Genomic DNA, 230,686 nt, shown 5'->3' with positions numbered 1-230,686 from the left:
ATGAAGTTGAAAATTCTTCGGAATTAATTTGTTCGAATCACTTTCAAAGTGAAGCTTATGCCGAAGATTCAAGAAATCAATCGGCGATAAAAAACAGTCATACGCAACAACGCTACGACCGTATGAAAGAATTATTAGCTGAAAATGAACAACTCAACCCCGAAAAAGCCGCCGCAATTTTACGCGATAAAAAAGGAGTTGAAGACAAAACTTTAGGTTTCGGAAATGAGTTGGCGATCAATCAATTGTTAGCGCATCATGGTATTATTTTTCAACCCGAAGAGCGCAAGGTATGGGTTTCTTCAAGTCCGTACCAATTAGGAGCTTTTGTAGCGTATGATCTAGATGAAGTTTTTGCTGAATTTGAAAACGGTGATCATTCGTTAAAAAGCATTGATTCTTTATTGATTAAAAAAGATCCATTTTTAGACTCTGAAGCATTTAAAAACTATGAACTTTATCGTAAGGAAAGTCGGGAGATTCAACATAAAATTCAGCAAGAAGAAGAAATTTCTGAAGAAAAATTAGTAAGTTTTGTCGCTTTAAATCCTGATTTTTGGAAAGCTTATTATTGGGTGGGCGAGTATTACTTTCAGCAAAAAAATTATAAAAAAGCCATTGTTTACTATAAACAAGCTTTGCGAAGAGAAGTGACGACTTTGCCCGATGTAGAAATGCTCGAAAAACGAATTAAAAAAAGTTACCGAAAAATTTAATGAAACCTATTCAAACGCAAATCCCTTCAGCAACCTGGAAATTACTTCAACAGCAATTAAAATATGTGGAAGAAAATTCTGCTTTCTATCAGGAAAAATTTCAGCAATTAGGGGTTTCTGCCAATAACTTAAAAGCGGAAGATTTAACGCAGTTAGCTATCACCACGAAAGATGATCTAGCTTCAAGAAATGAGGATTTTATTTGTGTTCCCAAAAGAGAAATTATCGATTACGTGACTACTTCCGGTACGTTGGGAGCACCGGTGACTTTTGCTTTAAATGAAGCCGACTTGCAACGTTTGGCGGCGAATGAAGAAAAATCCTTTCAATTAGCGGGAGTCACTCCGGACGATGTGGTGCAAATTACAACCACTTTAGATCGTCGTTTTATCGCAGGAATGGCTTATTTTCTGGGATTGCGAAAGCTTGGTGCCGGTTTGGTTCGGGTTGGTTCGGGAGTGCCGGAGTTGCAGTGGGATTCAATTAATCGCTTTCAGCCGACATATTTAGTGGCAGTTCCTTCCTTTTTAATTAAGTTAGGTAATTATGCCAAAGCCAACGGAATCGATTGTAAAAATACCTCGATTAAAGCTGCGATTTGCATTGGTGAATCTTTACGAGATGAGAATTTTCAACTCAATGCTTTAGGGAAGAAAGTTGAAGAATTGTGGGGAATCGAATTGTATTCAACCTACGCTTCCACAGAAATGAGCACCGCTTTTACCGAATGTGAAGCACACGAAGGAAATCATATTCTGGAAGATCTCATTTATACCGAAATTGTCGACGCACGAGGTAATTTAGTCAACGACGGTGAAGTAGGAGAGTTGGTCGTGACCACGCTCGGGATCGAAACGATGCCGCTTATACGTTACGCCACCGGCGATTTGGTTAAGAAAATTATTGAACCTTGTAAATGTGGTCGGGAAGGAGCGCGATTGAGTTCGGTTTTGGGTAGAAAAAAACAGCTCATTAAATATAAAGGCACCAGTATTTATCCGCCACAAATTACCGAGGCTTTGGCCGATTGGCCGGGAATCGATTTGCATTTGGTAAAAGTTTCTATCAGTCAAGTGGGAACTGATCATTTAGAAGTTATTTTACCGGATTCTTTTCAACAGGAAAAATTAGCTGCTTTAAAAGCTCATCTTCGAGCAAAATTAAGGGTTCTGCCGGAAATTAGTTTTTGGAAAACAAAAAAACTTCAGCAAACTATTTTTAACCCGAATCATCGTAAACCTATTCGTTTTTTAGATGAAAGAATGAAAACTGATGAAGTTTAAGTTAGAAAATAGTCATCCTTTTTATCAAAAAACGGAAAAAGATAAAAAAGTAATTCAGCTTAAGGTAATTGCGATTGCAATTCTTTTATTTATACCGAGTTTGATCCTTGCTTGGCATGCTAAAATTTTCTTTATTGCCATTTTTGTTTTTTACTTGTTGATTACGATTATCGCTCCGTTTATCGATGTACCGACCAATCAAAAAACCGGAAGATTGATTTACTATTCTAATTTTCTGATTACTGAAAAAGAGAAAAACGGAGTGGTGAAAATACATGGCGGAACCTTATTAGATTATTATTTTGTATTGGATTTTAAATGGAACGGTCAACAACGAACAAATTATATTCTTCAACAATATTTAGAAGGTTTGTTTAATCTTATCGAAACTTATGAAAACGGTGAAAACAAGCAAGTGAAATTTACCGGGACTACTTATATTTTAAATGCACGAACCGCTGAAAAATTAGGTTTTAAAACTCGTAAAATTGATGGCGTACAATTATTGATTTTATCGATGAATTACTTCAATTTACTAACCTCTAACTCGATGGCAAAACGAAAATTAGCCCTTCCTAATTTGAGAAAAGCGATCTCTTTTGAAGCCAATTTAGAAGATTTAATAGAAAAGAAGGCATTGATCAAAGCTTTGAGTGATCGATTAAAATAGCTTAGTCAAACCTTCTTACAAACCAAAATCAACTTCTCGTTAGTTGAATTTGTAGTAAAAAATAAATAAGTATTTCCGCCATCTTTGATGTTAAGTTTCTTTCTGATCTGTTCTACCGTTAACGGAAAGTTTCTCGTAGTAACATTGGCTTTCGAAATACCGAGTTTTTTAAAACTTTTTTTCTGAAAAGGAAGTTGCTCCTCGATTTTGAATACGCGACCGGGAAATTCAATTTTTTCTTCAGAAGTGTATAAATGACTATGTGGAGCGATTTTTTGAAGTTGAAATTTTTCTGCAACCGAATTAAAAAATCCGCCTTTTAAAATGGCTGCATTTGGCTCGTACAAATATTGAAGAGGTTCATTGTAATTGACTTCCGCAGTAGTTTCATTATAAAAATCTGCCTGAAATTCTTGTTGAGTTTCTTTATTAAAATTGATACATTTTACAGGAAGTTCATCTTCATTTTTTTTTGACGTGATTTTCCATAATAATTCTTTTACATCATTATTTACCGCGATAATTTGAATTTCTTCTACCTGATAATTCAGTTCATTTAACCCTAAACTTAAATCAAGTAGTGGGGAAGTTTTCATGAAAACTCCGTTGCGAGCATGTTTCAGCAACAATTCTAAATGTTGAAGAATATCAGGTTCACAATCTTCTAAACGAAATACGCGACCGCCAACCTCATTTCTACGAGAAGGATCAATGTAGATCCAATCAAAAATTTGATTGGTGTTTTTCAAAAAATCTATTCCACTGCCGGTATAGAATTCTAGATTGCTTTTTTTAGATAAATATTGAAAGTTATGTTTTACAAGCTCTGAAAGTTCTTCGTTAAGTTCACAATGTATCACTTCGTGAAATTTTTCAGCAAAGAAAAAGCTATCAATCCCAAAACCACCGGTGAGATCGATCAACGATTCGCCTTCAATTTGTTCAGCTTTATAAGTCGCGGTAATTTGAGAAGAGGTTTGCTCTAAATTAAGACTTTTGGGATAGATTATTTTTTCCGTAGAAAACCACTTTGGTATTTTCTTTTCAGCTTTTCGCTTGGTTTCGATCTGTGTGGCGATCTCTTGTATAGAAACCTGAGGAAACGGACTCCCTTTTAAAATTAACTGCGGAAGATCTGTTTTTAAATTGTTGTTGATAAACTCCTGAACTTCCGGCTGAAGTAGTCCTTTATTCAACATTTATAAATCTTTGGTAAGGTTTCTAACGATTTTATATTCGCTAAAAGCTTCTTTCGCAATCACTTTAATCGCCGTATAAACAGGAATAGCCACGATCATTCCCACGACATTAAATAAAAGCCCGGCAATGAGAATAATCAAAAATATTTCTAACGGATGCGATTTTACACTTTTTCCGAAAATTAAAGGCTGATTGATAAAGTTATCGATAAGCTGTGCAATCGCATAACCACTCAAAACATAGATAAGTCGTGGAAGAATTACCGTTGAGAAATCGGCTCCTAAGTTACTTGAAATTACAAAAAGCATCATTAAAATACCGGCGAAAAGCGGACCTAAATAAGGAACGATATTTAAAAACGCACAAATAAATGCGATCGCAATCGGGTTATCAACTTCAAAAACTGTAAGCAAAATGGTATATAAAATAAATAAGACTAAAATTTGAAGCGTTAATCCCACAAAATAGCGAGAAAGCAACACTTTAATCTTATCGAAAACACGTTTAAAACGGCCTTCGTCGCCATAATTAGAAAATACCAAAACGCTATTCAGCATTAACGAACTGTCTGAAAGTAAAAAGAATGAAATAAAAATTATAGAGAATACTCCAATTAAAGCCGTACCTAATCCGCCAAAAAGTAGATTCATAAAGTCGGGAATCACTTGAAGATCAAAGTTTTTTACAAAACTGGTTTGCCTAAAACCTTCAATAATGTCAATTTGTTTAACACCTAAAAACTCACGAACTTGAGCATTTAACGCATTCAAATCTTTTTTAAAGGCATCGAGATCTATCTGACCTAAATTTTCACTTTGCTGAACGATAATCGGGACAAAAAGTGCGATAAGTCCCACAAAAGCGGCTAAAAACAAAAGCAAAACAATAACGACCGCTATTCGGTTGGGAACTCGTAATTTATCTTTTAAGAAAATAACTACCGGTCTGCCAATTAAGGCGATTACCGCAGCAATGGCGATATATACGATGACCGATTGTACTTGATATATAAAATAACAGAATACCAAAACACCCAACACAACGGCAAGTGCTTTTAATATTCCGAAGGCGATAGATTTACTTAAAGATTTGCTCACAGTGTAAAGATATTATTTCTGCTGAAATGAACTCAACTTTTTTGTGATTTCATATAATGCAATGCCGGTTGCTTGTGCGACGTTCATACTACTATTATTACCGAACATTTTTATATGTAAGTTGGCTGAAGTTTTTTCGAGCAAATTTTGATTCACGCCTAAATTTTCATCACCAATAATTAAAGCAATCTTTTTATTTTCTTGAAGTTGAATTTCTTCTACCGGAATACTATCGTTGGTAATTTCTAAAGCGAAAATCTCTATTTTCTGTTGCTGAAGCTCTTCAATAACTGTTTCAATAGATTCTTCAAACTGAAAAGCTACACTGTTTTGGGTAGATCGAGCGGTGCGTTTTAAACGATTACTATTAATGACTTCTTCATCAATTCCGCAGAAAATAATTTTTTCAATATGAAAAGCATCGGCCAATCGAAATAAACTGCCCAAATTCGCCGGGCTATTGACTTGATCTGTAATTAAGATGATCGGAAATTTCTCTGAAGAAAAATTTGTAGAATAATGGTCTAATTGCTCACTCATAACCTAATTTTCAAAAGCATATTTTACGATATTCGCACCCATTTTTAAAGCTTTTTCACGCACTTGTTGCGGGTCGTTATGTACTTCTTGATTTTCCCAACCATCACCTAGATCACTCTCAAAAGTAAATAATAAGATCAAACGATTTTGGTAAGTGATTCCGAAAGCTTGCGGACGTTTACCATCGTGTTCATGGATTTTTGGTAAACCTTCAGGAAAATTAAAGGCTGAAGAAAATAGGGGATGATCTGCCGGTAATTCTTGTAATTCTAGGTTTGGGAACACCTTTTTAAGTTCTTTTTCAATATAAGGTCGCATTCCGTAATTGTCGTCGATATGCAAAAAACCTCCACTAATTAAGTAATTCCGTAAATTTTGAGCATCTTCTTCAGAAAAAAACACATTTCCGTGTCCCGTCATATGCAAAAAAGGATAGCTGAAAATATCGGTGCTTTTGGGTTCAACACTTTCTGGTTTTGTATTGATTTTGGTACCAATATTCTGATTACAAAACTCTATTAAATTGGGTAATGCCGTTGGGTTACCATACCAATCGCCGCCACCGCTATATTTTAAAACGGCAATATCTTGCGCTTGTAAAAATGTAAAAGTTAAACAAAAAAGTAGCGTAAAAAGCTTTTGCATAGCTGTTGAAAATTTCAATAAATATAAAGAGAATTTTATTACTGAAACTCATTAATTAAAGCAGCCGTATGCGCAGCAACAATGGCAGCAGTTTCGGTACGTAAACGCGTATTTCCTAAAGTTACAGGAATAAAACCTGCTTTAATGGCACTTTTTATTTCTTCTGAAGAAAAATCGCCTTCAGGACCAATAAGAATGGTGTAGCTTTTACCGGGCTCTAGTTCTTTTTGTAGTGATTTTTTTTCATTTTCTTCGCAATGCGCTATAAATTTCTGTTCGTTTTGTTCTTGCTGAATAAATTCTTGAAAAGATATTGCTTCAGAAATTTCTGGCATCGAATAATGAAGTGATTGCTTCATCGCACTTTGTAAAACACGTTCAAAACGATTTATTTTTACCACTTTTCTTTCACTATGATCGCAAATTATAGGCGTGATCTTATCGAGACCAATTTCGGTAGCTTTTTCTAAAAAGGTTTCAAAACGATCGTTCATTTTGGTCGGCGCCACCGCTAAATGAATATGATACTTTTTATCACGTTCTTGCTCGACAGCGGTGATTTTTGCTTTGCATTTATTATGATTAGCTTCAATAATTTCAGCAGAAAACAAAAAGCCTTTACCGTTGGTAATGTTCAAGTTATCACCTTCTTGTTTACGCAAAACCTTAACGATATGTTTACTCTCGTCTTTAGGAAAAATAACTTCTTTATCTTCTGAAGAAATTGCCGGATTATAAAATAATTGCATAGCGATAAGGTTAAAGAGCGTAACGAGCTTTTGCGGTAATACTGGCGTCTGAAAATTCTTTTTTCAGATATTTATGATGACCTACAATGGCGATCATTGCCGCATTATCGGTGGTATATTCAAATTTAGGAATGTAGGTTTTCCAGCCAAATTTTTGTTGTGCTTCTGTAAGTGCGGTTCTAACACCCGAATTGGCAGAAACGCCGCCACCAATGGCAATTTCTTTAACTCCGGTTTGTTTAACGCCTTTTTTAAGTTTATCCATCAAAATTTTTACGACCGTAAATTGAAAAGAAGCACAAATATCTTTTAAGTTCTCTTCGATAAAATTAGGATTCAGTTTTTGTTCTCGCTCTAGAAAATAAAGCATCGAAGTTTTGAGTCCGCTAAAACTAAAATCTAAATTTTTCACGTTAGGCTTCGGAAAAGGAAATGCTTTCGGATTCCCTTCTTGGGCATATTTATCGATTAGAGGTCCGCCTGGATAGGGGAGATTCAGCATTTTTCCGCATTTATCATAAGCTTCTCCAACCGCATCATCAAGAGTTTCGCCAATTACTTCCATCGTAAAATAATCGGTTACTTTTACAATTTGCGTGTGACCGCCGCTAATGGTTAATCCTAAAAAAGGAAAATTAGGCTTTTCAAAACCATCTTCTTCAATAAAATGCGCCAGTAAATGCGCTTGCATGTGATTCACTTCAATTAAAGGAATATCGAGCGCCATCGCCATCGATTTGGCAAACGAAGTTCCTACAAGCAAAGAACCCATTAAACCCGGGCCGCGTGTAAAGGCGATCGCAGAAAGCTCTTCTTTGGTAATTCCTGCTTTTTTGATAGCTTGATCGATCACCGGAACGATGTTTTGTTGGTGCGCTCTCGACGCTAATTCTGGCACCACACCACCATATTCTTCGTGTATTTTTTGGGTAGCTACAATATTACTTTTTATTTTTCCGTTGCAAAGTACAGCAGCTGCCGTATCGTCACACGAAGACTCAATACCAAGTATATAAATATTTTGTGAAGCCATTATGTATTTTTAGGTACAGAAATTGTTAATATTGTTGACAAAGCTACTTAAATTTGCATTGCAGTAAAAATTGTACGTCTTTTTGACGATGCAAAATTAGTAACATTAACGAGATTAAAGAAAACAAACTAAATCTTAAATCACATTAAAAGATTTTTTAAAATATTAGGTAGAATAATAGTAGCCATCTTACTATTGTTTATTGTTTTAGTACTTGTGTTTTCGATACCGGCAGTACAAACTTCTGTCGCAAAAAAGGTAACCAACTCGTTAAACGAAACATACGGCACCGATATTAATGTAAAAGCCATTAGTATTTCTTACAACGGAAAAGTAGTTTTAGATGAAGTTTATATTGCCGATCATCATCAAGATAGTCTTATAAGTGCTAAAGAAATTAATACATCTCTAATTAATGTTCCGGCGATTTTAAGTGGAAGTCATTTAGATTTTGGTGACTTAACCGCAGATCGTCTAAAGCTGAATATTAGACATTATAAAGGCGAAAAAAAAGATAACCTAAGCATTTTTGGCGATAAGTTTGATACCGGAAAACCACAGCAACAACCTTTTGTATTAACTATAAGCCATATTATTGCTTACGATAGTGAGTTGAGTTATGTTGATGAAAATCTCGATAACCCAGAAATATTATTTTTTAATGATCTCAATATTAATGCGGCAAATTTAGTAGTTGAAGGTCCTAATGTTTCGGTAGATATAGAAAGTTTAAAAGCAAAAGAGCAACGTGGTATTGAGATCACCAATTTAGCGACTAACTTTCGCTATACGCTAGAAAGTATGGATTTTGAAGATTTGGTGTTAGAAACGCCAAACTCTAAATTGGTAAGCGATATTAGATTTGATTATGAAGAAGGAGGTTTAGCCGATTTTGAAAATAATGTGATGATTACGGCAAACTTCAAAGAATCTTCAGCAGATACTCGGGATCTAAAAAAACTTTATGCTGAATTTGGAACCACAGAAGATTTTAACTTCACCGGAGATTTTAAAGGAACACTCAACGATTTTGAACTTCAAAACTGGAGACTAACCGGTATGGATCGTACGGTCGTGAATGGAAATTTACATTTTACAGATTTGGTCGATCAACAAAAAACCTTTGAACTTTCAGGAAATTTTGAAGAGCTTTCTACCAATTATTACGACTTGGTCAATTTACTTCCGAATATATTAGGCAACAATTTACCGGAGAAACTTAGAGAAATAGGAAGCGCCAATCTTAGCGGTTTTTTAAGTGCGACTCCAAGTAAAGTCGTGACTAATTCAACGATCACCACTCAGTTAGGAAATGCCAATCTAAACCTTACTCTGGACGATTTAAACGATTCAGATTTTGCACGTTACAAAGGAAATGTTCAATTTAACCAATTTAATTTAGGTCGATTACTTGGTAATTCATCTTTAGGAAAAGCTACGTTCAATTTAGACGTAGATGGGATTGGTTTTACGCAAGCCACGTTAAACACGCGCTTAGAAGGAACCATTAAAAAATTACATTTTAATGGTTATACCTATACAAATATTGAAGTTTTAGGGGTTTTAGATAATCCTTATTTCAACGGAAAACTGGTAAGTAAAGATCCTAATTTTCAATTTGAATTTAATGGTTTAGCCGATGTTTCTCGAACGCAAAATGTTTACGATTTTAAAGCAAGCGTGGCTTACGCCGATCTAAATGCTTTAAATTTTGTGAGACGTGATAGTATTGCCGTGATGAAAGGTGATATCGTGATGAATGTAGAAGGAAATAACCTTAACGATGCACGAGGAGAATTATCGCTGAACAATTTTTCTTATCAAAATCACGAAGAATTATTTGAGTTTGAAGAGCTTAAAGTAATTTCATCTTTTAATAATGAAATTCGTAAAATACAGATCAATTCTCCAGATGTAATTAGTGGGGAAGTAGAAGGAATTTTTAATATCAATGAGGTTCCTGCGCTATTTCAAAATGCGGTGGGAAGTTTATATACCAATTACAAACCTATTGCTATTGAAGGTAATCAATACCTCGATTTTAACTTCGATATTTACAATAAGATTGTTGAAGTATTTTTTCCAGATATAGAATTAGCACCCAATACTTTTATTCGCGGTAGCGTAGAGTCTGAAGAATCTGATTTTGAACTTACATTTCGTTCGCCACAAATCAATGTATTCGAGAATATGTTCGAAAAGGTGAATTTACAAATCGATAATTCTAACCCCTTATTCAATACCTATGTTGAAGTAGATAGTATTTCAACCCAATATTATAACGCCTCAGATTTCAACTTGATCAACGTAACGCTAAACGATACCTTATTTATCAGGTCAGAATTTAAAGGTGGTAAAAATAATAATGACGATTTCAATTTTAGTTTATTCCACACCATTAACGAAGAGCAAAAATCGGTGATCGGGTTACGTAAATCGAATATTAGATTTAAAGAAAGTGATTGGTTTATCAATCAAAAAAACACTAAAAATCAAACCATCGTTTTCGAGAAAGATTTAAGTAGTTTTAAGATCGATACGCTTACTTTCAATCACAAAGATGAACTAATTAGTTTAACGGGAGAAGCAAGAGATTCGACCTATAAAGATTTTAAACTGAACTTTAAGGAAGTCGATCTCGCTAAAATTACTCCTAGTTTAGACAGCTTAGACCTAAACGGAATTGTAAACGGTAAACTCGATTTTTACCAAGAAAACGGAGTTTATTACCCTACATCTTCTCTTAAAATACAAGATATAGCGGTAAACGATGTGACCTACGGAAATTTAAAATTAGATATTGAAGGTAACGAAAGTTTAACGCAATATAACATCAATGCCTTACTTGGTGACGATGAATATGATTTTTTACGAGGTAACGGAAGCATTAACGTTAGCGATGAGAACCCGAATATCGATCTAAATTTATACTTCGATAGTTTTAAGCTGAATGCTTTTAGTGCGTTGGGCGCCGATGTAATTTCAGATATTCGAGGCTTAGCTTTCGGAAATGCAAAAATTACAGGAGATTATCGAAATCCCGAAATGTCTGGGCGATTAACCTTAAGCGAAGCCGGTTTAAAAATACCTTATTTAAATGTCGATTTAAACCTGCAAGATAATGCCGTGGTCGATTTAACGAAACAAGATTTTATATTTAACCACGTCGATGTTACCGATACTAAATACAATACCAAAGGGGTGATCGATGGTCGAATTTCTCACGAAGGTTTTTCTGAGTGGAGTATGGATTTGGATATTATCGCACCAGAAAAACTACTCGTTCTAGATACCGATTATACGGAAGAATCCTTGTATTACGGAACCGGTTTTATAAGCGGAAGTGCAAATATTGGTGGTCCTACCGATGAGTTGGTGATCGATGTTGTAGCAGAAACACAAGAAGGAACCGTATTTAAAATTCCGTTGAACGATACCGAAACTATTGGTAACAACTCTTTTATTTACTTCTTAACTCCTGAAGAAAAATTAGCACGCCAACAAGGGAAAGAAATTAATGTGAAAGAAGTAAAAGGCTTAGAATTAAATTTTGAATTAGATGTTACAAATGATGCTGAAGTAGAAATCGTGGTCGATCAAACCAGCGGAAGTACATTAAGAGGTAGCGGAGCGGGAACTTTACTTATCGAAATTAATACCAACGGTAAATTTAATATGTGGGGAGATTTTGTGGTTTACGACGGGGTTTATAATTTTAAATATGCCGGCTTGGTACAAAAAGAATTTCAAGTAGTTTCTGGCGGAAATATCACTTGGGATGGTAGCCCAACACGAGCAGATCTAAACGTTCGAGCTTTGTATAAAGTAGATGCAAACCCTGCCATATTGCTAGAAAACCCAACGATCAACAGAAATATTCCGGTGGAAGTTTATATCGATTTAAACGGAGAACTTACTGAAACCGATCTAACCTTTAATTTAGAATATCCTAACTTAAGTTCGGTCGTAAAGTCTGAGTTAGAATACCGAATTAGCGATCGCCAGAATACAGAAATACAAGCATTATCGTTAATCACACAAGGGAGTTTTTACAGTCAATACAGTGTTGGTCAAAATGCGCCGGGTAATCTTTTAGCAGAAAGAGCTTCCGGTTTATTTGACGATATTTTTGCAGACGACGACGGGAAGTTTAAAGTAGGTATCGATTATGTACAAGGAGATAGAACTCCAGATCAAGATACAGCCGATCGTTTTGGGGTAACGCTTTCAACTCAAATTAGCGAAAAAATCTTAATTAATGGTCGAGTAGGGGTTCCTATTGGCGGCGTTACCCAATCTGTAGTTGTAGGTAATGTTGAAGTAGAAATGTTGTTGAATGAAGACGGAACCTTACGCGCAAATCTTTTTAATCGCGAGAATAACATTCAGTATATTGGTCAGCAATGGGGTTACACGCAAGGAGTCGGACTTTCTTACGCGGTAGATTTCGATACTTTTAAAGAATTGATTTATAAGATTTTGAATAAAGAAATGAAACTTGAACAAGTACCAGAAGAAGTAGAGGAGAATCCTAAATCTTTAGCCCCTGATTATATTAACTTTCCTGGGAAATAATTCAGTTAAACAATCTTATTCCAATTCTTCCAAATAAATAGACTGCAAATTGTTGCGATAACGTACGCGATAATTGCTGAAGTAATTTCAGTATAGATCCAAAAACCGGTTCCGAAGAGAATGGCGTAAATGCCTACCGTACCTGCAAAAAATGCCAATACTTTATAGTTGAAATAATGAAATTTTCCTTCTTGATCAAAAACTAGGTTTTGAAAATTCTCCAAAGTCTTTTGGTCACTAGGCTGCGTTATTAGTGTTGTCACTACCCAAACGATGGTTGTAAAAACCACCCCGAAAACTAATTCCCAATGGCTTTCCCAATTTATAAAAGGCTCTGTTAATTTACTATTTACAAAAAAGAAAATCGCAACCACAAAAGAGCTGATCATCGCTGCAATCTCGCTATACGGATTAATACGTAACCAAAACCAGCGTAAAATAAAAAGCAGTCCCGTTCCCGCACCAATTTGTAATAATAAATTAAACGCATCTCTGGCTTCTTCTAAAATTAAAGAGAGTGAACCTGCGGCGATCATCATTAAAAAAGTTGAAAGTCTACCAACTTGTACTTTTTGTTTTTCTGTAGCTTCCGGCTTTATAAAACGAGCGTAAAAATCGTTCACCACATAACTGCTTCCCCAATTTAAATGGGTTGAAATTGTACTCATAAACGCAGCGATCAACGAAGTAGCCACAATCCCTAATAAACCGTGTGGCAAATAGGTAAGCATTGCCGAATATGAAAGATCATCTTTCACAAAAGAACTATCTAGATCTGGAAAGGCAGTTTGTAAACTTGCCAGATCAGGAAAAACCACGATCGAAGCTAAACCAATTAAAATCCACGGCCAAGGTCTAATCGCATAATGTGCTAAGTTGAAAAATAAAGTTGCCTTTACCGCGTGTTTTTCATTTTTTGCAGCCAACATACGCTGCGCAATATAACCGCCGCCACCAGGCTCAGAACCGGGATACCAAACGCTCCACCATTGTACCGCTAACGGAATAATTAATAACGGAATAAATAATTCGGGTTTTGAAAAATCGGGGAGAAGATGGGTGTTAGTTGTCACTTCAGGATGAGAAAGTAAAGCATCTAAACCGCCAACTTCGGGTAGATTAATAATATAAATGCTTGCCCAAACACTCCCAACCATTGCAATAATAAACTGAATAAAATCGGTAATTAAAACGCCTTGCAAACCACCCAACATCGAATAAGTGACGGTTACTACAGAAGCTATCGCTAGGGTTTCTAAAGCTGAAAAATTAAACATGACGTGTCCAATTTTTATAGCTGCCAAGCAAACAGAAGCCATAATGACAACATTAAAAAACACGCCTAAATATAATGCTCGAAAACCCCGAAGAAATGCGGCACTTTTACCGCTATATCGAAGTTCATAAAATTCTAAATCGGTGGTGACGTTACTTTTGCGCCAAAGCTTAGCGTAAAAGAAAACGGTAAGCATTCCCGTGAGTAAGAAGCTCCACCAAATCCAATTCCCGAAAACACCGTCTTTTCTAACGATACCGGCAACCAGACCCGGCGTATCGGCAGCAAAAGTTGTGGCGACCATCGAAACGCCTAAAATCCACCACGGCATATTTCTGCCGGAAAGAAAAAAGTTTTTAGCATTTTTTCCGCTGCGGCGGGCAACAACAATTCCTATGATTAAGCTAATTAAAAAAAAGGCTATAATAAATAGCCAGTCTAGAGTAGATAGCAACATTCGCTTTTAATTTGGTTGCTAAATGTAATAAAAAGATTGAAGATTAAATGTCTGTTACAGCAATTGCGCTAATTTCAACATTTACAAATTTTGGGAGATTTGCTACTTCAACAGTTTCTCTAGCGGGAGCGGTTGCTTCATTAAAATATTCAGCATAAATTTTATTAATAATACTGAAGTTATTCATATCACTAATAAATATTGAAGTTTTGATCACGTTTTCAAACGTTAACCCGGCTTCCGTAAGAATGCCTTTAAGGTTTTTCATCACCAAATGAGTTTCTTCTTCTAAAGAGCCTTTAAATAATTCGTTTGTTTCAGGATCGATCGCGATTTGCCCGGAAGTGTAAAGCATATTTCCGGTAAGAACTGCTTGGTTGTATGGGCCAATTGGAGCAGGAGCGTTAGTGGTGGTGATAATTTTCTTCATCTTAAAAAGTTTATAGGTTTCTGTCTCGTTCTCTGTTCTTATCGTATTTAATATCACTCAAGACGCTGGCTTTGATCCCGATAAAGAAATACCAAGACTCTCGTGTACCAAAAGGTGTCCAGTTAAAACTTAAGCGCCAACTTTCTAAATCACGCTGAAAACGAAGTTGGGTAAAAGTAAATCCTTGGTTTTTTATATCATAACCTGAAGAAGCCCCAACCGACCAACGTGGCGATAATTCTACATTCCCCGAGAACATAAGCGAGTGCGAAGAGATTTCATTTTGCCTATTTAGGTTATTGTAAGTCATGGTGTACGATAAACGTAAATCCCACGGAATTTTATAATTATATCTTTCGGTATCATTTTCAACGGTTTTTTCTTCCTCTTCTTCATCTTCAAAAGTTCCGTCATAATTCATTCCTTTACCAAATAAATCGTCGGTACGACCACCTTGCCTAAAGGTATCGTTTTCTACTTTATCGGTATTTTTATCGCCACCGGTCGCAAAATCTTTGTCGGAGAAAGAGTAGCCAAAACTTACGTTACCACGGGTAAGCCTAAATAAACTTCCGCCGTTATTTATATTCCACTCATCAATCCTTCGGTTATTATTGTCGAGTGCGTAAGGATCTAAGGCTGCATTAAAGTTAATGTCTAATTTACTCGGAATTATCGGTAAAGTACCTCTAACTTGAACAGGCGCCATCGCTAAAGTATCTGCCGCCAAATCGTAAGAAGAACTAAAAGAGAGGTTACTAAGTAATTTTCGCTTTTCGGGTTCTTCTGCTAAAGTATCTTTTGAACGTACTTTTGCTTCAAAATCGTTGGTAACACTAAAGCCAATACTGCTTGAATAACGGTTACCCGGCGCTCCGTATAAAGAACCTTGAAATCTAGAATATTCTACAATTTCATCTTCTAAACCGGAAGTTCCCGGAATGAGATAGGTATCGTAAAATTCATCAAAAGCTGGATTAATCGTATAACTTACACTAGGTCGAACGGTATGACGAATCGCTTGTATTTTCTTGTCTTTACCAAAGTCGAAAATACCGTAAATTGTAGTACCAACACTTGTATTGAAGTTGTAAGTTCTATAAGCATCAAAACCTCTTACGGTATCGATCACCTCTTCTTGTCTGTTTTCATCGTAAGAACGCTCAAAGGTTTTAAACACCCAATTTTCTTGAAAAGAAGTTCCGGCACTTACACTAAAATAATCAAAAACCTTAAAGTTGGTGTTGATTGGGATGGTGTGTTGAATACCGCTTACCGCTTCTCTAAACATTTCCGGTTGAAAAAAAACCGAATCGTTTGTTCTAAACCTGTTTTCTCCTCGAACACTATATTGAAAGTTAATGTTCTGAATAGCTCCTTTTTTAGTCCCAGATTTTGGTTCAAACGGATAAATTCTAGACATACTCGCGTTTACCGTTGGCAGCGTCATATTAATATCTCCCGTATTACTATTTTGCGTATGTGTTGCACCAACAGTTAAGTTAACTTGCGGTTCGCCTTGAAAGGTTTTATTATAAGTCACCGAAGAATTCATGGTGTTGTTCAAGAAGTTTCCGGTGTTGGTTTGGTTAATGGTTTGTTGGTAATATTGACTACTACCTAAGTTAACCGAGGCAGAAAAACGAGAATTCGGATTGGCGTTGGCATCTTGAGAATGCGTCCAAGTAACATTATAAACAGTTCTTTCTGAAAAATCTGGGAAACCGGGTTCGCTATTTAAAAGCTTTTCATACCTAAAGTTGAAAGCTCCGCTAAACTGGTAACGCAATTTATAATTTGACTGAACTCGAAAATCGTAACTCCCATTTGTATAATAACTTCCTAAAGTTGCCAGGTCAAAATAATCGTTCACCGCAAAATAATAACCTCCGTTTTGTAAAAAATAGCCTCGTTGGTTGTTATCACCAAACGACGGAACAATAAAACCGGAAGCACGATCTTCGGTTAACGGAAAATAACCAAATGGCAATCCAAGTGGAGTAGGCACATCGGCGATGTACATATTTACAAAACCGGTAACGATCTTCTTATCGGGAACCATTTTAATCTTTCGCGCATAGAAATAATATTCAGGATCGTCGACATCTTCAGAAGTGGTGAATTTTACATTTTTCATGTAATAAACCGAATCATTTTGTCGCTTGGTAACTTCACCTTTTACTTTAAACGCTCCTTGATCGGTTCTGGAGTTGTAAACTAAGGCTTTTTCAGTTTCAAAATTAAAACGAATACTGTCGGGTTCAACTACGTTTTGACCTTGCGTAAATACAGGCCTTTGGGTGTAAGTTCCGCTAGTGTCTTGAATACCGAAAGCGTAAACTTCTTTTTTATTATTGTCAAGAATGATGAGTCCGGCTTCAATGGTAATATCACCATACACGATTTTTCCTTGATTGTAGAGGTAAGCTCTTCCGTTTTTTCGATCAAATCGAATGTAATCTTTCGCTGTTGAAGTTACATTATCGGTAAGAAAGCTTTCTTTCTTTTGTTTGACTGTATCGAGTTTTACAGTGTCTAATTCAACTAAATCATTTTCAGTAAAATTTACTTCAATTGAATCGTTGTAAGGTATGCGTTGCGGAGTCTTGAGTTCTCGGTCTAAAGGAGTTATACTATCTCTTTCTTGCGCCCATAAACTACCAAAAAAAAATACGGGTAGAAAATAAATGAAAAGTATGTATTTTAAGTTTGGTTGCAATGCTAATAGTACTATTTTTGTATTGTTTGGCCTGCTTTTTGAAAGCCCAAAATTACATATATTTTTTAAAGGTAAACGTACAATTTTATAAAATTGAAAATTTATCAAAAATTTGGCCACTAACTATTTCATTATGAAAACGTATAAGTATTTATTTATTGCTTTCACTTTTTTATTTCTTGCAGGAGGTTTTTCTTCGATGGCAAAAAATGAACCTCCTACCAAACAATTTGTCGTAGTCTTAGACGCCGGTCATGGTGGTAAAGATTCTGGCAATAGCTGGCATGGGTTTTATGAAAAGCACATTGCTTTAGATATTGCTTTAAAAGTAGGGAAGGAGTTAGAAAAAAATAAAAACATAAAGGTAATCTATACGCGTAAAACCGATGTATTTATTCCTTTACATAAAAGAGCAGACATTGCAAATGAAGCTGAAGCCGATCTATTTGTAAGTGTTCATTGTAATGGTCATGACTCTAACGCGCACGGTACAGAAACCTTTGTGTTAGGTTTACACCGTAGTAAAGATAACTTAGAAGTGGCGATGAAGGAGAACTCGGTAATTTATCTGGAAGATGATTATAAGGTTTCTTATGGTAACTTCGATCCTAAAGATCCTTCGTCGTATATCGGGATGACGCTAATGCAAGAAGAATATTTAGACCAAAGTATTTTATTGGCAGATTTTATTCAGAAAGAATATACCGGAACCTTAAAACGTGTTGATCGCGGCGTAAAACAAGCCGGTTTTTTAGTACTGCGCGAAACCTTTATGCCAAGCGTACTCACTGAAGTTGGTTTTTTAAGCTACAAACCAGAAGGTTCTTATTTAAATTCTAACAAAGGAAAATTGAATATCGCCGCCTCTATACAAGAAGGTATCGAAGATTATATTAATAGTATCAATATGCATTCGCTAGAGGTGGATAATATTCCGATCCCGCAAGAAACGGTCGAAAATGCTTCCACAGCTTCAGAAGTATATGACGGTATTAAGTTTAAAGTGCAATTAGCAGCCGGTTCAACAGCTATCGAAACTAAATCTTATAATTTTAAAGGTTTAGAAGGAGTTTCTAGAAATAAAGAAGGGAATCTATATAAGTATTACTACGGAAGTACTTCAGATTATATCGCTATTCAAAATAAACAACGCGAAGCCAAACAGACCGGATATAAAAATTGTTATATTGTTGCTTTTAAAGGAGATAAAAAGATTAGCGTTAATGAGGCGTTAAAAAGTAAGACGAAATAAAACTGCTTTTCTATTTTTAATCCTTAAATTTGCTAATAACCAAAATTTACACTTTTGAAATTAACCAACGAAGTTAAAACTGCATTACTTGCCATTGTTGCTATTGTACTCTTAGTATTTGGCTATAGTTTCTTAAAAGGAAACAATCTTTTAGATAATAACAGAAATTTCTTTGCTGTTTATAACGATGTAGAAGGATTAGCAGTTTCTTCTCCTGTAACAATTAACGGTTTGCAGGTAGGAACGGTGACCGATATCGATTTTCTTGACGGTAAAGGAAGAATTTTGGTGACGATGAATGTTCAGAATGACTTTCAGTTTTCAAAAGATAGTAAAGCCAGAATTTATGGAGGAGATTTAATTGGTGGTAAATCGATGGCAATTATTCCCGATTATCAAGGTGAAAATGCTAAATCTGGCGACACCTTAGTAGGTGATATTGATGAAGGTTTATTAGAATTAGTGAACGATCGATTAAAACCTTTACAAGAAAAAATTGAAAATGCGGTAGTAAGTGCAGATTCTTTAATTACCAGCATTAATCAGGTGTTAGAACCTGAAACTAGAGATAACATCAAAGGTTCGATTGCGAATTTAAATGAAACCATGGCTTCGTTTAAAAGTGCAGCTAATAATTTAGACGGAATTTTACAAAAAAACTCAGGTAAATTAGATCGTACATTTACTAATTTAGATGAGTTATCTTCAAATTTAAACTCGTTTTCAGACACACTTTCTAAAGTAGAAGTTAATCGTTTAGTGGGAGAGTTTGAAGGTGTAATTAAAGATTTTAGAGGCATTGCTGACGGACTTAATAATGGAGAAGGAACAGCCGGTAAATTATTAAAAGACGATAAAGTTTACGATAATTTAGATCGTGCGACCAAACAGTTAGAAGAATTACTTCAAGACATTAAATTAAATCCTAAGCGATATGTACATTTCTCTGTATTTGGTAAAAATGCAGGAGAATATGAAGCGCCAAAAGATTCATTAAAATAAATCATATGCAATTGGTTTCTCAAATTCTATTTGTTATCATTCTTGTTTTTGGAGTGGGTTTCTTCACCAAGAACATTCAAAAGCTAATTAAATACATCAAGTTAGGGAAATCGGTCGATAGAAAAGATCAACCCAACGAGCGTTTTGCCAATATGGCAAGAGTAGCTTTAGGTCAATCTAAAATGGTAAAAAGACCCATCGCCGGTTTTTTACATATTTTGGTTTATGTAGGCTTCATTATTATAAATATTGAAGTTTTAGAAATCGTTATCGATGGTATTTTTGGTACTCATCGAATTTTTTCATTTTTAGGAGGTACTTACGATGTACTTATTGCTTCTTTTGAAGTTTTAGCACTATTGGTATTAGTAGGTGTGATCGTTTTCTGGATTAGAAGAAACGTAATTAAGCTGAAAAGATTCTGGGCAAACGAAATGAAAGGTTGGCCAAAAAACGATGCCAATTACATTCTTTACTTTGAAATGATCTTAATGGCTTTATTTTTATTAATGAATGCCGCAGATTATCAGTTACAAATGTTGGGAGCCGATCATTATGCAAGTGAAGCGGGTATTATGGGAGCTTTTCCTATAAGTCAGTTTCTCGTTCCTTTAATTGACGGATTAAGTGTTTCTACATTAATTATTGTTGAAAGAGCCGCGTGGTGGTTACATATTGTAGGAATCTTATTTTTTCTAAATTACCTATACTACTCTAAACACCTCCATATCTTATTAGCTTTTCCAAATACCTATTTCGCAAAATTAAAACCAAAAGGAGAAGTAGATAACTTAGAAGCGGTGACCAACGAAGTAAAATTAATGATGGATCCTAATGCAGATCCTTTTGCCGCTCCAGAAGCTTCTGAAGGAGAAGATGATGTACCTGCAAAATTTGGAGCCAGCGATGTACAAGACTTAAACTGGGTGCAATTACTAAATTCTTATACGTGTACAGAATGTGGTCGTTGTACTTCAGAATGTCCTGCCAATCAAACGGGTAAAAAACTTTCTCCGCGAAAAATTATGATGGATACGCGTGATCGTTTAGAAGAAGTTGGCAAGAACATTGAAAAAAATAAAGAATTTAAAGACGACGGTAAGCAATTACTGGGCGATTATATTACCAACGAAGAACTTTGGGCGTGTACCACTTGTAATGCTTGTACAGAAGCGTGCCCAATTGGTATCGATCCCTTGTCGATTATTTTAGATATGAGAAGATATTTGGTGATGGAACAAAGTGCTGCACCAAACGAATTAAATATTGCTATGGGTAATATTGAAAATAACGGCGCACCTTGGCCTTACAACCAGATGGATAGATTAAACTGGGCAAACGAAAATTAAAATATTTTGGAAGACAAAAACAAAGACTTAGACAATTTACTTAAAGATAAATCAGAAAACGGAGAACTTATAAGTCCTGTTCTTCCTAAAGAGGTTAAAAATTACCTGATCGATATCGACGGTACAATTACAGAAGACGTTCCTAACGAAGAGCCGGAACGTATGAAAACTTGCGCCCCTTTCGAAGATGCTTTGCATACCATTAATAAATGGTACGATAAAGGTCATCGCATTTGCTTCTTTACTTCTCGTACAGAAGAACATCGTGAGATCACAGAAAAGTGGTTAGACTATAGTGGTTTTAAATATCACAGTTTATTAATGGGTAAACCTAGAGGTGGTAATTATCATTGGATCGATAATCACTTGGTAAAAGCCACACGTTACAAAGGTAAGTTTACAGATCTAGTAGAAAAAAGTGTAAAAATTCAAGTGTTTAAAGATTAATTCTTTTCACTAAAAAATAAATTTTATGGCAGAAGCAATTAAAGTTCCTACAATGGCAGAATATATGGCAGAAGGCAAAAAGCCTGAAGTCTTATTTTGGGTAGGTTGCGCCGGTAGTTTCGACGATCGCGCAAAAAAAATCACCAAAGCTTTTGTAAAACTATTAAGCAAAGCCGGCGTTGAGTTTGCCGTTTTAGGTACCGAAGAAAGTTGTACCGGCGATCCTGCAAAACGTTCTGGTAACGAGTTTCTTTTTCAGATGCAAGCGGTTACAAATATTGAAGTATTAAACGGCTATGAGATTGAAAAAATCGTAACTGCTTGTCCGCACTGCTTTAATACCATAAAAAATGAATATCCCGAATTAGGCGGAAATTACCAGGTCATGCACCACACACAATTTTTAAAAAGCCTTTTAGAAGAAGGACGCTTAAAAGTTGAAGGTGGAAAATTTAAAGGAAAACGAATTACCTTTCACGATCCGTGTTATCTAGGAAGAGCCAATAACGAATATGAAGCACCGCGAGATCTACTAAGAAAACTAGAAGTTGAATTAGTTGAAATGCGTAAATGCAAATCTAACGGACTTTGTTGCGGAGCCGGTGGCGGACAAATGTTTAAAGAACCTGAAAAAGGAAATAAAGACGTTAACATCTTACGTACCGAGCAAGCTATCGAAACCAAACCGGAAGTAATTGCAGCCGGTTGCCCGTTTTGTAATACGATGATGACCGATGGCGTTAAAGGCAAAGACAAAGAAGGCCAAATTGAAGTAATGGATGTTGCTGAAATGATAGCCGACGCAGACGATTTATAAATTTTAATGTTGAAGAATACCGAATATGCTGATTGATTTTAAAGACTTACCTTCAGAAGCAAGAATCTGGATATATCAAGCCAACAGACCTTTTACCGAAGAAGAGTTAAAAGAAGTACAACCCGAAATAGAAAATTTCCTCACTGCTTGGACGGCGCATGGTTCAAGCTTAAAAGCAGGCTATCAAATGCCTTATAACCGCTTTATTGTTTTTGGTTTAGATCAAGAAATTACAGCGGCCAGTGGTTGTTCTATCGATGCTAGTGTTCATTTCATCCAGTCGTTGGAGAAAAAATACAACCTTAATTTATTAGATAAAATGAACGTTACTTTTAAACAAGGAGAATTTGTAGCGCATAAAGATTTAGCCGACTTTAAAAAGTTGGTAAAAAACAAATCTGTATCTGCTAATACCATTGTTTTTAATAACTTAGTAAACACTAAAGGAGAATTTACCCACGATTGGGAAGTGCCGCTTAAAGATAGTTGGCATAATCGTTTTCTTTAATCATAATTTTTTTCTGTTTTATGGCGTTATTCTTGAGTAATCAAGATAAAACCTTGTATATATAAATGAAAGTCAAACTTTTTTCTTATCTATTTTTTATAGTCAGTTTAGGTATTTTCGCTCAAGAAAGTCATCCTTTAAAAACAGAAGATTTCCGCGTTCAAAAAGCTTGGGTAGATAGTACGTATCAAGCCATGAATTTAGACCAGAAAATCGGTCAGTTGTTTATGGTCGATATTTTTTCGAGTAAAAGCAAGGCAGAAACAGATAAGATCAAAGAACTTATCAAAGAAAATTATATTGGCGGAATTATATTTTCGAAAGGCGGACCTATACGTCAAGCCAAACTCAATAACGAATATCAAGAACTCGCAAATGTTCCCTTATTAATCGGGATGGATGCAGAATGGGGATTAGCCATGCGTTTAGACTCGACCTATGCATTTCCTTGGAATATGACTTTGGGTGCGATAGAAGATAATCGACTCATTAAAAAAACGGGAGCTCAAATTGCTAAGCATTGTAAACGATTAGGCGTTCATATAAATTTTGCCCCGGTAGCCGATGTAAATAACAATCCAGACAATCCAATTATTGGAAATCGATCTTTTGGTGAAAACAAAATAAATGTAACCGAAAAAGCCATCGCTTTTATGCAAGGTATGCATAGTGAAGGTGTTTTATCTTCAGCAAAGCATTTTCCCGGTCACGGCGATACCGATGTCGATTCGCATAAATCCTTACCGAGTTTAGATTTTTCAAAAGAACGTTTAGACAGTTTAGAACTTTATCCGTTTAAGCGAATGATTGCTGAAGATGTTTCTAGCATAATGATCGGTCATTTAAATGTTCCGGCCTTAGAATCGAGAGTAAACTTTCCTTCTTCATTATCAAAACCAATTGTGACCGATTTACTTCAGGAAAAATTAAATTATAAAGGTTTAGTATTTACCGATGCTTTAAATATGCGTGGCGTTGCCGATTATGATGAACCCGGTGAAATCGATTTGGCAGCCTTTCAAGCAGGAAATGATATTTTATTGATTTCTGAAGATGTTCCCAAAGCTGCAGAAAAAATCAAGCAAGCCTATTTAGCAAACGAAATTTCTGAAGAACGCTTAGCAAAATCGGTTAAAAAAATTCTGTCTGCAAAATATAAAGTAGGCCTCAATAACTACCAACCGGTAGATACTAACTATTTAATTGAAGATCTAAACAGCCTTCATAACGATCTTTTGTATGAAGAATTAATGGAAAATGCCATCACCGTTATTAAAAATAACAAGGGCGTTTTACCGGTGCGAGATTTACAAAAACAAAAAGTTGCTTATGTGAATTTAGGAGATAGTTTAACAGAAACCTCTTTTCTTCAGCAATTAAAAAAATATACAAAAGTCGACCACGTAAAAGCTGAACATTTAAATGATTTACTCACCAAACTAGAAGCTTATAACTTAGTCATTGTTGGTTATCATAAATCGAATAGTTCGCCTTGGGCATCGTACCAGTTTAGTGATAACGAGTTGGTTTGGTTACACGAGATCGCTAGAAAAAATACTACTATTTTAAGTGTTTTTGCTCGACCCTACGCGGTGTTGGATATCAAGTCGACTACCAATTTAGACGGAATTGTCTTAGGTTATCAAAATAGTCAGATTGCTCAAGAAAAAACCGCACAAGTTATTTTTGGAGCACTTCCTGCCATTGGTAAATTACCGGTAAGTTTAGGTGAAAATTTTCCGGTAGGTACAAAATTTACGACGCAAAACTTACATCGCTTGGCTTACGGAATGCCTGAGAGCGTTGGGATTAATTCAGCAAAATTGCATAAAATTGATTCGTTGGCGCAATTAGCGGTAGATGAAGAAATGACGCCGGGAGTACAAATGTTGGTAGCTAGAAGAGGTAAAGTAATTTATCAGAAAAATTTTGGATACCATACTTATGAAAAAGAATTACCGGTAACCGATTCTACGATTTACGACTTAGCTTCTCTAACAAAAATTATGGCAACCTTACCGTTAGTAATGGAGTTAGAAGAAATTGAAAAAATTGGTTTAGATACTAAACTAAAAGAAATTCTACCCGAAACAAAAGGATCTAATAAAGCTAATATAACACTCAAGGAAATGTTGAGTCATTATGCGCAATTAAAAGCTTGGATCCCTTTTTATACAGAAACACTTGCTGAAGATCGCACTCACGCTTCAGCTAAGTATTATCGTTCAGAAGCTTCAGATTTATTCAACGTTCCTGTAAGTGAGAAGTTTTATATGCGTAAAGATTACCAAGATTCTATTTATCAGCAAATTATAGACAGTGATCTTCGAACAAAAAAAGAATATAAATACAGTGACCTTCCGTATTATTTATTAAAAAGATTTATTGAATATTATTACGAGCGACCGCTAAGCGAATTAACGCAACAGCATTTTTATGAACATTTAGGAGCCAATTATTTAGGTTATTTACCAACAGAAAAATATCCGCTCGATCAAATTGCTCCAACCGAAGTTGATGATTATTGGCGCTTTAATAAAATACAAGGGACGGTACACGACCAAGGCGCAGCGATGTTTGGTGGTGTTGGTGGTCACGCCGGTATTTTTAGTAATGCTAATGATGTTGCAAAAATGATGCAGATGTATTTAAATAAAGGTCGTTACGGTGGCGTAAAATATTTTAAGCCAGAAACGATCGATAAGTTTAACACCTGTTATTATTGTGATAAAGAAGTAAGAAGAGGCGTTGGTTTCGATAAACCGCAGTTAGATGAAGTTGGTCCTACTTGTGGTTGCGTTTCAATGACAAGCTTTGGGCATAGTGGTTTTACAGGAACTTTTGCCTGGGCAGATCCTGAAGAAGAAGTCGTTTATATTTTCTTGTCGAATCGTACATATCCGTTTGCTTCTAATCGAAAATTAATTTCAGAAGACATAAGAACCAAGATTCAAGAGCTTATTTATGAATCGATTATGTATTAAAATTTCATCTTCATTTAAATTTCAGCTTATTTAAAACCATAAAACCGTAATTTTGAGTATTGAATTGCGACAAATGTTAACAAGCGTTTTAAACTAAGACACATGAAAATAGGGATTGTATGTTATCCTACCTTTGGCGGAAGTGGAGTAGTAGCTACCGAGCTGGGAATGGCACTTTCAAAAAGAGGACATGAGATACATTTTATTACATATAAACAACCGGTGAGGCTCGAGCAGCTTTCTTCAAATATTTATTACCACGAAGTAAATGTACCGGAATATCCTCTATTTCATTATCAACCTTACGAATTAGCACTTTCAAGCAAATTAGTAGATACGATTAAGCTTTATGGCATCGATCTATTGCACGTGCATTATGCAATTCCACATGCGTATGCAGGTTATATGGCTAAAAAAATGTTACGAGAAGAAGGTATCGATATCCCGATGGTTACTACTCTGCACGGGACCGATATTACTTTAGTAGGAAACCATCCTTTTTATAAACCGGCGGTAACCTTTAGCATTAATAAAAGTGATGTGGTGACTTCAGTTTCTCAAAGTTTAAAAGATGATACGCTGAAGTTTTTCGATATTAAAAATGAAATTCAGGTCATCCCTAATTTTATCGATATATCTAAACGCGATAATCCGTTTACCGAATGTCAACGTGGTTTAATGGCAGAAGATGATGAAAAAATTGTCACGCACATTAGTAACTTTAGAAAAGTGAAGCGTATCGACGATGTGGTAAAGATTTTCTATAAAATTCAAAAAGAAATGAAAGCCAAACTCATTATGGTTGGTGAAGGTCCTGAAGTTTCTACCGCAAAACAATTAGTGAATGAATTAGGGATTGCTAAACGTGTGATGTTTTTAGGGGAAAGTAACGAGATCAATAAAATTCTTTGTTTTTCAGACTTATTTTTATTGCCTTCAGAAACCGAAAGTTTTGGGTTGGCAGCTTTAGAAGCGATGATTAACGGTGTTCCTGTAATTTCTTCAAACGCCGGTGGTTTGCCGGAAGTAAATAAAGATGGTTTCTCGGGTTATTTAAGCGAAGTGGGTGATGTAGAACATATGGCTAAAAATGCTTTAGCGATTTTAAAAGATAAAGAAACGCTTCAACAGTTTAAAAATAACGCAAAAGAAATGGCTTCTAAATTCGATATTAATGCTATTGTTCCTCTTTATGAAAAAGTTTACGAAAAAGCTTTACAGCCTGTAAAATAGAATGTCATTTCAGAAAAATAAAAAAGTCCGACTAAATCTTAGTCGGACTTTTTATTTATAATACTCTTTCAGCTTAAAATTGATACCTCACTCCAATGGCAAAATCCGGAACAAAATCATCAATTACTTCATAGTCAGAAAAACCAATTTCCGGTCTTAAATCGGCAAAAACCTGTAAAGGGATATCAAAACTATATTCTATTCCCACATTTCCGGCAACATATAAAAATGCTCCATCATCGTGACCGTGATTTTCTGGGTGGTGATCGTGGTTATCATCTACGATCCCTAAACCAGCACCGGCGCCGGCATACCAATTAAAACCACCTTCAATATTCCAAACCCATTGGTATAAAGCGGTTGTTTTAACCAAGTCGAAATGAGAATCGTTACGCCAACCTAAATCAAATTCTAAACGATTATTATCGGTTCCCACTTTTCTTTGGTAAGAAATTTCAGCTCCAACACCATTAGCGCCACCCAAACGAAGCCCTAAAGCATTGTCTGCAATTTCTTGTGCCTGCATGGTAAAAAACGTTCCTACTATAAAAATAGAAGTAAAAAATAACTTTTTCATAATTTGCTTTTTTGTTTCTAAAACAAATATATATCCTTTGGAATCTGCCGTAAATAGGGGCTTCGCCAAAAGTTTGTTAATCTTACTTAACAAAAGTTAAATTAACAAACCAACACAATAATTTGTAAAATTGTACTTTAGTAAAAAATTCTTTTGAAAGAGAAACTTCAAGATTTAGCCAAAAACCTTCAGGGAGAATTCTATAGTGATGCGTTGCTGAAAGCTCTTTACGCTACCGATGCTTCTGTATATCGAGAACTTCCGTTAGCGGTCGCTTTACCCAAAACAACAGAAGATCTTCAACAGCTCATTAATTTTGCATCAAAGCATAACACGAGTTTAATTCCGAGAGCAGCGGGGACTTCGTTAGCCGGGCAATGTGTGGGTGATGGGATCGTGGTCGATATTTCTAAGAACTTTACCGAAATTCTTCATTTAAATGAAAAAGAAAAAACAGTTAGACTTCAGCCTGGCGTTATTCGAGATGATCTAAATAGATATCTCGAACCTTTCAGCTTGTTTTTCGCTCCTAATACATCCACTTCTAATCGCTGTATGATTGGCGGTATGGCCGGTAACAATTCTAGCGGAACCACTTCAATTAAATACGGAGTTACCCGTGATAAAATTATCGCGATGAAATGTTTACTTTCTGATGGGAGTGAAGTTACTTTTGAAGCTATTACTCTGGAAGAATTTCAAAAGAAATGCATACAACAGGATTTAGAAGGATATATTTATCGGGAACTTTATGAATTATTGAAGCCGAAAGAAGTTCAGGAAGAAATACATCGGCAATTTCCTAAGGGAGATATTCACCGCAGAAACACCGGTTATGCGATCGACGAATTAATTACTACAGAAGTTTTTTCTGAAGCTACCGGAAAATTAAATATCTGTAAACTATTAGCCGGAAGCGAAGGGACTTTAGCTTTTACCACAGAACTCACCTTACAATTAGACGATTTACCTCCCAAACATTCTGCTTTGGTCGCTGCACATTTTAAGTCGATTGAAGATTGTTTGGCAGCCGTAGAACCAGTGATGGCACGTTCATTATTCACTTGTGAAATGATGGATAAAACCATTTTAGATTGCACGAAAAACAATTTAAAATATAAAGACAATCGTTTTTTTATAGCAGAAGATCCGCAAGCGATTTTAATGCTAGAAGTACGCGATCATCATCAAAAAGATTTAGAAGTTCAGTTACAAGCGCTTTTAAATGCATTAGAAGAACATACAAAAAGCTATGCAAATCCTGTATTAACCGGAGAACATATCGAAATGGCGATCGAGCTTCGAAAAGCCGGACTCGGTTTGCTGGGTAATATGGATGGCGATGAAAAAGCTGTTGCTTGTATTGAAGACACGGCGGTAAGTATTCCGCATTTGGCCAATTACATCAACGAGTTTACGGCGATCATGAAAAACTTCGGACAGCGAGCTGTTTATTATGCACACGCCGGTGCGGGAGAATTGCATTTGCGACCCATCTTGAATTTAAAAGTGAGTAAAGACGTAAAACTTTTTAAAGAAATTACTCATGCAGTAGCCCAATTAGTGAAGAAATATAATGGGTCATTAAGTGGGGAACACGGTGATGGAAGAGTGCGAGCAGAATTTATTGAAGAAATGGTGGGCAAAAAGAATTACCAGCTTTTTGTAGAAGTGAAGAAAATTTTTGATCCGCAACATATTTTTAATCCCGGTAAAATTGTTTTTGCAGCTCCGATGGAAACTTCATTGCGTTACCAACCCGATCGGCAAGAACCTGAAATTACTACTTTTCAGGATTTTTCAGATTCAAACGGAATCCTTAGAGCCATTGAAAAATGTAACGGAACTGGAGATTGCCGAAAAAGTGTGGAAGCCGGCGGAACGATGTGCCCAAGCTATCGCGCCACCAAAAATGAAAAAGACACTACGCGTGGTCGTGCTAATGTGCTTCGAGAGTTTTTAACGCAAAGTGATCGACCCAATAAATTTAATCATCAAGAAATTAAAGAAGTACTCGATTTATGCATTAGTTGTAAAGGTTGTAAAAGCGAATGCCCGTCGAATGTAGATATGGCAACGTATAAAGCAGAGTTTTTATACCAATATCAAAAAGAAAACGGATTCAGTTTTAGAAATAAACTCTTTGCGAATAATAATAAAGCTAATCTATTCGGTGCTAAATTTTCAGGAATCACCAATAGCTTATTTACCCATAAAATTTCTAGCGGAATTATCAAAAAAATGATAGGTGTCGCTCCAGAACGTTCGTTACCAAAAGTGGCTAAAAAGAGTTTACGACAGTTAATTGATACAGGAAAGATTCAATTAATTCCGCAGAAAAAAATAGGGCAAGTTTATTTATTTATAGATGAATTTACCAATTTACTTGATACCAATATTGGGATCGATGCAATCGAATTATTGGTAGGTTTAGGTTATGAAGTAAAAGTCGTTGCTCACGAAGAAAGTGGCAGAAGCTATATTTCTAAAGGTTTTCTGGAAGAAGCGAAAGTATTAGCAAATAAGAATATTGAAGTTTTTAAAGATATAGTTTCTGAAGAAATTCCGTTGATCGGGATCGAACCTTCCGCTATTTTATCTTTTCGGGATGAATATTTGCGTTTAGCTGAAGATAGGGAAGAAGCTTCCGCATTAGCGAGAAAGACGTTTTTAATTGAAGAATTTCTTTCCGCAGAAATAGAAAAAGGAAAAATTACTTCAGCACAATTCAGCAGTGAAAAGAAAAACATTAAAATTCACGCACATTGTCATCAAAAAGCAATGTCTAACGTAAAACATACTTTTGACTTATTGAACTTACCTGAAAATTTTAAGGTGACCATTATTCCGTCTGGTTGTTGTGGGATGGCCGGTAGTTTTGGTTATGAAAAGCAGCATTACGAGATCAGTATGCAAATTGGAGAGCAAACACTTTTTCCGGCAGTGAGAAAAGCAGAAAAGAATACCATTATCGTAGCTAACGGTACAAGTTGCCGGCATCAAATTAAAGACGGGACACAAAAAAATGCTCACCATCCGGTAAGCATTTTAAAAGATTTCTTATTAAAGTAAAACTTTAATTATTCTTCAACAATAGTATATGATTCAATTGTTTGTGAATAATTTACACTGTAATCAGGTATTTCTGGAACAGTTGGTAAATTGATAGCTTCAAAATTATAATTTATAGCAGTTTCACTGTAGATCATTCCTACATTATCTGCATAGTAATTGGTTATTTGTATAGCTTCTTGACTATCTAAAACCGGAATAGTGATTCCTGAAAAATTTGCATTAATCTCTATAGTTACAATAATATCAGCGCTAAAAACATCTTCAAAACTCATTTCATTTGTCGTATAGCTTTCGAGAAAATCTCCTTGAAAAGTTTCTAAATCATATTCAAAAGTAAAGGGAATGTCTGTTCCTTGAACAGGGATTGACTGTGTAAAACTGTTATCTAAATCTGCAGTTAATGTATTCCCTGTATTCGCATCTGCATCAAACATAATTACATTAACTAACGGTATCGTTAAATTTTCAGCATCGGGAATACCCATTTCAGATAGGTTAATCGATAATTCGCCATTATAAATTAATTGATTGTCTGCAGCGGTTAATTCACCATTAGTAAGTATTCCGGTCACAAAACCTTGCTGTAAAGGAGGCAGATTCGATGTTAGGCTATAATAAGTTACACCTTGAGCTTCATTACTTGAAGCAACACTTATCGTTTCTTGAGAATTATCGAAAGTCCCATCTTCATAAGCTGTTTCATTATTATAGGTCCAAGAATTTCCTACGGTTAAAGGGAAATGATTAGAAACCACTTCTTCAGTATCGTTACTGCTGTCATCACTAGAGCAACTAACCAATGTAGTTACTAAAATTAAAAGGAAAAATAATCTAAATTTCTTCATTGCTTGGGTTTTGCAACAAATATACTATTTATTTTTTATCGATTTTTCGAAGTGATAGTAATTGCGGCAACCAAGTTTTGCATTTCTTTAAAATCTTGTTCTTCACTAACTTCGGGTTCATACTCTTCTTTGTTGAAGTGTTTTAAATCCCAGCGACCTTTATGGTATTCTAGCGAAGTTAAATTTTCAACCCAATCTCCCGAATTTAAATAAAGACAAGTCCCGAATTTGTTGACTTTTCGAACCATTTGCGGTTGATGTATATGTCCGCAAACCACATATTTATATTCATTTTCTATGGCAAGGTCCGATGCTACTTGCTCAAAATCTTGAATATGTTTAACAGCCTTTTTGACTCCGTTTTTTATTTTTTTAGAGAGTGAAAATTTCTCCCGATGCATACGCGTTAAGCACCAATTCACAAAACGATTGATAAGAATAAGAATATCATAACCCCAACCGCCAAGCTTTGCCAACCACCGAGCATTTTGGATAGAAGCATCGAAAACATCACCGTGAAAAAACCAAGCTTTTTTACCATCGAGTTCTAAAACCAATTTATCGACCAGCGAAATTCTGCCCATTTCTACATCTGTAAACTTCCGAAGTAAATCGTCATGATTACCGGTAATGTAAGTAACTTCGGTACCTTTAGCAGACAGGTCGATAATTTTTTTAATGACCTCTAGATGAGATTTTGGAAAGTAACGCTTTCTAAACTGCCAAATATCAACAATATCTCCGTTTAGGATTAGTTTTTTGGGCTTAATGCTATTTAAATAAAGAAGTAACTCTTTCGCGTGGCAACCAAAAGTCCCCAAATGCACATCTGAAATTACTACTAAATCAACCTTTCTCTTTTTCACTCGTATAGCATCTTTTCTTGCCAACAAAGAAATAAAAGATGAAAGAGAATTATATTAATTACATATTAAGCAATGTTGAATTAATTATTACACTTTAATCTTGAATATTAAATTAATTGAATGTCCTCGAAACTTTTAAATTTCTTTTGAAAAATTTACATTTGTTGAAAATCACACTATGGCAGGAAATTCCTTCGGAACAATATTTAAAGTAACCACTTTTGGTGAATCTCACGGAAAAGCGATCGGAGGAATTATTGATGGCTGTCCGTCTGGCGTTGAAATCGATCTGGAAGCCATTCAAAATGAATTAAATAGACGTAAACCTGGACAATCTAGAATCGTTACTCAACGAAAAGAACCGGATACCGTAGAATTTTTATCAGGAATTTTTGAGGGTAAAACTACCGGAACTTCGATTGGTTTCGTCATTGAAAACACCAATCAAAAATCTAAAGATTATGGGCATATTAAAGATGTTTACCGACCAAGTCACGCCGATTATACCTACGATCAAAAATACGGAAACCGTGATTATCGCGGCGGAGGAAGAAGTTCTGCTCGCGAAACAGCTTGCCGAGTAGTGGCAGGAGCCGTTGCGAAACAATTCTTAACATCTATTCAGTTTCAGGCCTATGTTTCTTCCGTAGGGAAAATTCAACTAGAAGAAACCGATGCTATCGATTTTGCTGAAATTGAAAAAAATCCTGTTCGTTGCCCGAATGCTGAAAAAGCTTCGGAAATGGAAACCTATATCAAACAGATTCGAAAAGAAGGAGATACCGTTGGTGGTGTCGTTTCTTGCGTGATTAAAAATGTTCCTGTAGGATTGGGAGAACCGGTTTTTGATAAACTTCACGCTCAATTAGGGAAAGCCATGCTGTCGATTAATGCAGTAAAAGGGTTTGAATACGGAAGTGGTTTTGAAGGCGCTCAAATGAGAGGTAGTGAACATAACGACCATTTTAATGAAGACGGAAGTACCAAAACCAATTTTAGCGGTGGCGTACAAGGCGGAATTTCTAACGGAATGGATATTCATTTTAAAGTAGCTTTTAAACCGGTGGCTACCTTGATGCAAAAACAGGAAACCATTAATAGCCAAGGTGAAAAAGTAGAAATGGAAGGTAAAGGTCGTCACGATCCTTGCGTCGTTCCTAGAGCTGTACCCATCGTAGAAGCGATGGCAGCACTAGTGATCGCCGATTTTTTATTAATCAACAGAACAACAAAAGCATAAATAATATAGATGAAGAAACTCGCATTACATTGGCAAATATTATTAGGAATGGCGTTAGGGGTAGTTTTTGCCCTCATTATGACCAACTTTTCTTGGGGAGCAGATTTTATTGAAGATTGGATCAAACCTTTTGGAACCATCTTTATTAACGCCCTTAAATTAATTGCAGTTCCGTTAATATTAGCTTCGTTAATTAAAGGAGTTTCCGATTTAAAAGATATTTCTCAGCTTTCTAAAATGGGTTTCCGAACCATTGGAACTTATATACTCACCACGATCATCGCTGTTTCTATCGGCTTAGTCGTCGTGAATTTAATAAAACCGGGTTCTACCATCACAGAAGAAACACGAGCTGAATTAGTTGAAAGTTATGGTGGTGATGCCGAATTAAAACGCCAAGATGCTGAAAAACAAAAAGAAGCCGGACCTTTACAAGCCTTAGTTGATATTGTGCCGAGTAACATTGTAGGCGCAGCAGGAAGTAATGCCAATATGTTACAGGTAATATTCTTTGCGATTTTCTTCGGAATCGGACTCATTTTAATTCCTGAAGAACAGGCAGAACCGGTAAAAAAGTTTTTTGATGGTTTTAATGAAGTCATCTTAAAGATGATCGATATCATCATGCTTACCGCTCCGTTTGGAGTGTTTGCGCTTCTAGCGGCATTAGTAGTAGAAGCACCAAGCGCCGATTTATTTGCCGCCTTAGGAATGTACGCCTTGTGTGTTATTGGAGGTTTGTTATTAATGATCGGGGTTTATACATTATTGGTTTGGGTGTTTACCAAAAAAACTCCTTCATTTTTTATTAACGGTATTTCTCCTGCACAATTGTTAGCTTTTTCTACGAGTTCAAGTGCAGCGACATTACCGGTGACAATGGAACGAGTAGAAGAGCATTTAGGTGTCGAAAAAGAAGTTTCAAGTTTTGTATTACCGATTGGTGCCACGATCAATATGGATGGTACTAGTCTTTACCAAGCCGTTGCTGCGGTATTTATTGCCCAAGCTTTTGGAATGGACTTAGATTTTGGAACACAGTTGGGAATTATTGCTACCGCAACCTTAGCTTCGATCGGTTCTGCAGCGGTTCCCGGAGCAGGAATGGTAATGTTGGTCATTGTATTGGCACAAGCCGGAATTCCGGAAGCGGGATTGGCCTTGATCTTTGCGATCGATCGACCCTTAGATATGTGTAGAACCACGGTAAATGTTACCGGAGATGCTTCGGTTTCAATGTTAGTGGCAAAATCTGTCGGTAAACTTCGCGAAGTTCCCTTAGTAAAAAACTGGAACGATAATTATAAAAAGTAATTCAATTATCAATAAGAACGTCACCCTGAACTTGATTCAGGGTCACATCTTTATGAGTTTTTTTTAATTTTTTTCTAATGTTAGGAGTTGTTATCTTTAGAAAAATCATATGAAACATCTCGACTCTGCTCGATGTGACAATTAGAAAAAAGCAAGTCTAAATTTCATTTCAAATGATGATGAGATTCCGGGTCAAGCCCGGAATGACGTTGGCATAAGAAATCATTCAATTTAAAATTACTCTAAAAATTTCGCTTTAAGTTCTGGAGTAGGGATGCGGCAATGATCTTCTTTCCCGAACCATTTATACCGATTTTTGGCGATTACATCGTAAACCATATTTCTAAAACCTTCCGGTAGAAATAGAAAATAACTCAATAATTTGTAACCACCCGATAGATGCTTGGCAATTTGCAAGGCTGCCGTCGATTTAATGTAATAAGCAGTTCCCGGATCGATTAGAATCATCGAATCGATTTCAGAAGTATCGATCCCACGTTCTTGGGTAAGTTGCTGCCCAATTTCACTTTGTAAGGAAGCATAGCGAAATATATCTTTTTTATCGTGATCAATAATAATATTGATGGCGTTATTGCACAGATTGCAAACACCATCGAATAATATTATTTTTTTATGTTTTGGGAGTTCCTGCATTATTTTTTAGCGCGTTGCACCAGTTCTAATTTACTTAAATCGGCCTCGGTGGTAAACATTCCGTAATTGATGATTGCTTTTCCTTTTTCAATTTTATCGATCGTTCCTACCGAGCGACTATCTTCTAAACGTACACGGTCATTCACTTTAAAAGAGACGATTTTCTTTTCTTCCGCTTTCTTTTCTTCTTCAACTTGTTTTTTCTTCTCTTCTTGCTTCTTTACACGAATCACCTGAATTTTCTTTTCAGCTTCTTGTTTTATTTTTTGCTCTTGCTTTTTCTTGGCTTCTTTTTTCTTTTTCGATTCTTTTTTACGCTTCGAATTTTCGATCGCTACCAATTTTAAAAACTCGCCAATTAAAGCTTTTTTATTATTGTTGTTGAAGAATTTCTCACTTAGATCATCTATTTTTTGACCTAAGAAAATCATACGTTGATTACTGTCGTATAACTCTTGAAAACCTTCCAATTTTTGCTGAACTTTCGCATTAATTTCATCTAAACGTCGTTGTTCTTCCGCAGCTTTTTCTTCTTTTTCTTTTAAGCTCGAAGTGGTTTTAGATAGCTTAGAACGTTCTTGTTGTAATTTGGCAATACTTTTATCGAATCTAATTTTACCGCGTTCTACTTTCTTTTTAGAGCGGTTAATTAAGCTATACGGGATTCCGTTTTTCTGAGCGACCTCAAAGGTGAAAGAGCTTCCGGCTTCTCCTAAATGTAGTTTGTAAACCGGCTCTAAAGTTTTAGAATCAAACAACATATTAGCATTTGAAATCGCTTCGGTTTCCTGCGCCATTTTCTTCAAATTGGCGTAATGCGTTGTGATAATTCCGTAGCTGTTTTTCTCGTAAAAAACTTCTAAGAAGGTTTCTGCTAAAGCACCACCCAATTCTGGATCACTTCCGGTCCCAAATTCATCGATTAAAAAGAGGGTTTTGTCATCACATTTCCGAAGAAAATGTTTCATATTCTTTAAACGGTACGAGTAGGTACTTAAGTGATTTTCAATGCTTTGATTGTCACCAATATCGGTTAAAACTTTCATAAAAAAGCACATTCTGCTATATTCGTGAACGGGAACTAACATTCCGCTTTGCAACATCACCTGCAAAAGACCAACGGTTTTTAGAGTAATACTTTTTCCGCCGGCATTCGGACCAGAAATTACAATAATCCTGTTATCAGGCATTAACGAAATATCTTGCGGATGCGTTGTTTTGTTAGAATTTTTATTGGTTAAATAGAGGAGTGGGTGATAAGCTTCTTTTAACTCCAACTCCCTAGATTTTGTGATTTTAGGTAAAACCGCATTTAATTTTTTAGCATAGGTCACTTTTGCCGCGATCACATCGATCTCGCTTAATAATTCTTGGTATTGAATTAATAACGGGCGAGCCGGTCGAATATATTCGGTAAGCTCTTTTAGAATGCGTTTTACTTCTTGCTTTTCTTCATACTGAAGGTTATTTAATTCTCGGGCATGTTGCAAAGTTGCTTCCGGCTGAATGTAAACAATGCTTCCGGTTTTAGAGCTTCCTAAAATAGAACCTTTTACCTTACGACGATGCATAGCTGTTACCGCCAATACCCGAATATTTTCTACGACGGTTTCTTTAATTTCATCTAAATATCCGGCGCTGTGGTATTTGGAAAGCGCACTGGAAAAGCTCGAATTAATTTGTCCGCGTACTAAATTAATCGCTCTTCGTGTTTTTTGAAGTAGCGGCGAAGCATCATCTTTAATTTCTCCAAAATGATTAATGATCTCATCGATTTTCTCTACCAAATGTTTGGTAAATTCTACTTCATCGGTAGTTTGGTAAAGGCTTGGGTAAATCTCTTTATATTTTCTGAAATATAAGATCTGCGCATTTACCGTATTAGAAATGGACTGAATTTTACGAATGCCCGCAACTTCTAAAATACTTTCTTCAATATTTAGAAATTTAATTTCGTTATCGATCGCATCAAAACCGTGATTAGGAATGCGGGTTTCCTGAAGTTCTGAAGATTTATATTCGTTGGTTTGATGTAAAGAAAATAAAATTTCTGAGGCTTTCTGAAAAGGCTGAATTTGTAAGCATTTTTCACGGCCGAGATCAGTGACACAAAATTCACTTATTTGTTGGCAAACCGTCGGAAATTCTAAGTCTTTTAAAGTCTTTTCTGTTATTTTTATCATAGCAATTTTCTACATTCGTAGCGACGCAAATTTAAAGAATATTTTATGAAGGTAAACATAGATGAAAGCTGGAAAAAGCATTTAAATGAAGAATTTGACAAAGCCTATTTTAAAGATTTGGTCGAATTTGTAAAAAATGAATACCAAAACCATACGTGTTACCCAAAAGGCCAAGATATTTTTGCAGCTTTTGATCATTGTAAATTTGATGAATTAAAAGTGGTAATTATTGGTCAAGATCCTTACCACGGAATAGATCAAGCGAACGGTTTATGCTTTTCTGTAAAAGATCATATTGCGATGCCACCTTCATTAATTAATATTTTCAAAGAAATTGAGCAAGATCTTGGAAAGCCATTTCCTAAAACCGGAAATTTAGAGCGTTGGGCAAAGCAAGGCGTATTATTACTGAATGCCACCCTAACGGTTAGAGCACATGAAGCTGCGAGTCATCAAGGTAAAGGTTGGGAGCAATTTACCGATCAGGTAATTTCTACGATTTCATCAGAAAAAGAAAATGTTGTTTTTCTACTTTGGGGAGGTTTTGCAAAGAAAAAAGCTAAGCTCATTGATAAAAATAAGCATCATATTTTAACTTCCGGGCATCCTTCACCTTTAAGTGCAAACAGAGGCTATTGGTTTGGGAATAAACATTTTAGCAAAACCAATGCGTTTTTAACTACGAAGCATCTTGAAGCTGTGGAGTGGTAACCGATCGTTGCGTATTTACTTTTCTTACTTCTTCTTCATAAGTAGCACGCTTATGTTTAGGCGCGCTTGTGTCTTCCACTTTATTCCTACTAAAAATAAAGATTAAAACATTTAGAAGTAGTAAACATCCTAAGATGATAAGAAAGGTTAGCATATATTCGTTTTACTGGTTCTACAAGGTAGACGCAATAATAACGAAATGGTTGCGTATTTATTTTAGAAAAAATTAAGAATTTGCTACAAAGTTCTTAAAAGGGAGCTTTTTCTCGATGAGATTTAAATCAAATAACTGATTTTGAGTTTCTTCGATGGTTTCTTTTTTAATTTGCTGTTGTCCCCATTCTGTCTTTTCTAACCACAAAGCAATATCTTCTTCTTTTTGCTGGTATTCTTCCGCTAAAATCTCGGCTAAATTTTCAATATTTTTAAAATCTTCGGTAATCGTATTTAAAACAGAAAGTAATTTTTCAATCGCTGAAGAATTCACATTTAGGTAATCTTCTGTAGAAGCAATGACAAAACACGGCCAAGGACTCGGGCAATCGCCAACTCTTCTAAAGGTGCCGTCATCGACTAAAGGTTTGGTGGTAAAATGCTCCCACATAAAATATTGCGCATCATCATTGGGTAAAGCTTCAATAGCACCGGAAAGATCATTCACGACTTCAAAATCTAATTCTTGCGTATTCCAACCTTGATTTTTAGCGTTAACATAAGCTAACAGGTGCGAACCTGAACCATAACGGCTAATAGCGGCTTTGGTATGTTCTAAATCTGAAATTGACTTATATTGAGAATTAGCAGCAACGTGAATACCCCAAATTAACGGACTAGAGATATAGTTTTGTAAAATTTTGAAGTTACTACCTTCGATAATTTCTTTCACAATACCTTCTGTAAGCATAATAGCAATATCGATCTCATTATTTTTTAAGGCTTCACTTAGTTCTCCGGTTCCGCCATAAAAATCGATCCATTCTACTTCGATGCCTTCTTTTTCAAAAAGCTGTTCTCTAATGGCAATATGCCAAGGGTAATTAAAATGCTCTGGTACGCCACCAACGGTAATCTTCGTCATTAAGAATGTTTTTTCTGTAAATACTTATAAATTTCATATTGAGAACGAATAGGCTTTTTTTCATCGTGAGCTACATATTCATTTTTCCCGGTATAGTCTTGGACTCTCGCTTTTACGTTATCGTTTAATTGAAGTTGTAAAATTTCTTTTAATTCTTGCTTGATGTCTTCATCAAAAATAGGTGCCAAAACTTCGATTCGACGGTTTAAATTTCGGTTCATCCAATCGGCACTGCCCATAAAGATACGTTCTTCGCCGCCATTATGAAAAATATATATTCTTCCATGTTCTAAAAATCGATCTAAAATACTGGTAATATAAATATGCTCACTTAAATCTTTTACACCGGCGATCAAACAAGTAAATCCACGAACTAACAATCGAATTTTAACGCCGCTCTTATTGGCACGATACAACAGATCAATAATTTCTTCATCTTCTAAACTATTCATTTTAGCAGTGATCTTCGCCTCACGACCCGCTTCAGCTTCATCAATCTCGTGGAGAATCATTTGGGTGAATTCTCTTCGGGTTTCAAAAGGAGAAACTAATAAGTTTTTTGCTCGGGGAATAATTAATTCACCTTCTAAAACTTTAAAAACCCGGTCGAGTTCTTTAGTAATTTTTTTATGGGCGGTAAATAAGGCGTGATCACAGTACAACTTACTGGTTTCTGCATTAAAATTACCGGTACCAATATAAGCATATTTTACGCTTTCTCCGGCTTCGATTCTATCGATTAAAAAGATCTTGGAGTGGACTTTAATTTTGGGATAACTGTAAATAACATTGGCTCCTTTTTCTTCAAATTTTCTTCCCCAAGTAATGTTATTTTCTTCATCGAAACGTGCTTTTGCTTCAATAAAAACGGTTACTTCTTTTCCTTTTTCTAAAGCTTTTAGCAACGAACTGGTTAAAGCAGACTCATCGGCAACACGATATAAAGAAATCTTGATCGAAACAACATCGTTATCTTCAGCTGCTTGTTCTATTAAATTTTCTACGTACGAAAAAGACATATAGGGGAAATGCAGTAATTGGTCTTTATCTTTAATTAACTTAAAATAATCGCTTGTTGCTTCAAAATTTTTATGTGGAATAGGAGTGAGGTCTTCGTATTTTAAATCTGAATTATCTGTAGGATCGGGAAAGGAGAAAAAATCACTAAAATTATGATATTTCCCGCCCGGCATCATATCAATTTTTCCTAAACCTAAATGCTTTCGAAGTTTCTTCTGAAGTTCTTTGGGCATTTCTGCATCGTACAACAAACGTGTAGGTTGCCCGTCGGTACGTTGTTCTAGCGATTCATAAATCTTTTCCGCTAACACTCCGTTAAATTGATCGTCGATATACAATTCAGCATCACGAGACATTTTTACTTGGTAAATACCGGCGACTTTTCGCTTCGGAAAAACTTCATGAATTTCTGCACGAATAATATCATCAATAAAACTGATGAAATGCTCTTTACCTTCATTTTTAAGCTCGATAAACCTACCGACTTGTTCTACCGGAATATTAACGACACCGGCTTCTTCACAATTTTCAAAAGTGATAAAAAAATAGATGGTGTTATTTTCTAAAAATAACTGATTTTTCTTCTCAAAATCGACCAACTGTGGCTCAAGATGTTCTTTGATTTTATCTTGATAAATAAGTTTAGCCTGAACGAATTGATCTTTCGAGAAATCTTGATGTTGAATAAGATGAATATGATGTTCAGCAAGCTCCGGTAAAATTTCATCTTTAAAAATCTGACCGAATTGAATTTGTTGCTCTTTAACTTCTTTGATGATTTGCTTTACCTTTTTATTAGGTTTTAGCGCAAGTTTTTTACGAAGACTTTTCTTGATTTTTTTTATTTGGCGCAGTTGAGAAACACGAACCCGATAATATTCATCTAAATTCGAAGAGAAAATGGCCAGAAATTTTAAGCGTTCTAATACAGGATTGCTTTTATCGGCGGCTTCTTGCAATACCCGTTCATTAAAATTAAGCCAGTCTAAATCTCTATGCTGAAACCTTTCGTCTTGCGTTTCTGTCATCAAATAAATTTTTGCTAAAACTACAAATTAGCGGGCTTAGCCATTTTTAAAGTTCTGTTAAATAAAAACGTTAGAATGCCGCGATCTTGTCTAATGTAAAGGTGATGAGCTGGTTAACAATTTCTTCCGGATTTTTACTAAATTCTCCTGTAATTCTGTTGGCTAAAATGGCATTGAGAGAAATAGCACGATGGCCTAACAGTCGAGACATACCGTAAATTCCGCTGGTTTCCATCTCGAGATTCGTGATCTTTTGTTTGTTGTATTTAAAATTAGAGAGCTTTTGCATAAAATGTTCATCTTGCAATTCGGCACGCAAAACTCGCCCTTGTGGAGCATAAAAACCAACATTGGTCGCGGTAATACCGGTTTTAATTTCTTCAAACGAAGAGAAATACTTCAGTAATTTTTTTGAACCTTTGATCACATACGGTCGGGCTTTAAAACTCGCCATCGCCAATTGCTGTAAAACTTCTGAAGCGATCTTGGTATCTTGTATGGTTTCACTTTTGTAAAAATGAAGCAAACTATCAAAACCAATAGCCGTTTCTGTAGCAATTAAGGAATTGATCGGAATATCTTTTTGTATAGCTCCCGAAGTCCCAATTCTTATAAAGTTTAATTTTTTAAGCGCTGTTTTTACTTCTCGCGTTTTCAGGTCGATATTGGCAAGAGCATCTAATTCATTAAAAACAATATCGATATTATCGGTACCAATTCCTGTGGAAATGACAGTAATTCGTTTTCCTTTGTAACTTCCGGTTTGGGTATGAAATTCTCGTTTACTAACTTTTACTTCGATCTCATCAAAGTGTTTTGTTACTTTTTCCACACGCTCAGGATCGCCAACGGTAATAATGGTATCGGCAATTTGATGGGGAAGTAGATGAAGGTGATAAATACTACCGTCTTCATTTAACACAAGTTCAGATTCCTTAATAGGCATGGTTATAATTTTAATAAGTGATGCGATTCGTCATCATAGAGAAAGTCGTATTTTTTTGCTCCACCATAATACAAATCGTCTTTGAGTTCTTGGTAGAAATTCTGCGATTTATTTAAAGCCATTTTGCCTTCTTCGGTCAGGGTATATTTATGATTATCGAAATACATAAATGACTTTAAATTATCGATTATACGTAGCATTTGGGAGTCGCCATACCCATAATAACCTTGATATTCTAATGAATAACCTAAAAGCTGATTGTGACTGGTAATGGTATGTGAAACGATTAGTTTTAACAGATTAGCTTCTAATGAGTTTAATCCTGATTTCACATTCGGAAAACGCTCAATATGAGCTCGCAAACAACTCGATAAATACTCGAAATTTGAGTTTTTCTTGATCTCTGGTTTTAAGCGAAGCGGATTATTACCGCAGTAAAGTTTCCACACTAATTCTGCGAGTTCGAGATCATCTTCATTCAGTAAAATTTTATGGTTGAAGTGATTCAGCAGTTCTTTTTGTGTAAGTTGCGATAAACCCTGAAGCTTTTTTTCACCTTTTAAGCGTTTGCTACAAACTAAGTAAATAGGCTTTTGAATATTGAGCTGAAATAAATACGAAATGGCCGCCACCATATTAATATGGCAAAATAAATCGAACTCAAACCAAAGGATAATTTCATCATAATCTTCGGCTTGAGCTAGTTTTTTTAATTGCGAAACAAATTTCACTTCATAATCTTCAGGCGGAATTTGGTAGAATTTCTCTAAAAAAGATTGTCGTGCTTTAATAAATTCTTCACAACCAATCTCTTGTACAGTTTCACCTTCACAGAGCATTTCTCGCCAAACAACCACTTCTCCGGGAAGATTGAGCTGACTCATTTTCTCGGTAAGGCTATCGCCATTGGTAATATGAAGCATATTATTCGCCATAGATTATCCGCCAACGCGTTTTACTTGAAAGCCTTTATCTTGCAGCATTTCCATGATTTGCGGACGATAATCTCCCTGAATGATAATTTTCTCGTTTTTAAAACTACCGCCAACGCCTAAAGTGGTTTTGATCTCTTTGGCTAGTTTTTTAAAATCTTCATCGGCACCGGTATAACCTTCAATAATCGTGATGGGCTTCCCTTTACGCTTTTCGTATTTACAAATCAAAGGATCGTCTTGTAGCCAAAGATTGTCTTGAACATTATCTTCTTGCGGAGTTTCTTCTGGCTCGTGATCGGGAAACAGATTTTTAAGCTGGTCTTGTAAATCCATTAGATTACTTGTCTTCTTTAATTAATCCAATTTCCACTAAACGCTGGTGTAAAAATTCTCCTGCGGTAATATCTTCATATTGTTTTGGATGATGTTCATCGATACATTCGTCTAAACAATCTAAACGCATATCACTTCGCGGATGCATAAAAAATGGAATAGAGTAGCGAGGTTCACCCCATTGTTCTTTTGGTGGATTCACCACGCGGTGAATGGTTGAACGTAATTTATTATTGGTGTGACGCTCTAACATATCACCCACATTAATCACCAATTCGTCTTCTGCAGGTTTCGCATCGATCCACTCGCCATCTTTTCTTAAGACTTGAAGTCCGCCGGTAGAAGCTCCCATTAATAGCGTAATCAAGTTAATATCTCCGTGTGCACCGGCTCTTACCGCACCTTTTGGTTCTTCGGTAATTGGCGGGTAATGTATAGGTCTTAAGATACTGTTTCCGTTGCTTGCCCAATGATCAAAATAATGCTCTTCTAAACCAATGTAAATTGCTAAAGCACGCAGCACATAAATCCCGGTTTTTTCAAGCATTCGGTAAGCTTCCATCCCGGTAGGATTAAAGTCTTTTAATTCTTCCACCTGAACGTTAGCAGGATAATCTTCTTTTAAATTGGCATCTTCATCAGGTTCTTGCCCAAAATGCCAAAATTCTTTTAAATCTCCTTCTTTTTTTCCTTTGGCATGTTCTTTTCCAAAAGAGATGTAACCACGCTGTCCGCCAAGCCCTTCGATTTCGTATTTCTGTTTTACTTCTACCGGTAAATCAAAAAAAGCTTTTACTTCTTTATAAAGTTCTTCGACTAGATCGTCACTTAAAAAGTGGTTTTTTAAAGAAACAAACCCGATCTCTTCGTAGGCTTTACCAATTTCGTTGACAAATTTTTCTTTACGCTTAGGATCTTCAGAAATAAAATCGGCAAGATCTACGCTAGGTATATTATTAATAGACATATGTATTGTTTTGGAATAAAACAAAGCTAAGGAATTTCTTTAATTTTTAATAGTAAGGTTTTGCTAATATTCTTTTAAATAGGCTTCTTAACTAAAATAGTCTGAATTTTATTAGGCTGAATGATGAAATATTATAATTTTGATAAAAAACATTTCTAATATTTATGAAATCGGTAACTACCGCAGAAACAAGTTTATTCAATTTTGCTCAATTTGAAACTTCAAAAGAGGTACAATTAAGTCTGTACAAGCGCCTTTTAAAACCCCGTTTAATTGAAGAAAAAATGCTAGTGCTGCTTCGACAGGGTAAAATCTCGAAATGGTTTAGCGGTATTGGGCAAGAAGCGATTTCTGTAGGAGTAACTTCTGCTTTAGAAAAAGAAGAATACATCTTACCGATGCACCGAAATTTGGGGGTATTTACCACCAGAGAAATTCCGTTACATCGGTTATTTTCACAATGGCAAGGTAAAAAGAGTGGTTTTACCAAAGGGCGAGACCGTAGTTTTCATTTTGGTACGCAAGAATTCAAAATCGTAGGAATGATCTCGCATTTGGGTCCGCAATTAGGTGTGGCCGATGGGATTGCGTTGGCTCATAAATTAAGAAATGAAAAGAAAGTAACTGCTGTATTTTCCGGAGAAGGCGGTACCAGTGAAGGAGATTTTCACGAAGCCCTCAATATTGCTTCCGTTTGGCAATTACCGGTTTTATTCTGTATTGAAAATAATGGTTACGGACTTTCAACGCCCACCAACGAACAGTATTTCTGCGAGCATATTGCCGATCGCGGAAAAGGTTACGGGATGGAAGCACATATCATCGATGGTAATAATATTTTAGAAGTTTACCAAAAAGTAAACGAGATCGCCATTAGCCTTCGTAAAAACCCAAGACCGGTACTTCTTGAGTTTAAAACCTTTAGAATGCGCGGTCACGAAGAGGCGAGTGGTACCAAATATGTTCCGCAGGAATTAATGGATACTTGGGAGAAAAAAGATCCGGTTACTAATTTTCAGCAGTATTTATTAGAACAGGGAACCCTAACCGAAGAACAAGATACACAATTTAGAAAAGCCATAAAAAAAGAGATCAACGAACATCTAAAATTAGCCAATGCTGAAGAGCCGATAAACTCTACGGTAGAAGAGGAGTTAAATGATGTGTATGCGCCTTTTCAATTTACCGAAACAAAACCTACTTCCGCTAAAAAAGAAATTCGATTGATCGATGCCATTTCGGAAGGATTACGTCAATCTTTAGAAAAGTACGATGAGTTAGTGGTGATGGGACAAGACATCGCCGATTATGGCGGGGTTTTTAAAATTACCGAAGGTTTTGTAGAAAAATTCGGGAAAGATCGAATTCGCAACACACCGATTTGTGAATCCGGAATAGTTGCTGCTGCTATGGGACTTTCTATGAATAAGATGAAAGCAGTCGTCGAGATGCAATTCGGCGATTTTGTTTCTAGCGGATTTAATCCTATCGTGAACTACCTCGCAAAAATAAATTACAGATGGAATCAAAATGCCGATGTCGTGGTAAGAATGCCTTGTGGAGCAGGAGTTGGTGCCGGACCGTTTCACAGCCAAACCAATGAAGCCTGGTTCACTAAAACTCCCGGTTTAAAAGTAGTTTATCCTGCTTTTCCTCAGGATGCGAAAGGTTTATTAACCGCTTCCATCGAAGACCCGAATCCTGTGCTTTTTTTTGAGCATAAAGCTTTATATAGAAGTATTCGTCAAGAAGTTTCAGAAGATTATTTTACAATTCCATTAGGTAAAGCTGCTCATTTAAAAGAGGGTAATTCGGTAAGTATCATTACCTATGGCGCCGGGGTTCATTGGGCGCTAGATCATTTAGCTTCAAATGCAGAAATCGATGCCGATCTGATCGATCTACGAACTCTTCAACCTTTAGATGAAGAAGCTATTTTCAATTCAGTAAAACGTACCGGTAAAGTATTGTTATTGCAAGAAGATTCGATGTTTGGCGGAATCATGTCTGATATCTCTGCGCTTATTGCAGAGCATTGTTTTGAAGACTTAGATGCACCGATCAAACGTGTAGCTAGTTTGCCAACACCAATTCCTTTCGCAGCGAATTTGGAAGAGAAATATTTGGCTAAACATCGCTTAGCGACTAGCTTAGAAGAACTTTTAGCCTATTAATTCTTAGGCAAACTTTAACAATTTATAGTTAAACATTCTTAATATTCATCCAAAAAAACGAGGCTGAATTTAAATTTGATGGAAATCATTTGAACAAAGTTGATAACCAATCATTTTTAAATTATGAAAAAAATCTTTTCTGTAGTTGCGGTCTGCTTATTATTAGTAGCCTGTGGAACTACCAAAATCGAACGACAAGCCGAGCGAACCTTTTCGGGAGATTGGACGCTTACGAATATTACTTACCCTAATAATTCAGGATTTGTAGATGTTACTTTATTTCAAGACGCTTCTGCTAACTGTTTTAGAAACTCTTCGTGGAATTTTGTGAACAATAATAATAAAGGAACTTACACCCTTTCAGGCGCCGATTGTATGAGCGGAACGAGAAATTTTGCTTGGGCGGTTCAGGAAGAAACGCCGGATAGTGGTTTGTACGATTTTACATTAAAGCCAATTGCTGAAGGGGAAAATGCTCGAAAAATAAATACCGGTTTTCGCCTAAATCTAGTTTCTCTTACCGAAACCAATATGGTTTGGGAACAAACGGTTTCTTATGAAGGTCAGCCTTTTAAAATACGTATGAGTTTTATAAAGTCTAATTATTAATTCAACTAAAAAATAGATTATGAAAAAAATTGCAAATAAATCGTTAGTAGTCGTGATGGCATTATCACTACTTTTTTACAGTTGTGATGCCGTTAAAAATGCGAATAACACCCAAAAAGGCGGAGCTATTGGTGCTACCGGTGGTGCTGTAATTGGTGGAGTTATTGGTAACAATGTTGGCGATGGTGATAATACCGCTTTAGGCGCTATTATTGGTGGAGTAGTTGGTGGTGCTGCCGGAGCTTACATCGGGAACCGCATGGATAAACAAGCGAAAGAAATTGAACAAGAAATTCCTGGTGCTGAAGTAACCAGAGTAGGTGAGGGAATTAGCGTAACTTTTGATGAAAATAGTGGAGTTTATTTTGCGACTAATAAATCTAACATCAATGCAAAATCTCAAGAAACTTTAGATAAATTAGTAGGTATTTTTAAAGAATATCCCAACACCAATGTATTGGTAGAAGGACATACCGATAACACGGGGGCCGATGCTTACAATATGACTCTTTCTAAAGAAAGAGCACAATCGGTAACCAGTTATTTAACCGGTCACGGATTAGCTAGCGGAAGATTTACCACCAAATGGTATGGAGAAACCCAACCAAAATATGATAATTCTACAGCAGAAGGAAGAGCAAAAAACAGAAGAGTAGAGTTAGCGATTGTGGCGAATGAAGAAATGAAAGAAGAAGCAGCACAACAAACTAATTAATCTACAAAATAGAAGCTATAAAAAAAGCCGCTGAAATTTCAGCGGCTTTTTTTTGTGGTTATGATTTTAATGATGCGTTTGCATCTTTTCTTTCTTTTTCTGTAACTGAGTTTTTAATTCAGAAATCGTTTTACTAACGGCCATATCAAAATTTTCTTCGTTGGCAGAAGCAAAAATTCGAGGACCGGGAACACTTAACTGGATTTCAGCAATTCTTCCTTTATCTTTCGATGTTGAATTTTCGGTTTTATAAAATACTTCGGCGCTAACAATAAAGTCAAAACGCTCTTTTAATTTATCAAGTTTTTCTTTTGTAAACTCTTCTAATCTTTCGCTCGCACTTACGTGAACGTAGTTAAAATTTGTATCCATAGTTAATTGTTTTAATTCATCTTAAAGATACGATTTCACTGGAGTTAATCCTATTTTTTTAATACCGATTTAGCAAGTTTTTCCTATAAACTTCAACAAGCCTAAAAACTTGTTAAACATCAATTAATTACCTTCTATATTCTTTAAATTAAGGGATAAAAAAATTAATTAAAAGAAAAAACTAACATGGCAGCACTCAACGTTACCCAAAAACTTATTAACGATCATTTAATTGAAGGAGAACTTGTTCCCGGCAAAGAAATCGGGATCAAAATAGACCAAGCTTTATTACAGGATGCCACCGGTACTTTGGTTCAGTTAGAACTAGAAGCGATGAGTTTAGATCGCGCAAAAACAGAAGTCGCCGTTCAATATGTAGATCATAACTTACTGCAAACCGATTTTAAAAATGCCGACGACCATTTATTTTTAAAATCTGCAGCTCAGCGCTTCGGATTATGGTTTAGTCGTCCCGGTAATGGGGTAAGTCACCCCGTTCATATGGAGCGTTTCGGGAAACCCGGCAAAACTTTAGTCGGCTCCGATAGTCACAGTTGTGCTGCCGGTTCTTTAGGAATGTTGGCCATTGGTACGGGAGGTTTAGATGTTGCCGCAGCGATTGCCGGCCAGCCTTATTATGTAAAAATGCCTCAAGTAATGGGCGTAAAGCTTACCGGTAAACTTCCGGATTGGGTAAGTGCTAAAGATATTATTTTAGAAATGCTTCGACGTCACGATGTAAAAGGCGGCGTGGGTAAAATTATCGAATATTATGGCGATGGTTTAAAACATTTAAGTGCGATGGACCGTCACGTGATCGCTAATATGGGCGCAGAATTGGGAGCGACCACCACTGTTTTCCCAAGTGATGAAGAGACCAAACGCTTTTTAAAATCACAAACTCGAGAAGAGGATTGGAAAGAACTAAAAGCCGATGAAGGTTGCGAGTACGATCTCCACGATGAAATTGTATTGGATGAGTTGGTTCCCTTAATCGCTTTACCTACAAGCCCCGGTAATGTCGTACCAGTGAGTGAAGTTGCGGGTAAAGAAATAAGTCAGTGTGTGATTGGTTCTTCTGCCAATCCGGGCTTACGTGATTTTTGGATTGCCGGAGAGATCGTAAAAGGAAAAGCCGTTCACGCGGAAGTAAGTTTAGACATTAATCCTACTTCTCGACAGATCATTCAAAATATGATCGACATCAAAACCTTCGGAAATTTAATCACTGCCGGAGGTCGTTTTCACCAAAGTGGTTGTATGGGTTGTATTGGTATGGGGCAAGCGCCGGCTAGCGGAACGATTAGTCTAAGAACGATGCCAAGAAACTTCCCCGATCGTAGTGGTACCAAAGACGACCAAGTTCATTTATGTAGTCCCGAAACTGCGGCAGCTTCCGCTTTAACCGGAAAAATTACCGATCCGAGAGATATGGAAAAATTATATGATATGAAATATCCGGAATATGTAGATCCTGAAATTCATATCATCAATACTGAAATGTTGGTTGGTCCCGTAGAAGATAATGAAAGTGTAGAATTACAGAAAGGACCTAATATTAAGTCGCTTCCGCATATTGAAGAATTAAAAGATAATGCTGAAGTTCCGGTCTTATTAAAAATGGGCGATAACATTTCAACCGATGAAATTTTAAAAGCGGGAGCAGAGGTATTGCCCTTCAGAAGTAATTTACCCGAAATTAGTAAATATGCGTTTACGGTAATCGATGAGACTTATTACGATCGTGCGATGGAAACCAAAGATCAATTTGGCGGACATATAGTTGTAGCTGCGGAAAATTATGCGCAGGGATCGAGTAGGGAACACGCTGCGATTGCACCAAAATATTTAGGACAAGTGGCAGTAATTGCGAAAAGTTATGCCAGAATCGCTTGGCAAAATTTGGTGAATTTCGGGATCCTTCCGTTAGAATTTGAAAATAATAAAGATTATGAAAAATTTGAACAAGGCGATACGATCAAATTGTCAAATCTTAGAGAAGCCGTAAAAAATAAAGAAACGATCGAAGTTCAAATTGTAAAAGAAAACGGAGATCAAATAAGCGTTCCTACCAAACATTCGATGAGTGACCGACAAATTAGAGTCTTATTAAAAGGAGGAATCATCAACGATTTTAAAGAGAAGCTGAATTAATTCATTTCAATTCAAAAACAAAAAAGCCTGAATACTTAAGTATTCAGGCTTTTTTTAATTTCAGTTTTAAAATTTTACGGCTGCGGAATTTCTCCGGTATCGGTATCAAAAAGTGATTTTAAATCGTTAGATTGTTTTACTTGTATGGCTCGGTTACCACGAATACCAATAGGAAATACAAGCGTTTCCGGATTTTTTTCTAAAACTTTGATCGCATCATTTTCATCTAATTCCACATGCTTTTCTCCGTAAATTTCTTTAAAAATCGGGTGATCCTGATCAATCAATTGATCTACGGTAACTCCTAGTAATTCTGCCACTTCAGCCCATTCTGTTCCCGTTAAATTTGATTGTAATAAATCTACCGGAAGCACTTTTAATTTAGAAGATTCTGCATGGGCTCTTACTTTTTTACCGAGCTCGCTTTTAGAATCATAATATACGGTGAGTTGTCTTTGGTTTTTAGCTAGTACTGACATAATTTTCTTTTTTTATTAGCATTTACTTTAAAGTACGCGTAATCTAAGCGATTAGAAAAGTTTTTATCATTTTTTTAGCAAGTTGAATGATCTCTGGAAAAAAGTAGTATTCAGAAGCAATTATAAATGTAACTTTGCGGCAAGAAAATAAAACTCATGAGTACGTTTCAGCAATTAGGCATTCGTCAAGATTTAATTAAAGGTTTAAAAGAATTAGGGATCGTTAATCCTACTGAAATTCAAGAAGAAACCATTCCGCAACTTTTAGCAACATCGACCGATTTTATTGGTTTAGCGCCAACAGGAACCGGAAAAACCGCAGCTTACGGTTTGCCAATTCTTCAGGATATTGAAATTGAAAATCAAGTAATTCAGGCGTTAATTTTAGCACCAACTCGAGAATTAGCGCAACAGATTAAAAAGCAGCTTTTTAAATTTACCAAATACGTAGACGGAAAGATTTTTACCGAGGAAGTTTATGGTGGTGAAAAAATACAAATTCAGATCAATAACCTCAAGCGACCCACGCATATTGTGGTAGCGACACCGGGAAGATTGCTGGACTTGATCGAACGTGGCGCGTTAGACTTGAAGCACATTAAAACCTTAGTCTTAGATGAAGCCGATGAAATGTTGAGCATGGGCTTTAAAGAAGATCTCGATAAGATTCTGAAATATACCGGAACTAAGAAAAATACGTGGTTATTCTCCGCCACTATGCCTGCTGAATTAAATCAGTTAGTCAAAAAATATATGTCTTCAAAAGCGATTCGTATCGAACCGAATGCGAATCAGGTTAACAAAAATATCACGCATCAATATATTCAGGTTGCTAGACAAGATAAAGATGATGTGTTGATAGGTTTATTGGATGAGCGCGGACAAGAACGCGGAATTATCTTTACCCGAACCAAAGCCGGAGCTCAAAAACTAACCAAAAGTTTAAAAGAAGAAGGCTTTTCGGTAGATGCCTTGGAAGGAAATATGCAGCAACGCGATCGAGAAAAAGTGATGCGTGCTTTTAAAAAAGGAACATTGCAATACTTAGTTTCTACCGATGTTTCTGCTCGTGGGATCGATGTCAATAACCTAGCTTTTGTGATTCATTATCAATTACCGGAAAGTTTAGCTTATTACACCCACCGAAGTGGTAGAACTGCTCGTGGAGGGAATTCGGGAATTTCGTTAGCACTCATTTTACCACACGAATTGCCGCAGTTAAAAGAAATTGAACAATCTTTGGATATTAAATTTAAGGAGCGAGTGAGGTAATTTCTCCCTTCTTTATAAACTTATAATAAAAAAGGTGCTTTGAGAAAAGCACCTTTTTTTATTTCTGGTTAGTTAGCTAAGATCATTATTAAGATTCTAACATCGCTAAAAACTTATCTAAATTAGGTAAAATCAAAATACGAGTTCTTCTGTTTTTTTCTCTTCCTTCAGCAGTTTCATTATCATCTAAGGGCATATAACTACTACGACCGGAAGCGATCAATTGCTTACCCTCAACACCGTATTTATCTTGTAATACTCTAACGATCGAAGTCGCACGACGCACACTTAAATCCCAGTTATCTTCTAAATAAGAATCTTCAACAATGGTTTGATCGTCGGTATGACCTTCTACCAAGACTTCCATCGAAGGTTCAGACTTTACTACTTTAGCGATTTTTTCTAATAACTTGTTCGCTTTAGGATTTACCCAATAACTACCACTTTTAAATAATAGTTCATCAGAAATGGTAATTTGTACTACGGTTTCTTCCACATTAATATCGATCCCGTCATCTTCCCCTTCATTTAACGACTTGGTTAAATTGTAAGAAACGGCCACATCAATAGAATCGCTTAAGGTTTTAGCATCTTTCAGCTTTTCAGGATCTACTTTAGCTAAAGTTTTGCGCATCGCTTCTTTAGATTTGGTAGACATCGCCGCAATATTATCGACCATTTCTAGCTTGTTATCATTTTCTTCTTGTAACGAATTAATTTTAGCGTAATAATTGGAGACTCTTTCTTGTACTTGCGCGTACTTTTCTTCACAGTCTTCTTTGTCTACTCTTGTCTTCATTAACTCGCTCTGGGTGTTGTCGAGCTGGGTTTCTAATTCTGTATATTTCTTTTTAGAAACACAGGAGCCTAATAGAAGGCTTAAAGAAACTGCAGAAAGCATCATTACTTTTTTCATAATTTGAATATTTATCGGTTCGTATCAACGAAATAATGGCTTTTGATTCTTAAAATATCTTTCTGAAAACTTATAATTCTGTTAAAAAAGACCTGTAGAAAATTTACACAAGTCTTGTGAAAGCTTATTTTTGGTAAGATTATTGATTTTAAAATGAAAATATTATCTTAAAATGAGTAATTTAGACTTAGATTAATACGGATATGAAAAACTTAATTTTATTATTATTTAGCCTTTTAGGCGTTTCAGCCTTTGCGCAACTTGATAGCCCGAACACCGTTACCGGCGGAAATACCTTGAGTACGCCTAATCAATTAAATTCGACCACTCGAAGTGCTCCAAGTTTAAGTAAAAAGAACAATAACTTTTACCGTAGGCCACAAACGGCACGTTTAGAGCAAAAGGAAGAGAAAATCGATATCACCGAAAATGAAGGTTTTATCGATCCTGAAATTGATTTTGATCCTAAATACTTAAAGCAAGAACCGGAGAAGGAGATGAGCGATAAGTTTAAACAAAACCAGTATTTAGGAGATTTTAAAACCAAGAGCGGACAAATAAAAATTATCTGTCGTGATCATCAAGCGGTGGATGGCGATATGGTAAGAGTTTATAAAGATGGGGAAGTAGTGGTCGACAAAATTTACCTGGAAGGGCAGTACAAAACGGTTTACTTAGAACTTAAAGAGGGGTTTAATAAAATTGAAATCGAAGCTTTAAACCAAGGACAATCGGGACCCAATACTGCAGAATTTAAAGTCTTAGATGAAAGCGGAAGAATTATCAATTCCAATATCTGGAATTTAGCAACCGGCTATAAAGCTTCATTTATTGTTGTAAAAACAGAATAAGCTTATTCTACTTGAAGATTACGATTCCACCGAAACGACGAATAGAGTTCGGTTTTTTCAACTTCAAAATTTTCAGCTTGGCGATGGTAAACCAAAATACTATCGCCAATTTTATACCTCCCGGAGCCATTTACCATATCGACAAAAAACTTTTTAGTAAGCGTATCTTCTTTTGAGACAAAGTTGATCGTGTAGGTAATTTTATTGTACTTAAGGGCAGAAGGCGCTATTTCTTTATGAATGATCAAGGCTTTGCTCTTTACCGCAGGTGGTTGGGGTTCACAACTGAATGCGCTAAGTATACCACCAGCTACTAACCAATATTTGAAACCAAAACATCGCAAAATATTCATCAAAGTATTGAAATTAAAGGAATTAAACTAAATTGAAATAGTAAAGCACAAAAATACTATTTTTAAGAAGTTATGCTAAAACTGACTGAAAATTGCAGCGATCTTTAATCATAATGCTTATTTTAAATGAAAAAATGAAAAAGCAAATTCAAGATATTATGCTAGTGGCAACGGGTTTTGTAGTACTGGTAATGCTGAGTTGTAAAACCAGTCAATCCCTGCCAGAACAACAGCGCAACGCTCAAGAAATTGAACAATATTTACAAAATTCATCTTTTGAAATTGAGCATCGCTGGATGCAACCTTTAAGAGCTAATCAAATTTCGTTAATCGGAAATCCTAATTATGTACGCATGTATTCAAAAGATAGCCTAAGTATATTTTTACCATATTTCGGAGTTCGTCAATTTAGCGGAGGTTATGGAAGCGCCAGTGGAATTGAATTTACCGGCAAACCAAAAGAACTGCAAATGACCGAAGACAAAAAAGGAAATCAGATCATCACGTTTAGCGGCACACAGCAAACGGAAGCTTACGATTTTAAAATTACCGTTTATCCCAATAAAAACGTGCAGACTTTTGTAAGAAGTAATCAGCGGGATAACATTAGTTACGATGGACGCATACAAAAATTAGATACTATTAAATAATGAGAAAGGAGTTAGGAATGAATTTTACTTACTTTCTAAAATATTCTATTTTACATAATATAAATTATAGAGCTATTTTAATCTATGAGTAAAATGGCGAATACAGCGTATTTAACATAATTGTAGATATAACTAACACGTCAGTTTTTATATCGTCAACAATTATGTTATAGCCGTTTACAACCTGAATTTAAGCTATAATTAGACGCTATTTAAAATTGCCGCATACTTAGCAACATCTCCAGATGTTCTATATCGTCAGCATTTATGTAATAACCGTTTTACGGAACATTAAACTCATTCTTCTCAAATGCAATTTACTTTTTCATCTAATAAAATAGATACGTTACTCTGTAGGTTGTGAATTTGTAAACTGATTTAACTGATCTCGCTTAAATACTAACGTTCGATGTGGAAATGGAATTTCTACGCCTTCCGCATCAAATCGCTTTTTTATGCTTTCATAAAGTTCACATTTCATCACAAATGCTGAAGCAAAATCCCAGGCCCATGCCCAAGCACGAATCGTCACTGAAGAATCCCCTAAATTAGTCACTCGAACCACGACTAACGGAACGCCATTTTTAAGTTCTTGCGGACTACGATTATCAAAAATATTGGGATGGTTTTCGCATTCTTCTTTCATAATACGTTTGGCAAGATCGATATCACTGTTGTAAGAAATTCCTACTTCGATCCACTGACAGATCTTTTTTTCCTCTAAATCATAATTCGTAACCTTCTCCTTGTTAATAATCGCATTGGGGATCACAATCATTTTGTTTTGATAGTTACGAATTACCGTATGCCGAAGAGTAATATCGGTAACTGTTCCTACTAAAGTATCTGTAATTTTAATCACATTTCCCACCCGAAATGGCTTAAATGAAATGATAAATATACCTCCTATAATATTTGCTAAAGCTTCTTGAGAAGCAATCCCAATCACCACGGCCAAAATACCTGCACCTCCAAGTGCCGTCTGTGCCACCCCTCGCAAAGCAGGAAAAGCTAAGGTCGCAAGGATCGCTCCAAAAAAATAAATGCCAAACACACTTAAATAACGTAAAAACTTATAACTGGTGGGATCGCCTTCTGAAGCGATCGTACGCTTGATGATTCTTGAAAATATAGTTTCTACGATACTTGCCCCAATAATCGTAAATACTAAAACAAAACCAACATAGATGATAAGTTCGATATTCCTGGTGGCAACCGCATACTTATCTTTAGAAATAAATATAAAACTTAATGCCGCTAAGCCCAGTATAATCCATAAGGTGTTGAGTATACGCTTAACAAGTTTTATGGTAGTAGGTTTCTCGTTCGGATATTTTTTTAAAGCTTTTTTTATCAACCACCTGTATAGGAATTTAGTAGAAATTAAAAGTAAAAAAACAATACCTATTACTATCATAGCATATATAATGGCATCGCTATACGTATTCCAGAATTTGGTTATCATATCAAGTATCTTATCAAAAAGGAGCTATATTTCTAAAATGAATGTTATTATTCAACTAGGCTTTAAACACCAAAATTACACCTCACAAATTTAAGAAATTAATTAAATTTTAAACGCTCATCAAAGCCTAACCAACCAGTAAGATGGATGTAAATAAATTGAATGCTATCGAGAAGTTTTTAGTGAACAGTAATCAGTTTTCAGCAAGCATTTTTTTTCTATTTTCAATCTTTATCTATATTCACCACTACCCACTACTTCAGTCTCTTCGAGTGGTTTTAAACGAGCGGCTAGCGAGGTTAAAATTGTATCGAGAAGTTTTTAGGGAACAGTAATCAGTTTTTTTCTATTTCAATCTTTATCTATACTCACCACTCACGAACTCACCACAATTCTATTATTTCTAATTCCAAGTCTAATGTCTATACTCTATGATCTAAGTTCTATCTCCCAACTACCTACTACGTACTTCCAACTCCCTACTTCCAACTCCCTACTTCCAACTCCCTACTTCCAACTCCCTACTTCCTACTTCCTACTTCCTACAACCTACAATATACTCACCACTCACAGACTCAAAAACTCATCACTCTCAAGTCTAGGATCTATAATCTATCATCTAAACTCTCTTCCAACTCCCCACTCCCCACTTCCTACAACCTACAACCTACAACCTACAATATACTCCCCACTCCCTCAACTTTATAGGAAACTTAGCAAAAAAAACGTATCTTGTTCTATATAAGTAACTGTAAACAAGTAAAATGTAATAAAATCACAAGGTGATTATTTTAGGTGAGTCCAATATGAGTCTAAGGTGATCCTAAGGTGAGTACAGTTAAAATAGCATAAGGAATGGAGGCTTAACGGAAGTAATATTTAGAATACCACTATCAAATCAAACTTAGCAAGTATGGCTTATTTAGGAAAAAGTAATCGTCTGAAGGGAAGCTTAGGGAACCTGGTTTTTCGGGAACTTAACGGGAAAACCATTGTCCAACGTAAGCCTAAAAAAAATACGGTGAAGCAAACCCGCCCTACCCAACTGGCTGCTGTCGATTTTGGGAGCGCTTCGACCACGGCTAAGAAAATACGAATTGGTGTAAAAACTTATAGTCGAGACTTAGGCGATGCTCAATCTTTTTGTCGATTACGTACACGGGTACAATTAGCGGCTCGTACCGATAATTCGGCACCGAGTGGAGCGCGAAAACTTTGGGAGGGCAATCCAGCGCTATTGGAAGGTTTTGAGTATAACCTGCATAGTCCTTACGAGCGGTATGTACCGGGAATAGCTCCCGAACTAAGCCTAGTGAACCAACAATTACAAGTATCGGTAGAAGCTTTTTCGCCGAAACAAGCACTTACATGGCCTAAAGGAGCAAGTAAAGCAAAACTATGTTTTTGGATGGCCGTACACCGACCAAAAGACGATCTTTCGATACAGGAAGCATTGTTTTCTGTGGAAGTCACTTCCGATCAGGATGCTATTACTGAAAGCCATTTTACCAGTGAAACTATTTCCGAAAACTGCTGGGTTTTTCTCTGGACAGGGATCGTTTATTATAGCTATAACGCAGTTTTCGGTTGGGAAAGTATGAACCATAAAAAATTGCAACCGCTTCGTTTATGGAAAGTTCTTCAAGCTTAGCTTAAATGAACCCTCAGCTCTTGTAGATCACTTAGTAAATTTAGAATTTTAGGGAGGAATAGCCTCAAACGGACATAGAAATGCTTACTTTCGCCGAATGCCTTTTAAAAAACTACACCCCGAAATTAAAGCGAAGTTAGCGGAATTAGAAGTTGACGCGCCTACAAAACTTCAGCAAAAATGTATACCTGTGATCAAAAGTGGAATGAATACCTACTGTATAGCTCCTAAAAATGCAGGAAAAACAACTAGCCTTATCTTAACTACCTTACATCAATTAAAATGTGAAGCGGTTGGCGATGCACCAAGAGCGATTGTGCTGGTTGAAAATAAAGAAAAAGCTTTAGCTATATATGAGGAGTTTCTCACCTATACGCGCCATACGTCGGTAAGACCTTATGTTGCTCACGAAAAAATGCATATCGATCTACAAAAATCTGAGCTTTTAGAAGGCATCGATATTCTCATATCAACACCCAAAAACTTGAATAAATTGTTTTTACTCAACGGGGTGCATACTTCGCAACTCAAATTAGTTAGTATCGATGATGCCGAATTTTTATTTCAGCAAACAGATTATGCTGCGCTTTTATCGATTACGCAAAGTATTATTAAATGTCAATATGTGCTTTATGCAGAAGAAATGCACGCAAAACTACAACGCTTTGATAATTATTTTATGGAGTATTCTAAAAAAATAGTATTGAGTTAACTAATATATTTTCAGTTGTTTAATAATTTCATTTTGCCGTTATGATTCCTAAATTACATTATTTATCACAGGGGAACACTCCGCAAGAACACCTAGCTAATATTCAGAACGCTTGTACCTCTGGAGCAGAATTAGTGCTGTTACAACTTCAAGCATTAAAAGCTAAAAAACTGCTCCCTTTTGCAGAAGAAGCTCGTGAAATAACGGCTCATTTTCAAACACGACTTATTATACAAGATGATTACAAAATTGCAAAAACAATTAAAGCAGATGGCGTTCATTTTGAAAAGAATCCTTCTTCTTTTTCTACGATAAGGAAACATTTATATAGCTGGCAATTGATAGGTGCTACGGCTCATCACTTAGAAAAAGCTCAAAAACTCATACCACAAGAAATCGATTATCTGTATTTAGGTCCGTTTAAAAATTCAGTAGAAAACCCGACTACAAAAGCTTTAGGTATTTCAGGATTAACATTACTACAGGAAGCGTTAAACACAGCCACTCCACTATTGGCGTTTGGAGAAATTGATCTTCAGGAGGTAAAAGAAATTCTAACGACAGGTATTTCGGGCTTGGCGGTTGATGAAGCGATTACGAAAAATTTTAATTCCATTCGAGAATTTCATCGGTTACTAAAAGCTTCTTCTACGCAAGAACAGCGACATTCTTTTCAATAAACGATGTAAGCTTTTGCTCTGTAATTAAGTTGGATTTTACTTTTGGATCGTTTTTAAATACAACTGCTCTACTTTGGTTCTTGCCCAGTCCGTTTTACGTAAAAACTTCAGGCTCGATTTAATAGAAGGATTCGATTTAAAACAATTAATAGAAATATAATTGGCTAGTCCGTCCCAACCATATTCGTCGTGCAGGTAGTTAAGCATATCGGCAAGTTTTACGCCGTGTAAAGGATTATTGGGTTGTGTTTGACGCATCGGTTTTTTTTAGTTAGAAGAATTTGTGTTTTTGGTTTGAGAAAGGTGATATGCCAGTACTTTTTCTATCAGTTCCTCTTTACTCAACTGATGGAAAATTGTTTTTACATTGGCTTTCACTTCTTCTGAAATTTCTCGATTAGGTTTGGTTTTCAGCACTTTTTTAGCCCATAAAAGGGTGTTATGATCTTCGATACTTTGGGCATCTGCTTTTTGATAGCGGGTAAATTTAATGCCTAATGCTTCTTCAAAATTGGTAATTTCTTCAACCTCTTCTTCTTGTAAAATCGTTAAAGAAAATCCCTTCGCTCCTGCTCTGGCGGTTCTACCGGTTCGATGTACATAGGCCTCAAAAGTGTCGGGTAAATGATAATTCACCACATAGCCAAGCTCTTTTACATCAAGACCTCGAGCAGCTAAATCTGTGGCTACTAAAATTTGAAGATGACCTTCGCGAAACTGATTCATAACACGATCTCGAATCGCTTGCGTTAAACTCCCATGAAGAGCTCCCGATGAAAATTTATTGATCGCTAATTTTTTAGCTAGTTTATTAACGGCTGCTTTGGTTTTACAAAATATGATGCCTTGCCGGCCTTCTTGACGACTCAAAAAATGGAGTAATACTGCTAACTTTTCAATAGGTGTTACCACCACATATTGATGATCGATCGCCTGATGCCCTTTGGTGGCCATTTCAGCTTCGATATACAACACGTTATTTTTCAGGTTATTATGTATAAATTGCTGAAGAGCTCCAGTGGTTGTGGCCGTGAAAAGTAAGGTTCTGCGTTGTTGGGGAGTTGCTTTTAAAATATGACCGACTTCTTCTTTTAAACCGTTTAGCAGTTCATCGGCTTCATCTAAAACCAGGTAAGCGATATCTTTTAAACTTAATGCTCCTTTTTTGATGATATCTAACAACCTCCCCGGCGTGGCCACCAATAGTTGCGGATTGGTTTTTAATTCTTCTAATTGCGGTTTTATAGGTTTCCCTCCAAAAAGATCAACAATATTGATGTTCGAATTAGTTTGCGCAAAAGATGCTAATTGTTGAAGTATCTGCTGACCCAATTCTCGTGTAGGAACCAATACTAAACCTTGAACTTTCTTACTTTGATCGTCGATAAGCTGAAGTAAAGGTAGCGCAAAAGTAAGCGTTTTACCAGCTCCTGTTTTTGCCAAAACGACCACATCTTCCTGAGTAGTTAAAATTGCAGGAATAGCTTTTTCCTGTATTGCGGTAGGCATAGAAATATGGAGTTGGGCTAAAGACTCCAGCAGTGCATTTGAAACTCCTAAGGCCGAAAATGCTTTTGACATGGTGTATTTTCAGACAAAGATAAGCAGACTTTTAACGGTTTACTTCAACATTAACCATTATTAGATCATAATAAAATATATTATCTAGCCTTATGCGTTCGGGTAATCACATAACGAATAAGTAAACTTTGGTTCTTTTAATCTAAAAAAAATGAAATTTATCTAGTTAATGGAAGCCTAGGTTTCGATAAAGCACAAAAAAAAACCATCTAATTTTAGATGGTTTTTACTTCTTAAAATTAACCAATATATATTAGATAACTTTTACGTTTACTGCGTTTAAACCTCTGTTTCCTTCTTGTAAATCAAATTCTACCTCGTCTCCTTCGCGAACTTCATCAACTAGTCCAGAAATGTGCACAAAATGGTCTTTGTCTGCACCTTCTTCAGTGATAAATCCAAATCCTTTAGTCTCATTGAAGAATTTTACTGTTCCTTTGTTCATTGTAATGTAATTAAAATTATTATTTATAAAGGGACAAAGGTGAGATTAATAATTGGTTTTAACCCTAATTAATTTATTAATTTTCAATTAATTACAAACACTTCATTTTTAGATAGTTAAATTTAAATAAAAGGGTTTCTTACAATTGTTTAGAAAGATTTTTTTGTAAAAAACTGAAAATCAACCACCAAAAAGTACTGCTATTATAAATTTACTTCTTTTTATTTCGCTTATTATAATTTTTATCGCCACGAGTTTTAGGCTTTTTATATTTCTTTTTGACCTCGCGTCGGTAAGAACCTCCTAGATTTACTTTTTTATTTTTTTCTTTCTTTTCATGAAATGCCGGTCCCGGTACATCGTCGTCATTTTTTTTATGCTTGGTAAAGTCTTTTTCACGATGCTGTGGCCGTTCTTCGGGAGTTAATTCTGTCGAGATCGCTACTTCTTCCGGAATGGGTAATTGCGGGATTTGATAATCCATTAGCGTTTCGATGGCTTCTTTGGCTTCTTTTTCTTTTTCGGTATAAAAAAGAAGGGACCTCCCCTGCTCTTCTGCACGACCGGTTCTCCCGATGCGATGCATATAATTTTCTGGAAACTGAGGCGTGTCAAAATTGATCACGTGGGTAATTTTATCTAAATCTAAACCACGAGACATCACATCACTGGTCACTAAAATTCGAACATTTCCTTCATTAAAACTCTCGATCGAACGGAGTCTGTAATTCTGGGTTTTATTAGAATGGATCACCGCTACATCGTGCGCATAGCGCTCTTCTAATAAATTGAAAACCATATCTGCACTTTTCTTATTAGGCACAAACACCAAGACTTTTTGATACTGGTCTTTATCTTTTAATAGATGCTGAAGTAAATTGACTTTCGTATAAAAATTAGGAACCGCATAACACGTCTGCTTGATATTTTCTAAAGGCGTACCACTAACGGCTACCGAAATATTTTCAGGAGCTTTAAAAAAGTCTTGAATAAATAAATCAACATCATCGGTCATCGTGGCCGAAAACATGATATTTTGACGCCTTGGAGGTAAAATCTCTAAAATATTAGTCAGCTGAAAACGAAAACCTAAATCGAGCATCACATCGACTTCATCGATTACTAATTGCTTAATTTGCTTAAGTTGTAACGCTCTGCTTAACGTTAGATCGTATAACCTTCCGGGAGTGGCCACGACAATATCACAACCTTGGGCGACCAATTGATGATGTGTATTCATATTTACGCCTCCATAAACGGCAGCCACACGAACATTGATGTATTTCGCAAACTTATTGATCTCTTCTTCTACCTGAATTACCAATTCTCGGGTAGGCACCATGATCAAAACACGTGGGTGTTTTTGGGTTGAAAATTTTAAGTTTTGTAGAATAGGCAACATGTAAGCAAAGGTTTTACCGGTTCCCGTTTGGGCAATCCCTACCACATCTCTCCCACTCATAATCACCGGAAAAGATTTCGCCTGGATTGGTGTGGGCTTTTCAAAACCTAAATCTTCAATCGCATAATGCAATTGCTTATTAATCTTAAAATCTTCGAATGCTTCCATAGTTAGTTTCCTATTTGCTGCAAAAGTAACCTATTAATTAAGAATTAAAATTGATCTTTCTCGAATTTCATTTTAATAAAATACCAAAACAAATTTTTAATCCATATTATATGATTAAAAAATGCTGTCAATTCGAGTGAATTTCACGATTAAAATGAGTGAAATTTGTATCGAGAATAAGGCTTTTTGTGATCGTAATAGTTCTCGATACGATTTTTTTATCAAAAAATCACTCGAACAGACAATTTTGGAATAGGCTTAACTCAAAACAAAACACAAGTCAACTAAAAATGGCACAGCCCTCATCGAAAGAAAATTTATTTTTCAATTGAAAAATCCTGAGAATGATTTCATTTTAAAATTTATCATTTATATTTGACTATCAAACTAATAAACCACTTACAACGTTAGCATGGATACGATTACGGTTGAAACTTCTCTCAAAACCCCTATTCACCAGGTTTGGGAGTCTTGGACGAACCCTAAACACATTAAACAATGGAATTTCTTTTCACCCCAATGGAAATGCACCAACGTGGCGCAACAATTAGAACCTGGGGGCGAATTTTCTTATCGCATAGAAGCTAAAGATGGCAGTGAGCGTTTAGATTTTTCTGGAGTTTATGAGATCGTGATCCCTAAAGAAGAGATCGTTTACCTTTTAGACGACGGCCGCAAAGTAAGTATTCTTTTTTCTAGAGAAGATCATGAAACTTTCGTAAGTCAGACTTTTGACGCGGATGATGACCAAGACCTGGAAGATCAAGAAGAAGATTGGCAAGCGATTTTAGATAATTTTAAAAAGCATACCGAAGCTTATTTTAAATAATAACGCTACTGTCTTTTCTATAATTTTTGCCCAGCCTGATGCTAGAAGTTCAAACCCTCGAAACTCAACGCTTATTGTTGAAAGGGGTAACTCCGGCGATCATTCATCAATTATTTCAAAAATGTAGTAAAACTGAAATGATTTCTTTTTTCGGAACCGATGAATCGGGTTATCAACGCTATCATCTAATGCACGAAAAAGGCATGACCACGTATAACCAAAGCTTGTATTTTTGTGTGTTGGTCGATAAAGTTTCACAGCAAGCTATAGGAGAATGCGGATTTCATACATGGAATTTCACCCACCGGCGTGCCGAGTTATTCTATAATATTCACGAGCAAGCCAATCGCGGTAAAGGTTTGATGAAAGAAGCACTGGCCAAGATCATCGATTTTGGGTTTAAAGAACTTCAACTACATCGCATTCAAGCGCTGATCGCCGAATACAATACGGCTTCTCTTCGACTTCTACTTCACTATAATTTTACTAAAGAAGGCGTCTTGTGAGAAGATTATTGGGTGAACCAACTTCACGAAGATTCGGTTTGCTATTCGCTATTGGCCTCAGAATGGAAAAAGAACAATTATTTATAGGAAAGCGTTAAAATAGAAATTCTTTTTATAGTTTAGTCATTCATTCCACAAAACAAGCATGTGTTCTTTTTAGAGGAAGTAATCAACGAGTTGTATAGGATTTTAGAAAGCGATCATCAACAGGATTACTTAACAAGCAATTTTCAAGATTAGAATTTAAAATGAATAGTTGATCATGAATAAAATTACAATTGAACCTTCGGTTAGTTTTAAAAAACAAGCCGCTAAAGCCAAACGAGCAATTGTATTATTTGTCTTGTTTTACCTGATTATTTTAGTAATAAGTATGGGGCTAACCGCCGGTTGTATTTATGCCGGAATGATGCTCATCGTTGCTTTTCCGAAATTTATTACCATCGTATTAGGTGTTGGGCTCGCAAGTTTTGGGGTACTTATTTTTATATTTCTGGTGAAGTTTATGTTTAAAAGCACTCAGGAAGACACCTCCTATTTATATGAAGTTACCCGAAAAGATCAACCTGAACTTTTTTCGATCATCGATGAGTTGGTTCAACGTATCGATACCAATTTTCCGAAGAAAGTTTACCTCACTCCTGAAGTGAATGCGGCGGTTTTTTACCATACCGGTTTCTGGACGATGTTTTTCCCGATAAAGAAAAACCTTAAAATAGGATTAGGTTTAGTGAATGCCAGTACTAAAGAAGAACTTACTGCAGTGTTAGCGCACGAATTCGGACATTTTTCTCAAAATACGCTTAAAGTTGGCAGTTATATTTACAATGTGAATAAGGCTATTTATAATATGCTTTATGAAAATGATGCTTACCACGACTTACTTCAAAAATTTAGCAGTCTCACCGCCTATTTTTCCATTTTTGCCGTATTGGCCGCAAGAGTAATTGACGGGATTCGGTACCTACTTCAAAAAATGTATGAGTTTGTAAATAAAGAATATTTAGGTTTATCACGTGAAATGGAGTTTCATGCCGATGAAATTGCTGCAAATATCACCGGTGCTGCTTCCCTACAAACATCTTTACTACGATTAGAGCTGGCCGATGCTTCTTTTAATTCGGTGATCAACTTTTATGAAAACCGAATTGCCGATCTGCAACAGAGTGAAAATGTATATGAAGAACAGGCTTTTGTACTTCAATTTTTAGCGAACGAAGAAGACTTAAGCATGACAGATCATTTACCGCAAGTGCAATTAAAAGATTTAAATCGCTACGATCAATCGAAATTGGTTATTGAAAATCAATGGGCTTCCCATCCTTCTACCGAAGATCGTGTAAACCGCTTAGCTGCCTTAACTTTACCGAACACGAGTTCAACGGAGAATAAACCGGGCATGAGTATTTTTAAAGAAGCTGAAAAAATTCAGCAAGAACTCACCCGAATGATTTTTAAACAAGTGAAGTATGACGGTAAGGTAGAGCCTCTACCCTACACGAAATTTAAAACTTTATATACAGAAGAATATGCTAAAAATTCTTTTCCGAAGTTTTACAATGGCTATTACGATTTTAAAGATATCGAGGCATTTGAATTATCGACCGCGAGCACAGAAGAAAAGGTATTGGTAGAAGAATTATTTTCTGCTAAACAGGTTCAAAAAACACAGGTATTGGCAGCCTTAGAAAACGACATCGAGCAACTACGCTTAATAGGTGATCGCAGTCTAAAAGTTAAAACTTTTGATTATGACGGTCAAAAATACCAGCGTAAAGATAGCTTTAGGATCAAAAAACAACTTGAAGATCAAAAAGCGCGCTTAGCGGAAGAGTTACAAACCAACGATCGCAATATTTTTGCGCACTTTTTAGCGCAAGAACACCCGACACAACCTGCACTCCAACTTTATTACGAGCGTTATTTTAATTATCAGAAAGCGTTTACCGAACGTTACCAGTTCTTAACTCGCTTGCAAAATTCGTTAGATTTTTTACAAGAAACCTTACCTGTGGATGAAATTCAAGCGCGTTTTCAGACAGTTCATGCCAACGAAGTGACGTTAAAAAACTACTTGAGAGCCATGATGGAGGAAACAACTTTTGAAGAAGTGAGCACCACTGAAATGAAAAAAGACCTCGAAAGCTACCTTTCTCGAGAATGGCGATATTTTGGTGCGGAAGCATTTAATGAGCGAAGTCTTCAATTTCTTTTTACGGTCATGAATCATTTTGCTTACCTGATGAGCAGAACAAAATTTGTTTTAAAAAAACAATTGCTAGTTTACCAGTTAAGCTTGATCCAGGTCGAGCAGGTTGAAGTGAAAGAATAATGTAAACTTTAATATTTTTTTCAGAATAAGTTTGTCTTAGGGAGTTTACTTTTGAGAAAAAAGCAATGCGATTATATACCATATGTAAAGGTTGTAGCCAAGATGTTGGGGTATATTCTTCGGCTAAAAGCAGAGAAGAATTACAAGCTAACTTAGAAAATTTAGACATACGCTGTAAGCATTGTGGCAATAAAGCGCAACCTCACGTGAAAGATATTCATGCCGAGTTGAAGCTTTTCTACATCCTCATCGCATTTTTAATCGGAATCATTTTCTCGGTACTCTTTTGGGGAATCTTCGGAATGGTAGGAACATTTTTTATCTTAATCCCTTGTATATACTGGATATATGAATTCCGATTAACACATAAATTCAACATTTCTTCTGATTAATCGTTGTTTAAAGTTCTTCTAAAACCTGCTAAAAATCGATAAAATGCATAAAAATTAAGATAAAATGCATTAAATATTTCCTTAGTAACTTTTTATTACTTATCTTTATTTTCAATTAGAAGCAATAGTTATTTAAAAGTTTTACTGATGCGTACCCATACTCCTAAAAAAAATCTACTTGCCAATTACTTACAACTTCTTCCGGGAGTATTAATTGTGATGCTATTCGCTTTTTTACTTTACGCAAAGTTATTTTAAGTGGTCTAACGCCTCTTATTATAAAATAATACTTTAAATCTTTATTCCTTTCATTTATTTATTCATATTTGTGTTTTAAAGCATATACTGATGAATAAATTTTTTCTTTTCTTTACCCTTCTTTTCTGTAGTTTATCTCTACTACAAGCTCAAGATCAACTTCGTTATGGTCTTAAAGCCGGTGCCAATTTAAGTGGTTACCATACCAAGAATTCTGCATAAACCGATTTGTTTGGTTACCAGTTTGGAGGTGTCATTAACTATCAGTCTAATTCGTTATTAGCTTTACAAGCGGAGCTTAATTTCACCAAAAAAGGTGGAGGTTTTCATACCTATGAATATACCAATTTTAGTGCTGAATTTATTGGCGGCTATACGGAAACTCAATTAACTTATATTGAAATTCCGTTGACTGCCCAACTTATTTTTCTAAAAAAGTTTCGACTGGAGGCAGGACCACAAATCAGCTTCCTAATTAACGATCAAACGACTTATAGAGATGAAGAAGTAGATGTTGAATTAAATGTCTTAGACTTCGGACTTACCGGAGGATTAACCTATTCTTTTGGCGAACATTTCTTTCTTCAGGCTCGATATACGTACGGGTTAAGTGAAGTTTATAGTGAGCGTGATCGTTATAAAAATTCTGTAGTTTCATTAGCTCTTGGTTATTTATTTTAATGGATTTTAAAACTTTATGCTCGATATTATATATGTGATCCTTACGCTTATCCCCTTTCTGCCTTTAGCAGTTTATCTCATCAATGCGAAAAAAGAAAAGAACTTAAAACGGGGTATTCGCCAGATTGCAGCTTTTTTAGTAGTAGGTAGTTTAAATATCGTTTTGCTATCTTTTTTCAAAATGCTGTATGTTTATTTGGTTCCTCTTCTATTCATTTTTTATATTGGGATCATCAGTTCAAAATCAACTTAATATGTTATTTATTGGTCTTTATCAGTTTTTAATTATTTTATTTGTCTTATTGATTTTTATTGGTATTCCTGTAGGAATAATTGTTTATTTTAGAAATAAAAGCAATAAATAATATTATTTTAAGTTTTTAAGTACGAAGTCTATAATCAAAATTGGTTATAACATTCCAACTACCTAAAACTTGAAAAAATGAAAAAATCTGTATTCCTATTCGCAATTGGCTTAAGCTGTTTTAATTTAACACTACAGGCGCAGGAACAAAAAACTACATCGAAACCGACAATACTTCTGGAAGAATTGGATGAAAATGGAGATCAAAAGCTTTCCAAAGAAGAACTGAAAGCAAATGCGCGTTTAAGCCGTCATTTTGAAGAAATTGATACCAATGAAGACCACTACCTTTCTGAGGATGAACTTAGAGCTGCTAGGCAAAAACGAAAAGAGTTGCACACCAATCGTAAAAAGCTTACCCAAATACGTGACGAAAAAAGAAAGCAATTACAGGCTGAACGTGAAGAAGTAACCGAAACACGCAAACAACAAAGAGAACAAGTACGTCAACAACGAAAAGAACTGGCAGCCACCCGCATCGAAAAAAGAAAACAAATGCGTGCTGAACAACGTAAACGTATTAAAGCTCGTGCTCAAAAACGCCAAGCAAAACTTTTAGAAATCGATACCAATAACGATCATTTAATTAGCAAAGAAGAAGCTGAAAAATAAAATAAAAAAGGTTTTATAAAGAACTTCGATAAGATCGACACCAATCAAGACGGTTACCTTTCTCCGAAAGAATTAAAAGCATTAAGAGCTAAAGTGAAAGCAGAACGCAAGAAACAAAAAGCTTAATATAAAGCTTATAGTATAAAAAAAGCGAGTTGAATAACTCGCTTTTTTAGTGGGGTATAATCACTAATTACTAAGAATTAGTTTTCTTTTCATAATCTAAATATCCCTTTTTACCGGGAACGTAAAAAGTATCTTCATCCCAATCACTTAATTCAACGCCTTGCGCAAAACGTTCTACTAAATCGGGATTCGATATATAAGGCTTTCCGTAAGCCACCAAGTCGGCATCACCATTTTCAATCACTCGATTTCCTTTTTCTTGGTCAAAATTGGTATTGATAATTAAATTGCCCTGATACCTTGGTCGGTAATGTTTCGCAATTTCTGTTACTGCATAGGGAATATCTGAAACATCGGTAAATGGTTCTGATAAATGTAGGTAAGCTAAATCATAATCATTCAACTTACTCACGATATAATCGAAAGTTGGAATGGTTTCTTCATCCATCGTCATTCCAAAAACTCCGTCTAACGAAGGATTTAAACGCAGACCTATTTTTTGTTCAGGCATCACTTGTTTGACTTCATCTAAAACTTCAAATAAAATCTTAGCTCTATTTTGAATGCTTCCGCCATATTCATCGCTTCGTTGGTTAGAAGTTCCGTTAAAAAACTGATGAAATAAATAACCGTTAGAAGAATGGATCTCTACGCCATCAAAACCGGCATCCATCGCATTTTTAGCAGCCTGTTTAAAATCTTGCACCGTGCGTTTGATATCTTCGATAGTCATCTCTTTAGGAGTGACCGTATCTTTAAAACCTTCATAAGTGTACGATTGTGCATTGGGGTTGATTGGCGAAGGCGCTAAAGGTTTCTTACCCTCGTGAAAATCGGGATGTGACATTCTACCCACGTGCCAAAGCTGAATAAATATTCTTCCGTTGGCTTCGTGTACCATCTCGGTCACTTTTTTCCAACCTTCTACTTGTTCGGGAGTATGAATTCCAGGAGTGTTTACATAACCCACAGCTTCTTTTGAAACCTGAGATCCTTCAGAAATAATTAAACCGGCAGAAGCCCGTTGTTGATAATATTCTCCTTGTAGTTCTGCGGTAGGTACATTGCCTTCGTTATCTGCTCTACTTCTGGTCATCGGAGCCATCACCACTCGGTTAGGAAGTTCTAAACCATTGAGGTTAAACGATTGTAATAAAGCTTGATTTTTCTCTTGACTCATAGTTGTTGTTTTTCCACAAAAATAAGTCAGAAATCATTCAATTTTCATGATATAGGTTAGGCAATGGCGTTAAAGTTTGTTAAACCAATTCTTTGCGAATGCGACTAAGACTTTCTGGTTTTAAGCCTAGATAATTAGCAATTTGGTAGTTCGCTAAACGCTTTTCGATATCGGGATAGGTTTCACAAAATTCTATATAGCGTTCTTTAGCCGATTTTTGCAAACTCGAAAGTATTCTACTGCGCAAGGCCACAAAGGCTTTGGTAGTTTTTACTCTAAAAAAACGTTCAAATTGAGGAATACGATCGTATAAGGTTTCTAAAACTTGCTTATCGATGCCTAACAAAACACTGTCTTCTAAAGCTTCAATATAAAGTTTGGCAGGGACTTCATTAAAAAATGATTCAAAATCACTGATCCACCAGTCTTCTACAGCAAACTGTAAAATGTGCTTGTTCCCTAATTCGTCTAAATAATAGGCAACCAAACAGCCTTTTACGACAAAGTATTCTTCGGTAACGACATCACCGGGACGAATAAGAAAAGACTTTTTAGCAATTTTTATTTCTTTTAAAATACTTAAAAATTCGTCTTGCTCTTTTTCAGATAAATCAATGATCGCTAAAACGTGTTCCAATATTTTATTACGCATTAGTCAATTTTTAATAGGTAAGCATTTGTAGTTAACCAATTTACTAAGGCTTCCGGCCATTGGGTGTGTGAACCTTCTCGACCCAAACCAAAACCGTGACCTCCATCTTGATAAAGATGCATTTCTGAAGGTACGTCAAATTCTTTCAGTTGTAAGTAATATTCGATGCTATTTTCAACAGGAACAGCAGTATCATTTGTGGCGTGTACTAAAAAGCTAGGCGGAGTTTGTGCATCGATCTGTGTAGCGTTTGAATATTGCTGAATGAGTTCTTCGGAAGCATCTTTTCCTAATAAAGCATTTTTAGAACCTTGGTGAGTTACGCCTGCTTGCATAGAAACTACCGGATAAATCAATATTGAAAAATCGGGTCTTGCAGAATACTTGCTTTTAACTTGGTAAACTTCCCGATCGTAATGCGTCGATAAGGTAGAAGCTAAATGTCCGCCGGCAGAAAAACCCAAAACTCCTACTCGATCAAGTTTGATGTTGAGTTCACTTGCTTTCGCTCGTACCAAACGCATCGCTTTTTGTGCATCTTGTAAGGGGCCGATCGCTGTTTGTTGCATCGTTTCCGGGCTCGGCATTCTGTATTTCAATACAAACGCGTGAATGCCTAAGGTATTCAGCCACTCTGCTACCTTATAACCTTCTTTTTCCAAGGCTAAATGCGTATAGCCACCACCGGGGCAAATAACAATTGCAGTGTTCGATATGTTTTCGGTCGCTAAAAATGCGGCAAGAGTTGGTTGAGAGACATGACTTACACTGCGCATTCTTCCGTTTTCTATTTCGGCTTTTTCTTTATAATTGATCGCTTTTTTTGAAAGAGGAATTTCCCCTTCCCAAACCTTAAATGTTACATCTTGAGCGAATAAAGTTATCGTAAAACATAAGCTGCATGCGCTTACCAATAGTTTTCGAATAATCATACTTCCAAATTTATAGCAAAATAACATTTCTTTTTGAAAGCATTGCCCGCCACAAGTTTTAAAATGAAATTAAAGTGGTGTTAAATGGCGTTAATTCGCTAGAACGCTTCATCTTTTCTCGTTAACTTGAAAATAAAAATATGAAAACGAAAGAAGATCAATACAACTCAGAGATTACCGAACAAGAGAAAGAAATGCTGAATCAAGAAAACCTTCATAACGATGGTGGCGATGATGAAAACTTAGTAGAGCGCGAAAGGGATATCGATTTTACGGGAAATGACCTTGATGTGCCCGGCAGTGATCAAGCAAAGAAAAATCAAGGCCCAAGCGGACTTAAAGATGAAGAAAACGATCTTTACAGCCAAGGCGGAAATAATAATGACTTAGAAGAAGATCATAGTACAAAATAAATTTTTGTGAATTGTGTGTGTAAAAAAGTGTTGCTGCTGCAGCACTTTTTTTGTTTAGAAAAAACAAGTACACAGATAATTATATTCAATTTTGTATTTTCGGCATTTCATTAGTTAATCCCCAATGGCTAAAATTAAAGTAATGCTCATTACCGAAGGCACTTACCCCTACAATGGCGGTGGAGTTTCTACATGGGCACATATTTTATGCGATCGGGTGAATAACGTCGATTTTACGCTATATTCCATCAATGCTTTTTTTGAAGAGAAACCAAAGTATGAACTTAGCGAAAACGTAGAAAAAGTAATTCAGGTACCACTATGGACGCCAGATGAGCCTTACGACTATGTAAGTTATGGCGAAGAATATTATAAAACGGTAGGTAAAAAAGAATGGACGACCGACGAATGTGTAAAAGAGAAATTTTTACCCTTATTTGAACGTTTACTTACTTTTGTCTATGAGGAAGATCAAGATATGAAACTCTTAGATCTTCTTTTTCGGGAACTTTGGCTTTATTTTGAAGATTACGATTATAAAGAAACCATGCGTAATCAGCACGTTTGGAAAACTTATGTCGATATCGTAGCAAGTCATATTGTAAAGAAAAATAATCCTTCGGCAGCGTTGATGGATATAACGGTAGGAATGCGCTGGATCTATCGGTTTTTAATTCCGCTGGCCATTGTCGATCTTCCCAAAGTAGATATTTCTCATTTAACCTTAAGCGGTTTTCCATTAATCCCGGCACTTATCGCCAATTACAAATACGGTACGCCCATTATGCTTACCGAGCACGGTGTTTTTATAAGGGAACGTTTATTAGCGATTAATAATTCTGAATATCCTTTCTTTCTTAAAAATATGCTGATCAAGTTTTCTGAAACGATCGCCCGCTTGGTCTATTACAAATCGGAAGCGATCATCTCTGTAAATATATTCAATAAAAAATGGGAAGTGCTTTACGGCGCTAATCCCGATAAAATCAAGGTGATCTATAATGGGATCGATCATACCTTATTTAAACCTCGAGAAAAACCTGCGCCTTTAAAAGACGTTCCTACGGTGGTTGCCGCAGCAAGAATTTTTGAACTGAAAGATATTTTAACCATGATCAAAGCTTGTGGTGTGGTCGCAAAAAAAATACCGCAAGTTCAATTTTTGGTCTATGGCGACGATCAGGCTGTACCCGACTACACCAAAGAGTGTACCGATTTAATTGAAGATTTAAAACTGAAAAACAACTTTCGGTTAATGGGACCAAAAAGTGATCCTCATCTTATTTTTCCAGAAGGAGATCTTTCTATTTTAACCTCTATTTCTGAAGGTTTCCCATACACCGTCATAGAATCGATGAGCTGTGGAATTCCTGTGGTGGCTACCGATGTAGGTGGTGTGAAGGAAGCTTTAGATGAAGGTTCTGGTTTTGTTTGTAAACCTAAAAATCACGAAGAAATTGGGCAGCGAGTTATTCAGCTTTTACAGAATGAAGAATTACGATTTCAAATGGGAGAACACGCCAGAAAACGCGTGGTAGAAAACTTCACCCTAAAGAATTTTATAGAACAATACGAAGAAGTATATCAACAAGTAAACGCCACTAAAACCGGCGATAGGTAATCGATGAGTGCAAAAAAAGAATTACTTCAACAGCTCATCTCTTCGATTAAAGAGCGAAATGGTAAACCGGTTAATCCGCGAGTGGTTTCAGCAACGATCGAGTCTTTAGGTATTCGAGATGTAGATGTTGTTGACGATTATGGTTTTGAGTCGATCCCTCACTTGGCAATTTACGTTTACGAACAACTTACCCAAGAAGCTGAATTAAAAAATAAATATCAAAAAGCAGCAGAAGCAAAAAACCTCAAAAAAATATCACTTAATGCCTATACATCTGTTCGCCGAAAAATGTTGATCAAAGAATATAGTACGGGTATTTTTCATCTCTTTCCGGTGTTTTTGCAAGTCATCTCGATCATCATTTTTGGAATTTCTCTTTGGACGTATGTGGGCTTTAATAATTTGCAATCAACGGCAGTGGTTTTAGGAGTGATCATTGGCTTGGTAACGACCGGTGGTTTTGTACAAGTAATTGGTAAACAAGTTTCTTTTTATTGGTACAACGAAGATTATTTAATGACCAAAAGAACGACGCAAAAAATATTGTGGACGGGCGTAAAAACTTTGATCATCACGTTTTTTATTATCTCGGGACTTAACTTTTTTATACACCTTTACCCCTATCAATTTGTACTGATTGTTTTTATTTATTCATTACTCATTGGGGTGTTATTATTGGTCTTATCTCCGCTTTATACCGTAAAGCAACGTTGGGTGATTTCGGTATCGATCGTAGCAGGAACCGGAACGACTTTAGCACTTTACTTTTTTACTAGAATCTCTATCTATTTTGTGCATTGGATGGGGATTTTGGTAGCCATTGGTATTGCTATTTTCTATTTAAATTACTTTTTTAAACGAACGGTAAAAGTTAAAAAGGGACTCTACCATGCAACGCCAAAAATGATGCTTTCGGTGTATCGTAGTTTCAACTATTTTTTCTACGGAATATTAATTTACACCTTCATCTTTACCGATAGAATTTTAGCTTGGTCTTCTACCCTAAATCGAAACTTACCCTATGTGGTCTATTATGAAAAAGATTATGAAATCGGGATGGATTTAGCGATTCTTGTTTTTTTCTTACTTGCCGGTGTTTTAGAATATAGCATTACTTCTTTTAGTAGAAATATGGATTATTGGCAACGAAAATTAAAGTATAATAAAATTGAAGTTTTTAATAGCAATATGAAAAAACTCTACTTTAAACACCTTCGTATTTTTGCGATTAGCGCCGTGATCATTGCCCTATTTTTATACGGAGTAATTACCAAACCTTGGGGTTACGAAGCAGGATTTGACGAAACGCTTTCACCTCTAAGTATCAAAGTATGTTTAATCGGTAGTTTTGGGTATTTATTTTTAACCTTAGGCATGTTAAATGTACTTTATTTGTACACCCTTAATCAACATAAAAAGCCTTTAAAAGCAATTTTAATTGCATTCTTATTAAATTTAGCCTTCGGAATTAGTTTAAGTCGAATGGTCGCCTACGAAGATAGCGTGATTGGTATGCTAATTGGTTCATTGTTTTTTATGGGCTACACGACCGTAGCTACTTTAAAATTTTTAAAAAACTTAGATTATTATTTTTATGCAGCGTATTAACCTTATGATGATGGTACTTAGCTTATTGTGCGGCTTCGGAGTGAAAGCTCAGGATCAAAAAAAGGATGTGCTTTTTTGTTATGGTGATTTTTACCCGGAACAAATTAAGGATTATTCGATCGTCGTTTTAGAAGGCATTCATTTTTCGAAAAAAGATATTGAAGTTTTAAAACAGCAAAATAAAACTGTTTTGGGCTATATTAGTTTAGGTGAAGTAAACAAAGACGCCGCCTATTACGATAGTTTAAAAGATTTTACCCTGGGGAAAAATGAAATCTGGGATAGCTACATTCTCGATTTAGAAAATGAACCCACTTATGATCAACTTCTCGATTTATTTGAGGAAGCCATGATTACCAAAGGTTTAGACGGACTTTTTCTTGATAATGTTGACAATTACGGTCCCTACGGTCCTACTCCAGAAAAGAAACCTGCACTTCTTAAATTTTTAGCTGAAGTAAACACCACTTATCCTGAAATGTTTTTACTGCAAAATGCCGGTGTTTTTATTGCAGAAGACACTCATCAATATGTCGATGCGGTAGCGATTGAATCGGTAGCCACCAATTATAATTTTAATACCAACAACTATAGACTTCGAAATAAAAAAGAGTTTGAAGAGCAAGTCAATCATTTAAAAGAGATTGAGAAAAATTATAATTTACCCATTATTTTAATTGAATATGCCGATACGCAACGCCTTCGAAATAAAGTCTTAGACCGTATCAAACCCTTTTCTTGGCCTTATTTTATAGGACAAATAGAATTACAAAAAATTCCGAAATTTAAATAGAAAAAAGCCTTACCCCACTACTCATGTTCGCTAATCTAGATCTTTTTTTAGGACCTTTACGTTTTGCCATCTTTTTGGTATTCGTTTACCTATTAAACAGATTGGTGACCTTAAAGCTTTCTAATCAGGTAGGCTTAGATTATTTTATTCCGCGCTATACGATGCTTATTAGCGTATTGGTGATCGCAAGTTTCTTTTTAACTCAGATCAACGCATACGATCTAATGACAATTTTGGTCTTACTGGTGTTTTTCATCGTTCTTTCCTTTATCAACTTAAAACGAGATAAATCGTTTCGACTTCAGTTTAAAAAAATTAGAAGCCGACTTATTATCTATACGATTAGAAATTTTGAGAATCGTAAGAAGATTATTAATAAAGAAAACTTCCGAAAAAATAAAGATCGACAAAAAACTGATCAAGAGTTTATTTCCAGAAATGAAAGGCTTTGGCAAATTGGTATTGGTTTCGGGTTGGCGGTTGTGGCTTTCGCATCACGCTATTTCTTTTTTGAATACGACACCTTCTCCCTATCTGACCCTTGGTACAACAGCTTAGAGAATATTAAAGACATTAGCAGCCAAAACTGGTTTTTTCATAAAGGTACGATGATGGGCGATTATGCGATTATGAACTTTTATGGCGCGCTCACCGATATTAGTGATCTTATTATTATTGAATCGTTTGGACTCTTAGAAAGTTCGCTTTTAACCGTAGTGATCTTTTGGGTACTTTTTAAAATTACCCATACCAAATTTATTCCGGGCTTAGTTGCCGCCTTGTCTTTTTTATTTTTATATGCCTTTTTACCACTTAATTTAAATTTATTAGTTCAGCATAAGCCTAGCTTTTTAGCGCTAACTATGGTGTTGCCTACGGTGATCTTTATTTTGAATCCTACAATTTTACGAAAGAAAAAAAGCAGTTATTTTATTTGGATCAGCATAATTTTTACGGCTTGCTTTTTTATTGATTTGTTTGTCACCATTATTGTCTTATTGCCGTTACTGTTTCTTTCGGTGGTCTTTTCTTTTAAATGCAACAAACATTACCTGTTAAGAACCTTTGCTGCCTTCGAGCTTTCGTTGCTGTTTATTTTAGTAACACATTACCTAGCCAGTTTGGTGAAAGAAGTAAGTTTATTCGATTTTTATGCCTCTAACTTATTTTCATTAAATATCTATTCTTACAGTCCGCAGCTAATAACTTCGCTTGATCAACTTATTTTTTACTATCAAATCTTAGCCGGAATTACCTTACTATTTGCTTTGATATTATTTATAAAAGATCGAAAAAAATGGCTGCAAATTATGGTGTTTTTAATCTATATCAATATGCTGTTGGTATTGAATAGTTTTGAAGATTCATTTTTAGATGTCGATTTACTCAACCAGTTGTATGCGGTTTTTATTCCGATTTTGTTCGGCATCAGTTTTTTTGTCTTGTTTAGGTTTATTTCGTTGGTGATCCCAACTTTTAAAATGAAGTTAGCTTATAAAATAACAATTACCGTGAGTGTGGTGATCGTCATTATTTTCTATTTAAGTAAAAATCCGCTTTCAAAAGTACCTTTTCATCAAGATAAAATTAAAGAGCAGATTATACAGGCTTACGATCAATTAGACAGCAAGTTATTACCTTATTCATATGCGGTAAGCAATACTTATCAAAACGTGGCGATTAGTAGAAATAGTCATTATTTTATTGATTACAGCTATTTTAATTCAGACTATTTGGTGCAAGATTCGTTATACCATGATCATCGCTCAAACACCTTATTCTTACAAGAACATCCCGAACTTATTTTACCTAAAAGCACTTTTGTGTTTGTGTATGAAGAGAGTTCAAATTCAAAATATTTTACAGAACCTCAGGTACAACAGCAAACCTTAAAAACCCTTGAAGTATTAAAACAACGCGGAAGAAAAATTTCACTCTTCTTTAATCAACCGGAAGTAAAAGTTTACGAGATTGAAAATGAACCTCACGCCAGTAAAATTAACGATCTTATTTTTTAAATGAAGCAACACTACTCGAACATCCTTATTCTTTTAAGCGTTTTGCTTTGCCTGATGAGCTGGTCTTGCCGAGAAGAAGATCAACAATCGGTTTTCAAAGCTAGTGATCCTACCGCGCGTGTTCAATTTGATGCATTAAGTGATCAACCCTTGGTAGAATATATTTTAAATCCTAAAAATGAAGAAAGTGAAAACTGTCATCTTCATATTCGAAAGACGCTCGATTATGCTAAAATACCTTTCGGAGTTATTTCATTGAAGGGTTTTAACGGAAAAGCTACACTATCCAAAACCACAAAAGTAGTAGTGATTTATGATGTTGGGGTGCTTAACGATACGGCTTACCAAAAAATCTTAAAATTTGTTTCAGCGGGAGGTACCATTTTTTTACCGGGTTATGCCAATGATAAAAAATTTGGCTTTTTAGCCGGTGTAAAGTCCGATGCGCCTTATAGTGTCGATCAAACTGCTACCGGTTATCGTTTTCAAATCAATATGTTACCGGGAGTAAAAGATAAGACCTTTCAGAATAAAATTCCGCATTACGGACTCAAACGTGAAAACTTCAACGAAGATGTTGAAGTTTGGGCAACCGCTTACAACCAACCGGATTATCCTACAATTATTCATCATCATTTAGGCGAAGGTCAAATCATTGCTTTTAATTCATCTCAATTTGCAGAAAAACAAGATCGCGGCTTATTTTTCGCAGCTATTTTAAAAGGCTTACCCAATATTCCTTATTCGATCGCGAATGTTTCCAGTATATTTTTAGACGATTTTCCGGCGCCACTCTACGATGTATATGCCGAAACGGTAAAAACAGAAATGAATTTATCGCAAGCCCAATTTTATAAGAATGTGTGGTGGCCAGATATGATTCAACTTGCTAAAGAAGAGAATGTTGTTTACTCTACCTATCCTTGTTTTGATTACCGTAACATTACACAACCTCCTTTTTTATATAAAGAATGGGAACATCGATCTTCAACTTTAGAAGAACACGCCGGCGACGCTCCCGATCATCTCATGAGCTTGGCCTTGGCAGAAAATCAAGAGATTGGATTACATGGTTACAACCACGTTTCACTAGTAGCTTCAGATTGGCCCAACGAAGATTTTATGATCTTATCGCTCAATTCTGCTGAAAAAAAGTGGATCTCTTCCGGCTACGGCAAACTGCCCAGAACTTACGTACCGCCATCAAATAACATTGATAGTCTCGGTTTTTCGGCATTAGAAAAAGCGCTTCCCAGCATTCGTTACAACTGTAGTTTATACATTGGCGATTTTGAAGATGGTGGCGGCCGAGAATTTGACCCGGAACCTTACAACAATCATTTTTTTAATTTTCCTCGAATAAGTTCTGGTTACGATATCGAACCCGAAGAAGAATTTCATCAGCATTCCCTCTATTTATACACCGGTATCTGGTCGCATTTTATTCATCCCGACGATGTTTACCAAGTGCCCAGCGATAAAAATACCAGTCACGGAAATTATGCCTATCGAAATTCTAAACGTTTAGGTTGGCGAACTTCACAAAATGGCGAGTTAGGTTTTCTTCCTATTTTTAAAAATCACCTACAGAAAACCAAGAAAATTTATCCGTTTATTCGTTATGAAAAAGTAGTCGATGCCGGAAAACATACCGAAAAATGGAGAAAAAGTAAGGTGAATTATAAATTGAGTGCCGATAGTATTCAACTCAAAACCACTTTTGAAGTAAATGAAAATTATTGGTTTGTTTACCTGCCACAAGCTCAAGTAAAACCTATAGAAACTTACCTAAAAGAAAAAAAGATAAGTTTTTCTAAACGAAGCTTTTTAAAAGGAAGCTTGCTAAATATCAAAACCCAATCAAAACAATTACAACTTCCTAATCTTATAGAACCTGCCAAAGAAATTGTATTTGCTGAAATTTTAGCTTCCTACGAAGATTACCTCGATAATTACGAAGAATTAAGTGATGAACGTTCAGACCTTCCGGTAGCGCTTCGAATAGAGACCTTGCGGTTACAGCATCAAATCTCAGGTTTAAGTCAGGACGATTGGTTAACGCTTTACAAATATTTAGGTTGGGAAAATCGAGCTTTAGAAATTTGGCCCATGTTAGAAAGTTCATTTCAGCAACAAGCTTCTCGCGCTTTGGTAAATTTATCACTCCAATTTATTAAAGACAGTGATTATCCTGACGATGAAACCCGCCAGCGTTGGATGCTTCGCCAAGCGAAATATGTAGAAGAACAACCCGATTTAAAACTCAAATATTTACTTCAATTTAATACTGAAAAAAATCTGGATGAATTGAATATTTCTACGGAAGAAATTGCCACGATTATTCAGGCTGAAGAAAATGCACAAACGCAAGAAGAATATATGTACGGGTTAATTGAAAAAGATCCTGAATTAGCCCTCGAAGTCTTAACTAACATTGATGCTTGTGCTAATTTTAGCGATGCTTTAAGCGAATCGGTGGCTTGGTTCTATAAAACCCATAAGCATTTAGAAGAAGCAATTTCGTGGAGCCGATGCACCACAAAAATTAATCAAGAAGAAGTGACTGAATGGCGTTTAGAAAATGGAGAATATTTGTTTTTAAAGCAACATAACTTCTCGCGCTACATCGAGTATTTACTTCAAAAAAATGCAAAATTTGCTTTAAAAGAAGTTATTAATTCAACGCCTTGCGAAGATAAACAGCTGAAAAGCCAAGCAACCGATTTGGCCTATGCGTTTGGCGATCAAGGGAGTTTTAGAAAAGCTTTGCAATGGTCTGCTTGCGTGAAAGATTTTCCAGAGAAAGATCGTTTGCAGTGGTTGTACGAGTTAGGAGATCTTCAAAAATTAGAAGCTGAATATTTCAATTATATCGAAACACATCCTGAAGATGAAGTCATAAAAGCCACGATGGCACAATTGTATCTGTATGCAAATCAATTTGATAAAGGCTGGAAATTGGCTTCCACTTTAAAAGATGCTCCAGAAAAAGATCAATTACAAGATGAATTCAATAAAGAAGTCCTCAATATTCCAGAGAAAAATCAATTTGCTTTACTCGAAGTAGAACCCGATTTCTTTCTACCTGAAGTTCGTAAAAAGATCGAAAAGAAAAAGCGAATTCAGCAACACGATTTTATCGAAACCAATTCAGAATTAATTAGCGATCTTTTAATGCCAACATCGCTCACCAATATCGTGGCTTATGGCGTAAGAGATAAAAAACAAAATACACATACATTTGGGCTTACGCAATACAATGCTTATGCGTTAGATGTCGATACTTCGGCAGTAAATAAAGATCATTATTTATACGGAATTCGATATGCGTTTAAAACCAAAGAACGCTACGAAAAACTAAATTACGGAGCCAAAGCTCGAGTGGAATTTGACCAAGATCAAAAACTTTTCTATCATTTAACGGCAGAAGCTTCAATTTCTAAAGATAGTTTATTTAGTTCTTTACAACTATTTTATCGTCCTGCCATCACAGGACCGGCGTACAGTTTAGGGATTTATCAAACTCAGTTGAATGTTTATGAAGAGTGGAAAATCAATTCACATTGGAATGCCATTGGAAACCTAGAAGCCAATCACTACGACGATAAAAACGTGATCGATGCGATGATTTTAGCGAACCTTTCTTACAACATTCCGGTCACAAAATTTAGCAGTTTTAATCCTTACGCAGAAGGTTCTGGTTTGGTAGGAAATACAGATCTGGAGCAAGGTTATCCTTACTGGTCGGCCAAAGAACGTTTGTATGGTGGTTTGGGAGTTTCGTACAATATTAAAAATGAAACCAAGCAAATTGATATCGGTATTGGCGCGGCGATGTTTTTAGATACTTTTTCCGATAGTTTTCAGCGTTATCGCGGTAGCGTAAGTATGCCGGTTTTTGACTATCTATTTGTCAATGCCAATGCTGAATTTTTTACGATAGAAAATTTCTATTCCAACAGTTTTCAACTCGGTTTAAAATATTACTTAAACTACGATTAAGTTTTCGTGCTCCTTTCATTTTAGCTACTTTTGTAAGTCCTAATTTTTTTTGACGATGGCTGAAGCAATTTTACACGAACACCTCTATCCTACTTTAAAAAAATATTTTGGTTACGATCAATTTAGACCGCAGCAAAAAGAGATCATCACCAATGTGCTCGAGGGTAATGACACCTTAGTAATTATGCCTACAGGTGGCGGAAAATCGATCTGTTACCAGCTTCCTGCTTTATTGTTTGAAGGGGTTACGCTGGTAATTTCACCATTAATCGCTTTAATGAAAGATCAGGTAGACGGTTTAAACGCCAACGGAATTGAAGCAGAATACTTCAACAGTAGTCAAGACAGTCTCAAGCAACAAGAAATTTTAGATCAGGTTGCGCAAAAGAAACTCAAATTATTATATGTAGCTCCAGAAAGTCTTTCGGCATTAAACGATATTTTAAAAGAAAGTTATATTAGTTGTATTGCGATCGATGAAGCTCATTGTATTTCTTCTTGGGGCCACGATTTTAGACCCAGCTACCAACAATTGGGTTTTCTAAAACGCTCTTTACCTCAAACGCCGATCATTGCATTAACCGCCACCGCAGATAAAGCTACGCGCCAAGATATTTTGGAGCAATTAAATATCCCAAATGCGCAACAGTTTTTAAGTTCTTTTGATCGTAAGAATATTAAACTTGAAGTACGTCCTGCAGAAAATCGAGTGAAACAAATCTTAGATTTTGTTGAAAAAAGACGTGAAGAATCGGGTATTATTTATTGTTTAAGTAGAAAAGGAACTGAAAAACTTGCTGAAAAACTTCAGCATAAAGGAATCAAAGCAACTGCTTACCACGCCGGCTTAAGTTTTGAAGATCGCTCTAAAGTACAGGAAGATTTTATTTTTGATAAAACAAAAGTAGTTTGTGCCACGGTAGCTTTCGGGATGGGCATCGATAAATCGAATGTTCGCTTCGTGATCCATTACAATATGCCTAAAAATATTGAAGGCTATTACCAAGAAATTGGCCGCGCCGGTCGTGATGGTTTAGCTTCTAACGCCTTGCTTTTTCATACGTATGCCGATGTGATTCAGTTAAGAAGATTTACAGAAGGAGCTTCTAACGAAGATTTACAAAACGCCAAACTCGATCGGATGAAAGAGTTTGCAGAAGCGACCGATTGCCGAAGAAAAATTTTATTGGGCTATTTTGGTGAATACTTAGAAGAAAATTGTGGGAATTGCGACGTTTGTGAAAATCCGCCTCGATTTTTTGACGGAACCATTTATGCTCAAAAACTATTATCGTGTGTGGCAAGACTTCAAAATAGTGAACCCGCCGGTATTGTGATCGATGTATTGCGTGGTGCACAAAATGCAGCGATTCTCTCCAAAAACTATCAACACATCAAAACTTATGGTGCCGGTAAAGAAACCGCTTGGCGCGATTGGCAGCATTACCTTACCCAATTGATCAATCAAGGTTTTTGCGAAATTGCTTTTCATCGTCAAAACGCTTTGCAATTAACCGAAGTGGCTAAAAAAGTTTTATTTGAAAAAGAAAAAGTTTGGCTAACGAAACCTAAAGATCTTAAAGAGCAAACTAAAAAATCTACAGCACCAACTGCCAAAGAGAAAAAAGTTAAGAAAGAAAGTCTTTTTGAAAAATTGCGTCAGCTTCGTTATCAAATCGCGCAAGAAGAAGACATCCCGGCATACTTAATTTTTAACGATGCTACGCTTAAAGAAATTGAGCGTGAACGCCCATTAAGTGAAGATGATTTCTTAAAAATTAGCGGAGTTGGTGAGCGTAAATTAGAAGTTTACGGAGATTTATTTATGGCTGAAATTAAAAAATTCAACCAGCAGAAAAAGAAAAAAGCCAATACGCATAAAGTGACTTTAGACCTTTACCAACAAGGTTTAAGTGTCGAAGAAATTGCTGAAAAAAGAAACTTGGCAGCAACTACGATTTATTCTCACGTCGCAAAATTATATACTGAAAATAAAGGTATAAATATTTTAGATTTTGTTGAGCAAGCAACCATCGATCAGATCAAGAAAGCAAAAGCTGCCTTAGATTCACCTGATGGACTAAAACCCTATTTTGAATACTTCAAAGAAGAAATACCATATTATAAAATTAGGTTAGCCTTGAGCGCGATCGAGAAAGAAACCACCACATAAAAAACAAGCTTCAAAATTAATATTTTGAAGCTTGTTCGCTAAGTTGATCGATTAGTAATAGTTTAGTTTACCACCATTCCATATAAAAACCAGAAACAGCTACTGCGATAACTAGTAAAATTAATACGATAATGATAAAAGTAGCACCAAATTTGGTCTTCTTATTATCTTTTAAGATATAATCTTCGTGATGTTGATTTTTCTTAGGATCGGCAGTCATTGGTTATAAATTTAAAAGTAGTTATTTTCTATAGATTCAAATTTTATGCAGGTAATAAAAAGATTACCGCTAACGTAATGAGTACCATTAATACTACTGCAATAGTTGAAGAAGTATGACTTTTAGCGTTTTCTTCTAAGTCCTCGGTACTCGTCGTTGGATTTTGGTTAGTATTCATCATACAAGCTTTTTTGTTGTGAGTCTGAAATTATAAATTAACCGACAAGTTTTTATTAAGAGAATCTTAATTAAGAAAACTTTTAATGGCTTCTTAAGAAATTATATAAATACTTACTCATATAAGACATAAATGTTAAGTTTTTCTTAATGAAAAGGATTTGGTGGCTTTCCGTGTGGCATTTCGAATACATCTTTGTAGTTTCGCGCTCAAAGAAAATTAGCTAGTTAGTTAATTTTCAGTTTATTAAAATTGAAAAACAAATTTATGAGTCAAGTAAAAGAAAATGACACTGTAAAAATTCATTATACCGGTAAACTTCAAGACGGTCAAGTATTTGATAGTTCTTTAGAAAGAGATCCTATTGAATTTACCATTGGAGGTGGCCAAATTATTCCTGGACTTGAAAAAGGACTTATCGACATGAAAGTGAACGATAAGAAAACTATCGAAATTCCTCAGGCTGAAGCTTACGGTGATGTTCAAAAAGAGCTTTTTCAAGAAGTACCAAAAGAACAATTACCACAAGAAATTACTCCGGAAGTTGGGATGGGCTTAGTGGCTAAAAATCCTGACGGTTCTGAGCGTCAATTAAGAGTTGCTGAAGTAAAAGACGATTCTATCGTAATTGATGCTAACCACCCATTAGCAGGAAAAGACTTGATCTTCGACGTAGAAGTGGTAGAGATTAAATAATATTTTCAGAAATATTTCGTTAAATCACAGGTGATAAATTATTGCCTGTGATTTTTTTATTTATAACACTATAAGTTTTATCTATCTTATAATTTGGAAAAACCGATAAAATATGTTATAATGAAAATCGATATCAATTACAAACAAGAAAATATATGAGACAACTTAAAATTACCAAGCAGGTTACCAACAGAGAATCGAAGTCTTTAGACAAATATCTACAAGATATTAGTAAAGTAGATTTGATTACTGCAGACGAAGAAGTTGAGTTGGCCCAGCGCATTAGAGAAGGCGATCAACGCGCTCTTGAAAAATTAACTAATGCGAATCTTAGGTTTGTTGTTTCGGTAGCAAAACAATATCAAAATCAAGGTTTAAAACTTCCCGATTTAATTAATGAAGGAAATGTTGGTTTAGTAAAAGCCGCAAAACGTTTTGATGAAACGCGTGGTTTTAAATTTATTTCTTACGCCGTTTGGTGGATTAGACAATCAATTTTACAAGCCTTAGCCGAACAATCTAGAGTTGTAAGACTTCCGTTGAATAAAATTGGAGTCATTAATAAAATAAATAAAGCTTATTCACATTTAGAACAATCCTTAGAGCGCCCACCTTCTGCTCCAGAAGTTGCTAAAGAATTAGATATGCCGGTTTCTCAGGTAAAAGCCGCGATGAAAAATTCTGGTAGACATTTATCGATGGATGCTCCATTTAAAGAAGGCGAAAATGACTCTAATCTTTACGATGTTTTAAGTTCTGGTGAATCTCCAAATCCTGATGATAGCTTGATGCAAGATTCATTAAGTATTGAGATCAATAGAGCTTTAGATACCCTTTCAACTCGTGAAGCCGATGTTATTCGTTTAAATTACGGGATCGGTAATCAACCTGCGATGACTTTACAAGAAATTGGAGATACGTTCGATTTAAGTAGAGAGCGTGTTCGCCAAATTCGTGAAAAAGGAATTAGACGTTTAAAACACCAGTCTAAAAATAAAATCCTTAAAAAATACTTAGGATAATTGATATAAAAAAAGCGTGATTTTAATCACGCTTTTTTTGTTTTAAAGTAGATTGAAATTACTTTTTACTTACTTCGTTAAGTTTATTCATTTCATCTTCAGAAAGCTGTAATTGTATAGCTTCGTCAAATGCTTCAATATGTGAAGATTTGGTAGCACTAGCAATTGGTGCTGTAACGCCTGGTCGATTCATGATCCACGCTAGAGCCACCGCAGCATTGGTTACTTGATGTTCTTCAGCAATTTTGTCTAAGGCGTCTAAAATTGCTAAGCCTTGACGGTTTAAGTATTTCTCTACAAAACCTTTACGTTTTTTTCCTTCAAAATCTTCTTCTTTACGGTATTTTCCGGTTAAAAATCCGCTGGCTAATGAAAAATATGTCGCTACTCCTACTCCATTTTGTTCACATATTTCTTTGATTTCGCCTTCAAAATCATTTCTTTCCACCAAATTGTATTGTTGCTGAAAAACTTCATATTTCGGTAATTCATGAACTTTATGGGCATCTAATGATTCTAACAATCGTTGCGGAGATAAATTGGAAGCACCAATATGATTTACTTTCCCACTTTCAATAAGTTGTTGGTAAGCTCCTAGAGTCTCTTCAACTTTAGTTTTATCGTCGTCCCAATGTGTGTAATATAGATCGATATAGTCGGTTTGCAAACGCTTTAAAGAATCTTCAACTGCTTTTAGAATATAAGATTTAGAAATGTCTTTGTGCCCTTGACCCATATCTGAGCCTACTTTGGTATGTAAACCTATTTGATCACGAATACCGCGTTCTTTCATCCACTTACCGATAATTGCTTCAGACTCTCCACCTTCGTTGCCTTCAGCCCAGCGAGAATAGACATCGGCCGTATCGATGGTTCGATAACCTTTTTCAAAAAGTTCATCTAAAATTTTAAATGATTCTTTTTCATCTAAAGTCCACCCAAAAACATTTCCTCCAAAAATAATCGGATTGGTTTCTAAATTGGAGTTTCCAAATTTTTTCTTTTTCATAGCGTGGTTTTTATTTTTTTCCGGGTTGTGAAGGTCTTACTTCTATTTTACTTGGTAAGGTTCTCTTATTCATTTTAAAGAGATCTACCACTAACTCTCCTAAATCTTCAATCTGTATCTTCCAAGCTTCTTCGGCTTTCTTCTCTTCAGGATTATTTCCGTTAAAATGGGTAGAAACCGATCCCGGCATAATGGTAGAAACACTTACCCCTTCATTTCTTAAATCGAGCATCACTGCTTGCGTAAAACCGGTAAGTCCAAATTTACTCGCATTATAAGCTGCTCCGTTAGCAAAGAAATTGGTTCCTGCTAAACTAGAGATGGTAATAAAATAACCTTCAGATTTTTTTAATTCTGCCACGGAAGATTTAATGGTATAAAATACACCGGTAAGATTGGTATCGATGGTTTCTCGCCATTGCTTATCGGTTAATTCTTCAATAGAAGCAAAATGTCCAAGTCCTGCATTTGCGATCACATAGTCTACTTGACCAAATTCTTTTACGGTGGCTTTGATCGCTTCTTCTTGATCGATTAAATTTCGAACATCTGCTTTTAAGCCTAGTGCTTTCGCTTTATCTGAAGATAATTTTTCTGCTGCATCTTGTGCCGCTTGCAGAGATCTACTAGTGATGGCAACATTTACGCCTTCGTTAATTAAAGCTTGAGCAATCCCAAAGCCAATTCCTTTACTTCCGCCGGTAATAAAGGCAGTTTTATTTTTTAAAGTACTCATAAGTTTAAGGTTGTTTTTAAAGTTTAAAGATATTGTAGAATATAGAAAAAAAGCGAATACTTTAATTCTTTTGGAAGAATTTAACGTTGCGAAAATCTCTTGTTAAACTTATATAAATTGCCGGAGTGGTTTGATAAATGTCTTGTAAATTTCAAAATAAAAACAACTAACCAACTGAAAATGAAAGATTCTACTAAAAAAATTTCAAAATTTGGTTTATTTGCCAAGGGAAGTATTTATCTTATCTCCGGAATATTAACTTTATTATCTGCCTTGAATATGGGCGGTTCTAAATCGGGAAAATTTAAAGTACTCGATTTCTTAGAAAAGCAACCTTTAGGTAATGTGATTCTCATTGTTTTAGCTTTGGGGTTAATCTCGTATTCGGTTTGGCGATTTATCCAATGTTTTAGTGATCCCGAAAATGAAGGTAGCGATACCAAAGCAAAATTAAAACGTACCGGCTTTGGAGTGAGCGGTTTAATCTATTTAGCTTTAGCGGGACTCGCTATTAAAAAAGTAGTTGCCGGTGGCGGAAGTTCTTCCGGTGGGCAAAATTATGTAGATACCTTTGGACCAACCGTCATTACGATAGTTTTTATTATTATAGGTGTTGCGCTTGCCGTAAAAGCGATTTTTCATTTTAAAAAGGCCTACCAGAAAAAGTTTATGGATGAATATTCGATCGCAGATCTTAAATACCACAAATTAGCTAAAAACGCCGGTTATTTTGGTTACTACGCGAGAGCTGTGGTTTCTGGGATCATTGCTTTCTTTTTCTTAAAAGCAGGATTATATTCTGGTCAAAATGAAATTAAAGGTACCCAAGATGCGTTTTCATTCTTACAAGATTCAAGTTACGGCGATATTCTTTTAGGTTTAGTTGCGGCAGGTTTGGCTTGTTATGGTATTTTTGTAGTGCTTTTATCGAAACACAAAAAGTTTGATTAACGATTTAAATGTATGTTGAAGAAATTTTTTAAGAATAAATGGGTAAAGCGTATTTCCTATTTATTCTTATTTTTTATTATAGTTGTTGCCGGCTTTTACGCCAGTATATATGTTGGATTTTGGGGAGAAGTGCCTACCAAAAAAGAGTTGAGTGATCTTAAACAAAGTCAGGCCACTCAAATACTTGACAAAGATGAACAACTTATTGGTAAGTTTTACGTATTCGACAGACAAAGTGTTACTTACAACGATCTACCTAAACCTTTAATCGATGCTTTGGTAGCTACAGAAGATGTTCGATTTTACGAACATGACGGGGTTGATAATCAGAGTTTATTACGAGTTTTCTTTAAAACCATTTTACTTTCAGATGAATCTTCCGGTGGTGGTAGTACTATTACCCTTCAACTAGCTAAAAATAGCTTCGGAAGAAAAGATTATGGTTCGCTGGGTATTGTGGTGAACAAAATTAGAGAAAGCATCGTAGCTCAACGAATGGAAGATATTTATTCGAAAAAAGATATCTTAACCATGTATTTTAACACCGTGCCTTTTAGTGATAACACTTACGGAATTGAAAGTGCTTCGCTTAAATTTTTCAACAAACACACCAAAGAACTTAGTTTACCTGAAGCAGCAACCTTAGTAGGTTCTTTAAAAGCAAATCACAGTTACAACCCAAGATTATTCCCGGAACGTAGCCAATTGCGCCGTGATGTCGTGCTTCAGCAAATGGTAAAGTACGGCTATCTTTCAGAAAAAGAAGGTAGCGATGCAATGCAATCTAAAATTGAATTAGATTATCAATATTACGCGCCTAATCAAGGGGTTGCTCCTTATTTTAGAGAAAATATTAAAAAGAAAGTTGAAAAACTTCTTAAAGACAAAGACTACTTAAAACCAGACGGATCGAATTATAATATTTACCGCGATGGTTTAAAAATTTACACGACGCTCGATTTAACGATGCAAAAATATGCTGAAGAAGCCATGCAAAAACATATGGCTAAACTTCAGCAAACTTATGAAGATGCTTATGGCAATCGAGCTCCTTGGCTCACCAATAAGAAAATTTTAGAAAGTAACCTAAAAAAGTTAAAGCGTTACCAACAACTACAAGCGCAAGATCTTTCTGAAGCTCAGATTAAAGACAGTTTAACTGTAAAAAAGGAAGTTGAGTTGTTTGAGTGGAATGAGAATAAAGTTGTACAAGCTTCTACCATCGATAGCTTACAACATTATTTAAAGTTCTTAAATAGCGGAATGGTTGCTTTAGATCCCGAAAACGGAGCGGTTAGAGCATATATTGGTGGTATCGATTATCGTTACTTTAAATACGATCACGTGAGCCAAAGCAAGCGCCAAGTAGGTTCAACTTTTAAACCTTTTGTGTACACCGCAGCGATCGAAAACGGAATGGAACCTTGTACGTATTTTCCAGTAAAAGAGGTTACTTATACTGATATGGATGATTGGACGCCAAAAAATGCCGGCGGACTTAATGATCCTGATCTAAATTACAGTTTAGAAAAAGCCTTGAGTAATTCTGTAAATACCATTGCCGTAAAAGTGATGAATGAAGTTGGCATTGAAAAAGTAATTGATCTTGCTCACAAAATGGGAATTGAAAGTGAAATTGAAGAAGTACCATCGATTGCTTTGGGAACAGAAAATCTAGGTTTATTAGAACTTGCTAAGGCTTATACAAGCTTTGTAAATGAAAGTAAACCCACTACTCCACTATTTATCACTAAAATTGAAGATAAGAACGGGAATCTTATTTTTGAAAATGAACCTGAAGAAGAAGAACCTGAACAGGTTTACAGCGATTATACACGACAAGTGATGTTAGAATTTATGAAAGCTACCATTAATGAAGGTACGGCTACAAGAATTCGAAATATCTACGGTTTAAGTAACGATATCGCCGGAAAAACCGGAACGACTCAAGATAATAAAGACGGCTGGTTTGTAGGGATTACTCCGAAATTAGTTACGGTAACTTGGGTAGGAAACGACGATCAGCGTATTGGTTTTAGCAGTACCGGTATTGGCCAAGGAGCAAACTCAGCATTACCTATTTTTGGTGAATTTATGCAAGAACTCAATCGCGATGAAGACTTCAACTCCATTACTCAAGCAAAATTTGAAACGCCAGATGATGAAGTCTTGAATGATCTAGATTGTGAGCTTTCTAAAGAAGATGGTTTCTTTAAAAAGTTATTTGGAGGCGAAAAAGACAAAAAAGAATTTAAGAAAGAGAAAAAGAAAAAAGGGGGTATTTTCTCTTTCTTAAAAGGAAAAAAAGAGGAAGACGACGAATAATTAAGGCGTCGCTTGTTCTGTTTCTATCGTTGGTTTTTCTTTGGGAGGTCCTTTCAATTCTACCTCTAGAATATTGGCAGGATCCCATTCTCCTTCATTAGAAATCAACATTTTTCCTTCGGGTGAAAAAGTAATGCCTTCCGGCTGCGGAAAATCATCTGGATTAAAGATGTAGAGATCTTGAGCGTTCCATTTTTCATCTAAAATTAAAAGTTTACCAATTACACCGTCTAACATATAAATCTGTCCGGTTTTAGGATGAATATTTATTTCTGAAGTTCTAAATACTTTTTCGTCTCCGGCAGCATCTAAACCTTCAAATACAGGATTATCATAATTCAACTTAAAAGCAGGTTCTTTTTCAATTTTATTGGTACGTAAATTAAAGGCAAAAACTGGCTTAAAACGATCGTCATTATTAGGTCCGTAACTCTTTGCGGCTACGAGCAAACGATTATTTTTTTGATCGTAACATAAACCTTCAAAATCGTATTTGTAAGAAAGTCCGGTTTCAAATTTTTCTACTTTCGGGTTTTTTACGGTAATGTCTTCTACCCTAAAAATGTTTCCATCGCTTCGAAGTACGTAAGCCTTATTTTTCACCATCGTTAATCCTTCAAAATCGTCATCTTTAGCAAAGTTAATACGGTTTTCTATTTGTTCACTTACTAAATTATAAATAAAAATATCGCCCACTTCATCTTGAACACAAGCCACACGCTCATTATCTAAATAAGCAATTGCAGAAACTTCTTCTAACACTCGCGGTAACGGCCATTTATTTATAATTTTAATCTGGCTAGAATCGGTATATTCGATGTAATATTTATCTTTTGAGAAATAATAAATAATGCCGACTAATAGTAAAATCCCGATAGTGATAAAAAACGGCGGACTTTTAAAATAATCTTTCATAGGTTTTCTTACTAGTTATGTTTTTTAAATTGATAGAGACTTGATGCAACCATTTTAATTGTTCTGAAATTAACTGAACTTCCTGCATTTTTGTTCTTAAGGTATTGCTAATTTCTTGATAGCCTTCTTTCACTTCTTGATCTCGAATATCGTGTAATTTTTGATTTTCTTTTTCAAGGTATTCTTCCGCGGCGTCTAGCGAATAGTCTTCATTATATTCTAATTGAACCGATTGGTTGAGCTTTTGAATGGCTGCCTGCAAATTCTTCAGAATATAATTTACATAGGTTTCAAAATAGATAGAAGCTTCGGTAGTTTTATGCGTTCTAATAAAAGTACCCAAACTCGCCAAAGAGGTTAAAAACGTATAGTTAAGCACCGTATAGCGATAAATAGAAGCATATTGTTTTTGATTAGATTTAGGCTCTTGAGAAGTTCGCTGAAAGGCAGCACTCAAATTCCCCATTGCTAAAAAAGCCTCTTTTCTTGCCAGTTTATACGAGTTTGAAAGTTTTTCTTTGTTATGGTAATACTTATCGATCTCTTTTAGGTAAGCGATATTTTTTTCGATGGTATTGGCAATGGTATTTTCAATCTCCAAATGTTCCCAGGCAGGAAGTATAAATTTATTTCCGATAATGGCCAACACCGCGCCAATAATAGTGTCGATAATTCTAAACTGCACCACATTCACTGCATCGGGCTGAATTAACGCGTACAGAAAAACCACCATTAAAGTGATAAAAATGGCTGCGCCTACATAGTTTTTTTGAAGCATCGAGAAAGCCATAATTAAACTTACTACGCCGCAAACCACATAAACCCAAGGATTCTCGATCAATAAAACAATAGCCAAAGCGAGTAAACCACCAATTACGGTTCCTAAAATTCGCTGTTTCGAACGCTCTTTGGTAAGTCCGTAATTAGGTCGCATAATCACGACGATGGTCAATAAAATCCAATACGAGTTTTGAAGATGAAAAAAATGACCAATTAAAATACCGGCGATCATTAAGATCGCTAAGCGCAAACTATGCCTAAAAATAGTTGACGATAAACTGAAGTTTTCTTTTAATATGCTGAAGGAATAATCGGTGGGCGTGATAAATTGTTCAATCTTTCTATGCCCTAATTTTACTTTGTTCCGGTCGTTTATCGCTCCTAAAATCCTTTCGATCGACAGAATTTTTTCATATTGCTTTTTCTCGTAATCTAATAGATTTCGCATCAGCAAAATCATAGGTCTCGATTGCGGGTAAGGTTCTGTTTTTTTATAGGTTTCAATTAAATCGTCGATAAACTGAAGTTGCTCCGGTATTTTTTTATGAGATTGAATAGTCTTTCCATCGATTAAAAAATTCGAAATATCCTGAAGCCGATCGCTCATTAAAATCAGTAATTTTTCGATTGCTGAAATCATCTCCGGAAAATCTTCATTCAATTCATCTACTTTTTGAAAATTCACCGGATGCGCAATACTCAACTCTAAAATATCGACCAACTCAATAAACACTAATATTTTACGACGCGCAGAATTTGATCTACCGGAACGCTTTCGATTTCCTATTAAACTTTCTCGTAAACTTTCATGGAGATCGTTAATGGATATTTGCAGGTTGAATTGCTCTTTTAAAAGATTTTCACGTTCATTACGATTACCTAATTTAGATCGAATTGCTAAAAACTTACTGGTTAACTGCGCGGTTTCCCCTAGTAGTAACTCTTGGTGTTTTTCTGGTCTTAAAATCCAATAAATACTGGTGATAAATATAAACCAAAGTCCGCCGGCGGCGATCAAAGCAGCATGCATGATTAGATTGTCTCCACCTAAATTGGCAAAGCCTAAAACAAATGCGATGAGGCCGGTAAAGGTTACTAAAGAAGCTCTAAAACCATATACAGATATGTAGGCCAAGAAGAAAATAACCACAAAATAAATTGGTAATTCTAGCCAAATATTCATCTGAAGTAAACCAGAAAGTAAAGTTACGCTTACTCCTAAAAACAAAGCAGTTAGCATCCCAAAAAGTCGATGCTTTAAATTACCGGGAACGTCGCTAGGTGCAACTAAAAACGAACCGATCGCCAAACTAACTCCAATAGGAATGGCATCAAAATAATAAGCCACAGAAACTTTTAAGACCATATCAAATGCTAAAAGCACACCTTTAGAAAAATCGGTGCCTGAGATAAATCTTAAAAAATTTGTTTTGAGTTGTTGTAGGTTCATTCAGCAGGTTTGCAAAGTTTGGCACAAAGTTATTTAAACTGTACAATTTTTTAGTTTCTTTAAGAATAGTTTATCAGCTAAGCCCAATACTTCTTGGCAGTACAAAATTTCAAATGTATTTTTGTACAAAATTTTAAGCCTAAATGGATATTACTAGCATCACACATTATTTTTATGATCTTTTTATAGATTTTGGTTGGTCTAAAAGTGCAGCAAGTTTTGTAAATGTGGTGATCAACACCATTATTTTACTCATCATCACCTACACTTTTAATCGAGTTTTACGTAACATTTTTAAAAGAACATTAGGCTTAGTAGCGCAAAAAACCATTAGTGAGTTTGACGATCATCTATTTCATAATAAAGTATTTTTAAACTTTTGCCATTTACTTTCGGTGTTCATTTTAAAATGGGTGATGCCGTTTGTATTGCGGGATTATCCTGAAGTTAAAGACGAGGTCGATACTTTCTTAGATATTGTAACCGTATTTTTAGTGATCTGGCTTATTCGAAGTGTTTTACTTACGGTAAAAGACTTTTTAAAATCTTTAGAAAATTTTAAAGACAAACCTATTGAAAGCTACCTACAGGTTTTTTTAATTTTTTCTTGGGGTATTGGTTTTATTGTAGTCTTTACCATTTTAACCGGTAAATCTATTGTTGAATTTCTAACTGCCTTAGGAGCGGTTTCTGCAATTATTCTTTTAATTTTTAAAGATACGATCTTAGGTTTTGTCGCCAGTATTCAAGTAACGGTGAACGATACGGTAAGAATTGGCGATTGGATCACTATGGAAAAATATGGCGCCGATGGTGATGTGATCGAAATTAATCTAGCTTCAGTTAAAGTGAGAAATTTTGATAACACCATTACCACGATCCCTACTTATTATTTGATTTCTGATTCGTTTAAAAACTGGCGTGGAATGAGTGTTTCCGGTGGAAGAAGAATAAAAAGAGCACTCTTAATACAAGCGACGAGTATTCATTATATAAACGATGAAGAATTGCAAAAATTTAAACAATTTGAATTGATTAGCGATTATCTTGAAAAGCGTCAAGCCGATATCGATCAACACAACCAAAAGAACAAAGTAAATAAAGAAGTGTTACTGAATGGTAGAAATATGACCAACTTCGGAATTTTCAGAAAATATGTCGATGCCTATTTAAACCAGCATTCTGCGATCAACAAAGATATGATGATCATGACACGACAATTAGACCCAACACCTCAAGGAATTCCGTTAGAAATTTATGCATTTAGTAAAGATAAAGTATGGCAAAATTACGAACATATTATTGCCGATATTTTTGATCATTTATTAGCCGCTACCCCCTATTTTAATTTAGAATTATATGAATTGCCAACCGGATATGATTTTAGAGAATTAAGCCAGATGAATCCGACTTACAAAAGTTAATTTTATTAACTAATTCTTACCATTTATTTATTGGCTCGTGTAAAATTACCCCTTATTTTTACGCTTATTACTTATGAAGAACAAACGCCCAACAAACCGTAAACCTAAATGGAAACTCCTACATCAATATTACTCCTACACAGGGTTTTATAGTTTTGTAGGTAAAAGTTTATTAAAAGCAGCTATTCCTATTTTAGTTTTTATAGCTGCGCTTATTTGTGTTCATTTTTTCGTTATCGATATTAATGACATATTAGCATATGTGACCGATAACTTTCCGCCACTCGGAGTTTTATCTGTATTTTTTGCTTCAGAATCTATTTTAGGATTAATTCCTCCGGAAATTTTTATTGCCTGGGCAGGAAAATCTGCACATCCAGAATGGTATTTAGCAGCTATCGCTACCCTTTCTTATTGCGGTGGTATTCTTTCTTATTTTATGGGAAGAGGTATTGCCAGCATTCCATCGGTATTTGTGTACTTAGAAGTAAAAATGGCCAAACACATTAAAAACATGCGTAAATGGGGTGGTTTTTTAATTATCGTAGGAGCGTTATTACCGGTACCATTTTCTATCTCAAGTATGGCTGCCGGGATTATTAAATTTCCTTTTGGTAGTTATTTACTATTCGGATTGTTACGTTTCTTACGTTTCTTCTTATATGGTGTCGCTATTTTTGGAGCACTCAACTAAAAAAATTCAATTAAATTTCAACCTATAAAAAAAGCCAGATTCTAAAATCTGGCTTTTTCATTTTTATAAATTGAATGTTTCAGTAATTAATCCTGAAACATTTCATTGATTCTAGATCTTAATTTACGGTTATAATCTTCAAATAACCAATCTCTATAGTTCTTGGTGTTATTAATGATACAACGAGAATAACGTTTTACACGATCACGAATATCATCGTCTAACTCACGAGCTAAAATTCTGGCATCAAACACATCTTCACTATTTTCTGCACACATTTGCGCGTGTTGGTCGATCGATTCTTCTAATACTTTTTTCGATTTCTCTCCGTTGTTTACAGCCGCTTCATAAGCTTCTTTAATATCGAATTCAATATTATCAGAGTTTTTAAACATCTCCCGAACTTCTTCCGGCATTTTATATTTAAACTCACGTTCAATATCTTCATCTGAAGTGATGTTCTCTAAGAAATAATCCGGGTTCTTAAAGATCAATTGCCAATCTACCGGAGCATCCCAAAGTCCGAAACGAGCAGCATTATTCCCAAGGTCAATTACGCTAAATTCATCTTTACCCGGTAATTTACGAGAACCACGCCCGATCATTTGATAATATAAGGTAAGAGATTTAGTTGCTCGGTTAAGAATAATATTTTCAACAGTAGGTTCATCAAAACCGGTGGTTAAAATACTTACCGAAGTTAGAATAGCATCCGGTTTCTCTTTAAACCAGCGCAAAATGTCTTTACGTTCTTTTTTACTATGCGTATTGTCTAAATGCCTAATCTCGTAACCCGCATCTTTAAAGGTTTGGTAAACATACCACGAGGTATTAATACCGTTATTAAAGATTAATGTTTTCTTACCTTTACAACGCTCTTCGTAAGCTTGCACGAGCTTCTCTTGCATCGAAAAATTCGTATATAGATCTTCTGAAGATTTTACGGTGTAATCTCCGTTAATCCCGACTTGTAGCGAAGTTAAACCAACATCGTAACTATAGGTGTTTGCACGTGCTAAAAAGCCTTTTTCAATCAACGAAGGAATAGAATTACCTACAATAAGTTCTTGGTAATTATCCTTCATCGGTAATTTTATATTCGAACTTAACGGTGTAGCAGTTACTCCTAAAATAAAAGATTCTTCGAAGTATTTAAATAGCTTCGTGAACGAGTTATAATGCGCTTCATCAATAATCACTAAACCAACATCAGAAACTTCTAATTTATCATCACTTAAACGGTTATTTAAAGTTTCTACCATGGCCACAAAACATTGATATTCGTCTTGATCGGGTAATTCTTTAACCTTACTGTTAATGATCTTATTGTTAACGTTGAAACCCTTCAGCATTTTAGAAGTTTGCTTACAAAGCTCAATACGGTGAGTTAAAATCACTACCTTTTTATTGGTTTGCTCGATATATCTTCTAACGATTTCAGAAAACACCACCGTTTTACCACCTCCTGTAGGAAGTTGATATAATAAATTAAAATTATCTGGCGCCTCATTTAGATATGAAAATATCTTCTGTAAATCTGCTTCTTGATAGTCGTATAATTTCTTTTCTGCCACTTTTTCAGCCATAAATCGTTATCTCCTCTTCTTGTAATTCTTAAAATAAAACCCTGCAAAATTAATCAGTTTTAAAGGTTTATTGAAATATTTACCCCTAAAATCTCAATTTAATTTTAGTTTATTCACAGTCAAAGCCTTATAAGATTATAAAAATGGTCAACGATTATTTCGATGATTGTCTTGAAAAAAATATCTACATTTTTTAAAATTTATAAAGAAAGGAAGTATTAAAAATTTATTTTTGTAACCCGTTAACCTTTAAAAAACTCGATTTTGAATAATCCTAAAGCTCAGAAATTAATCAAAAAGATCTTAGACGATTTAGATCACGCCGGTATTATTACCAATACATTAGTTGAAGATTTAAAGCTACTACGCCCTTACGCTGTGGAAGAAAAGCTTCCTGTGGTTGCCAAAGCTTTACGTTTAACATACGAACATTTAGAAGAAAATTATACGTTCGATATCCCAATCCCGGAAGATGAGCCTATTGAAGGTGAAGAAGAAGAGTTTAGCACACAAGAGTTTAGCGCCGATGAGAGTTTGATGTACCTAATCAACCTTATTAAAAACGCTGAAAACCCAATGAATATTGAAGAAATTAGAGAATACAATGAAGCGCTTCAGGCTTACGAAGACTAATTTTTACTAAAATTTAACAACACCGGCCTTCTTTTTAAGAAGGCTTTTTTATTTTTCCCCACAATGATGTTTACATTTATAAGTATGAGAATGCTTTTGGTTATCTTATGCTGTTTCCCGTTATATGTTTTTTCACAAACTAAAGACAGCTTGAGTCATTTTATCGATCTAGAAAATTATGACGATAGTTTTACCTACGATGTTCGATATGCGACTGCAAACAACTTTTTAGAACAACCTATTTACGATTGTGAAAAATGTTTGTTATTACCAGAAGTAGCTGAAGCTTTAGCAAAAGCCAATAATTATTTTTGTGATTTAGGTTATCAAATCAAACTTTTTGATTGTTATCGGCCTTTAAGTGCTCAAAAAAAGATGTGGAAAATTTATCCCGATGCTCGTTATGTGGCTAATCCCTACACTAAAAAATCGGTACATAATCGTGGCGCGGCAGTAGACTTGACGCTAGTGAATAAAGAAAATGGGAAGCCATTAGAAATGGGAACCGGTTATGATCATTTTGGAGAAGAAGCTCATCAAGCTTACAAAAAATTACCTGCTAAGGTTCTTGCGAATAGAAAATTACTGCGAGAAGGCTTAAAGAAATTCGGTTTTCACACGATTAGAACGGAATGGTGGCATTACGATTTTGGGAGGGCTTACAGTTACCCTGTTTACGATATAGAATTCAACTGTCCTTAACACATTAGTTAAATAGCTGTTATACTTATCTATAATCTTTATTACAGTAAAAAAACATTGCTTAGTTTTAAATAAAAAACAAAAACAATGTCTTTACTAACTATTATTTTAAATATTATCTTACCACCCTTAGGCGTTTTTGTAAACAAAGGCTTAGGTAAAGATTTTTTAATCAACCTTATTTTAACCTTAATCTTTTGGCTTCCGGGCGTAATTCACGCGTTTTACGTGACTAGTAAAAGATAATTAACTTGGCTGCTTTTGTTGCCATTTCCAAGCACTTGCCAAAGCATCTTCCAGATTAAAACGTGCTGTCCAGCCCAAGTCTGAATTTGCTTTAGTAGTGTCTGCATAGGCTGCAATTACATCTCCTTCTCTTCTAGCTACAATTTTATGCGGAAGTTTTTTACCAGAAACTTCTTCAAAAGTATTTACAACTTCAAGCACAGAATTTCCTTTACCCGTACCTAAATTAAATACTTCATAATTTTTCTTATTGTTATTCTTTATTAGTCTTTGCAGAGCAACTACGTGAGCTTCGGCTAAATCCATCACGTGAATATAATCTCGAATACACGTACCATCTTCTGTAGGATAATCGTCACCAAATACAGATAGTTCTGCTCTAATTCCTGCAGCGGTTTGCGTGATATACGGAATTAAATTTTGTGGAGTACCAATAGGCAATTCTCCAATTTCTGCAGTTGGATGAGCCCCAATCGGATTAAAATAACGCAGTGCAATAGCTTTAAACGAATTATTTGTTTTTGCAAAGTCTCTAATGATCTCTTCTCCGATTTGCTTTGTGTTACCATAAGGTGATTCTGCTTGCTTTACCGGAGCATTTTCTGTAATCGGTAATTCATCTGCCTGACCGTAAACCGTACAAGAAGAGCTAAAAATAAAATTAGAAAGTTCTTTTCTTCTCATCTCTTGAAGAATATAAACCAATGTATTTATATTGTTTTCATAATACAAAAGAGGTTTTTCAACACTTTCTCCTACTGCTTTAGAAGCGGCAAAATGTATGATACCTTCAAGGTCTTGGTGTTCTTCAAAAAATTGCTCTACGCGATCTTTATCTCTTAAATCTATTTTATGAAACTCCGGAGATTTATTGGTGATTTTTGTGATGCCTTCCAAAACTCCGATAGATGAATTAGAAAGGTTATCGATGATAACTACTTCAAAACCTTCATTTAGCAAAGCGACAACAGTATGAGACCCAATAAAACCTAGACCTCCGGTGACTAATATTTTCATATTTCTCAAGTTTTTGTTTTAAAGATAAAATTTATAATTAAATCCACCCTTTATCGATCGCATTTTTTACTAAATCTAAAACATTGTGTGTTTTTGTCTTTTTGAGAATGTTTTTACGATGAGTTGCCACCGTATTTACACTAATACATAACTCCATCAAAACCGATGTACGATAACTTCATTTTATGATTATCTTTTAAATGAGAAATATCGGTTAAGATCACGAAGGTTCTTAGCATATTGCCTTCTTCATCTACCTGAATGGGCATAATTTGCTGCAAAACTTTTTTATATTCTCCAGATTTAGTTCGCAGTCTGTAATTATACCTGATCTTATATTTCATCATTTTTTCAACTGGTAATTCAAGAAAAAACTTGAGTGAGGTCGATTCAAAAGAAATAAAATTCGGAAAATCATCGGGATGAATAGAATTGATTAAAAAATCTAAATCACATTCAGAATTTTTATAACCATTAAGTTTTTCAATTTCTTCACTAATATATTCCAGTTTTGCGGTGGAAAGATTCAAGATCATATAAGCAAAATCGCCTACTTGAAAAAAGTTAAGCATCTTTTTATAGATCTCTATTTCTATTTTTTCTAGTTCTTTGGTAGTCGCATTTTTGGCAATTTTAGACCAAATATTAGTTACCACCTTTAAACTATTTGTATTCATCTAAATAAATTATTCTAAGATTTTATAAAAAAGACTTGATAAAGGTATCTATTTTAGACTAAATAATTTTAAACTGAAGCTTATTTTTGTAAAAATCATTTCATTATATCAAAATTTTATCATCTCAAAAAATGATTCTAAAAGGCTTTAACAACTATTCTTTTACTAGAAAAATGATAGTTTATACTTAAGCTTTTCGTTATTTTTGCTGAAAATTTTTAAGATGGATTACCAAATAAAAGCCTTTAAAATAATTAGTATTCTCGAAGCGATTTCTTTTCTTGTTCTTCTACTCATCGCAATGCCGTTAAAATATATTTGGGATACTCCAGAAATGGTAAGAATCGTCGGGATGGCACACGGGATTTTATTTGTGATGTATATTATAGGCGCTTATTTTATGTACGAAAAGCTCAACTGGTCGTTTAAAACCTTAGCGATCGTAATTTTTTGTTCAGTTTTACCTTTTGGACCTTTTTACGCCGATAAAAAGTATTTACCGTCTAACTAACGTTCATCGTCAGCTAAACGGTCTTTTACAAACTCTACTTTAGTTTTACCATGCGGTTTGGCTTTTCCCTCTTCGTCTAAGCTTACCATGACGATTTTGTCGACTTTAATAATAGGTTTGCGAGTCATTTTGTTTCGCACTTCACATTTTAAAGTTAACGAAGCAGTTCCAAATTTTAGCACTTCAATACCAATTTCTACAATATCACCTTGTTTTGCAGAACTTTGAAAATCGATCTCACTCATATATTTCGTTACCGTTTTCTGGTTTTCTAACTGAATAATTGAGTATAAAGCGGCCTCTTCATCGATCCATTCTAACAAACGACCTCCAAATAAAGTTCCATTAGGATTTAAATCTTCGGGTTTTACCCATTTTCTCGTGTGAAATCTCATATTTTTTATGGTAAAGTTAGTTGTTTTTAAGCTGAAATAACTTCAATTTGAATTAAGAAAAACTATCGAGTTATTTGTAATTTCTCTAAAGCGTCGTTGATGATTTTGTGATGATCAAAAGCAAGTTCTTTAAGATTATCTAACAAAATCCACTGTGCTTCTTCTGCATCGTCACTTCCTTTAATTTCTTTTCGTTGCTGAAGTTTTGTCGTAAAAGCGATCGATAAAGTTCTTCCTCGAGGGTCACGATCTATTTCATCATAAATACCAACTTGCTGCATTTCTTTTAATTGCAATCCCGTTTCTTCTTCTAACTCTCGCAAACATCCGGTATGCAACAATTCATCTTCTTCTAAAAAACCACCGGGTAACGCCCATTTTCCTTGAAAAGGATCGTTTTTTCGTTTGATCACTAACAAGTATAAATGTTCATTTTCTTCAGCAAAAACAACCGCATCTACAGTAATCGCAAGGTCTTGTTTCATTTGTTCAAGGTTTGTGGAATTTTGATCGATAAGTTAAAACGTTCGTTCATTTTTTTGATGAAATGAGCCGAAAGTAATGGTGAAGCTTCTTCTAAGTTTTGATGCACAAAAAAGTAAACATTTTTTAATCCTTGATCGTACCAATCTTCTAACCGATCGACCCAATCGTCTAAGCGCGTATAATCTGAATCATGGTTTGCCCCGTTGTAACGAATAAAAGCGGTATCACTGGTTAAACGCATGTGCAATAAATCTCGTCTTCCCGCGCTATCGGTAATTACATTGGCAATGTTGTATTCTTTTAATATTGAATTTAACTCGTCGCTCACCGCTTCATCCTGATGCCAATCTTGGTGACGAACTTCAAAAGCGAGTGGAATTTCACGTGGCCATTTTTTGAAAAACTCCGGTAAACGCTCCATCCATTTTGTTTGAAAGTTCTCGGGCATTTGCAGAAAAACCATTCCTAACTTTTGCTCTAAACCTAGTAAATTAGCCGTATAATCGGTCACTAATTCGTCGGCGTTCGCTAAACGTTTTATATGACTAATAAGTCGAGGAACTTTAGGAAAAAACTTAAAATCGTCTCCCGTTTTATCTCTCCAGTTTTGAAATTGCTCTACCGGCCATATTCGGTAAAATGTAGCGTTTAATTCGATACTATTAAATTGGGTTGAATAATAAGTCAACTCTTCTTTGGTGCCACGCGGATAAAAGTTTTTTAAGTCTTTACGATTCCACTTAGCACAACCAATACTTACGTTATTGAAAGATTGAGGCGCAAAATTTTGAAGTACTTCTTTTGTTTGCGGGTGATCTGGCGGAAGCGTAAAATCGATACTTCCGGGATCTTCTACTTTTCCAAATTTCATAACAGATTGGTTTAAATTGAAGCTTATTCTGGATATTCAATTCGAAGATGATAAATGTTTTTCAACTTTCGTTTTAAAACTTTCTTAATTATCTGAATTTCTTTAAAGGTAATATCGGCATTTAAAAACTGACCTTCATCCATCTGTTTATCGATAATCTTTTCTACAAAATTATCGATAAGCGTTGCGGTGGGTTCTTTTAAGCTTTTGCTCGCGGCTTCAACGCTATCACTCATCATTAAAATGGCGGTTTCTTTACTAAAAGGCTCCGGTCCCGGGTATCTAAAATCTTCCGGATTCACTTCTTCATCGGTTCCTTCTAAACGTTGCTTTTCTTTCTTATAAAAATAGAAAACCAAACTCGTCCCGTGATGCGTTCGTATAAAATCGATCAAACGATCGGGCAAGTTGTGTTTTTTCGCAATTTCGATACCGTGAATTACGTGATTGATTATAATTCTGGCACTTTCTTTAGGTTCTAACTCGTCGTGCGGGTTAACTGAAGTCGTCTGATTTTCAGTAAAAAAAGTAGGATTCGACATTTTTCCTACATCGTGATATAAAGCTCCAACACGCACTAACATTGAATTGGCACCGATCTCATTGGCGGCAGCTTCCGCTAAATTTGCCACATTCAAACTATGGTGAAACGTTCCCGGTGCTTTGTTCGAAAGTTCTTTTAATAATTTTGAATTGGTATCAGACAATTCTAACAGCGACATATCTGAAACTAAAGCAAATAACTTCTCGTAGGCGTAAATTAAAGGTTGTACAAAAAGCGTTGCAAAACCACCAATCAAGAAAATGATGAAAGTTTCGTAATTAATTTCACTTAAATCTCCTTCTTGAATGATCGTGAACGAAAAATAGGCAAAAATATAGATTGCCGTAATTTGCCCGACACTTACAAATAAATTGGCTCGTTTATATAATTCTGAAACCGTTAAAATAGTAACGATACCGCCAATAATCTGCAAGAACATATATTCGTAGCTGTTCGGTACAATAAAACCTAAAATAAGTACGGTAATTACGTGAGCAAATAAACCTAATCGCGCATCGAAAAAGGCTTTTAACGTAAGCGGTAAAATACAAAGCGGAACGACGTAAACGTATTTCACATTAAATTTCATCACGCCAACCGTCATCATTACCGCGAAAAGAATATTGAAAAATATAAAGGTAACCTTAGTGTTGTTATCGAATATATCTGATCTGTATTTTTTGATGAATAAAAACAGCATCAATAACGCTAAAGAAACCAATAAAACGTAACCAAAAACCACCACGTAGTAACTGGAACTCGACCAGACTTTAGATTCGTATTCTTTTTTAAGTGAATTTAAAATGCCCAGTTTATTCCCATCGATCACTTCTCCTCTAGCGATAATTCGAGAACCTTGGTTGACGATTCCGCGGGTATAAGAAATTGCGTTTAATTTAGACTGAAGATCTTGTCGGGTTAACTCTTCATTTAAACTTACGTTAGGTTGTACAATGTCAAAAAATAATTCGGTTAATTGGTTTTCATATTTCTGTAAACCTGCGATTTCAATTTTACTATTAATGTAAGAGCGTAGACCGTCTTGTTTTACAATACTGCTGTAAACCACTTCTTCCGCCTCATTTCCTTTCATTAAATAGACAATTCTACTCGATTTAAATGGCTTAATTTCTTGAAGCAAACCGTCTTTGTATAAATCGTCTAAAGTTCTACGCGTAAATTTTATTAATCGAACGCCATCACGATCGATAATACTATCAGAAAACACTGAATTTATTTCAGCATCGAGAGAATTGGTAACTTGTTTAGGAATGTCTTCGTTAAAATCGTAGTAAGGCGTATGCTTGTTGCGAATCTCTTCCTTTTCTTCAGCAATTTCATCTTCAGATTTTAAAATCGCAAAATCAAAAGGCGCGTATAAATTTTCATATTGCCAAGGTTGCCCTTTAGAATATTCGTACTTAAATTTACTTCCCTTCGGAAACAAATACACGATAATGGCCGTGGTTAATAAATAAAGAAAAACCTTATAAATTAAAGCCTGATTCTTATAAATACTATTAACGAAGTTGCTCATAAATTTTTATTCGAAATCAAATGTAGTAAAAAGTTAAAAGCTAACCTCTAAACCAATCGTCTGTTCTGCTTAAAATTATTAAATTCGTAAAAAATAAAAACAAAAATTAAGAAATAATGAATAAAGAAGTAGTTATTGTGAGTGCTGCAAGAACGCCAATCGGTAGTTTTTTAGGGAGTTTATCAACGATTCCTGCTACTCAATTAGGAGCTGTAGCGATAAAAGGAGCCTTAGAAAAAATTAATTTAAAGCCTAAATTAGTACAAGAAGTATTAATGGGTAATGTAGTACAAGCTGGTGTTGGGCAAGCTCCTGCAAGACAAGCCGCACTAGGTGCAGGAATCCCAGACAGTGTTCCTTGTACAACGGTAAATAAAGTATGTTCTTCAGGGCTAAAAGCGGTGATGCAAGGCGCGCAAGCAATTGCCTTAGGTGATGCCGATATTATTGTTGCCGGCGGAATGGAAAATATGAGTTTGATCCCACATTACATGCATTTGAGAAACGGACAAAAATTTGGTCCGAAAACGATGGAAGACGGGATGCAAAAAGATGGCTTGGTCGATGCGTACGATCATCAAGCAATGGGAGTTTCTGCCGATTTATGTGCAAAAGAGCACGGTTTCTCTCGTGAAGAGCAAGATCAATTTGCGATTAAATCTTATGTACGTTCTAAAAAAGCTTGGGATGAAGGAAAATTTGATAATGAAGTAGTTCCTGTGGAAGTTCCTCAACGACGTGGCGAGCCGGTTGTGGTAAGCCAAGATGAAGAATTTAAGAACATCAAAATGGAAAAGATTCCGCAACTACGCGCCGCTTTCACCAAAGAAGGAACCGTAACTGCCGCAAATGCTTCCACCATTAATGATGGTGCCGGAGCGGTTGTGCTTATGAGTAAAGAAAAAGCAGACGAGTTAGGTTTAATTCCATTAGTGACGATTAAAAGTTATGCCGATGCTGCGCAAGAGCCTAAATGGTTTACCACAGCACCTTCTAAAGCTTTACCAAAAGCTATCGCAAAAGCAGGAATTGCCATTGATGATGTAGATTATTTTGAATTTAATGAAGCTTTTTCTGTGGTTGGCTTAGCAAATATGAAAATTTTAGGATTATCAGACGAGAACGTAAATGTAAATGGCGGTGCAGTTTCACTTGGGCATCCGCTTGGTTGTTCGGGAGTTAGGATCTTAATTACCCTTATGAATGTGCTTCAACAAAACAACGCAAAAGTAGGTGCTGCTGCAATTTGTAACGGAGGTGGTGGCGCATCTGCAATGATTATTGAAAGAAATTAATATTTTTGCAGGAAAATTGATTTCATGCAATACGGAATTTGTCATCTAAACATTGTGCCGGTACGTTTAGAACCTACCGATACGAGTGAAATGGTTTCTCAATTATTATTTGGAGAGCATTTCAAGGTCTTAGAAAAAAGAAAAAAATGGAGCAGAATCCGTATTGCATTCGATAAATATGAAGGTTGGATCGATAATAAACAATACTTAGATCTCGAAGAAGAGAATTATGCCTTGTTAGAATCTTCTGCAGAAGAACTTTCGATCGATCTTGTCGATTTTGCGGTAGAACCAAAAACACAAGCCCTCACTCCTATTTCTTTAGGTGCTAAATTGAATTTTTTAGAGCATCTTCACTTAGAATTTGAAGGACAACGCATTGTTGGTCTTCAACCCAAAGAGAACATTCTTAAAATCGCTTACCTCTATTTAAATGCACCTTATTTATGGGGCGGAAAAACTCCGTTTGGTATCGATTGTAGCGGTTTTACGCAAATGGTGTATCGCTTAAATGGGTATCAACTTTACAGAGATGCTTCGCAACAAGCAAAACAAGGAGAAGCCTTAAGTTTTATCGAAGAGAGTGAACCCGGTGATCTAGCATTTTTCGATAATGCTGAAGGAGATATAATTCACGTAGGAATAATTATGCAAGACAACTACATTATTCACGCACACGGAAAAGTAAGAATAGACCGAATCGATCATAGCGGAATTTTTAATGTCGACACCAACCAATACTCCCATAATTTAAGAGTGATCAAGAAGGTGATTTAAAAATGTTAGCATAAAAAAAGCTCCGAAATATTTCGGAGCTTTTTTTAAATTCAATTCAGTGAATTACTGCATTGCTTTATATTTAGCTACTTTATCTTCATTTCCTAATTGTGAATGAATATTTACTAAAGTCTGAATTGCTTGAGCATTATTAGCGTCTAATTCTACAGCTTTTTCTAAATAAGGAACTGCTTTTTCATAAAGTGAAGTACGCTCTTTTTGAAGTTCATCATACTTTTTATTATCTGCTTTACTCATTCCTAAACCATTCATTTCATCAATGATCGATTGCTCTTTCATTAAAATTGAAGAACCTAAGTTCACATAAGCACTTGCCATCTTAGGATCAATTTCAATAGCATTTTTATAATATTTAATTGCTTTTTCTGGAGCATCCATCTGCATTGCTGTAACTCCTAAATTATAATATAATGAAGCATTATTAGGATCTTTTTCTAAAACCTTTTCAACAATCTCGGAATATTTTTTCTTATCACCAGATTGGTAATAAATATCTGCTTGTGCTAACATTAAAGAGGTATCGTCTGGATTTTCTTCCATTGCCTCATTAATAGCTTGTAATCCTTTTTCCGTTTCTCCTTCTTCAATATAAATTAAAGCAATATTTTTGGTGATCTCTGCTCTTTTAGAAGGTACACTCTCTTCAGTTGGATTGCTATAATCTCCAGATTTTAGATAAAGATCTCTTTGTTTTTCATCGCCAAATTTCTCTTTTTCACCAGTACTATTATTTACTGCATAGTAATCTGTTCCTGCACCAGAAAAATTCATATCAGCTAAAGCTTTATAATATTCTAAAGCTTTTGCGTAATCTTTTCCGTTGGTAGCATTTGCAGCTGCATAATACAAATGAATCGTGTCTTTTTTATTTAAATCATAGGAAGTGTATAATTTTTTAGCGGCATCTGAAAACTTCTGAGCATTTTGATCTGCAATAGCAGAGTTTACTAATGCGTTTCTTACTTTACCTAAACTTGCTTTTGCATCATCATTACCCAATTCCATCGCCATCTTAAATGCTTCTCCGGCAATTTTTAAATCAGCCGCAGATTGCTTTTGGGGTTGTTTCCCCATATAAGCATTTCCTTTAGCCATATAGTAATCCTCTTTGACCTTATCTTTTTCACCAGCTACTTGGCTTTCAACAGAAGTTAAAATGCTTTTTGCTTCGCTATAGTTTTCTTTATCGATAGCTTTTTCAGCATTTTTAATTTCTTTTTTTTGTGCAAAAACTGCAGTTCCCGCTAATAATAAGCCCACTGCTAAAATTTTTGTTTTCATTTTTTTATTGTTTTGGTTTAAGATTATTTATTCTTCTTCTCCACTTGTATCAACAGCTGTGCCATCTTCATTAACATCAGAAATTTCATCGTCTTCATCATCTTCATTCATCACTTTAGCAACTGCTGCAATAGAATCGTTACCTTTTAAGTTGATCAATCGAACTCCCTGTGTTGCTCTACCCATTACGCGTAAATCTTCTACAGCGATTCGAATAGCAATACCTGATTTGTTGATAATCATTAAATCATCATTATCGGTAACAGATTTAATGGTCACTAACTCACCCGTTTTATCGGTTACCGAAATAGTTTTTACCCCTTTACCACCACGGTTAGTAATTCTGTAAATTTCATCTCCGGTTTCAGGATCGTTAATGTAAGTACGTTTACCATAACCATTTTCAGAAACAACTAATACCGTTTCTTCATCTGGGTTTTCAACAGCGATCATTCCTACTACTTCATCTTTGTCGTGTGCTAAGGTAATTCCTCTTACCCCACTGGCATTTCTTCCCATTGGTCTAGTCTTCGCTTCTTCAAATCGAATCGCTTTACCAGATTTAAGCGCTAACATAACTTGGCTTTCACCTGTAGTTAATTTCGCAGAAAGCAACTCATCTCCTTCTTTGATGGTAATCGCATTAATACCATTAGTACGCGGACGTGAATACTGTTCTAACGAAGTCTTTTTCACTTGACCTTTTTTAGTCGCCATAATCACATAATGACTGTTGATGTATTCTTCATCTTTCAGGTCTTGTGTACAAATAAAGGCTTTTACTTTATCTTGCGGTTCAATATTGATCAAGTTCTGAATAGCTCTTCCTTTTGAAGTTTTACTTCCTTCAGGAATTTCGTAAACGCGCATCCAGAAACATTTTCCTTCTTGAGTGAAGAAAATCATGTATTGGTGATTAGTCCCAACAAATAAATATTCTAAGAAATCTTCATTTCTCGTTGTTGAAGCTTTAGAACCAACGCCTCCTCTATTCTGTTTTTTGTATTCTGAAAGCGGTGTACGTTTAATATAACCGGCGTGAGAAATAGAGATCACTACTTGCTCATCTGGGATCATATCTTCAATACTTAGATCTCCCCCGGCAAAATTGATGGTCGATCTACGCTCGTCACCGTATTTTTCTTTTACTTCTAGCAATTCATCTTTAATGATTTGCATACGACGTTCTTTACTTGCAAGAATTTCTTTTAAATCTTTGATGGTTTCCATCAATTCATCATATTCTGCACGTAATTTATCTTGCTCAAGACCGGTAAGTTGTCTTAAACGCATTTCTACAATCGCTTTGGCTTGAATTTCTGTTAATTCAAAACGATCGATTAATTTTTGTCTTGCTTCATCGGCATTGTTAGAAGATCTGATCAATGCAATTACTTCATCAATATTATCTGAAGCAATAATTAATCCTTCTAAGATGTGTGCACGATCTTCTGCTTTCTTTAATTCAAATTCGGTACGTCTTACTACTACTTCGTGACGGTGTTCCACAAAATATTGAATCATATCTTTTAGATTCAACATTTCCGGACGTCCTTTTACTAAAGCAATATTATTGACACTGAAAGATGATTGTAAAGCGGTATGCTTGTAAAGTGTATTTAAAACAATATTAGGGATGGCATCTCTCTTCAAGATATAAACGATACGCATACCGTTTCTATCCGATTCATCACGAATTAGAGAAATCCCTTCAATTTTTTTATCGTTTACCAAATCAGCAGTTTTCTTGATCATATCTGCTTTGTTCACTTGGTAAGGTATTTCAGTTACTACGATACATTCTTTACCATTAACTTCTTCAACATTTGCTTTTGCGCGCATGACTACACGACCGCGTCCTGTTTTAAAAGCTTCTCTTACGCCATCGTAACCATAGATAATTCCACCAGTAGGAAAATCTGGAGCTTTTACGTGCTCGATAAGTTCATCTACCTCAATATCGTGATTGTCGATATAAGCAACAGTACCATCGACCACTTCAGATAAGTTATGTGGTGGCATATTAGTAGCCATACCTACGGCAATACCACTAGCTCCATTCACTAATAAGTTTGGGATTCTTGTAGGTAAAACAGATGGTTCTTTTAAGGTATCATCAAAGTTTAAGGTATGATCTACCGTATCTTTATCGATATCGGCTAACATATCTTCACTAATCTTTCTCATTCTAGCCTCGGTATAACGCATTGCTGCGGGGCTATCGCCATCTACCGAACCAAAGTTACCCTGACCGTCGACTAACATATAACGTAAACTCCACTCTTGAGCCATACGTACCATTGTATCGTAAACAGAGGTATCACCGTGTGGGTGATATTTACCTAAAACTTCTCCAACAATTCTTGCTGATTTTTTATATGCTCGATTAGAAAGTACGCCTAATTCGTACATTCCAAATAATACTCTTCTATGAACTGGCTTTAAACCATCACGCACATCTGGCAGCGCACGTGACACAATGACCGACATCGAATAATCGATGTATGCCGATTTCATTTCATCTTCAATGTTGATAGGAATTAACTTCTCTCCTTCAGCCATAAAATTAATTTTGGTTAATTTATATTTCTAACGTGGCAATTTACGTAAAATATGAGTAATTTAAAGCCATACTTGGTAAGTTTACGTATATTTTATTAACAAAAATTTATTACAGCCCGGTTAATAAGAAAACTTGCAAAAGCTTTGATTTTAGCAGATATTTTTGTCTATTAGCTTGGTGCTTGTAAACAGGCATGGTTTTTGAAACCATTAAAATGTTTAATAATTAGAGGAGATTAGAGATGGATGATAATTTTTCACCTAGAGTAAAAGATGTAATCACATATAGTAAAGAAGAGGCTTTACGCTTAGGTCACGATTTTATTGGGACCGAGCATTTAGTGCTTGGACTATTACGTGATGGCAATGGTAAAGCCATAGATATATTAGATACCTTAAACATAGATTTAGATCACTTAAGGCGAAAAGTAGAGATTTTAAGTCCTGCTAATCCTGAAAGTGCAGTAGTTTCTAACGATAAGAAAAACTTGCATTTAACAAGACAGGCAGAACGTGCTTTAAAAACTACTTTTTTAGAAGCTAAATTATTTCAGAGCTCGTCTATTAATACAGCACATTTACTTTTATGCATTCTTAGAAATGAGAATGACCCAACTACTAAACTTTTAAATAAGTTGAAAGTAGATTACGATAATGTGAAAGATGAATTTAAATCAATGATAACACAAGATAAAGATTATACAGAAGGACCGACTTCAGAATCATTTTCTGATGACGATACTGCTTCTGGCGATACTACTCGAAACAATCCGTTTGGAGGTAGTGGCAATACGGGAAACACAAAAACCAATAAAAAATCTAAAACTCCGGTATTAGATAATTTTGGTAGAGACCTTACCGCAATGGCCGACGAAGGAAAATTAGATCCCGTAGTTGGTCGTGAAAAAGAAATTGAACGCGTTTCTCAAATTTTAAGTAGACGTAAGAAAAACAATCCATTACTTATTGGTGAACCTGGTGTTGGTAAAAGTGCTATTGCTGAAGGTTTAGCATTACGCATCGTAAAAAGAAAAGTAAGTAGAATTCTTTTCGACAAGCGTGTAGTAACTTTAGATCTAGCAAGTTTAGTTGCTGGAACTAAATATCGCGGACAGTTTGAAGAACGTATGAAAGCGGTAATGAATGAATTAGAGAAGAATGACAATATTATTCTTTTCATTGATGAAATTCACACCATTGTTGGAGCCGGTGGCGCTACCGGAAGTTTAGACGCCAGCAATATGTTTAAACCTGCCTTAGCTAGAGGTGAATTACAATGTATTGGTGCCACAACATTAGACGAATACAGACAGCATATCGAAAAAGATGGAGCTTTAGAAAGAAGATTTCAAAAAGTGATCATTGAACCAACTTCGGTTGATGAAACCATTGAAATCTTAAACAATATCAAAGAAAAATACGAAAGTCATCACAACGTAAATTATACTCCAGAAGCAATCGAAGCTTGTGTGAAATTGACAAATCGTTATATGACCGATCGTTTTTTACCAGACAAAGCTATCGATGCTTTAGATGAAGCGGGATCTCGAGTACACATTACTAATATTGAAGTACCTAAACGTATTTTAGATTTAGAAAGAAAACTTGAAGAAGTTCGTGAAACAAAGAATTCTGTGGTTAAAAAACAGAAATATGAAGAAGCAGCGAAACTTCGTGACGATGAAAAAAATCTTGAAAAAGAATTAGAAATCGCTCAAGAACGTTGGGAAGAAGAGTCTAAACAACATAAAGAAACCGTTTCTGAAGATAGTGTTGCCGATGTAGTTTCAATGATGACAGGTATCCCTGTAAATAGAATTGCGCAAACAGAAAGCAACAAATTGGCCAAATTACCAGAACTAATAAAGGGTAAAGTAATTGGTCAAGACGAAGCGGTAAATAAAGTTGTAAAAGCAATTCAACGTAACCGTGCAGGACTTAAAGACCCTAACAAACCCATTGGTTCGTTTATTTTCTTAGGTCAAACTGGTGTTGGTAAAACGCAATTAGCAAAAATTCTTGCCAAAGAATTATTTGATAATGAAGACACACTCATTCGAATCGATATGAGTGAATATATGGAGAAATTTGCCATCTCTAGATTAGTTGGAGCACCTCCGGGATATGTTGGTTACGAAGAAGGTGGTCAATTAACCGAGAAAGTTAGACGTAAGCCTTACGCAGTAGTTTTATTAGACGAGGTTGAAAAAGCTCACCCAGATGTCTTCAATATGCTCTTGCAAGTTTTAGATGACGGGTATTTAACCGATAGTTTAGGTCGTAAAATCGATTTTAGAAATACGATCATCATTATGACTTCTAATATCGGAGCCAGAAAACTAAAAGACTTTGGTCAAGGAGTTGGTTTTGGTACACAATCTCAGAAAAATCAGGCAGATGCTAATGCTCGTGGGGTTATTGAAAATGCGCTTAAAAAAGCATTCGCTCCAGAATTTTTAAATAGAATTGACGATGTAGTTATCTTCAACGCTTTAGAAAGAGAAGATATTCATAAGATCATCGATATCGAATTAGAAAAACTATTTGTAAGAATTAAGGATCTGGGCTACGATTTAGAATTAACTAAAGAGGCGAAAGATTTTATTTCAGATAAAGGTTTCGATCAGCAATACGGTGCAAGACCATTAAAAAGAGCAATTCAAAAATATGTTGAAGATGCTTTAGCTGAAGAAATTATCACTTCTAAAATTGAAGAAGGCGATAAAGTTGTAATGGATTTAGATAAAGAAAAATCTGAATTAATTATTGATGTCAAAAAATCTGAAGCTAAAACTGAAGAATCTTAAATAATTTTTTAAAATTTAAAGACAGACCCCATATTTTATATAAAGTATGGGGTTTAATTTTTTAATATATTAAGATGAAAGAAGTAATTCAGGATAGCTTTACGATGAAGTTATATGCTCATCATATCGAACTTTTCATCAAACCGGAAACACATTTAGAGAATAGTGTTTTCTTCCAAATATTACACTTAAAAATTTCTCATTACGATGATCCTGTAGGACTAATTGTGGTTCGTGAAGGTCAAAATCACTACTACTCTATTGATCCACTAATTTTTTTGAAATTTAAAACGCAGTTCGAAACCCATCTCAAATGGTACGCATTAGTGTCTCCCAATAAATCCGGATTTCAAAATTTAGTCTACTTAAAGCAAATGACTAATTTAAAAGTCTATTCTTTCACAAATTACGAAGATGCACTAAGCTTGATTGAAGAATAATTCAGACTTAAAGTACTTTTGAATAAATTTTCAACTAATCAATAACAAATATTATTTATCATCATATATTGGTTTCACTCAAAAGAATTATCCTCGACGACAAAAAAAATAAACTAATAATTTCAAAATTTACCTTGAAAACTTATCAATTAACTAATGCTAATTTAATTGTTCATCACGATCATTTAGAATTATAACTATTACACGAATGCCATTTTGATGCTGAATTACTTCAGCAATCATTTCAAATTAAAAAGAATCATTTCAACGATCATAAAGTTGGTGTCTTAATTATTAAGCAAAATCTTGATCATGCCTACTCTTTCGATCCATCTATTCTCATTAATGAAAAAGAAAAATTCGAAAATCACGCCAAATGGGTAACGGTTATTTCTGAAAAAGAAAACGATTTTCAGAATCTAGAATTTGTTAAAGTGTTTACCACCATATCTTGCTATTCTTTTGAAAGCTATCAAGACTTTAAAAGCAGTATTGTATGCAAAGAGTTACAACTAAAAAACGGCAATTAAATTTAATTGCCGTTTTTTAATGATCTTTAATTTTCAAACAAAATCTCTTGATCGATACCAAACTGATTGATATAGAGTTTAGCCTTAGCAATTTCTTCTGCCATTACTTTATCTTGCTTAACTACTGGAACTTCTTCTCTAAAACTGTTTACCAATTGCATAATAAAATTAGAAGATTGTAATGGCTCGCGATAATAAAGTGCTTGCGAAGCATTAAACAATTCGATCGCTAAAACCGATTTTAAATTCTCTACGACTTTTATCAATTTCGTAGCAGCATTTGCACCCATACTCACGTGATCTTCCTGTCCGTTTGAAGAAACAATCGAATCTACACTCGCAGGCGTACATAATTGTTTATTTTGGCTTACAATACTCGCCGCGGTATATTGCGGAATCATAAACCCGTTATTTAAACCGGGATCGTCTACCAAAAACATAGGTAAATCACGTAAACCAGAAACTAATTGATAAATTCTACGTTCAGAAATATTTGCCAATTCTGCTAAAGCAATTGCTAAATAATCCATCGCTAAAGCCAAAGGCTGACCGTGAAAATTTCCGCCGGAAATAATTTTATCTTCTTCAACAAAAATATTCGGATTGTCGGTAACACTATTAATCTCTGTCTTCACCGTTTGATGTACAAACCGAATCGTATCTTTTGTAGCTCCGTGAACCTGCGGTATACATCTAAATGAATAAGGATCTTGAATACTTTCTTTTACTTTTTCTGCAATTTCGCTTCCGTCTAAAAATTCTAAGATGCGTTCGGCAGTTTTTACTTGTCCGCGATGTGGTCGCACGTAATGTACGAGCGGGTCGAAAGGCGAAAGATTACAATCAAAACCATCTACAGAAACGGCTCCGATCGCATCTGCTAAATACGATAATTTATAAGCTTCAATTAAAGAAAATACGGCGTGAGCGCTCATAAACTGCGTTCCGTTTAATAAAGCTAAACCTTCTTTGGAACGTAAATTTATTTTCTCCCAACCTTTTTGCTGAAGAATTTCTGCGGAAGAATAAATTTTTCCATCTACTTCAACTTCACCTCTACCCAAAAGCGGAAGCGATAAATGTGCCAATGGCGATAAATCTCCTGAAGCTCCCAAAGAACCTTGTTCGTAAACTACCGGTAACACATCTTCGTTAAAAAAGTCGATGAGGCGTAAAACCACTTCTTGGGTAATTCCTGAATTTCCGTAGCTTAAGGATTGTATTTTCAGCAATAACATTAGCTTTACGATTTTCGAATTCACCTTATCGCCGGTTCCACAAGCATGAGAAATCACTAAATTTTCTTGCAACTGAACTAAATGTTCTCTAGAGATTTTCACATTACATAAAGAACCAAACCCGGTATTAATTCCGTAGAAAGGCTCCTGAGAAGCATCCATTTTTTGATCGAGGTAATTTCTGGCTTTATCGATACTTAATTTTGCTTCGTCACTTAATGCCAATAATTTATTTTCTTCTAGAATCTGCTGAATTTGAGGTAGATCTAAAATTTCTCGACTTATATAATGGGTTTCTCTCATTTCTTTAAACAATTGTTAATATTGAGCTTCAAAATTGAAGATATCTTACAAAATATCCAAGTCTTTTCTCAACTATTAAGTATTATTCAAACAAACTTTTATACGCTTCTCCCAAATGCTGAATAAGATCATCGGCGATTACCGCTTCAAAACCTAATTTTTCTGCTGCCAGATCACCGGCTTTTCCGTGTAAGTAAACTCCGAAAACCGCTGCGATGGTTGCATCATAACCTTGAGCCACCAATCCAGCAATTATTCCCGACAAGGTATCGCCACTTCCGGCAGTTGCCATTCCCGGGTTTCCTGTAGAGTTTATATATAAATTTTTATCGGCGATCGTGATTGTATATGCGCCTTTAATTACTACAATCACTTTATATTTTAAAGAAAATGCTTTGGCTTTCTCCAGTTTATCAAAATCATCTTCCCACTCTCCTAGCAAACGTTTCAATTCTCCGGGATGTGGCGTTAAGATTGATTTTTCCGGCAAATAATTTAACAATTCTTGGTTTTCAGCTAAAATATTAATTCCGTCTGCGTCGATTAATAGTGGAGCGGTTCTTTCTTTTAAAAGCTGTTCTAAATATTCTTTGGTCGCTTCTTCTTTTCCGGCGCCAATCCCAAAACAAATACTTTCAGGTGTAAAATCGATAGTCGTTTTTTCTAAAAATTTTTCATTTTCAGCAGTGATCACCATCGCTTCCGGAATGCCTAATTGTAAAATATCGTAACCACATTTCGGGATTAACGCACTCACTTTCCCTACTCCAACTCTTAACGCTGCTTTGGTCGCTAATAAAACACTTCCCATTTTGCCATAACTTCCGCCGGCCACTAAACAATGCCCAAACGTACCTTTATGTGAAAATTTTCCTCTAGGTTTATATAAACGTTGCGCGTCGTGTTGCTGAATTAATAAGGCTTCTGAAGCTGTTTTGGCAATAAAATTTTGGTCTAAACCAATATCTGCGATCTCTACACGACCGGCAAATTCTGCAGTTTCCGGTAAAAAGAAAACTAATTTTGGGAGTTGAAAAGTAATGGTTGTTTCTGCTTTTATAATTGCTTCAGGAACTTCGGGTGCTTTATCTAAATATAACCCGGAAGGTACATCAACCGCAATTACATAAGATTTTGATTGATTGATATGCTGAATTAATTCTTTGATCCAACCTTCTGCCGGCCGATTTAAACCGATCCCGAAAATAGCATCAATTACAATTTCCCCTTGATTTAATTCCGGTAGATCTGAATTTTCATTAATAAATTCTGGCCAAAATTGATGTTCTTTTAATCGTTTTAAATTCAGCAGAAAATCATCCGATCGTTTATCACTAAAGTTCACAATATAAACTTCTACTTCATAACCATCATTCAACAATAAACGCGCTAAAGCCAATCCGTCGCCACCGTTATTTCCTATTCCGCAAAACAAATTAATTTTTGGTCGGTTTTCTTTTAATTGTGTTTTTAACCATCCAAAAAGCTGAATCGCCGCTCGCTCCATCAGTTCGTCACTACTAATATTTTGCTCTTTTATTGTGAATTCATCAGCTTCCTTGAGTTTTCCTTTGTTAAAAATTTTCATTATTCAAAATATATTTCAAAAATTATTAAACTATCAATTTCTCTAAACCGCTTGGTTTCTCTATATAAATGTAATACATTTGAGATGGATACATTCTTATGATACATAGCAATAACATATCTTTAATATTTACCGAAATTTCTACTTCGGGCAGTATTGCTATTTCTACAATCACTACCATTACCCCGTTTGGGGTATAAATAATTCATATCATCCTTAGGTTATATTGGTTTGTTTTTACAGACCGAATCACATTTTCCATTTCATCTAAAAGCAAAACTTATGAAAGTTCTCAAATTTGGAGGGACTTCTGTAGCGAATGCAGAAAATATACAACTCGTAAAAAATATTGTTCAACAACAAGCAAAATCTAAGCGCTTATGCGTCGTGGTTTCAGCACTTGGCGGCGTAACCGATTTACTTCTAGACTCCGCATTTTTAGCAAGTCAACAAAAAGAAGAATATCGCGAAACCTTTATGTTAATTGAAAAAAAACATCTAGAGGTTGTCAAAAAATTAATTCCCGTTCAACAACAAAGCTCGGTGATGAGTTTCTTAAAACGAGAACTCAATACGTTAGAAACTTTATTAGAAGGCGCTTTTTTAATTGGCGAAACCACTCCGAAACTTTTAGATAAAATTCTAGGTTATGGCGAATTACTCTCTTCAAAAATTATTCATAGTTATTTCTCTGCGGAAGGAATTTCGTGTGCATACAAAGACAGTAGAGAATTTATTAAAACCAATAATCAATTCGGTAAAGCGGTAGTAAATTTTGAAATCACTCAGAAAAATCTAATTGAAAATATTGCTGAAGCTGAAGCACAGGTTTGTTTAATGCCGGGTTTTGTGGCTTCTTCCCTTTCTGGAGATTCGACCACTTTGGGTCGCGGCGGTTCAGATTATACGGCGGCGATTGTTGCTGCTGCTTTAAATGCTGAAGTTTTAAAAATCTGGACTGACGTTAGCGGAATGTTCACTGCCAATCCGCGTTTGGTGAAGCAAGCAAAGGCTATTGAAGAGATTTCGTATCAAGAAGCGATGGAACTTTCTCATTTTGGAGCGAAAGTCTTGTATCCGCCAACTATTCAGCCTGTTTTAGCTAAAGAAATTCCTATTCATATCAAAAATACGTTCTTACCCCATGAAAAAGGAACGCTCATTACCAAAAACACCAATGGTAAAAATCGCCCCGTTCGTGGAATAAGTCATATTGAAAATATTAGTTTGCTTTCACTCGAAGGTCCTGGAATGGTTGGTATTCCGGGTATTTCTAAACGTTTTTTTGAAGTATTATCTGTCAACCAAATTAGCGTGGTGCTTATCACACAAGCTTCATCAGAACACAGCATTTGTGTTGCTATTGCCAGTGAAGATGCAGAAAAAGCGAAAGAAGCGCTCGACCAATCTTTTGCTTACGAGATTTCTTTGCATCGCATAAAACCGGTTCTTGTAGAAAACGATCAGGCCATAATTGCATTGGTAGGCGATAATATGAAAAGTCATCAAGGCCTAAGCGGAAAAATGTTTAGCGCTTTAGGTAAAAATAATGTGAACATCCGTGTGATCGCTCAAGGAGCTTCAGAGCGAAATATTTCTGCCGTTATTAAAAAAGAAGATGTAAAAAAGGCTCTAAATACGCTTCACGAACGATTTTTTGAAGAAAACGTCAAGCAACTCAATCTATTTGTGATGGGCGTAGGAAATGTTGGAGCTAAATTTTTAAAGCAAATTCAGCAACAGAAGAATTTTTTAAAAGAGAATTTAAAACTGAATGTTCGCGTAATCGCGCTTTCTAACTCTCGAAAAATGCATTTTCAAGAAGGCGGAATTTCGCTTAAAAACTGGGAAACACAACTTGAAAATGGAGAAAAAGCCGACAAAGATTTATTTTTTGAAAAAATAAAATCGATGAATTTACGCAACAGTATTTTCGTAGATAACACAGCTAATGATGTTATTGCTGCTACTTATGCGCAATATTTAAAAAATAGTATTTCGGTGGTGACCTGTAATAAAATTGCAAGTTCTTCAGCTTACGAAAATTATGCAGAACTAAAGCAACTTTCCCGAGATTACAACGCTCCATTTTTATTTGAAACGAATGTTGGCGCCGGTTTACCGATTATCGATACTTTGAAAAATTTAGTAGCTTCTGGAGATAAGATCACTAAAATTCAAGCGGTTCTTTCAGGAAGTTTAAATTTTGTATTCAATAATTTTAATGACGATCACGAATTTGTCGAGGTGGTAAAACAAGCCCAAGTTGAAGGTTATACAGAACCAGATCCTAAAATAGATTTAAGCGGAATCGATGTGATGCGAAAAATACTTATTCTCGCTCGTGAAAGTGGTTATAGCTTAGAATTAGACGATATTCAAAATGAATCATTTTTACCGGAAGAATGTTTAAAAACTGAAAATGTTGAAGAATTTTTTAAAAGTTTAGAGAAACATAAATCACATTTTAATCAATTATTCAAAAGCGCTCAACAAAACAATAGCCGACTCAAATACGTCGCGCAATTTAATAACGGAAAAGCAAGTGTTGGGTTAGAAGAAATTCCGCAGCATCACCCATTTTACAATCTAGAAGGTAAAGACAACATCGTGTTGTTTTATACCGAAAGATATGTTGAACAACCCTTGATCATCAAAGGTGCCGGAGCCGGAGCCGATGTAACGGCATCAGGAATTTTTGCCGATATTATACGAATTGGAAATTATTAAGCAATGGAAGAAATTAAACTATTTTGCCCGGCTACCATTGCCAATGTTTCTTGTGGTTTCGATGTTCTCGGACTTTGTTTAGAACAACCCGGTGATGAGATGATCATTAGAAAATCGAAAACTCCGGGTATACAAATCACTAAAATTGTTGGTCAGGATTTACCATTAGAAACTGAAAAAAATGTTGCCGGAGTTGCCGGTTTAGCTTTATTAAATGATCTAAAAGAACTAAAAGCAGGTTTCGAAATTGAAATCTATAAAAAAATCAAACCCGGTAGCGGGATCGGGAGTAGCGCTGCGAGTGCAGCCGGAGCGGTTTTCGGTATTAATCAATTACTCGATGAACCTTTTTCAGCAAAAGAATTGATTCCGTTTGCAATGCAAGGTGAATTATTAGCTAGTGGCGCTTTACACGCCGATAATGTTGCTCCTGCCCTTTTGGGCGGTTTTACGCTCGTAAGAAGTTATGATCCGCTTGATGTGATAAAACTTCCGGTGCCTGAACAATTAATAGGAACGGTGATTCATCCGCAGTTAGAAGTGAAAACTGCCGATGCGCGTTCGGTTTTAAAACATTCTGTTTCCTTAAAAAACGCGATTACCCAATGGGGAAATTTGGCCGGTTTAATTAGTGCTTTATATACGAGTGATTATGAATTGTTAGCGAGATGTTTACACGATGAAATAGTCGAACCCTTGCGAAGCGTGCTTATTCCCGGTTTTAATGAAGTTAAAGCAACTGCACTGAAAAACGGAGCTTTAGGCAGCGGAATTTCCGGCTCCGGCCCTTCCATTTTTGCACTGAGTAAAGATGAAGCCACCGCAAATCAAATCGCTGCTGCGATGGCAGAGGTTTATCGTAAATTTGAAGTAGCCTATGATATTCACGTTTCTAAAATTAATCGAGATGGGATAAAAATTCTTTAGATGAAGAACTATTTTAAAATCAATAGCAGGATGAGATCCCGTATAAAGTCCGGGATGACGAATCTCTAAAATCAAAAAACTATACAAAATGAATTATTTCAGTTTAAATCATAAAGCACCAACCGTAAATTTTGAAGAAGCCACGGTTAACGGAATTGCGCCCGACAAAGGCTTATATTTCCCGGAAAGTTTAATTCCGCTCGATAAATTAATGCTAGAAACCATTGAGTTTATGAGTAACGAACAAATTGCTTATGAAGTAATTCGACAGTTCGTGAACAAATCAATTCCGAAGAAAGAACTCCGCAAAATTATAGCAGAAACTTTAAACTTTGATTTTCCGTTAGTAAAATTGGATGAACGAACTTATTCTTTAGAACTTTTTCACGGCCCCACGATGGCTTTTAAAGATGTTGGCGCACGGTTTATGGCGCGTTGTTTAGGTTATTTCAATAGAAATAAAAAAGATCAGAAAATTCGGGTGTTGGTAGCTACTTCCGGCGATACCGGTGGCGCAGTTGCTCACGGTTTTTTAGGTGTGGAAGGTGTTGAAGTAATTATTCTCTACCCAAGCGGGAAAGTATCTGAAATTCAAGAAAAACAACTTACCACTTTAGGTCAAAATATTACCGCTTTAGAAGTTGATGGGACGTTTGACGATTGCCAGGCAATGGTAAAACAAGCTTTTTTAGATGAAGAATTGAGTACGTTAAATTTAACTTCAGCCAACTCTATAAATGTTGCGCGTTGGTTACCACAAATGTTCTATTATTTCTTTGCGTATAAAGAATTAAAACCCTTACATAAAAAATTAGTGTTCTCGGTTCCCAGTGGAAATTTCGGAAATATTTGTGCAGGAATGCTGGCTAAAAGTCTAGGTTTACCAATTGAGTTTTTCGTGGCCGCAACCAATTTGAACGATACTGTTCCGCAGTTTTTAAAAACAGGAACTTATTCAGCAAAGCCTTCCACAGCAACCATTTCTAATGCGATGGATGTTGGCGATCCTAGCAATTTTGTAAGAATTCAGCAACTCTACAGCAATGATACTGAAGCTTTAAAAGAAACTTTTACTTCTTTTAGTTTTAGTGATGACGAAACTAAAAAGGCGATGAAAGAAATTTATACAAAAACTAATTACATTACAGATCCTCACGGTGCCGTGGGTTATTTAGGTTGGCAAAAGATAAAAGAAGAATTTCCCGATGCTTTGGGTATATTTCTAGAAACAGCTCATCCCGTAAAGTTTTTAGAAACTGTTGAAGAAACACTTTCAACTAAAATAGCTATTCCGCAACAAATCAAAGAATTAGTAATAAATAACAAACAGAGTATTAAAATAAAAAATTACGATGAATTAAAATTATTTTTAAAAAAATAATTTGTTAGCCATAAAAAATGGCAAGTGATAGTGATTTGAAGATTTCATAATAAATCTATCTATTATTAATATTATTTTAAAACTTCTTATCGCTACTCTTTATTTTTTGATAATTTTGCCAAAAATCAAAAAGACGCGGTCATGAAGAATACGCAACTTACACATATACACGAAGAGCTTGGTGCTAAAATGGTTCCGTTTGCGGGCTATAATATGCCGGTTTCTTACGAAGGAGTAAATATTGAACACGAAACGGTTCGTGAAAAACTTGGTGTTTTCGACGTTTCACATATGGGAGAATTTTTAGTTTCTGGGCCAGAAGCTTTAAATCTTATTCAAAAAATATCGTCTAACGATGCTGCTAAACTTATCGACGGGAAAGCACAATATACGTGTATGCCTAACGCAGACGGCGGTATTGTTGACGATTTAATTATTTATCGAATGAATGAAGAAAAGTATTTACTAGTTGTAAATGCTTCAAACATCGATAAAGATTGGAATTGGATCTCACAACATAACACTATGGGTGCCGATTTAAAAGATGTTTCAGACGATTATTCTTTATTGGCGATTCAAGGTCCAAAAGCGGTAGAAGCTATGCAAGCGCTTACCGATATAGATTTAGCTGAAATAAAATTCTACAATTTTAAAATTGGAGATTTTGCCGGTGCTGCACATACAATTATTTCAGCCACAGGTTATACCGGAAGTGGCGGATTCGAAATTTATGTGAAAAACGAATTTGCTGAACAGGTTTGGAAAAAAGTATTAGAAGCCGGAGCAGATTTCGGGATTAAACCAATCGGTCTTGCAGCTCGTGATACGCTTCGCTTAGAAATGGGATTCTGTTTATATGGTAACGATATTGACGATACCACTTCTCCTATTGAAGCCGGATTAGGATGGATCACTAAATTCACGAAAGACTTTATAAATTCAGAAAATTTAAAGAAGCAAAAAGAAGAAGGACCAAAACGTAAATTGGTCGGTTTCGAATTAACTGAACGTGGTATTCCTCGTAAAGATTATGTAATTGCCGATGCCGAAGGAAATGAAATTGGTGTAGTTACTTCTGGTACGCAATCACCTTCAACCGGAAAAGCAATTGGTTTAGGTTATGTAAAAACTGAATTCAGTAAACCTGAAACCGAAATTTTTATTCAAATTAGAAAGAAAACAATTCCGGCAAAAGTGGTTAAACCGCCATTTTACAAAGGATAATTTTTCGAAAATAAATTTTAACTAGTGTTGAAGGCAATTTTATTCTGTTTTTAGCACTAGTTTTTCTTTTTTTACCGTTTATAGTACAAACCCCAAGTTTATCAAAAATTCAAAAAAAATATTAATTTTAGGCGGAAGCGGCTTTCTAGGAAATGCCCTTTACAAAGAGCTCCTGCCCTATTTTAATGTGCACGCCACTTACAGAACAGAAAATGATTTCTTCGATAAAAATCGAAAATTTCATCAATGGGATGCAGAGACAGAATCTTTAGAAATTTTATTAAAAACTTTAAAGCCCGATCTCATTATTTCAGCTATGCGTGGCGAATTTGAAGCACAGATTTACGCTCATTTTGAAGCTATAAATTATATTCTCACCCACGATACTAAACTCATTTTTTTATCGTCTGCCAATGTGTTTGACGCGTTTACCAATTACCCTTCTTACGAATACGACAAAACGCTTTCGTTAAGTGTTTATGGTAAATTCAAAATAAAAATTGAAAACGCTTTACTTCGTTTGCCCAACGAAAAATATGTGATTGCTCGTTTACCGATGGTTTACGGCGCCAAATCTCCCAGAATTGAAGAATTAAAAATTTTACACGACCTGCATGAAGCGATCGAGGTTTTCCCGAATGTGGTGACCAATGCCACGAGTATTTCTAAATTTACGCAACAATTACATTACATCATTAATCGCGATTTACAAGGAGTTTTTCATTTAGGAAGCACAGATTTAGTACATCATATCGATTTGATCGACGAAATTTGTAAGCAACTTCAGCTTGAGAATCCGTTATTTAAAAGTGTTTACGATTCTAATGAAGATCGTTTTTTAGCCTTATTACCCAAAGATAATTTACTGCCTAAAAATCTTCAGATCACCATTCAAGATGTGGTAAAAGATACGCTGGTTTCGTGATGTTAAGCTTGTACTAAATTTAGTTTCTTCAGCCAGAATTCAATTTCAAAATTTATAAATTCAACAAAAAATAGTAGTGATGAAAAAATTAAGTGAAGCTGAAATTAATCAACGATTAGAGAAATTAGAAGGTTGGCAATATGAAGAGAATTCTATTCAGACCAAATTTGAATTTGAGAACTTTAAAGAAACCTTCAGTATTATGACGCGAATTGCTTTTGAAGCGGAAGCGCAACAACATCACCCGGAGTGGACAAATGTTTATAACACCTTAAGTATTACCCTTTCTACCCACGATGCCGGCGGCGTTACAGAAAAAGACTTCAAAATGGCAGAAACCATTGAATCTATTATTGAGGCTGACTAATTTTTAGCGAAAACACCTTAGAATTTTTAGATTTTATTAAATTTGCGAGCACGATAATTTAACGAGAATAACATGGGAAGAGCTTTTGAATTCCGTAAAGCCAGAAAAATGAAAAGGTGGGCAGCAATGTCTAAAGCCTTTACTAGAATAGGAAAAGATATTGTAATGGCCGTTAAAGAAGGCGGTCCCGATCCAGATGCTAATGCACGTTTAAGAGCAGTTATACAGAATGCAAAATCTGTAAATATGCCAAAAGATAATATCGAGCGTGCCATTAAACGAGCGAGCGACAAAAACCAAGGAGATTATAAAGAAGTACTTTTTGAAGGTTATGCACCACACGGAATTGCCATTTTAGTTGAAACTGCTACCGATAACAATACCAGAACCGTAGCCAATATTCGCTCTTATTTTAACAAATGCAACGGGAACTTAGGAACCTCTGGTTCTGTTGAATTTATGTTCGACCACACTTGTAATTTTAGAATAAATGCAGAAGGAATCGATGCGGAAGAATTAGAACTGGAGTTTATCGATTTTGGAGCCGAAGAAGTTTTTGAAGATGAAGACGGAATTTTAATCTACGCCCCTTTCGAAAGTTTTGGAGCCATTCAAAAAGAATTAGAAGATCGTAATATAGAAATACTTTCTTCAGGTTTCGAAAGAATACCAACTACTACCAAAAAGCTTTCTGAAGAAGAAGTTGCAGATGTAGAAAAGCTTATTGAAAAAATTGAAGAAGATGATGATGTACAAAACGTATATCACACGATGGAAGAGTAATTTTTATTCCATATTTAAATATAAAAAAAAGGAGCTATTTTAAAATAGCTCCTTTTTTTTGAAATATAAGAATCAATTATGCCATTTCATTAAAAATAGAATGCATTAATCGTTTTTTATCATTTAAGCTTTCTTCCATCGAGATCATCGTTTCTGTTCGGTAAACTCCCTCAATATCGTCTAATAAAAAGATAATTTGTTTTGCGTGCTCGGTATTTTTTGCTCTTACTTTACAAAATACATTAAATTTCCCGGTAGTAACGTGTGCTACCGTAACAAACGGAATCTCGTTAATACGCTCTAAAACAAATTTTGTTTGAGAAGTTTTATTTAAATACACCCCTACATATGCAATAAATGCATAACCTAATTTTTTATAATCTAAGGTTAAAGAAGAACCAATAATAATTCCTGCTTCTTCCATTTTTTTCACTCTTACGTGTACCGTTCCTGCAGAAATGCTAAGTTTTTTAGCGATATCTGTAAAAGGAGTTCTGGTATTATCTATTAAGATATCCAGAATTTGGTGATCTACTTCGTCTAATCTAAATCTTGCCATTTTGATAGTTTAATTGTAATTCGTCTAATTCAAACGCCAAAATTAAGACAAAAATTTGCATTATCCGAATTTAGGCTTTAAGAATTTGTTAATTTTATTGAAAAAATCTCATTATTTAAGCTTATTTCTTCAATATAAGTTTCGTTTTCGAAGTTTTTAACACCATTTATTCGTAAAATCTTATTTTTAGCATTCACCGTATTATGCGCAAAAAATTCCTCAAAATCGCCAACTCCTTGAAGCTTAGGAATCCAGTGCAATCGATTGCTACGCAAGTTTTCTTCATACTGTATAGCGACATCTTTTATTACTCCATTTACTTCTGCATTTTTAATGATAATGTCGTAAAACAACTTTTCATTTTCAGGAATTTTATCATAATCTGAAATATTTTGATTTTTATAGTCTGAAGTAATAATTTCTACCAAACCATAATAAAGCGATAAGAAAATATATTTTCTGGTTTCTTCCCGATCATAATCGTTAGCAAAGTGACCTGCTTCAAATAAAATGGTACTCGCTCCCCTATTCTGAAAATAATCGCCCACACAGTTTATATTAAAACTATCATCGTAACGACCTACCTGACCAGGAATTACCGTTTGTAAATAATTATTCATCGCTATAATTATTTGCATTGCCTTTTTTCGTACCTTATTTACTTCTCTAGCTTCGTTATACGCCGGAGCCAAAAAAGAAACGGTAGCGGGCTTATTTTGCTTTCCTGCGCTAAAGATCGTGCGTTGATCGTGCAAGTTAAATGCATATTCCGGTTGAAACTCATCAAACACTTTACGAAGTAGTTGACTTTCGGGTTGCGTTTGGTTAGAGGAGTCTCGATTTAAATCGACTTCTTTTGCGTTAACTCGCGTGTAGTTTTTGAGTCCGTCAGGATTGAGCACCAAAATAATCTTGATCGTACAAAATTCTAAAACCGAATTTTTAAAATCATCATTTTGATCGGTGACTATATATTCTAATAAATCTAAAACGGCTTTCGTGGTGGTCGATTCGTTGCCATGCATTTGTGACCACATCAATATCTTTTTTGGACCATTTCCAAATTCAATAGAATAGATGTTTTCACTTAAAACCGATGTTCCTTCGATTTTTAAATTGAAATATGCCGGCAAATTTTTAAGGTAATCGACAATCATTTCATAAGACAAATAACGCCCTTTGATCTCTTCAACTTTGAATGCTGAATAGTTGTTAAGTAATTGTTGTGCTTCCATAGTTTACAAAAGTAAACAATCTATATTTTACATTTGTAAACATTTATTTTCACTTCAATGTTTATTATTGTAAACTACTTTCTAAAGTATGTGGAAGATTGTATGGGAAAAACTCCAAATCTTTATATTTTAATACATAAATTATTTATTTTTAGATATTTAATAATATTTATCTAAACTTAAAGTTTAGGTTTAAAATTGATATTCAATCATTTATTTGTCTGTTTACAAGAAGATGTTTACATTTGTATAAATGATTTTGAACCATATTAATTTACAATGGTAAACAGTAAAGAATTTGCCAAGCGTCTTGAAAAAGTGATGCAATATTATGAGTTATCGGCTGCAGGATTTGCCGATAAGATTAATGTTGGCCGCTCTTCTATCTCGCATATTTTATCGGGAAGAAATAAACCCAGCTTAGATTTTGTACTCAAAATCGTCGAGCAATTTCAAGAAGTTGAATTATATTGGTTGTTGAACGGAAAAGGAATATTTCCAAAAAGTAATACCGAAACTTCTACTCCATCTTCTATTGAAGTCGAAAATAATTCAACCCAAAAACCAATTCAACCTTCCATAGAAAAATCTAATTCTTCTGCTACTAAAAATTTTTCAGAAGCAATCCAACCTACTTCATCGAAGAAAAAAATTCAGAAAATTGTAATTTTTTACGAAGACGGAAGTTTTGATGCTTTTGAGAATTAAGTCTGTTTTATATCTTATTTTTGCCTAAAATTTATTGGTTAATGAAAAGCTTAATTATTGGAGTCGTCGCTTCTTTATTTTTGGTAAGTTGTTATACACCGGAGCGCAATTGTGCAAAATTTAAAACAGGCACTTTTGAATTTGAATCTTATTTGGAAGGCGAAATGGTGAAAACCACTTTTGTGCGAAATGACTCTTTAGAAATAGATTATTTTAGAAACGAGGTAGATTCTTCTTCGATACGTTGGATCAACGATTGTGAATATATCTTAACGAATTTGAATCCGAAAAATATGGCTGAAGAAAAGCCTTTACATATGAAGATTTTAACCACCGATGGCGATTCTTATACATTTGAGTTTTCTGTCGTGGGTGAAGACCGAAAACAAAAAGGAACGGTTAGAAAGGTAAAATAAGCTTATAAAAAAGAGCAGTATTAACTGCTCTTTAGCTTTTTCATAAATTTCGCAAACGCTGGCGAAAACTCTTCAAATAAAGGATGTTTTCTGTTGCGAAGCATTACTTCACTAAATAGTTTTAAACCGACCGCAAACTCTTTGGCATCGCTTTTATTATCAAATAATTGCTTCTCTTCTACTTTGTTAATGATCTGGAAAATTTCATCGTGATTTTCAAACTCAAAACTTACGGGTTGTTCTTGCTTTAGACTTTCATCTTTTACAGAAACTTGTTCTAAAGTAAGTTGGTATTTATTATTTTTCTTAGCCATTATTTCTTTTTCTTAGCAATTCATTTTGCTCCTGCATAATCTCTTTTAGATCTGCTAAAAGCTCGATATCTTTTGGTGTGGTTACTTTTTTGTTTTTGGTGTCTTCTGCTTTTATACGTAAACGATTAGAGATTTTAACCACTAAAAAAACGCACCAAGCGATGATAAAGAAGTTGATAAGTACAGTAATTAACTCACCATAACCTATAAAAACTTCTTCTTTAATTACTTTTTCATTTTCTAAGACAGCTTCGCGAAGTACTAATTTTTTACTTTCAAAATTAAAATCGTCGGTTAACAAAGAAATTGGTGGCATAATGATCTTTTTGACCAACGTATCGATCACTTTATTAAATGCCGCACCAATAATTACCCCAACAGCAATATCGATCATATTACCCTTGATGGCAAACTCTTTAAATTCTTTAAAAAACTTACTCATAAATTTTAGTCGAATAACGAACCTTGACTTTCAGAATTTTTATTTTCTTCTGAAGAATTATTGTGCTCTTTTTCTTCTGAAGTTGAAGTTGTTTCTTCGTTGTGAGATTCTTCTTCCTCTTCTTCAGGATCGGCAACTTCAGGAATTATAGGTTCTAAAAGATTAAGCTGTGTAACTTTTTCTGTCGTTAACTGGTTACCTTGCGCTTTTATACCTTTCACTGAAATAAATTCTTCCAAATTCACCTCTTCGTTTGGTTTTTGCTCTTTATTGCGCTGTTTACGGTAAACAATCTCTAAAACCGGAATTGAATCTGTCGTAATTAACTCTAATTGCGATTTAGGATGATCGGTAATAATTACTTCTTCTTTATCTGGATGTTCTACCAAGAATCTTTTTACATAGTAACGCTCACGCTCACCTTCCCAATACACCGCAGAAATGGGTTGTTTAGGATTCCATTTTTCCATTAACACATAGTTTTCATCAAAACGTGTGGTTAATTCTGGAATGATGGTTTTTACGATTCCGTCTTGAGTGACTAACAAAATTCGATCTTCCCCTTTAAATTCACCCAGTAGATCTCCTCTACCATCTACATTTAAACGCTGCACAACATCGTCGAACCAAATTTTTCTAGGTTTTAAGGTAGAAACTCCTTCTTCTTTTAATTCAACTTTTTTCACAGGATGCTTAGAAACAATATTTCCTTTAGCTCCGCGACCTTTAATCAATTGATCGGCAAAATCTACTTCGAATTTCAGTTTTTTAATACTTCCTATTTGTCGTAAATAAACAGTGACTTTTTCTGCTTCACCATTAGGGTTTGCAGAGAAATAGAATACTTTGGTTCCTTTTTCACCTTTACCGATACTGTATTCTCGGTCACGTGTAATTGAAGTGACCGCAAAACGTTTAATGTATGTATTACCTTTAGAACCATCTCGATAGATCAAGTTATAAATGGTTCTTTTATCTTTTTTCTTGAAGACCGCAACGTGAATAATGTTTTTACCTACAAAAGTTTTGGTATCTACTTTGGTGACCGTCATGGTACCGTCTTGCATAAAACAAATAATATCGTCGATATCGCTACAATCGGTCACATATTCGTCTTTCTTTAAAGCTGTACCAATAAAGCCTTCTTTACGATTCACATAAAGTTTGGTATTTCTAATCACTACTTTGGTAGCTTCAATATCTTCAAAAAGTCGAATCTCAGTTTTACGCTCACGACCTTGACCGTAGTCTTTTTTCAGCTTTTCAAAATAAGCAATAGCAAATTCAATCAAATGTTCTAGATGATGTTTTACCTGAGCGATCTCATCTTCTAAAGCTTCAATTTTTTGTTGGGCTTTATCTAAATCGAATTTTGAAATTCGTTTAATTCTAATTTCGGTAAGTCTTGTAATATCTTCTTCGGTAACCGCTCTTTTTAGATGGGTAATGTGCGGTTTTAAACCTTCGTCGATGGCTTTAATTACACCTTCCCAGGTTTCTTCTTCTTCAATATCACGGTAAATTCTTTTTTCAATAAAAATTCGCTCTAAAGAAGAAAAATGCCATTGTTCTTGAAGCTCATCTAATTTAATTTCAAGTTCACTCTTTAGTAGTTTTACTGTGTGATCTGTACTTAAACGAAGTATTTCTGAAACTCCAATAAAATGTGGTTTGTGGTCGATAATTACACACGATAATGGCGAAATCGAAATCTCACAATTGGTAAATGCGTAAAGTGCATCGATGGTTTTATCTGGAGAAATATTGTTAGGCAGATGAATAACGATTTCTACATTTTCTGCCGTGTTATCTTCTATGTGTTTTACTTTGATCTTTCCTTTTTCGTTTGCTTTAATTACCGAATCGATCAAACTCGATGTGGTCGTACTAAAAGGAATTTCTGTAATGACTAGCGTATTTTTATCTTGCTGACTAATTTTTGCTCGCACTCGAATTTTCCCTCCGCGTAAACCGTCGTTATAATTACTGGCATCCATAATACCAGCCGTAGCAAAATCGGGTACTAGTTTAAAACGCTTCCCTTGTAGATGTTTAATGGAAGCATCGATAAGTTCGTTAAAGTTGTGTGGTAAAATTTTGGTACTCAAACCAACTGCAATCCCTTCTGCTCCTTGCGCTAATAGTAGCGGGAATTTTACCGGTAAATTGATCGGTTCTTTTTTTCTACCATCGTAAGAAGCTTGCCATTCTGTTACTTTTGGACTATAAACTACTTCTAAAGCGAATTTAGAAAGTCGAGCTTCAATATAACGAGGTGCTGCTGCGCGATCGCCGGTTAAGATATTTCCCCAGTTTCCTTGAGTATCGATCAATAATTCTTTTTGACCAACTTGTACCATCGCATCACCAATACTCGCATCACCGTGCGGGTGATATTGCATGGTGTGACCAACAATATTAGCAACTTTATTATAGCGACCATCGTCTAGATCTTTCATAGACTGCATGATCCTACGATGTACCGGCTTAAAACCATCTTCGATCGCAGGAACGGCACGTTCTAAAATTACATAAGATGCATAATCTAAAAACCAGTCTTTATACATCCCGGTAATTCTGGTAATTACCTCTTGATTAGTATGTTCTTCTATAGGTTCTTGATTATTGTTTTCTTGATCTTCGCTCATGTAATTTTTCGCTATTGGTTTTTACAACTTTATTAAGTGAAGCCTTCATTAAACTGATGCGTTTAGGCTTTACAAAAGTAATATCAAAAACAATTTTTTTAACTTGTTTTTGTCCTAAATAATTTGACTTAACGTAGATACTTAATTTTTTAAAAATTAAGTAATCGCTTATTTTATATTTTTTTAATTTATGCTTCGGAAATTCTGCTTTATTCTCTCTATAATTTAATGTTTCTGAAAGTACAGCTCCCGAATTTCTAAAACATAATGCTTCACCATCACTATCGTATTCAAAGATTTTTCCGAAGTTATAAATGTACAGTAAAAGTACGATCATTACCCCTAAGAAAATCCAGTAAATTACTTCAGCATAAAACAAATCTTCCTGCTCAAATTTAAATTCTAAATAACCCAACACCATTATACTTGTAATAATAAAAAAGTATAAAAACGGCACATACCGAATAGTGTTGTAGTTACTAAACCTCATTGACTATTCTGCTTCAATTACATCTAATTCAACTCTTAAATTATCGATAATGAACTCTTGCCTGTCTGAGGTATTTTTGCCCATATAAAAAGTAAGCAAATCTTCTATCCCGGTATCTTTATCTAACATTACCGGGTCTAGACGAATATCTTCACCAATAAAATATTTAAATTCATCTGGAGAAATTTCACCTAAACCTTTAAATCGAGTAATTTCAGGTTTACCGGTTAATTTTCTAATAGCGTCTTGCTTTTCTTTTTCTGAATAGCAATAAATCGTTTCTTTCTTATTTCTAACCCTGAATAATGGTGTTTGTAAAATATAAAGATGTCCTTTTTTTATAAGCTCCGGGAAAAACTGTAAGAAAAAAGTGATTAACAGTAATCGAATATGCATCCCGTCGACATCGGCATCGGTAGCGATCACGATATTATTATAACGTAAATCGTCAATAGAATCTTCAATATTTAACGCAGCTTGTAGTAAATTAAATTCTTCATTCTCATAAACGATCTTTTTACTTAAACCAAAACTGTTTAAGGGTTTACCTTTTAAACTGAAAACTGCCTGTGTATTCACATCACGAGATTTGGTAATACTACCACTTGCTGAATCTCCCTCGGTAATAAACAAAGTCGTTTCTAAGTTTCTTTCTTTTTTTACATCGCCCAAATGCACGCGGCAATCACGTAATTTTTTATTGTGAAGACTTACTTTTTTCGCTCGTTCTCTTGCAAGTTTTCGAATACCGGAAAGGTCTTTACGTTCACGCTCGGCTTGTAAGATTTTACGCTGAAGTTTCTCTGCAGTTTCTGCATTTCTGTGTAAATAATTATCTAGCTGTCGCTTTACGAAATCAACTATATAAGTTCTTACCGTGGGTAAATTGCCTCCCATATCGGTCGAACCCAATTTGGTTTTGGTCTGGCTTTCAAAAACCGGTTCCATTACCTTTATGCTAATGGCAGAAACGATTGATTTTCGAATATCTGATGGATCGTAATTTTTACCGTAAAATTCACGTATTGTTTTTACGATCGCTTCACGAAATGCCGCTTGATGCGTACCACCTTGTGTGGTATGTTGCCCATTTACGAACGAATTATATTCTTCGCTGTATTGAGACCTATTATAGGTGATCGCGACTTCAATATCATTTCCTCTTAAATGAATAATCGGGAACATACGGTCGTCTTCGTGAATACTATCGGAGAGTAAATCTTTTAGACCATCTTCAGAATAAAATTTTTCTCCGTTAAAAACTATGGTTAACCCCGGATTTAGGTACACATAGTTCTTCAGCATTTTTACAATATATTCACTACGGTATTTGTAGTTTTTAAAAATACTTTCATCGGGAATAAAAGAAACCTTGGTTCCTTTTCGGCGAGAAGTTTCCTCTAAGAACTCTTGGTCGGTGAGTTCTCCTTTTTCAAATTCAGCTGAAGCAGATTTACCATCTCGTGTAGATTCTACTCTAAAATAAGCTGAGAGTGCGTTTACTGCTTTGGTACCAACACCATTTAATCCAACAGACTTTTTAAAAGCTTTCGTATCGTATTTACCACCGGTATTCATTTTCGAAACTACATCGACCACTTTACCAAGCGGAATACCACGACCGTAATCTCGAACAATTACTTTTTGCCCTTGTACAGAAACCTCGATGGTTTTACCAGAACCCATCACAAACTCATCTATAGAGTTGTCTAGCACCTCTTTAAGAAGAATATAAATACCATCGTCTGCTCCAGAACCATCTCCCAGTTTACCAATATACATTCCGGGTCTCATTCTAATGTGTTCTTTCCAGTCGAGAGAACGTATGTTATCTTCTGTGTACTTTGTTTCTTCTGCCATAAAATCTCAGGATGTCAGGCTAAGATAGCATCATTTAACAAAAAATAAAACTTCTTTTTAGGAAATTAATTAACAAACTTGTACACTATTCATTGAAGAATTCTGATAGTGTTTGAATAAGTTTTTGTTTTTGAAATGGTTTGATAATTATATCGTCGATACCGGCTTTGTAAGCTCTCTCTTCTATTTCTGAAAGTTCTGAGGCTGTTACTGCTATAATCGGTGTTTTAATACCTTTTGCACGTACTTTCTCTGAAATTAGATAACCATTCATCGATGGAATATTTATATCTAACAATACTAAATCGTACGTTTTCTCTAAAAGTGCTTCGTAAGCTAACTTCCCGTCGGTAATCATTTCTAATTCAATATCGTAAGAAGACAAATACTTTTCGACCACCATTTTATTGATTTGATTATCTTCAACTAATAAAATTTTTTTGTTAGCGTATAAAAACTTCAGGTTTTCTTTTAACAAAGTTGGCTTAGCATCTTCATCTGGAATAAGTTTACAAGCAAGATCGAAATAAAACTTAGAACCTTTACCTATTTCAGTTTCAAGTTGAATATCGGTACCTAAATGTAATAATAAGCTTTTAACCAACGATAAACCAATACCGGTTCCTTCTAGCATATCACGCTCTAAAGCGACTTGTGAGAATTTATTAAAAATTTCTTCTTTTTTATTTTCCGGGATTCCACTACCGTTATCTTCCACAGAAAAGCGAAGTGTTAAGGCTTCATCGGTAATTTCAAAATCTTTATTTACCTGAATGTGCGTAGTAACCCTTCCTCCTTTTGAAAATTTAATCGCATTTTCAATTAAATTGATCAATATTTCTGAAACAATATTGGTATCTAAAATTACTTTATCGGGAACGTCTTGAGCAACTTGAAAATCAACTTCTACATCTTTTTTTTCTGCGGAAAAAGTGATTCCGCTTTTAATGGCGCTAATTAAATTCTCAACTACTACTAATTGAGGTTTTATCTGAACTTTCCCATTATCTAACTTCGTCATTAAAAGCACATTATTAATGAGCCCTAAAAGATAATCTCCTGAAAATTTTAAAGATTTAAGAAGCTTTCGATTACCGTTAGACATTTCTTTCTCGCCTAATAATAAAGAGGTAATCCCAATTACACCGTGTAGCGGAGTTCGAAGTTCGTGACTAATATTCGAGATAAAATTAGATTTGATCTCAGCGGCTTTTTCAGCATCTTTTTGCGCTTGAACCAGCTGACTGTTTTTTTGATTTAAGCTTTTAATTAATTTTTTTCTTCGGAAAGAAGCTAGAATGATCACAATTAAAGAAATACCTAAAATTACACTTAATATAAGGTAAAGCCAACTTAATTTACTTTTAGAAGATGCTATCGACGCTACTAATGCTTTTTCTTTTTCTGATGCTTTTAAGGCTCTTTCGTACTCATTTACACCGTATTTAACCTGTTCTACTTGAAGTTTCTTTAAAAGGTCTTCATCTATTTTTTTTTCTTTACTTTTTATATATCGCTGTGTAAAATTTAAGGCTTCTTCAAACCTTTCTTGCTCTCTTAAATACTTAGCTTTAAATTCTAAAGCCTGACTTAGCTCTTCGTATAAATTTTCACGTTCGGCTAAACTTATCGCTAAATCTAAATTTTCGTGAGCTAACTCATAGTTTTTAGACTCGCCATAATAGCGACCTAAAACAAAATTTAAATCACTATAGAAAACAATTTGATTTTTCTTAATATCTTCATCATAATTTTCTAATAGATAAGATCTTAAGGTTTCTAGGTATTTTTTTACTTTTTCATATTTATTGTCATCTAAATAATTCCAACAAATATTTAAAATAATATCCCTATCAGATTTATTTTCTATTAATTCTGTAATATATAAAGCCTTGTGATAAAGTGTGTCAGATTTTTTTCGGCGGCCTTGAAGAGAAGCAACATTTGCCAAACCATTATAAATATCTACCAAAAAAACAGAATCTTGCTTTTTCTCGATAATTTCAAGTGCTTTGTTGTATTTTTCTTCGGCTTGCTCGTATTCTTCAATCACTTCATCTATATAACCTAGCACATAATAGGCTTCTGCGATATAAGTAGAATCGTTTTGTTTATAAGATAACTCTAGTAATTTTTTACCCGAAACGATAGCATTTAGGTAATCTGACTTTTCACCATAAATATAAGCATCGTTAAGATAAGTATTTAGTGAATCTATAGAAACTGAAGTAGACTGCCCAAAAGAGAGAAGATTTACACTTAAAAAAGCAATAAAAAAATACAGTTTCGTCACGAGTAATTTTTAAAATTTCGCCTATTTTCCTATTTGAGGGCGCAAAGTAACATTTTATAGTCAATTGTTTAAGTAATCACCTCAAATAATTCAATAACAGTTATTTTAATTTAGTTGGATGAATTAATTCTAATTTCTTTTATTAGAATTTGCAGCAAAAATAAAAGCCTATGAAACTAATTCATAGGCTTTACGTGTTATAGTTTTCTAAAAAAATTAAACGTTGAATCTAAAATGCATTACATCTCCGTCTTTCACGATATATTCTTTTCCTTCAACCCCTAATTTTCCGGCTTCTTTTACTTTTGCTTCGCTACCAAAACTTACGTAATCGTCATACCCGATTACTTCAGCTCTAATAAAACCTTTTTCAAAATCGGTATGTATAACTCCGGCGGCTTGTGGTGCGGTTGCTCCCACGTGAACCGTCCAAGCTCTTACTTCTTTCTCTCCGGCTGTAAAATAAGTTTGCTGATTTAATAATTTATAAGCGCCACGAATTAATTTAGCTGAACCTGCTTCTTCTAAACCAATATCGTTTAAGAACATTTTACGCTCTTCATAATCTTCTAATTCTGCAATATCGGCTTCTGTTCCTACTGCTAAAAAGATCACTTCTGCGTTTTCGTCTTTTACCGCTTCTTTAACTTGCTCTACATATTTATTACCTTCAACAGCAGAGTTTTCATCTACATTACAAACATACATCACCGGTTTATCGGTAATAAACTGTAAAGGTTTAACGAAGTCTTTACGAGCTTCTTCTTCAATTTCAATTGCTCTTACCGAAACTCCAGCTTCTAAACCTTCTTTAAGTTTTAAAAGTGTTTCTTCTTCTTTTTGCGCTTCTTTATTTCCGGTTTTAGCGGCTCTTTTAACTTTATCGAGTTTCTTTTCTACAGTTTCTAGATCTTTTAACTGAAGCTCCATATCGATCGTATCTTTATCTCGAATAGGATCTACACTACCGTCTACGTGGACTACATTATCGTTATCAAAACACCTTAACACGTGTAAAATAGCATCGGTTTCTCTAATGTTCCCTAAAAACTGATTTCCTAAACCTTCTCCTTTACTTGCTCCTTTTACCAATCCTGCAATATCCACGATCTCTACCGTTGCGGGAATAACGCGCTCGGGATTTACCAATTCTTCTAACTTTCGTAATCTAGGATCCGGCACGTTTACCACTCCAATATTAGGTTCGATCGTACAAAAAGGAAAGTTTGCACTTTGTGCTTTCGCATTCGACAAACAATTAAATAATGTTGATTTACCTACGTTTGGTAATCCTACAATTCCTGCTTTCATTGAGCTTATAATTTTTATGACCGCAAATATACAATTTGATTTATTTTTTTAGACTTTTTAAATAAATAAGCCGCACTTCTAATAAAGTTTAGCTAAACATTAGTTTTCCATTATCAGATTTTAACAGTATCTAGCTTTAAATTTGAATTAACTAATTAGAAAATACATTGATAATGAAAAAGTTAATCTTAAGTTTAGCCATACTATCGTTTACTTTTGGTTTTGCCCAAAATGAAGATAAAATGTCGAAAACCGTAATTACTAAAACCAAAGTAAAATCTTCTAAAGGTGAAGAAGTTGCAGTTAAAGAGCAAAAATACACTGCTAATCAAAAATTACAGGTAGAAAATAATAATGAAACTAACCAAGCGGTAAGTAGAAAACCGGTTAAAATTACTGAATCAACAACATTTAGTACCGGTAACGAAATGTTTACCATTCAACCCGACAAGAACGGATATACCATGATGTCTAAAAAAGACGGAAAAGAAAAAATGTACGGTAAAATTAGAAAAATGCCGGACCGTGAATTTTATATTTTAGCTAAAGAAAATGAAAACTCTTTTGGTTATTTTGATAACGACGGTAATTTTATCGTTGAAAGTTACGATCCAGATTCAGATTCTGTTTACTTAAAGAAATATAACTTAGAGTAATTTAAAATATAAACTAAATAAAAAAAGCCTCTGAAATTTCAGAGGCTTTTTTTGTATCTAATTTTTATTCGTGGTGCATAAAACTTTGCTTCGCCAGTAAAGTTTCTTCTTCTTCAACGTGATCTTCATCAGGAACACAACAATCTACCGGGCAAACTGCCGCACATTGTGGTTCTTCGTGAAAACCTTTACATTCTGTACATTTATCGGGAACAATATAGTAAAACTCATCGCTAATTGGCTCTTGAGCTTCTTCTGCATTAGCCTCTTTTCCGCTAGGTAAAACTACGTCACCCTCTAGATCGGTACCATCTGCATATCTCCAATCGTCTGCTCCTTCATAAATTGCGGTATTGGGACACTCTGGTTCACAAGCTCCACAATTTATGCATTCGTCTGTTATAATTATAGCCATTTTTTTCTTTTTAGTTTACGTAACTTTGCACAAAAATAAAGCCATTCGCATAGATAACCAAATAATATGACGCTAGAAGAACGTAAAGAAGCATTTATTGAATTAGGTAAGTTTTTAAACGATTTCACAAACGAAATTTATTCCGAAGAACATAAAGATCTATATCGACAACTTCAGGAAAAAACAGAAGTTTCTATTCATTACAATGGTTGGTTTACCAAAGAGAATATTTATTTTTCTTTACAGCAATGGGCAGCAGCGCTTACGACTGAAAATTTAAATGAATGGTTAGCGGCTTATGATCTTGAAGAAAAACCTGCGAAAACAGTCGCAGTGATTATGGCGGGAAATATTCCGTTAGTTGGTTTTCACGATTTTCTTTCCGTTTTAATTACGGGGAATAATATTTTGATCAAACAATCGAAAGACGATCAACAATTATTACCGGTGTTGGTTGAATTTTTAATTCAGCAAAACGAAGCTTTCCGTGAAAAAATAAGATTTACGAAAGAAAAATTAGAAAATTTTGATGCCGTGATCGCTACCGGAAGCAACAATACCGCTCGTTATTTTGAATATTATTTTTCTAAATATCCTCATATTATTCGAAAAAACAGAAATTCTGTTGCTATTATAACCGGTGATGAATCGAAAGAAGAATTAGCTCCGCTAGGTGATGATATTTTTAGATATTACGGTTTAGGTTGTCGCAATGTTTCCAAAATATTTATTCCTGAAGATTTTCAGTTTGAAAAATTATTTCAAGCCATTTATGAGTGGAACCCGATTATCAATCAAAATAAATACGCTAATAATTATGATTACAACAAAGCGGTTTATTTAATGAGTGAATTTAAACTTTTTGATAACGGATTTTTAATTCTGAAGGAAGACGAGTCGTTCTCCTCTCCCATTGCTACATTATTTTACGAGAAATATTCGAGTTTAGAAGAATTAAATTCAAAATTGACCGAACAAGAAGAAAATATTCAATGTATAGTTTCGCAAAATTTACAGCCAAATCATATAGAATTTGGCAAAACACAACAGCCAAAGTTATCAGATTTTGCAGATAATGTAGACACGATACAATTCCTATTAAATTTATAAGAATAAGCTTTTTTAAAGTTGAGATACTTTGTAATTTTAGCTTTCTTATGATACAACAAAATAAAAATTTATGAAAAAGCACAATTTTAGCGCAGGACCTTGCATCTTGCCACAAAGTGTATTTGAACAAGCCTCTCAAGCCGTATTAAATTTCAATAATTCCGGTTTATCTATATTAGAAATCTCTCACCGAAGTAAAGATTTTGTCGCGGTTATGGATGAAGCTCAAAAATTAGCTATCGAACTTCTTGGTTTAGAAGGTAAAGGTTACAAAGCTTTATTTTTACAAGGTGGTGCGAGCACTCAGTTTTTAATGGCTGCTTACAATTTATTAGAAAAAAAAGCTGCTTATTTAAATACAGGAACTTGGTCTTCTAAAGCCATTAAAGAAGCAAAACTTTTTGGCGAAGTGGAAGAAGTTGCCTCTTCTAAAGATAAAAACTTCAACTATATTCCTAAAAATTATAGCGTTCCTGCCGATGCAGATTATTTTCACTGCACGAGCAACAACACTATTTTTGGTACGCAAATCAAAGATTTCCCTACCACCGGCGGAATCCCAATGGTTTGCGATATGAGTAGTGATATCTTCAGTAGAAAATTAGATTTTTCTAAATTCAGCATTATTTATGCGGGAGCACAAAAAAATATGGGACCTGCAGGAACAACTCTAGTAGTAGTTAAAGAAGATATTTTAGGGAAAATTTCACGCGAAATCCCATCAATGTTAGATTACCAAACCCATATTGGTAAAGACAGTATGTTCAATACGCCACCGGTTTTTGCGGTTTACACTTCAATGTTAACGTTAAGATGGTTAAAAGAAAAAGGCGGTGTTGAAGGTATTCAAAAATTAAATGAAGAAAAAGCTGCGCTTATTTATAATGAAATAGATAGAAATCCTTTATTTGAAGGTTTTGCAGCCGTTGAAGATCGTTCGATGATGAACGCCACTTTCAACTTAAAAGATGAAAAATATAAAGATCTTTTTGAAGATTTAGCAAAAGCTGCGCATATTAACGGTATTAACGGTCACCGAAGCGTTGGCGGTTATAGAGCATCAATGTATAATGCCTTACCTTTAAAGAGCGTTCAGACATTGGTAAACGTGATGAAAGAGTTAGAAACACAAGCTTAAATTAAACAAACACAACAACATTATAATGAAAGTATTAGCAAACGATGGCGTTTCTCAAAGCGGAATCGATAAATTAGAAAGTGCCGGTTTTGAAGTAATCACTACCAAAGTAGCACAAGAACAATTAATTAACTATCTCAACGAAAATAAGGTTGATGTAATCTTGGTAAGAAGCGCGACCAAAGTAAGAAAAGATATTATCGATGCTTGTCCAGACCTTAAAATTATTGGTCGTGGTGGCGTTGGTTTAGATAATATCGATGTAGAATATGCTAAAGAAAAAGGCGTAAAAGTAATCAACACGCCGGCAGCTTCTTCAGCTAGTGTGGCAGAATTAGTTGTTGCACACTTATTAAGCGGTGTTCGTTTTCTTAAAAATGCCAACCGCGATATGCCTTTAGAAGGTGAAAGTAAATTTAAAGAGCTTAAAAAGAGCTACGCTAAAGGAGTTGAACTAAAAGGAAAAACATTAGGGATCATTGGTTTTGGTCGTATTGGTCAAGCTACCGCAAAAGTTGCTCTTGGTTTAGGGATGAAGGTGATTGCTGCCGATGCATTTTTAGAAGAAGCAACGATCGAATTAGATTTCTTCGATGGGCAAACCGTAGATTTCAAAATTAAAACCATTAGCAAAGAAGAGCTATTAAAACAAGCTGACTTTATTACACTTCACGTTCCTGCGCAAAAAGAATACGTGATCGGTAAAAAAGAAATAGAAATGATGAAAGACGGTGCCGGTTTAATTAACGCAGCACGTGGTGGAGTAATAGATGAAGTGGCGCTTGTTGAAGCTCTTGATAACAAGAAGTTATCTTTTGCAGGTTTAGATGTTTTTGAATCTGAACCAAAGCCTGAACTTAAGATTTTAATGAGTCCGCATATTTCGTTAAGTCCGCACATTGGTGGATCTACCAACGAAGCGCAAGACAGAATTGGTATCGAGTTAGCCAGTCAAATTATAGAAATTTTAAACTAAACCAACCTTTTTTGATAATGAAGAAATTCTTAATCACACTTTGCTTCATATTTGTAAGTCTTATTAGTTTTGCCCAAGTACAAACGGGAAAAGCTTCTTTTTATGCCGATAAATTTGAAGGAAGAAGAACCGCCAGCGGAGTTAAATATTACCATAATAAAGCAACAGCAGCACACCGGCATTTACCTTTTGGTACCAAAGTAAGAGTGACCAATCTAGCCAATAATAAAACTGTTATTGTTGAAATTAACGACCGCGGACCTTTTGTAAGTGGAAGAATTATCGATTTATCAAAATCTGCAGCACAAAAACTGGGGTATGTACCTATTGGTGTTACCGATGTGGTTATAGAAGTAGTTGGTAACGCCAACGACACTATCGACGATTTAGGAATACCTGAAGAAACCGTTGCTACCGGTAATGAAGGTGCTACCAATAATCAAGAAACAACGACCACTACTCCAACTTCAACCAATACTTCAGCAGTAAGTAATGTAGAACCTAATGAGTTTTATGAGCTGAACATTGAACGTATTGAACCTGATTGGTTTGGAGTTCAAATAGGTAGTTTTCAAGAAGTTGCTAATTTAATTCGTTTGGCAGATAACCTTAAAATTAGTTATCAAAAAGATGTAACGGTACAGGTTAAAACCGTGCAAAGCATTAAGGTTTATAGCTTAATTTTAGGTAAATTCAATAACAGAGACCAAGCGGAACGTTTTAGAGATAAAGTTTCTAAAAAATATCCGGGTAGTTTTATTATCGATTTTAAAGCACTTCAAGAATAAAAGATGAAGAATCTTATCGTTATCATAAGTATTTTGTTAATGATTGCAGCTTGCTCTGGAACTCAAAAAGCTTCAGAGCAAACTGCTTCTTCTACCCAAGTAGAAAACGATACGCTTAGAATTGCTAACGATAGTTTAGATTATGAGATCATTATTTTTGAACCCGGTTTTAATTCTTGGTTAGCTACACAACGGCCAAGAGGTTATTACAGCCAAAGTTATTTAGAGCAAAAAAACTGGCGATATGTAGTAGCGTATAATAATCGTGTGATCAATTCTCAATATGCTGCTTCAGGACTTTATCCGCAGCAAATCGATTATCAATACGATACCGATTACGGTTACGAAGTAAATTATTTACTTTTTCATTATTTCTTATTCTTTCAGAAAGAATACAATCAAAACTTGAGGTAAGCTCTATGCGAAAATTAAAAGAAAAATGGGGTATTCACTCTAATTTTCAGCTTGTAATTATTTTTATTGTTTTTGCTATTACAGGATCTTCATCGGTATATGTTGCAAAACCTTTTTTAGAATTTATTAATCTAGATCGAAGTCATTTTGGTGAAGATTTCTTTTTTGGTGGTTTGGGGTATTATTTACTTCGAATCCTCTTGATCTTTCCTTTCTATCAAGTTTTATTAATTGTGATCGGGACAATTTTTGGACAATTCAAATTTTTCTGGAATTTCGAAAAGAAAATGCTGAATAGACTTAGCGGCGGTCATTTATTTAAAAATAGTATTCAGAAATAAAAAAAATCCGCAGTATTTCTACCACGGATTTCTTTAAAATCAATTACTTTCTAAAATTACGCGTGTTGTAATTCGTGCTTACCTTCTTTAATTTCTTCAATTAATTTCGCATTAAATGCCGGTAAATCATCAGGATTTCTACTGGTTACAAAAGCTTCGTCTACCACAACTTCTTTGTCTACCCAAAGCGCTCCTGCGTTTTCTAGATCTTTCTTGATCGATGGGAATGAAGTTAGTGTTCTTCCTTCAACTACATCTGCATTAATTAAAGTTTGCGGTCCGTGGCAAATAGCTGCTACCGGTTTAGATTGTTTGAAGAAGTCTCTTACAAAAACAAGTGCCTCTTCGTTAGTTCTTAAAGTATCCGGATTAATTACGCCACCTGGTAAGACTAAAGCATTGTATTGTTTTGCAGAAACCTCATCGATGGTTTTATCTACATCAAATTCTTTTCCCCAGTTATCTACATCCCAACTTTTAATTTTTCCTGCTTTTAAGCTTACTACATCTACTTGAAAGCCTTCTTTTTCCATCGCTTCTTTAGGTGAAGTAAATTCGCTTTCTTCAAATCCGTCGGTTGCTAGAATTGCAATTTTCTTGTCCATAACAATTTTTAGTTTTAATTAATTTTTCTTTTCAACTCAAAAATAAAAAATTACGATCTGCTCTTGTATTAAAGATGTGATAAAGCTTAAACTGAGTACGTTAAACTTTATTAATTCTTAAATTCTTCATCGGCATGTTCACCGGGACCTTCTGCTTCTAATTCTTTTAAAAGTTCACTCTTTTTTTTTATTTCTTCTTCGCGTTCTTTTAACTCTTCTAATTCTTGTCGTTCAGCAGGTTCTGCTAAACTATTCGGTTTTATGGTATAGCCTCTAAATAAAGCATACTGCACGGTAAATTCTGCCCCAAAAAGCATAATTAAACAAGAATAAAAAACCCAAAGTAAAATTAAGATGACTGAAGATGCACCGCCATAAACTGAAGTTGGATCGCTCTGGCCAAAGTAAAAACCAAGCAAAAATTCACCTACTAGAAAAAGTATGGTTGTTATTGAAGCTCCGGTAAAAGTTACCTTCCAACCAATTCTAATATCTGGAAGCAGTTTAAAGACTCCCGCAAAAATAGCTCCGATAAATATATAAGAAATCAAAAAGTTAAAAGTTGATAAGGCAAACGATGTGATTTCTGGAGCAAAACTTTGTAGGTAATTACCTAGTGCTTGTATAATTGCTGAAATTACTAATGACACCAAAAGCATAAATCCGATCACTAAGATCATTCCTAATGAGATCGCTCGGTCGAGTAATATCATTTTAAAATTCTCTTTCTTAGGTCGAACTCCCCAAACTTTATTCATTGCCTTTTTAAGTTGAAAAAATGCTCCTGTTGCCCCAAAAAGCAGCATACCGATACCAAATAAAATGGTTAGAATGGAGCCACCTTCTAAAAATGCGTTAGAGATCATTGTTTCAATTGCTTCGGCAGTGCCTTCACCAATAAACATTCCTATTTCTGAAGTAATTTTATCTTGTACTGCTTCACGCCCATAAAAATAACCGGCGATCGTAATAACAATTACTAATAATGAAGGAAGTGAGAATAATGTATAATAAGCAATTACCGCACTTTGCTCGAACGGATCGTTTTTCATCCATTCGCTATAAGTGTTTTTTATGAGTTTGAAGTATTTCTTAAGCATAAAGCCAAAATAAAAAATCCCATCATTGTAATGACGGGATTTAATACATAATTAAGATTATTTTTAACTATATCATTGTCTTTGTAACTAAGCAATTGTTTTTGTAAAATTTCCATCTCTACGATCTTGTTCTTCTCTTAACAACGCAAGCTCACGACCGGTTTGTCCTTTTACTGAAGAATTTTCTTGCGCTCTTCTAATTAAATATGGAACTACATCTTTCACCGGACCGAATGGGACTAATTTAGCAGCGTTAAATCCGTTTAAAGCTAAATTGAAAGTAATATGATCACTCATCCCGAATAACTGACTAAACCAAATGCGTTCATCACGTTTGTCTATTCCTTTCTCATCCATCAATTGCATAGTAAGATATGTACTTACCTCATTGTGAGTACCTATATATAACCAAATATCTTCTAAGTTTTGCATCGCATAATAAAGTACGGCATTAAAGTTTACATCGGTTGCCTCTTTATCTTCACAAATTGGTGTAGGATATCCCATTTTCTCTGCGCGTGCATTTTCTTTTTCCATATAAGCGCCACGCACGATCTTCGCTCCTACTTTAAAGCCTTTATTTTTTGCTCTTTTATGTAGATCTTTAATATACTGAAGTCGATCCCAACGGTAACATTGTAACGTATTATAAACAATTACTTTCTCTTTATTGTACTTCGACATCATTTCTTCTAATAGATCGTCGGCAGCATCTTGCATCCAAGATTCTTCTGCATCGGCTAAAATACGCGTATCTAAATCGTATGCCAATTTACATATCTCATCTACACGATTTCTAACACGATCCCATTCTTCTTGTTCTTCTTTGGTTAATTCTTCTTTAGAAGAAACTTTTTCCCAAATTTCGAAACGACCGATTCCTGTGGGCTTGAAAACTGTAAACGGTATTTGTTTTTTACCATTTGCAAATTCTACAATATCTTTTTTAACTTTTAAAGTCTCGTCAAAAACTTCTTCGACATCTTCACCTTCTTTAGAAAAATCGAGCACGCTATGTACGTGCATTTTATACATTTTTTCCATTACCGGTTCACAGTCTTTCATGCTCACTCCGCCACAAAACATTTCAAAAATAGTTTTCTTAATTAAACCATCTACCGGTAAATTTAATTTAAGAGCCAAATTAGTCATTCGGGTACCTACTGCAACTAAGGTTGGCCGATTCATCATCCCGAAAATAAATAAGGCCTTTTTTAATTCTTTATCACTTTTTAAAGCAAAAGCACGCTTCGTATTATTAAAGATTTTTGTAACCATCGAAGTTTTAAATTTTTCGCAAATATACTGTTCGAAATAACAATATTTTGAATTTTCTAAGTAATTTCGAATCACATTTAACGAATATTTTAATGAAATCAATTCAATCTGTTAATAATATTATAGTTTTCGGTCAAGAGGTTTATTCACAACTCAACACCTATATCAAAGAAAATCAACCTTCTAAGTTGTTTTTATTGGTCGATGAGCATACCCAAACAAATTGTACATCATTTTTTCTTCAGCAATTAGAAACCGATATAACTATTGAAATTATTGAGATTGAAGCCGGCGAAGAACACAAAACCATTGAGACTTGTAACGGAGTTTGGCAAACATTATCTGAGTTGGATGCCGACAGAAAATCGTTACTACTGAATCTTGGTGGCGGCGTTGTAACAGATTTGGGAGGTTTTGTAGCCAGTACTTTTAAACGCGGTATAGCTTACATTAATATTCCCACCACACTTTTAGCAATGGTTGATGCTTCCGTTGGCGGAAAAACCGGCGTAGATTTAGGAAATTTAAAAAATCAGATTGGTTTAATTAGCAATGCTGAAATGGTCTTGATTGATGTAGGCTATTTGGCAACGCTTCCGCAGAATCAAATGAAAAGTGGTTTAGCTGAAATGCTGAAACACGGTTTAATTCAAGACCAAGCTTATTGGAAGAAAATGAGCGATCTCTCTCAGCTTTCTTTAGCCGATTTAGAGCAACTTATTTATGAAAGCGTCATCATTAAAAATAATGTGGTTACTGAAGATCTAAATGAAGACGGCATTCGTAAAACCTTAAATTTCGGACATACCTTAGGTCACGCTATCGAATCGTATTTTCTAACAAATACTGAAAAGAAAACGCTTTTACACGGAGAAGCCATTGCGATCGGAATGATTCTTGCCGCTTACATTTCTAACCGAATTACCAATTTACCTCACGAAGAGGTTGCAGAAATTAAATCGGTATTGCTACAAACATTTGAAAAAGTAAGTTTTACAGAAAAGGATATCGAGCAAATTATCGAATTAATGAAGTACGATAAGAAAAATAGTCACGGGAACATCAATTTTGTGCTCTTAGAAAAAATAGGACAATGCAAAATAGATTGCACTGTCCCAAATGATGTTATTTATCAAGCTTTCGCTTACTACGCGGAATAATATTAGTTTAATGAAACTCTTTAAAACGTCATTCCGGACTTGATCCGGAATCACATACTTTTCATTATAAAATAATAAACTATTCGCCTAAAATTTGTTCGGCGTGAGCTTTGGTTTTCACTTTCCCGATCACTTCTTCTATTTTTCCTTCTTCGTTGATAATAAAAGTAGTTCGGTGAATGCCGTCGTATTCTTTCCCCATAAACTTTTTAGGTCCCCAAACACCAAACGCGTTGATCACTTCTTTCTCTTCATCTGCTAAAAGTGGGAAAGGCAATTCGTGCTTATTTTTAAAATTGGTTTGTCTTCTGGCAGAATCTGCGCTTACTCCTAAAATTTCGTAACCTTTCTCCTGAAAGACTTCCCAGTTATCACGTAAATTACAAGCTTCTGCCGTACAACCCGGTGTACTTGCTTTCGGGTAAAAGAAAACCACTAATTTCTTTCCTTTATAATCTTTTAATTCGTGTACATTTCCGTCTTGATCTTTAGCTGAAAATTCTGGAGCTGCATCTCCTGCTTTTAATGTTGTCATAGCTTAAATCTGTTTTTCTATGTTAAGTCGCGGTAAAATATAAACATTGGCGAGTATTTACAAGAATTTTAGAAAGATTTAGAGCTTGTTTTACTATTAAAAATTCAAAACAATACTTAAATCAAACTACTAAATTCAATATAATTCAGAAAAAGAATAGTTTCCTTATGAGGTCAATAAATATAAGCAATTAGGCTAAAATTTACTTGTTTAAAATACTTCAGCATAATAAATTCGTAAGCCAATAACCGTTTGTTAAAAGCTTGATTTCTTTAATGATTTCAAGTTTTTCAGTTGATAAATTCTACCCATGAAAATAGGAATAGACAGCCTAAGTTACGATATACCGAAAATTCAATTACCTATAAAAAACTTAGCGATTGCCAGAAATATCGAGCCGGCAAAATTAGAAAAAGGCCTCGGGCTCATTAATATGGCGTTACCAGATGTGCATCAAGACGCAATTGTTTTTGCTGCCAATGCGCTAACTAAGCTTATCGAGCAAGAACAACTTCAGCCTTCAGACATTCACCGTATTTACGTGGGTTCAGAAAGTGGGATCGATGCTTCTAAGCCTATCGGCTCGTATTTAGTCGGAATGATGGATGATTATTTTGGTGAACACAAATTCACCCATTGCGATGCCGTAGATTTTACATTTGCTTGTATTGGTGGCGTTGATGCCTTCCATAACTGTTTAGATTTTGTTCGCGCTAATCCCGAGAAAAAAGCGATCGTGATTTGTACCGATATTGCGAAATACGACTTAGAATCTACCGGAGAATATACACAAGGAGCTGGCGCTGTAGCTTTATTGATGAGTAAAGATCCGCGTTTAATGGAGGTTGAAAATAATTTTTCGGTGAGTACGAAAGGTGTTTTCGATTTCTTTAAACCACATCGTACCGTAAGAAAAGAAAATATCGGGATTACCAATAATGAAGCTTGGCAAGGTGTTTTAGAAAGTGAAATTGAAATTTTTAAAGAGCAACCGGTCTTTGACGGGCAATATTCTAACGATTGTTATATTGAACGTACGACCGATGCTTACTTTCAGTTTAAAAAATTAAAAGCTGAAGAAGGAATTTTATACGATTCTTGGAAAGCAATTATCATGCATCTTCCCTACTCTTTTCAGGCACGTCGTATGTTTGCTGAAATTTATGCGGCAGATCATCCTGAATTAGCGAAAACATACCAAAAAGAAGATCCTGAATATTTCTCAAAACTTAAAGCTTTAAGTAAATCTGAAGAATACCGTGCTTTTGTTGCTGAAAAATTTGCGCCGGCAGAACGCGCATCTTCACTTATCGGGAATATGTACACGGCTTCAATGTTTATGGGAATGCTTTCTACGCTTTGCAATTATTACGAAAAAGGTGAAGATTTAACCGGAAAAACACTTGGTTTTATTGCTTACGGAAGCGGAGCCAAATCGAAAGTTTTTGAAGGAAAATTGGTTGAAGGTTGGGAAAAAGTTATTGAAAAGCAAGCACTTTTTGAAACGCTAGAAAAATCTAAATCTATCGATATTGAAACCTATCATCAGCTGCATAAAAAAGAAAAAACAGCAAGTGTGCTTTCTCCTCAAAAAGAATGGATTTTAGAAAGTATAGAAACTGAAAAACCTAATTTAATTGGTGCTCGTTATTATAAATGGGTAAAATAGATTTAGGTTCAAATTCAATACAAATATAAAAGATACGTCAACTTGAATAGAATTTGAGTTGACGTTTTTTTATTTCTGAAACAAGTTCAATTCAACGCTTACCGAATAAATTCAAAATTCATATTTTTGAGATACAAATTTTTAATTCAACCTAAAAAATGACAAAAGCTGAAAAAGTGCAATTTGTGATCGATACGCTGGAAGAAACTTACCCAAAGATCCCGATTCCGTTAGATCATAAAGATCCTTATACCTTATTAATTGCAGTTTTACTTTCAGCCCAAAGTACCGATGTAAAGGTGAATCAAATTACGCCGCTTCTTTTTGAAAGAGCCGATAACCCTTACCAAATGATAAAACTTAGTGTTGAAGAAATTCGAGAAATTATTAAACCCGTCGGACTTTCACCGATGAAATCGAAAGGTATTCACGGACTTTCAGAAATTTTAATTGAAAAATATAATGGTGAAGTTCCTGCAGATATGGAAGCTTTAGAAAGTTTGCCTGCCGTTGGTCACAAAACCGCCAGCGTTGTAATGGCGCAAGCTTTCGATGTTCCGTCGTTTCCTGTAGATACGCATATTCACCGATTAATGTACCGTTGGAATTTATCGAACGGTAAAAACGTACAGCAAACCGAAAAAGATGCTAAACGCTTATTCCCAAAAGAATTATGGAATAAACTTCACTTACAAATTATTTGGTATGGTCGAGAATATTCTCCTGCTCGCGGTTGGAAGTTGGAAAATGATATGATTACCAAAACCATCGGCAGAAAGTCGGTTTTAAAAGCCTACGAAGAAAACCTGAATAAAAAGCAAAAAAGAACCCGTAAATAACTTTACGGGTTTTATTTTTTAGTTAAGTAAGTTTTCATATTGCAAATGCTTACCATCGAGCACATGGAGTGCTTTCGAATAATTTAAAAGAAACTTGATGGTTTCTTTTTTTGGTCCTAGTTTTTCCACCTTTTCATTGGGTGATTCGTTGAGGTAAAGTTTTGCCATTAGCGACGTTTTTTGTTAGTATCATCATAATAACGATAAAAAAAACGCCTTATTGTATCAGCTTAATATTTTGTGAGCACAATATTATGCTTATCGATAACTTTACGTAAGTTAATGAGCGCGTAACGCATTCTACCTAAGGCTGTATTAATGCTTACATCGGTACGTTCAGCAATTTCTTTAAAGCTCATATCTTTATAAATACGCATCACCAAAACTTCTTTTTGATCTTCCGGTAATTCTTTAATAAGCTCGCGTACATCACTTTCGATCTGGTCTTTCACCATTAATTTTTCAGCATTTAGATCTTCATCGTGTAAAACTGAAAAAATATTGAAATCGCCACTATTGTCAAACTTAGGCATACGATTATTTTTTCTGAAATGATCGATCACTAAATTATGAGCAATACGCATTACCCAAGGTAAAAACTTCCCTTCTTCGTTGTATTTACCTCGTTTAAGCGTTCGAATTACTTTAATAAAAGTATCCTGAAAGATATCTTCGGTGATATCTCGATCAAAAACTTTCGAGAAAATAAAATTGTAAATACGTTGTTGGTGTCTGTTAATTAATTTAGAAAGTGCGTCTTCACTTCCGTCTAAATACTGCCTAACAAGGGTCGCGTCTGTAGTAGTTTCGATTTTTTTCATAGTGGTTACCTCAATTCTTAAGAAAAATCTTAAGTCAATTAAACTTAGGGTTAATAAATTTTAATTTGAAGTAACTGTGCTATATAGGCGCTTAGATTTATTGGGGTTTGTTTGAAAAAGCTAAATATAACAACATATTTTTAACAAATACAAACAAGTTAAAAATTTTAACATTTGTATAATCATACTCCTACTTTACAAGCCCATATAGATTAAGTATCTTTGTAAATTATTCTAAAAACAGATATGACTCCAGATATTGCTCAAGTAAACCCGAAGGAAAATATCATTATTAAGGGCGCTAAGCTCCATAATTTAAAAAATATAAATGCGGTAATCCCAAGAAATAAATTGGTGGTGATTACTGGGCTTTCCGGTTCAGGGAAATCGAGTTTAGCTTTCGATACCTTGTATGCCGAAGGTCAGCGTCGATATGTAGAAAGTTTATCTTCGTACGCTCGACAGTTTTTAGGTCGTTTAGATAAACCTAAAGTAGATTATATAAAAGGGATCGCGCCGGCAATTGCGATTGAGCAAAAAGTAAATTCTACCAATCCGCGTTCGACCGTAGGAACTTCAACAGAAATTTATGACTATTTAAAATTGCTTTACGCTCGTATCGGGAAAACATTTTCTCCCGTTTCTGGTGATGAAGTAAAAAAAGATACGGTCACCGATGTAGTAAATTACATAAAAGATTTTCCGGAGCGTGAAAAATTATTACTCCTCGCTCCTATTCTGGTTGAAAAAGGCCGAAGCTTAGAAGAAAAAGTGAAAGTCTTAAATCAGCAAGGTTATAGCCGAATAAAAATTAAAGATGAAGTAAGTCGAATTGATGAAGCGAACTTAAAAAATATAAAGTCTGAAGAAGCTTTTATCGTCGTTGACCGGATTATTAAAAAAGATGATGAAGATTTTTATAATCGGTTGGCAGATTCTATTCAAGCAGCGTTTTATGAAGGTAAAGGAGAACTTTTCATAGAAAAATTGGCCGACAAAAAAACGCGACATTTCAGTAATAAATTTGAATTAGACGGCATCACGTTTAACGAACCCAATGTTCATTTATTCAGTTTTAATAATCCTTACGGCGCTTGTCCAAAATGTGAAGGTTATGGCGATGTAATTGGTTTAGATATAGATTTAATCGTGCCTAACACTTCACTTTCTATTTACGATGAAGCGATTTTCCCTTGGCGTGGCGAGAGTATGAGTTGGTATAAAAATCAGTTGGTCAATAATTCACATAAATTCAACTTTCCAATCCATAAACCTTATTACGATCTAACAGAAGCACAAAAACAATTGCTTTGGGATGGTAATCGCTATTTTACCGGTTTAACTGAATTTTTTGAAGAATTAGAAGCCAAAGCATATAAAATTCAGAATCGGGTAATGCTTTCTCGTTACCGCGGAAAAACCAAGTGTCCAGTTTGTAAAGGAAAACGCCTGCGAGAAGAAGCCAACTATGTAAAAGTTGGTGGCTCGCCAATTACCGATCTCGTTGAAAAGCCTTTAGATAAAGTTGCAGAATTCTTCAAAAAATTAGAATTAAGTGAACACGACGAGCATATTGCGAAACGTTTATTGAAAGAAATCAACAACCGTTTAGCTTTTCTTTCTAATGTTGGCTTAGATTATTTAACGCTTAACCGAAAATCAAATACACTTTCTGGTGGAGAATCACAACGTATTAATTTAGCAACTTCGTTAGGGAGTAGTTTAGTCGGTTCGATGTATATTTTAGATGAACCTTCGATCGGTTTGCACCCAAAAGACACCGAGAAACTTATTGGCGTTTTAAAAGATCTTCGAGATTTAGGTAACACGGTGATCGTAGTTGAACACGACGAAGATATCATGAAAGCCGCTGATGAAATTATAGATATTGGTCCGGAAGCAGGAACTTTAGGTGGTGAAGTGGTCGCTACCGGAAATTACGATGATATCTTAAAATCAAAATCGCTAACGGCTCAATATCTAAATCATTCAATGGAAATTAAAGTCCCCAAAAAACGTCGGGATTTTAAATATTACATCGATATTATTGGCGCTAGAGAAAATAACCTTAAAAATATAGATGTTCGATTTCCGTTAGGGATTTTTACGGCAGTGACCGGAGTTTCAGGTAGTGGTAAAAGTACGTTGGTTAAACGTCTGCTTTATCCTTCTATTCTGAAAGAAACCGGCGGTTATGGAGAAAAAGTTGGTCAGCTAACTAAAATTGAAGGAAAATTCAGCAATACCAAACACGTCGAGTTTGTCGATCAAAACCCAATTGGTCGTTCTTCTCGATCTAACCCGGTTACTTACATTAAAGCTTACGATGATATTCGAAACCTGTTTGCAAGTCAAAATTTAGCGAAAGTTAGAGGTTTTAAAGCGAAACATTTCAGTTTTAATGTTGATGGCGGAAGATGTGAAACCTGTAAAGGTGAAGGTGAAGTGACCATTGAAATGCAATTTATGGCCGATGTTCATTTAGAATGTGAAACCTGCCACGGTAAACGCTTCAAAAAAGAAGTCTTAGAAGTAAAATTCGAAGATAAAACCATCGACGATGTGTTGAATATGACGATTGATGATGCTATTGTTTTCTTCAAAAAACATAATGAATCTAAAATTAAAAAGAAACTACAGCCTTTACAAGATGTTGGTTTAGGGTATGTTACTTTGGGGCAAAGCTCTTCTACCCTTTCTGGTGGTGAAGCGCAACGTATAAAACTCGCTTCTTTCTTAGGTAAAGGAACTACAAAAGACAAAGCCCTATTTATTTTTGATGAACCTACGACCGGACTTCATTTTCACGATATACAAAAGCTATTAAAATCTTTTTATGCTTTAATTGAAAAAGGTCATTCTGTAATTGTGATCGAACACAATATGGACTCAGTAAAATGTGCAGACCACGTGATCGATCTAGGTCTTGATGGCGGAGAAAATGGCGGCTATTTAATTGCTACCGGAACGCCCGAAGAAGTTGCAAAAAACAAGAAATCTTATACTGCCAAATATCTTAAAGAGAAACTATAACTTGGCATAGTAATTGAAATATATAAAAGTAATTATCGATGTAATTCGTTTACATCATAATTAATTTTTTGGTTGGTTAGTTGGAAAACCCTTAGGCATTCGCTTAAGGGTTTTCTGTTTTTTTATAAAAAAGTTGATTATCTGTAATTTATAGTAATTCGTTTTTTTCGTCACTCCGGACTTGATCCGGAATCTCATAATGTATTAAAACAATCTATTGTGATGAGACCCTGAATCAAGTTCAGGGTGACGACACTTCATTATGATTTATTGCGGACATTCAATAAAATAATAAGTTCAACTTCATAAGATTTCGTCATCCTAAACTTAACTTAAGATCTCATTTTTTTATTCAGTTTAATTTTCATTTATAAAAAAGAACTTCAAAACCTTATTATATTAATGATAATCAATACTTTAAAATTATGGCACGCAGTTTGTTTTCTAAAAAACATATTAACTTAAAATTCCATAATTATGAAAAATTTAATCACCTTAGTCATGTTAGCTTTTGTTGGGTTAACTGCTTCCGCTGAAAACAAGTCGAACGCCACGACTTATAATTATGGATATGGTTCTTCTATTATTTTCGTAGAAAGAAATGTAGAATTTGCTATTTATCCAGATGGTCAGTTTGATTTTTACTACCAACACCGAAATAATTTCAATTTCAATATAAATACACCAAATGTAAATATTAGTTACAACAGTGGCTATAATTACGATCCTTACGTGCAATACGATGATTATGGTGCGGTTATTCAAATTGAATCGATCCCTGTTTATTACGATTATTACGGTAGAATAATTCAGGCAGGTAATACGCAAATCTATTATAACAATTTTGGACGTTTAGCACGAGTTGGTGGCTTAAATATCTATTACAATAACTACGGTAGTTTTGCTCATTTTTCAGGATATATAAATGTGTATAATCGAGGTTATGTGTATAGACCTTGGCACCGATATTATTCGGTTCCTGTAAGATCGAGATGTGTTGTTTACACCAGACCTTACCGAACTTATTACCGACCAACACGAGTTACTTATAGAAATTATAAAAAACATTATAACGTAAATAGCAGAAGTCGAAGTAATTTTTACAGACCGTCACAACGAGTTACTACTTATAATCGAGGTACGAGAACAAATACTAGACGTGAATTAGCTTATAACAATTCAACTAGAACGAGAACAAACGCTACGGCTACTCGCTCCAATTCGAATGCTAGAAATAAAGCGGTAACTACTAGAAATTCGAATACCAGAGAAATAAGAAGAAACGATCAAAGATCGATGAGTACGGTAGATCGAACTCCTACTAGAAAAAGCAACAGAAACGCAAATAATAGAACTGTTCAACAAAATAAACAGTCTCGTGTTTCTTCAGCTTCAACTAGATCGAGATCACAAAATACAAATGCAAGAAGTACGAGTAACAGAAAACCACAGCAAGTAAAATCTCGTACATCTAATACAAGAAATATTTCAAGAAGTACGGCAGATAATGCTAGAAGCAGAACAAATAATGCTTCGCGTTCTTCTCGAGTAAGATAGTTTTTGGTTGGTTAGTTTTTTCCCCTTTCAGAATTGACTTCGGTTAAGGATGAAAGGGGTTTCTTTTTTCATCGAAAATCAAGAGAATTAAAAAAGCTGAAAACGACGCTCTAAGATCAAAGATTAAATGCTGTTAATCAAATTCAGAGTGAAGAAATAAATTAAAAATTTACTTTTTTCGCTGCTGAAGAAATTGCGTAAGCTCTTCAGATAAATTCAATTTAAAAGCGGTGATCGCGTATAAAACGGTAGTTAAAATTCCTTTAATCGCAATACTTAAAAACGGATAAATATCGAAACTCCAAAAATAAAACACCAAGCAACTCACAATAATTAATCCTGTGATCGGTAGCGTTTTTGAAGTAAACGGATGCATATGAAACTTTTGATAGACCAAAAATAACTTCACACTAAAAAAGGCAAAGAAGGTTGAAAATGTAGCGATCGCCGCGCCCCACATTCCTAATCTTGGGATAAAAACGATATTAAAAATAATGGCCAAAATCACAACACCAACCCCGATCATTAACACCAAACGGTAATAATCTGAATTGAAAAGAATACTGTTACAATTGCCTAAAAAGTTTTCGTAAAGTTTAATTCCGCAGAGAAAAATAATAATCCCCGTTTCAATTTGATATTCGTCCGGAATCAATTCATACAACTGTTCAACGTTAGTGATGATCAATGTAAAAATGAGTCCGCTCACCAACAACAAACTCACCGAAGTTTGCTTGTAAAGTTTCGCCAATTCTTGTTTCTTGTTTTTATTAAGAAACATGGCGGTAATCGGCATGGCTATTTGTTTCATCGCTCGCGAAGGCACGGCAATTACCGAGGCTACATACACTGCAATCGCATAAACCGAAACCTGTTCGATAGGTAAATAATGCTCGATCATCACCTTATCTAAATCGAGTAAAGCCGTCGAAATAGAACCCGCAATTAATATTAAAAAAGAATATTTTGCGACGCGTGAAAAATTATCGGGCAATCGAAAGTCTAATTTCGGCGGAAGCAATTTAAATGCATAAACCATTAAAATAAACATTCTTAAAATATAAATTCCGGTGAGCGCGTAAATAAAACCTTCTAAACCAATATAATCGAAGTAAACGCCAAGCAATAAAAAAGTAACTCCTACTCGATGAAAAACCTCTTTCATAAAATTGCCAAACACGCTTTTGTAGGTCAATTTTGCCCAAGCATAAAACAATTCGAAATAAGAGATCGCCACACTAATAATAAATATGAGCCCAATATAATTTTGAACAGCTTGATTGCTTTCAAAATAATTAAGTAAAGCTTGATAGAATACAACGCCCAAAATCCCTAGAATTGCACTTACAATTAGAGGAATCACGAGCATCGTCGTTAACAATCGGTTTTTGTCGTTATCAGAGTGGCAAGCGGTATAAAATTTAATCAAGGTATTTGGCGCACCAAAACCCATTAATGGCCAAACCAACGTACTTGCCGAAAGCAAAAATGTGATAAGCCCGTAATGTTCGGGAACTAAAAAATTGGGATACAAAAACAACACGTTTAACGCACCGACGGCAAAGCCCAAGTAAGTGGTTAAAATATTGTTGAACGATTGCTTTAAAACGATTCCCATTTAGTTAAATTGTTGAATGACATTTGCCAATTTCTCAGTTAATTTTTTTCGGTGGAATTGCTCAATTTTCTCTTCGGAAGAATTTACCCTCAATTTTCCCGACTTATATTCTTGGTACCAAGCGTAAACTTGCTGTTTTATTTCTTCTTTTGAAGTATAGTTGAAATACTTTCCGGCTTGCGTTTCTTCTAATAATTGAATCACATCCCAGTCTTTTGGTCCCATCGCCAAAATAGGTCGATTGGCTTTTACATATTCAAAAAACTTCCCGGGTATAATGCCTTGTGTTTCTTCTTTATCAATTTCGATCAACAATAAAATTTGTGCTTTTCTTTGCTGAATTAACGATTCTTCGTGCGATAAATAACCTTTTTCAATTAAATAATTTCCCAGATGATGCTCTTTAATGGAAGAAACCACACTTTCACTTACTTTACCGGCAAAAACCAATTCAAGATCTTTCGCAAAATCTTCTTTTTCTGTGACCAGTTCCTGCAAAGCTTTCCACAGTTCTTGCGGATTTCGTTCTGAAAGTAACGAACCGATATGAGAAAGTCTAAATTTTTCAGCTAGCACTACTTCTTCCACTTCATCATCATCAAAACCATTGGTGATCACGGAAATCGGCTTCTTAGTGATTTTTGAAAAATCTTTTTTCGTCGTAAAACTCGTCGTTAAAATATGATCTGCGGTCTCTAAAACTTCTCGTTCTAAGCGAAGATGTTTTTGTTGCGAAGCTTTGGTTAATTTCAACTTTTGATGGTAACCAATTTTCGTCCACGGATCACGAAAATCTGCGATCCAATTCAACTTTAAATTTTCTTTGAGTTGTTTACCAATTAAATGCAAACTGTGCGGCGGTCCGGTAGTAATAATCGTTTCAATAGTATTTTCTTTTAAATAAGCTGAAAGAAACCTCACCGAAGGTTTTACCCATAACATGCGCGCATCGGGTATAAATAAATTACCACGTACCCAAAGCATCATTTTTTGTAAAAAACCTTGCTGCTTTTCATCTTTTATAATTCCGGAGCTAATGGTTTTCGATTCTTTTTTAGAAAAGATTCCGGCGAGCTGATAAGGTTCTTTTATCGGTTGTTTTACAATCGTAATTCCGCTAGGGATTTCAGCTTCAAAACTTTTATCAATAATGGGATAATGCGGATTTTCAGGAATGTAAACAATAGGTTCAACTTTAAAATCTCGTAAATATTTCACGAATTTTAACCAACGTTGCACGCCGGGACCGCCCGCAGGTGGCCAATAATACGTGATAATAAGTACCTTTTGCATTGCACAAAATTAGTTTTAAGCCGATTTTCTTCCGAAAGTGATCACCAAACCACCAATAAGTAAAAGTAACAGAATTCCGCCACTTACGATGGTAATTGTACTTCCGGTTTGAATTACTTCCGGTTCAAATTTAAAAACGATCTCGTGATTTCCTGCTGGTAACATGGCTGCTCGTAGCACATAATTAGCCTGTAAAATTGAAACTTCTTCTCCGTCTACAGTGGCTTTCCAACCGTGCGGATAATAAATTTCAGAAAATAAAGCTAAGCGCTCTTTTTGAGTTGAATAAGAATACACCAATTCGTTAGGTTGATAAGATTTCAACTGAATTTGAGCCGTCGAATCTGCTGAGAATTGTTGCTGCGGAATTTCAGCTGAAAACTTTTTATTTACAATTGCGGTTTGTTTAGTATTTAAACTATCTAAAGCCAACATTTCTTCATTGGCATTATCAACAAATTTTACTTCGTCTACAAACCAAGCGTTTCCGTTAGCTTCGGGATTAGGTTGCACCATGACCTGCCCTTGATTTGTTAGAATGATGTATTTGGTATTCAGCATATTTAATACCTGCTGATTGCCTTCATAAATATAAAAATCGAATAACTCTTGTATTCGTCCCGGTTTTGCAGCGTGATAACCTCCTAAAGATTTATGAAAATATGAAGCTCTAGCCGAATTTAAAGGACTTCCCGAAAAATCTAATACGCGATAATGACCATCGTCTTTTAAAATTTCTTGATCGGCATTGTTCGCTTTAAAAGGTTTTTTCATTTGGCGCTCTTGCACAAAATCATCATTATTTACGTAACGGCGGTCAACGCCCACCAAATCGATTACGATTAATAAAGCGAGACCACCAATCGCTAATCCTTTATTCACTTTATTTTTTAAATATGCCCAAATTAATGCTGCTGCTAAAAGCACAAAAATTAAACTTCTAAAGGTATCGGCATTAAAAATTGCTTTACGATCTTCTTTTAAAGCTCTTACAAATCCTTGACCTATTTGCTGTAAATACTGTCGGTCTTGTGCGCCAACAAAATCGAAAAACATTGATTTTGCCACTAAAAATAAAAGCGCTAAACCGCCAGTGATCATCGCTGCCCATTTTAAGGCGTGCTCTTTTTCTTCATCTGTTCTTTTATTACTGAAAAATTTATGAAGTCCGTAAACCGCCATTAGCGGCAAGCATAACTCTAAAATTACTTGTATCGAAGAAACTGCTCTAAATTTATTGTACAACGGAATGGTATTGATAAAAAACTTTGTAAGCGGAGCAAAATTATCGCCCCAAGAAAGTAATAAAGCTAAAATTGAACCACCGACGATCCACCATTTAAATCGGCCTTTTATTAAGAATAAAGCCAATACAAAAAGGAAAATCACCACTGCGCCAATGTAAGCCGGCGCACCAATAAAGGTTTGATTTCCCCAATAGGTCGGTGCCGAATCTGCAAAATCTAAAGCTTGTTGCGGATTGGCTCCTAATTTTAATAATTCATTATAAAGATTTGAATCTTTACCTAATTTCTCTGCGCTCGAACCTCCCATAAATCGCGGAATGAACAAGTTGAAGGTTTCCGAAATTCCGTAGCTATATTCCGTGATATAATCGTAAGAAAGTCCGGCAGAATTGTTTTGTTGTTCTCCGTTTGGCGTAATTGTAAGTCCGGTGTCGCCACGCGTACTAAAATCTGCATATTCTTTTGTGGCTAAAATATTGGTCGCATTGGTTCCAATAGCAATAACCACAGCCACAATCATCACCGCAATTGCTGTAAAGTATTCTTTTAGTTGCTTTTTCTGAATAAAATCGACTAAATAAGCGATACCTAAAACAATCACTAACAGCAATAAATAATACGTCATCTGGAAGTGGTTGGCATTAATTTCAAGTGCCATTCCCAAGGTAAGTAACAATCCGCCCCAAAGGTATTTTTGACGAAAAGTGAGAATTATTCCTGCTAAAACAATTGGCATATAAGCAATAGCGTGCGCTTTTGCATTATGACCGACCCCTAAAATAATAATTAAATAAGTTGAAAAACCGAATGCTAATGCGCCAAGCGCTGCTAATCTGTAATCTATTTTCAAACTTAGAAAGAGAATATAGATCCCAATAAAATAAAGAAATAAGTAATCTGCCGGGCGTGGTAAAAAGCGTAAAGCTCTATCTAATTGTTTAATGTAATTGTAAGGATATTCTGCACCTAATTGGTAGGTAGGCATTCCGCCAAAGGCGGCATCTGTCCAATAACTTTCTTCACCTGCTTCTTCTTTAAACTCTTTGTTTTGGTGAGACATCCCAATATACTGAGTAATATCACTTTGAAAAATTACTTTTCCTTGTAAAACCGGATTAAAGTAAGCAAGTGCTGCAATGATAAATCCCGCAATGATGAACAAATGCGGGACAATTTTTTTAAAGTTTATAGACATAAAATTTTGCTTCAACTAAATAAGAAAAACGGGAATTTAATCAATTTCTTCGTAATCGATATATTCACCCACAGGTTTCTTTTCTTTCTTATTATTTTTTGAATTTTTATCGATATTATTTTCGGTACGTTGTTGTGTTTGTTGGTTTGGAAAACCTCCGTTTTGACTAAATCCTTTAAAGGCCTTCTCTCCCATTTTCTTCATAAAATATTTCAAGATCAATGGGCCAAACCATTTAAAAATAATCTTCAATCCAAAATAAATAAGTAATATAATAAGTAGCGTTTTTATCAAACCTACTAATGATGCTTCTTGCATAATTCTTTTTTCTACAAAACTATTAATTACTACTATTAAAAACTTATTAATACCTATAAAAATTACTAAAAACTGTTCTATATTTGAACAAAACCGAATCTTTATGAAGATGAAAAACTTCTTAGCGGCCGGCTTATTGCTTACCGGTCAGTTTTTATTTGCTCAATACACCGAAACCATCAACTCCAATCGTCCCGGAAGATCACAAGGAGCCTTTTCTGTAGGAAATGGAGTTTTGCAAGGTGAAGCCGGTTTAAGAGCAGGAAGAGATAATCACGACTTGCTCAATACAGAAACTACCTTATGGGGTTTAGATTATGAAGTAAGGTATGGTTTTTTAGTTGAGCGCTTAGAAGCTAATTTAAGCGGAAGCTTTTTAAATGCTAATCAAAGATATATTGTTGGAGCATCTAATGTAGAAAGCACGTATCGAAATTTTGAAAGCAACACTTTAGGATTAAAATATTTAGTTTTCGACCCGCATCGCAAACGAGTACTAGAAGGTCCAAATTTATATAGTTGGAAGGCAGATAATACTTTTCAGTTGCGTGATCTAATTCCTGCAGTTTCTGTGTATGCCGGTTTAAATTTACTTTTCGGAAGTGCCGACAACCCTTTTATCGCTCCCGAAAATGATGGGATAACACCACAAGTTGCCATAATCACACAACACAATTTAGGAAGATGGGTTTTTGTGATGAATTTTATAGGCGATAAATTTAGTACCGATGTGCCTTCTTACTCTGGGATTTTCACCTTAACTCATGCGTATACACGAGAACTTTCATTTTTTGCAGAAGCTCAAATTATAAAAAGTGATTTTTACAGTGATGATATTGCTCGATTAGGAGCTGCTTATTTGTTTAATGATGATTTTCAGGTTGATATTTCCGGCTTAGTGAATTTTAGAGATACACCTTCTCGCTGGCAAGTTGCACTAGGCGTTTCTTACCGAATCGATATGCATAACACCGACGAATACATCATGGAAGATAAAAAGGAGAAAAAAGAGCTCAATAAGAAAAAAGAAGAACTAAAAGAAGACCGTGAAGACGGTTTTGAAGATGAAGTGATTGAATAATTATTTTTAATCCTCAAAAAATAATTATAAAAAAAACCGCTATAAAAAATAGCGGTTTTTAATATAAAAAGTAATTTTTTCTATTTCATTGCTTGCATTACGGCAGCCGATAAACGCTTGTAAGTTCCGTTCTCTAAACGCTCTCTAATAGCAGAGAATGCTTCTAGAGTTTCTTCAACATCTACTAACGTATGAGAAGCCGTTGGGATCATTCTTAATAAAATTAATCCTTTAGGAATTACCGGATAAACTACGATCGAACAGAAAACTCCGTAATTTTCACGTAAGTCTTTTACTAAGGCCATTGCTTCAGGAATACTTCCTTTTAAATATACCGGTGTTACACAACTTTGCGTAGTACCAATATCAAAACCTCTATCTTTAAGCCCGTTTTGTAACGCATTTACATTTTCCCAAAGTTTCTCTTTTAACTCCGGCATAGAACGTAACATATCTAAACGTTTTAAAGCACCTTCAACTAATTGCATTTGAAGAGACTTTGCGAACATTTGCGAACGTAAGTTGTATTTTAAATAATCGATTACTTCTTGATCTGCAGCAATAAAAGCTCCTGTACTTGCCATTGATTTTGCAAAAGTTGCAAAATACACATCGATATCGTCTTGTACGCCTTGCTCTTCTCCTGCTCCGGCACCGGTTTTACCTAAAGTACCAAAACCGTGCGCATCGTCTACAAATAATCTAAAGTTAAATTTTTCTTTTAGCTTAACGATCTCTTTAAGCTTTCCTTGCTCACCTCGCATCCCGAAAACTCCTTCAGAAATTAAAAGGATACCACCACCGGTTTGCTCGGCAATCTTGGTAGCTCTTTCTAGGTTTTTCTCGATACTTGCAACATCGTTATGCTTATAAGTAAAACGCTTTCCTAAATGTAAACGTACACCATCGATAATACAAGCGTGTGCATCTACATCGTAAACAATTACATCATCTTTACCTACCAAAGCATCAATAGTAGAAACCATACCCTGATAACCAAAGTTTAATAAATAAGCTGCATCTTTATGTACAAATTCTGCTAACTCATTTTGAAGTTTTTCGTGTAAATAGGTATGACCACTCATCATACGAGCTCCCATCGGGTAAGCAGAACCGTATTTTTTAGCTGCTTCAGCATCTACTTTTCTTACTTCAGGATGATTTGCTAAACCTAAATAATCGTTTACACTCCAGGTAATTACTTCTTTTCCCTGAAACTTCATACGGTTACCAATCTCTCCTTCAAGCTTTGGGAATACAAAATAACCTTCTGCTTGATCTGCCCATTTTCCTAATGGTCCTTTATCTCTATATATTTTTTCAAATAAATCCTTCATATGATTTTAAGTTTAAACCAAGTTGCAAAAATATAATTTTTATGCGTAAATACTAAGGCTTCCGCCTATAATTATCAACAGTTTAATCACAAAAAAACACCTTAGAGAAATTTCTAAGGTGTTTTTTATCTATTATTGTAAAATTACTTTACAAATTCTATTTTTTCTGCTCCTACATTGTTTTTAGTATCAGAAAAACCTTGTTCGTGCATCCAATCGTCACTATAAATTTTGCTCATATAACGAGAACCGTGATCTGGGAAAATCATCACCACATTACTGTTTTCGTCAAATTCGCCTTCTTCTTCTAATTGTTTAATTCCTTGAAAAACAGCTCCGCTAGTATAACCTACAAATAATCCTTCTGTTCTTGCGATGTATCTTGCGGTGTGCGCACTATCTTCATCAGTCACTTTGATAAATTTATCGATCACATCAAAATCTGTTGCAGTTGGGATTAAATTTTTCCCTAATCCTTCAATTCGATATGGGTAAATTTCTTCAGGATCTAACTCTCTGGTTTCGTGGTATTTTTTCAATACAGAACCGTAAGCATCGATACCAATTACTTTGATATTTGGGTTTTGTTCTTTTAAATATTTAGCCGTTCCAGAAATAGTTCCTCCGGTACCGCTACAAGCAACTAAATGTGTTATTTTACCTTCTGTTTGTTTCCAGATTTCTGGTCCGGTAGATTGGTAATGAGCGTCTAAATTTAACTCATTAAAATATTGGTTAATGTAAACCGAATCTTTCATCTCTCGATGAAGTCTCTTTGCTACCTCATAATATGAACGAGGATCGTCTGGAGCAACATTTGCCGGACAAACATATACTTTAGCGCCCATCGTCTTTAGCATATCTATTTTATCTGCTGAAGATTTAGAACTTACGGCTAAAATACAATCATAACCTTTAATTACACTCACCATCGCTATACTAAAACCGGTATTACCAGAGGTAGTTTCTATAATTGTGCTGCCAGGTTTTAAAATGCCTTTGCGCTCTGCTTCTTCTATAATATGAAGTGCAATTCTATCTTTTGAGGAGTGTCCCGGATTAAAGGCTTCTACTTTTGCAAAATAATTACCTTCTAATTCTTTAGTTACCTTATTGAGTTTGATAAGTGGGGTATCACCTATGAGTTGCAATACATCATTATAAACCTTTAAGTCTTCTTTCATAAGTTGAAGTTGTCGTTAACATATAAAAATGTTTCCAAGTGAAGCAGGAAACATTTTCGCAAAACATCGCAAATTTACAATAATTTTTTTAATTATTGCTTAATTCCTTCTAAGTCTAAAATAAAAGCGTAATCTTCCGCGACTTCTTTCAAGGCTTCAAATCTTCCGGAAGCACCGCCATGACCGGCATCCATATTTGTATGAAAAAGCAATTTGTTTTCATCTGTTTTCAACTCACGCAATTTAGCCACCCATTTTGCAGGTTCCCAATATTGTACTTGAGAATCGTGAAAACCGGTCGTAACTAAAATATTTGGATAATCCTGCGCAACTACATTATCGTAAGGGGAATACGACTTCATATAATCATAATATTCTTTATCGTTCGGGTTTCCCCATTCGTCATATTCTCCTGTCGTTAACGGGATACTATCGTCTAACATGGTCGTGACCACATCTACAAAAGGAACGGCAGCAATCACACCGTTGTACAATTGCGGAGCCATATTTAAAATTCCGCCCATTAACATACCACCGGCAGAACCGCCCATGGCGTATAAATGTTTAGCTGAAGTATATTTTTGTTCTATTAAATATTTACTGCAATCTATAAAATCGGTAAACGTGTTTCGTTTGGTTAGCATTTTACCATCTTCATACCAATTTCTGCCTAAATATTCACCGCCGCGAATGTGAGCGATCACAAATATGAATCCGCGATCTAATAAACTTAATCTTGAAGTAGAAAAAGAAGGGTCTGTGGTGTGACCGTAACTTCCGTAGGCATATTGCAATACCGGATTGCTTCCGTCACGTTGAATTCCTTTTTTGTAAACTACAGACATTGGTATTTTGGTACCATCTTGCGCTGTTGCCCAAATTCTTTCAGATAAATAATTTTCTTTATTGAAGTTAGGATCTTGAACTTCCTGCTCTTTTTTCACCTCACTTTCTTTAGTTTTCATATCAAAATCGATCACCGAAGCAGGAGTGGTTAACGAGTTGTAACCATAACGTAAAATATTGGTATCAAAATCTGGATTGGTGCCTGTGTAAGCAGTGTAAGTTTCATTATCGAATGGCAAGTAATAATCTTCTTGATTATCCCAACTCATAATTCGAATTCGGTTTAGACCATTGTAACGTTCACTTAACACGAGGTAATTTTTAAAGATATCCATATCTTCTAACAGCACGTCTTCCCGATGCGGAATCACTTCTTGCCAATGTTCTGAAGCTGTTTTATTCACTTCAGTTTTCATCAGTTTAAAGTTTTGCGCTTCATCTTTGTTGGTAATGATGTAAAAATGATCTTCAAAATGAGAAAAACCATACTCTACACCACGAACACGTTCTTGAAACAATTTAAAATCGCCACGAGGTTGATCTGCATCTAAAATTCGGTATTCGTCACTCATCGTGCTGCTTGAACCGATAATAATGTATTTTTTAGATTTAGATTTATAGACGTAAGCATTAAAGGTTTCATCTTCCTCTTGATAAACCAAAATATCGTTAGCCGGATCTTCTCCTAGAATATGCTGATAAATTTTATCTGAACGTAAGGTCTCTTCATCTTTACGCGTATAAAAAAGCGTTTTATTATCGTTTGCCCACGTAGAACCTCCGGTTGTAGTTTCAATTTTTGTAGGAAGAATTTCTCCCGTTTCTAAGTTTTTTATCTGAATGGTGTATTTTCTTCTACTCACCGTATCGACTCCAAAACTTACCAATTTATTATTTGGGCTCACGCTTAAACCACTCAACTTAAAATAGGCGTGACCTTCTGCCATTTGGTTACAATCGAATAAAATTTCTTCTTCAGCCTCTAAAGTTTCTTTTTTACGAGCATAGATCGGGTAACCTTTGCCTACTTCAAAACGAACATAATACCAATAACCGTTTAATTTGTAAGGAACAGAAGCATCGTCTTCTTTAATTCGGCTTTTCATTTCTTCAAACAAATCGACCTGAAATTGTTTGGTATGCGCCGTCATCTTTTCATTATAATCATTTTCAGCTTCTAGATATTTTACAACTTCAGGATTTTCACGCTCATTAAGCCAAAAGTAATTATCGACTCTCGTATCTCCGTGAATACTTAGTTCTTTCGCTATTTTTTTTGCTTTAGGAGGAAATATTTCTTCTTTTATCATCTTCGTTTACTTCAATTTTGAATGACCACAAAGGTAAAATTTCGTCAGAAATGAGGAAGCATTCTAAGTATTTAATAACTTTGCTCTTATAACCAAAAACAAAAAGCTATGTTTGGAGACATGATGAACAAATTAAAAGAAGCGCAAGCCAAGGTTGAAGAGACCAAAAAGCGCTTAGATACAGTGACGATGCAAGAAAAATCGAGCGACGATTTGCTTAAAGTAACCATTACCGGGAATCGAGAAATTAAAAATATTGAAGTAGCTGAAGAGTTACTTGAAGATAAAGAACAATTAGAAGATTATCTAGTCTTAACGCTGAATAAAGCCATTAAAAGAGCTTCTGATATGAATGAAGCAGAATTAGGCGCAGCCGCAAAAGATGGTATGCCAGACATCCCGGGAATGGATATGTTTAAATAAAAAACTTAAAGCCTTGTAAATTGCAAGGCTTTTTTAATTACTTCTTATGAAGAAGATTATTAGCGTCGTCACTTTTTTTGTGATCATAGCTATTCATCTGGTTTTTCTTACCTCTATTTTGTTAGAGAAAGTTGATGAAATTTGGATGATGTTAGGAGTTTTACTAGTTACTTCGATGATTACCTATAGTTATTATCATATTTCTGCCACGCAAGAAGATCATTTTTTAGCCGATCTGCAAGATATTTTTTACATCGCTATTGGTGGTATTTTTACTTATTTTCTTAATGTCGATTTGCAACTAGGAGCGGTAATTGCAGCAGGAATTGTAGGTACTTTAGCAGCGCTTCTGCCCTATTTACAACCAAATTCTAAAACCGTAAAAAGAATACCGGCAACGGTTTACTGTGGAGCTTTTATTGGGATGACGCAGCAAAGTGTAGCTTCTAATTATAGTTTTGTTTTATTTGCCTGCTTAATTACCGGTTTACTTTTTATCGGAGCTAAAAATTTATTTAATGGTTTTGGCGGTAAATTAGGAACCTTAGCTTTTGGCGGTGTCGCTATCACTTCATTACTCATTTACATCTTTTTATGATCACCTTCTATTCTATAATCATTTTTACCGGAATTGCAGGTAGTTTAATTACCTATTACCTTAATAATCATTTAAAATGGGGAGCGGTTTTAGCATCGGCATTTCCATCATTATTGGTGGGGCTTTTCTTTTATTTTTTTCCTTTTTTGGTGGAAGAAAATCTTGCGCAACAAATCCCGGTGGTTTTCATTGGAGCTTCATTTGTGGGAATGGTTTCTAACAAAGTTTTGCATCATCCGATCTATGTGATTTTAGCCGGACTTATATTTTCTATTATTTATTTGAACAAAGCGCAATTTTTTAATCATTTTGGTGGCGCTTTGGGTACTTCAGCTTGTATTGCTGTTGTGGCGGCGATTGGCTTAGCAACGGTTATTCAGCAGAAAGGTTTCAAAAAAAAGAAGAAAGAAAAGTAGACTTTTGTAAGCTAAATTCTATTTATAACATATTTTCTTTAGGTTTTCATCTAAAATTCTATATTTGAAACCGTAAAAAACTCCTACTCATTATAATGAAGAACATCTTTTTCTTAGCCTTTATTTCTATTAGCTTTCAGTTACAAGCTCAGATCGAATTTGAAAAAGGCTACTACATCGACGACAGCGGAAAACACGAAACCTTAATTAAGAATATTGATTGGAAAAATAATCCTTCAGAAATTGAAATTAAAGCTTCAGAAAATGCTACGTCAACATTTAAAAGCATTTCCGAGATTTCTGAATTCGGCATTACCAATCAAGCCAAATACATTAAAAGAGAAGTGAAAATAGATTACTCCAGCACCAATCTTTCAGAAATAAGTAAACAACGAAACCCGGAATTTAAAACCAAAACCGTTCTTCTTAAAACCTTGATCGAAGGTGATGCAGCTAGTTTATATACCTACGAAGAAAGTAACCTAAAGCGTTTTTTCTATGCTTTACCGCAAGAAGAAATTAAGCCTTTAATTTATAAGCAATTTGTCGCAGAATTTAATGATAAACTTTTGACCAATGCGAGTTATAAACAAGAGTTACTTAATCATTTAAAATGCGATAATATTTCGCTAACCTATGTTGAAAATACCGATTATAAAGAAGCCGATCTTACTCGATTTTTTATTAGATATCATGAATGTAAGAATGCGGAATACATTAATTATAAAAATAAAACACATCGTAATGTTTTTAAATTAAATATTAGACCGGGTTTAATAGCTTCTTCGCTAAAAGTGATCGATGGTACTTCTACCTACTATTACGACACTGAATTTGATACGAGTGTGCGTTTTCGATTTGGGGTTGAAGCTGAAATTTTCTTACCCTTTAACAAAGATAAATGGTCATTGATTGTAGAACCTACCTATCATTACCATAAAAATGAAACTGAAAGAGTTTTTAAAAACGATTACATTACCGACCCTACTGAAGACGTTACCTTAGATTATACTTCTATACAAATACCTTTAGGCGTTCGATATTATATGTTTTTAAATGATGATGCTCAAATTTTTGTAAATGCAGGTTATTTACTCGACTTTAGTATAAGCTCTCAAATTCAATTTCAACAACATAATAATATCGATATTACCAGTGAAAACAACCTAGTATTCGGCGCTGGTTTTAAATATAAAAGATTGAGTGCAGAAGCTAGATTTGGTTTCGAAAGAGATTTATTAGTGAATTACGATCGCTGGGATACTAAAGGCAATCATTCTATTTCTCTAATTTTTGGATACACTTTATTTGAGTAAATTTTGTTGCTGAAATTTTTTAAACTGAATAAAAATGCCAAATTATATCGACGGATTTGTTTTCCCGATCCCTAAAGCTCATTTAGAAGAATATAAAACTATAGCTGAAAAGGTTGCTGAAATCTGGAAAGAATACGGCGCACTCGCCTATTTGGAGTTTCTCGGTGACGATTTACAAGCTGAAGGAACCGCTTCTTTTATAAAAACTATGGAAGTAAAAGAAAACGAACAACTCATTTTTGGCTGGGTGGTTTTTCCTTCAAAAGAAATTAGAGATGAAGCGAATAAAAAAGTACCGCAAGATCCTAGAATGGAAACTTTGGTAAAACCGCTTATCGATCCTGAAAAAATAATTTTTGACGCTAACCGAATGCTTTACGGTGGATTTAGATCGTTTATTGAAGTTTAAAAGAAACTTTCAATTTTGATAGATAAAAAACTCACCAAAATTGAAAGTTCTTAATTTGATATTTACACCAACTCTTTTAATACTTGCGTAAATGTTTCATGCATTTCTTGTGTATAACCTAAATGCGTTACAATTCTTAATTTTCCTTGTCCCATACCGCTAATAATCACACCACGATCTTCTAAGCGTTTTAAAAAATCTACTTCATTTATTCCTTCAGTCAAATAAAAAATAATGATGTTGGTTTCAACCGGTTCTACCTCTTTCACGTAAGCTTGTTCGCTTAACGTTTTCGCCAATTCTTGAGCGCGTTGATGATCTTCTGCTAAACGTTCAACATTATTTTCTAAGGCATACAAACCTGCCGCTGCCATAAAACCTATTTGTCGCATTCCACCACCAAGAACTTTACGAACTCGCATAGCATTTTTCATCAATTTTTCATCACCAATTAAAACAGATCCCATTGGTGTACCTAAACCTTTCGATAAACAAACCGAAATCGTATCAAACACTTCTCCGTATTGTTTTGGGCTTTCTCCTTTAGCCACTAATGCGTTAAATAACCTGGCACCATCTAAGTGTAATCCTAGGTTGTGCTCATTGCAAACTTTTCGAATTTCCTTAATTTCTTCAAAATCGTAACAAGCGCCGCCGCCTTTATTGGTGGTATTTTCTATACAAACCAAAGAAGTTAACGGACTATGATAAAAATCTGGCGGATTAATATTTTCAACCACCTGCTTAGCCGTGATCATCCCGCGATGACCATCGACCAATTTACACGAAACTCCACTGTTAAAAGAAGCTCCGCCACCTTCGTAATTATATACGTGCGCCCATTTATCGCAAATTAATTGTTCCCCGGGTTGCGTGTGCAATTTGATTGCTGCTTGGTTAGCCATACTTCCAGTAGGGAAAAACAAAGCCATTTCTTTACCAAATAATTCAGCTAAACGTTTTTCTAAAAAGTTTACGGTTGGGTCTTCTTTATAAACATCGTCACCAACATCTGCACTCATGATCGCTTCTAACATCGCCGGCGTGGGTTTGGTAACGGTATCACTTTTTAAATCTATCATTGCTATTTTTCTATTTTAAGATCAAATTTACAAGAATTCTTTAAGCAGAAAGCACTTTGCAACAATTATCAAATTACTTCAGAAATAAAAGAGCTAGAAAAAGCCTATTTACTAAAAAATATGTTTCTTTATAGGTAAAAGAAAATACAATTAATTCAACAGAAAATGGAAATTGCTATCATCGCACACGACGGTAAAAAAGAAGAAATGGTCAAATTTCTAAAAGAATATGAAGATTTTTTTCAGCAAGATCACATTCAACTTATCGCTACCGGAACCACCGGTAATAAAGTTAAAAATGCAGGTTTTAAAGTAGAACCTTACCTTTCTGGGCCCATTGGTGGCGATGCTCAAATTGCCGGTCGCGTGGCTGAAGGAAAATGTAAAATGGTGTTATTTTTTAGAGATCCGTTAGAGAAGCATCCGCACGAACCCGATGTTTTAATGCTGCTGCGTATTTGCGATGTACATAACGTACCCTTAGCATCTAATCCGGCTTCAGCAAAACTTTTGGTTAAAGGAGTGTCTGTCTAGGAATAATTTAAAAATTATTCTTCAGAAATTATGCTTAAATCTTTTTCTGAAGTCGGTATAACTTCTATTTTTGTTTCATTCACACTAAAAACTAATTAATGATTACCCAAGATACTTTAAAAGATCTCAAAGAACGTGTCACCTCCCTAAAACAGTATCTTTGACGTAGATGCCAAACGCATCGAAATTACCAATCTCGAAGAAAAAACATTAGCTCCGGGATTTTGGGATAATCCTCAAAAAGCGCAAGTATTAGTTCGAGAACTAAATGCTGAAAAAAAATGGGTGCAAAGCTACGAGCAAGCCCTAACGCTTTATGATGATCTAGAAGTAATTTTCGAATTTTATAAAGAAGGCGAAGCTTCTGAAGAAGACCTTACTAATCGCTACGAAAAACTCAAAAATCTATTAGAAGACCTAGAGTTTAAAAATATGCTTTCTGAAGAGGGCGATGACCTTTCTGCAGTCTTACAAATTACCGCCGGTGCCGGTGGTACCGAAAGTTGCGATTGGGCAAGTATGCTGATGCGTATGTATTTAATGTGGGCAGAAAAGCAAGGCTTTAAAGTTCGAGAACTTAACCATCAAGAAGGTGATGTTGCCGGTATAAAAACCGTTACCTTAGAGATCGAAGGCGATTATGCTTTTGGTTGGTTAAAAGGCGAAAACGGCGTGCATCGATTAGTACGTATTTCTCCGTTCGACAGTAATGCGAAGCGCCATACATCTTTTGCTTCGGTTTATGTTTATCCGTTGGTCGACGATTCTATAGAGATTGAAATTAATCCGGCAGATATCGAAATTACTACCGCAAGATCTAGTGGTGCCGGCGGGCAAAATGTAAATAAAGTTGAAACGAAAGTACAATTGGTTCACCACCCTACGGGAATTCAAATTTCTTGTTCAGAAACGCGGTCGCAACATGAAAACAGAGCGAGAGCGATGCAAATGCTGAAATCGCAGTTGTATGAAATCGAACTTCAGAAACAACTCGAACAACGAGAAGATATTGAAGCCAGCAAGAAGAAAATTGAATGGGGATCGCAAATTCGAAATTACGTGATGCATCCTTATAAATTGGTAAAAGACGTTCGTACCGCTGAAGAAACCGGAAATGTCGATGCAGTAATGGACGGCCAGATCGATCAATTTCTAAAAGCCTATCTCATGATGATGGGACAACGTGAAGAATAAAGTTAATTAGAAGTTGAAGTTGAATTCGAGCTTAAAAACCAATTTTGAAAAACCTTCAACTTCTATTATATTATAGAAAACAAAAAATTATGATCAAAATATATCACAATCCAAGATGTTCTAAATCTAGAGAAGGACTTCAAATTTTAGAAGAATCGGGTAAAGATTTTCTTATCGTGAAGTATTTAGACATTCCGATGAAGAAAGAAGAAATTAAAAAAGTATTGGAGCTTTTAGATATTTCAGCAGAAGAACTTGTGCGTAAAAATGAAAAAATCTGGAAAGAGAATTACAAAGGTAAAGAACTTTCTGAAGATGAAATCATTACAGCCATGCATGAAAATCCTAAACTCATCGAACGCCCAATTGTTGTGAACGATGATAAAGCTGTAATTGGTCGACCACCCGAAAAAATAAAAGATTTAATATAAGCTTTAGACTCTTTAACCAGTGATTAACAGATAACTTGCTCTCTTTTTCATAAATTGAAAATAAAAAATTATGAAAAAGCTAATTGTACTATTTGTAACTGTATTTGCGTTTCAATTTTCTGAAGCGCAATATAATATCGACATCGCTGAAGCAACACCACAACAAGAACAAAAGGCTGATAAACAGTCTAAAATGTTGACTAAAAAATTAGGTTTAAATGGTGAACAGCCTCTTTTAGTGAGAAATAAAATGTTAGAGTTTCAGGTAAAACGTGATGAAATCATCAACGATAAAAGTCTAAACAAGCAAGAAAAAGTTGAGAACCTAAAAGCTTTAAAAATAAATCGTCTTAAAGAGATGCAAGATATTTTAACCAAAGCTCAATACAACCAACTTTTAAAAGTTGAAGAAAAAATGCGTGAGAAGCGTGCTAAAAAGATGAAAAAGAAAATGTAAGCTCAATAAGCTTTCGATAAAAAACCCTTTACGAAATGTAAAGGGTTTTTTGTTAACTCAATTTTAACGAAAACTCATTAAACGATTTGGATTACCGCTGGTCTTAAATGCAAATAAAAACTTAACAATGACCCAAAAACTATTCTTTGTAAAATCTCTATTTTTACTTTTAACCTTAAGCTTAACCCACTTTGCAAACGCCCAAGACAAAGTAAATGTAACAGGAACCGTAGTCGATAAAGACGCAGCAGTTCCTTTAGAATATGCCACCGTAACTTTTATAGATAGAACTGGAGAACGGTCGCCACAAGGCGGTGTAACCGATTTTGATGGTAATTTTAATATTGAAGTTTACGAAGGGAATTACGATATTAATGTTGAATTTATTTCTTTTGAAACCAAAACTTTCGAGAACAGAACCTTAAATTCAGATTTAGATCTAAGTACAATCTCTTTAGGTTTAAATTCAGACAGTTTAGATGAAGTTGTTGTAAGAGCAGAAACCACTCAGGTAGAAGTTCGGTTAGACAAGAAAATTTATAACATCGGTAAAGACTTAACCACGAAAGGTGGTACAGTGACCGATGCACTGCAAAACATACCTTCGGTAGCAGTCGATGTAGAAGGTGGTATTAGTTTACGTGGTAATGAAAATGTAAGAATTCTTATTAACGGTAAACCTTCAGCTATGGCTGGTTTTGATGATACTACTATTTTTCAGCAATTACCTGCAGATGCTATTGAGCGAGTTGAAGTAATTACGAGTCCGTCGGCTCGATACGATGCTGAAGGAACCGCAGGTATTCTAAATATTATCTTGAAAAAAGAAAAAACCTTAGGATTAAATGGTTCTGTGCAAGCTACACTTGGAGTTCCTATTAACAATTCCTTTTCAACTAATTTAAACTTAAGAAGTGATAAATTCAACATCTTCAACAATACTGGAGTTTATTATAGAAAATCTCCCGGAAACGCTTTTTACGATAATGAATACTTCAACGACGACGATGATATTTTTGACAGAGTTGTAGAAGATCGAGAATATGATCGAAGACGCCGTGGTGTAAATACCAATTTAGGAATAGAATATTACATCGACGATAGGTCTTCGATTACTGCAAATCTATTTGGTCGTTGGGGTAACGATCTAGACGTAAGCGAATCTAGCAACTTAAGATATTTTAATAATAGTGGTTTAGATAGTGAAACCTTCAGAAGGCAAAACGAAGAAGAAATTGAAGAAACCTATCAGGCTGCCATTAATTACGTTAAAAATTTTAATGATGAAGGTCACAAGTTAACTGCCGATTTTCAATATTCTTACGATAATGAAGATAAGCCAAATTCAATTAATGAGTTTAGAGTTTTCCCTACAGATAGTTTAATCGATAGAGAGATTATTCAGGAAAATGAAAAACAAAATGAGTTGCTTGTTCAAGCAGATTATGTTTTACCGATGGGAGATGCTCAATTTGAGGCCGGTTTTAGAAGTAATTTAGAATCTACAGAAAATGATTACTTTTTAGAAGAATACGATCCGGTTAATGATATCTTTAACACTAACGAAGACCTTTCTTATAATTTTGATTATGAAGAAAATGTAAATGCAGTTTATTCGCAATACGGAAATAAATTAGGCGATAAGTTTTCTTTTCTTTTAGGTTTACGTTTAGAGCATACCCAATTAAAAGGAGACGTTTCTTCTCCATTTATAAGCGATGAGGAGCTAGAAAACAGTTTTGATTTTGATACGAGTTTCGACAAAAACTATTTAGGCCTCTTCCCTACCGTAAATTTAATTTATGAATTAGGTGAAGATGAAAATATAACCTTAGGTTATAATAGAAGAATTAACAGACCAAGAGGTTGGTTTATTAATCCGTTTCCTTCTCGTTCTAGTAGAACCAATGTTTTTAGAGGTAATCCAAATTTAAATCCGGCATTCTCGAATACGTTCGACTTAGGATATTTAAAAAAATGGGAAACCTTAACCTTTAATGCTTCAGTTTACTACCAAAGAGAAACAGATTCTTTTGAGCGTGTACAGTTGAATAATGAAGGAAGCAATGAAACTGACGGAATTACTCAAATTGTATTTTTACCAATTAACCTTTCAACCCAAGATCGAATTGGTGGTGAAGTTGGCGCCATTTGGAATCCAACTAAAAAATTAAGATTCAATGGTAGTTTTAACTTCTTTAGATTTGAAACTGAAGGGACTTATACCGCAGAACCTACCGATGAAGTACCAAATCCTGAAGTGCAAGATTTTGGAACCACAAATACAAGTTTCTTCGGAAGGTTTAGTGCAAAATATACCTTACCTTCAGAAATAGATGTCCAAACCAATGGGTTCTATATGGGACCAAGAAATACGGCTCAAACCGAAAGTGATCCGATGTTCTCGATGGATTTAGCAGTAAGTAAAGAAGTAATTAAAGATAAACTTACCGCAACTTTTAACGTAAGAGATGTGTTTAATTCTAGAAAAAGAAAATCGTTTACAGAGTCTAATAACTTTAACTCCTATAGCGAATTTCAATGGAGAGAACGTCAATTTACCCTTTCGTTAATCTACCGATTTAATCAATCTAGAGAAGACAGAATGAGAGAAAGAGGTCAAGGCGGCCAAGGAATGGATGATGAAGGCGGAGAATTTTAAATAATATTTAAAAGGCTTCAAACGAAATTAGTTAGTTTGAAGCCTTCAACTTTTTGCATACCCTCGATTTATTAAGACCATCCCACAAAAAATCTGAATAGTTAGATTTACCCTACAAAAAAAAGGAAGCTAAATTAGCTTCCTTTTTTTATAAGTTATATTGAAAATTATGAGTTGAGCGCTTCTCTCTTTTTGCGTTTCTCTTCTTTCTTTTCTTTAATCATTTCCATAATAGAACCACCGATCCAGTAAGGCACAACGAAACTAATTAAAAATATCATTAACCAAAATCCGATAGTTGCAATGGTTAAAAATGCTAAAAAGCCAAGGTATTGATCAAACTCAAACATAATTTCTAGATTTCAAGAATTTGCTTCAAAAATAAAACTTCTATCTGAAATATCACAACTAAACCTCGAAAAATATTAACATTCTTATTATTTTTTAAATTGAAAAAGATAATTCACCTAAAAACCTGTGTTTTACTTCCTGAACAACTCGTCTAAAAAAAACTAAATCATTAAATTTGTTGAGCTTAAAAAATTAATCAACAAATGGAATATAGAATAGAAAAAGATACGATGGGCGAGGTTAAAGTACCTGCCGATAAATTATGGGGTGCTCAAACCGAGCGTTCTAGAAATAACTTCAAAATTGGTCCGGCAGCTTCGATGCCTTTAGAAATTATATATGGTTTTGCTTATTTAAAAAAGGCAGCGGCTTATACCAACGAAAAATTAGGTGTTCTTGCTACCGAAAAGAGAGATTATATCGCTCAGGTTTGTGATGAAATTTTAGCCGGAAAGCACGACGATCAATTTCCGTTAGTAATTTGGCAAACCGGTTCTGGTACGCAAAGTAATATGAATGTAAACGAGGTTGTGGCTAACCGTGCACATCAATTAGCAGGAAAAACTATTGGTGAAGGAGAAAAAACACTTCAGCCTAACGACGATGTAAACAAATCTCAATCGTCTAACGATACCTTCCCTACCGGAATGCACATTGCAGCTTATAAAAAAGTGGTTGAAGTAACCATTCCCGGAGTAAAACAATTAAGAGATACACTTCATAAAAAATCTGAAGAATTTAAAAATGTGGTGAAAATTGGACGTACCCATTTTATGGATGCTACTCCCCTAACCCTTGGTCAAGAATTTAGCGGCTATGTTTCGCAATTAGATCACGGTTTAAAAGCTTTAGAAAATACACTTCCGCATTTGGGTGAATTAGCTTTAGGAGGTACTGCCGTAGGAACGGGTTTAAACACGCCAAAAGGTTATGCAGAAACGGTTGCTGAATTTATTGCAGAATTTACTGAGCTTCCTTTTACTTCCGCAGAAAATAAATTTGAAGCCTTAGCGGCGCACGATGCCTTAGTTGAAACGCACGCAGCTTTAAAACAGATCGCGGTTTCTTTAAATAAAATCGGGAACGATATTAGAATGTTAGCTTCCGGACCAAGAAGTGGTATTGGTGAAATTATTATTCCGGCCAACGAACCGGGTTCTTCTATTATGCCGGGTAAAGTAAACCCAACACAATGTGAAGCGTTAACAATGGTTTGTGCGCAAGTAGTTGGTAACGATGTTGCTGCTACAGTTGGTGGTTTACAGGGTCAATTTGAACTGAATGTATTTAAGCCGGTAATGGCAGCTAATTTATTACAAAGTGCGCAATTAATTGGTGATGCTTGTGTTTCTTTTGAAGAGCATTGTGCTAGCGGAATTGAACCTAACCAAGAGCGCATCGATGAGTTACTTAAAAACAGTTTAATGTTAGTAACAGCTTTAAATACCAAAATTGGATATTATAAAGCGGCTGAAATTGCGAACACCGCACACAAAAACGGAACTACACTAAAAGAAGAAGCCGTAAACTTAGGGTACACTACTGCTGAAGAATTTGACGAGTGGGTAAAACCTGAAGATATGGTTGGTGAAATGAAGTAATTTTTCACTTCTAAATTTAATAAAAAAAGCACTTCAAAATGAGAAGTGCTTTTTTTATTAACTCGCTTTTTTAAACTTCGGAAAAGGTCGATAAGCATAATAATTCAATACGATCTCTAAAGCTTTTTCGATGGCTTTATTTACCGGTAAAACTTGATTACCCCAATAAAAATCTATCTGCAAAAGTTTTTTATAGTAATCTGAAAAGATAGGAACTTCACCTCTTTTTTTAAGTAGTTCAACAGCTTTGGTGTAATGATCTACTTGCTGTTCTTTAATAATTTTGCAAGTAATTAAGCGCAGTTCTCCCAATTTATCTTTCGCCGCAGCATAACCAAATAGCCTACAAATTAGTCCGCGGTAAACATACTGCTCGCAACTCCCTTTCGTTAAATTTTCAATTGAAGAAGTGTAAAGCGAACAAATAGAAGTTGAATTTTGCTGTAATACTTGCAGTTTAACTTCTGCTTCGTGATTTAGAAACCAATGAAATGCTAATGGTAAAAATTCTAACGGACTTGCTTCTATATCTGCTTTATTACAACATTTACCGCAACCCGCTAAACAATGAATTTGAGAAGCTTGTTGAAAAGCTTCAATCTCTTTACTGAGGCCGTCGTATATCCGTTCGACCGCTCTCACTTTACGTATAATTGACATAAAAAAATCAGCACGAAATGTACTAATTTTTAATATTCAAAAATTTATTTATTCTTCAATTTTAGTTAAAATATAATCTTGTTCGTTGCTATAAGATTTCCCTTGTGGATTAAGTTGAATAACTCGATTTTCTTCTATTTTGAAGTAAATAGGAAGTGATTCCACTTGTTGTATTACCAAGACATCTTGCGTATCTGTCCATTCAAAATTCCCGGTAATGCGCTTGATCTCATTTCCGTTAGAAGACTTATAAATTTCATATAACATATAGGCTTCATCTTCTTTTAAAGTGAGCTTAGTTTCAACTTCATCACAACCATCACAAGGCAGTTTTCCCTCGTAAACACCGACATAATCGATTGAAGTATGGTTACAAGAAAGTAAATTGAATAAGACTAAAATACTTCCTAATATTTTAATTTTCATAAATGTTATTTCTTCAAATATTTATCATACTTTCTTTTCGCAAAATGCCCGATAATTAACCAAGCTACAAAAGAACCTACGATAAATTTGTAACTAATAATTTGATCTCCACTGGCGTAAGAGTGTAAACCGGTAAGGTAAAAATTCACTCCAAAATAGGTCATTAAAATCGAAGCAAAAGCAAAAACTGAAGCCCAATTAAACGCGAATCTTCCACGTAAACCAGGTACCAATCGCATATGGATCACAAAAGCGTAAACCATAATACTAATTAATGCCCAGGTTTCTTTAGGATCCCAGCCCCAATATCTACCCCAACTTTCATTGGCCCATTGACCTCCTAAAAAGTTACCAATGGTAAGCATTACCAAACCTACGGTTAGTGAAAGTTCTGTAATGATGGTGAGTTCTTGTATGTTTAAACTCATTTTCTTTCGGTTCTTCTCGTTGGTTAAAATCATTAAGATCAATGAAACTAAACCAAGGATCATCCCTAAAGTAAACGGACCGTAACTGGCAACAATTACCGCTACGTGAATCATTAACCAATAAGAATCTAGTACCGGTTGAAGATTAGCAATCGAAGGATCCATCCAGTTCCAATGAGCGACCATTAAGATCATAGAAGATACAAATGCTGTTGATGCAAAAGTTAAATCACTTTTTCGACCAAAAGCTAAGCCAAAGAACATGGTTGCCCAAGCCACATAAATCATACTTTCGTAAGCATCACTCCACGGTGCATGACCAGAAATATACCAACGCGCAATTAATCCTGCGGTATGCAATGCAAACAATACGATAATAGCGACTTTACTTATCGTCACTACAGCTTTTAAACCTTTTTTATCGTAAAAGATTTGAAGAATTACAAAAATGAACATGAGCGATCCTGCTAACATATATTGCCAGAATAAACCACGAAAAACATCGTATTTATTGTACATGATTTCCAAATCGACTTTACGATCTGATGGCATTACTTGCTCTCCGTATTTTTTCTGAAAGCCTTTAATACTTTCTAAAACTTCATTGGCTTTTTTATAACCACCCGTACCTTTTGCCGTTTGAATAGTTTGCATATAAAGTGGCAAAACTTGAGTTACATAAAGCGAATCTACTCCGGTAAATTTACCTTCAGACTCCATCACTTCAGGGTACGAAAGCCATTTGTTATTAGAATCGTTGGGTATTGGGAAGATTTTTAAAACTTTTCCTTCCAACGCGCTGTAAAGCAAATTCACTTTTTCATCGGCAGAAATAAAATCTTTTTGAAATTGATTTTTTACCTCCGCTCGGTAAGCTTCTTCTAAATATGGAGAAAGTTTATACATTCCCGTCTGATCAAAAAAGCTCGCTAACGGAATATGTTTTGCACCTTTTTCAACTCCTAAAATGTTATGTAAACTGTCATTTTTTCGCTTCACATAAATTAACGGAACATTGTACCAAAGTGTAGGATTTTCAAACATCGAGAACAATACTTGATCGCTGCTTAAACCTTCGTAACTATCGCTTTTACTTATTTTTCTTAATAATTCTGAAGAATAAGTATTGGCAGGTTTCATTCTTCCACCGGCATCCTGAATAATTAATCGACCAAACTTTGAGGCATGTTCATCAGAAATTGCATTTTTAGTCACCATTTCATCTACCTTTTCTTTTGAAAGATTAGTAGGCATTTGTGTTTGGTGATTGTGATTTTCTGCGGAATGATCGTGAGCATCGTGAGCGCCTTCAGCATCTTCTGTTACTTCGTGCGTATGATCGTGTTCTTCTGAAGTGAATTCTTGTTGATGAACGTGATCTTCTTCATTAATTTTCCCTGAAGTTACATCTTGTTGTGCAAAAGCATTGAAACTTAATAAAATTGCCACAACCCCTAACATTTTGGCTTTTTTGGCTTTTACTTTCTCTAATTTTGCTTTTAATTCTCCAAAACGAGAACCTTTATCAAATAAAATCCACATTAAACCAATATATAATAAGAAATAACCAATGTAAGTTACCCAAGTTCCCCACCAGTCGTGATTAACAGATAAAACAGTTCCCTTTTCATCGGCATCAAAAGAAGATTGAAAAAAGCGATAACCTTTATGATCTAAGACGTGATTCATATAAATATCGTAAGGTTTTGATTCGCCATCATCGACCAATTCTACTTTACTTTTAAATGCTGAATAACTCGGCGTTGGATTATTTTCTGTCCCCGGATATTTTTCAGCAATAAAATCGTTTAACTTTAGTGCAAATGGTAATTCGTATTCTTTACTTCCGTAGCGTGCGTAAATCTTGAAATCTCCTACTTCAACTTCTTTCAAATCATTGACAATTCCTTTAGCACCTAAAAGTTTTAATTGTTTGGTTTCGCCACCGGTCGTAATTTGTAAAACCACTCCATCGGCTTGTCCTTTTTGTTTAGGTTCTGAAGGCACCATATCATAACGACCTTTTACCACAGGATCTGGAATTACAAATTGCATCCCTGCCACATTATATAGTGAACGTAAGTTTAAATTTTGAAGCGTATCTGCTAAAACTGCTCCTTTTTTCTGATCGGCCATACGCATATAGTCACCTTCGAACGGAGTAGATATTTTATATTCTCCATTTTCTACGATAAAATTTATTGCACCTTCTGTTTCTTTATTAAAAGCGAATAAAATATTATGGATACTCGCTACTTCACCTTCTTTTAAATAATGATCGTGACGTTGCCCGCCACCGGCTTCAACGATTTTTAAAAAGTTTTCTCCGTTTTCATCTTCCACCAAACCTTCTTCAGCACCATCAATAAACTCAGTGACTTCAAATTTAATTTCTTGTCCTTTAAAATCTGTTGTTAAGGTTTTATGATTATCGATACCGGGAGCTAGATTTAAGGGTAATTCTACCGAGCGTCGTAAAGGTTCGCCATTAAATTCACCATCTATTTTTAGTGATAAATAGGTTTTTTCTGAAAGCATTACGTTAGATACTTCGCCTTCACGAATAGGCATTACGCCTTCGTAACCAATATATCGTGTAATCGCAGCGCCAATAATTATTAAGAAAAACGCTAAGTGTAAGATTAACGTACTAGCTTTTTTCCAACTCCAAAGACGGTAACGCTTGATATTTCCTAAAAAGTTGATGGCAAAAACGAGCATAATCGCTTCGAACCACCAGGTATTATAAATCCATTCACGAGCAGTTGCTGTGGTATAAGAATTTTCAACAAAAGTTCCTACGGCCATTGCTAAGGCAAAAACAATAAATAATATGGCCATTAATCGTGTAGAGAATAGAAAATTCGCAATCTTTTTTTGAATCATGAGGAGTGCTTTAAAAACGCTGCAAATTTACCCATTTTATACCGATTAACCTTCAATATTTCTTTCAAAATCTCAATTAAATGTTAATTTTAAGAAGCTTAAAGAATTTAATATTTTAGCCGAATGATAAAAGTTGTAATTCTTGGCGCAGGAAATGTCGCTACACATTTTTTCAAAGCTTTTAAAAAGGCTGAAAATGTTGAAGTAATTCAGGTGTATAACCGTAGCGAAGCATCACTTGAAGTGTTTAAAAGTAACACGCAAACTACAAGCGATTTAGCGAAATTAAAAAAAGCCGATATATTTCTAGTTTGCGTAAAAGATGATGCGATCGAAGCCCTAATTTCTAAGCTTTCACATCTTGATGGAATCGTTGCACATTCTTCGGGAAGTGTTCCGCTTTCTACTTCCGCAAAAAGAAATGCCGTGTTTTATCCGCTGCAAACTTTTTCAAAACAGACCGAAGTAAATTTTAAAGAAATACCAATTTGCATAGAAACTTCAGTAGCTAAAGATTTGCCGGTTTTAAAACAATTAGCCCATTCAATTTCAGAAAAAGTATTTGAAATTTCTTCTGAACAACGCAAAAAATTACACCTAGCAGCCGTTTTCGCTTGTAACTTCAGCAATTATATGTATTCGATCGCAGAAGATCTGTGCAATCAAAATGAAGTTCCGTTTGAAGTTTTGAGTGCTTTAATTAAAGAGACTGCGCAAAAAGCTACACTTCATTCTCCTAAAAGTGTACAAACCGGACCTGCAAAAAGAAACGACCAAGCCACCATAAAACAGCATTTAGCGCAATTAAATAATGCCGATTATAAGGAAATTTATAAATTGCTCACCCAATCAATAATTCAGCAAGATGGAAAGAAATTATAAAGAAATACTCAACGATATTACCACTTTTGTTTTCGATGTAGACGGCGTTCTTACCAACGGTTCTGTGTTGGTTTCGACCGATGGAGAAATGCTACGATCGATGAACGTAAAAGATGGTTACGCGATGAAAAAAGCTTTAAAAAACGGTTATACGGTTTGTATTATTTCCGGCGGAAAAAACGAAGGCGTTCGCAAGCGTTTACGTGGTTTAGGCATTACCGATATTCATTTAGGCGTAGAAGATAAAGTAGAATGTTTAGATGAGTTTTTTGATATCTATAATATTAATGCTGAAAATGTAGCGTATATGGGCGATGATATTCCCGACACGTTCCCTATGAAATTAATTGGCCTACCGGCTTGCCCTCAAGATGCTGTTGCTGAAGTGAAAGCGATCTCAAGCTATATTTCTCATAAAAAAGGCGGTGAAGGCTGCGTTCGTGATCTTATTGAGCAAGTGATGAAAGTTCAAGGAAAATGGGTAGATGAAGTCATGAGTAACGAATAATCTAGGTATTTGTAACAAAAAACTGCATACTGAACACTGCTTACTGAATACTGTCAACTGTCAACTGTCAACTGTCAACTAAAAAAACTGTCAACCAACTCCATGAAATACCTCCAACTTATACGATTACCTAACTTATTAATGATCATTCTTACGCAAGTACTTATTAAATATTACTTGTTTGAGCCTTTTGGGATCGCCATTACCTTAAATAGTTTTGGTTTTGCTTTATTGGTTATTGCTACCGTTTGTTTAGCAGCGGCAGGAAATGTGATCAATGATATTTTTGATGTAGAAGCCGACCTCATCAACAAACCTAATAAAGTGATCGTTGGTAAGAAAGTTTCAGAAAAAGCAGCTTATAATTTATATTTTGGTTTAACGATTATCGGAGTTCTTCTTGGTTTTTATTTATCGAATATGATTCAGAAACCATCGTTTACAGCTATTTTTATTTTAACTTCTGCTTTGCTCTATTTATACGCTAAATCTCTAAAAAGTTACCTGGTTCTCGGCAATATTCTCATTAGTCTTTTAGTAGCGATGACAATAATTATTGTTGGGCTTTACGATTTATTGCCGGCGATCACTCCGCAAAACAAAGTCTCTCAACAAACCATATTTTCAATTTTAATCGATTATGCTGTTTTTGCTTTTTTATTGAATTGGGTTCGAGAAATGATAAAAGACCAGCAAGATATTAATGGCGACCACAAAGCAGGTATTCATACGTTACCTATTGCGTTAGGTCAAGATCGTACCAACAAAATAATCTTTGCAGTTGCAGTATTACCTTTAGTTGCCGTTTTATATTATTTATATGAATATTTATACCATCACACCTATTCGTTAATGTATGCGTTGGTGTTAATTGTGGCTCCACTACTCTACGTGATGGTTAAAATTTGGGCTGCAACCGATAAAAAACATTATAAACATTTAAGTTTTGTGTTGAAGCTAATTATGTTTTTCGGACTTATTTCTATTGGCTTGTATCAATTTATTCTTTTATAATTTTTTAAGATGCTGAAAGAAAAACTTACGCAAAAGAAACTCGTACTCGCCTCTGGTTCGCCACGCCGGCAACAATTTTTAAAAGATCTTGACTTAGATGTTGAGATCAGATTAAAACCGGTGGAAGAAATTTATCCGGATGAATTAAAAGGAGAAGAAATCGCTCTATTTTTAGCCGAATTAAAAGCAAAAGCTTTTGAAAATGATTTAGCTGAAAATGAAATTTTAATCACCGGCGATACCATTGTTTGCATCGACGATCAAGCCTTAGGAAAACCAAAAGACAAAACTGAAGCTATAAAAATGCTTCAAAATTTATCAGGAAGAACGCACGAAGTAATTTCTTCGGTTTGTTTAAAATCGACTCAAAAAACAAAAACTTTCTGCGACAAAACAGTAGTTTACTTTAAAGAACTTTCTTCAGCAGAAATTGAGTATTATATTGAAAATCATCAACCTTTCGATAAAGCCGGCGCCTACGGAATACAAGAATGGATCGGTCAAATCGGGGTTCAAAAAATCGAAGGTTCTTACTTTACCGTCATGGGAATGCCTACACATTTACTCTACGACGAATTATTGAAATTTTAACCGAACTTACAGAATTTTCAATGCGGCAAACGTATATATTTGTATGAAAATCCGAATATATGTCAGCGCTTTTCGATAAGTTTCACGATGAGTTTATTTATACGCTAGCTGCGTTTATTTTTTTAATTGTTTTTCGTTTTATACTAACTACAGCAGCCAATAAAGTAGGAAAACGATCGAACATTAATTTGGCGCGCGTACAATTAATGGTAAGGTACATTAACTTTTTGGTGTTCTTTCTGGCTATTTTTGTTTTGCTCTTAGTTTGGGGTGTTCAAGTTCGAGATGTAACTTTAGTATTTTCATCGGTTTTTGCAGTGATCGGGATTGGTCTTTTTGCAGTTTGGTCGATATTAAGTAATATCACTTCCGGAGTGATTATGTTCTTTTCGTTTCCTTATAAAATAGGAGACGAAATTAAAATTCACGACAAAGATTTTCCGGTGATCGCCATTATTGAAGATATTAAAGCTTTTCAAATTCATTTAAGAACTTCAGAAGGCGAGTTAATTACTTATCCTAATAATTTAATACTTCAAAAAGCAGTTTCATTAGTAAAAAAAGATGCCTTTATCGATTCTCCAGATGAAGGGAAAGATGCGTTGTAATTCAACAGTATTTTTTCATTCTTTAAAAACTTTCCTTTGCTTTCAACTTCTTATATTTGGGAGATTTCTAAAAAAGACGCTCCCAGATGAAAAAAATCATTCTGTTATTTTTACTTATTACCTATCAACTTTCAAACGCACAAAATCCCGAAAAACTTAACAGTTCAGAAATTTTTGAAAGCATACAAAAACTTAATTTCTTAGGTTCGGTTTTATATTTTGCAGCACATCCCGATGACGAAAATACCCGACTCATCTCCTATTTTTCTAACAAAGTTCACGCAAGAACAGCATACCTTTCATTAACGCGAGGCGATGGCGGTCAAAACTTGATCGGTCCCGAAATTCGAGAGTTACTCGGTGTAATTCGTACCGAAGAATTATTAGTTGCTCGTAAAATAGACGGTGGTGAGCAATTTTTCTCAAGAGCCAACGATTTTGGTTATTCTAAAACGCCAAAAGAAACTTTGGCCATCTGGAATGAAGATGAAGTTATGCGCGATGTAATCAAAACCATTCGTAAATTTCAGCCTGATATTATTATTAACAGATTCGACCATCGTACGCCGGGCAGTACGCATGGTCATCACACGACTTCTGCTATGTTAAGTGTAGAAGCTTTTGATAAAGCAGCTAATAAAAATGTTTATCCTGAGCAATTAGAAAACTTTTCTACTTGGCAACCTAAACGCTTATTTTTTAATACTTCGTGGTGGTTTTACGGTAGTCAAGAAAAATTTGAAGCTGCCGATAAATCTAACTTTCTCAACTACGATATTGGCACGTATTACCCAACTCGCGGAATGTCTAATTCTGAAATCGCTTCCCTAAGTCGTAGCGAACATAAATCGCAAGGTTTCGGGAATACTTCTGAACGTGGCAAATCGACTGAATATATTGAATTAATTAAAGGAGATTTCCCCGAAAACGGAGATATTTTTGCAGACATCAATACCACTTGGTCTCGTGTAAAAGGCGGAAAAAAGATCGGGAATATCTTAGCGGAAGTTGAAGAAAACTACAATTTTGAAAATCCTTCAGAAAGTCTTCCGCAGTTAATGCAAGCTTACCAACTTATTCAGGAATTAGAAAATAAGCATTGGCGAGTCATTAAAACTGAAGAAATTACTCATATTATTACCGCTTGCGCCGGTTTATATTTAGAAGCAAACACTTCCACTGAATTTGCTACGAAAAATTCAGTCATAAAAATTAATCTGGAAGCCACCAATAGAAGTTCGGCGAAAATTCAATTAGAAAAAATTACCTTTTCAAATCTAAAGGAAGAGGTTCAAATTAATTCAACATTAACCAATAACGAGCCTTTTTATAAAAGTATTTCAGCTAAAATTCCTTCCTCGATCAATTACACCAATCCTTATTGGTTAAACGCACCGAGTAGTTTAGGAATGTATACTGTTGAAGACGAATCGTTAATTGGTTTACCGGAAACACCGGCGCCAATTCAGGCGGAATTTGTGTTGAAAATTGATGGGAAAAACATCAGTTTCACCAGAGATTTGGTTTATAAAACCAACGATCCTGTAGATGGTGAAGTGTTTGAACCTTTGGCGATTGTTCCTGAAGTTTCTGTAGCTTTAGAAAATTCAACCTTAATATTTAAAGACAATCAACCTAAACCGGTAAATGTAAAAGTGACCGCTTATAAAGATGATCTAAACGGAAAATTATCGCTAGATCTTCCTGAAAATTGGCAAGTGAGTCCGCAATCTATGGAAGTGAATTTAACTCAAAAAGGAGCGTCTCAAACCTTTGCTTTCACTTTAACTCCACCGGAAAATGATGATGAAACGTTTATACAACCCGTTTTTAAGGACGGCGAGGAGCTGTTTAGCAAAGAAGTAAATGTAATTAGTTACAATCATATTCCGCAGCAAACGGTAATGTTACCGGCAAAAACCAAAGTGATCAAACTAAATATTCAGAAAAAAGGAAATAAGATCGCTTACATTCAAGGTGCCGGCGATGTGGTTCCTGAAAGTTTACGCGCCATTGGCTATGATGTTGAATTACTAAACCCTTCAGAAATTACGACTGCAAAACTTCAAGATTTTGATGCGGTTGTTGTTGGTATTCGCGCTTACAATACGCAAGATGAATTAGCTTTTAAGCAACAAACGTTGTTCGATTATGTAAAAAATGGCGGAACGATGGTGGTTCAATACAACAAACATCGAGGTTTAATTACCGAAAATATTGCTCCATACCCGCTTCGGATTTCTTACGATCGCGTAACCGATGAATTTTCTAAAGTGCATTTCTTAGCGAAAGATCATCCGGTTTTAAATACGCCTAACAAAATCACACAAAAAGATTTTGAAGGTTGGGTGCAAGAACGCGGATTGTATTTCCCTTATGAATGGAGTGAAGAGTTTACGCCAATTTTAGGAATGAAGGATGAAGGCGAAAACGAATTAAAAGGAAGTTTATTGGTTGCCAATTACGGTAAAGGCCATTATGTTTATACCGGCTTAAGCTTTTTTAGAGAATTTCCTGCAGGAGTTTCAGGAGCTTATAAATTATTTGCAAACCTTTTATCACTTGGGAAATAATGCAAGAGAAACCTGAAAAATATCACTGGAAAAAATCTTACGGCTGGCTTTTAATTGCCAATGCGATTTATGTGATTTTGTTCTATGTGTTTATGAATTTATTTCTGTAAAACTATTATAAATGCACATTTTAGATACTATTGTTTTAGTCGCTACGCTCGCATTTATTGTGATCTTTGGGTATTACCAAACTCGCGGAAGTAAAAATGTAAGTGATTTTTTAAAAGGTGGTAACGAAGCTCGCTGGTGGACGGTCGGTTTATCGGTGATGGCAACGCAAGCCAGTGCAATTACATTCTTATCGGCTCCCGGGCAAGCTTTTCATAGCGGGATGGGTTTCGTGCAATTTTACTTGGGTGTTCCCATTGCGATGATCGTGATCTGTATGGTTTTTATTCCTATTTATCATCGTTTAAAAGTATATACAGCCTACGAATATTTAGAAAGTAGATTCGATCTAAAAACCAGAACTTTAACGGCTTTACTATTTTTAATTCAGCGTGGTTTAGCGGCGGGAATCACCATTTTTGCACCTTCAATTATTCTTTCAGCAGTATTGGGTTGGAACTTGATCACCCTCAATATCATTATTGGTAGTTTGGTCGTGATCTATACCGTTTCCGGCGGAACAAAAGCGGTTAGCGTTACCCAAAAGCAACAAATGGGAGTCATTTTTCTTGGTCTAATTATCGCATTTGTATTGATTGTTAACGATCTTCCGCAGGATATTACTTTTTCTAACGCTTTAGAAATTGCAGCAGCTAACGAAAAACTAAACGTGCTCGATTTCTCGTTCGAATGGGATAATCGTTATACGTTTTGGAGCGGACTCATTGGCGGGACGTTTCTTGCCCTCTCCTATTTTGGCACCGATCAAAGTCAGGTGCAACGCTATCTTTCGGCAAGTTCTTTAAAAGAAAGCCAAATGGGACTTATTTTTAACGGTTTTCTAAAAGTGCCCATGCAATTTTTCATTTTGCTTATTGGTGTGATGATGTTTGTGTTTTATCAGTTTAATGCTTCTCCGCTCAACTTTAATCCGGCCGGAGAAAAAGAAGTTCTAAATTCTGAATATGCAGATGAATATCGCCAACTTCAGCAAGAATTAGAGAAAAATCGTCAAGAGAAAGTTCAGTTGAATTATGCATTGATCAATACCAAAGATAAAGCACCAATTCAACAAGAGATTCAACATTTAAATAAGAAAGAAGAAAATTTACGAGCCGAAGGTGTAAAACTTATCGATAAAACAGAAAAAAATGTAGAAACCAACGATAAAGATTACGTGTTTATTCATTTCATTCTGAATAATTTACCCAAAGGTTTAATTGGTTTGTTGCTGGCGGTTATTCTTTCTGCAGCTATGTCTTCCACCGCTTCAGAGTTAAATTCTTTAGCTTCAACCACGACCATCGATCTTTATAAACGTAATGTTTCTTCAGAAAAAAGTGATCAGCATTTTCTCAATGCTTCTCGTCTATTTACGCTAATTTGGGGAATTTTAGCGGTGATCATTGCCTGTACGGCAGACTTGTTTGATAATTTAATTCAGTTGGTAAATATTATAGGTTCTATTTTCTACGGAAATGTATTAGGAATTTTCTTACTCGCCTTTTTCGTAAAGTTTGTACGAAGTAATTCAACATTTATGGCTGCCATTATTACACAAATTATTGTCGTTATTGGTTGGTGGAACGATTGGATGCCTTATTTATGGTTAAATATGTTTGGTTGCGCATTGGTGATGTCGATCGCTATTTTAATTGAAGTGCTTTCAAGTTCAAAAAAATATGCAAAAAGCTAAATTGTTTTAATTCTGAAATTGACTTCAGAAACTCATGCTGAAAATTTTAATCATTTCAACGTAGAATTGAACAATTACAAAATCTTTATTTTTTATGAAAACGAATTATAACTGGGGAATTTTAGGTTTAGGAAAGATCGCTAAAAAATTCGCTACCGATTTACAAAGTGTTGAAGGTGCAAATCTAAAAGCTGTTGCCAGTCGATCTTTGAAAAAAGCAGAAGAATTTGCAGAAGATTTTCATGCTGAAAATTACTACGGAAGTTATGCTGAATTGACCGAAGATCCGGAAGTCGATGTCATTTATATCGCCACGCCACACGTTTTTCATAAAGAGTTAACTATTACTTGCCTCAAAGCAAAAAAAGCGGTGCTTTGCGAAAAAGCCTTTGGAATAAATAAAACCGAAGTGGAAGAAATGATTTCAACAGCAAAAACTGAAAATGTTTTCTTAATGGAAGCTCTGTGGACGCATTTTGTACCACATTATCAATACATTTTAGAGATAATTCAACAGAAAAAATACGGAGAAATAAAATCGCTAACCGCAGATTTTGGTTTTAAAGCTCCATACGATTTAGATAAACGTTTATTTAACAAAAATTTAGGTGGTGGCAGTTTATTAGATATTGGTATTTATCCCGTTTTTGCTGCGATGACACTTATCGGAATTCCACAGAAAATCGAAGCTTCGGCAAAATTTAGTGAAACCAAAGTTGATGAAGAGTGCTTAATGACATTTAGCTACGCAAACAACGTAAAAGCCCATCTAAAAAGTACGTTGCTTGAAAAAACACCCACCGAATGTATTATTGAATTGGAAGAAGCTACCGTAAAACTCACCAGTCGTTTTCACGAACCACCAAGCTCGATAGAAATCACAACCAAAGACGGTAAAAAAGAACTCATTGAATTTCCTGTAGCTACCTTAGGTTATAATTATGAAGCTGCCCACGTACAACAAATGCTTAGCGAAAATAAAACCGAAAGTACTGTTATGACTTTCGAAAATAGCTTACGTCTAATTTCTCTACTCGATCGAGTTCTAGAGAAGATTGGGTTGAAGTATTAAACCAAAAAAGGTGCTTTTTCAAAGCACCTTTTTATAGTAGGTTAATAAGAAAGGAGAGAATTATTTTGCTCCCCACTCTTTTAAAGAATCTTCATTCATTTTTACGTAATCATCATTCCCGGCAGCTTTTGCTGCTTTTAAAGAAGCTTTAGCCGTTTTAATAGCATCTTTCTTCTTTCCTAATTTTGCTTCAATTAAAGACTTTTTACGTAACATCCAGAAAGTAGCATTATCTTCCGTAGCTTTATTGATCCATTCTAAAGCTTGCTCAAGATCTTTTCCGCTTGTATAATAATAATCGGCAGCAGCATAATAATCTCTAGCAGTTGGTCCGTTTAAAGCAGCTTCAATACTTTTCATTGTTTTAGCATCGGTTGGCACTTCAAAAGTGAACGAAACTACGGTATCTTCCCATAACATATTAAATACCGCTGAATCATTTTTTAATTCATCAATCACAATGGTAAAGGTTTCCATGGTCATTGGCATTTTAGTTACTTGAGCTTTTGTAGATAATGCCAATTGAGCGTTATCCCAAGCTTGTGGTAAACCCCAGTTGTCTGTTTTTTTGTAAAACATGATCTCCCAAGAATTTTTCCCCGGTACCGAGTAAATTGCATAGGTACCTTTTGGCAGCGTTTCTCCGTCGATAGTGACATCGTCAGAAAAAGAGATAATTGTATTTTCATTAGCTCCGGTTCTCCATTTTTTATCAAATGGTACTAAATCACCAAAGATGTCACGCCCACGCATAGAAGGTCTAGAATATTCTACCGTTACTTCGGTTAAGCCTACGGTTTGCCAGATTTTAGCATGCGGACTCGGTTGTGGAGCTTGTACTTGCGCTTGTATAGTAATTGCAGCAAGCATAAATAAAAAGAAAGAAAGTGTTTTTTTCATGATTAGTTAATCTGTTTTAATTTTTGATAAAGTTAAGCGTTTTTCAATTCTAAAATAAAAAACTAAACTATAACTTTTGTTTAACTATTAAATTTAAAAATTAAACAAAATATACTTTAATTTAGTTTTATGAAAATTTATAAACTTCACAAAACACAAAAACTTCCTATAAGTAAAGCTAAAGCTTGGGAGTTTCTATCAGATCCGGCTAATTTAAAAACGATCACTCCCGATTATATGGGCTTTGATATTATTGATGGTGCCGACCGTAAAATGTATCAAGGTCAAGTTATACAATACATTGTAACGCCCGTCTTCGGTATTAAAACTAAATGGGTAACTGAAATCACACACGTAAAGGATAATGAGTTTTTTGTTGATGAACAACGTTTTGGTCCTTATAAACTTTGGCATCACAAACATTTTATTAAAGAAATTGAAGGTGGCGTTGAAATGGAAGATATTATTCACTACAAGCTTCCATTTGGCTTTTTAGGACAATTGGTGCATCCGTTTATCGTGAAGAATAAATTGGAAGAAATTTTTAGCTATAGACAGCAAAAATTAGAAGAATTATTCGGAAAATATTAAACACTATCTACATGAAAAATATTCTACTTATTGGCGGAAGCAAAGGTATTGGTCTAGCTACTGCAAAACTTTTAGCAGAAGATCATAACGTTATTGTCGCCTCACGGAGCAATGAAAATTTAAGCGATCTAGATGTGAAACATTTAGAATTTGATGTGTTAGAAGATGAAATTGAACAACTTAACCTGCCTGAAAAAATTGATGGTCTCGCCTACTTTCCGGGAAGTATTAACTTAAAACCTTTTAAGATGCTGAAATCAAAAGATTTTGAAAAAGAAATTCAGCTGAATTTTATTTCATTAGTGAAAGTAGTTAACGGACTTTTACCTAAACTTAAAAATGCTGAACACGCTAGTTTAGTATTTTATAGTACGGTTGCCGCAAAGGTGGGAATGCCTTTTCATACCAGCGTGGCTGCTGCAAAAGGTGCTATTGAAGGTTTTGCAAAATCGTTAGCTACAGAATATGCCCCAAGGTTTCGCATAAATGTGATTGCTCCTTCCCTAACAGATACACAGCTTGCTGAAAAATTGCTGAATAAAGAAGAAAAGAAAAAGAAAATGGCAGAAAGACATCCGCTAAAACGTGTAGGAACACCGGAAGATATCGCTCAAATGACCGCTTTTTTAATGAGTGACAAAAGTAGCTGGATGACCAGACAGATTTTAGGAGTCGATGGCGGACTTTCAAATTTAAACTTAAGCTAATGAGTCAAGAGAAATACACAATTTTTTGGTTTCGACGTGATTTGCGATTGGATGATAATATTGGTTTTTATCGTGCTTTACAAAGTGATCATCGTGTTTTACCCATTTTTATTTTTGATACTGAAATTTTAAAAGATCTACCTGAAGATGATGCTCGGGTAACTTTTATTTTTCAGCTATTACAAACTATGCGAAAAGAACTTCAGGAGAATTATGATAGTTCTATTGCGATGTTTGATGGAAAACCGGAAAAAGTATTTCAACAACTTATAAAGGATTATGCTATTGCTGAAGTAATTACAAATCGTGATTATGAACCTTATGCAAAAGAACGCGATGAAAAAATTTCCTCTTTATTGGAAGATAAAGACATAAAATTCACCACGTATAAAGATCAGGTGATTTTTGAAAAAGATGAAGTCGTTAAAAAAGATTGCGATCCTTATTTGGTGTATACACCTTATATGAAAACCTGGAAAAGTAACTTCAGTGAAGACAAATTACGTATTTACTATACCAATGATTATTTAGACAATCTAATTAAAAATACACGTTTACCCAATCTCTCATTAAGTGATATTGGTTTTAAAAAATCATCGATTGAAGTTCCTGATTATACCGTAACTAAAACGATGATGAATGAATATGAAGACAAACGAAATTTGCCGGCCCAAGATGCTACTTCACATTTGAGTACACATTTAAGATTCGGAACAGTAAGTGTTCGAAAAATGGTAAAAAAAGCGATTCAAGTGAAAGACGAAACTTTTTTTGAAGAACTCATTTGGCGTGAATTTTTTATGCAAATTCTCTATCATTACCCAGAAACGGTCACCGATGCTTTCAAAAAGAAATACGATCGTATCGAATGGCGAAACAATAAGAGTGAATTTAAAAAATGGAAAGAAGGAAAAACCGGCTATCCTTTAGTAGATGCAGGAATGCGACAATTGAATGAATCCGGATTTATGCATAATCGCGTTCGAATGGTCGTTGGAAGCTTTCTTTGCAAACATTTATTGATCGATTGGCGTTGGGGCGAAGCCTATTTTGCTGAAAAGTTGTTGGATTACGAAATGTCTTCTAACGTAGGAAATTGGCAATGGGTTGCCGGAAGCGGCGTTGATGCAGTTCCTTATTTTCGAATTTTTAACCCTATGTCTCAAAAAGAAAAGTTTGATAAAGAAGAAAAATACATCAAAAAATGGGTTCCGGAATATAGAACAAAAAAATATCCCGAACCTATGGTCGACCATAAAGAAGCTCGGGAACGTTGTTTAAAGGTTTATAAAAGTGCGGTGAGTAATTAGTTTTTCTTCAAAAACGCTCTAGCCTTTTCTAAATCTTCAGGCGTGTCGATACCGATGGTTTTTAAATTGGTTTCTACCATTTTTATATTTTTACCATATTCTAGGTAACGGAGTTGCTCTAGTTTTTCAGCATCTTCTAAGCCTAACATTGGTAAATGGTAAAAATCTAATAAAGCTTCTTTTCTAAATGCATAAATACCTATATGCTTATAATAGGTGATTTTTGCTTCTTTATTTCTTAGATAAGGAATTGGTGATCTTGAGAAATAAAGTGCGTAATCATTTTTATTAGTGATCACTTTTACGTGATTCGGGTTTTGAATATCTTCTTCGGTTTCTAAAGCCGTCTTTAAAGAAACTAAATCTATTTGATCGGCATCTTCATTTTCAAAAACCGCTAATAATTCAGCTAAACTTTCTTTTTCGATGAAAGGTTCGTCACCTTGAACGTTTACAACCACATCTACATCCATATTTTCAACAGCTTCAGCAATACGGTCACTTCCACATTCATGAGTTTTCTTACTCATAATAGCTTTACCTCCATTTGAAGTAATTCCATCAAAAATTGCTTCACTGTCGGTCACTACAAATACTTCCTGAAATAAATTTGTTTTTACTGCAGCCTCGTAAGTTCTAGTAATCACTGTTTTCCCTTCTAAGTCTTGCATTAACTTTCCGGGAAAACGGCTTGCTTCATAACGTGCAGGAATCATTGCTATGATTCGTAAAGGCGTGGTTGTAGACATAAAAAATTTTTAAAATCTTGACAAAAATACTAATTTTAATAGGCAGAAATTATAATTTTTCTCCGGTAAAGAAATCATCTTTAAAACCTATAAGGTATAATTTTTCTTTTGCTCGTGTACAAGCTGTATACAACCAACGTAAATAATCTTCATTTACGCCATCTTTTAAATACGGTTGTTCTACAAAAACATTGTCCCATTGTCCACCTTGCGACTTATGGCAAGTCATGGCGTAACTAAATTTCACTTGTAAGGCGTTAAAATATTTATTGTTTTTTACTTTCTGAAACTTCTTATATTTTGAAGTTTCATCTGCATAATCCTTTTGAACTTCTTGATATAATTCGTTGGATTGCTCATAAGTTAAAGATGGAGCATTCACGGTAAGTGTATCTAAAATTAATACCGTTTCAAAAGGTTTCATTTTTGGGTAATCGACCATTTGCACTTTTACTTCAGCAAAATGAAAACCATAAAGATCGATTATTTCAAAAATTTCTAGTATTTCAACAATATCTCCGTTAGCGATAAAACCGGCATCAGAATTAGGTTTCACCCAGAAATAATTGTTTTTCACGACCATTAAAAAATCTCCTGCGGCAATTTCGTTTTCTTGAAAGAGAATTCGGCTTCTAATTTGTTCATTATAGATATTTGCCCGCTTGTTAGACCTTACAACAATCGCAGTTTCTTCGTAACCTCCGGAACTGTAAGAATCGTTAATGGCATCCATAATCTCATAACCATCAACAAGGCGCACAAAATCGTTGGCAATATTTAATTCAAATTTAAAATCTTCAAAAAACTGATTTTTAATCGCCTCTCGAATTAAGGTCGCATTATGCAAAATACCACTTTCTTGTTGTTGTCGTACTACTTCATTCAACTCAATATGGTCGACATCTTTTTTATAACTTAAACTTAACTTATCTTGATCTAAAGCCGGACTCAAGTCTAACTTTACCGGTGGTAACTGGGCGGTATCTCCTATAAAAATAAGTTTACAATTTCTTCCTGAATATACATAGTCGATTAAATCGTCTAAAAGCGATCTGTTCTCAAACAATTTGGCGTCACCACCAAAATCTGAGATCATCGAAGCTTCATCTATAATGAAAACGGTATTTTTATGCTTATTCTTTTGAAGCACAAATTGCATCTTACCACCACTAGATTTTTTAGGATAATAAATTTTTCGATGAATGGTTTGTGCTTGATAACCAGAGTAATTACTCATCACTTTTGCAGCTCTACCGGTAGGTGCGGCAAGTACCGGACTCATTGTTACCTTCCATAAATTTTTAACAATCGTACCAATTATTGAAGTTTTACCCGTTCCGGCATAACCTTTGAGGATAAAAAGTTGATCAGTTTTTTCTGATAAAATAAAAGCAGACAATTTTTGAAGCGCTACATCTTGTTGTGTAGTCACTGTAAAAGGAAAATCGGAAATTAAAAGTTTATAGAATTCTGTGGCAGTCATTAATTAGATTAGCTTACGAAAAAATCAAATATAATCAGGCTTTTTTGACTTGGAAACTTTTACGAATAAAAAAAAATTGTAGATTTGCGTACAACTATACTTAAACAAATTTAAATTCATTACATATGAAAATTGTTATTCAATTACTATTGTGGGTCGTTATTGGATTTTTAGGTTACCTTACTTTTAATGCAGTTTACGAGCCAATTCAATTCAACAAAGTAAGAGATGCCAGATATCCTAAAGTAATTGATAAATTAAAAGATATTCGAAAAGCACAGTTAGCTCACAAAGAGGTAATTGGTAGATACAGTGGTGACTGGGATAGTTTAGTACAATTTATAGACACGGCAGAATTTGTGGTAACTCAGCGTAGAGATACTACCGTTTTAGATGAAGAATACAAAGCAACTTATGGTGTAGATGAGTATAAATCTGAAACAATTATCGATACCTTAGGTTATACTCCGGTAAAAGATTCTCTTTATAAAAACACCGATCGTTACAAAACGATGATGAATGTACCTTATACCGATGGAAAGAAATTTGAAATCGAAGCTGGTAAAATCTATAAAAACGATAGCTATATTCCTGTTTTTGAAGTAAAAATCGATAAAGCAGATGTTTTAGCAGATCAAGATGAGCATTTAGTAAATCAAGAAAAGCAAATGCTTACCGTAGACAACGTTAGAGGTGAATATATTCAGTTAGGTTCTATGAGCGAAGTAAACACCAACGGAAACTGGCCAAAAAAATATGGTACAAAGAAAAGATAGTCAACAAAATCAATCTTATAAATTGTCCATCTTGATCGCTCAAGATGGACTTTCTTTTTGTAGCCTAAATGCACAAGAAAATACAGTTGAAGACTTTTATTCAACCACATTTTCAAAACTTCTAGATCCTGAGCAAATTCTTGAAGAGTTAAAACGAGCTATAAAATTCAATCTTTCCGAAGAAAATTTAGCAGACATCAAAAGTGTTTATATAAGTTATGCCAATAACCTTTACAGTTTAGTTCCGCAAGAATATTTTTCTGAAGATCAGTTAACCGATTACCTTAAATTTAATACTAAAATCTTAAAAACAGATTTTATAGCGTACGACGAGTTAAAAAACCTAGAGGCCAATTGCGTTTACATTCCATACACCAACATCAACAACTATTTATTTGAGCAATTTGGTGAGTTTAATTACAACCACTCTTCTACCCTTTTTATCGATACATGTTTAGCTGAAGTAAAAAATATAAATACAGAAGAAGTAGTTTTTGTTCAAGTACAGCCAAGCAGGTTTGACATTTGTTGCTTTAAAAACGGCAAATTGCTTTTAGCAAATTCATTTGAATATTTTACTGCGGAAGATTTTATATACTTTGTTCTATTTACTGCAGAACAATTAAAGCTAAATACCGAAAATTTACAGCTCTTACTAAGCGGAAGCATCAAAGAAACCGACGACACTTATAATTACCTATATACCTATATAAAAGAAATTAGCTTTTTAAACACCTCATTCCTAACTGAAAAAATCAGTAATTTATCTCAAAAAGGAATTAACCCAAAACATAATCTATTTTTACTAAGTAATCTTCTATGAGAATTATATCCGGAAAATTTAAAGGCAAACGATTAATAGCTCCTAAAAACTTACCCGTAAGGCCTACTACAGATATGGCAAAAGAAGCCTTATTCAACATTCTTAATTTTCAGATCGATTTTCAAGAAATTAAGCTATTAGATCTTTTTGCAGGAACCGGAAACATTTCTTATGAGTTTATCTCTAGAGGTACAACGCAAATTACAGCGGTCGATCAGCATTATGGTTGTGTAAAGTTTCTCAATAAAACCGCTAACGAATTAGAAGCTGAAATAAATACCGTAAAAAGTGATGTCTTTAAATATTTAGATAAAGTAAAGACTAAAAGCGATCTTATTTTTGCAGATCCGCCATACGATTTCTCTACAGAAGATTTTCAAAAAATACCACAACTCGTTTTTAAAAACAACTTGTTAGAAGAAGAAGGTCTGCTAATTGTAGAACACTCTAAACATACCGATCTTTCTGAAACTGTAAACTTTTCAGAAAGTAGAAAATATGGCAATTCTGTATTTTCATTCTTTAAATTATAATCCCTCTATTTAAAAGATGAAACCTTTAAAATTATAGATGAAGAAATTGCTTACCTAGAAATGTATGACGATTTCGTGATCTCATCTATCAAAGACGGGATTACTTTCGATGTAGAAGAGCTCAATTGGTTTGTGATGATTTTAGATAAATACTATCCCAACAAAAAATTCGGCTATATTTCTAATCGAATTTACGATTACAGCTTAAACCCAACCACTTATTTTACTTCGGCGATGTACGAAAAACTTAACGCCATGGCTATTGTTTGTTATTCTGAACCAGCAATTAAAACTGCCTTATTTGAAAAAACTTTTCTAAAAAGCCTTTTGAAGTTTTCAAGAAATGGAAGAAGCTAAAAACTGGGTTTTAAAATATCAAAAAAAATAGCAGGCCTATAAGCCGGATTCTGTTCTCGAAAAACGAGTCCTTATCATTTATCTGGAATTTTTGTTGCCAAAAATCTCTAGCTACCTACCCTCCGGCATCGATCGGGCAATCTTAAACGCCGGTATACATGGTATTGCACCGCATAGAGTTTACCTGGTTTCACTACAGCATTATCTGTACATTCTTTCTGTTGCACTTGTCCTAACCTTTCGGCTGATGGCTGTTAACCACTATGCTTCCCTACGGTGTCCGGACTTTCCTCTAAATAAAACTATTCAGCGATAAGGCGGCCTGCATTCTGCAAATATAGCAGATTATACAAGCTGAAAAATTATAACTCACAAATTGTGAATAATTATTTCGAAAAAACTGCTTTGCTCAATCACAAATATCACGAGTATTTCTATTTTTGTGCCAATGGAACATTTTGTTGTCTCTGCCAGAAAATACAGGCCCGAAACTTTTGAAGACGTAGTTGGTCAAAAAGCAATTACCAACACGTTATTAAATGCTATTGAAAATAATCATTTAGCACAAGCTCTACTTTTTACGGGACCTCGTGGTGTAGGTAAAACAACTTGTGCCAGAATTCTGGCTAAGAAAATTAACCAGCAAGCTACAGAAAATAAAGACGAAGATTACGCATTTAATATTTTTGAATTAGATGCGGCTTCTAACAACTCTGTAGACGATATTCGTAACCTGATCGATCAAGTACGTATTCCGCCACAGGTAGGAAAGTATAAAGTGTATATTATCGATGAGGTGCATATGCTTTCTTCTTCAGCTTTTAATGCCTTTTTAAAGACTTTAGAAGAGCCACCAAAACATGCTATTTTTATTTTAGCAACCACAGAAAAGCATAAAATTATCCCTACAATTCTTTCTCGTTGTCAGATTTTCGACTTCAAAAGGATTACGGTAACCGATGCTAAAGAATATCTTGCTAAAATTGCTGAAAATGAAGGCGTAAATGCAGAAGACGATGCCTTGCACATCATTGCTCAAAAAGCAGATGGAGCGATGCGTGATGCCCTTTCTATTTACGATCGTGTGGTGAGCTTTAGCGGTAATAACTTAACGCGAGAAGCCGTAACCGAGAATTTAAATGTTCTCGATTACGAAACCTATTTTAAGTCGACCGATTTTATTCTGAAAAATGATATTCCCAGTTTATTGGTTCAATACAATGAAATTTTAGCCAAAGGTTTTGACGGTCATCATTACATTGCCGGTTTAGCTTCGCATTTTAGAGATTTATTGGTTTGTAAAAATCAAGCTACTATAAGTTTATTAGAAGTTGGTGAGCAAGTAAAAACACTTTATTTCAAACAATCTCAAGAAGCACCGCAAGAATTTTTAATGCAAGCGATCGATCTGGCTAATGAATGTGATCTAAAATACAAAACCAGTCGAAACCCGCGATTACTTGTTGAACTTTGCTTAATGCAATTGGCCTCTATCACTTTTGATGGAGAAAAAAAAAATTCTAAGCGATTCATAATTCCTGCGGAAAATTTTATTTCTACTGAAAAAATTCCTGCAAAAAAAATAAATCCGGAAGCAAAAGAGGTTATTCAAACCAATGAGCATCCCGAACCGCAAAAAGCGACAGCAGTTGAAGCTAAACTTCCTTCAGAAGAAAAAGCAAACTCAGCAACTGTTCAACCTGAAAAAAAACCGGTAAAGGTCGATCTCTCTCAGCGAAAAAGACCTTCAGGATTATCGCTTAAAAGTATTGGTCAAAAAAAAGAGCACGAGCAAAAGCAAAAAGAGAAACAAGCTTTACCTACTGAAGAATTAACCGAAGCTTTTACAGAAGAACAAATACAAGAAGCTTGGGCAGAATATGTAAAGAAACTAAGTAAAAGAGGTAAAAAAATCTTGGCTTCTATTGTCGATACCGATAAACCAACACTTGTAGGTAAAACGATTCATATAGAATTACCAAACGATACGATGAAGATCGAGCTGAAAAAAGCTCAAGGTAATTTGATGAATTTTATTAAAAAGAAAATTCAGAATACCACTATTGAACTTGAAATTGATGTGAATGAAAAGGCTACTAAGAAATATGCTTTTACCACACGTGATAAGTTTGAAAAACTGAAAGAGAAAAATCCGCTCATCGATAAATTAAGAACAACTTTCGATCTAGATATATAATTATGATGCTTGGTTTAAAACTTCCTACCGACCCAAGATGGGCAAATATTGCAGAAAAAAATATTGACGATATTTTAATCGATCACGCTTGGTGTGAGCAAAAAGCTGCTTCTACAGCAATTTCTCTCATCATCAATTACCCGGAATATCCTGAATTGGTGCAAGCCATGATCGAGTTGACCGAGGAAGAAATGAGTCATTTTAAAATGGTTCACGATAAAATTCTTGAAAGAGGTTTTCAATTAGGTTGGTACAAACCCGATCCTTACGTACAAGAATTAATGAAGTTTTTTCCGAAAGGCGGCAGTCGTTTAGATCAGCTCATTCACCGTTTGCTTTACGCCGGTTTAATTGAAGCAAGAAGTTGCGAACGTTTTAAATTGCTTACCGAACAATTAGAAGATAAAGAGCTAAAATTATTCTATAAAAAATTAATGATCAGTGAAGCCAATCATTACACAATGTTCTTAAACTTTGCCCGAAAATATGGTGATCGAGAACAAGTTGATGAAAAATGGCAATCACTTTTAGATTACGAAGCAAAAATCATTAATAGTTTTAGTGCCGGTAAGAATATTCACGGTTAATCTAAAACCATTTCTTCTTTTTTAGCGTCGTTATATAGCGATTTTATAATTCCGTCAGCAAGACCGATCTTTGGTACGTGAACACTTTTAGATCGACTCCATTTCATTGCTGAAAGGTAAATTTTTGTAGCCGGAATAATTACATCGGCACGATCGGTATTCATCCCTAATTGAGAAATACGGTCTTCGTAAGTTAATGAATTAAGTAACTGATAATAAGAACTTAAATATAAATAACTTAAAGGTTTACCTAACTTCTTTCCGCTGCTTTTAAAAATGTTATTAATATTTCCACCGGAACCAATTAAAGCGATTTTTGTATAGGGTTTGGTTTTTGCTTTTATCCAAGCTTCTACTTCTTGCCAAAGTGAATCGTCTACCATTTCATTCAGCAATCTTACCGTTCCTAATTTAAAACTTCGAGAGGCAATAGTTTCACCACCGGAATATAAAGTAAATTCGGTACTTCCACCACCAACATCGACATATAAATAGGTTTTATCGTCTTGAATAAGTTCGTGTAAATCTGTGGCGGCGATGATAGCTGCTTCGTGTTCACCGTCGATAATTTCAATTTCAATGCCGCAATCTTCTAAAACCTGACTTGCTAATTCTTCTCCATTACTGGCATCACGCATCGCAGAAGTGGCACAGGCTTTATATTTTTCAATTTTATGAGACTTCATCAATAAACTATACGCACGCATCGTGTCTTTCATCCGGATCATATTTTCTTCTGAAATTTTTCCGTTTACAAAAACATCGGCTCCTAAACGAATTGGCACACGAACCAAAGATGTTTTTTTAAAAGTGGTTTCTTTATTTTCTGGTTCTGTGATCGTAGAAACTAAAAGTCTTACGGCGTTTGAACCTATATCGATGGCGGCGTATTTTCTTATTTTTAACACGTATAGTTTTCTTTTAAATTTTAAATAGAAATAGTTAATGTGATCATTCTGAAAAAAATTCAGAATCACCTATTATTCTTTACTAGCCAGTTTTTCTAAGTAATAGTCGTAAGTAGCAAACTGACTTCTAACTTTAGCTTGATCGTCGGTTTTATAAGCGTTTTCTTCAATTGCTGAAAAATCTCTGGCTTTTACATTATCGCTCCAGCAAATATTAAAGGTATCTAACAACTCTTGCTGAATATCTTTTTGATAAATCGGGCAAGAAATTTCTACACGATTATCAAGGTTTCTCGTCATCCAATCGGCAGAAGAAATATAAGTTTTGGGTTCTCCTCCGTTTTCAAAAATATACAAACGCGGATGCTCTAAATATTTATCGATAATACTGATCGCTTCAATATTTTCACTCATACCTTCAACCCCGGGAATTAAACTGCAAATACCTCTAACGATAAGTTTAATCTTCACTCCGGCGCGACTTGCTTCATACAATTTATCAATCATTTTATAATCTGACAAACTATTCAGCTTGATTTTTATTCCGCTTGGTTTTCCCAGTTTAGCATTGGTTATTTCTTTATCGATTAAGCGCTCGAATGTGGTTCTAGAATAATGTGGAGAAACAATAAGGTGTTTGTATTTATTCACCTTATAATTAATCTCGAAGAAATTGAAAACCTTCGAAATATCTTTTAAAATCGATTGATCCGCGGTAAATAAAGTATAATCGGTGTAAACTTTTGCCGTTGCTTCATTAAAATTACCCGTGCTTATAAAACCATAACGTTTTATTTTTTTATGTTCTAAACGTTCGATCACACAAGCTTTACAATGCACTTTTAAACCGGGAACCCCAAAAATAAGTTTAACTCCTTCGCGCTGCATTTGCTCGGCATAACGAATGTTATTTGCTTCATCAAAACGAGCGCGTAATTCGATAGAAACTGTTACTTGCTTTCCATTTTTTACGGCGTTGATCAACGAACTGGCAATGTGAGAAATTTCAGCTAAACGATAAATCGTAATACTTATCGCTTTTACTTTTGGGTCTAAAGCGGCTTCTCGTAAAAATTTTACCGTATACGAAAAAGTATGATACGGCGTGTACTGCAAGAAATCTTTATGAGCGATTTTCTCTAATAAACTTCCTTGTAACGTAAGTCCTTTAATAGGTAACGCAGCATATTTTTTATACAACAAATCTGAAGCGCCTAAACTCGGGAATTTCATATAATCACGACGGTTATGGTATCGCCCTCCGGGAATTAAACTATCGGAATCATCGATACCCATTTTAGAAAGTAAAAAGCCTAACGTATCTTCCCCAATATTTTTATCGTACACAAAACGAACCGGTTCACCTTCAATTCTATCTTTAATACTCGACAGTAATTTATCGATATAACTTTTGGTTAAATCTCCCGCCATATCTAATTCAGCATCACGAGTAATTTTGATCATATGTGCCGAAATACTTTCGTAATTAAATATGCTGAAAAGACTTTTTAAGTTGAAGCGAATTAAATCGTCAAGAATAATAATGTATTTTTTTCCGTCTTCGGAAGGAATCTCAACAAAGCGATCAATACCACGCGGAATTTCGATCAGAATATATTTCTTTTCTTTTTTACCATCTTCATCTAAGATCATTCGAACCGCCAAATAAGCAGCGCTGTCTTTTAAACGAGGTAATTCTTCTAGATCATTCAAAATGATGGTAACCAAGGCCGGACTCACTTTCTGGAGGAAATAATCTTGCACAAACTGCGCTTGTTGCTCGGTTACTTCATCTTCTTTGATCATACAGATCTTGTGCTTTTCAAGCTCACCACGAATTTGATCTAGAATTTCTAAACTTGTCGATTGTTGCTCGATCACGATCTGTGTGATTTCTTTCAATAAATCTGAAGCAGTAACGCCACCCAAGGCTTTTTTACCACCTTTCCCGGCTTGTTCGATACGTTTTACCGTAGCATAACGCACCTTAAAAAATTCATCTAAATTATTAGAGAAAATACCAATAAAACGAAGACGCTCAATTAACGGAACACTCTCATCTGCAGCTTCCTGAAGCACTCTTGCATTAAATTGAAGCCAACTTAATTCTCGATTGATATATTGATTTTTTTCTCTCATTTACTTGAACATTTTTGGGAAAAGCGTCACTAAAGTTTTTCCGTTATTAATGTTTTTCCAGTGATCAACGTCAAAATCAATCACCACCAATCCGGTTGTCGGTAAGTTATCAATGTTTTCATCTCCTAGAAAATTCACCAATTGTGTCATCGCAGGATTATGCCCGAAAACCATAAGTTGATCATCATCATCTGGTTGGCTTTTGATAACTTCTAACAATTCTGAAACATCAAACGTGTAAAGATCTGCGTTCACTTCAAAATAATCATCGCTCACTTCTAAACCTTCTTTAAACATTTCTGCTGTAGTTAAGGCACGTTTTGCCGAGCTACTTAACATTTTTACCGGCTGTCGAAAGTAAGTTTTAAAAGCTTTGATCACTAATTGTGCATCGTTATAACCACGCTTTTTTAGCGGTCGATCGTGATCGGCTAAGTCAGGATTTTTCCAAGAAGATTTACCGTGTCTTACCACTATGAGTTTCTTCATAAAATTAGTTTTAGTTGGTTGTTGGGGTGTTTAAGGTGCTAGTCTTACCGGCTCTTCCCAAGATTTTTTATTCGAAAGTTGATATACAAACCTGTCGTGCAAACGGTTAGGACGACCTTGCCAAAATTCAAAAGAGAATGGTTTTACTACATAACCTCCCCAATAGGCAGGTTTTTCAATCTCTTTATCTTGGTATTCTTTTTCTAATTCAGTTAATTTTTCTTCTAAATAATCACGATTAGGTACCGGTGAACTTTGATGAGAAACGATCGCGCCTAAACGGCTGCCGGCAGGTCGAGATTTAAAATAAGATGTAGATTCTTCTTCACTTACTTTTTCTACTTCGCCTTTAATAATCACTTGGCGTTCTAAAGCCGGCCAGAAAAATGATAAACATACTTTAGGATTTTTTTCTAAAGCTTGCCCTTTCTCGCTATCGTAATTGGTATAAAAAACAAAACCCTCTTCCTTTATTTTTTTGAGTAACACTACTCTACTCTTCGGGTAGCCGTCTAAACCAATCGTGCTCAACGTCATTGCATTAGGTTCATCGACGAGCTGAGATTCTTCTGCTTCATTGAACCATTTTTGAAAAAATGCTAATGGATTTTCTAAAAGATTTTCTTCTTTTAATTCTGATTTATCGTAGGATTTTCGATAATTTTCTAAATTCTTTTCCATACCTGCAATTTAACAGAAATGCCGCTAAAGGAAAAGTGTTTAGTGAAAGTTTACAAAATATTAATTGAAGCGTTTTATAGTTGAATTTTTGATGAACTTTCTTAATGCTTTTTTACATTTATTAAGTCATTTTGTACTTGAAATCAAGTTTTATAAAGCTCAGTAGTTTTAAATACAAGAATGTAATCCTGAATCAAGTTCAGGATGACGCATCATTTTATTATTAACTATTCAAAAGAGATCACCTTCCCGTCTTCTGCTAAAATCACATTATCAAAAACAGTTTCAGCTTCTTCTTTAAAGACTTCTATATTGCCGTAGCGCGTAGAATAATGACCTAAAATTAATTGTTTTGCTTGAGCTGCTTTGGCAATTTGAGCGGCTTCTTTGGCGGTAGAATGCTTGGTTTTTTCACACAAATGCTGATGTTGTTCTAAAAAAGTAGATTCGTGATATAAACCGGTGACTTCCTGAATTTGTTCAGCAATTTCTGGTTTGTAAACGGTATCGCTACAAAACGCGTAGCTTTGGGGAGTTTCCGGCGGAAGCGTTAATTTTTCATTAGCGATAATACTTCCATCTTCTAAAGTTACATCTTTCCCTTTTTTGATGCTTCGGTAATAGGCGACATCAATTTCGTAGTTTTGCACTTCATTGATGAGCAATTTTCGATCGCCTTCTTTTTCTTTGAAGAAAAAACCATTGGCATAAACGCGATGCTCTAACGGAATGGTTTCTACCGTTACTTTTTCATCTTCAAAAATAAGTTCCGGAGTAGTTTTGTCGAGTTCATGAAAATATAACTGAAAACCCGTCCAAGATTTTGAAAGTTTCAGCTGAAGTAATATAATTTCTTTAATTCCTTTTGGACCGTAAATATGAAGTTCTGTTTTTCTGTCTAATAAACCGAAAGTGGAAATTAGACCAACAAGTCCGAAAAAATGGTCGCCATGCAAATGGCTAATAAAAATATGTTTGATGCGGGCAAATTTTATTTTTCTTCTGCGAAGTTGCACCTGTGTACCTTCACCACAATCAATTAAAAATAGATGATTATTGATCTCTAAAACTTGCGAAGTGGGATTATTGAAGGTTCTGGGTGTGGCCGAATAACAACCGAGAATAGTAACTTCCATAGAAGAGCTTTAAAATTTCAGAGGAAGATATTTAAAATTCATCTAAACCACCAAGTTCTCGCTGAATTTCATCCATTTGGATCACATCTCCGGCTTCTAATAAGGTAGGAACCACCATTAACTCTTCAGGAACTTGATCGATATTTATCGTATCGTTTACAATGACAAACGAATGATTGTTGGCTCGATGCTGATTAGATAATTGCAAAAAAGAAAGTAATTCTTCTAAGGATAATTCGCCATATTTTAAAATATCGACCACTACATTTTTTGCTTTGATCTCGTCGTAAGCGTGATTTTCTAAATAATTAGAAAAACCTAGTACATCGTTTTTATCGTCTTCAACAACAATATAATTTTCTTTCTCGGTAATTTTCATCGCTTATTGCTTAATTTTTGACGCTAACAAATAGATTACCGCCATTCTTACTGCTACTCCGTTTTGCACTTGGTCGAGAATAATCGCATGATCAGAATCTGCCACATCGCTCGTTATTTCTACTCCACGGTTAATTGGCCCAGGGTGCATAATCGTGATCTCTTTATCTAAAGAATCGAGTAAGTTTTTATTCAATCCAAACTGTTGAACATATTCACGCGTTGTCGGGAAATAACTAATATCCATACGTTCGTTTTGTACGCGAAGCATATTGGCTACATCGCACCACTCTAAGGCTTTTCTTAAATTGGTTTCTACCTCGACACCTAATTTTTCAATATGTTTTGGGATTAAGGTTTTTGGTCCGCAAACTTTTACGTTAGCTCCTTGTAATTTTAAAGCGAAGATATTACTCAACGCCACACGGCTATGTAAAATATCACCGACGATCACTACATTTTTACCGGCTACTTCATCTAATTTTTCACGAATAGAATAAGAGTCTAATAAAGCTTGGGTTGGGTGTTCGTGCGCTCCGTCACCGGCATTTACAATGCTGGCATTTACGTGTTGCGAAAGAAAAACGCCCGCACCGGGATTGGGATGGCGCATAACGACCATATCGACTTTCATCGATAAAATATTGTTGACCGTATCGATAAGGGTTTCTCCTTTTTTAACGGAAGAAGATGCTGCAGAAAAGTTCACCACATCGGCGCTTAAACGCTTTTCTGCCAACTCGAAAGAAAGTCGAGTTCTGGTACTATTTTCAAAAAATAAATTGGCAATGGTAATATCCCGAAGCGATGGTACTTTTTTAATTGGCCTATTGATCACTTCTTTAAAATGATCTGCCGTTTCAAAAATTAAATCGACATCTTCTTTGGTAATATATTTGATGCCCAGTAAGTGGTTGACACTTAATTCACCCATTGATTTTTTTATTTATTTACAAGATAAACACAATCTTCACCTGCGTTTTCTACCCAGTTTACCTTTACTTTTTCTTCATTAATTGCATCTACCTGTCTGCCGTTATAATCGGGTTGTATAGGTAAATGTCTGCTAAAACGTCTATCGATCAAGGTTAATAATTCAATTTCTTTAGGTCGCCCAAAAGATTGAATTGCCGTTAATGCAGAACGTATACTTCGACCGGTATATAAGACATCGTCTATAAAAACCACTCGTTTGTCTTCTACTAAAAAATCGATTTTAGTTTTGTTGGCTTCTAATGGTTTCTCGCTTCTTCTAAAATCATCTCTATAAAAAGTAATATCTAATCTTCCTGTTTTTACTTCAGGAATTTTATATTCATTCTGAAGAATTTGCTGAATGCGTTCTGCCAAAAATATACCTCTCGGCTGAATACCAACAAGTACTGTTTCTTCAAAATTCTGATGATTTTCGATAAGTTGACAAGCCAGACGATGAAGTATAATTTCTATTTCTTTAGCACTGAGTAAAATTTTTTGGCTCATCTGTAGAAGTGTTCTTTTTCTGAAAAACAAAAGTAAAGAAAATATTGTTTTTGGAGAATATAAGTTCACGAAAGCTTGGCACAAAAATTTTATTCTTGTAAAATTGAAATACTAAACTTCGTGATGATCAAAACATTATTTCAGAAAAGTATTTTTAAAAACCTAGGTCCCGGCTTTTTACTCGCTGGTGCTGCTATTGGCGTTTCTCATTTGGTGCAAGCTACTCGTGCCGGCGCAGAATTTGGTTTTTCCTTAATTTGGGTATTACTTCTTGCTTGTCTTTCTAAATATCCGTTTTTAGAATTTGGCCCCCGATTTACCGCTTCTACCGGTAAAGACTTAATTAGTGGTTACAAAGAACTCGGTAAGTTTTCGTATTACACTTACATTTTTATCACTTTCGGGACCATGTTCGTTATTCAAGCATCGGTCACGATCGTTACTGCAGGATTGGCAGAGCAACTATTTCAACTGGGTTGGTCGCCCTTTATTTGGAGCGCGATTATTCTAGGCTTTTGCATTGCCCTTTTGTGGATAGGAAAATACAGCGGACTCGATTTAAGCATGAAAATAATTGTGACTTTACTCACCTTGGTCACGTTAATTTCAGTGCTTTTTGCCTTTAATGCCGGTACTTTAGAAAATGCATTGACAACTCCAGCTCCTTCTTATTGGAATTTAGGAGGAATGGCTTTTTTGATCGCTTTTATGGGTTGGATGCCTATACCTTTAGATGCTTCGGTTTGGCATTCGATGTGGACGCGAGAAAAAGCGAAAAATACTAACAAACAACTATCGGTGAAAAATAGTTTTATAGATTTTAATGTCGGTTACCTATCTGCTTCTTTTATTGGTTTATTGTTCTTGCTTTTAGGAGCTTTGGTGATGTTTGGTCGCGGTGAAAGTTTCTCTAAAAACAGCGTTGGTTTTGCAACGCAACTTATTGAATTATACCAATTTTTATTAGGTAATTGGAGTTATTTATTAGTTTCTATCGCCGCCTTGATCACGATGTTAAGTACCACGCTTACCGTTGCCGATGCTTACCCAAGAGTACTTTCTGAAATTATGATTCCGCAAGAGAGAGAAACCGAAATTTCTCTTCAGAAAAAATCAAATTTATATCGAATTGGTTTAATTGTTATTCCTATTCTATCGTTAGCCATCCTTTATTTTACCGATAAGAATTTTACGTACCTGGTCGATTTTGCTAGCGGACTTTCATTTTTATCGGCGCCCATTTTAGGATATTTCAATTTTAGATTGGTAAAGAATTATATTGCAGAAAAAGATCGTCCCGGAAAGAAATATCAAATATTCAGTTGGGTTTGCCTATTTATTCTAATTCTCTTCGGAATTGGCTATCTCTATATTCAATTCAACTAAATTATTCAGAAAAAAGCTATGAAAATTACAGATATTAACGGAAAAGTAAGTCTTTCAAACGGAGTTAAAATGCCTTATTTAGGTTTAGGCGTTTACAAATCGAAAGATGGTGAAGAAGTAAAAAATGCAATTAATTACGCATTCGACGCCGGCTATCGACTTATAGATACGGCAAGTTTTTATGATAATGAAGAAGGCGTTGGCGAAGCGATTAAAAACAGTAGTATTCATCGGGAAGAATTATTTATAACTACAAAAGTTTGGAACGACGATCAAGGTTATGAAAATACACTAAAAGCTTTTGAAGTTTCTAGGCAAAAGTTGAATTTAGATTATATCGATCTATACCTAATTCATTGGCCGGTTCCCGATGTTTTAGAAGAAACTTGGCAGGCTTTAGAAAAACTTTATAAAGACGGAAAAGTAAAAGCAATTGGTGTTTGCAATTGTTTACAGCACCAATTAGAAACCATCAAAAAAAGTGGATCGATCATGCCGATGGTTTTGCAAAATGAATTTCATCCTAAACTAGTTCAGCAAGAATTAATTGACTATTGCAAAAAAGAAAATATTCAATATCAAGCTTGGTCTCCTTTAATGCGCGGAAGAATTTTAGAAAATGAAACTATCGCTAAAATTGCTGAAAAGCACGACAAGAGTATTGCTCAAGTAATTATACGATGGGATTTACAAAAAGGTGTGTTAACCATCCCAAAAAGTGTGCATCAAAAACGAATTATAGATAATGCAAATGTTTTTGATTTTGATTTAACTGTTGAAGAAATTGAAACCATCGATGCTTTGCATAATGATGAACGAACGGGCGCTCATCCCGATCACTTTATGGAACATTTTGCTAAAAAATCTTAAGCATAAAAAAAGCCGCTTTTTTAAAGCGGCTTTTGAATTTATTTGGAATGGTGAATTACTTCACTTCTTCGTAATCTACGTCGTCGATGTTATCGCCTTCGCCTTCAGTTTGACCTCCGGTTGCTCCTTGTTGTGCGCCACCTTGAGCTCCTCCTGCTTGTTGCGCTTCTGCTTGAGCTTTATACATCTCTTCAGAAACAGATTTCCAAGTTTCGTTTAACTTTTCTAAAGCTGGAGTAATTTGGTCTAACTCTTTCGTTTCGTATGCCTTTTTCAATTCATCTAAAGCATCTTGAACCGGTTTTTTCTTATCGTCAGAAAGTTTATCTCCAAACTCTTTTAATTGCTTCTCGGTTTGGAAGATCATCGCATCTGCCTCGTTAAGTTTTTCAACTTTTTCTTTTGCAGCTTTATCTGCTTCAGCATTTGCTTCAGCTTCAGACTTCATTTTCTCGATTTCTTCTTCAGTTAAACCAGAAGAAGCTTCGATACGAATATCTTGTTTCTTACCGGTCGCTTTATCTTCAGCACTTACTTTAATAATTCCGTTAGCATCAATATCGAAGGTTACTTCAATTTGAGGAGTTCCTCTTTGTGCCGGTGGAATACCATCTAAGTGGAATCTACCAATAGTTTTGTTATCTGCTGCCATTGGACGCTCACCTTGTAATACGTGAATTTCTACCGATGGCTGATTATCTGCAGCGGTTGAGAAAACCTGAGATTTCTTAGTTGGGATGGTTGTATTCGCTTCAATTAATTTAGTGTTTACACCACCCATAGTTTCGATACCTAAAGAAAGTGGCGTTACATCTAATAAAAGAACGTCTTTTACATCACCGGTTAAAACTCCACCTTGGATTGCTGCACCAACAGATACAACTTCATCTGGGTTTACTCCTTTACTTGGCTTCTTACCGAAGAAGTTTTCCACAGCTTCTTGTACTGCAGGAATACGAGTAGAACCACCTACTAAGATAATTTCATCAATATCACTCTTTGATAAACCAGCTGCTTTTAAAGCTTTCTCACAAGGAGCGATGGTTCTTTTTACTAAATCTCCAATTAATTGCTCGAATTTAGATCTAGAAAGTGTTCTTACCAAGTGTTTTGGTCCGCTAGCAGTTGCAGTAACGTAAGGTAAGTTAATTTCTGTTGAAGTTGAAGATGATAATTCGATCTTAGCCTTTTCAGCAGCTTCTTTTAAACGTTGAAGCGCCATTGGATCTTTTCTTAAATCGATGTCTTCATCTTTGATAAATTCTTCAGCTAACCAATCGATCACAGCTTCATCTACATCGTCACCTCCTAAGTGCGTATCACCATCTGTTGCTAATACTTCAAATACTCCGTCTCCTAATTCTAAGATAGAAACATCGTGCGTACCACCACCAAAGTCAAAAACAACAATTTTTTGATCTTGACCTTTTTTATCTAAACCGTAAGCTAATGCTGCAGCAGTTGGCTCATTGATAATTCTTCTTACTTTAAGACCGGCGATCTCACCAGCTTCTTTTGTAGCTTGACGCTGAGAATCGTTAAAATATGCAGGAACTGTAATTACAGCTTCTGTTACATCTTGACCTAAATAGTCTTCTGCCGTTTTCTTCATTTTCTGAAGGATCATTGCAGAAAGTTCTTGTGGAGTATAAAGACGACCATCGATATCTACACGAGGTGTATCGTTATCACCTTTTACCACATTATAAGCAACACGACTTGCTTCTTTAGAAGATTCTGAATATTTGTTACCCATAAATCTTTTGATCGAAGCGATCGTTTTTGTTGGATTGGTAACTGCTTGACGTTTTGCAGGATCTCCAACTTTAATTTCTCCTCCTTCTACAAATGCAATTACAGAAGGGGTTGTTCTTTTACCTTCAGCATTAGGCACTACAGTTGGCTCATTACCTTCCATCACAGAAACACAAGAGTTGGTAGTTCCTAAGTCTATACCAATTATTTTACTCATAATTATATTTTTAGTTTTTTTTCAAATTTTAAATTCGATTACAAATAGTCAATCTTTGTGCCAGCAGAATTTTTATGACAGGTTGTCATTTTCGATAATTTCAATACTACAATATTGACATTTTGTAAGCTAAAATTGAATTTTCTTAGTGATGAACCTTCAGATTGAAAATATTTGAAAACTTAAAGAAATATTTCAACTCAAATTATCTTTAGTTCATTATTTCTCTTCATATTTGCGAAAAATTCAATCTTTTTTAAAAATCACACTTCTATGAAGAAAATTGAATGTATTAGTGTTTTCGATATGCTGAAAATTGGCGTTGGTCCTTCTAGCTCTCATACATTAGGACCTTGGAGAGCCGGACAACGTTGGATTGCCGAACTTAAAAAGAAAGATACATTTGATTTAGTTGAAACCATTAAAGTAGATCTTTATGGTTCTTTATCGTTAACCGGTAAAGGTCACGCTACCGATATTGCTTCAATTTTAGGTTTGTGTGGTTATGATCCCGTAACGATGGATCTTTCGATGTTAGAAAACCTAATTGCTTCGATTCAAGAAGAAAAAAAGATTTTATTTAATCGGGAGTTAGAAATCGATTTCGACCCGAAAACACAAGTCGTTTTTAATAGAAAGTTCTTAGATTTTCATCCCAACGGAATTAAATTTTCTGCCAAATTAAAAAACGGTAAGAAAACCAGTTCTTGCTTCTACTCTATCGGCGGCGGATTTGTGGTGAAAAAAGAACGAAAAAATGCAAAGAAGAAAATTGAAAATTTCGAGCAGTTTCCTTTTCCTATAGAAAAAGCCACAGAACTTCTTGCTTATTGTAATGCTGAAGGAAAAAAGATTTCTGAAATTGTTCTAGAAAATGAAAAGTCTCTACGAACCGAAACACAAATCGATAAAGGTTTGCGCGATGTTTGGCAAGTAATGCTAGAATCGATGTTTACCGGATGCCATACCGAAGGTATTTTACCAGGTGGTTTAAAAGTACAACGTCGCGCTTTCGATATGCACCAACGTCTCATTGGTGATGTTGAATATAATTCGCCTCAACAGTGGTTAGAAGGTATTCGAAATACAGAAGTAAAATTTAGGCAAATACTAAAATGGGTAAGTTGTTACGCATTAAGTGTAAATGAAGTAAATGCCTCACTTGGTCGTGTGGTTACCGCACCTACTAACGGAAGTGCCGGAACGGTTCCTGCGGTTTTAATGTATTATATGACCATTGAAAATCACGATGCCAATTTTGAACACGTAAAGCAATTTTTATTAGTTGCCGGCGAAATAGGAAGTCTCTTTAAAAAAGGAGCAACAATTTCTGCCGCGATGGGTGGTTGCCAAGCAGAAATCGGCGTTTCTTCTGCAATGGCTGCCGGAGCACTTACCGAATTATTAGGCGGAACACCAGAACAGGTTTTAATGGCAAGCGAAATTGCGATGGAACATCACCTTGGGTTAACCTGCGATCCTATTGCCGGTTTGGTGCAAATACCTTGTATAGAACGCAACGCAATGGGCGCCATTAAAGCGATAAATGCTGCTGAAATTGCTTTAGAAACCGATGCTACAAAAGCTAAAGTTCCGTTGGATAAAGTGATTGAAACGATGTGGGATACCGCAAAAGATATGCACGCTAAATACAAAGAAACTTCTGAAGGTGGTTTGGCTGTAAAAGTAAGTTTGTCGGATTGTTAATTAGTAATGAAGTATATTAAAAAAGCCACTGCAATTGCAGTGGCTTTTTTAGTTTATGAAGTGAGTACTTCAAAAACTTTTGCAACGGCTTCTGCTCCCGGATCTGGAATATCCTTTAAAGATTTTTCAGATAAATAAGAAGATCGGCCAAAATCTGTATTGGTAATTTCTTTGGTTTTGTTGGCTCCTTCCCTAGCCTTTTTTGCCGCCTCTTCGATCGTTCCATCTTCTGCTAAAACTGTAAATGCCGGTTGTAACGCATCGATCATCGTACGCTGTCCTTCTTCGGCACCACCAAATTCTTTCATTTTTTGCAAGCCTTCGTTTAAAGCTTTTCCTAAATGCTGATGTTCTTTGTAAGCATTCCCCGCACGTGTGAACATAATAGAAAGTAAAACTCCGCTAGAACCTCCGGTTTCCCGAGCTAAAATTCTTCCGATAGTAATGAGTAATTCGGCGTCATTATTAAACGGTAATTTATCGTGTAATTCTTGTAATTTCTTCGCTCCTGTAGCAAATGTTGAACCTGCGTCGCCATCGCCAACTTTTTCATCGATCGCGTTGAGTTCTTTTTCTAAACTGATTAATTCTTTGGTAATTTTTTGCAATGATTTTTCTTTAGCTGAATTTGAAGAAGCTTCAAATGGAAGTGTCTCCGGTAATTGCGGACTTTCAACTGAACTTATTTTACCAAATTCTCTAATGAACCAAGAAACGGGTGTTGCTTTTGCAGTTAAAGCTTTTTTAATTTCTTCATCTATAACTAACATCGAAATTGAAAAACCATTCATATTTAAGGAAGTCATCAATTGTGAAGGACCAACAATTAACTTCACTCGTTCTGCCAGCTCTGATTTTTGAAATGCGTAGAGTAAAATATTCATTTCTAACGGAGTGACACTTCCTAGGTTATTCAGCATTAAAGCATATTCTTTATCTTCAGAAGGTAGATATTCTTTTAATTTCTGAATTGCTTGTTGCATTAGACTTTCTGCATTATCCATCGAAATGGTTTCTACGCCGGGTTCACCGTGAATACCTAAACCGAGTTCAGCTTCCGATTGATCTAAACGAGAACTTTCAGGGTTTTGAAACTTTTGTCCTTCTTCTAAGGAAAGTCCGATAGAAAAAGTTTGCTCGGCAACTTTTTTAGCCATTTTGGTAACTTGAGCTAAATTTTTGCCTTCCTCAGCTAAATAACCGGCAGCTTTGTGAACAAATAAAGTTCCTGCTAAACCGCGCTGCTCAACATCTTCACCTAACGCAATATCGTCACCCACAATAACGGTTTCAACTTTGTAACCCATATCGCGAGCTTGTTCTGCAGCCAGACCAAAATTAAGTCGGTCGCCGGTATAATTTTTAATAATAAGTAAGCAACCTTTTTCTCCGGTCGTGGCAACAATGGCAGACAAAACTGCATCGACAGATGGTGAAGCAAAAATATCGCCACAAACGGCAGCAGTTAACATTCCTTCGCCTACAAAACCAGCGTGCGCAGGCTCGTGACCCGAGCCACCGCCAGAAATGACAGCGACTTTATTTTTATCGATGTTTTTACGAAGAACGACTCGAACTTCTGGAAAGTTATCTAGTTTGGTAAGATTAGGATCGGTGAGTAAACCTTCAATCCCTTCATCTACGACTTGTTGAGGATTATTTATAAAAAATTTCATTGGAATATAGTTTTCTAATAAAGGTAAAGAAAACGTATTCGTTTAAGGTTTAAAGAAAAGTTAAGCTTGGGCATAAAAAAACCGGATTTAAATAAAATCCGGTGAATTGATTGATTGATGAATTTTATGTGGAATCCTATATTTCTACTTTTACTTCGATACTATCTTTTGTTTTCTCAGATTTTTCGTTTAGCTCTTTACCAAAACCTTCTAAAACATCTAAATTTACATCGACGTCGCCTTTTGCAGCAGATCGCATTAACTTCATAATGGCAGCAAAATTCATATCGTCACCCAATAATCGAGCTACCGCAAAACCTTTGGTATCGTCGTTAGCATAAACAATTACTTCGTCGATGGCATCTTCTTCACCTAAATACATCACTTTTACATTTTTTCCTGAAGATCCAAAACGCATTAAGACTTTGTATTTTTCATCTTTCAGAATAGTTTCCATCGTAGCTTTTTCTTCTTGATAAACATCTTGATTGTTATTGTTTACCGGTAAGACTAACACATTGGCTTTTCTTATCGATCGAATCACTTTTTGATCTTCTTCTGAAAGGCCAGAATTATCTCCTAAAAATAAACTCGAAGGAACATCTAAGACTACAAAATTTTCATTTTCTTGATTTTCTACATAATATTTTTGTAGTGAAGGCTCACTGTTACAAGCGACCGCAACCACTGCGATAACAAGTAACAAAATTAGATTTATCTTTTTCATAGCAATTTTTTATTTTTCGTTTACTTTTTCTAATTGGTCTGCACCGGGAACTTCTAAATCTTGCGCCAGTTTAGACACTTCTTTTAAATCGATATCTCCGGTGATCGACATTATTACGGTAATTGGTTCTCCTTCTTCCATTCCTTTTAAGAACATAAAAAGTTGACTTACCGCTCCTTTTTTACTTCCTGGTTTTGAGTAAAAGTTCACTTCTTTACCATCATCTTTAAAGCTCATAAGTTTACTCATGGAAGCTGAACTTAAATAAGAATTAACATCGGCCTCCATCTTTTTTGAAATTGAAGCATCTTGCGTAGTTAAAACTTTAATGTCTTCTAAATTTTCAATAAGCTGAATGTAACGTTTTACTTCTGGATCGGTACTTTCAAAATCTATATCGGCTAGAAGTTTAAACATCTCGCTGGTCATTACCATCGAGCTTACGCCTTTCATATCTGCATAATTGCTAAACGACTGCGCTTGACTTAAAAACGGGAATACACTTAATGCAATAATTAATACTAACTTTTTCATAGGACTATTTGTTTATTAATTGATTTTTGGTTTGATTGATTTCTTTTAAATAGGTTAACTGCTTTTTACCGTTAGAAACCGCATCGGTCATCATTAACAGTAAATCTTGTGTGTTTTGCATCGCCAGTTCATATTCTACCGGTGCTTGATTAGTTACAGTATTTTTTTGTTGTTGGTTGAAAATAAAAACCGAGACTAAAATGGCTACACTTGCCGCAATACCAGACCATTTGTAAATTAATGATCGGTTAGATCGTTTTTCTTCAACTTCAAAAGGCATTTTAAATTCTATTTCTTCTGAAGTTTCGAGGCTTCGTTCGTTTTCAAAAAAGTTGAATAACGGAATGTACTCTTGCAATTCTGGAGTTACGTGATCTGAAAGAAAGTAAGTTTCTAAAACTTTTTCTTCAGCTAGCGTAGTTTCTGCCTCTAGATATTTATCGAGTAGGGTTTTGATGTTAGACAGTTCCATAGCGATGTTTTTTAATAATTTCTTTTCTAATTTTTTTTCTGGCACGAGATAAAGCTACTCTTATAGCGGTAGGCTTCATCCCGGTAATTTCTATAATCTCTTCATATTCTAATTGCTCAATATCTCGAAGTTGAATTAAGGTTTGTTCCTGTTCTGATAGATCTTTAATAATTTCAGCAACAATTTCTAATTCGTTTTTTGCTTCTAATTGTTTTTGAAGCGATTTACTTTCATCTTCATAATTACTATGAACAATTCTCAGGTTATTATTTTTCTTCAGTTTTAATTGATCGAGACAATGATTTTTAGTCACCGTCATCGCGAAAGCGTGTGCATTATCGTATTTTTTTAAAGTATCTCTTTTGTTCCAGAGTTTTACAAATACTTCTTGAACCGCATCTTGCGCTGCTTCTTTAGAAACCAACAAGCGTACCGAAAGTCTGTACATCTTATCTTTAATGGGTTCTATAAAAACTAAAAATTCTTGTTGGTTCATTTCTTTTTGCTTTCGCTCTACACTATGGTGACGAACGGGTTTAAATTTTGTTACAATATATTTTCAATTTATAATATTGTGATTATTTTAGAGTTATACTTTTAAATTGCAATGATGAAAAATAAAATTACCCATTTATTTCTATTGGTATTCTCTGTGAGTCTCTTAACTTCTTGTTTTGAAGATCAAGATGATGATATAAACCCCGCTTCTGTAGATGATATTAAAGACTTTATATATCGAGGTTTAGATATTTTCTACCTTTATAAAGGAGATATTCCTATACTGGCAGAAGATATTAGTGAAGAAGCTGTTACTCAATTTAAAAATAATTACTCAACACCAGAAAATTTCTTTGAAGCTTTACTTTCTCCCGATGATCGTTTTAGTGTTATTTATTCTGATTATCGCGTTTTAGAAAATAATTTAGATGGAATTACGCTGAATAATGGAATGGAATACGGACTCGTAAGCATAAGCAACACCAATGATGTTTTTGGTTATGTACGTTACGTTTTACCAAATACTTCTGCAGAAAGCGAAGGTGTTACCAGAGGAATGATCTTTAACAGAATAGACGGCACAGCATTAAGTGTAGATAATTTTCGTGAATTATTAGCTCCAAATACCTATACGATAGGTTTGGCGAATTTTGAAGCAGGAACGCTTACGCCACTTGAAGAAACCATCACGTTAACCAAACAAGAATACACCGAAAATCCGGTACATATTGTAAATACCATCGAGTTAGAAAACAATCAAAAAGTTGGTTATTTAATGTACAACGCGTTTAACCGTAATTTTGATAATGACCTGAATAATGCATTTTCACAATTTCAAGCTGAAAATATCACCGATTTAGTGGTTGATTTACGTTACAATGGTGGCGGAAGTATCGAAACCAGTAACGATTTGGCAAGTATGATTACCGGTCAGTTTGACGGTCAACTTTTTTCTACGCAGGTTTATAACGAACTTTTTGAAGATCAAGAACGTTTATTTAATAATGAAATTAGTACCGGCGCCGGTATTAATAGTCTAAACCTAAATAAAGTTTATGTACTTACCACGCAAAGTACCGCATCGGCAAGTGAATTATTAATCGCCTCTTTAAGACCTTATATTGAAGTAGTTCAGGTAGGAACAGCAACTACCGGAAAATACCAAGGTTCGGTAACCCTTTACGATTCACCAGATTTTTCTCGTGCCGGAGCTAACATTAATCACCGTTACGCGATGCAACCTTTAATTTTAAAATCGGTGAATGCTAATGGTTTTACAGATTATGATGACGGATTGATCCCTACAATTCAAGCTGAAGAAGATTTTGCTAATTTAGGAGAATTAGGAAACCCAAATGAAAACTTATTTGCCGCGGCTTTAAACGATGTAAGCTTCGGAAGAATGGCTCCACCACAGCCTAGTTTTACAGAGGTTGAACTTATTGGTGAAAGCGATATGAATCAGCCAAACTTTCAGCGTATGTATGTTGAAACTGTTGAATAATTTTTAAATACCTTATAAAATACAAAACTCCCGATTTATCATCGGGAGTTTTTTTGTGCTTAACTCAAAAGCACCTATTTACTTCAAAGTATTAGTCATTAAAATAAAAACCATTAGGACCCACTCCTACGGTAATATTATTTAATAGATTCCCTTGAAGGTCATAAACTTCTACAAAACTATCTGATCCAAAATCGCCACCATCGGCAATATAAATACGGTTATCTTCAACCTCAAAACCGTACATAACTCCATAAGCAGAATTAGAATTATAGGTTAAAACTGCCTCTTCCGGAGCTTCTTCAGCATTAATTCCCATACGGTAAACTGAAGTTCCTACCGTAAAGTAAATTTGATCATCTTCAATATCTAAATTAGCAGCAGAAAGTGGATTTTCTTGTGTACCAAAACTAAAATCTACCGCACTAATCATTTCTAATGAATTTATATGGTAACGTTGTATAGAGTTTGCGCTCAATGCATAAATGATCCCGTCTTCGATCTCAAAAGAATTTAATTGATCGGCAGTAGTTAACGTATTTTCAACCTGATTTGTAGTCGGGTTAAATACAGAAATATAATTTCCCGTTCCATAAGTTGCATTCTGAATATAAAGTAAACCGTCTTCTTCTTCAATAAATTCTACAGCATTCCCAATAACGACAGTTTGTTCAACTTCTAAACTTTGTAAATTAATAACGGCAACATAATCGTCTTCGTTGGTTGAAAAATCTGCTTGATTGGTTACGTAAGCTTTTCCGTTTTCTACAACTCCGTAACGAGGCACATTCAAACCACTATCAACTTTCCCAACTAATTCAAACGTATAACGATTTACTACGGTAATTAAGTTAGAACCGTTAGAAATAATATACGCTAGATCGTCATCAAAAAAGATCGATTGCGCGTAAGCTCCAATATCGTCACCACTATTTACAGCTTGATAAATAGCTTGTTCACTCGTTTGTAAATCTTCGCTGATGTAAGTTACCGTTCCTATTCCTCCTTCATTTAATACTAAAATTCCGTTGTCATAAGTTCCAAGAGGTTCATCGATTTCTCCGGTAAAATCATCATCATCGCTACAAGCGCTTAATAAAATAGAACCGATAAAGGCTCCCGCTAAAAATTTGGTAAGTTTCATGTTTTAAAAATTAAGGGTTAAATAAATAGTATAATTAGTTCCGGGCATTCGCCGGTCTTCTACATTTTGATAATCGCTATTTAGTAGGTTTCTCACCTTCCCACCAAGCGTAAAATTTTTAGAGATATGATAGCCTAAACCTGCATTCCATAGCCAATAAGCGTCTAAATTATAGTTTGAATTGTTGTCACTTCTCGTAAAAACCTCTCCGTTATACAAAGCTTGGGTTTCAATAAATAGATCTTGAAATGCATAATAAATAGATCCCGTGACTTTATGATAAGGCACGTAGATCAATTGTTTTTTGGTAATTTTATTTTCTGAAACGGTGTACGCATAAGTTCCATTTACAGCGAAAAGATGACGATCGAATTGTTTTTTATAATTCAGTAAAAATTCTGCACCGTAAGTTGCTACTTCATCTATATTTTTGGGCGTCCAATAACCGCTACTCCCGGGAACCCAATTGATCATTTGTTTTATATCATTATAATAACCGGTCAACGTTATTTTAAAATTGCTGAAAAGAAATTCATTCCCTAATTCATATTGCATCGCTTCTTCTGCAGCTAGATCGGGATTTCCACCGGTTGCCCAATACAGATCGTTATAGGTTGGAATTCTGAAGTTTTTAGAAACATTCAGCTTTAATTTATAGAAATCGGTAAAGCTGTAACCGGTACCAAAACTAAATAGTAACGGACTTTCATAATCGTTCGTCAACTCTTTTCTGGCAGCGATTTCATATGCCCATTTCTCATTCACCAAATGCTTCAACAATAAAGCTCCGGAAGAAATATTGCGCTCATTCTGCGGAATGCTTGAACCTTCTCCATCGGTATATTCGTGCGAAAGAATGGCATTCAGTTTTATTTTTTTTGAAAATTTATAACTAAAATCATATTTCCCGATCACTGTATTTGCTGCCCCGAAAGTGAAGGATTCAGTTTCAATATTCGGGAAATATTTATATTCTTCTTTTAAATAAGCTACCCGAGCGATTGAAGTGATTTTTTTACCGCTTACTTCCCACTCCAACAAATTTTTCAGACTTACGTCTTCATATTTGGTTCTATTTTCTGAAGGTCGAATGAGTGAAAAATGGCGTTCACTTTCAAACACTTCGCTATAAAATTTTAAGGTGTTATTTTTATGAAATTGATAACCGAAAACTGCATTTAAACTATTGTTGTAAAAGGCTCCGTTTAAATTTTTTCGATCAGCATCGATATACTCAAAATCGTTGTCTGACTGATTTCTACTGAAAGAGATTTTTGTACTCCAATTTTTATCGGCTGCGCTTAATTGATAGCGCAAATCGTACGTATCAAAACTACCATAACCTATATAAACCCGATTCTTGAACTGTTTTTTAAAATCGACTTCGTTGGTCAAATGCACCGTTCCGCCAATAGCTCCGGTACCATAGATCACACTTCCGCCACCGCCACGAATGTTGATCGCATCGTAACTTCCGGTGTTTATCGTATTAAAATCGGTTTGCCCATTAAAACGAGAATTAATGTTAATTCCGTTCCATAACACAGCGGTTTGCGAAGCATTGGTTCCTCTAAAGGATGGTGAAGCCACCATTCCCAAACCATTTTCTTTAAAATAGATAGGCGTATTAAAATTTAAGGCAGAAATTAAAGATGGCTTATTTTGAAGTAACAACGAATCTTGCAAACTCGTCAAGGTTTGCCCGGTTGAAAATTCTTTCAACTTCGTTGGGATCACCAAAACTTCTTCCAAAACAGTGATCGAATCTGTTTGGGAGAATGCCGAGTTTAACACCCAGAAAAATAAAATGTAGCGTATAAAATGTTTCATTCACCAGAGACCTTTTACCCGAAAGTCTTTAGATTTTAGTTACAAACTGGCAGGTCTCCTGGCTCACGTCTTGTGGTCTTCCTTCCCATCTTTCGACAGTGGATTTTGAAGTTTTACCACAAGCATCTTTTCAGACGAAGCTTACAGTTGCGGGAACAGCTCAGGTTTTTTCACAAAGAATCACCTGATTCCCTTTTAATGATGACTGAAATATTTTCAGCAATCAACCAATTTCGCTGCGAAAATAAACATTTCTTCAGCATTTTCTAACTTAAATTGAAATAATCTTACTTTTGTGCGCGAAAACCAATTTTTATACCAATGAAAAAAATAGGCTTCCTTTTTGCATTAATTTTACTGTTTAATTGTAAAGAACAATCGAAAAACACCTCTTCTAAAACTTCAACTCATGTTAAGGCTGAAACTGTTGAAATTTCTTACGCAGAAGGTTTTAGCATCACCAACTTTGAAGACTTTAAAATTGTAAAAGTGAATTCTCCTTGGCCAAAAGCTGAAAAAGAATTTACCTATGTTTTGGCTGAAAAAAATGTGACACTTCCAGATACACTTCAATTCGATCAAAAAGTAACGATTCCTATAAATAAAATTGTGGTGACTTCGACCACTCACATCCCTTCTTTAGAAAGTTTAGGACAAGAAAATACCTTAATTGGTTTTCCGCATCTCGATTATATTTCTTCTGAAAAAACGAGAAATTTAATTCAAGAAGGAAAAGTGGAAGAAATCGGCGAAAATGAGCATATCAATACCGAAGTGTTGCTGAATCTAAATCCTGATGTGGTGATCGGTTTTGCTGTGGAAGGCGGAAACAAAACCTTCGAAACCGTCAACAAAAGTGGTATTCCGGTGGTTTACAATGGCGATTGGACAGAAACCGATCCGTTAGGAAAAGCGGAATGGATTAAATTTTTTGGAGCATTTTACAACCAAGAACAAAAAGCCGAAGAAATTTTTAATGAGATTGAAGAAGAATATCTTTCCGCAAAAAAATTAGCGCAACAAGCCAAAAACCAACCTAGCGTTTTAGCAGGATCGATGTATAAAGATGTTTGGTATTTACCCTACGGAAATTCTTGGCAGGCGCAATTTATAAAAGATGCAAAAGCCAATTATCTTTACGCTGAAACCACCGGAAATGGTAGTATTGCTGCCGCTTTTGAAAGTGTGCTTGATAAAGCTCAAAATGCCGATTTTTGGATCGCTCCGGGAAGTTTTACCAGTTACGAGCAAATGCAAAATGCTTCTGAACATTACCAAGAATTCAACGCTTTTCAGCAACAAAAAATCTATAGTTTTGCCGGTGTTAAAGGAGAAACCGGTGGCGTTTTGTATTACGAATTAGCTCCGCAACGCCCAGATCTTGTGTTAAAAGATCTCATTAAAATTTTTCATCCGGAATTGCTAAACGATTATGAAAACACTTTTTTTAAAGCTTTGGAGTAAGATCTATTTTAAATCGGTCTACTTTTTAATTCTGTAGTAATTGTTGAAAACATTGCAGCATAGGATGTGGAGCAAGGGATTAGCGCAGCGGTTTCCCTTGCGCAGGCAAAAAGGTTTTCAGTACAATTCAAAGAAATAAAAATAAACCTAGACTTTTTTGTTACTTTTTTCGGCAATGGAAAAAAGTAAAATCTAAAATTTTTACCTTCGCTAAATGCAAAAATCATCGCTATATCTTTTAAGTGGTTTACTGCTACTGCTCGTTTTACTAATGCTCAATATTAGTTTAGGTTCAGTGACGATCCCGCTAAAAGATATTCTAGCAAGTTTTTTTAATACTGATGTTGAAAAAGAAACTTGGCGATACATTATTCTCGATTATCGTTTACCAAAAGCCATAACCGCTGTTTTAGTAGGTTCTGGTTTAGCGCTTAGCGGATTATTAATGCAAACCTTATTTCGCAATCCGTTAGCGGGACCTTATGTGTTGGGTTTAAGTAGCGGCGCAAGTTTAGGTGTCGCGATCGTCATTTTAGGCGGAGCGGTTTTTGGTGGAGTTTTCTCGACTTTGTTTCTCTCGAAATTTACCTTGGTGATCGCTGCAAGTTTAGGTAGCGTTTTGGTTTTACTGGCAGTTTTAGCAACTTCATTTCGAGTAAAAGATACGATGGCACTACTAATTATCGGACTAATGTTTGCGAGTCTAACATCGGCCGTAGTAAGCGTACTCTCCTATTTTAGTCCATCAGAATCTTTACAGAAATATATTTTTTGGTCGTTTGGCAGCTTAGGCAATCTCGCATGGCAAGAAGTTTTCATTCTCGCTTTTTTTTGGTTGGCGGGAGTTATAATTTCAATTTTTTGTATCAAAAACCTAAACGCACTTCTTTTAGGTGAAAAATACGCCAAAAGCTTAGGAACCAACTTAAAACAAAATAGACTTTTAGTAATTATCGCTACCGGATTATTGGCCGGAAGTATCACCGTTTTTGCCGGACCTATCGCTTTTATAGGTTTGGCGGTTCCGCATTTGGTGCGACAGGTAATTACCAAGAGTAATCATTTAGTGTTGTTTCCGGCGGTCGCTTTAGGCGGAGCAATTTTAATGCTTATTTGCGACAGTATTGCACAACTTCCGGGAAGTAATCTTACCTTGCCCATCAACGCGATTACCTCTCTCATTGGCGCTCCGGTGGTAATTTGGTTATTGGTGAGAAAAAAGAAATTATATTTTTAAACCTTTCCGCCTTTGGCACCTTTCCTTAATAAGGAAAGGAACTTTTTAAAATGATGATATGACTAATAAAACTGAAATAAAACCTATTCTTCAAGCACAAGAACTCACTATTGGTTATGCCAATAAAATTGTGGCTGAAGAAATTTCAGTTGAAATAAATGCTGCGGAATTAGTAGCCGTTATCGGGATAAATGGTTCAGGAAAATCGACACTTCTAAAAACTTTGACCGGCAATTTAGATCCGCTTTCAGGGAAAGTTTTAATTCAGCAGAAAAGTTTAAAAGACATTAGTGTTCAAAAACTTTCTGAACTCATTAGTATTGTACTTACCGAAACACATTTCTCCCAAAATCTTTCGGTCGAAGAATTAGTTGCTCTAGGAAGACAACCTTATACCAATTGGTTAGGACAATTATCTTCGGAAGATAGAAAAGCGGTTCAACAAGCTTTAGAATTATTAGAAATAACCGATAAATCCCAACGTAAATGCGGGAGTTTAAGCGACGGACAGTTACAAAAAGTATTTCTAGCCAGAGCCATTGCGCAAGAAACTCCCCTTATTTTTTTAGATGAACCCACCACACATTTAGATTTATATCATAAAATTTTTGTGCTTCAACTTTTGAAGAAACTTACCCGAAAAACCGAAAAGGCGATTATATTTGCTACGCACGAAATTAATCTGGCGTTACAA

General features: G+C 35.1%; 210 protein-coding genes, 1 other RNA gene and 1 riboswitch (2 of these 212 cut by a window edge). Of the genes, 112 read left to right on the top strand and 99 right to left on the bottom strand.

All coding sequences use genetic code 11. From position 1 onward, the window contains the following. The 3 genes in view from G551_RS0101775 to G551_RS0101765 are tightly spaced (each overlapping or abutting the next) and all read left to right on the top strand, a layout consistent with a single transcriptional unit that may run on beyond the window. A protein-coding gene (locus G551_RS0101775; protein ID WP_156876733.1) for a C45 family autoproteolytic acyltransferase/hydolase crosses the window boundary here: on the top strand, positions 1–716 show its 3' portion. It extends 934 nt beyond the left edge of the window; 716 of the gene's 1,650 nt are visible here — the last part of the coding sequence; its start codon lies off the left edge, out of view; its stop codon occupies positions 714–716. Then, positions 716–1,999 (top strand): phenylacetate--CoA ligase family protein, encoded by a 1,284-nt coding sequence (locus G551_RS0101770; protein ID WP_051191175.1) that lies wholly within the window; start codon positions 716–718, stop codon positions 1,997–1,999. Before G551_RS0101775 ends, G551_RS0101770 begins: the two co-directional genes overlap by 1 nt. Further along, the gene (locus tag G551_RS0101765; RefSeq protein WP_036243089.1) at positions 1,989–2,669 is read left to right on the top strand and encodes a hypothetical protein; all 681 of its coding nucleotides are present in this window, start codon (positions 1,989–1,991) and stop codon (positions 2,667–2,669) included. The genes G551_RS0101770 and G551_RS0101765 overlap by 11 nt, the downstream gene beginning before the upstream one ends. A gap of 5 nt (positions 2,670–2,674) precedes the next feature. Here G551_RS0101765 and G551_RS0101760 read toward each other — a convergent pair whose 3' ends face one another. From G551_RS0101760 to tsaD, 6 genes are read right to left on the bottom strand one after another with little or no spacing between them, the layout of a single operon-like run. Beyond that, the gene (locus G551_RS0101760; protein WP_308426724.1) at positions 2,675–3,868 is read right to left on the bottom strand and encodes a class I SAM-dependent methyltransferase; all 1,194 of its coding nucleotides are present in this window, start codon (positions 3,866–3,868) and stop codon (positions 2,675–2,677) included. Then, positions 3,869–4,966, bottom strand: a complete 1,098-nt coding sequence (locus tag G551_RS0101755) for an AI-2E family transporter (RefSeq protein WP_027883951.1) — start codon at positions 4,964–4,966, stop codon at positions 3,869–3,871. Positions 4,967–4,978: 12 nt separating this feature from the next. Further along, the gene (locus G551_RS0101750; protein WP_027883950.1) at positions 4,979–5,506 is read right to left on the bottom strand and encodes a TrmH family RNA methyltransferase; all 528 of its coding nucleotides are present in this window, start codon (positions 5,504–5,506) and stop codon (positions 4,979–4,981) included. A gap of 3 nt (positions 5,507–5,509) precedes the next feature. Next, positions 5,510–6,151 (bottom strand): DUF4159 domain-containing protein, encoded by a 642-nt coding sequence (locus tag G551_RS0101745; RefSeq protein ID WP_027883949.1) that lies wholly within the window; start codon positions 6,149–6,151, stop codon positions 5,510–5,512. Between the two features lie 38 nt (positions 6,152–6,189). Next, a complete protein-coding gene (locus G551_RS0101740; protein ID WP_027883948.1) occupies positions 6,190–6,900 on the bottom strand; it encodes a 16S rRNA (uracil(1498)-N(3))-methyltransferase in 711 nt (236 codons plus the stop codon). Between the two features lie 10 nt (positions 6,901–6,910). Continuing rightward, the gene (gene tsaD / locus G551_RS0101735) at positions 6,911–7,933 is read right to left on the bottom strand and encodes a tRNA (adenosine(37)-N6)-threonylcarbamoyltransferase complex transferase subunit TsaD (RefSeq protein WP_027883947.1); all 1,023 of its coding nucleotides are present in this window, start codon (positions 7,931–7,933) and stop codon (positions 6,911–6,913) included. A gap of 195 nt (positions 7,934–8,128) precedes the next feature. On the opposite strand from tsaD, the gene G551_RS0101730 reads away from it, so the two are divergent. After that, positions 8,129–12,508, top strand: a complete 4,380-nt coding sequence (locus G551_RS0101730; RefSeq protein ID WP_229797287.1) for a translocation/assembly module TamB domain-containing protein — start codon at positions 8,129–8,131, stop codon at positions 12,506–12,508. 5 nt (positions 12,509–12,513) lie between these two features. Here G551_RS0101730 and G551_RS0101725 read toward each other — a convergent pair whose 3' ends face one another. From G551_RS0101725 to G551_RS0101715, 3 genes are read right to left on the bottom strand one after another with little or no spacing between them, the layout of a single operon-like run. Next, entirely contained in the window at positions 12,514–14,241 is a 1,728-nt protein-coding gene (locus G551_RS0101725) for a sodium:solute symporter family protein (RefSeq protein ID WP_027883945.1), read from the bottom strand. A gap of 43 nt (positions 14,242–14,284) precedes the next feature. Continuing rightward, complete coding sequence (locus G551_RS0101720) at positions 14,285–14,671, bottom strand: RidA family protein (protein ID WP_027883944.1); 387 nt, start codon at positions 14,669–14,671, stop codon at positions 14,285–14,287. A 10-nt stretch (positions 14,672–14,681) separates the two neighbouring features. Continuing rightward, entirely contained in the window at positions 14,682–17,390 is a 2,709-nt protein-coding gene (locus G551_RS0101715) for a putative LPS assembly protein LptD (RefSeq protein ID WP_027883943.1), read from the bottom strand. Positions 17,391–17,523: 133 nt separating this feature from the next. Between G551_RS0101715 and G551_RS0101710 the strand changes: the two genes are divergently transcribed. The 8 genes from G551_RS0101710 (at position 17,524) to bshA (ending at position 26,982) form a co-directional block, all read left to right on the top strand. Next, complete coding sequence (locus G551_RS0101710; RefSeq protein ID WP_027883942.1) at positions 17,524–18,642, top strand: N-acetylmuramoyl-L-alanine amidase family protein; 1,119 nt, start codon at positions 17,524–17,526, stop codon at positions 18,640–18,642. Positions 18,643–18,696: 54 nt separating this feature from the next. After that, on the top strand, positions 18,697–19,644 hold the full coding sequence (locus G551_RS0101705; protein WP_027883941.1) for an MlaD family protein: 948 nt from the start codon (positions 18,697–18,699) through the stop codon (positions 19,642–19,644). 5 nt (positions 19,645–19,649) lie between these two features. Further along, the gene (locus tag G551_RS0101700; RefSeq protein WP_027883940.1) at positions 19,650–20,993 is read left to right on the top strand and encodes a (Fe-S)-binding protein; all 1,344 of its coding nucleotides are present in this window, start codon (positions 19,650–19,652) and stop codon (positions 20,991–20,993) included. A 6-nt stretch (positions 20,994–20,999) separates the two neighbouring features. Continuing rightward, positions 21,000–21,440, top strand: a complete 441-nt coding sequence (locus G551_RS0101695) for an LNS2 domain-containing protein (protein WP_036243085.1) — start codon at positions 21,000–21,002, stop codon at positions 21,438–21,440. 25 nt (positions 21,441–21,465) lie between these two features. Then, on the top strand, positions 21,466–22,257 hold the full coding sequence (locus tag G551_RS0101690; protein WP_027883938.1) for a (Fe-S)-binding protein: 792 nt from the start codon (positions 21,466–21,468) through the stop codon (positions 22,255–22,257). Positions 22,258–22,282: 25 nt separating this feature from the next. Next, a complete protein-coding gene (locus G551_RS0101685; RefSeq protein ID WP_027883937.1) occupies positions 22,283–22,765 on the top strand; it encodes a hypothetical protein in 483 nt (160 codons plus the stop codon). Between the two features lie 65 nt (positions 22,766–22,830). Beyond that, entirely contained in the window at positions 22,831–25,749 is a 2,919-nt protein-coding gene (locus tag G551_RS0101680) for a glycoside hydrolase family 3 N-terminal domain-containing protein (protein ID WP_027883936.1), read from the top strand. Positions 25,750–25,851: 102 nt separating this feature from the next. Next, positions 25,852–26,982 (top strand): N-acetyl-alpha-D-glucosaminyl L-malate synthase BshA, encoded by a 1,131-nt coding sequence (bshA, locus tag G551_RS0101675; RefSeq protein ID WP_027883935.1) that lies wholly within the window; start codon positions 25,852–25,854, stop codon positions 26,980–26,982. Positions 26,983–27,055: 73 nt separating this feature from the next. On the opposite strand, the gene G551_RS0101670 is transcribed toward bshA, so the two are convergent. Next, positions 27,056–27,559: a hypothetical protein gene (locus G551_RS0101670; RefSeq protein WP_027883934.1), complete on the bottom strand. Its 504-nt coding sequence runs from the start codon at positions 27,557–27,559 to the stop codon at positions 27,056–27,058. 153 nt (positions 27,560–27,712) lie between these two features. On the opposite strand from G551_RS0101670, the gene G551_RS0101665 reads away from it, so the two are divergent. Further along, positions 27,713–30,631: an FAD-binding and (Fe-S)-binding domain-containing protein gene (locus G551_RS0101665; protein ID WP_027883933.1), complete on the top strand. Its 2,919-nt coding sequence runs from the start codon at positions 27,713–27,715 to the stop codon at positions 30,629–30,631. A gap of 8 nt (positions 30,632–30,639) precedes the next feature. Here the strand turns inward: G551_RS0101665 and G551_RS0101660 are convergent, their stop codons facing one another. After that, a complete protein-coding gene (locus G551_RS0101660) occupies positions 30,640–31,479 on the bottom strand; it encodes a hypothetical protein (RefSeq protein ID WP_027883932.1) in 840 nt (279 codons plus the stop codon). Between the two features lie 35 nt (positions 31,480–31,514). After that, a complete protein-coding gene (locus G551_RS0101655) occupies positions 31,515–32,345 on the bottom strand; it encodes a UDP-2,3-diacylglucosamine diphosphatase (RefSeq protein WP_027883931.1) in 831 nt (276 codons plus the stop codon). A 178-nt stretch (positions 32,346–32,523) separates the two neighbouring features. Between G551_RS0101655 and aroC the strand changes: the two genes are divergently transcribed. Together aroC and G551_RS0101645 are read left to right on the top strand one after the other, a co-directional pair. Continuing rightward, complete coding sequence (gene aroC / locus G551_RS0101650; RefSeq protein WP_027883930.1) at positions 32,524–33,585, top strand: chorismate synthase; 1,062 nt, start codon at positions 32,524–32,526, stop codon at positions 33,583–33,585. Positions 33,586–33,594: 9 nt separating this feature from the next. Then, on the top strand, positions 33,595–34,899 hold the full coding sequence (locus G551_RS0101645; protein WP_027883929.1) for a dicarboxylate/amino acid:cation symporter: 1,305 nt from the start codon (positions 33,595–33,597) through the stop codon (positions 34,897–34,899). Between the two features lie 237 nt (positions 34,900–35,136). Here G551_RS0101645 and G551_RS0101635 read toward each other — a convergent pair whose 3' ends face one another. Both G551_RS0101635 and G551_RS0101630 read right to left on the bottom strand, forming a co-directional pair. Next, on the bottom strand, positions 35,137–35,553 hold the full coding sequence (locus G551_RS0101635) for a thiol-disulfide oxidoreductase DCC family protein (RefSeq protein ID WP_027883928.1): 417 nt from the start codon (positions 35,551–35,553) through the stop codon (positions 35,137–35,139). Continuing rightward, positions 35,553–37,736: an endonuclease MutS2 gene (locus tag G551_RS0101630; protein WP_027883927.1), complete on the bottom strand. Its 2,184-nt coding sequence runs from the start codon at positions 37,734–37,736 to the stop codon at positions 35,553–35,555. Before G551_RS0101630 ends, G551_RS0101635 begins: the two co-directional genes overlap by 1 nt. A 45-nt stretch (positions 37,737–37,781) precedes the next feature. Here G551_RS0101630 and G551_RS0101625 point away from each other — a divergent pair, with 45 nt between their 5' ends. After that, the gene (locus tag G551_RS0101625) at positions 37,782–38,447 is read left to right on the top strand and encodes a uracil-DNA glycosylase (RefSeq protein ID WP_027883926.1); all 666 of its coding nucleotides are present in this window, start codon (positions 37,782–37,784) and stop codon (positions 38,445–38,447) included. On the opposite strand, the gene G551_RS16520 is transcribed toward G551_RS0101625, so the two are convergent. The 7 genes from G551_RS16520 to G551_RS0101595 all read right to left on the bottom strand — a co-directional run bounded on the left by G551_RS16520 (position 38,416) and on the right by G551_RS0101595 (position 44,754). Beyond that, positions 38,416–38,601: a hypothetical protein gene (locus tag G551_RS16520; RefSeq protein WP_156876732.1), complete on the bottom strand. Its 186-nt coding sequence runs from the start codon at positions 38,599–38,601 to the stop codon at positions 38,416–38,418. The two genes, G551_RS0101625 and G551_RS16520, sit on opposite strands and share 32 nt — an antisense overlap. Positions 38,602–38,673: 72 nt before the next feature. Further along, a complete protein-coding gene (locus G551_RS0101620; RefSeq protein ID WP_027883925.1) occupies positions 38,674–39,525 on the bottom strand; it encodes a substrate-binding domain-containing protein in 852 nt (283 codons plus the stop codon). Continuing rightward, positions 39,525–41,573, bottom strand: a complete 2,049-nt coding sequence (gene ppk1 / locus G551_RS0101615) for a polyphosphate kinase 1 (protein ID WP_027883924.1) — start codon at positions 41,571–41,573, stop codon at positions 39,525–39,527. Before ppk1 (G551_RS0101615) ends, G551_RS0101620 begins: the two co-directional genes overlap by 1 nt. Positions 41,574–41,643: 70 nt before the next feature. Further along, positions 41,644–42,519, bottom strand: coding sequence for a nucleoside phosphorylase (locus G551_RS0101610; protein ID WP_027883923.1), 876 nt, complete (start codon positions 42,517–42,519; stop codon positions 41,644–41,646). 2 nt (positions 42,520–42,521) lie between these two features. Further along, complete coding sequence (locus G551_RS0101605) at positions 42,522–43,454, bottom strand: DUF1835 domain-containing protein (protein WP_027883922.1); 933 nt, start codon at positions 43,452–43,454, stop codon at positions 42,522–42,524. 3 nt (positions 43,455–43,457) lie between these two features. Continuing rightward, a complete protein-coding gene (locus G551_RS0101600; RefSeq protein WP_027883921.1) occupies positions 43,458–43,787 on the bottom strand; it encodes a translation initiation factor in 330 nt (109 codons plus the stop codon). A 4-nt stretch (positions 43,788–43,791) separates the two neighbouring features. After that, on the bottom strand, positions 43,792–44,754 hold the full coding sequence (locus G551_RS0101595) for an isopenicillin N synthase family dioxygenase (RefSeq protein WP_027883920.1): 963 nt from the start codon (positions 44,752–44,754) through the stop codon (positions 43,792–43,794). Positions 44,755–44,918: 164 nt separating this feature from the next. On the opposite strand from G551_RS0101595, the gene G551_RS0101590 reads away from it, so the two are divergent. The 3 genes from G551_RS0101590 (at position 44,919) to G551_RS0101580 (ending at position 48,252) form a co-directional block, all read left to right on the top strand. Further along, positions 44,919–46,928 carry an alpha-ketoacid dehydrogenase subunit alpha/beta gene (locus G551_RS0101590; protein ID WP_036243082.1) on the top strand — a complete coding sequence of 670 codons (2,010 nt, stop codon included), beginning with the start codon at positions 44,919–44,921 and terminating at the stop codon, positions 46,926–46,928. A 123-nt stretch (positions 46,929–47,051) separates the two neighbouring features. After that, complete coding sequence (locus tag G551_RS0101585) at positions 47,052–47,537, top strand: lipocalin family protein (RefSeq protein ID WP_027883918.1); 486 nt, start codon at positions 47,052–47,054, stop codon at positions 47,535–47,537. A 19-nt stretch (positions 47,538–47,556) separates the two neighbouring features. Then, positions 47,557–48,252: an OmpA family protein gene (locus G551_RS0101580; protein WP_027883917.1), complete on the top strand. Its 696-nt coding sequence runs from the start codon at positions 47,557–47,559 to the stop codon at positions 48,250–48,252. Between the two features lie 66 nt (positions 48,253–48,318). Here the strand turns inward: G551_RS0101580 and hpf are convergent, their stop codons facing one another. Further along, the gene (gene hpf / locus G551_RS0101575) at positions 48,319–48,624 is read right to left on the bottom strand and encodes a ribosome hibernation-promoting factor, HPF/YfiA family (RefSeq protein WP_027883916.1); all 306 of its coding nucleotides are present in this window, start codon (positions 48,622–48,624) and stop codon (positions 48,319–48,321) included. Between the two features lie 186 nt (positions 48,625–48,810). On the opposite strand from hpf, the gene G551_RS0101570 reads away from it, so the two are divergent. Beyond that, positions 48,811–50,778, top strand: coding sequence for an aconitate hydratase (locus tag G551_RS0101570; RefSeq protein ID WP_027883915.1), 1,968 nt, complete (start codon positions 48,811–48,813; stop codon positions 50,776–50,778). Between the two features lie 74 nt (positions 50,779–50,852). Here the strand turns inward: G551_RS0101570 and G551_RS0101565 are convergent, their stop codons facing one another. Further along, entirely contained in the window at positions 50,853–51,257 is a 405-nt protein-coding gene (locus G551_RS0101565; RefSeq protein WP_036243080.1) for a thioredoxin domain-containing protein, read from the bottom strand. A 156-nt stretch (positions 51,258–51,413) separates the two neighbouring features. Here G551_RS0101565 and G551_RS0101560 point away from each other — a divergent pair, with 156 nt between their 5' ends. Then, entirely contained in the window at positions 51,414–52,529 is a 1,116-nt protein-coding gene (locus tag G551_RS0101560) for a DEAD/DEAH box helicase (protein ID WP_027883913.1), read from the top strand. An 88-nt stretch (positions 52,530–52,617) separates the two neighbouring features. Here the strand turns inward: G551_RS0101560 and G551_RS0101555 are convergent, their stop codons facing one another. Then, the gene (locus tag G551_RS0101555) at positions 52,618–53,445 is read right to left on the bottom strand and encodes an OmpA/MotB family protein (RefSeq protein ID WP_027883912.1); all 828 of its coding nucleotides are present in this window, start codon (positions 53,443–53,445) and stop codon (positions 52,618–52,620) included. Between the two features lie 203 nt (positions 53,446–53,648). On the opposite strand from G551_RS0101555, the gene G551_RS15220 reads away from it, so the two are divergent. After that, positions 53,649–54,296, top strand: a complete 648-nt coding sequence (locus G551_RS15220) for a hypothetical protein (RefSeq protein ID WP_051191173.1) — start codon at positions 53,649–53,651, stop codon at positions 54,294–54,296. 2 nt (positions 54,297–54,298) lie between these two features. On the opposite strand, the gene G551_RS0101545 is transcribed toward G551_RS15220, so the two are convergent. Beyond that, the gene (locus G551_RS0101545; RefSeq protein WP_169558803.1) at positions 54,299–54,652 is read right to left on the bottom strand and encodes a hypothetical protein; all 354 of its coding nucleotides are present in this window, start codon (positions 54,650–54,652) and stop codon (positions 54,299–54,301) included. Between the two features lie 131 nt (positions 54,653–54,783). Between G551_RS0101545 and G551_RS16090 the strand changes: the two genes are divergently transcribed. Beyond that, positions 54,784–55,299 (top strand): DUF4251 domain-containing protein, encoded by a 516-nt coding sequence (locus tag G551_RS16090; protein WP_169558802.1) that lies wholly within the window; start codon positions 54,784–54,786, stop codon positions 55,297–55,299. Between the two features lie 346 nt (positions 55,300–55,645). Here the strand turns inward: G551_RS16090 and G551_RS15210 are convergent, their stop codons facing one another. After that, positions 55,646–56,764 carry a mechanosensitive ion channel family protein gene (locus G551_RS15210; RefSeq protein WP_051191170.1) on the bottom strand — a complete coding sequence of 373 codons (1,119 nt, stop codon included), beginning with the start codon at positions 56,762–56,764 and terminating at the stop codon, positions 55,646–55,648. Positions 56,765–57,677: 913 nt separating this feature from the next. On the opposite strand from G551_RS15210, the gene G551_RS0101530 reads away from it, so the two are divergent. From G551_RS0101530 to G551_RS0101520, 3 genes are all read left to right on the top strand, one after another. Further along, entirely contained in the window at positions 57,678–58,415 is a 738-nt protein-coding gene (locus G551_RS0101530; protein WP_027883910.1) for a hypothetical protein, read from the top strand. 97 nt (positions 58,416–58,512) lie between these two features. Beyond that, positions 58,513–59,127, top strand: a complete 615-nt coding sequence (locus G551_RS0101525; protein WP_027883909.1) for a DEAD/DEAH box helicase — start codon at positions 58,513–58,515, stop codon at positions 59,125–59,127. A gap of 41 nt (positions 59,128–59,168) precedes the next feature. After that, entirely contained in the window at positions 59,169–59,807 is a 639-nt protein-coding gene (locus tag G551_RS0101520; protein WP_027883908.1) for a thiamine phosphate synthase, read from the top strand. A 36-nt stretch (positions 59,808–59,843) separates the two neighbouring features. Here the strand turns inward: G551_RS0101520 and G551_RS0101515 are convergent, their stop codons facing one another. From G551_RS0101515 to G551_RS0101500, 4 genes are all read right to left on the bottom strand, one after another. Continuing rightward, positions 59,844–60,065 carry a VF530 family protein gene (locus tag G551_RS0101515; RefSeq protein ID WP_027883907.1) on the bottom strand — a complete coding sequence of 74 codons (222 nt, stop codon included), beginning with the start codon at positions 60,063–60,065 and terminating at the stop codon, positions 59,844–59,846. A 9-nt stretch (positions 60,066–60,074) separates the two neighbouring features. Beyond that, positions 60,075–61,388: a DEAD/DEAH box helicase gene (locus tag G551_RS0101510; RefSeq protein ID WP_027883906.1), complete on the bottom strand. Its 1,314-nt coding sequence runs from the start codon at positions 61,386–61,388 to the stop codon at positions 60,075–60,077. A 253-nt stretch (positions 61,389–61,641) separates the two neighbouring features. Next, positions 61,642–61,833, bottom strand: a complete 192-nt coding sequence (locus G551_RS0101505; protein ID WP_027883905.1) for a cold-shock protein — start codon at positions 61,831–61,833, stop codon at positions 61,642–61,644. Between the two features lie 211 nt (positions 61,834–62,044). Continuing rightward, complete coding sequence (locus G551_RS0101500; protein ID WP_027883904.1) at positions 62,045–63,403, bottom strand: DEAD/DEAH box helicase; 1,359 nt, start codon at positions 63,401–63,403, stop codon at positions 62,045–62,047. 412 nt (positions 63,404–63,815) lie between these two features. Here G551_RS0101500 and G551_RS0101495 point away from each other — a divergent pair, with 412 nt between their 5' ends. The 8 genes from G551_RS0101495 (at position 63,816) to G551_RS16915 (ending at position 69,503) form a co-directional block, all read left to right on the top strand. Further along, positions 63,816–64,232, top strand: a complete 417-nt coding sequence (locus tag G551_RS0101495) for an SRPBCC domain-containing protein (RefSeq protein WP_027883903.1) — start codon at positions 63,816–63,818, stop codon at positions 64,230–64,232. Positions 64,233–64,270: 38 nt separating this feature from the next. Further along, positions 64,271–64,738 carry a GNAT family N-acetyltransferase gene (locus G551_RS15205; protein WP_051191168.1) on the top strand — a complete coding sequence of 156 codons (468 nt, stop codon included), beginning with the start codon at positions 64,271–64,273 and terminating at the stop codon, positions 64,736–64,738. 262 nt (positions 64,739–65,000) lie between these two features. Then, positions 65,001–67,070 carry a M48 family metalloprotease gene (locus G551_RS0101485; RefSeq protein WP_027883902.1) on the top strand — a complete coding sequence of 690 codons (2,070 nt, stop codon included), beginning with the start codon at positions 65,001–65,003 and terminating at the stop codon, positions 67,068–67,070. A gap of 65 nt (positions 67,071–67,135) precedes the next feature. After that, the gene (locus tag G551_RS0101480) at positions 67,136–67,462 is read left to right on the top strand and encodes a hypothetical protein (protein WP_027883901.1); all 327 of its coding nucleotides are present in this window, start codon (positions 67,136–67,138) and stop codon (positions 67,460–67,462) included. Positions 67,463–67,810: 348 nt separating this feature from the next. Next, positions 67,811–67,942 (top strand): hypothetical protein, encoded by a 132-nt coding sequence (locus tag G551_RS16865; protein ID WP_262492843.1) that lies wholly within the window; start codon positions 67,811–67,813, stop codon positions 67,940–67,942. 6 nt (positions 67,943–67,948) lie between these two features. Continuing rightward, positions 67,949–68,401, top strand: a complete 453-nt coding sequence (locus tag G551_RS0101470; protein ID WP_027883900.1) for a porin family protein — start codon at positions 67,949–67,951, stop codon at positions 68,399–68,401. A gap of 442 nt (positions 68,402–68,843) precedes the next feature. Next, on the top strand, positions 68,844–69,377 hold the full coding sequence (locus tag G551_RS16085) for an EF-hand domain-containing protein (RefSeq protein ID WP_051191166.1): 534 nt from the start codon (positions 68,844–68,846) through the stop codon (positions 69,375–69,377). 15 nt (positions 69,378–69,392) lie between these two features. Then, on the top strand, positions 69,393–69,503 hold the full coding sequence (locus tag G551_RS16915) for an EF-hand domain-containing protein (protein ID WP_084626363.1): 111 nt from the start codon (positions 69,393–69,395) through the stop codon (positions 69,501–69,503). Between the two features lie 70 nt (positions 69,504–69,573). Here the strand turns inward: G551_RS16915 and G551_RS0101455 are convergent, their stop codons facing one another. The 3 genes from G551_RS0101455 to G551_RS15195 all read right to left on the bottom strand — a co-directional run bounded on the left by G551_RS0101455 (position 69,574) and on the right by G551_RS15195 (position 72,267). Beyond that, positions 69,574–70,683 carry an alkene reductase gene (locus G551_RS0101455; RefSeq protein WP_027883899.1) on the bottom strand — a complete coding sequence of 370 codons (1,110 nt, stop codon included), beginning with the start codon at positions 70,681–70,683 and terminating at the stop codon, positions 69,574–69,576. A gap of 79 nt (positions 70,684–70,762) precedes the next feature. Then, positions 70,763–71,335: a Crp/Fnr family transcriptional regulator gene (locus tag G551_RS0101450; RefSeq protein ID WP_027883898.1), complete on the bottom strand. Its 573-nt coding sequence runs from the start codon at positions 71,333–71,335 to the stop codon at positions 70,763–70,765. After that, positions 71,335–72,267: an alpha/beta hydrolase gene (locus G551_RS15195; protein ID WP_169558801.1), complete on the bottom strand. Its 933-nt coding sequence runs from the start codon at positions 72,265–72,267 to the stop codon at positions 71,335–71,337. The genes G551_RS0101450 and G551_RS15195 overlap by 1 nt, the downstream gene beginning before the upstream one ends. Before the next feature lie 140 nt (positions 72,268–72,407). Here G551_RS15195 and G551_RS0101440 point away from each other — a divergent pair, with 140 nt between their 5' ends. The 7 genes from G551_RS0101440 to recQ all read left to right on the top strand — a co-directional run bounded on the left by G551_RS0101440 (position 72,408) and on the right by recQ (position 84,895). Beyond that, positions 72,408–72,680 (top strand): hypothetical protein, encoded by a 273-nt coding sequence (locus G551_RS0101440; protein WP_027883897.1) that lies wholly within the window; start codon positions 72,408–72,410, stop codon positions 72,678–72,680. Between the two features lie 124 nt (positions 72,681–72,804). Beyond that, positions 72,805–74,301 carry a GT4 family glycosyltransferase PelF gene (gene pelF / locus G551_RS0101435; RefSeq protein WP_027883896.1) on the top strand — a complete coding sequence of 499 codons (1,497 nt, stop codon included), beginning with the start codon at positions 72,805–72,807 and terminating at the stop codon, positions 74,299–74,301. Between the two features lie 3 nt (positions 74,302–74,304). Then, positions 74,305–75,909 carry an exopolysaccharide Pel transporter PelG gene (gene pelG / locus G551_RS0101430; protein WP_027883895.1) on the top strand — a complete coding sequence of 535 codons (1,605 nt, stop codon included), beginning with the start codon at positions 74,305–74,307 and terminating at the stop codon, positions 75,907–75,909. Further along, a complete protein-coding gene (locus G551_RS0101425; RefSeq protein WP_027883894.1) occupies positions 75,896–76,702 on the top strand; it encodes an endo alpha-1,4 polygalactosaminidase in 807 nt (268 codons plus the stop codon). The genes pelG and G551_RS0101425 overlap by 14 nt, the downstream gene beginning before the upstream one ends. A gap of 23 nt (positions 76,703–76,725) precedes the next feature. Then, positions 76,726–78,720: a hypothetical protein gene (locus G551_RS0101420; RefSeq protein ID WP_027883893.1), complete on the top strand. Its 1,995-nt coding sequence runs from the start codon at positions 76,726–76,728 to the stop codon at positions 78,718–78,720. Continuing rightward, a complete protein-coding gene (locus tag G551_RS0101415) occupies positions 78,721–82,722 on the top strand; it encodes a DUF2194 domain-containing protein (protein ID WP_084626353.1) in 4,002 nt (1,333 codons plus the stop codon). Positions 82,723–82,777: 55 nt separating this feature from the next. Beyond that, on the top strand, positions 82,778–84,895 hold the full coding sequence (gene recQ, locus G551_RS0101410) for a DNA helicase RecQ (protein ID WP_027883891.1): 2,118 nt from the start codon (positions 82,778–82,780) through the stop codon (positions 84,893–84,895). Between the two features lie 67 nt (positions 84,896–84,962). On the opposite strand, the gene G551_RS16630 is transcribed toward recQ, so the two are convergent. Further along, positions 84,963–85,115 (bottom strand): hypothetical protein, encoded by a 153-nt coding sequence (locus G551_RS16630; RefSeq protein ID WP_169558800.1) that lies wholly within the window; start codon positions 85,113–85,115, stop codon positions 84,963–84,965. A gap of 43 nt (positions 85,116–85,158) precedes the next feature. Beyond that, positions 85,159–85,296 (bottom strand): hypothetical protein, encoded by a 138-nt coding sequence (locus G551_RS16625; protein WP_169558799.1) that lies wholly within the window; start codon positions 85,294–85,296, stop codon positions 85,159–85,161. A gap of 264 nt (positions 85,297–85,560) precedes the next feature. On the opposite strand from G551_RS16625, the gene G551_RS0101395 reads away from it, so the two are divergent. After that, positions 85,561–85,989 (top strand): FKBP-type peptidyl-prolyl cis-trans isomerase, encoded by a 429-nt coding sequence (locus tag G551_RS0101395; protein ID WP_027883890.1) that lies wholly within the window; start codon positions 85,561–85,563, stop codon positions 85,987–85,989. Positions 85,990–86,144: 155 nt separating this feature from the next. Then, complete coding sequence (locus tag G551_RS0101390) at positions 86,145–87,011, top strand: sigma-70 family RNA polymerase sigma factor (protein ID WP_027883889.1); 867 nt, start codon at positions 86,145–86,147, stop codon at positions 87,009–87,011. Between the two features lie 58 nt (positions 87,012–87,069). On the opposite strand, the gene G551_RS0101385 is transcribed toward G551_RS0101390, so the two are convergent. Further along, positions 87,070–88,020 carry an aldo/keto reductase gene (locus G551_RS0101385; protein ID WP_027883888.1) on the bottom strand — a complete coding sequence of 317 codons (951 nt, stop codon included), beginning with the start codon at positions 88,018–88,020 and terminating at the stop codon, positions 87,070–87,072. A gap of 10 nt (positions 88,021–88,030) precedes the next feature. Then, positions 88,031–88,756 (bottom strand): SDR family oxidoreductase, encoded by a 726-nt coding sequence (locus G551_RS0101380; RefSeq protein WP_027883887.1) that lies wholly within the window; start codon positions 88,754–88,756, stop codon positions 88,031–88,033. Between the two features lie 180 nt (positions 88,757–88,936). On the opposite strand from G551_RS0101380, the gene G551_RS0101370 reads away from it, so the two are divergent. Together G551_RS0101370 and G551_RS0101365 are read left to right on the top strand one after the other, a co-directional pair. Then, entirely contained in the window at positions 88,937–89,707 is a 771-nt protein-coding gene (locus tag G551_RS0101370) for a DUF1206 domain-containing protein (protein WP_027883886.1), read from the top strand. A gap of 12 nt (positions 89,708–89,719) precedes the next feature. Then, entirely contained in the window at positions 89,720–92,032 is a 2,313-nt protein-coding gene (locus tag G551_RS0101365) for a transglycosylase domain-containing protein (protein ID WP_027883885.1), read from the top strand. On the opposite strand, the gene G551_RS0101360 is transcribed toward G551_RS0101365, so the two are convergent. Beyond that, the gene (locus tag G551_RS0101360; RefSeq protein ID WP_036243077.1) at positions 92,033–92,947 is read right to left on the bottom strand and encodes an SdiA-regulated domain-containing protein; all 915 of its coding nucleotides are present in this window, start codon (positions 92,945–92,947) and stop codon (positions 92,033–92,035) included. It abuts the gene before it with no gap. Next, on the bottom strand, positions 92,931–95,177 hold the full coding sequence (locus G551_RS0101355; RefSeq protein WP_027883883.1) for an FUSC family protein: 2,247 nt from the start codon (positions 95,175–95,177) through the stop codon (positions 92,931–92,933). Before G551_RS0101355 ends, G551_RS0101360 begins: the two co-directional genes overlap by 17 nt. Before the next feature lie 143 nt (positions 95,178–95,320). On the opposite strand from G551_RS0101355, the gene G551_RS0101350 reads away from it, so the two are divergent. Together G551_RS0101350 and G551_RS0101345 are read left to right on the top strand one after the other, a co-directional pair. Further along, positions 95,321–96,601 (top strand): mechanosensitive ion channel family protein, encoded by a 1,281-nt coding sequence (locus G551_RS0101350; protein ID WP_027883882.1) that lies wholly within the window; start codon positions 95,321–95,323, stop codon positions 96,599–96,601. Between the two features lie 73 nt (positions 96,602–96,674). Then, complete coding sequence (locus G551_RS0101345; protein WP_027883881.1) at positions 96,675–97,295, top strand: YqaA family protein; 621 nt, start codon at positions 96,675–96,677, stop codon at positions 97,293–97,295. A gap of 86 nt (positions 97,296–97,381) precedes the next feature. On the opposite strand, the gene G551_RS0101340 is transcribed toward G551_RS0101345, so the two are convergent. Then, complete coding sequence (locus G551_RS0101340; protein WP_027883880.1) at positions 97,382–98,881, bottom strand: DEAD/DEAH box helicase; 1,500 nt, start codon at positions 98,879–98,881, stop codon at positions 97,382–97,384. A 264-nt stretch (positions 98,882–99,145) separates the two neighbouring features. Here G551_RS0101340 and G551_RS0101335 point away from each other — a divergent pair, with 264 nt between their 5' ends. The 3 genes from G551_RS0101335 to G551_RS0101325 all read left to right on the top strand — a co-directional run bounded on the left by G551_RS0101335 (position 99,146) and on the right by G551_RS0101325 (position 100,462). Further along, a complete protein-coding gene (locus tag G551_RS0101335; protein ID WP_027883879.1) occupies positions 99,146–99,514 on the top strand; it encodes a hypothetical protein in 369 nt (122 codons plus the stop codon). 150 nt (positions 99,515–99,664) lie between these two features. Continuing rightward, entirely contained in the window at positions 99,665–100,216 is a 552-nt protein-coding gene (locus tag G551_RS15190; RefSeq protein ID WP_229797290.1) for a M15 family metallopeptidase, read from the top strand. Positions 100,217–100,303: 87 nt separating this feature from the next. Next, on the top strand, positions 100,304–100,462 hold the full coding sequence (locus G551_RS0101325) for a YqaE/Pmp3 family membrane protein (RefSeq protein WP_027883878.1): 159 nt from the start codon (positions 100,304–100,306) through the stop codon (positions 100,460–100,462). Here G551_RS0101325 and galE read toward each other — a convergent pair whose 3' ends face one another. The 3 genes from galE to G551_RS0101315 are packed head-to-tail and all read right to left on the bottom strand — an operon-like array spanning position 100,463 to position 102,156. Then, the gene (gene galE / locus G551_RS0101320; protein WP_036243063.1) at positions 100,463–101,479 is read right to left on the bottom strand and encodes a UDP-glucose 4-epimerase GalE; all 1,017 of its coding nucleotides are present in this window, start codon (positions 101,477–101,479) and stop codon (positions 100,463–100,465) included. It lies immediately after the preceding gene. 37 nt (positions 101,480–101,516) lie between these two features. After that, entirely contained in the window at positions 101,517–101,636 is a 120-nt protein-coding gene (locus tag G551_RS16515; protein WP_156876730.1) for a LuxR C-terminal-related transcriptional regulator, read from the bottom strand. Then, a complete protein-coding gene (locus tag G551_RS0101315) occupies positions 101,620–102,156 on the bottom strand; it encodes a PAS domain-containing protein (protein WP_027883876.1) in 537 nt (178 codons plus the stop codon). Before G551_RS0101315 ends, G551_RS16515 begins: the two co-directional genes overlap by 17 nt. 223 nt (positions 102,157–102,379) lie before the next feature. Between G551_RS0101315 and G551_RS0101310 the strand changes: the two genes are divergently transcribed. Continuing rightward, entirely contained in the window at positions 102,380–102,667 is a 288-nt protein-coding gene (locus tag G551_RS0101310; protein ID WP_027883875.1) for a DUF3817 domain-containing protein, read from the top strand. On the opposite strand, the gene G551_RS0101305 is transcribed toward G551_RS0101310, so the two are convergent. The 4 genes from G551_RS0101305 to G551_RS0101290 form a co-directional block, all read right to left on the bottom strand. Next, a complete protein-coding gene (locus tag G551_RS0101305; RefSeq protein ID WP_027883874.1) occupies positions 102,664–103,062 on the bottom strand; it encodes an acyl-CoA thioesterase in 399 nt (132 codons plus the stop codon). The two genes, G551_RS0101310 and G551_RS0101305, sit on opposite strands and share 4 nt — an antisense overlap. A 62-nt stretch (positions 103,063–103,124) precedes the next feature. Next, positions 103,125–103,547 carry an NUDIX domain-containing protein gene (locus G551_RS0101300; protein ID WP_027883873.1) on the bottom strand — a complete coding sequence of 141 codons (423 nt, stop codon included), beginning with the start codon at positions 103,545–103,547 and terminating at the stop codon, positions 103,125–103,127. Then, complete coding sequence (locus tag G551_RS0101295) at positions 103,544–104,419, bottom strand: DUF72 domain-containing protein (protein ID WP_027883872.1); 876 nt, start codon at positions 104,417–104,419, stop codon at positions 103,544–103,546. Before G551_RS0101295 ends, G551_RS0101300 begins: the two co-directional genes overlap by 4 nt. Positions 104,420–104,442: 23 nt before the next feature. Beyond that, positions 104,443–106,500 carry an HD family phosphohydrolase gene (locus G551_RS0101290; RefSeq protein ID WP_027883871.1) on the bottom strand — a complete coding sequence of 686 codons (2,058 nt, stop codon included), beginning with the start codon at positions 106,498–106,500 and terminating at the stop codon, positions 104,443–104,445. Between the two features lie 116 nt (positions 106,501–106,616). Here G551_RS0101290 and G551_RS0101285 point away from each other — a divergent pair, with 116 nt between their 5' ends. Then, entirely contained in the window at positions 106,617–107,795 is a 1,179-nt protein-coding gene (locus G551_RS0101285; RefSeq protein WP_027883870.1) for an acetyl-CoA C-acyltransferase, read from the top strand. Positions 107,796–107,819: 24 nt separating this feature from the next. Then, positions 107,820–108,572 (top strand): C40 family peptidase, encoded by a 753-nt coding sequence (locus G551_RS0101280; protein ID WP_027883869.1) that lies wholly within the window; start codon positions 107,820–107,822, stop codon positions 108,570–108,572. A 63-nt stretch (positions 108,573–108,635) separates the two neighbouring features. On the opposite strand, the gene G551_RS0101275 is transcribed toward G551_RS0101280, so the two are convergent. Together G551_RS0101275 and gyrA are read right to left on the bottom strand one after the other, a co-directional pair. Beyond that, positions 108,636–109,874, bottom strand: a complete 1,239-nt coding sequence (locus tag G551_RS0101275; protein ID WP_027883868.1) for a tetratricopeptide repeat protein — start codon at positions 109,872–109,874, stop codon at positions 108,636–108,638. A gap of 27 nt (positions 109,875–109,901) precedes the next feature. Further along, entirely contained in the window at positions 109,902–112,436 is a 2,535-nt protein-coding gene (gene gyrA, locus G551_RS0101270; RefSeq protein WP_027883867.1) for a DNA gyrase subunit A, read from the bottom strand. A 242-nt stretch (positions 112,437–112,678) separates the two neighbouring features. On the opposite strand from gyrA, the gene G551_RS0101265 reads away from it, so the two are divergent. Together G551_RS0101265 and G551_RS0101260 are read left to right on the top strand one after the other, a co-directional pair. Next, positions 112,679–115,243 carry an ATP-dependent Clp protease ATP-binding subunit gene (locus G551_RS0101265; RefSeq protein WP_027883866.1) on the top strand — a complete coding sequence of 855 codons (2,565 nt, stop codon included), beginning with the start codon at positions 112,679–112,681 and terminating at the stop codon, positions 115,241–115,243. A gap of 74 nt (positions 115,244–115,317) precedes the next feature. Continuing rightward, positions 115,318–115,683 (top strand): hypothetical protein, encoded by a 366-nt coding sequence (locus G551_RS0101260; protein ID WP_027883865.1) that lies wholly within the window; start codon positions 115,318–115,320, stop codon positions 115,681–115,683. A 556-nt stretch (positions 115,684–116,239) separates the two neighbouring features. Here G551_RS0101260 and hutH read toward each other — a convergent pair. Both hutH and G551_RS0101250 read right to left on the bottom strand, forming a co-directional pair. After that, on the bottom strand, positions 116,240–117,754 hold the full coding sequence (hutH, locus tag G551_RS0101255) for a histidine ammonia-lyase (RefSeq protein WP_027883864.1): 1,515 nt from the start codon (positions 117,752–117,754) through the stop codon (positions 116,240–116,242). Between the two features lie 82 nt (positions 117,755–117,836). Next, complete coding sequence (locus tag G551_RS0101250; protein WP_027883863.1) at positions 117,837–119,342, bottom strand: bifunctional ADP-dependent NAD(P)H-hydrate dehydratase/NAD(P)H-hydrate epimerase; 1,506 nt, start codon at positions 119,340–119,342, stop codon at positions 117,837–117,839. 282 nt (positions 119,343–119,624) lie between these two features. Here G551_RS0101250 and thrA point away from each other — a divergent pair, with 282 nt between their 5' ends. The 7 genes from thrA (at position 119,625) to G551_RS0101215 (ending at position 127,679) form a co-directional block, all read left to right on the top strand. Next, positions 119,625–122,072 (top strand): bifunctional aspartate kinase/homoserine dehydrogenase I, encoded by a 2,448-nt coding sequence (thrA, locus tag G551_RS0101245; protein ID WP_027883862.1) that lies wholly within the window; start codon positions 119,625–119,627, stop codon positions 122,070–122,072. A 3-nt stretch (positions 122,073–122,075) separates the two neighbouring features. Then, positions 122,076–122,999 (top strand): homoserine kinase, encoded by a 924-nt coding sequence (locus G551_RS0101240; RefSeq protein WP_027883861.1) that lies wholly within the window; start codon positions 122,076–122,078, stop codon positions 122,997–122,999. 88 nt (positions 123,000–123,087) lie between these two features. Then, positions 123,088–124,380, top strand: a complete 1,293-nt coding sequence (gene thrC, locus G551_RS0101235; RefSeq protein ID WP_027883860.1) for a threonine synthase — start codon at positions 123,088–123,090, stop codon at positions 124,378–124,380. A gap of 141 nt (positions 124,381–124,521) precedes the next feature. Further along, entirely contained in the window at positions 124,522–125,604 is a 1,083-nt protein-coding gene (gcvT, locus tag G551_RS0101230) for a glycine cleavage system aminomethyltransferase GcvT (protein WP_027883859.1), read from the top strand. 100 nt (positions 125,605–125,704) lie between these two features. Beyond that, positions 125,705–126,529, top strand: a complete 825-nt coding sequence (locus G551_RS0101225; protein WP_027883858.1) for a sugar nucleotide-binding protein — start codon at positions 125,705–125,707, stop codon at positions 126,527–126,529. 79 nt (positions 126,530–126,608) lie between these two features. After that, the gene (locus G551_RS0101220) at positions 126,609–126,896 is read left to right on the top strand and encodes a 4a-hydroxytetrahydrobiopterin dehydratase (RefSeq protein WP_027883857.1); all 288 of its coding nucleotides are present in this window, start codon (positions 126,609–126,611) and stop codon (positions 126,894–126,896) included. Between the two features lie 72 nt (positions 126,897–126,968). Then, the gene (locus G551_RS0101215; RefSeq protein WP_027883856.1) at positions 126,969–127,679 is read left to right on the top strand and encodes a YebC/PmpR family DNA-binding transcriptional regulator; all 711 of its coding nucleotides are present in this window, start codon (positions 126,969–126,971) and stop codon (positions 127,677–127,679) included. Positions 127,680–127,755: 76 nt separating this feature from the next. On the opposite strand, the gene G551_RS0101210 is transcribed toward G551_RS0101215, so the two are convergent. Further along, complete coding sequence (locus G551_RS0101210; RefSeq protein ID WP_027883855.1) at positions 127,756–128,238, bottom strand: Lrp/AsnC family transcriptional regulator; 483 nt, start codon at positions 128,236–128,238, stop codon at positions 127,756–127,758. Between the two features lie 77 nt (positions 128,239–128,315). Further along, positions 128,316–129,473, bottom strand: coding sequence for a M14 family zinc carboxypeptidase (locus G551_RS15185; protein WP_036243058.1), 1,158 nt, complete (start codon positions 129,471–129,473; stop codon positions 128,316–128,318). A 279-nt stretch (positions 129,474–129,752) separates the two neighbouring features. Between G551_RS15185 and G551_RS0101200 the strand changes: the two genes are divergently transcribed. Beyond that, positions 129,753–130,181 carry a helix-turn-helix domain-containing protein gene (locus G551_RS0101200; RefSeq protein ID WP_027883854.1) on the top strand — a complete coding sequence of 143 codons (429 nt, stop codon included), beginning with the start codon at positions 129,753–129,755 and terminating at the stop codon, positions 130,179–130,181. Between the two features lie 41 nt (positions 130,182–130,222). Continuing rightward, positions 130,223–130,597, top strand: a complete 375-nt coding sequence (locus tag G551_RS0101195; protein WP_027883853.1) for a hypothetical protein — start codon at positions 130,223–130,225, stop codon at positions 130,595–130,597. Positions 130,598–130,617: 20 nt separating this feature from the next. On the opposite strand, the gene G551_RS0101190 is transcribed toward G551_RS0101195, so the two are convergent. The 7 genes from G551_RS0101190 to ychF all read right to left on the bottom strand — a co-directional run bounded on the left by G551_RS0101190 (position 130,618) and on the right by ychF (position 139,955). Continuing rightward, positions 130,618–130,911 carry a DUF3861 domain-containing protein gene (locus G551_RS0101190; RefSeq protein WP_027883852.1) on the bottom strand — a complete coding sequence of 98 codons (294 nt, stop codon included), beginning with the start codon at positions 130,909–130,911 and terminating at the stop codon, positions 130,618–130,620. After that, a complete protein-coding gene (gene mscL, locus G551_RS0101185) occupies positions 130,904–131,353 on the bottom strand; it encodes a large conductance mechanosensitive channel protein MscL (RefSeq protein WP_027883851.1) in 450 nt (149 codons plus the stop codon). The genes G551_RS0101190 and mscL overlap by 8 nt, the downstream gene beginning before the upstream one ends. Before the next feature lie 5 nt (positions 131,354–131,358). Next, positions 131,359–134,001, bottom strand: coding sequence for a DNA gyrase/topoisomerase IV subunit A (locus G551_RS0101180; RefSeq protein ID WP_027883850.1), 2,643 nt, complete (start codon positions 133,999–134,001; stop codon positions 131,359–131,361). After that, the gene (locus G551_RS15180; protein WP_156876729.1) at positions 133,976–134,491 is read right to left on the bottom strand and encodes a hypothetical protein; all 516 of its coding nucleotides are present in this window, start codon (positions 134,489–134,491) and stop codon (positions 133,976–133,978) included. The genes G551_RS0101180 and G551_RS15180 overlap by 26 nt, the downstream gene beginning before the upstream one ends. Positions 134,492–134,494: 3 nt before the next feature. Next, positions 134,495–136,351, bottom strand: a complete 1,857-nt coding sequence (locus G551_RS0101170) for a DNA topoisomerase IV subunit B (protein ID WP_027883849.1) — start codon at positions 136,349–136,351, stop codon at positions 134,495–134,497. Between the two features lie 85 nt (positions 136,352–136,436). Beyond that, positions 136,437–138,644, bottom strand: a complete 2,208-nt coding sequence (locus G551_RS0101165) for a response regulator (RefSeq protein WP_027883848.1) — start codon at positions 138,642–138,644, stop codon at positions 136,437–136,439. A gap of 216 nt (positions 138,645–138,860) precedes the next feature. Further along, entirely contained in the window at positions 138,861–139,955 is a 1,095-nt protein-coding gene (gene ychF / locus G551_RS0101160; RefSeq protein WP_027883847.1) for a redox-regulated ATPase YchF, read from the bottom strand. 173 nt (positions 139,956–140,128) lie between these two features. On the opposite strand from ychF, the gene G551_RS0101155 reads away from it, so the two are divergent. Continuing rightward, a complete protein-coding gene (locus tag G551_RS0101155; RefSeq protein WP_027883846.1) occupies positions 140,129–140,611 on the top strand; it encodes a hypothetical protein in 483 nt (160 codons plus the stop codon). A 64-nt stretch (positions 140,612–140,675) separates the two neighbouring features. On the opposite strand, the gene G551_RS0101150 is transcribed toward G551_RS0101155, so the two are convergent. Further along, the gene (locus tag G551_RS0101150; RefSeq protein ID WP_027883845.1) at positions 140,676–141,026 is read right to left on the bottom strand and encodes a 4Fe-4S dicluster domain-containing protein; all 351 of its coding nucleotides are present in this window, start codon (positions 141,024–141,026) and stop codon (positions 140,676–140,678) included. A gap of 66 nt (positions 141,027–141,092) precedes the next feature. On the opposite strand from G551_RS0101150, the gene G551_RS0101145 reads away from it, so the two are divergent. The 6 genes from G551_RS0101145 to G551_RS0101120 all read left to right on the top strand — a co-directional run bounded on the left by G551_RS0101145 (position 141,093) and on the right by G551_RS0101120 (position 145,793). Then, positions 141,093–142,136, top strand: coding sequence for an acyl-CoA reductase (locus tag G551_RS0101145; protein WP_027883844.1), 1,044 nt, complete (start codon positions 141,093–141,095; stop codon positions 142,134–142,136). 70 nt (positions 142,137–142,206) lie between these two features. Beyond that, a complete protein-coding gene (gene serC, locus G551_RS0101140) occupies positions 142,207–143,274 on the top strand; it encodes a 3-phosphoserine/phosphohydroxythreonine transaminase (protein ID WP_027883843.1) in 1,068 nt (355 codons plus the stop codon). A gap of 25 nt (positions 143,275–143,299) precedes the next feature. Further along, complete coding sequence (locus G551_RS0101135; protein WP_027883842.1) at positions 143,300–144,250, top strand: D-2-hydroxyacid dehydrogenase; 951 nt, start codon at positions 143,300–143,302, stop codon at positions 144,248–144,250. Positions 144,251–144,267: 17 nt separating this feature from the next. After that, on the top strand, positions 144,268–145,038 hold the full coding sequence (locus G551_RS0101130) for a septal ring lytic transglycosylase RlpA family protein (RefSeq protein ID WP_027883841.1): 771 nt from the start codon (positions 144,268–144,270) through the stop codon (positions 145,036–145,038). Between the two features lie 3 nt (positions 145,039–145,041). Continuing rightward, positions 145,042–145,452: a DUF6146 family protein gene (locus G551_RS0101125; protein WP_027883840.1), complete on the top strand. Its 411-nt coding sequence runs from the start codon at positions 145,042–145,044 to the stop codon at positions 145,450–145,452. A gap of 5 nt (positions 145,453–145,457) precedes the next feature. Next, positions 145,458–145,793, top strand: a complete 336-nt coding sequence (locus G551_RS0101120) for a DUF6787 family protein (protein ID WP_027883839.1) — start codon at positions 145,458–145,460, stop codon at positions 145,791–145,793. A 56-nt stretch (positions 145,794–145,849) separates the two neighbouring features. Here the strand turns inward: G551_RS0101120 and G551_RS0101115 are convergent, their stop codons facing one another. The 3 genes from G551_RS0101115 to G551_RS0101105 form a co-directional block, all read right to left on the bottom strand. Continuing rightward, the gene (locus G551_RS0101115; protein ID WP_027883838.1) at positions 145,850–146,398 is read right to left on the bottom strand and encodes a type 1 glutamine amidotransferase domain-containing protein; all 549 of its coding nucleotides are present in this window, start codon (positions 146,396–146,398) and stop codon (positions 145,850–145,852) included. A gap of 110 nt (positions 146,399–146,508) precedes the next feature. Continuing rightward, positions 146,509–147,498: a YihY/virulence factor BrkB family protein gene (locus tag G551_RS15175; protein ID WP_036243053.1), complete on the bottom strand. Its 990-nt coding sequence runs from the start codon at positions 147,496–147,498 to the stop codon at positions 146,509–146,511. An 87-nt stretch (positions 147,499–147,585) separates the two neighbouring features. After that, complete coding sequence (locus tag G551_RS0101105; RefSeq protein ID WP_027883837.1) at positions 147,586–148,776, bottom strand: proline dehydrogenase family protein; 1,191 nt, start codon at positions 148,774–148,776, stop codon at positions 147,586–147,588. Positions 148,777–148,868: 92 nt separating this feature from the next. On the opposite strand from G551_RS0101105, the gene aroB reads away from it, so the two are divergent. Then, positions 148,869–149,936: a 3-dehydroquinate synthase gene (gene aroB, locus G551_RS0101100; RefSeq protein ID WP_027883836.1), complete on the top strand. Its 1,068-nt coding sequence runs from the start codon at positions 148,869–148,871 to the stop codon at positions 149,934–149,936. A gap of 79 nt (positions 149,937–150,015) precedes the next feature. Here the strand turns inward: aroB and bcp are convergent, their stop codons facing one another. Then, a complete protein-coding gene (gene bcp / locus G551_RS0101095; protein WP_027883835.1) occupies positions 150,016–150,471 on the bottom strand; it encodes a thioredoxin-dependent thiol peroxidase in 456 nt (151 codons plus the stop codon). A 310-nt stretch (positions 150,472–150,781) separates the two neighbouring features. On the opposite strand from bcp, the gene G551_RS0101090 reads away from it, so the two are divergent. Next, positions 150,782–152,140 carry a hydroxymethylglutaryl-CoA synthase family protein gene (locus G551_RS0101090; protein ID WP_027883834.1) on the top strand — a complete coding sequence of 453 codons (1,359 nt, stop codon included), beginning with the start codon at positions 150,782–150,784 and terminating at the stop codon, positions 152,138–152,140. A 158-nt stretch (positions 152,141–152,298) separates the two neighbouring features. Continuing rightward, positions 152,299–152,979, top strand: a complete 681-nt coding sequence (locus G551_RS0101085) for an endonuclease III domain-containing protein (protein WP_027883833.1) — start codon at positions 152,299–152,301, stop codon at positions 152,977–152,979. An 18-nt stretch (positions 152,980–152,997) separates the two neighbouring features. Here G551_RS0101085 and G551_RS16620 read toward each other — a convergent pair whose 3' ends face one another. After that, positions 152,998–153,147 (bottom strand): hypothetical protein, encoded by a 150-nt coding sequence (locus G551_RS16620; RefSeq protein WP_169558798.1) that lies wholly within the window; start codon positions 153,145–153,147, stop codon positions 152,998–153,000. A 62-nt stretch (positions 153,148–153,209) separates the two neighbouring features. Further along, the gene (locus G551_RS0101075; protein ID WP_027883832.1) at positions 153,210–153,800 is read right to left on the bottom strand and encodes an RNA polymerase sigma factor; all 591 of its coding nucleotides are present in this window, start codon (positions 153,798–153,800) and stop codon (positions 153,210–153,212) included. Positions 153,801–154,046: 246 nt separating this feature from the next. Here G551_RS0101075 and uvrA point away from each other — a divergent pair, with 246 nt between their 5' ends. Together uvrA and G551_RS0101065 are read left to right on the top strand one after the other, a co-directional pair. After that, on the top strand, positions 154,047–156,833 hold the full coding sequence (gene uvrA, locus G551_RS0101070; RefSeq protein WP_027883831.1) for an excinuclease ABC subunit UvrA: 2,787 nt from the start codon (positions 154,047–154,049) through the stop codon (positions 156,831–156,833). A 477-nt stretch (positions 156,834–157,310) separates the two neighbouring features. Continuing rightward, positions 157,311–158,390 carry a hypothetical protein gene (locus tag G551_RS0101065; RefSeq protein WP_027883830.1) on the top strand — a complete coding sequence of 360 codons (1,080 nt, stop codon included), beginning with the start codon at positions 157,311–157,313 and terminating at the stop codon, positions 158,388–158,390. 169 nt (positions 158,391–158,559) lie between these two features. Here the strand turns inward: G551_RS0101065 and G551_RS0101060 are convergent, their stop codons facing one another. Genes G551_RS0101060 through G551_RS0101045 form a run of 4 tightly spaced genes read right to left on the bottom strand, consistent with a single transcriptional unit; the run spans position 158,560 to position 164,061 of the window. Further along, a complete protein-coding gene (locus G551_RS0101060) occupies positions 158,560–160,008 on the bottom strand; it encodes a lipopolysaccharide biosynthesis protein (protein ID WP_027883829.1) in 1,449 nt (482 codons plus the stop codon). Beyond that, positions 160,009–161,301, bottom strand: a complete 1,293-nt coding sequence (locus tag G551_RS0101055) for a glycosyltransferase family 4 protein (protein ID WP_027883828.1) — start codon at positions 161,299–161,301, stop codon at positions 160,009–160,011. Positions 161,302–161,316: 15 nt separating this feature from the next. Continuing rightward, positions 161,317–163,743 (bottom strand): YfhO family protein, encoded by a 2,427-nt coding sequence (locus G551_RS0101050; RefSeq protein WP_027883827.1) that lies wholly within the window; start codon positions 163,741–163,743, stop codon positions 161,317–161,319. A 36-nt stretch (positions 163,744–163,779) separates the two neighbouring features. Continuing rightward, a complete protein-coding gene (locus G551_RS0101045) occupies positions 163,780–164,061 on the bottom strand; it encodes a DUF4834 family protein (RefSeq protein ID WP_027883826.1) in 282 nt (93 codons plus the stop codon). A gap of 103 nt (positions 164,062–164,164) precedes the next feature. On the opposite strand from G551_RS0101045, the gene G551_RS0101040 reads away from it, so the two are divergent. Next, positions 164,165–165,142 carry a transporter gene (locus tag G551_RS0101040; RefSeq protein WP_036243051.1) on the top strand — a complete coding sequence of 326 codons (978 nt, stop codon included), beginning with the start codon at positions 164,165–164,167 and terminating at the stop codon, positions 165,140–165,142. 80 nt (positions 165,143–165,222) lie between these two features. Here G551_RS0101040 and G551_RS0101035 read toward each other — a convergent pair whose 3' ends face one another. The 3 genes from G551_RS0101035 to G551_RS0101025 all read right to left on the bottom strand — a co-directional run bounded on the left by G551_RS0101035 (position 165,223) and on the right by G551_RS0101025 (position 169,819). After that, complete coding sequence (locus tag G551_RS0101035) at positions 165,223–166,479, bottom strand: aminotransferase class I/II-fold pyridoxal phosphate-dependent enzyme (protein ID WP_027883824.1); 1,257 nt, start codon at positions 166,477–166,479, stop codon at positions 165,223–165,225. A gap of 143 nt (positions 166,480–166,622) precedes the next feature. Then, positions 166,623–167,663: a PLP-dependent cysteine synthase family protein gene (locus tag G551_RS0101030; protein WP_027883823.1), complete on the bottom strand. Its 1,041-nt coding sequence runs from the start codon at positions 167,661–167,663 to the stop codon at positions 166,623–166,625. Positions 167,664–167,755: 92 nt separating this feature from the next. Beyond that, entirely contained in the window at positions 167,756–169,819 is a 2,064-nt protein-coding gene (locus G551_RS0101025) for a S9 family peptidase (protein ID WP_036243048.1), read from the bottom strand. 108 nt (positions 169,820–169,927) lie between these two features. Here G551_RS0101025 and G551_RS0101020 point away from each other — a divergent pair, with 108 nt between their 5' ends. The 5 genes from G551_RS0101020 (at position 169,928) to G551_RS0101000 (ending at position 172,981) form a co-directional block, all read left to right on the top strand. After that, positions 169,928–170,242 carry a YbaB/EbfC family nucleoid-associated protein gene (locus G551_RS0101020; RefSeq protein ID WP_027883821.1) on the top strand — a complete coding sequence of 105 codons (315 nt, stop codon included), beginning with the start codon at positions 169,928–169,930 and terminating at the stop codon, positions 170,240–170,242. Positions 170,243–170,288: 46 nt separating this feature from the next. Beyond that, a complete protein-coding gene (locus G551_RS0101015) occupies positions 170,289–170,840 on the top strand; it encodes a hypothetical protein (RefSeq protein ID WP_036243047.1) in 552 nt (183 codons plus the stop codon). Beyond that, positions 170,837–171,256, top strand: coding sequence for a hypothetical protein (locus tag G551_RS0101010; protein WP_027883819.1), 420 nt, complete (start codon positions 170,837–170,839; stop codon positions 171,254–171,256). Before G551_RS0101015 ends, G551_RS0101010 begins: the two co-directional genes overlap by 4 nt. 95 nt (positions 171,257–171,351) lie before the next feature. Further along, a complete protein-coding gene (locus G551_RS0101005) occupies positions 171,352–172,572 on the top strand; it encodes an outer membrane beta-barrel protein (RefSeq protein ID WP_051191160.1) in 1,221 nt (406 codons plus the stop codon). A 34-nt stretch (positions 172,573–172,606) separates the two neighbouring features. Continuing rightward, the gene (locus tag G551_RS0101000; protein ID WP_027883817.1) at positions 172,607–172,981 is read left to right on the top strand and encodes a DUF1428 domain-containing protein; all 375 of its coding nucleotides are present in this window, start codon (positions 172,607–172,609) and stop codon (positions 172,979–172,981) included. Between the two features lie 62 nt (positions 172,982–173,043). Here G551_RS0101000 and G551_RS0100995 read toward each other — a convergent pair whose 3' ends face one another. Continuing rightward, complete coding sequence (locus G551_RS0100995) at positions 173,044–174,063, bottom strand: threonine aldolase family protein (protein ID WP_036243045.1); 1,020 nt, start codon at positions 174,061–174,063, stop codon at positions 173,044–173,046. 165 nt (positions 174,064–174,228) lie between these two features. On the opposite strand from G551_RS0100995, the gene G551_RS0100990 reads away from it, so the two are divergent. The 5 genes from G551_RS0100990 (at position 174,229) to G551_RS0100970 (ending at position 179,341) form a co-directional block, all read left to right on the top strand. Next, positions 174,229–174,597 carry a methylglyoxal synthase gene (locus G551_RS0100990; protein ID WP_027883815.1) on the top strand — a complete coding sequence of 123 codons (369 nt, stop codon included), beginning with the start codon at positions 174,229–174,231 and terminating at the stop codon, positions 174,595–174,597. Between the two features lie 98 nt (positions 174,598–174,695). Then, positions 174,696–175,791, top strand: a protein-coding gene (gene prfB, locus G551_RS0100985) for a peptide chain release factor 2 (protein WP_156876728.1) whose coding sequence is annotated in 2 segments (ribosomal slippage) — positions 174,696–174,758 and positions 174,760–175,791 — 1,095 coding nt in all. Because the reading frame shifts where the segments join, the coding sequence is not laid out codon by codon here. An 89-nt stretch (positions 175,792–175,880) separates the two neighbouring features. Further along, positions 175,881–176,222: an arsenate reductase (glutaredoxin) gene (arsC, locus tag G551_RS0100980; RefSeq protein WP_027883813.1), complete on the top strand. Its 342-nt coding sequence runs from the start codon at positions 175,881–175,883 to the stop codon at positions 176,220–176,222. A 70-nt stretch (positions 176,223–176,292) separates the two neighbouring features. After that, entirely contained in the window at positions 176,293–176,679 is a 387-nt protein-coding gene (locus tag G551_RS0100975; protein WP_027883812.1) for a hypothetical protein, read from the top strand. Between the two features lie 127 nt (positions 176,680–176,806). Continuing rightward, positions 176,807–179,341: a TonB-dependent receptor domain-containing protein gene (locus tag G551_RS0100970; RefSeq protein WP_027883811.1), complete on the top strand. Its 2,535-nt coding sequence runs from the start codon at positions 176,807–176,809 to the stop codon at positions 179,339–179,341. Between the two features lie 167 nt (positions 179,342–179,508). On the opposite strand, the gene G551_RS0100965 is transcribed toward G551_RS0100970, so the two are convergent. Then, the gene (locus G551_RS0100965) at positions 179,509–179,691 is read right to left on the bottom strand and encodes a hypothetical protein (protein WP_027883810.1); all 183 of its coding nucleotides are present in this window, start codon (positions 179,689–179,691) and stop codon (positions 179,509–179,511) included. 204 nt (positions 179,692–179,895) lie between these two features. On the opposite strand from G551_RS0100965, the gene fumC reads away from it, so the two are divergent. Continuing rightward, positions 179,896–181,293 carry a class II fumarate hydratase gene (gene fumC, locus G551_RS0100960; RefSeq protein WP_027883809.1) on the top strand — a complete coding sequence of 466 codons (1,398 nt, stop codon included), beginning with the start codon at positions 179,896–179,898 and terminating at the stop codon, positions 181,291–181,293. Between the two features lie 57 nt (positions 181,294–181,350). Here the strand turns inward: fumC and G551_RS0100955 are convergent, their stop codons facing one another. Genes G551_RS0100955 through ccsA form a run of 3 tightly spaced genes read right to left on the bottom strand, consistent with a single transcriptional unit; the run spans position 181,351 to position 185,693 of the window. Then, complete coding sequence (locus tag G551_RS0100955; RefSeq protein ID WP_027883808.1) at positions 181,351–181,953, bottom strand: hypothetical protein; 603 nt, start codon at positions 181,951–181,953, stop codon at positions 181,351–181,353. A 48-nt stretch (positions 181,954–182,001) separates the two neighbouring features. Continuing rightward, entirely contained in the window at positions 182,002–182,379 is a 378-nt protein-coding gene (locus G551_RS0100950) for a copper resistance protein NlpE (RefSeq protein WP_027883807.1), read from the bottom strand. A gap of 5 nt (positions 182,380–182,384) precedes the next feature. After that, positions 182,385–185,693 (bottom strand): cytochrome c biogenesis protein, encoded by a 3,309-nt coding sequence (ccsA, locus tag G551_RS0100945; RefSeq protein ID WP_229797291.1) that lies wholly within the window; start codon positions 185,691–185,693, stop codon positions 182,385–182,387. 123 nt (positions 185,694–185,816) lie between these two features. Here ccsA and G551_RS0100940 point away from each other — a divergent pair, with 123 nt between their 5' ends. From G551_RS0100940 to G551_RS0100900, 8 genes are all read left to right on the top strand, one after another. Continuing rightward, positions 185,817–186,575 carry a Rossmann-like and DUF2520 domain-containing protein gene (locus G551_RS0100940; RefSeq protein WP_027883805.1) on the top strand — a complete coding sequence of 253 codons (759 nt, stop codon included), beginning with the start codon at positions 185,817–185,819 and terminating at the stop codon, positions 186,573–186,575. Beyond that, positions 186,559–187,083: a KdsC family phosphatase gene (locus G551_RS0100935; RefSeq protein ID WP_027883804.1), complete on the top strand. Its 525-nt coding sequence runs from the start codon at positions 186,559–186,561 to the stop codon at positions 187,081–187,083. The genes G551_RS0100940 and G551_RS0100935 overlap by 17 nt, the downstream gene beginning before the upstream one ends. Before the next feature lie 102 nt (positions 187,084–187,185). Further along, entirely contained in the window at positions 187,186–188,097 is a 912-nt protein-coding gene (locus G551_RS0100930; RefSeq protein WP_027883803.1) for a geranylgeranylglycerol-phosphate geranylgeranyltransferase, read from the top strand. A gap of 9 nt (positions 188,098–188,106) precedes the next feature. Next, positions 188,107–188,688 (top strand): Maf-like protein, encoded by a 582-nt coding sequence (locus G551_RS0100925; RefSeq protein ID WP_027883802.1) that lies wholly within the window; start codon positions 188,107–188,109, stop codon positions 188,686–188,688. A 59-nt stretch (positions 188,689–188,747) separates the two neighbouring features. Further along, complete coding sequence (locus G551_RS0100920; RefSeq protein WP_027883801.1) at positions 188,748–189,296, top strand: mechanosensitive ion channel domain-containing protein; 549 nt, start codon at positions 188,748–188,750, stop codon at positions 189,294–189,296. A gap of 86 nt (positions 189,297–189,382) precedes the next feature. Then, on the top strand, positions 189,383–191,869 hold the full coding sequence (locus G551_RS0100915; protein ID WP_027883800.1) for a PIG-L family deacetylase: 2,487 nt from the start codon (positions 189,383–189,385) through the stop codon (positions 191,867–191,869). 121 nt (positions 191,870–191,990) lie between these two features. Next, positions 191,991–193,673: a sodium:solute symporter gene (locus tag G551_RS0100905; RefSeq protein ID WP_036243039.1), complete on the top strand. Its 1,683-nt coding sequence runs from the start codon at positions 191,991–191,993 to the stop codon at positions 193,671–193,673. A gap of 94 nt (positions 193,674–193,767) precedes the next feature. Beyond that, complete coding sequence (locus G551_RS0100900) at positions 193,768–194,745, top strand: Gfo/Idh/MocA family protein (RefSeq protein ID WP_027883798.1); 978 nt, start codon at positions 193,768–193,770, stop codon at positions 194,743–194,745. Positions 194,746–194,805: 60 nt separating this feature from the next. Here the strand turns inward: G551_RS0100900 and G551_RS0100895 are convergent, their stop codons facing one another. After that, positions 194,806–195,645: a DUF2911 domain-containing protein gene (locus tag G551_RS0100895; protein ID WP_027883797.1), complete on the bottom strand. Its 840-nt coding sequence runs from the start codon at positions 195,643–195,645 to the stop codon at positions 194,806–194,808. A gap of 129 nt (positions 195,646–195,774) precedes the next feature. Here G551_RS0100895 and G551_RS0100890 point away from each other — a divergent pair, with 129 nt between their 5' ends. From G551_RS0100890 to G551_RS0100880, 3 genes are read left to right on the top strand one after another with little or no spacing between them, the layout of a single operon-like run. Next, complete coding sequence (locus tag G551_RS0100890) at positions 195,775–196,236, top strand: SRPBCC family protein (protein ID WP_027883796.1); 462 nt, start codon at positions 195,775–195,777, stop codon at positions 196,234–196,236. Between the two features lie 11 nt (positions 196,237–196,247). Next, complete coding sequence (locus G551_RS0100885) at positions 196,248–196,943, top strand: SDR family NAD(P)-dependent oxidoreductase (RefSeq protein WP_027883795.1); 696 nt, start codon at positions 196,248–196,250, stop codon at positions 196,941–196,943. Further along, positions 196,943–198,253, top strand: coding sequence for a cryptochrome/photolyase family protein (locus tag G551_RS0100880; RefSeq protein ID WP_027883794.1), 1,311 nt, complete (start codon positions 196,943–196,945; stop codon positions 198,251–198,253). The genes G551_RS0100885 and G551_RS0100880 overlap by 1 nt, the downstream gene beginning before the upstream one ends. Here G551_RS0100880 and kdsB read toward each other — a convergent pair. Beyond that, the gene (kdsB, locus tag G551_RS0100875) at positions 198,250–199,002 is read right to left on the bottom strand and encodes a 3-deoxy-manno-octulosonate cytidylyltransferase (RefSeq protein WP_027883793.1); all 753 of its coding nucleotides are present in this window, start codon (positions 199,000–199,002) and stop codon (positions 198,250–198,252) included. The two genes, G551_RS0100880 and kdsB, sit on opposite strands and share 4 nt — an antisense overlap. A 49-nt stretch (positions 199,003–199,051) precedes the next feature. Then, positions 199,052–200,485, bottom strand: a complete 1,434-nt coding sequence (locus tag G551_RS0100870) for an ATP-dependent DNA helicase (protein ID WP_027883792.1) — start codon at positions 200,483–200,485, stop codon at positions 199,052–199,054. 125 nt (positions 200,486–200,610) lie between these two features. Here G551_RS0100870 and G551_RS0100865 point away from each other — a divergent pair, with 125 nt between their 5' ends. The 4 genes from G551_RS0100865 to G551_RS0100850 are packed head-to-tail and all read left to right on the top strand — an operon-like array spanning position 200,611 to position 202,974. Continuing rightward, positions 200,611–201,261 carry a hypothetical protein gene (locus G551_RS0100865; protein ID WP_027883791.1) on the top strand — a complete coding sequence of 217 codons (651 nt, stop codon included), beginning with the start codon at positions 200,611–200,613 and terminating at the stop codon, positions 201,259–201,261. Beyond that, positions 201,242–202,084, top strand: coding sequence for a DUF3822 family protein (locus G551_RS15170; RefSeq protein WP_051191159.1), 843 nt, complete (start codon positions 201,242–201,244; stop codon positions 202,082–202,084). The genes G551_RS0100865 and G551_RS15170 overlap by 20 nt, the downstream gene beginning before the upstream one ends. Further along, positions 202,081–202,617: a 16S rRNA (guanine(966)-N(2))-methyltransferase RsmD gene (gene rsmD / locus G551_RS0100855; RefSeq protein ID WP_027883790.1), complete on the top strand. Its 537-nt coding sequence runs from the start codon at positions 202,081–202,083 to the stop codon at positions 202,615–202,617. Before G551_RS15170 ends, rsmD begins: the two co-directional genes overlap by 4 nt. Before the next feature lie 60 nt (positions 202,618–202,677). Beyond that, complete coding sequence (locus G551_RS0100850) at positions 202,678–202,974, top strand: hypothetical protein (protein WP_027883789.1); 297 nt, start codon at positions 202,678–202,680, stop codon at positions 202,972–202,974. 23 nt (positions 202,975–202,997) lie between these two features. On the opposite strand, the gene rnpB is transcribed toward G551_RS0100850, so the two are convergent. Next, positions 202,998–203,303: RNase P RNA component class A (gene rnpB, locus G551_RS16125), an RNA gene on the bottom strand. A 119-nt stretch (positions 203,304–203,422) separates the two neighbouring features. On the opposite strand from rnpB, the gene G551_RS0100845 reads away from it, so the two are divergent. Continuing rightward, positions 203,423–205,171, top strand: a complete 1,749-nt coding sequence (locus G551_RS0100845; RefSeq protein ID WP_027883788.1) for a DNA polymerase III subunit gamma/tau — start codon at positions 203,423–203,425, stop codon at positions 205,169–205,171. 5 nt (positions 205,172–205,176) lie between these two features. Continuing rightward, entirely contained in the window at positions 205,177–205,758 is a 582-nt protein-coding gene (gene miaE / locus G551_RS0100840) for a tRNA-(ms[2]io[6]A)-hydroxylase (protein ID WP_027883787.1), read from the top strand. On the opposite strand, the gene G551_RS0100835 is transcribed toward miaE, so the two are convergent. The 8 genes from G551_RS0100835 to pyrR all read right to left on the bottom strand — a co-directional run bounded on the left by G551_RS0100835 (position 205,755) and on the right by pyrR (position 212,971). Further along, positions 205,755–206,666, bottom strand: a complete 912-nt coding sequence (locus G551_RS0100835; protein ID WP_027883786.1) for a Ppx/GppA phosphatase family protein — start codon at positions 206,664–206,666, stop codon at positions 205,755–205,757. The genes miaE and G551_RS0100835 overlap by 4 nt on opposite strands. Before the next feature lie 72 nt (positions 206,667–206,738). Then, complete coding sequence (gene ppk1, locus G551_RS0100830) at positions 206,739–208,805, bottom strand: polyphosphate kinase 1 (RefSeq protein ID WP_027883785.1); 2,067 nt, start codon at positions 208,803–208,805, stop codon at positions 206,739–206,741. Continuing rightward, positions 208,806–209,294: a SixA phosphatase family protein gene (locus G551_RS0100825; RefSeq protein ID WP_027883784.1), complete on the bottom strand. Its 489-nt coding sequence runs from the start codon at positions 209,292–209,294 to the stop codon at positions 208,806–208,808. It abuts the gene before it with no gap. Positions 209,295–209,324: 30 nt separating this feature from the next. Then, a complete protein-coding gene (pdxH, locus tag G551_RS0100820; protein ID WP_027883783.1) occupies positions 209,325–209,975 on the bottom strand; it encodes a pyridoxamine 5'-phosphate oxidase in 651 nt (216 codons plus the stop codon). Between the two features lie 227 nt (positions 209,976–210,202). After that, positions 210,203–211,111: a ribonuclease Z gene (locus G551_RS0100815; RefSeq protein WP_027883782.1), complete on the bottom strand. Its 909-nt coding sequence runs from the start codon at positions 211,109–211,111 to the stop codon at positions 210,203–210,205. Positions 211,112–211,142: 31 nt separating this feature from the next. After that, positions 211,143–211,490: a hypothetical protein gene (locus G551_RS0100810; protein ID WP_027883781.1), complete on the bottom strand. Its 348-nt coding sequence runs from the start codon at positions 211,488–211,490 to the stop codon at positions 211,143–211,145. Positions 211,491–211,493: 3 nt separating this feature from the next. Further along, the gene (locus G551_RS0100805) at positions 211,494–212,423 is read right to left on the bottom strand and encodes an aspartate carbamoyltransferase catalytic subunit (RefSeq protein WP_027883780.1); all 930 of its coding nucleotides are present in this window, start codon (positions 212,421–212,423) and stop codon (positions 211,494–211,496) included. An 8-nt stretch (positions 212,424–212,431) separates the two neighbouring features. Continuing rightward, positions 212,432–212,971: a bifunctional pyr operon transcriptional regulator/uracil phosphoribosyltransferase PyrR gene (pyrR, locus tag G551_RS0100800; protein ID WP_027883779.1), complete on the bottom strand. Its 540-nt coding sequence runs from the start codon at positions 212,969–212,971 to the stop codon at positions 212,432–212,434. Between the two features lie 123 nt (positions 212,972–213,094). Between pyrR and G551_RS0100795 the strand changes: the two genes are divergently transcribed. Together G551_RS0100795 and G551_RS0100790 are read left to right on the top strand one after the other, a co-directional pair. After that, positions 213,095–214,357 (top strand): NRAMP family divalent metal transporter, encoded by a 1,263-nt coding sequence (locus tag G551_RS0100795; protein WP_036243140.1) that lies wholly within the window; start codon positions 213,095–213,097, stop codon positions 214,355–214,357. Positions 214,358–214,375: 18 nt separating this feature from the next. Next, the gene (locus G551_RS0100790; protein WP_027883777.1) at positions 214,376–215,227 is read left to right on the top strand and encodes an aldo/keto reductase; all 852 of its coding nucleotides are present in this window, start codon (positions 214,376–214,378) and stop codon (positions 215,225–215,227) included. Positions 215,228–215,282: 55 nt separating this feature from the next. Here G551_RS0100790 and dnaK read toward each other — a convergent pair whose 3' ends face one another. After that, a complete protein-coding gene (gene dnaK, locus G551_RS0100785) occupies positions 215,283–217,199 on the bottom strand; it encodes a molecular chaperone DnaK (RefSeq protein WP_027883776.1) in 1,917 nt (638 codons plus the stop codon). A 273-nt stretch (positions 217,200–217,472) separates the two neighbouring features. On the opposite strand from dnaK, the gene G551_RS0100780 reads away from it, so the two are divergent. Further along, the gene (locus G551_RS0100780) at positions 217,473–218,906 is read left to right on the top strand and encodes an L-serine ammonia-lyase (protein ID WP_027883775.1); all 1,434 of its coding nucleotides are present in this window, start codon (positions 217,473–217,475) and stop codon (positions 218,904–218,906) included. Positions 218,907–218,959: 53 nt separating this feature from the next. On the opposite strand, the gene G551_RS0100775 is transcribed toward G551_RS0100780, so the two are convergent. The 5 genes from G551_RS0100775 to G551_RS0100755 form a co-directional block, all read right to left on the bottom strand. Beyond that, complete coding sequence (locus tag G551_RS0100775; RefSeq protein WP_027883774.1) at positions 218,960–220,582, bottom strand: dihydroxyacetone kinase subunit DhaK; 1,623 nt, start codon at positions 220,580–220,582, stop codon at positions 218,960–218,962. 136 nt (positions 220,583–220,718) lie between these two features. After that, positions 220,719–221,309 carry a DUF4252 domain-containing protein gene (locus G551_RS15165; protein ID WP_051191158.1) on the bottom strand — a complete coding sequence of 197 codons (591 nt, stop codon included), beginning with the start codon at positions 221,307–221,309 and terminating at the stop codon, positions 220,719–220,721. A 9-nt stretch (positions 221,310–221,318) separates the two neighbouring features. After that, a complete protein-coding gene (locus G551_RS0100765) occupies positions 221,319–221,843 on the bottom strand; it encodes a DUF4252 domain-containing protein (RefSeq protein ID WP_027883773.1) in 525 nt (174 codons plus the stop codon). 4 nt (positions 221,844–221,847) lie between these two features. Then, positions 221,848–222,315: a hypothetical protein gene (locus G551_RS0100760; RefSeq protein ID WP_027883772.1), complete on the bottom strand. Its 468-nt coding sequence runs from the start codon at positions 222,313–222,315 to the stop codon at positions 221,848–221,850. Then, positions 222,302–222,811, bottom strand: a complete 510-nt coding sequence (locus tag G551_RS0100755) for an RNA polymerase sigma factor (RefSeq protein ID WP_027883771.1) — start codon at positions 222,809–222,811, stop codon at positions 222,302–222,304. Before G551_RS0100755 ends, G551_RS0100760 begins: the two co-directional genes overlap by 14 nt. Before the next feature lie 114 nt (positions 222,812–222,925). Between G551_RS0100755 and G551_RS0100750 the strand changes: the two genes are divergently transcribed. Next, complete coding sequence (locus G551_RS0100750) at positions 222,926–224,317, top strand: S41 family peptidase (RefSeq protein WP_027883770.1); 1,392 nt, start codon at positions 222,926–222,928, stop codon at positions 224,315–224,317. 91 nt (positions 224,318–224,408) lie between these two features. On the opposite strand, the gene G551_RS0100745 is transcribed toward G551_RS0100750, so the two are convergent. Together G551_RS0100745 and G551_RS0100740 are read right to left on the bottom strand one after the other, a co-directional pair. Continuing rightward, positions 224,409–225,461 carry a YncE family protein gene (locus tag G551_RS0100745; RefSeq protein ID WP_027883769.1) on the bottom strand — a complete coding sequence of 351 codons (1,053 nt, stop codon included), beginning with the start codon at positions 225,459–225,461 and terminating at the stop codon, positions 224,409–224,411. Between the two features lie 3 nt (positions 225,462–225,464). Then, positions 225,465–227,291 (bottom strand): TonB-dependent receptor plug domain-containing protein, encoded by a 1,827-nt coding sequence (locus tag G551_RS0100740; RefSeq protein WP_027883768.1) that lies wholly within the window; start codon positions 227,289–227,291, stop codon positions 225,465–225,467. Positions 227,292–227,322: 31 nt separating this feature from the next. Beyond that, a riboswitch (cobalamin riboswitch) is annotated at positions 227,323–227,538 on the bottom strand. Between the two features lie 74 nt (positions 227,539–227,612). Here G551_RS0100740 and G551_RS0100735 point away from each other — a divergent pair. The 3 genes from G551_RS0100735 to G551_RS0100725 all read left to right on the top strand — a co-directional run. Continuing rightward, complete coding sequence (locus G551_RS0100735; RefSeq protein WP_027883767.1) at positions 227,613–228,755, top strand: ABC transporter substrate-binding protein; 1,143 nt, start codon at positions 227,613–227,615, stop codon at positions 228,753–228,755. 214 nt (positions 228,756–228,969) lie between these two features. Continuing rightward, the gene (locus G551_RS0100730; protein WP_027883766.1) at positions 228,970–229,992 is read left to right on the top strand and encodes a FecCD family ABC transporter permease; all 1,023 of its coding nucleotides are present in this window, start codon (positions 228,970–228,972) and stop codon (positions 229,990–229,992) included. 58 nt (positions 229,993–230,050) lie between these two features. Continuing rightward, positions 230,051–230,686, top strand: the 5' portion of a protein-coding gene (locus tag G551_RS0100725) for an ABC transporter ATP-binding protein (protein ID WP_027883765.1). 147 nt of this gene lie beyond the right edge of the window; only the first 636 of its 783 coding nucleotides appear in the window; it begins with the start codon at positions 230,051–230,053; its stop codon lies beyond the right edge, outside the window.

It is taken from the genome of Mesonia mobilis DSM 19841 (assembly GCF_000423405.1).
In the GTDB taxonomy this organism is placed as follows: domain Bacteria; phylum Bacteroidota; class Bacteroidia; order Flavobacteriales; family Flavobacteriaceae; genus Mesonia; species Mesonia mobilis.
This window is presented reverse-complemented; position numbering and strand designations above follow the sequence as displayed.

Bases quoted from the DNA above. Each gene is read 5' to 3' on its own strand.
- G551_RS0101770 (WP_051191175.1), top strand. From the start codon at position 716: ATGAAACCTATTCAAACGCAAATCCCTTCAGCAACCTGGAAATTACTT.
- G551_RS0101765 (WP_036243089.1), top strand. From the start codon at position 1,989: ATGAAGTTTAAGTTAGAAAATAGTCATCCTTTTTATCAAAAAACGGAA.
- G551_RS0101760 (WP_308426724.1), bottom strand. From the start codon at position 3,868: ATGTTGAATAAAGGACTACTTCAGCCGGAAGTTCAGGAGTTTATCAAC.
- G551_RS0101750 (WP_027883950.1), bottom strand. From the start codon at position 5,506: ATGAGTGAGCAATTAGACCATTATTCTACAAATTTTTCTTCAGAGAAA.
- G551_RS0101745 (WP_027883949.1), bottom strand. From the start codon at position 6,151: ATGCAAAAGCTTTTTACGCTACTTTTTTGTTTAACTTTTACATTTTTA.
- G551_RS0101740 (WP_027883948.1), bottom strand. From the start codon at position 6,900: ATGCAATTATTTTATAATCCGGCAATTTCTTCAGAAGATAAAGAAGTT.
- tsaD (WP_027883947.1), bottom strand. From the start codon at position 7,933: ATGGCTTCACAAAATATTTATATACTTGGTATTGAGTCTTCGTGTGAC.
- G551_RS0101725 (WP_027883945.1), bottom strand. From the start codon at position 14,241: ATGTTGCTATCTACTCTAGACTGGCTATTTATTATAGCCTTTTTTTTA.
- G551_RS0101720 (WP_027883944.1), bottom strand. From the start codon at position 14,671: ATGAAGAAAATTATCACCACCACTAACGCTCCTGCTCCAATTGGCCCA.
- G551_RS0101710 (WP_027883942.1), top strand. From the start codon at position 17,524: ATGAAAACGTATAAGTATTTATTTATTGCTTTCACTTTTTTATTTCTT.
- G551_RS0101700 (WP_027883940.1), top strand. From the start codon at position 19,650: ATGCAATTGGTTTCTCAAATTCTATTTGTTATCATTCTTGTTTTTGGA.
- G551_RS0101690 (WP_027883938.1), top strand. From the start codon at position 21,466: ATGGCAGAAGCAATTAAAGTTCCTACAATGGCAGAATATATGGCAGAA.
- G551_RS0101685 (WP_027883937.1), top strand. From the start codon at position 22,283: ATGCTGATTGATTTTAAAGACTTACCTTCAGAAGCAAGAATCTGGATA.
- G551_RS0101680 (WP_027883936.1), top strand. From the start codon at position 22,831: ATGAAAGTCAAACTTTTTTCTTATCTATTTTTTATAGTCAGTTTAGGT.
- bshA (WP_027883935.1), top strand. From the start codon at position 25,852: ATGAAAATAGGGATTGTATGTTATCCTACCTTTGGCGGAAGTGGAGTA.
- G551_RS0101670 (WP_027883934.1), bottom strand. From the start codon at position 27,559: ATGAAAAAGTTATTTTTTACTTCTATTTTTATAGTAGGAACGTTTTTT.
- G551_RS0101660 (WP_027883932.1), bottom strand. From the start codon at position 31,479: ATGAAGAAATTTAGATTATTTTTCCTTTTAATTTTAGTAACTACATTG.
- aroC (WP_027883930.1), top strand. From the start codon at position 32,524: ATGGCAGGAAATTCCTTCGGAACAATATTTAAAGTAACCACTTTTGGT.
- G551_RS0101645 (WP_027883929.1), top strand. From the start codon at position 33,595: ATGAAGAAACTCGCATTACATTGGCAAATATTATTAGGAATGGCGTTA.
- G551_RS0101635 (WP_027883928.1), bottom strand. From the start codon at position 35,553: ATGCAGGAACTCCCAAAACATAAAAAAATAATATTATTCGATGGTGTT.
- G551_RS0101630 (WP_027883927.1), bottom strand. From the start codon at position 37,736: ATGATAAAAATAACAGAAAAGACTTTAAAAGACTTAGAATTTCCGACG.
- G551_RS0101625 (WP_027883926.1), top strand. From the start codon at position 37,782: ATGAAGGTAAACATAGATGAAAGCTGGAAAAAGCATTTAAATGAAGAA.
- G551_RS16520 (WP_156876732.1), bottom strand. From the start codon at position 38,601: ATGCTAACCTTTCTTATCATCTTAGGATGTTTACTACTTCTAAATGTT.
- G551_RS0101620 (WP_027883925.1), bottom strand. From the start codon at position 39,525: ATGACGAAGATTACCGTTGGTGGCGTACCAGAGCATTTTAATTACCCT.
- ppk1 (WP_027883924.1), bottom strand. From the start codon at position 41,573: ATGACAGAAACGCAAGACGAAAGGTTTCAGCATAGAGATTTAGACTGG.
- G551_RS0101610 (WP_027883923.1), bottom strand. From the start codon at position 42,519: ATGCCTATTAAGGAATCTGAACTTGTGTTAAATGAAGACGGTAGTATT.
- G551_RS0101605 (WP_027883922.1), bottom strand. From the start codon at position 43,454: ATGGCGAATAATATGCTTCATATTACCAATGGCGATAGCCTTACCGAG.
- G551_RS0101600 (WP_027883921.1), bottom strand. From the start codon at position 43,787: ATGGATTTACAAGACCAGCTTAAAAATCTGTTTCCCGATCACGAGCCA.
- G551_RS0101595 (WP_027883920.1), bottom strand. From the start codon at position 44,754: ATGTCTATTAATAATATACCTAGCGTAGATCTTGCCGATTTTATTTCT.
- G551_RS0101590 (WP_036243082.1), top strand. From the start codon at position 44,919: ATGAAATCGGTAACTACCGCAGAAACAAGTTTATTCAATTTTGCTCAA.
- G551_RS0101585 (WP_027883918.1), top strand. From the start codon at position 47,052: ATGAAAAAAATCTTTTCTGTAGTTGCGGTCTGCTTATTATTAGTAGCC.
- G551_RS0101580 (WP_027883917.1), top strand. From the start codon at position 47,557: ATGAAAAAAATTGCAAATAAATCGTTAGTAGTCGTGATGGCATTATCA.
- hpf (WP_027883916.1), bottom strand. From the start codon at position 48,624: ATGGATACAAATTTTAACTACGTTCACGTAAGTGCGAGCGAAAGATTA.
- G551_RS0101570 (WP_027883915.1), top strand. From the start codon at position 48,811: ATGGCAGCACTCAACGTTACCCAAAAACTTATTAACGATCATTTAATT.
- G551_RS0101565 (WP_036243080.1), bottom strand. From the start codon at position 51,257: ATGTCAGTACTAGCTAAAAACCAAAGACAACTCACCGTATATTATGAT.
- G551_RS0101560 (WP_027883913.1), top strand. From the start codon at position 51,414: ATGAGTACGTTTCAGCAATTAGGCATTCGTCAAGATTTAATTAAAGGT.
- G551_RS0101555 (WP_027883912.1), bottom strand. From the start codon at position 53,445: ATGAAAAAAGTAATGATGCTTTCTGCAGTTTCTTTAAGCCTTCTATTA.
- G551_RS15220 (WP_051191173.1), top strand. From the start codon at position 53,649: ATGAAAAACTTAATTTTATTATTATTTAGCCTTTTAGGCGTTTCAGCC.
- G551_RS16090 (WP_169558802.1), top strand. From the start codon at position 54,784: ATGAAAAAGCAAATTCAAGATATTATGCTAGTGGCAACGGGTTTTGTA.
- G551_RS15210 (WP_051191170.1), bottom strand. From the start codon at position 56,764: ATGATAACCAAATTCTGGAATACGTATAGCGATGCCATTATATATGCT.
- G551_RS0101530 (WP_027883910.1), top strand. From the start codon at position 57,678: ATGGCTTATTTAGGAAAAAGTAATCGTCTGAAGGGAAGCTTAGGGAAC.
- G551_RS0101525 (WP_027883909.1), top strand. From the start codon at position 58,513: ATGCCTTTTAAAAAACTACACCCCGAAATTAAAGCGAAGTTAGCGGAA.
- G551_RS0101520 (WP_027883908.1), top strand. From the start codon at position 59,169: ATGATTCCTAAATTACATTATTTATCACAGGGGAACACTCCGCAAGAA.
- G551_RS0101515 (WP_027883907.1), bottom strand. From the start codon at position 60,065: ATGCGTCAAACACAACCCAATAATCCTTTACACGGCGTAAAACTTGCC.
- G551_RS0101510 (WP_027883906.1), bottom strand. From the start codon at position 61,388: ATGTCAAAAGCATTTTCGGCCTTAGGAGTTTCAAATGCACTGCTGGAG.
- G551_RS0101505 (WP_027883905.1), bottom strand. From the start codon at position 61,833: ATGAACAAAGGAACAGTAAAATTCTTCAATGAGACTAAAGGATTTGGA.
- G551_RS0101500 (WP_027883904.1), bottom strand. From the start codon at position 63,403: ATGGAAGCATTCGAAGATTTTAAGATTAATAAGCAATTGCATTATGCG.
- G551_RS0101495 (WP_027883903.1), top strand. From the start codon at position 63,816: ATGGATACGATTACGGTTGAAACTTCTCTCAAAACCCCTATTCACCAG.
- G551_RS15205 (WP_051191168.1), top strand. From the start codon at position 64,271: ATGCTAGAAGTTCAAACCCTCGAAACTCAACGCTTATTGTTGAAAGGG.
- G551_RS0101485 (WP_027883902.1), top strand. From the start codon at position 65,001: ATGAATAAAATTACAATTGAACCTTCGGTTAGTTTTAAAAAACAAGCC.
- G551_RS0101480 (WP_027883901.1), top strand. From the start codon at position 67,136: ATGCGATTATATACCATATGTAAAGGTTGTAGCCAAGATGTTGGGGTA.
- G551_RS16865 (WP_262492843.1), top strand. From the start codon at position 67,811: ATGAATAAATTTTTTCTTTTCTTTACCCTTCTTTTCTGTAGTTTATCT.
- G551_RS16085 (WP_051191166.1), top strand. From the start codon at position 68,844: ATGAAAAAATCTGTATTCCTATTCGCAATTGGCTTAAGCTGTTTTAAT.
- G551_RS0101455 (WP_027883899.1), bottom strand. From the start codon at position 70,683: ATGAGTCAAGAGAAAAATCAAGCTTTATTACAATCGTTTAACCTCAAT.
- G551_RS0101450 (WP_027883898.1), bottom strand. From the start codon at position 71,335: ATGCGTAATAAAATATTGGAACACGTTTTAGCGATCATTGATTTATCT.
- G551_RS15195 (WP_169558801.1), bottom strand. From the start codon at position 72,267: ATGATTATTCGAAAACTATTGGTAAGCGCATGCAGCTTATGTTTTACG.
- G551_RS0101440 (WP_027883897.1), top strand. From the start codon at position 72,408: ATGAAAACGAAAGAAGATCAATACAACTCAGAGATTACCGAACAAGAG.
- pelF (WP_027883896.1), top strand. From the start codon at position 72,805: ATGGCTAAAATTAAAGTAATGCTCATTACCGAAGGCACTTACCCCTAC.
- pelG (WP_027883895.1), top strand. From the start codon at position 74,305: ATGAGTGCAAAAAAAGAATTACTTCAACAGCTCATCTCTTCGATTAAA.
- G551_RS0101425 (WP_027883894.1), top strand. From the start codon at position 75,896: ATGCAGCGTATTAACCTTATGATGATGGTACTTAGCTTATTGTGCGGC.
- G551_RS0101420 (WP_027883893.1), top strand. From the start codon at position 76,726: ATGTTCGCTAATCTAGATCTTTTTTTAGGACCTTTACGTTTTGCCATC.
- G551_RS0101415 (WP_084626353.1), top strand. From the start codon at position 78,721: ATGAAGCAACACTACTCGAACATCCTTATTCTTTTAAGCGTTTTGCTT.
- recQ (WP_027883891.1), top strand. From the start codon at position 82,778: ATGGCTGAAGCAATTTTACACGAACACCTCTATCCTACTTTAAAAAAA.
- G551_RS16630 (WP_169558800.1), bottom strand. From the start codon at position 85,115: ATGACTGCCGATCCTAAGAAAAATCAACATCACGAAGATTATATCTTA.
- G551_RS16625 (WP_169558799.1), bottom strand. From the start codon at position 85,296: ATGATGAATACTAACCAAAATCCAACGACGAGTACCGAGGACTTAGAA.
- G551_RS0101395 (WP_027883890.1), top strand. From the start codon at position 85,561: ATGAGTCAAGTAAAAGAAAATGACACTGTAAAAATTCATTATACCGGT.
- G551_RS0101390 (WP_027883889.1), top strand. From the start codon at position 86,145: ATGAGACAACTTAAAATTACCAAGCAGGTTACCAACAGAGAATCGAAG.
- G551_RS0101385 (WP_027883888.1), bottom strand. From the start codon at position 88,020: ATGAAAAAGAAAAAATTTGGAAACTCCAATTTAGAAACCAATCCGATT.
- G551_RS0101380 (WP_027883887.1), bottom strand. From the start codon at position 88,756: ATGAGTACTTTAAAAAATAAAACTGCCTTTATTACCGGCGGAAGTAAA.
- G551_RS0101370 (WP_027883886.1), top strand. From the start codon at position 88,937: ATGAAAGATTCTACTAAAAAAATTTCAAAATTTGGTTTATTTGCCAAG.
- G551_RS0101365 (WP_027883885.1), top strand. From the start codon at position 89,720: ATGTTGAAGAAATTTTTTAAGAATAAATGGGTAAAGCGTATTTCCTAT.
- G551_RS0101360 (WP_036243077.1), bottom strand. From the start codon at position 92,947: ATGAAAGATTATTTTAAAAGTCCGCCGTTTTTTATCACTATCGGGATT.
- G551_RS0101355 (WP_027883883.1), bottom strand. From the start codon at position 95,177: ATGAACCTACAACAACTCAAAACAAATTTTTTAAGATTTATCTCAGGC.
- G551_RS0101350 (WP_027883882.1), top strand. From the start codon at position 95,321: ATGGATATTACTAGCATCACACATTATTTTTATGATCTTTTTATAGAT.
- G551_RS0101345 (WP_027883881.1), top strand. From the start codon at position 96,675: ATGAAGAACAAACGCCCAACAAACCGTAAACCTAAATGGAAACTCCTA.
- G551_RS0101340 (WP_027883880.1), bottom strand. From the start codon at position 98,881: ATGGCTGAAAAAGTGGCAGAAAAGAAATTATACGACTATCAAGAAGCA.
- G551_RS0101325 (WP_027883878.1), top strand. From the start codon at position 100,304: ATGTCTTTACTAACTATTATTTTAAATATTATCTTACCACCCTTAGGC.
- galE (WP_036243063.1), bottom strand. From the start codon at position 101,479: ATGAAAATATTAGTCACCGGAGGTCTAGGTTTTATTGGGTCTCATACT.
- G551_RS16515 (WP_156876730.1), bottom strand. From the start codon at position 101,636: ATGGAGTTATGTATTAGTGTAAATACGGTGGCAACTCATCGTAAAAAC.
- G551_RS0101315 (WP_027883876.1), bottom strand. From the start codon at position 102,156: ATGAATACAAATAGTTTAAAGGTGGTAACTAATATTTGGTCTAAAATT.
- G551_RS0101310 (WP_027883875.1), top strand. From the start codon at position 102,380: ATGGATTACCAAATAAAAGCCTTTAAAATAATTAGTATTCTCGAAGCG.
- G551_RS0101305 (WP_027883874.1), bottom strand. From the start codon at position 103,062: ATGAGATTTCACACGAGAAAATGGGTAAAACCCGAAGATTTAAATCCT.
- G551_RS0101300 (WP_027883873.1), bottom strand. From the start codon at position 103,547: ATGAAACAAGACCTTGCGATTACTGTAGATGCGGTTGTTTTTGCTGAA.
- G551_RS0101295 (WP_027883872.1), bottom strand. From the start codon at position 104,419: ATGAAATTTGGAAAAGTAGAAGATCCCGGAAGTATCGATTTTACGCTT.
- G551_RS0101290 (WP_027883871.1), bottom strand. From the start codon at position 106,500: ATGAGCAACTTCGTTAATAGTATTTATAAGAATCAGGCTTTAATTTAT.
- G551_RS0101285 (WP_027883870.1), top strand. From the start codon at position 106,617: ATGAATAAAGAAGTAGTTATTGTGAGTGCTGCAAGAACGCCAATCGGT.
- G551_RS0101280 (WP_027883869.1), top strand. From the start codon at position 107,820: ATGCAATACGGAATTTGTCATCTAAACATTGTGCCGGTACGTTTAGAA.
- G551_RS0101275 (WP_027883868.1), bottom strand. From the start codon at position 109,874: ATGAAAACAAAAATTTTAGCAGTGGGCTTATTATTAGCGGGAACTGCA.
- gyrA (WP_027883867.1), bottom strand. From the start codon at position 112,436: ATGGCTGAAGGAGAGAAGTTAATTCCTATCAACATTGAAGATGAAATG.
- G551_RS0101265 (WP_027883866.1), top strand. From the start codon at position 112,679: ATGGATGATAATTTTTCACCTAGAGTAAAAGATGTAATCACATATAGT.
- G551_RS0101260 (WP_027883865.1), top strand. From the start codon at position 115,318: ATGAAAGAAGTAATTCAGGATAGCTTTACGATGAAGTTATATGCTCAT.
- hutH (WP_027883864.1), bottom strand. From the start codon at position 117,754: ATGAGAGAAACCCATTATATAAGTCGAGAAATTTTAGATCTACCTCAA.
- G551_RS0101250 (WP_027883863.1), bottom strand. From the start codon at position 119,342: ATGAAAATTTTTAACAAAGGAAAACTCAAGGAAGCTGATGAATTCACA.
- thrA (WP_027883862.1), top strand. From the start codon at position 119,625: ATGAAAGTTCTCAAATTTGGAGGGACTTCTGTAGCGAATGCAGAAAAT.
- G551_RS0101240 (WP_027883861.1), top strand. From the start codon at position 122,076: ATGGAAGAAATTAAACTATTTTGCCCGGCTACCATTGCCAATGTTTCT.
- thrC (WP_027883860.1), top strand. From the start codon at position 123,088: ATGAATTATTTCAGTTTAAATCATAAAGCACCAACCGTAAATTTTGAA.
- gcvT (WP_027883859.1), top strand. From the start codon at position 124,522: ATGAAGAATACGCAACTTACACATATACACGAAGAGCTTGGTGCTAAA.
- G551_RS0101220 (WP_027883857.1), top strand. From the start codon at position 126,609: ATGAAAAAATTAAGTGAAGCTGAAATTAATCAACGATTAGAGAAATTA.
- G551_RS0101215 (WP_027883856.1), top strand. From the start codon at position 126,969: ATGGGAAGAGCTTTTGAATTCCGTAAAGCCAGAAAAATGAAAAGGTGG.
- G551_RS0101210 (WP_027883855.1), bottom strand. From the start codon at position 128,238: ATGGCAAGATTTAGATTAGACGAAGTAGATCACCAAATTCTGGATATC.
- G551_RS15185 (WP_036243058.1), bottom strand. From the start codon at position 129,473: ATGGAAGCACAACAATTACTTAACAACTATTCAGCATTCAAAGTTGAA.
- G551_RS0101200 (WP_027883854.1), top strand. From the start codon at position 129,753: ATGGTAAACAGTAAAGAATTTGCCAAGCGTCTTGAAAAAGTGATGCAA.
- G551_RS0101195 (WP_027883853.1), top strand. From the start codon at position 130,223: ATGAAAAGCTTAATTATTGGAGTCGTCGCTTCTTTATTTTTGGTAAGT.
- G551_RS0101190 (WP_027883852.1), bottom strand. From the start codon at position 130,911: ATGGCTAAGAAAAATAATAAATACCAACTTACTTTAGAACAAGTTTCT.
- mscL (WP_027883851.1), bottom strand. From the start codon at position 131,353: ATGAGTAAGTTTTTTAAAGAATTTAAAGAGTTTGCCATCAAGGGTAAT.
- G551_RS0101180 (WP_027883850.1), bottom strand. From the start codon at position 134,001: ATGAGCGAAGATCAAGAAAACAATAATCAAGAACCTATAGAAGAACAT.
- G551_RS15180 (WP_156876729.1), bottom strand. From the start codon at position 134,491: ATGAGGTTTAGTAACTACAACACTATTCGGTATGTGCCGTTTTTATAC.
- G551_RS0101170 (WP_027883849.1), bottom strand. From the start codon at position 136,351: ATGGCAGAAGAAACAAAGTACACAGAAGATAACATACGTTCTCTCGAC.
- ychF (WP_027883847.1), bottom strand. From the start codon at position 139,955: ATGAAAGCAGGAATTGTAGGATTACCAAACGTAGGTAAATCAACATTA.
- G551_RS0101155 (WP_027883846.1), top strand. From the start codon at position 140,129: ATGAAAAAGTTAATCTTAAGTTTAGCCATACTATCGTTTACTTTTGGT.
- G551_RS0101150 (WP_027883845.1), bottom strand. From the start codon at position 141,026: ATGGCTATAATTATAACAGACGAATGCATAAATTGTGGAGCTTGTGAA.
- G551_RS0101145 (WP_027883844.1), top strand. From the start codon at position 141,093: ATGACGCTAGAAGAACGTAAAGAAGCATTTATTGAATTAGGTAAGTTT.
- serC (WP_027883843.1), top strand. From the start codon at position 142,207: ATGAAAAAGCACAATTTTAGCGCAGGACCTTGCATCTTGCCACAAAGT.
- G551_RS0101135 (WP_027883842.1), top strand. From the start codon at position 143,300: ATGAAAGTATTAGCAAACGATGGCGTTTCTCAAAGCGGAATCGATAAA.
- G551_RS0101130 (WP_027883841.1), top strand. From the start codon at position 144,268: ATGAAGAAATTCTTAATCACACTTTGCTTCATATTTGTAAGTCTTATT.
- G551_RS0101125 (WP_027883840.1), top strand. From the start codon at position 145,042: ATGAAGAATCTTATCGTTATCATAAGTATTTTGTTAATGATTGCAGCT.
- G551_RS0101120 (WP_027883839.1), top strand. From the start codon at position 145,458: ATGCGAAAATTAAAAGAAAAATGGGGTATTCACTCTAATTTTCAGCTT.
- G551_RS0101115 (WP_027883838.1), bottom strand. From the start codon at position 146,398: ATGGACAAGAAAATTGCAATTCTAGCAACCGACGGATTTGAAGAAAGC.
- G551_RS15175 (WP_036243053.1), bottom strand. From the start codon at position 147,498: ATGCTTAAGAAATACTTCAAACTCATAAAAAACACTTATAGCGAATGG.
- G551_RS0101105 (WP_027883837.1), bottom strand. From the start codon at position 148,776: ATGGTTACAAAAATCTTTAATAATACGAAGCGTGCTTTTGCTTTAAAA.
- aroB (WP_027883836.1), top strand. From the start codon at position 148,869: ATGAAATCAATTCAATCTGTTAATAATATTATAGTTTTCGGTCAAGAG.
- bcp (WP_027883835.1), bottom strand. From the start codon at position 150,471: ATGACAACATTAAAAGCAGGAGATGCAGCTCCAGAATTTTCAGCTAAA.
- G551_RS0101090 (WP_027883834.1), top strand. From the start codon at position 150,782: ATGAAAATAGGAATAGACAGCCTAAGTTACGATATACCGAAAATTCAA.
- G551_RS0101085 (WP_027883833.1), top strand. From the start codon at position 152,299: ATGACAAAAGCTGAAAAAGTGCAATTTGTGATCGATACGCTGGAAGAA.
- G551_RS16620 (WP_169558798.1), bottom strand. From the start codon at position 153,147: ATGGCAAAACTTTACCTCAACGAATCACCCAATGAAAAGGTGGAAAAA.
- G551_RS0101075 (WP_027883832.1), bottom strand. From the start codon at position 153,800: ATGAAAAAAATCGAAACTACTACAGACGCGACCCTTGTTAGGCAGTAT.
- uvrA (WP_027883831.1), top strand. From the start codon at position 154,047: ATGACTCCAGATATTGCTCAAGTAAACCCGAAGGAAAATATCATTATT.
- G551_RS0101065 (WP_027883830.1), top strand. From the start codon at position 157,311: ATGAAAAATTTAATCACCTTAGTCATGTTAGCTTTTGTTGGGTTAACT.
- G551_RS0101060 (WP_027883829.1), bottom strand. From the start codon at position 160,008: ATGGGAATCGTTTTAAAGCAATCGTTCAACAATATTTTAACCACTTAC.
- G551_RS0101055 (WP_027883828.1), bottom strand. From the start codon at position 161,301: ATGCAAAAGGTACTTATTATCACGTATTATTGGCCACCTGCGGGCGGT.
- G551_RS0101050 (WP_027883827.1), bottom strand. From the start codon at position 163,743: ATGTCTATAAACTTTAAAAAAATTGTCCCGCATTTGTTCATCATTGCG.
- G551_RS0101045 (WP_027883826.1), bottom strand. From the start codon at position 164,061: ATGCAAGAAGCATCATTAGTAGGTTTGATAAAAACGCTACTTATTATA.
- G551_RS0101040 (WP_036243051.1), top strand. From the start codon at position 164,165: ATGAAGATGAAAAACTTCTTAGCGGCCGGCTTATTGCTTACCGGTCAG.
- G551_RS0101035 (WP_027883824.1), bottom strand. From the start codon at position 166,479: ATGAAGGATTTATTTGAAAAAATATATAGAGATAAAGGACCATTAGGA.
- G551_RS0101030 (WP_027883823.1), bottom strand. From the start codon at position 167,663: ATGAAAGAAGACTTAAAGGTTTATAATGATGTATTGCAACTCATAGGT.
- G551_RS0101025 (WP_036243048.1), bottom strand. From the start codon at position 169,819: ATGATAAAAGAAGAAATATTTCCTCCTAAAGCAAAAAAAATAGCGAAA.
- G551_RS0101020 (WP_027883821.1), top strand. From the start codon at position 169,928: ATGTTTGGAGACATGATGAACAAATTAAAAGAAGCGCAAGCCAAGGTT.
- G551_RS0101015 (WP_036243047.1), top strand. From the start codon at position 170,289: ATGAAGAAGATTATTAGCGTCGTCACTTTTTTTGTGATCATAGCTATT.
- G551_RS0101010 (WP_027883819.1), top strand. From the start codon at position 170,837: ATGATCACCTTCTATTCTATAATCATTTTTACCGGAATTGCAGGTAGT.
- G551_RS0101005 (WP_051191160.1), top strand. From the start codon at position 171,352: ATGAAGAACATCTTTTTCTTAGCCTTTATTTCTATTAGCTTTCAGTTA.
- G551_RS0101000 (WP_027883817.1), top strand. From the start codon at position 172,607: ATGCCAAATTATATCGACGGATTTGTTTTCCCGATCCCTAAAGCTCAT.
- G551_RS0100995 (WP_036243045.1), bottom strand. From the start codon at position 174,063: ATGATAGATTTAAAAAGTGATACCGTTACCAAACCCACGCCGGCGATG.
- G551_RS0100990 (WP_027883815.1), top strand. From the start codon at position 174,229: ATGGAAATTGCTATCATCGCACACGACGGTAAAAAAGAAGAAATGGTC.
- arsC (WP_027883813.1), top strand. From the start codon at position 175,881: ATGATCAAAATATATCACAATCCAAGATGTTCTAAATCTAGAGAAGGA.
- G551_RS0100975 (WP_027883812.1), top strand. From the start codon at position 176,293: ATGAAAAAGCTAATTGTACTATTTGTAACTGTATTTGCGTTTCAATTT.
- G551_RS0100970 (WP_027883811.1), top strand. From the start codon at position 176,807: ATGACCCAAAAACTATTCTTTGTAAAATCTCTATTTTTACTTTTAACC.
- G551_RS0100965 (WP_027883810.1), bottom strand. From the start codon at position 179,691: ATGTTTGAGTTTGATCAATACCTTGGCTTTTTAGCATTTTTAACCATT.
- fumC (WP_027883809.1), top strand. From the start codon at position 179,896: ATGGAATATAGAATAGAAAAAGATACGATGGGCGAGGTTAAAGTACCT.
- G551_RS0100955 (WP_027883808.1), bottom strand. From the start codon at position 181,953: ATGTCAATTATACGTAAAGTGAGAGCGGTCGAACGGATATACGACGGC.
- G551_RS0100950 (WP_027883807.1), bottom strand. From the start codon at position 182,379: ATGAAAATTAAAATATTAGGAAGTATTTTAGTCTTATTCAATTTACTT.
- ccsA (WP_229797291.1), bottom strand. From the start codon at position 185,693: ATGATTCAAAAAAAGATTGCGAATTTTCTATTCTCTACACGATTAATG.
- G551_RS0100940 (WP_027883805.1), top strand. From the start codon at position 185,817: ATGATAAAAGTTGTAATTCTTGGCGCAGGAAATGTCGCTACACATTTT.
- G551_RS0100935 (WP_027883804.1), top strand. From the start codon at position 186,559: ATGGAAAGAAATTATAAAGAAATACTCAACGATATTACCACTTTTGTT.
- G551_RS0100930 (WP_027883803.1), top strand. From the start codon at position 187,186: ATGAAATACCTCCAACTTATACGATTACCTAACTTATTAATGATCATT.
- G551_RS0100925 (WP_027883802.1), top strand. From the start codon at position 188,107: ATGCTGAAAGAAAAACTTACGCAAAAGAAACTCGTACTCGCCTCTGGT.
- G551_RS0100920 (WP_027883801.1), top strand. From the start codon at position 188,748: ATGTCAGCGCTTTTCGATAAGTTTCACGATGAGTTTATTTATACGCTA.
- G551_RS0100915 (WP_027883800.1), top strand. From the start codon at position 189,383: ATGAAAAAAATCATTCTGTTATTTTTACTTATTACCTATCAACTTTCA.
- G551_RS0100905 (WP_036243039.1), top strand. From the start codon at position 191,991: ATGCACATTTTAGATACTATTGTTTTAGTCGCTACGCTCGCATTTATT.
- G551_RS0100900 (WP_027883798.1), top strand. From the start codon at position 193,768: ATGAAAACGAATTATAACTGGGGAATTTTAGGTTTAGGAAAGATCGCT.
- G551_RS0100895 (WP_027883797.1), bottom strand. From the start codon at position 195,645: ATGAAAAAAACACTTTCTTTCTTTTTATTTATGCTTGCTGCAATTACT.
- G551_RS0100890 (WP_027883796.1), top strand. From the start codon at position 195,775: ATGAAAATTTATAAACTTCACAAAACACAAAAACTTCCTATAAGTAAA.
- G551_RS0100885 (WP_027883795.1), top strand. From the start codon at position 196,248: ATGAAAAATATTCTACTTATTGGCGGAAGCAAAGGTATTGGTCTAGCT.
- G551_RS0100880 (WP_027883794.1), top strand. From the start codon at position 196,943: ATGAGTCAAGAGAAATACACAATTTTTTGGTTTCGACGTGATTTGCGA.
- kdsB (WP_027883793.1), bottom strand. From the start codon at position 199,002: ATGTCTACAACCACGCCTTTACGAATCATAGCAATGATTCCTGCACGT.
- G551_RS0100870 (WP_027883792.1), bottom strand. From the start codon at position 200,485: ATGACTGCCACAGAATTCTATAAACTTTTAATTTCCGATTTTCCTTTT.
- G551_RS0100865 (WP_027883791.1), top strand. From the start codon at position 200,611: ATGAAAATTGTTATTCAATTACTATTGTGGGTCGTTATTGGATTTTTA.
- G551_RS15170 (WP_051191159.1), top strand. From the start codon at position 201,242: ATGGTACAAAGAAAAGATAGTCAACAAAATCAATCTTATAAATTGTCC.
- rsmD (WP_027883790.1), top strand. From the start codon at position 202,081: ATGAGAATTATATCCGGAAAATTTAAAGGCAAACGATTAATAGCTCCT.
- G551_RS0100850 (WP_027883789.1), top strand. From the start codon at position 202,678: ATGTATGACGATTTCGTGATCTCATCTATCAAAGACGGGATTACTTTC.
- G551_RS0100845 (WP_027883788.1), top strand. From the start codon at position 203,423: ATGGAACATTTTGTTGTCTCTGCCAGAAAATACAGGCCCGAAACTTTT.
- miaE (WP_027883787.1), top strand. From the start codon at position 205,177: ATGCTTGGTTTAAAACTTCCTACCGACCCAAGATGGGCAAATATTGCA.
- ppk1 (WP_027883785.1), bottom strand. From the start codon at position 208,805: ATGAGAGAAAAAAATCAATATATCAATCGAGAATTAAGTTGGCTTCAA.
- G551_RS0100825 (WP_027883784.1), bottom strand. From the start codon at position 209,294: ATGAAGAAACTCATAGTGGTAAGACACGGTAAATCTTCTTGGAAAAAT.
- pdxH (WP_027883783.1), bottom strand. From the start codon at position 209,975: ATGGAAAAGAATTTAGAAAATTATCGAAAATCCTACGATAAATCAGAA.
- G551_RS0100815 (WP_027883782.1), bottom strand. From the start codon at position 211,111: ATGGAAGTTACTATTCTCGGTTGTTATTCGGCCACACCCAGAACCTTC.
- G551_RS0100810 (WP_027883781.1), bottom strand. From the start codon at position 211,490: ATGAAAATTACCGAGAAAGAAAATTATATTGTTGTTGAAGACGATAAA.
- G551_RS0100805 (WP_027883780.1), bottom strand. From the start codon at position 212,423: ATGGGTGAATTAAGTGTCAACCACTTACTGGGCATCAAATATATTACC.
- pyrR (WP_027883779.1), bottom strand. From the start codon at position 212,971: ATGAGCCAAAAAATTTTACTCAGTGCTAAAGAAATAGAAATTATACTT.
- G551_RS0100795 (WP_036243140.1), top strand. From the start codon at position 213,095: ATGATCAAAACATTATTTCAGAAAAGTATTTTTAAAAACCTAGGTCCC.
- G551_RS0100790 (WP_027883777.1), top strand. From the start codon at position 214,376: ATGAAAATTACAGATATTAACGGAAAAGTAAGTCTTTCAAACGGAGTT.
- dnaK (WP_027883776.1), bottom strand. From the start codon at position 217,199: ATGAGTAAAATAATTGGTATAGACTTAGGAACTACCAACTCTTGTGTT.
- G551_RS0100780 (WP_027883775.1), top strand. From the start codon at position 217,473: ATGAAGAAAATTGAATGTATTAGTGTTTTCGATATGCTGAAAATTGGC.
- G551_RS0100775 (WP_027883774.1), bottom strand. From the start codon at position 220,582: ATGAAATTTTTTATAAATAATCCTCAACAAGTCGTAGATGAAGGGATT.
- G551_RS15165 (WP_051191158.1), bottom strand. From the start codon at position 221,309: ATGAAAAAGATAAATCTAATTTTGTTACTTGTTATCGCAGTGGTTGCG.
- G551_RS0100765 (WP_027883773.1), bottom strand. From the start codon at position 221,843: ATGAAAAAGTTAGTATTAATTATTGCATTAAGTGTATTCCCGTTTTTA.
- G551_RS0100760 (WP_027883772.1), bottom strand. From the start codon at position 222,315: ATGGAACTGTCTAACATCAAAACCCTACTCGATAAATATCTAGAGGCA.
- G551_RS0100755 (WP_027883771.1), bottom strand. From the start codon at position 222,811: ATGAACCAACAAGAATTTTTAGTTTTTATAGAACCCATTAAAGATAAG.
- G551_RS0100750 (WP_027883770.1), top strand. From the start codon at position 222,926: ATGAAAAATAAAATTACCCATTTATTTCTATTGGTATTCTCTGTGAGT.
- G551_RS0100745 (WP_027883769.1), bottom strand. From the start codon at position 225,461: ATGAAACTTACCAAATTTTTAGCGGGAGCCTTTATCGGTTCTATTTTA.
- G551_RS0100740 (WP_027883768.1), bottom strand. From the start codon at position 227,291: ATGAAACATTTTATACGCTACATTTTATTTTTCTGGGTGTTAAACTCG.
- G551_RS0100735 (WP_027883767.1), top strand. From the start codon at position 227,613: ATGAAAAAAATAGGCTTCCTTTTTGCATTAATTTTACTGTTTAATTGT.
- G551_RS0100730 (WP_027883766.1), top strand. From the start codon at position 228,970: ATGCAAAAATCATCGCTATATCTTTTAAGTGGTTTACTGCTACTGCTC.